At 48.9% G+C, this 230,686-nt stretch carries 147 protein-coding genes, 1 tRNA gene, 3 pseudogenes and 1 riboswitch (2 of these 152 cut by a window edge); of the genes and pseudogenes, 64 read left to right on the top strand and 87 right to left on the bottom strand.

From position 1 onward, the window contains the following. From BLU97_RS00435 to BLU97_RS00455, 5 genes are all read right to left on the bottom strand, one after another. Positions 1-922: the beginning of a SpoIIE family protein phosphatase gene (locus BLU97_RS00435; RefSeq protein ID WP_074759763.1), read on the bottom strand. Its footprint begins 1,001 nt before the window's first position; 922 of the gene's 1,923 nt are visible here — the first part of the coding sequence; the start codon lies at positions 920-922; the stop codon falls past the left edge of the window. Between the two features lie 12 nt (positions 923-934). Continuing rightward, positions 935-1,894: an ABC transporter substrate-binding protein gene (locus tag BLU97_RS00440; RefSeq protein WP_074759764.1), complete on the bottom strand. Its 960-nt coding sequence runs from the start codon at positions 1,892-1,894 to the stop codon at positions 935-937. Positions 1,895-2,235: 341 nt separating this feature from the next. Next, a complete protein-coding gene (locus tag BLU97_RS00445; RefSeq protein ID WP_074759765.1) occupies positions 2,236-3,483 on the bottom strand; it encodes a peptidase U32 family protein in 1,248 nt (415 codons plus the stop codon). A 34-nt stretch (positions 3,484-3,517) separates the two neighbouring features. Then, positions 3,518-4,138: a deoxynucleoside kinase gene (locus BLU97_RS00450; protein WP_013064125.1), complete on the bottom strand. Its 621-nt coding sequence runs from the start codon at positions 4,136-4,138 to the stop codon at positions 3,518-3,520. Positions 4,139-4,171: 33 nt separating this feature from the next. Continuing rightward, on the bottom strand, positions 4,172-4,786 hold the full coding sequence (locus BLU97_RS00455) for a deoxynucleoside kinase (RefSeq protein ID WP_074759766.1): 615 nt from the start codon (positions 4,784-4,786) through the stop codon (positions 4,172-4,174). A gap of 134 nt (positions 4,787-4,920) precedes the next feature. Here BLU97_RS00455 and BLU97_RS00460 point away from each other — a divergent pair, with 134 nt between their 5' ends. From BLU97_RS00460 to BLU97_RS00515, 12 genes are all read left to right on the top strand, one after another. Then, positions 4,921-5,712 carry a C1 family peptidase gene (locus BLU97_RS00460; protein WP_074759767.1) on the top strand — a complete coding sequence of 264 codons (792 nt, stop codon included), beginning with the start codon at positions 4,921-4,923 and terminating at the stop codon, positions 5,710-5,712. Between the two features lie 15 nt (positions 5,713-5,727). Further along, positions 5,728-6,678, top strand: coding sequence for an aldo/keto reductase (locus tag BLU97_RS00465; RefSeq protein ID WP_074759768.1), 951 nt, complete (start codon positions 5,728-5,730; stop codon positions 6,676-6,678). Beyond that, complete coding sequence (locus tag BLU97_RS00470; RefSeq protein WP_074759769.1) at positions 6,663-7,574, top strand: amidohydrolase family protein; 912 nt, start codon at positions 6,663-6,665, stop codon at positions 7,572-7,574. Before BLU97_RS00465 ends, BLU97_RS00470 begins: the two co-directional genes overlap by 16 nt. Before the next feature lie 30 nt (positions 7,575-7,604). Next, positions 7,605-8,621 (top strand): zinc-binding alcohol dehydrogenase family protein, encoded by a 1,017-nt coding sequence (locus tag BLU97_RS00475; RefSeq protein WP_074759770.1) that lies wholly within the window; start codon positions 7,605-7,607, stop codon positions 8,619-8,621. Positions 8,622-8,637: 16 nt separating this feature from the next. Beyond that, positions 8,638-9,951, top strand: a complete 1,314-nt coding sequence (gene fucP / locus BLU97_RS00480; RefSeq protein ID WP_074759771.1) for an L-fucose:H+ symporter permease — start codon at positions 8,638-8,640, stop codon at positions 9,949-9,951. 5 nt (positions 9,952-9,956) lie between these two features. After that, positions 9,957-11,825 carry a glycoside hydrolase family 97 protein gene (locus BLU97_RS00485; RefSeq protein ID WP_074759772.1) on the top strand — a complete coding sequence of 623 codons (1,869 nt, stop codon included), beginning with the start codon at positions 9,957-9,959 and terminating at the stop codon, positions 11,823-11,825. Between the two features lie 8 nt (positions 11,826-11,833). Continuing rightward, entirely contained in the window at positions 11,834-13,018 is a 1,185-nt protein-coding gene (locus BLU97_RS00490; RefSeq protein WP_074759773.1) for an iron-containing alcohol dehydrogenase, read from the top strand. Continuing rightward, entirely contained in the window at positions 13,015-14,031 is a 1,017-nt protein-coding gene (locus BLU97_RS00495) for an SDR family oxidoreductase (protein ID WP_074759774.1), read from the top strand. Before BLU97_RS00490 ends, BLU97_RS00495 begins: the two co-directional genes overlap by 4 nt. A 122-nt stretch (positions 14,032-14,153) precedes the next feature. Beyond that, the gene (gene cysS, locus BLU97_RS00500) at positions 14,154-15,644 is read left to right on the top strand and encodes a cysteine--tRNA ligase (protein ID WP_074759775.1); all 1,491 of its coding nucleotides are present in this window, start codon (positions 14,154-14,156) and stop codon (positions 15,642-15,644) included. A gap of 141 nt (positions 15,645-15,785) precedes the next feature. Further along, complete coding sequence (locus BLU97_RS00505; protein WP_074759776.1) at positions 15,786-20,096, top strand: CusA/CzcA family heavy metal efflux RND transporter; 4,311 nt, start codon at positions 15,786-15,788, stop codon at positions 20,094-20,096. Positions 20,097-20,100: 4 nt separating this feature from the next. Then, positions 20,101-21,252, top strand: coding sequence for an efflux RND transporter periplasmic adaptor subunit (locus BLU97_RS00510; protein ID WP_074759777.1), 1,152 nt, complete (start codon positions 20,101-20,103; stop codon positions 21,250-21,252). A 136-nt stretch (positions 21,253-21,388) separates the two neighbouring features. Next, on the top strand, positions 21,389-21,916 hold the full coding sequence (locus BLU97_RS00515) for a peroxiredoxin family protein (RefSeq protein WP_081352846.1): 528 nt from the start codon (positions 21,389-21,391) through the stop codon (positions 21,914-21,916). Positions 21,917-22,004: 88 nt separating this feature from the next. Here BLU97_RS00515 and BLU97_RS00520 read toward each other — a convergent pair whose 3' ends face one another. The 18 genes from BLU97_RS00520 to BLU97_RS00605 all read right to left on the bottom strand — a co-directional run bounded on the left by BLU97_RS00520 (position 22,005) and on the right by BLU97_RS00605 (position 41,835). After that, positions 22,005-22,382 carry a RidA family protein gene (locus tag BLU97_RS00520; RefSeq protein WP_074759779.1) on the bottom strand — a complete coding sequence of 126 codons (378 nt, stop codon included), beginning with the start codon at positions 22,380-22,382 and terminating at the stop codon, positions 22,005-22,007. Between the two features lie 25 nt (positions 22,383-22,407). Then, positions 22,408-22,806: a M67 family metallopeptidase gene (locus tag BLU97_RS00525; protein WP_033150456.1), complete on the bottom strand. Its 399-nt coding sequence runs from the start codon at positions 22,804-22,806 to the stop codon at positions 22,408-22,410. Positions 22,807-22,809: 3 nt separating this feature from the next. After that, the gene (locus tag BLU97_RS00530; protein ID WP_198021266.1) at positions 22,810-23,619 is read right to left on the bottom strand and encodes a HesA/MoeB/ThiF family protein; all 810 of its coding nucleotides are present in this window, start codon (positions 23,617-23,619) and stop codon (positions 22,810-22,812) included. Then, the gene (gene thiS / locus BLU97_RS00535) at positions 23,616-23,828 is read right to left on the bottom strand and encodes a sulfur carrier protein ThiS (protein ID WP_033150455.1); all 213 of its coding nucleotides are present in this window, start codon (positions 23,826-23,828) and stop codon (positions 23,616-23,618) included. The genes BLU97_RS00530 and thiS overlap by 4 nt, the downstream gene beginning before the upstream one ends. Positions 23,829-23,832: 4 nt before the next feature. Then, a complete protein-coding gene (locus tag BLU97_RS00540; RefSeq protein ID WP_074759780.1) occupies positions 23,833-25,362 on the bottom strand; it encodes a cysteine desulfurase in 1,530 nt (509 codons plus the stop codon). Further along, entirely contained in the window at positions 25,363-26,802 is a 1,440-nt protein-coding gene (locus BLU97_RS00545) for a family 2B encapsulin nanocompartment shell protein (RefSeq protein ID WP_033150453.1), read from the bottom strand. It lies immediately after the preceding gene. A gap of 8 nt (positions 26,803-26,810) precedes the next feature. Next, positions 26,811-27,035, bottom strand: a complete 225-nt coding sequence (locus tag BLU97_RS00550; protein WP_074759781.1) for a sulfurtransferase TusA family protein — start codon at positions 27,033-27,035, stop codon at positions 26,811-26,813. Between the two features lie 10 nt (positions 27,036-27,045). Beyond that, positions 27,046-27,525 carry a DsrE/DsrF/DrsH-like family protein gene (locus BLU97_RS00555; RefSeq protein ID WP_074759782.1) on the bottom strand — a complete coding sequence of 160 codons (480 nt, stop codon included), beginning with the start codon at positions 27,523-27,525 and terminating at the stop codon, positions 27,046-27,048. Positions 27,526-27,530: 5 nt separating this feature from the next. Continuing rightward, positions 27,531-28,706: a trans-sulfuration enzyme family protein gene (locus BLU97_RS00560; RefSeq protein ID WP_074759783.1), complete on the bottom strand. Its 1,176-nt coding sequence runs from the start codon at positions 28,704-28,706 to the stop codon at positions 27,531-27,533. Between the two features lie 155 nt (positions 28,707-28,861). Further along, on the bottom strand, positions 28,862-30,127 hold the full coding sequence (locus BLU97_RS00565) for a carcinine hydrolase/isopenicillin-N N-acyltransferase family protein (protein ID WP_074759784.1): 1,266 nt from the start codon (positions 30,125-30,127) through the stop codon (positions 28,862-28,864). A gap of 22 nt (positions 30,128-30,149) precedes the next feature. Then, positions 30,150-32,144, bottom strand: coding sequence for a TonB-dependent receptor (locus BLU97_RS00570; protein WP_074759785.1), 1,995 nt, complete (start codon positions 32,142-32,144; stop codon positions 30,150-30,152). Then, the gene (locus tag BLU97_RS00575; protein WP_175456274.1) at positions 32,101-33,060 is read right to left on the bottom strand and encodes a FixH family protein; all 960 of its coding nucleotides are present in this window, start codon (positions 33,058-33,060) and stop codon (positions 32,101-32,103) included. Before BLU97_RS00575 ends, BLU97_RS00570 begins: the two co-directional genes overlap by 44 nt. Positions 33,061-33,076: 16 nt before the next feature. Next, positions 33,077-33,670 carry a C-GCAxxG-C-C family protein gene (locus BLU97_RS00580; RefSeq protein WP_081352789.1) on the bottom strand — a complete coding sequence of 198 codons (594 nt, stop codon included), beginning with the start codon at positions 33,668-33,670 and terminating at the stop codon, positions 33,077-33,079. 2 nt (positions 33,671-33,672) lie between these two features. Then, a complete protein-coding gene (locus BLU97_RS00585) occupies positions 33,673-34,908 on the bottom strand; it encodes an OsmC family protein (protein ID WP_052173549.1) in 1,236 nt (411 codons plus the stop codon). Between the two features lie 21 nt (positions 34,909-34,929). Continuing rightward, on the bottom strand, positions 34,930-36,198 hold the full coding sequence (locus tag BLU97_RS00590) for an OsmC family protein (RefSeq protein ID WP_081352790.1): 1,269 nt from the start codon (positions 36,196-36,198) through the stop codon (positions 34,930-34,932). Between the two features lie 20 nt (positions 36,199-36,218). Beyond that, on the bottom strand, positions 36,219-37,850 hold the full coding sequence (locus BLU97_RS00595) for a RagB/SusD family nutrient uptake outer membrane protein (protein ID WP_074759788.1): 1,632 nt from the start codon (positions 37,848-37,850) through the stop codon (positions 36,219-36,221). A 20-nt stretch (positions 37,851-37,870) separates the two neighbouring features. Beyond that, the gene (locus BLU97_RS00600; protein WP_074759789.1) at positions 37,871-40,939 is read right to left on the bottom strand and encodes a SusC/RagA family TonB-linked outer membrane protein; all 3,069 of its coding nucleotides are present in this window, start codon (positions 40,937-40,939) and stop codon (positions 37,871-37,873) included. A gap of 17 nt (positions 40,940-40,956) precedes the next feature. Next, positions 40,957-41,835 (bottom strand): hypothetical protein, encoded by an 879-nt coding sequence (locus tag BLU97_RS00605; RefSeq protein WP_074759790.1) that lies wholly within the window; start codon positions 41,833-41,835, stop codon positions 40,957-40,959. A gap of 299 nt (positions 41,836-42,134) precedes the next feature. Between BLU97_RS00605 and BLU97_RS00610 the strand changes: the two genes are divergently transcribed. Further along, complete coding sequence (locus BLU97_RS00610) at positions 42,135-44,117, top strand: TonB-dependent receptor plug domain-containing protein (protein ID WP_074759791.1); 1,983 nt, start codon at positions 42,135-42,137, stop codon at positions 44,115-44,117. Between the two features lie 6 nt (positions 44,118-44,123). Then, complete coding sequence (locus BLU97_RS00615) at positions 44,124-44,453, top strand: heavy-metal-associated domain-containing protein (protein ID WP_028908089.1); 330 nt, start codon at positions 44,124-44,126, stop codon at positions 44,451-44,453. Positions 44,454-44,721: 268 nt separating this feature from the next. Here the strand turns inward: BLU97_RS00615 and BLU97_RS00620 are convergent, their stop codons facing one another. From BLU97_RS00620 to BLU97_RS00630, 3 genes are all read right to left on the bottom strand, one after another. Then, positions 44,722-45,930: a dicarboxylate/amino acid:cation symporter gene (locus BLU97_RS00620; RefSeq protein ID WP_074759792.1), complete on the bottom strand. Its 1,209-nt coding sequence runs from the start codon at positions 45,928-45,930 to the stop codon at positions 44,722-44,724. A 93-nt stretch (positions 45,931-46,023) separates the two neighbouring features. Continuing rightward, positions 46,024-47,454, bottom strand: coding sequence for a SusD/RagB family nutrient-binding outer membrane lipoprotein (locus BLU97_RS00625; protein ID WP_074759793.1), 1,431 nt, complete (start codon positions 47,452-47,454; stop codon positions 46,024-46,026). Between the two features lie 18 nt (positions 47,455-47,472). Continuing rightward, a complete protein-coding gene (locus tag BLU97_RS00630; RefSeq protein WP_074759794.1) occupies positions 47,473-50,703 on the bottom strand; it encodes a SusC/RagA family TonB-linked outer membrane protein in 3,231 nt (1,076 codons plus the stop codon). A 253-nt stretch (positions 50,704-50,956) separates the two neighbouring features. Here BLU97_RS00630 and BLU97_RS00635 point away from each other — a divergent pair, with 253 nt between their 5' ends. From BLU97_RS00635 to fldA, 11 genes are all read left to right on the top strand, one after another. Next, entirely contained in the window at positions 50,957-51,766 is an 810-nt protein-coding gene (locus BLU97_RS00635) for a ThiF family adenylyltransferase (protein WP_074759795.1), read from the top strand. Positions 51,767-51,896: 130 nt separating this feature from the next. Beyond that, positions 51,897-52,538: a response regulator transcription factor gene (locus tag BLU97_RS00640; protein WP_074759796.1), complete on the top strand. Its 642-nt coding sequence runs from the start codon at positions 51,897-51,899 to the stop codon at positions 52,536-52,538. A 107-nt stretch (positions 52,539-52,645) separates the two neighbouring features. Then, the gene (locus BLU97_RS00645) at positions 52,646-54,412 is read left to right on the top strand and encodes a carbohydrate-binding domain-containing protein (RefSeq protein ID WP_074759797.1); all 1,767 of its coding nucleotides are present in this window, start codon (positions 52,646-52,648) and stop codon (positions 54,410-54,412) included. A 45-nt stretch (positions 54,413-54,457) separates the two neighbouring features. Further along, positions 54,458-55,621, top strand: a complete 1,164-nt coding sequence (locus BLU97_RS00650; RefSeq protein WP_254771624.1) for a sensor histidine kinase — start codon at positions 54,458-54,460, stop codon at positions 55,619-55,621. Then, positions 55,618-56,337, top strand: coding sequence for a LytR/AlgR family response regulator transcription factor (locus tag BLU97_RS00655; RefSeq protein ID WP_074759798.1), 720 nt, complete (start codon positions 55,618-55,620; stop codon positions 56,335-56,337). Before BLU97_RS00650 ends, BLU97_RS00655 begins: the two co-directional genes overlap by 4 nt. A gap of 111 nt (positions 56,338-56,448) precedes the next feature. Beyond that, positions 56,449-57,729: an autotransporter outer membrane beta-barrel domain-containing protein gene (locus BLU97_RS00660; RefSeq protein ID WP_074759799.1), complete on the top strand. Its 1,281-nt coding sequence runs from the start codon at positions 56,449-56,451 to the stop codon at positions 57,727-57,729. Positions 57,730-57,759: 30 nt separating this feature from the next. Continuing rightward, a complete protein-coding gene (locus BLU97_RS00665) occupies positions 57,760-59,094 on the top strand; it encodes an imelysin family protein (RefSeq protein WP_081352792.1) in 1,335 nt (444 codons plus the stop codon). Positions 59,095-59,126: 32 nt separating this feature from the next. Beyond that, positions 59,127-60,881: a di-heme oxidoredictase family protein gene (locus BLU97_RS00670; protein WP_254771625.1), complete on the top strand. Its 1,755-nt coding sequence runs from the start codon at positions 59,127-59,129 to the stop codon at positions 60,879-60,881. Between the two features lie 30 nt (positions 60,882-60,911). After that, a complete protein-coding gene (ccsA, locus tag BLU97_RS00675; RefSeq protein WP_074759802.1) occupies positions 60,912-62,072 on the top strand; it encodes a cytochrome c biogenesis protein CcsA in 1,161 nt (386 codons plus the stop codon). Between the two features lie 139 nt (positions 62,073-62,211). Further along, a complete protein-coding gene (locus BLU97_RS00680) occupies positions 62,212-62,586 on the top strand; it encodes a DUF2023 family protein (protein ID WP_074759803.1) in 375 nt (124 codons plus the stop codon). A gap of 24 nt (positions 62,587-62,610) precedes the next feature. Continuing rightward, positions 62,611-63,105 (top strand): flavodoxin FldA, encoded by a 495-nt coding sequence (gene fldA / locus BLU97_RS00685; protein ID WP_074759804.1) that lies wholly within the window; start codon positions 62,611-62,613, stop codon positions 63,103-63,105. A gap of 229 nt (positions 63,106-63,334) precedes the next feature. Here the strand turns inward: fldA and BLU97_RS00690 are convergent, their stop codons facing one another. After that, positions 63,335-63,730 (bottom strand): hypothetical protein, encoded by a 396-nt coding sequence (locus tag BLU97_RS00690; protein ID WP_074759805.1) that lies wholly within the window; start codon positions 63,728-63,730, stop codon positions 63,335-63,337. A 46-nt stretch (positions 63,731-63,776) separates the two neighbouring features. Beyond that, positions 63,777-63,962, bottom strand: a riboswitch (cobalamin riboswitch). A gap of 994 nt (positions 63,963-64,956) precedes the next feature. Between BLU97_RS00690 and BLU97_RS00700 the strand changes: the two genes are divergently transcribed. The 8 genes from BLU97_RS00700 (at position 64,957) to BLU97_RS00735 (ending at position 77,639) form a co-directional block, all read left to right on the top strand. Then, positions 64,957-65,511: a hypothetical protein gene (locus BLU97_RS00700; RefSeq protein WP_074759807.1), complete on the top strand. Its 555-nt coding sequence runs from the start codon at positions 64,957-64,959 to the stop codon at positions 65,509-65,511. Between the two features lie 104 nt (positions 65,512-65,615). Further along, a complete protein-coding gene (locus BLU97_RS00705) occupies positions 65,616-67,421 on the top strand; it encodes a helix-turn-helix domain-containing protein (protein WP_074759808.1) in 1,806 nt (601 codons plus the stop codon). A 24-nt stretch (positions 67,422-67,445) separates the two neighbouring features. Further along, entirely contained in the window at positions 67,446-68,855 is a 1,410-nt protein-coding gene (locus BLU97_RS00710; RefSeq protein ID WP_175456275.1) for a histidine-type phosphatase, read from the top strand. An 87-nt stretch (positions 68,856-68,942) separates the two neighbouring features. Continuing rightward, the gene (locus BLU97_RS00715; RefSeq protein ID WP_254771648.1) at positions 68,943-71,660 is read left to right on the top strand and encodes a TonB-dependent receptor; all 2,718 of its coding nucleotides are present in this window, start codon (positions 68,943-68,945) and stop codon (positions 71,658-71,660) included. Further along, a complete protein-coding gene (locus tag BLU97_RS00720) occupies positions 71,657-72,031 on the top strand; it encodes a hypothetical protein (RefSeq protein ID WP_073047500.1) in 375 nt (124 codons plus the stop codon). Before BLU97_RS00715 ends, BLU97_RS00720 begins: the two co-directional genes overlap by 4 nt. A gap of 1 nt (position 72,032) precedes the next feature. Then, positions 72,033-73,517, top strand: coding sequence for a DUF6850 family outer membrane beta-barrel protein (locus tag BLU97_RS00725; RefSeq protein WP_074759811.1), 1,485 nt, complete (start codon positions 72,033-72,035; stop codon positions 73,515-73,517). A gap of 33 nt (positions 73,518-73,550) precedes the next feature. Then, the gene (locus BLU97_RS00730) at positions 73,551-74,789 is read left to right on the top strand and encodes a DUF4876 domain-containing protein (RefSeq protein WP_074759812.1); all 1,239 of its coding nucleotides are present in this window, start codon (positions 73,551-73,553) and stop codon (positions 74,787-74,789) included. Positions 74,790-74,831: 42 nt separating this feature from the next. Next, positions 74,832-77,639, top strand: coding sequence for a M16 family metallopeptidase (locus BLU97_RS00735; RefSeq protein WP_074759813.1), 2,808 nt, complete (start codon positions 74,832-74,834; stop codon positions 77,637-77,639). Positions 77,640-77,686: 47 nt separating this feature from the next. Here BLU97_RS00735 and cysK read toward each other — a convergent pair whose 3' ends face one another. Then, on the bottom strand, positions 77,687-78,634 hold the full coding sequence (gene cysK / locus BLU97_RS00740) for a cysteine synthase A (RefSeq protein ID WP_013064323.1): 948 nt from the start codon (positions 78,632-78,634) through the stop codon (positions 77,687-77,689). 176 nt (positions 78,635-78,810) lie between these two features. Then, positions 78,811-80,103: an O-acetylhomoserine aminocarboxypropyltransferase/cysteine synthase family protein gene (locus tag BLU97_RS00745; RefSeq protein WP_074759814.1), complete on the bottom strand. Its 1,293-nt coding sequence runs from the start codon at positions 80,101-80,103 to the stop codon at positions 78,811-78,813. 178 nt (positions 80,104-80,281) lie between these two features. Between BLU97_RS00745 and BLU97_RS00750 the strand changes: the two genes are divergently transcribed. Beyond that, entirely contained in the window at positions 80,282-80,749 is a 468-nt protein-coding gene (locus BLU97_RS00750; RefSeq protein WP_033150433.1) for an Lrp/AsnC family transcriptional regulator, read from the top strand. A gap of 3 nt (positions 80,750-80,752) precedes the next feature. Here BLU97_RS00750 and BLU97_RS00755 read toward each other — a convergent pair whose 3' ends face one another. The 6 genes from BLU97_RS00755 to BLU97_RS00780 all read right to left on the bottom strand — a co-directional run bounded on the left by BLU97_RS00755 (position 80,753) and on the right by BLU97_RS00780 (position 86,259). Next, positions 80,753-81,196 carry a MarR family winged helix-turn-helix transcriptional regulator gene (locus BLU97_RS00755; protein WP_036908985.1) on the bottom strand — a complete coding sequence of 148 codons (444 nt, stop codon included), beginning with the start codon at positions 81,194-81,196 and terminating at the stop codon, positions 80,753-80,755. A 22-nt stretch (positions 81,197-81,218) separates the two neighbouring features. Continuing rightward, on the bottom strand, positions 81,219-81,764 hold the full coding sequence (locus tag BLU97_RS00760) for a glutathione peroxidase (protein ID WP_013064456.1): 546 nt from the start codon (positions 81,762-81,764) through the stop codon (positions 81,219-81,221). A gap of 129 nt (positions 81,765-81,893) precedes the next feature. Continuing rightward, positions 81,894-82,511, bottom strand: coding sequence for a nitroreductase family protein (locus BLU97_RS00765; RefSeq protein ID WP_081352795.1), 618 nt, complete (start codon positions 82,509-82,511; stop codon positions 81,894-81,896). A 108-nt stretch (positions 82,512-82,619) separates the two neighbouring features. After that, positions 82,620-83,975: a protoporphyrinogen oxidase gene (gene hemG, locus BLU97_RS00770; protein ID WP_074759815.1), complete on the bottom strand. Its 1,356-nt coding sequence runs from the start codon at positions 83,973-83,975 to the stop codon at positions 82,620-82,622. Between the two features lie 2 nt (positions 83,976-83,977). Then, positions 83,978-85,342, bottom strand: coding sequence for an oxygen-independent coproporphyrinogen III oxidase (gene hemN / locus BLU97_RS00775; RefSeq protein WP_074759816.1), 1,365 nt, complete (start codon positions 85,340-85,342; stop codon positions 83,978-83,980). A gap of 53 nt (positions 85,343-85,395) precedes the next feature. Beyond that, positions 85,396-86,259, bottom strand: coding sequence for an AraC family transcriptional regulator (locus BLU97_RS00780; protein WP_074759817.1), 864 nt, complete (start codon positions 86,257-86,259; stop codon positions 85,396-85,398). Between the two features lie 247 nt (positions 86,260-86,506). Here BLU97_RS00780 and BLU97_RS00785 point away from each other — a divergent pair, with 247 nt between their 5' ends. Genes BLU97_RS00785 through BLU97_RS00795 form a run of 3 tightly spaced genes read left to right on the top strand, consistent with a single transcriptional unit; the run spans position 86,507 to position 90,364 of the window. Further along, a complete protein-coding gene (locus BLU97_RS00785; protein WP_074759818.1) occupies positions 86,507-86,902 on the top strand; it encodes an L-rhamnose mutarotase in 396 nt (131 codons plus the stop codon). Then, positions 86,895-88,715: an L-fucose isomerase gene (locus BLU97_RS00790; protein WP_074760365.1), complete on the top strand. Its 1,821-nt coding sequence runs from the start codon at positions 86,895-86,897 to the stop codon at positions 88,713-88,715. The genes BLU97_RS00785 and BLU97_RS00790 overlap by 8 nt, the downstream gene beginning before the upstream one ends. A gap of 29 nt (positions 88,716-88,744) precedes the next feature. After that, on the top strand, positions 88,745-90,364 hold the full coding sequence (locus BLU97_RS00795) for an alpha-L-fucosidase (RefSeq protein ID WP_074759819.1): 1,620 nt from the start codon (positions 88,745-88,747) through the stop codon (positions 90,362-90,364). Positions 90,365-90,607: 243 nt separating this feature from the next. On the opposite strand, the gene BLU97_RS00800 is transcribed toward BLU97_RS00795, so the two are convergent. Together BLU97_RS00800 and BLU97_RS16305 are read right to left on the bottom strand one after the other, a co-directional pair. Beyond that, positions 90,608-91,024 carry a hypothetical protein gene (locus tag BLU97_RS00800; RefSeq protein WP_074759820.1) on the bottom strand — a complete coding sequence of 139 codons (417 nt, stop codon included), beginning with the start codon at positions 91,022-91,024 and terminating at the stop codon, positions 90,608-90,610. 181 nt (positions 91,025-91,205) lie between these two features. Continuing rightward, the gene (locus BLU97_RS16305; protein WP_262503151.1) at positions 91,206-91,331 is read right to left on the bottom strand and encodes a hypothetical protein; all 126 of its coding nucleotides are present in this window, start codon (positions 91,329-91,331) and stop codon (positions 91,206-91,208) included. A 49-nt stretch (positions 91,332-91,380) separates the two neighbouring features. Between BLU97_RS16305 and BLU97_RS15715 the strand changes: the two genes are divergently transcribed. The 3 genes from BLU97_RS15715 to galA all read left to right on the top strand — a co-directional run bounded on the left by BLU97_RS15715 (position 91,381) and on the right by galA (position 95,585). Next, positions 91,381-91,722: a hypothetical protein gene (locus BLU97_RS15715; RefSeq protein ID WP_139208677.1), complete on the top strand. Its 342-nt coding sequence runs from the start codon at positions 91,381-91,383 to the stop codon at positions 91,720-91,722. Positions 91,723-91,896: 174 nt separating this feature from the next. Further along, the gene (locus tag BLU97_RS00805) at positions 91,897-93,027 is read left to right on the top strand and encodes a DUF4421 family protein (RefSeq protein WP_074759821.1); all 1,131 of its coding nucleotides are present in this window, start codon (positions 91,897-91,899) and stop codon (positions 93,025-93,027) included. A gap of 122 nt (positions 93,028-93,149) precedes the next feature. Next, a complete protein-coding gene (gene galA, locus BLU97_RS00810; RefSeq protein WP_074759822.1) occupies positions 93,150-95,585 on the top strand; it encodes a beta-galactosidase GalA in 2,436 nt (811 codons plus the stop codon). On the opposite strand, the gene pdxT is transcribed toward galA, so the two are convergent. From pdxT to BLU97_RS00865, 10 genes and pseudogenes are all read right to left on the bottom strand, one after another. Continuing rightward, positions 95,569-96,114 (bottom strand): pyridoxal 5'-phosphate synthase glutaminase subunit PdxT, encoded by a 546-nt coding sequence (pdxT, locus tag BLU97_RS00815; protein ID WP_028906849.1) that lies wholly within the window; start codon positions 96,112-96,114, stop codon positions 95,569-95,571. The two genes, galA and pdxT, sit on opposite strands and share 17 nt — an antisense overlap. Then, the gene (gene pdxS / locus BLU97_RS00820; RefSeq protein WP_074759823.1) at positions 96,114-96,989 is read right to left on the bottom strand and encodes a pyridoxal 5'-phosphate synthase lyase subunit PdxS; all 876 of its coding nucleotides are present in this window, start codon (positions 96,987-96,989) and stop codon (positions 96,114-96,116) included. Before pdxS ends, pdxT begins: the two co-directional genes overlap by 1 nt. 7 nt (positions 96,990-96,996) lie before the next feature. After that, positions 96,997-97,887 (bottom strand): bifunctional hydroxymethylpyrimidine kinase/phosphomethylpyrimidine kinase, encoded by an 891-nt coding sequence (locus tag BLU97_RS00825; RefSeq protein ID WP_074759824.1) that lies wholly within the window; start codon positions 97,885-97,887, stop codon positions 96,997-96,999. A 100-nt stretch (positions 97,888-97,987) separates the two neighbouring features. Beyond that, entirely contained in the window at positions 97,988-100,891 is a 2,904-nt protein-coding gene (locus BLU97_RS00830; protein ID WP_074759825.1) for a TonB-dependent receptor, read from the bottom strand. Between the two features lie 122 nt (positions 100,892-101,013). Beyond that, positions 101,014-102,012: a LacI family DNA-binding transcriptional regulator gene (locus BLU97_RS00835; RefSeq protein ID WP_074759826.1), complete on the bottom strand. Its 999-nt coding sequence runs from the start codon at positions 102,010-102,012 to the stop codon at positions 101,014-101,016. 339 nt (positions 102,013-102,351) lie between these two features. After that, positions 102,352-104,445, bottom strand: coding sequence for a PP2C family protein-serine/threonine phosphatase (locus BLU97_RS15595; RefSeq protein WP_081352796.1), 2,094 nt, complete (start codon positions 104,443-104,445; stop codon positions 102,352-102,354). 26 nt (positions 104,446-104,471) lie between these two features. Next, positions 104,472-105,976: pseudogene (locus BLU97_RS00850) on the bottom strand (succinate CoA transferase). 83 nt (positions 105,977-106,059) lie between these two features. Next, complete coding sequence (gene trhA / locus BLU97_RS00855; RefSeq protein ID WP_028906842.1) at positions 106,060-106,707, bottom strand: PAQR family membrane homeostasis protein TrhA; 648 nt, start codon at positions 106,705-106,707, stop codon at positions 106,060-106,062. Between the two features lie 47 nt (positions 106,708-106,754). Further along, on the bottom strand, positions 106,755-108,197 hold the full coding sequence (locus BLU97_RS00860) for a glycoside hydrolase family 28 protein (RefSeq protein ID WP_074760367.1): 1,443 nt from the start codon (positions 108,195-108,197) through the stop codon (positions 106,755-106,757). Positions 108,198-108,283: 86 nt separating this feature from the next. Continuing rightward, a tRNA-Leu gene (locus BLU97_RS00865) sits at positions 108,284-108,368 on the bottom strand. 156 nt (positions 108,369-108,524) lie between these two features. Here BLU97_RS00865 and BLU97_RS00870 point away from each other — a divergent pair. Next, positions 108,525-109,622: a mannose-1-phosphate guanylyltransferase gene (locus BLU97_RS00870; RefSeq protein WP_074760368.1), complete on the top strand. Its 1,098-nt coding sequence runs from the start codon at positions 108,525-108,527 to the stop codon at positions 109,620-109,622. On the opposite strand, the gene BLU97_RS00875 is transcribed toward BLU97_RS00870, so the two are convergent. The 4 genes from BLU97_RS00875 to BLU97_RS00890 all read right to left on the bottom strand — a co-directional run bounded on the left by BLU97_RS00875 (position 109,623) and on the right by BLU97_RS00890 (position 112,593). Beyond that, positions 109,623-110,015 (bottom strand): HIT family protein, encoded by a 393-nt coding sequence (locus tag BLU97_RS00875; RefSeq protein WP_013064248.1) that lies wholly within the window; start codon positions 110,013-110,015, stop codon positions 109,623-109,625. A gap of 23 nt (positions 110,016-110,038) precedes the next feature. After that, positions 110,039-110,506 carry a transcription elongation factor GreA gene (greA, locus tag BLU97_RS00880; protein WP_013064600.1) on the bottom strand — a complete coding sequence of 156 codons (468 nt, stop codon included), beginning with the start codon at positions 110,504-110,506 and terminating at the stop codon, positions 110,039-110,041. A 144-nt stretch (positions 110,507-110,650) separates the two neighbouring features. After that, positions 110,651-111,607, bottom strand: a complete 957-nt coding sequence (locus BLU97_RS00885; RefSeq protein ID WP_028906838.1) for a phosphatase PAP2 family protein — start codon at positions 111,605-111,607, stop codon at positions 110,651-110,653. Beyond that, entirely contained in the window at positions 111,598-112,593 is a 996-nt protein-coding gene (locus BLU97_RS00890) for an NAD-dependent epimerase/dehydratase family protein (RefSeq protein WP_013063410.1), read from the bottom strand. Before BLU97_RS00890 ends, BLU97_RS00885 begins: the two co-directional genes overlap by 10 nt. A 159-nt stretch (positions 112,594-112,752) precedes the next feature. On the opposite strand from BLU97_RS00890, the gene rnr reads away from it, so the two are divergent. The 5 genes from rnr to pulA all read left to right on the top strand — a co-directional run bounded on the left by rnr (position 112,753) and on the right by pulA (position 123,501). After that, positions 112,753-114,894 (top strand): ribonuclease R, encoded by a 2,142-nt coding sequence (gene rnr / locus BLU97_RS00895; RefSeq protein WP_074759827.1) that lies wholly within the window; start codon positions 112,753-112,755, stop codon positions 114,892-114,894. Between the two features lie 105 nt (positions 114,895-114,999). Then, positions 115,000-116,583, top strand: coding sequence for an ATP-binding protein (locus BLU97_RS00900; protein ID WP_074759828.1), 1,584 nt, complete (start codon positions 115,000-115,002; stop codon positions 116,581-116,583). 117 nt (positions 116,584-116,700) lie between these two features. Continuing rightward, positions 116,701-119,379, top strand: a complete 2,679-nt coding sequence (locus BLU97_RS00905) for a 4-alpha-glucanotransferase (protein ID WP_074759829.1) — start codon at positions 116,701-116,703, stop codon at positions 119,377-119,379. Further along, positions 119,380-121,593: a glycoside hydrolase family 97 protein gene (locus BLU97_RS00910; RefSeq protein WP_074759830.1), complete on the top strand. Its 2,214-nt coding sequence runs from the start codon at positions 119,380-119,382 to the stop codon at positions 121,591-121,593. A 3-nt stretch (positions 121,594-121,596) separates the two neighbouring features. Then, the gene (gene pulA / locus BLU97_RS00915) at positions 121,597-123,501 is read left to right on the top strand and encodes a type I pullulanase (RefSeq protein WP_074759831.1); all 1,905 of its coding nucleotides are present in this window, start codon (positions 121,597-121,599) and stop codon (positions 123,499-123,501) included. Between the two features lie 101 nt (positions 123,502-123,602). Here pulA and BLU97_RS00920 read toward each other — a convergent pair whose 3' ends face one another. From BLU97_RS00920 to BLU97_RS00995, 17 genes and pseudogenes are all read right to left on the bottom strand, one after another. Next, positions 123,603-124,547, bottom strand: coding sequence for an alpha/beta hydrolase (locus BLU97_RS00920; RefSeq protein WP_074759832.1), 945 nt, complete (start codon positions 124,545-124,547; stop codon positions 123,603-123,605). After that, positions 124,544-125,734 carry a hypothetical protein gene (locus BLU97_RS00925; protein ID WP_139208678.1) on the bottom strand — a complete coding sequence of 397 codons (1,191 nt, stop codon included), beginning with the start codon at positions 125,732-125,734 and terminating at the stop codon, positions 124,544-124,546. Before BLU97_RS00925 ends, BLU97_RS00920 begins: the two co-directional genes overlap by 4 nt. 23 nt (positions 125,735-125,757) lie before the next feature. Continuing rightward, positions 125,758-127,680, bottom strand: a complete 1,923-nt coding sequence (locus BLU97_RS00930; RefSeq protein ID WP_081352797.1) for an alpha/beta hydrolase-fold protein — start codon at positions 127,678-127,680, stop codon at positions 125,758-125,760. A 19-nt stretch (positions 127,681-127,699) separates the two neighbouring features. Next, a complete protein-coding gene (locus BLU97_RS00935; RefSeq protein ID WP_074759835.1) occupies positions 127,700-129,847 on the bottom strand; it encodes a TIM-barrel domain-containing protein in 2,148 nt (715 codons plus the stop codon). 9 nt (positions 129,848-129,856) lie between these two features. After that, a complete protein-coding gene (locus tag BLU97_RS15600; RefSeq protein WP_081352848.1) occupies positions 129,857-131,182 on the bottom strand; it encodes a family 43 glycosylhydrolase in 1,326 nt (441 codons plus the stop codon). Between the two features lie 81 nt (positions 131,183-131,263). Further along, a pseudogene (locus BLU97_RS15605) lies at positions 131,264-132,619 on the bottom strand (glycoside hydrolase family 43 protein); the annotation flags it as partial. A gap of 119 nt (positions 132,620-132,738) precedes the next feature. Continuing rightward, entirely contained in the window at positions 132,739-134,190 is a 1,452-nt protein-coding gene (locus BLU97_RS00945; protein WP_074759837.1) for a TolB family protein, read from the bottom strand. A gap of 12 nt (positions 134,191-134,202) precedes the next feature. Continuing rightward, entirely contained in the window at positions 134,203-135,423 is a 1,221-nt protein-coding gene (locus BLU97_RS00950; protein ID WP_139208680.1) for a DUF6057 family protein, read from the bottom strand. Between the two features lie 10 nt (positions 135,424-135,433). Beyond that, a complete protein-coding gene (locus tag BLU97_RS00955) occupies positions 135,434-136,918 on the bottom strand; it encodes a TolB family protein (protein WP_081352798.1) in 1,485 nt (494 codons plus the stop codon). Beyond that, entirely contained in the window at positions 136,902-138,560 is a 1,659-nt protein-coding gene (locus tag BLU97_RS00960) for a DUF6057 family protein (protein ID WP_074759840.1), read from the bottom strand. Before BLU97_RS00960 ends, BLU97_RS00955 begins: the two co-directional genes overlap by 17 nt. Positions 138,561-138,697: 137 nt before the next feature. Next, positions 138,698-140,821: an endo-1,4-beta-xylanase gene (locus BLU97_RS00965; protein ID WP_074759841.1), complete on the bottom strand. Its 2,124-nt coding sequence runs from the start codon at positions 140,819-140,821 to the stop codon at positions 138,698-138,700. 19 nt (positions 140,822-140,840) lie between these two features. Beyond that, entirely contained in the window at positions 140,841-141,875 is a 1,035-nt protein-coding gene (locus BLU97_RS00970; protein WP_074759842.1) for a DUF5627 domain-containing protein, read from the bottom strand. Between the two features lie 33 nt (positions 141,876-141,908). Continuing rightward, positions 141,909-143,678, bottom strand: a complete 1,770-nt coding sequence (locus BLU97_RS00975) for a RagB/SusD family nutrient uptake outer membrane protein (RefSeq protein ID WP_013063196.1) — start codon at positions 143,676-143,678, stop codon at positions 141,909-141,911. A 13-nt stretch (positions 143,679-143,691) separates the two neighbouring features. Further along, on the bottom strand, positions 143,692-146,493 hold the full coding sequence (locus BLU97_RS00980) for a SusC/RagA family TonB-linked outer membrane protein (protein WP_074759843.1): 2,802 nt from the start codon (positions 146,491-146,493) through the stop codon (positions 143,692-143,694). 36 nt (positions 146,494-146,529) lie between these two features. Beyond that, on the bottom strand, positions 146,530-148,428 hold the full coding sequence (locus tag BLU97_RS00985) for a RagB/SusD family nutrient uptake outer membrane protein (protein ID WP_041386357.1): 1,899 nt from the start codon (positions 148,426-148,428) through the stop codon (positions 146,530-146,532). 12 nt (positions 148,429-148,440) lie between these two features. Beyond that, positions 148,441-151,575 carry a SusC/RagA family TonB-linked outer membrane protein gene (locus BLU97_RS00990; RefSeq protein WP_074759844.1) on the bottom strand — a complete coding sequence of 1,045 codons (3,135 nt, stop codon included), beginning with the start codon at positions 151,573-151,575 and terminating at the stop codon, positions 148,441-148,443. Positions 151,576-151,817: 242 nt separating this feature from the next. Further along, a complete protein-coding gene (locus BLU97_RS00995; RefSeq protein ID WP_074759845.1) occupies positions 151,818-154,307 on the bottom strand; it encodes a glycosyl hydrolase 115 family protein in 2,490 nt (829 codons plus the stop codon). A 188-nt stretch (positions 154,308-154,495) separates the two neighbouring features. Here BLU97_RS00995 and BLU97_RS01000 point away from each other — a divergent pair, with 188 nt between their 5' ends. Next, the gene (locus BLU97_RS01000) at positions 154,496-158,500 is read left to right on the top strand and encodes a two-component regulator propeller domain-containing protein (protein ID WP_074759846.1); all 4,005 of its coding nucleotides are present in this window, start codon (positions 154,496-154,498) and stop codon (positions 158,498-158,500) included. Between the two features lie 18 nt (positions 158,501-158,518). Continuing rightward, entirely contained in the window at positions 158,519-159,811 is a 1,293-nt protein-coding gene (locus tag BLU97_RS01005) for an ABC transporter substrate-binding protein (RefSeq protein WP_081352799.1), read from the top strand. Here BLU97_RS01005 and xyl3A read toward each other — a convergent pair. The 7 genes from xyl3A to BLU97_RS01040 all read right to left on the bottom strand — a co-directional run bounded on the left by xyl3A (position 159,801) and on the right by BLU97_RS01040 (position 173,190). Next, positions 159,801-162,386 (bottom strand): xylan 1,4-beta-xylosidase, encoded by a 2,586-nt coding sequence (xyl3A, locus tag BLU97_RS01010; protein ID WP_074759848.1) that lies wholly within the window; start codon positions 162,384-162,386, stop codon positions 159,801-159,803. The genes BLU97_RS01005 and xyl3A overlap by 11 nt on opposite strands. Positions 162,387-162,402: 16 nt before the next feature. Beyond that, positions 162,403-164,868, bottom strand: a complete 2,466-nt coding sequence (locus BLU97_RS01015; protein WP_074759849.1) for a glycosyl hydrolase family 95 catalytic domain-containing protein — start codon at positions 164,866-164,868, stop codon at positions 162,403-162,405. Positions 164,869-165,136: 268 nt separating this feature from the next. Next, a complete protein-coding gene (gene xyn10D/fae1, locus BLU97_RS01020; protein WP_074760369.1) occupies positions 165,137-167,317 on the bottom strand; it encodes a bifunctional endo-1,4-beta-xylanase/feruloyl esterase in 2,181 nt (726 codons plus the stop codon). 810 nt (positions 167,318-168,127) lie between these two features. Then, entirely contained in the window at positions 168,128-170,650 is a 2,523-nt protein-coding gene (locus BLU97_RS01025; RefSeq protein WP_074759850.1) for a carboxypeptidase-like regulatory domain-containing protein, read from the bottom strand. A gap of 10 nt (positions 170,651-170,660) precedes the next feature. Further along, complete coding sequence (locus BLU97_RS01030) at positions 170,661-171,548, bottom strand: GLPGLI family protein (RefSeq protein ID WP_074759851.1); 888 nt, start codon at positions 171,546-171,548, stop codon at positions 170,661-170,663. A gap of 8 nt (positions 171,549-171,556) precedes the next feature. After that, a complete protein-coding gene (locus BLU97_RS01035; protein ID WP_074759852.1) occupies positions 171,557-172,807 on the bottom strand; it encodes a M56 family metallopeptidase in 1,251 nt (416 codons plus the stop codon). Further along, complete coding sequence (locus tag BLU97_RS01040) at positions 172,804-173,190, bottom strand: BlaI/MecI/CopY family transcriptional regulator (RefSeq protein WP_013063002.1); 387 nt, start codon at positions 173,188-173,190, stop codon at positions 172,804-172,806. Before BLU97_RS01040 ends, BLU97_RS01035 begins: the two co-directional genes overlap by 4 nt. Positions 173,191-173,362: 172 nt before the next feature. Between BLU97_RS01040 and BLU97_RS01045 the strand changes: the two genes are divergently transcribed. Beyond that, positions 173,363-177,367, top strand: coding sequence for a hybrid sensor histidine kinase/response regulator transcription factor (locus tag BLU97_RS01045; RefSeq protein WP_074759853.1), 4,005 nt, complete (start codon positions 173,363-173,365; stop codon positions 177,365-177,367). On the opposite strand, the gene BLU97_RS01050 is transcribed toward BLU97_RS01045, so the two are convergent. From BLU97_RS01050 to BLU97_RS01070, 5 genes are read right to left on the bottom strand one after another with little or no spacing between them, the layout of a single operon-like run. Continuing rightward, positions 177,321-178,463: a glycoside hydrolase family 76 protein gene (locus tag BLU97_RS01050; RefSeq protein ID WP_074759854.1), complete on the bottom strand. Its 1,143-nt coding sequence runs from the start codon at positions 178,461-178,463 to the stop codon at positions 177,321-177,323. The two genes, BLU97_RS01045 and BLU97_RS01050, sit on opposite strands and share 47 nt — an antisense overlap. A 17-nt stretch (positions 178,464-178,480) precedes the next feature. Beyond that, on the bottom strand, positions 178,481-179,605 hold the full coding sequence (locus tag BLU97_RS01055; RefSeq protein ID WP_074759855.1) for a SusE domain-containing protein: 1,125 nt from the start codon (positions 179,603-179,605) through the stop codon (positions 178,481-178,483). A 52-nt stretch (positions 179,606-179,657) separates the two neighbouring features. After that, positions 179,658-181,274, bottom strand: a complete 1,617-nt coding sequence (locus tag BLU97_RS01060) for a RagB/SusD family nutrient uptake outer membrane protein (RefSeq protein ID WP_074760370.1) — start codon at positions 181,272-181,274, stop codon at positions 179,658-179,660. A gap of 20 nt (positions 181,275-181,294) precedes the next feature. After that, positions 181,295-184,432: a SusC/RagA family TonB-linked outer membrane protein gene (locus tag BLU97_RS01065; RefSeq protein ID WP_074759856.1), complete on the bottom strand. Its 3,138-nt coding sequence runs from the start codon at positions 184,430-184,432 to the stop codon at positions 181,295-181,297. Between the two features lie 52 nt (positions 184,433-184,484). Next, complete coding sequence (locus BLU97_RS01070) at positions 184,485-186,632, bottom strand: GH92 family glycosyl hydrolase (protein WP_074759857.1); 2,148 nt, start codon at positions 186,630-186,632, stop codon at positions 184,485-184,487. A 234-nt stretch (positions 186,633-186,866) separates the two neighbouring features. On the opposite strand from BLU97_RS01070, the gene BLU97_RS01075 reads away from it, so the two are divergent. Then, positions 186,867-188,267, top strand: coding sequence for a glycoside hydrolase family 125 protein (locus BLU97_RS01075; protein ID WP_233426289.1), 1,401 nt, complete (start codon positions 186,867-186,869; stop codon positions 188,265-188,267). Between the two features lie 47 nt (positions 188,268-188,314). Here BLU97_RS01075 and BLU97_RS01080 read toward each other — a convergent pair whose 3' ends face one another. The 4 genes from BLU97_RS01080 to BLU97_RS01095 all read right to left on the bottom strand — a co-directional run bounded on the left by BLU97_RS01080 (position 188,315) and on the right by BLU97_RS01095 (position 197,643). Continuing rightward, complete coding sequence (locus BLU97_RS01080) at positions 188,315-189,928, bottom strand: RagB/SusD family nutrient uptake outer membrane protein (protein WP_074759859.1); 1,614 nt, start codon at positions 189,926-189,928, stop codon at positions 188,315-188,317. 21 nt (positions 189,929-189,949) lie between these two features. Then, the gene (locus BLU97_RS01085; RefSeq protein ID WP_074759860.1) at positions 189,950-193,159 is read right to left on the bottom strand and encodes a SusC/RagA family TonB-linked outer membrane protein; all 3,210 of its coding nucleotides are present in this window, start codon (positions 193,157-193,159) and stop codon (positions 189,950-189,952) included. A gap of 242 nt (positions 193,160-193,401) precedes the next feature. Continuing rightward, positions 193,402-195,417 carry a bifunctional carbohydrate acetyl esterase/feruloyl esterase gene (locus tag BLU97_RS01090; protein ID WP_074759861.1) on the bottom strand — a complete coding sequence of 672 codons (2,016 nt, stop codon included), beginning with the start codon at positions 195,415-195,417 and terminating at the stop codon, positions 193,402-193,404. A 24-nt stretch (positions 195,418-195,441) separates the two neighbouring features. After that, positions 195,442-197,643, bottom strand: a complete 2,202-nt coding sequence (locus BLU97_RS01095; protein ID WP_074759862.1) for a cellulase family glycosylhydrolase — start codon at positions 197,641-197,643, stop codon at positions 195,442-195,444. 187 nt (positions 197,644-197,830) lie between these two features. Between BLU97_RS01095 and BLU97_RS01100 the strand changes: the two genes are divergently transcribed. The 6 genes and pseudogenes from BLU97_RS01100 (at position 197,831) to BLU97_RS01120 (ending at position 209,391) form a co-directional block, all read left to right on the top strand. Next, positions 197,831-200,098, top strand: a complete 2,268-nt coding sequence (locus BLU97_RS01100; RefSeq protein ID WP_074759863.1) for a SpoIIE family protein phosphatase — start codon at positions 197,831-197,833, stop codon at positions 200,096-200,098. A gap of 327 nt (positions 200,099-200,425) precedes the next feature. Further along, complete coding sequence (locus BLU97_RS01105) at positions 200,426-203,509, top strand: SusC/RagA family TonB-linked outer membrane protein (protein ID WP_254771626.1); 3,084 nt, start codon at positions 200,426-200,428, stop codon at positions 203,507-203,509. A gap of 31 nt (positions 203,510-203,540) precedes the next feature. After that, positions 203,541-205,280 carry a RagB/SusD family nutrient uptake outer membrane protein gene (locus tag BLU97_RS01110; RefSeq protein WP_074759865.1) on the top strand — a complete coding sequence of 580 codons (1,740 nt, stop codon included), beginning with the start codon at positions 203,541-203,543 and terminating at the stop codon, positions 205,278-205,280. A gap of 587 nt (positions 205,281-205,867) precedes the next feature. Further along, a pseudogene (locus BLU97_RS16350) lies at positions 205,868-206,767 on the top strand (family 43 glycosylhydrolase); the annotation flags it as partial. A 471-nt stretch (positions 206,768-207,238) separates the two neighbouring features. Continuing rightward, positions 207,239-207,937, top strand: coding sequence for an acetylxylan esterase (locus BLU97_RS16355; RefSeq protein WP_410543897.1), 699 nt, complete (start codon positions 207,239-207,241; stop codon positions 207,935-207,937). A 2-nt stretch (positions 207,938-207,939) separates the two neighbouring features. Further along, positions 207,940-209,391 carry a family 43 glycosylhydrolase gene (locus BLU97_RS01120; RefSeq protein WP_074759867.1) on the top strand — a complete coding sequence of 484 codons (1,452 nt, stop codon included), beginning with the start codon at positions 207,940-207,942 and terminating at the stop codon, positions 209,389-209,391. Between the two features lie 45 nt (positions 209,392-209,436). Here BLU97_RS01120 and BLU97_RS01125 read toward each other — a convergent pair whose 3' ends face one another. From BLU97_RS01125 to BLU97_RS01135, 3 genes are all read right to left on the bottom strand, one after another. After that, positions 209,437-211,368, bottom strand: a complete 1,932-nt coding sequence (locus BLU97_RS01125; RefSeq protein WP_074759868.1) for an alpha-amylase family glycosyl hydrolase — start codon at positions 211,366-211,368, stop codon at positions 209,437-209,439. 110 nt (positions 211,369-211,478) lie between these two features. Further along, entirely contained in the window at positions 211,479-215,507 is a 4,029-nt protein-coding gene (locus BLU97_RS01130) for a two-component regulator propeller domain-containing protein (protein ID WP_074759869.1), read from the bottom strand. A gap of 116 nt (positions 215,508-215,623) precedes the next feature. Continuing rightward, positions 215,624-216,703 (bottom strand): haloacid dehalogenase-like hydrolase, encoded by a 1,080-nt coding sequence (locus BLU97_RS01135; RefSeq protein WP_074759870.1) that lies wholly within the window; start codon positions 216,701-216,703, stop codon positions 215,624-215,626. 269 nt (positions 216,704-216,972) lie between these two features. On the opposite strand from BLU97_RS01135, the gene BLU97_RS01140 reads away from it, so the two are divergent. From BLU97_RS01140 to porV, 8 genes are all read left to right on the top strand, one after another. After that, a complete protein-coding gene (locus BLU97_RS01140) occupies positions 216,973-220,002 on the top strand; it encodes a SusC/RagA family TonB-linked outer membrane protein (protein WP_074760371.1) in 3,030 nt (1,009 codons plus the stop codon). A 40-nt stretch (positions 220,003-220,042) separates the two neighbouring features. Continuing rightward, positions 220,043-221,629 (top strand): RagB/SusD family nutrient uptake outer membrane protein, encoded by a 1,587-nt coding sequence (locus BLU97_RS01145; protein ID WP_074759871.1) that lies wholly within the window; start codon positions 220,043-220,045, stop codon positions 221,627-221,629. Positions 221,630-221,678: 49 nt separating this feature from the next. Continuing rightward, complete coding sequence (locus BLU97_RS01150) at positions 221,679-222,593, top strand: hypothetical protein (RefSeq protein WP_074759872.1); 915 nt, start codon at positions 221,679-221,681, stop codon at positions 222,591-222,593. A 49-nt stretch (positions 222,594-222,642) separates the two neighbouring features. Beyond that, on the top strand, positions 222,643-223,848 hold the full coding sequence (locus BLU97_RS01155; protein ID WP_074759873.1) for an esterase: 1,206 nt from the start codon (positions 222,643-222,645) through the stop codon (positions 223,846-223,848). A gap of 42 nt (positions 223,849-223,890) precedes the next feature. After that, complete coding sequence (locus tag BLU97_RS01160) at positions 223,891-226,281, top strand: beta-glucosidase family protein (RefSeq protein WP_074760372.1); 2,391 nt, start codon at positions 223,891-223,893, stop codon at positions 226,279-226,281. Positions 226,282-226,487: 206 nt separating this feature from the next. Beyond that, entirely contained in the window at positions 226,488-227,105 is a 618-nt protein-coding gene (locus BLU97_RS01165) for a fumarylacetoacetate hydrolase family protein (protein WP_028911201.1), read from the top strand. A 36-nt stretch (positions 227,106-227,141) separates the two neighbouring features. Beyond that, a complete protein-coding gene (gene porU, locus BLU97_RS01170; protein WP_074759874.1) occupies positions 227,142-230,282 on the top strand; it encodes a type IX secretion system sortase PorU in 3,141 nt (1,046 codons plus the stop codon). Positions 230,283-230,356: 74 nt separating this feature from the next. Beyond that, a protein-coding gene (gene porV / locus BLU97_RS01175; RefSeq protein ID WP_081352851.1) for a type IX secretion system outer membrane channel protein PorV crosses the window boundary here: on the top strand, positions 230,357-230,686 show its beginning. The gene runs 813 nt beyond the window's last position; the window shows 330 of its 1,143 coding nt (coding positions 1-330); its start codon is at positions 230,357-230,359; the stop codon falls past the right edge of the window.

Below are 230,686 nucleotides of genomic sequence, written 5' to 3' on the forward strand. Positions count from 1 at the left end.
AGCCGCCAAAAATATCGCTCTCGGGACACACAATGGCCATAGAGCAGCCCGTTTTGCCCAACGGCTTGTAGAACACGTAGCTATCCTTGCCATCTATCACCATGCGGTGCATACCCTCTTCGCCACGCTGCATGGCATGACCCAGGGCTGTCAGAGCCGTGTCGGGCTCAAGCATGGTCTGCGTAAAAATAGTCTGCCGGGTAATCTTGGTACTGTCGGGATGCACAAAGTAGGTGCCACCACGACCTATCATAATACTATAGGAATTAGGATAGGGTTTTACTGCCGAGATGGTTTGCGACAACCAGTTGATAGACAGACTGGTGTTGATAACGCCAATTACCGCGCCCTGCTTGTTTTGGATGGCCTGACAATAGGTGGTAACCATCTCGTAAGTATTAGTGGGGGCATCAAGGTCCATGTAAGGATCGGTCCAGCAGGCATGCCCCAGCAGTGTGGGCATCAGATACCAGTCCATAAAAAAGTACTGATAGTTTTCGCTACCGCCTTGCAGGGTACGGATGCTGTCGCCCTCGTACTTAGAGTAGGCCGAGAAATAACGGCCATATTCCTTGAAATGATAAGGTTCGAAGGCGATAGAGCACGAGTAGAATTCGGGATTGTTACGCAACATGCCTGCGCTGTAAACAAACATCGAGTCGGCCTCGCCGGGATGCTGCTGCACCAGCCATGCCGTCATGTTCGATGCCACCTCTACGCGATTAAGGATACCCTCGACCTGTAGCGATGTACGATCAAGAATGGTAGTGGCACGATGGATGGCCTCCTGGCGCACCGCCTCGCGCGACTGATAGAACAGAAACCCGAGTGCAGCTATAAAGATAACAGCGGCAAACATAACTACCCACAAGCTCACCCTGATGGATAGTTTACGACGTATATATGCTAATACTTTATTCATAACTGTACACTATCATTTAGCTATTAACTCCTGGTATGTCACTTCGCGATCAAGCATGCGGTTCTGCAGCATCAGGTGGCTGGCGCGTTTCACCATATCGGGGCGCAAACGGAACTCGCGTTTCTTCGACTCGCGATCCACCTGCAATCGCAACACTTCCTTCAGCATCAGCTGCTGCATCACACGGTTGGTGCCTATCTTCTCCCTGTCCACATACTTCATCACGATATCAAGCGTTTCGTTGGGATGTTTGGCCGCATACTCCCACCCCTTCTTACTGGCCTGGGCAAAGCGTATGGCCTTGTCGCGGTGCTTCTCGTAGTAGCTGCGCGTCATGTACACGCCATCCTCCTGCACATTATAGCCATGGTCGCAAAAGCGATACACGTTCTTATCGGTTATGGTGATACCTGCCTGCACCAGCTGGTAGTACTCGTTGTAGCTCATGGCCAGTGTGGCATCGAGTGCCCCCGCCACAAACAGATTTACGTTCTGGGCAAAACGCACAAACTCGTAGTTCAGGTGGTCCATGATACTCATGCAGATGGCCAGCTGACCGAAACCCACACTCCAAATACCCACACGGGCGCCCTTTTGCTTGAGCGGGTCCTCGTTACGGGCCGATACAATCACCATGGCGTTGTTCATGGATGTTTGCAGAATGTTTACCAATGGTATGCCGCCATCAACCACCTCTAAGGCCTGGCACAATTGCAGTGTGGTGGCCTGACACTGGTTCTGCTGCAATCGGGCCATAGCGGGCTGTGTGGCCGTGGGGTGCTCTATACGCACCTTTACACCAGCATCGCGGTAAAAGCCCTTGGCCTCGGCCACATAATAGCCGGCAAACTGCGCCTGCGCCGTCCACTGAGGCGTAAACACAATAGTCTCGTCCTGTGCCGCCATCAAGAGGGGTACCATACTAAAGCATAGGGTTAGGATGACCGTGAGCATCCGATGTTTCGTATCCATAACAGTATCAACAATATAGTTTTAAGAGGTTTCTGCGGTGGCAAAGATAGTATTTTTTCCGGAAACATCCAAACGTTTCTGTAAACTTTTTGGTTTTCGGGCTTCTTAAGAAAATATAAATCGAGCGATTGGCTGAAAAATAAGCCCATTTGGTTGAAGAGATTTGTATAGTTCAACCTTTCGACATACCTTTGCACCAGAAAAAGTGATCAATAGTTCAAGTAAATAATGGTAATGAGTTAGTTTTTTCATACATTTATAGTTTTTGTTAGTATAATGATTAGTAATTGGTTAGTAAGTTAGAAAAGTTAGGGGCGCAGTGATGCGCCCCTAATTTATTATTATTCAGCAGGTTCAACCTGTTCGAGTTTAAACAGCTTATCGCTCTGGCGTACCTTGCCTGTTACGGCTATCGATACGCGGGTGCCCTTCTCGGCTACCTCAACCGGACCGTTATCGCCGTGAATCTCTTCGGCCGTTACATACATCACACCGGTGGTAGGACCGGTAATCAGCATCTTGTCGCCTACCTTAAAGGTGTTTGCCTCAACCGTAAACTCGGCCACACCCAGGTTCGAGAAGTATTTCACGCCCTTACCAATGTAAACCTTGCGCTCGGTGGCGTTGCTGCCGTAGTGTTTGTTCCACTCGCCCATGGTCTGGCCCTGATAGTAGCCATCCCAGAAACCGCGGTTAAAAACGGTAGCCAGACGGGCATCCCACTCGTCCTTCTTCTCCTCGGTAAAAGTACCATCCAGCACAGCCTGAATAGCCTCCTTGTAGGCTGTAACCACGGTGTAAACATATTCGGGACCACGGGCACGGCCCTCTATCTTAAACACGCGCACACCGCTCTTCATCATGCGATCGATAAAGCGCACGGTCTTCAGGTCCTTCGGACTCATAATATACTTATTGTCGATATCCAGCTGGTAGCCAGTCTCGTTGTCGGTAGCGGTGTACGAACGGCGGCAAATCTGAATGCACTCGCCGCGGTTGGCACTGCGGTTGGCGGCATGCAGACTCATGTAGCACTTACCGCTGATAGCCATGCACAGGGCGCCGTGACAGAACATTTCGATACGTATCTGCTGGCCACTGGGACCGCAGATGTGCTGCTCCTCGACCTGACGGAAAATCTCGGCCACCTGGTCCATGTTCAGCTCGCGGGCCAGCACTACCACATCGGCAAACTGGGCGTAGAACTTCAGAGCCTCGATATTAGAGATGTTGAGCTGGGTTGAGAGGTGAACCTCCTGACCTACCTTGCGACAGTAAGTCATTACAGCCACATCGCTGGCTATCACGGCCGAAATGCCAGCCTGCTTGGCGGCATCGATAATCTCGTGCATCAAGGGGATATCCTCGCCATAGATGATGGTATTGACTGTAAGGTAGCTCTTAATGCCATGTTCATCGCAGGTCTGGGCAATCTCGCGCAGATCGTCGATGGTAAAAGTAGTTGCCGAATGGGCACGCATGTTCAACTTCTCGATGCCGAAGTAAATACTGTCGGCACCAGCCTGTATTGCAGCTGCAAGGCTCTCGCGCGAGCCCACAGGTGCCATTATTTCGTAATCCTGTATCATTTATCTTTGAACTTTGAACATTGAATTTTAAACTTTACTCCATGGGGAAGAGACCATACAGCTTCTGATCGATGAGTTCGCAAACCTTCTGGAAATCCTCTGGGCGGTCGCCAAACTTACAGGTATCGCCATTTACAATAATCAGCGGACCTTTGTAGGTAGCAATCCAGTCCTCGTAACGTTTCTCCAATCCCTGCAGGTAATCCAGGCGCATGGTCTGCTCGTACTCACGTCCGCGCTTGGCAATCTGCTCAACCAGCGTAGGTATGCTCGAACGGATATAAATCATCAGGTCGGGCAGTTTCACGAGCGACATCATCAGGTCGAACAGGTCGGTATAGTTAGCAAAGTCGCGATCGCTCATCATTCCCTGATCGTGCAGGTTGGGCGCAAAAATGCGTGCATCCTCGAAAATGGTACGATCCTGAATCAGGGTATCCTTACTCTGCGAAATCTCAACCACCTCCTTGAAACGCTTGTTCAGGAAGTAAATCTGAAGATTAAACGACCAACGAGGCATATCGGCATAGAAATCAGCCAGATACGGGTTATTATCAACTGGCTCGAAACGGGGAATCCAGTTGTAACGATGTGCCAACAACTTAGTAAGCGTGGTCTTGCCACTACCAATGTTTCCTGCTACTGCAATATGCATACTATCTTTACATTAAAGATTAAACATTAAACATTAAAACAGTCCAAAGAGAGTTGCATCGATTTTGTCGATGATGCCAGAGAGGTCCTTAGGAATGTTAAGGAAGTCGAGATTATCTTTCTCGATAGTAATCACACGACCGGGGTATTTGTTCTTGATAAAGTCGTCGTAACGACGATTCAGGTTCTGCAGATACTCCAGCTGTATGCTCTGTTCGTAGTCGCGGCCACGCTTCTGGATATTGCTTACCAAATGGGGCACCGAAGCACGCAGATAAATCATCAGGTCGGGTACTTTCATCACCGTCATCATCTGCTCAAACAGTTCCATGTAAGTCTCGTAGTCGCGCTCGCTCAGGTTACCCATATCGCGGTTATTCTCCATAAACACATACACACCCTCGTAGATGGTACGGTCCTGAATAATAGTGTGATCAGCCTGAGCAATCGTAATCAGATCGCGGAAGCGTTCCTTCAGAAAATACACCTCCATATTAAACGACCAACGGTGAATATCGCGGTAGTAATCCTCGAGATACGGGTTATGCTCTACGGCCTCAAACCTCGGTTCCCAGCCATAGTGTTTGGCCAGGAGCTTGGTGAGCGTAGACTTGCCACTACCTATATTTCCTGCTACTGCGATATGCATACTTAATTGAATTGGGCTGCAAAGATACTACTTTTTCGGCACGTATTATGGATTTTATCGATTTTTTTTCGTTCGGCCATATATTTTTCATATTAATTCGCTGAATTCGCTCCAAAATATATTATCTTTGCAGCATGAAACTTAAAACCGTGATGGCATGTGCAGTTGTTTTGGCTATACTGATGGGAAGTTGTGCCCACCAGCAAAGTGTTTATACCCCCGAGGGCAAGCATTTTACCAACGAGGTACTGAACCGCATGACACCCGTAAAGGACCAGGGCGAAAGCCAGACATGCTGGATTTACGCCATGCTGGCCGCCATTGAGACCGAGCACCTGAGCTGGGGCGACTCGGTAAACTTGTCACCCTACTATATCGAGAAGATGATTGAGCAGGAGAAGGCCTGTCCCGCCACCAAGCGCGGCGAGCCCACCACCCTTATCAGCATGATTGAGAAATACGGCATCTGCGGCTACGACGCCATGCGCAAGATAACAACGCCTGCCCCAAAGTGGGTGTTTATGCTGGGCGCACAGTACACCCCGCAGGAGTTTGCCCGCAGCGTGTGCAAGCCTGGCGAGTACATTGCCCTGACCAGCAACAGCCATCAGCCCTATAACGAGGAGGCCGAGCTGGAGGTGCCCGACAACTGGACCCACGAGCGCTATCTGAACATACCGATGGACTCGCTGTTGGCTAAGACCGAGCGTGCCGTGCGTAACCACCACGGAGTGTGCTGGGAAGACGAGAACCACGCCATGGCCATCGTAGGACTGGCCCACGACGAGGATGGCGAGCGCTACTTTATCATGAAGAACTCGTGGGGCGACCAAGGTCCGTACGGCGGACTGGAATACTATCCCATGGCACGTTTCTGCCAGGAAACCGTAGCCGTAGAGATGACTAACCAAGCATATCAGAACTAACTTATATCAATAAATATGATTTACAACGAAATCGGAAAAACAGGCATGAAGGTATCAAACTTAGGTTTCGGTGCCTCATCGCTGGGCGGCGTGTTCCATAGCATCCGCGAAGAAGAGGGAATAGAGGCTGTACACACAGCCGTTGACAATGGTATCAACTTTATCGACGTGTCGCCCTACTATGGTCACCTGAAGGCCGAAACCGTACTGGGCAAGGCGCTGAAGGAGATTCCACACAGTAAGTATTTCATATCTACCAAAGTGGGCCGCTACGGACATAACGGCGTGAACACCTGGGACTACAGCGCCAAGCGCGCTCAGGAGAGTGTGTACGAGAGTATGGAACGCCTGAACGTGGATTACATCGACCTGATTAATGTACACGACATTGAGTTCCAGGGTGACATGGAAGGCGGCCTGCAACTGATTGTTGACGAGACCCTGCCTGCCCTGGTAGAACTTCGCGAAAAGGGTATTGTAAAGCACGTGGGTATTACCGACCTGCAGCCAGAAAACCTGAAGTGGGTGGTAGAGCATGCCCCCGAGGGTACGGTAGAAAGCATCCTGAACTTCTGCCACTACTCGCTGAACGACACACTGCTGGCCGATTACCTGGGATTTTTTGAACAGCACAACGTAGGTGTTATCAATGCCTCGCCATTCTCAATGGGCCTGCTGTCGCAACGTGGCGCCCCCGCATGGCACCCGGCCAGCAAGGATCTGCAGGAGGCTTGTGCCAAGGCTGCCAAGTACTGCGAGGAACAGGGCTATCCTATCGACAAACTGGCCATCCAGTTCTCAACCAGTCTTAATCCACGCATCGCCACTACCCTATTCAGCAGCGCCAACCCCAAGAATGTACTCAAGAACATACAGTACGTTAACGAACCTATGGATGAGCAGCTGGTAAAGAAGGTACAGGAGATTATCGGCGACCAAATGTTTGTAAGATGGAAAAACTCATAATTGATGCCCACAGTCATCTGTGGCTGAATCAGGACACGGTGGTTAACAACCAGCGTATCTGCCAGTTAGAGCCCAACCGCAGTCGCTCGCTGTTTTTCGGCGAGGAGCGACAGATGCTGCCGCCATTTATGACCGACGGACAGAATACGGCCGAGCGCTTTCTGAGTAACATGGACTACGCCCAGGTGGCAGCCGCCGTGGTTACGCAGGAGTTTATCGACGGCATACAAAATAGCTACCTGCTACAGGTAGAGAGCCGCTACCCCAACCGTTTTTTCACCTTCGGTATGCTGGATTACCGCAATCCCGACTTTATGCAGAACGCTCCAGGCGTGGTAGAGGCCTTTAAAGGCATCAAGATACCCGCTGCCCGACTGCCCCAGCAGTTCCTTACTGATGCAATGTTGCAGTTGTTGCAGTTGATGGAGAAGCAGGGTAAGATATTAGGCATCGAGTTGCAGGACGGCGACACACAGGTAGGACAGATGGAAGAGTTGCTACAGGAGTGCCCCAACCTGAAAATAGCCATCGGCCATTTCGGCATGGTAACACGCGAGGGGTGGATGAGTCAGATTCGCCTGGCGCGCCACGAGAACGTGTACGTGGAAAGCGGCGGTATTACCTGGCTGTTTAACGACGAGTTCTACCCCTTCCCATCAGCCATCCGTGCCATTAAGCAGGCTGCCGACGAGGTGGGTATGGACAAGTTGATGTGGGGTAGCGATTATCCCCGCACCATCACCGCCATCACCTACAAGATGAGTTACGACTTTGTAGAGAAATCGTCCGAGCTGACCGCCAACGAGAAGTGTATGTTCCTAGGCCAGAACGCCAAGCAGTTTTTCGGCTTCGGTGAGCTACCCGAACTCCCCTACATCAAAAACATGAGCGAATAAAAAAGTTCAAAAATCAAAGTTCAAAGTAAAATGAAAGCAATACAGATTCCTGGCGAGCGCCAGATGGAAATAGTAAATATTCCTGAGCAGGAAATGAAGCCCAACGAGGTGCTGTTGCGCCTCAAGTATGTAGGTTTTTGTGGTTCCGACCTGAGCACATGGCTGGGTAAGAACCCCATGGTAAAAATGCCTGTTATACCAGGCCACGAGGTGGGTGCCGTAATTGAAAAGGTGGGTGCCGACGTGCCCGAGCACCTGAAGCCCGGCATGGTGGTAACCTGCAATCCCTACACAAACTGCGGTAAGTGCGCCTCGTGCCGTAACCAACGCGTAAACGCCTGCCAGCATAACGAGACATTGGGGGTACAGCGTAACGGTGCCATGCGCGAGTTCATCGCTCTGTCTTGGGAAAAGGTGATTCCCGCTGGCAATCTCGATTCCCGCACCTGCGCCCTCATCGAGCCTATGAGCGTTGGTTTCCACGCTGTGAACCGTGCACGGGTAACCGATATCGACACCGTAGTGGTGATTGGTTGTGGCATGGTTGGTATGGGGGCCCTCGTACGTTCGGCCCTGCGCGGTGCTACCGTGATTGCTGCCGATATTGACGACGAGAAGCTGGCACTGGCCAAGGAGATGGGTGCCACCTATGCCATCAACACCAAAACCGAGGATGTACATGCCCAATTGCTGGAGCTGACCGAGGGTTTCGGTCCCGACGTGATTATCGAGGCTGTTGGTAGCGCACCTACCTATCAGATGGCTGTAAACGAGGTGGCCTTCACAGGTCGCGTGGTTTGCATCGGCTATGCCAAGACCGACGTATCGTTCCAAACCAAGTTCTTTGTACAGAAGGAACTCGACATTCGTGGTTCGCGTAATGCCCAGCCACAGGATTTCCGCGCTGTGATTCACTACCTGGAGCGTGGCACATGTCCGGTTGACCGTCTGATCAGTGCCGACGTAGCACCCGAGCAGGCTTCCGAGGCCATGCAGCAGTGGAGCGAGGCACCTGGCAAGGTATTCCGCATCTTAGTTCACTTCTAAAAACCTGCAAAGAAAAATGGAAAAGCAACAACAATCTCTGATAGTCAAGAATGGGGTTAACTACCTCATCCCCTTTATACTCGTAACCTTCTGCTTTGCACTCTGGGGCTTTGCCAACGATATCACCAACCCCATGGTGAAAGCATTCTCTAAAATCTTCCGCATGAGCGTAACCGATGGTACGCTGGTGCAGGTAGCGTTCTATGGCGGTTACTTCTGCATGGCGTTCCCTGCGGCCATCTTTATCCGTAAGTTCTCGTACAAGGCGGGCGTGCTGATGGGGCTCGGGCTCTATGCTACCGGTGCCCTGCTGTTTTTCCCCGCCAAGGCCATCGGTATCTACGGCTGTTTCCTCATCGCCTACTTTATCATGACGTGCGGACTCTCGTTCCTCGAAACATCGTGTAACCCTTACATTCTAACCATGGGCCCAGCCGAAACAGCAACCCGTCGCCTGAATATGGCACAGTGCTTTAACCCCTGCGGCTCTATCATCGGTATGTTTGTGGCCATGAACTTTATTCAGGCCAAGCTCAACCCCATGAGCAGCGACGAGCGTGCCCTGCTGAGCGACACAGAGTTTGAGGCTCTGAAAGATGCCGACCTGAGTGTACTGATTTCGCCCTACCTGATTATAGGTTTGGTGATTGTATGTATGCTGCTACTGATGCGCTTTACCAAGATGCCAAAAATCGGCGATGCCAACCACGACATCCACTTCCTGGTAACCATCAAGCGCATTTTTGCACTCAAATACTACCGCGAGGGTGTAATTGCCCAGTTCTTCTATGTAGGTGCGCAGATTATGTGCTGGACTTTTATTATACAATATGGTACGCGCGTATTCATGGCCGAGGGTATGGACGAGCAGGCTGCCGAAGTTCTGTCGCAGCGATTCAACATCTTTGCCATGCTGTTCTTCATCTGCTCGCGTTTCATCGCCACCTTCTTGATGAAATACGTAAAGCCTGCCATGCTGCTGGCCATCTTTGGTGTACTAGCCATGGTATTTACACTGGGCGTTATCGGTTTCCAGGATCGTTTGGGCGTGTACTGTCTGGTATGCGTTAGCGGTTGCATGTCGCTCATGTTCCCCACCATCTATGGTATTGCACTCGACGGACTGGGCGACGATGCCAAGTTCGGTGCAGCAGGTCTTATCATGGCCATCTTAGGCGGTTCGGTACTGCCCCCATTGCAGGCTATGATTATCGACGAGGGCACGTTGATGGGTATGCCAGCCACCAACATCTCGTTCGTACTGCCACTCATCTGTTTCCTCGTGGTAACAGCCTACGGTTATCGAATTCATCTCAAGAAACATTTATAATTCCCATGAAGAAAAAGTTTTTATTTTTAATAACTACATGTTTCGGAGCGCTCAGCCTGTCGGCTCAGCAGCCCGTATCGCCCAATGGCAAGCTTACTGTAACCAACAGCGGCCAGGGCATCAGTGTTAACTATCAGGAACAAGAGGTGCTCAATATACCCGTGCTGGGCTACGAGGGCATCAAAAGCAATCGGCTGAAATTTAAGCCCATTGGCAAGGTAACAGCTAACTACCAGATGCTGGCCGGCAAGAAATCTACCTGCACCAACGAGGCCAACGAGTATGTGGCCAAGTTGAGCGGCAACTTGCAGTTGGTACTACGCCTGTATAACGACGGTGCTGCCTTCCGCTACGAACTGAGTGGTTTGAAAGGCAAGCTGCCCAAGGAGAAAACAGCTTACATGATTCCCGAAGGCACCAAACGCTGGATGCTGCAGTGGACCGACAGCTATGAGGGATTCTACCCCATGAGCACCACGGGCAAGATTAAGCCTATCGGCCGTATGGCTGGCGTGGTAAAATCCGACGAGGGTTACAACCTGCGCTGGGGATTCCCTACTCTAGTTGAGCCACAGGAGGGTGTATTCATGCTGCTCTCCGAGGCTAACATTGAGCGTAACCAGGCTGCAGCATGCCTCTATACCGATGGCGACCTGCTACGCGTAACACCCGATGTAAACGAGGTAAAACTCAAAGGCAAGTGGCATTCACCCTGGCGTATTGCTATCATCGGCGGTATGCAGGACCTGATTCAGAGTACCTTGGTAACCGACGTGAGCGAGCCATGCAAACTAAGCGATACCAGCTGGATTAAACCCGGTGTTGTATCGTGGATTTACTGGGCATACAACCATGGTTCGAACGACTACAACATTATTAAGAAATACGTGGATATGGCCGTTACCCTGAAACTGCCTTACGTGCTGATTGATGCCGAGTGGGATGAGATGAAAGATGGCAAGACTATCGAGGAAGCCGTGGCTTATGCCAACTCGAAGGGTGTTAAGCCCATGATTTGGTATAACTCATCAGTAGGTTGGATTGATGGTGCCCCCACACCAAAGTTCCGCCTGAACAAGCCCGAAGACCGCGAAAAGGAGTTTGCCTGGTGCGAGAAGATTGGCATAGCTGGTGTAAAGATCGACTTCTTCTCAGGCGACTGTCAGCGCGATATGACATACTGCATCGACCTGCTGGAGTGTGCCGCCAAGCATCATCTACTGGTAAACTTCCATGGTGCCACCGTGCCTCGTGGATGGCAGCGCACCTACCCCAACCTCATGTCGACCGAGGGTGTGTATGGTGCCGAGTGGTACAACAACGTGCCTACATTTACCAACGTAGCAGCCAGTCATAACACCACGCTGCCTTTTACCCGTAACATCATCGGTCCGATGGACTACACCCCATGTACCTTCAGCGATTCGCAGCATACACACATTACCAGCGATGCCCACGAACTGGCTCTGACCGTACTGTACGAGAGTGCCCTGCAGCATCTGGCCGATAAGCCCGAGAGCTATCTGGTGCAGCCTCAGCAGGTACAGGATTTCTTCGGAAAACTGCCCACCACATGGGATGAGACCCGATACGTGAGTGGGTATCCCGGCGAGAGCGTAGTACTGGCCCGCCGTAGCGGCAATACTTGGTATGTGGCTGGTATCAACGGTACCGACGATAAGAAGGTACTCGATGTAGATCTGAGTTTTATCAGTGGCGCCAAGTGCGTGCAGACCTTTGCTGATGCAGATCCAACCCAGTATCAACTGGCAGGCAATAAGGATTGGCTAATTACCAAGGGCAATCAGATACCTAAGCAAATTGCCACACAACCCCGTGGTGGTTTCGTGCTGGTCATCAAATCACAAAGATAAACATTTATATGAAGGATTTTAATTTCTATGCCCCTACCGAGGTGGTGTTTGGAGAACAGAGTGAAGAGCAGGTAGCTGCGCTGGTAAAGAAGTATGGCGGCACAAAGGTGCTGGTACATTATGGTGGACAGAGTGCCAAACGCTCTGGTCTGCTCGACAAGATTTGTGGTTTACTGAGCGATGGCGGCGTTGAGTATGTTACGCTGGGAGGTGTAGTGCCCAATCCCCGATTATCGTTGGCTCAGCAGGGTATCGAACTCTGCCGCAAGGAGGGTATCGACTTTATTCTGGCCATAGGTGGCGGTAGTGTTATCGACTCGGCTAAGTGCATTGGCTACGGTGTACCTTTCGAGGGTAACGTATGGGATATCTACATGGGTAAAGCCCAACCCAAGACCATGCTGCCCGTAGCAGCGGTGCTTACCATTCCTGCTGCAGGTAGTGAGATGAGCGAAAGTTCAGTGATTACCAACGAGGACGGCGATGTAAAGGTGGGTTACAGTAACAATCTGAGTCGCCCCAAGTTTGCTATCCTGAATCCTCGTCGCACCATGACATTGCCTCCTTACCAGACGGCAGCCGGTGTTACCGATATGATGATGCACACCATGGAGCGTTACTTTACCAAGGACGATGATATGGACTTTACTACCGATCTGGCCGAGGCTGCGCTGCGTAGTATCAAGAATGCAGTATTCCCTGTGCTGAAGAATCCAGAGGACTATCGCTACCGTGCACAGATTATGTGGGGCGGTTCGCTGATGCATAACGACCTTACTGGCTGCGGTGCTATCGGCGATTGGGCAACCCACCAGCTGGAGCACGAACTCAGTGGCATGTTCGATGTAACCCATGGTGCCGGTCTGGCTGCCATCTGGCCAAGTTGGGCCCGCTATACCATGCACGAGAATCTTAGTAGATTTGTACGCTTTGCCGTTAACGTGATGGATGTACCCAACGACTTTACCGATCCCGAAGGCACTGCCGAAAAGGGAGTCCAGGCCATGGAGCGTTTCTATCACGCCATCGGTATGCCTATCAACATCAAGGAACTGATTGGCAAGGACATCACCGACGAGGAAATCAAGGAGATGGTGCGCAAATGCAGTCGTAACAACACCATTACCTGCGGTAACCTGAAAGTGCTGAAGGCCGAGGACATGGAAGCAATCTATAAGATGGCACGCGGATGAAGATATTAATGATAGGTGGCACGGGTACTATTAGCTCGGCCATCACCCGCCAATTAGCAGCTGCAGGGCACGACCTGTGGCTGCTGAATCGTGGCAATCGCAAAAACGAGGTGCCAGAAGGGGTTACACAGATTATTGCCGATATCGACGACGAGCCGAAGGTGCTCGAACTGCTTGGCAAGAAAACCTTCGATACCGTATGTGAGTTTATCGGTTTCCTGCCTTCTCAGGTTGAACGCGACGTGCGTTTATTTAAAGGCCGCACCCGTCAGTATGTTTACATCTCGTCGGCATCAGCCTATAACAAGCCCGCCGCCAACCATGTGATTACCGAGGGTACCACACTGGCCAACCCCTACTGGGAGTACTCGCGAAACAAGATTGCCTGCGAAGAACTGCTGCTGAAGGAGTATCGTGAAAACGGTTTTCCTATTACCATCGTACGCCCCTCGCATACCTACTGCGAGCGCAGTGTGCCTGTTAGTGTACATGGACCTAAGGGTTCGTGGCAGGTACTCAAGCGTATGCTGCAAGGCAAGCAGGTGCTTGTGAACGGCGACGGTTCATCGCTTTGGACTGTAACCTGGAACGAGGACTTTGCCCGTGGTTTCATCGGTCTGTTGGGCAATCCCAAGGCTATTGGCGAGGCCTTCCAGATTATGAGCGACGAGCAGCTGTCGTGGAATCAGATTTACCAGTGCGTGGCCAATGCATTAGGTGTAGAATTCCGTCCGTACTACGTTGCCTCGGAATTCCTGGCTACCACATCGCCCAAGGAGTGGGATTTTACAGGTAATCTGCTGGGCGACAAGAGTGTAACGGTAATGTTCGACTGCGCCAAACTGAAGCGCGCCGTACCAGGATTCCAGGCCACAACCCGTTTCGACGAAGGTGTACGCCGTTGCGTACAGTACATCCTGGCACATCCCGAACTGCAGATAGAGGACCCAGAATTCGACCAGTGGTGCGACCGCGTTATTGACGCACAAGAGCAAGCCAAGCGCTCTGTCTGATGTTTTAGGCACGAATTACGCGAATTTCACGATTTTTTTATGTTGATGTAAAATTTTTCGTGTTAATTCGCGTAATTCGTGCTAAAAAAATTGTACCTTTGCACCCAAAATTTAAGAGCATTATGGAATCTAAGTTAGTAATTTACAATACTTTGACACGACAGAAGGAGCGTTTCGAGCCCCTTCACGCCCCCAACGTGGGTATGTATGTTTGTGGACCTACCGTGTATGGCGATCCCCATCTGGGACACGCCCGTCCTGCGATTACTTTCGACCTGGTGTTCCGTTATCTGAAGCATCTGGGTTATAAAGTACGTTATGTACGTAATATTACCGACGTAGGTCACTTGGAGCACGATGCCGACGAGGGTGAGGATAAGATTGCTAAAAAAGCCCGCCTGGAGCAATTGGAGCCTATGGAGATTGCCCAGTACTACACCAACCGCTATCATGCGGCTATGGATGCACTGAATGTGCTGCGCCCCTCTATCGAGCCCCATGCCACTGGTCATATCATCGAACAGCAACAGCTGGTTCAGCAGATTATCGACAATGGCTTTGCTTACGAGAGCAACGGCTCTATCTACTTTGATATCGAAGCTTACAACAAGAAGTTCCAGTATGGTATCCTGTCAGGTCGTTCACTTGAGAACGTAAAGGATGCCAGTCGTGAGCTCGATGGTGTAGGCGAGAAACGCAATCAGGCCGACTTTGCCCTGTGGAAGAAGGCTCAGCCCGAGCACATCATGCGCTGGCCAAGTCCTTGGAGTGACGGATTCCCCGGTTGGCACTGCGAGTGCACAGCTATGGGTCGCAAGTACCTCGGCGAGGAGTTCGATATCCATGGTGGTGGAATGGACCTGGTATTCCCACACCACGAATGTGAGATTGCACAGGCACAGGCCTCAATGGGTCACCCCGCTGTAAAATACTGGATGCATAACAACATGCTGACCATCAACGGACAGAAGATGGGTAAGTCGTATAACAATTTCATCACACTCGAGCAGTTCTTCACCGGCAATCACCCATTGCTGAAGAAGGCCTACTCGCCCATGACCATCCGTTTCTTCGTGCTGAGTGCTCACTACCGTGGCACCGTAGATTTCTCGAACGAAGCCTTGGAGGCAGCCGAGAAGGGATTGGAGAAGATGATGAACGCCATTGCCGACCTGGAGCGCGTTCAGGTAGCCGACAAGTGCGATGCCGAGACCGAGAAGGTAGTTAAGGCCCTGCGCCAGAAGTGCTACGATGCCATGAACGACGACCTGGCAACCCCACAGGTTATCAGCAGTCTGTTCGAGGCTTGCACCGTAGTTAATAAGCTTACCGACCACAAAGCCACCATCTGTGCCGAGTGCCTGCAGGAGCTGAAGGAAACCATGCACCTCTTTACCGAGGACATCTTAGGTTTGAAGGCCGAGAAGAGCGGCACCAACGATGAGCGCGAGGCTGCTTTCGGCAAGGTGATGGACATGGTACTGGAGCTGCGTGCCAAGGCCAAGGCCGATAAGGACTGGGCTACCAGCGATAAGATTCGCGATGAACTCGCAGCAGCCGGTTTCGAGGTGAAGGACACCAAGGATGGTGTTACCTGGAAACTGAACAAATAACATCAAACAATAAATTCCTCGCTCGGTTGAGCGGGGGATTTTTGTATTTTATACCCTAAACCGATAACTTGCCTTTACCCATGTTTGCAACCAAGTTGCATTTTGAATGTATTACCTTTGCAGCCGAAAATTAAATTTGGTATGATTAACAGGATAATATACTATTCCATTCACCACAAATTTATGGTGCTGTTACTACTGGCGGCGATTATCGGCGGCGGACTATACAGCATGCGGAACATTAATGTGGACTCAACACCTGATATTACAGATAATCAGGTGCAGGTGATTACATCGTCGCCTAATCTTTCTACGCTCGATATCGAGCAGTTTGTAACCTACCCCGTAGAACTGGCAATGGCCAATCTGCCAGGTGTAGAGGATATCCGTTCGGTATCACGTTTCGGATTGTCGGTTGTTACCGTGGTATTTCGCGAGGATATGGGCACCTATCTGCCGCGCCAACTGGTAAAGGAGAAACTCGACGAGGTTGAGGAACAGATACCAGAAGGCTTTGGCAAACCAGAGATGGGTCCCATCACCACAGGTCTGGGCGAGATATTCCAATACACCCTACAGCCCAAGGACACTACAAAGTACACACCTCAGGAACTACGAACCATGCAGGACTGGGTGGTGAAACGTCAGTTATCGATGATACCAGGCGTGGTTGAAGTGAACTCGTTTGGCGGCAGCATTAAACAGTACGAGATAGCCCTGAGCAGCGAACAGTTAAACGCCCGACATGTAACCATGCAAGAGGTTTTCGATGCCCTGAGCAAGAACAACGTGAACACTGGCGGTGCCTACATAGAAAAGGAACACATGGCCAGTTTTATCCGTGGCGAAGGTCTGGTAAAGAATATCGATGACATCAAGCAGATAGTGGTTAAGCACGAAGGCGGTGTACCTGTACTTATCAACGATGTAGCCGAGGATGTGCGTTTTGGGCATCAGGTGCGCTACGGAGCCTTTACCCAAGATGGTCATGAGGCTGTGGGCGGTATGATTCTGATGCTCAAAGGTGCTAATAGTGATAAAGTGGTAACTGCTGTAAAAGCACGTATGCAGGAGGTACAGAAGAGTCTGCCTGCAGATATCGAGATAAAGCCTTTCCTTGATCGCAGTAACCTTATCGAGCGCACCACCAGCACCATCGCACGAAACCTCATCGAGGGCGCATTGATTGTTATCTTTGTGCTCGTACTACTGATGGGTAGCATACGTGGCGGTATTATCACCGCCTCGGTAATCCCTCTAGCCTTACTCTTTGCATTTATACTTATGCACCTTTTCGGTGTGTCGGCAAACCTGATGAGCTTAGGTGCAATCGATTTCGGTATTATCGTTGATGGCGCCGTAATAATTGTCGAAGGTATCGTACATAAGATAGAAAAGGCTAAAGGTCAGGATATGGACTGCGTCAGCTACGAGAGTGCTACAACTATGATGCACTCGGCTTTCTTCGGTCAGCTTATTATCCTCATTGTCTTCACCCCTATTCTATTCCTTACAGGTGTAAGCGGGAAGATGTTCCAACCAATGGCATACACCTTTGCCTTTGCCGTGCTAGGGGCACTCATTCTGTGCCTTACCTACGTACCTGTGGCTAGCGCGTTACTGCTACGCCCCACAAGAAATGAGCAGAGCAGATTGGCGCGCTTGGAATACCGACTAAAGTTACTGAGCGAACACGTCATGCAGCACTTTCAGAATGCTTACACACCATTGCTACGCCTTTCGCTCGTACATAAACGCCTTGTATTGGGAGCTGCCTTAGGATTGTTTGTGCTGTCGGCTATCGTATTCGGTCGTATGGGTGGCGAGTTTATTCCCGAACTCGACGAGGGTGATATCGCCATGCAGACATTCCTACGTCCAGGCTCATCGCTCACCGAGACCATCCAACGCGAGGAGGAGGTTGAACGCCTGCTACTGGAGCACTTCCCCGATGAGATCAAGACCGTATGCGCCCGTATCGGTGTGGCTGATATTCCTACCGACCCGATGGGGTTTGACTATACCGACTCGTTTATCATCCTTGAAAAAGACAAGAGCAAATGGACTAAAGCCTCATCAAAGGAGGAACTTATTGAACGTATGCTCGAGGTGCTAAACACACTGCCTGGGCTAAACTACTCCTTCTCACAGCCAGTGGCACTGCGCTTCAACGAGTTGCTGACAGGCGTTCGCGAGGATATCGCCGTAAAGGTGTATGGCGAAGATCTCGACACACTGAACATCATCGGCGAGAAAATGGTAAACATCATCAGTAAGATTGATGGTGCCGAGGATGTAGCACTGGAACGTACGGCCGGACTGCCACAGATAACCATACGTTACGACCGTCAGCGTCTGGCGCGCTATGGTCTCGACATCGACAAACTGAACAATTATGTTTCGGCAGCTTTTGCAGGCGCCAAAGCTGGTGTAATTTTCGAAGGCGAGAAGCGATTCGACATGGTTATACGTCTGGATCAGCGCGAACGTCAGAGTATCGATAACATTCAGAATCTATACGTAGATCTGCCTGGTGGTTCCTTGATTCCGCTAAAGGAGGTGGCTGATATCAGCTACGAGCCAGGACCCATGCAGATTAGTCGCGACCGTGCTTCGCGTCGTATCTATGTGGGTGTTAATGTGCGTGGGCGCGATGTACAGTCGCTTGTTGACGAGATTCAGCAGGCATTCAACCATCAGCTTAGCCTGCCCACAGGCTATCATATCACCTACGGTGGCGAGTTCCAGAACCTGGAAGATGCCCGCCAGCGTCTCACCATTGTGATGCCAGTAGCCTTACTACTTATCTTTGTTCTGCTATATTTTGCCCTTCGCTCGGTACGTCAGGCGCTTATGATTTATATTGCCGTACCGCTTGCCACCATCGGCGGCATTCTTGCCCTGGCCTTGCGCGGTATGCCTTTCAGTATCTCAGCAGGTGTAGGTTTCATCGTACTCTTCGGCGTAGCAGTTCTCAATGGATTGGTACTCATTAACCGGTTCAACTCCTTACACCAGCAGGGCATCAGCAACATTAACGAACGTATATTAAAAGGTACACGTGAGCGCTTACGCCCCATCCTACTTACCGCCACTGCCGCCATGCTTGGTTTCCTACCCATGGCCGTATCTAGTTCGGCAGGTGCAGAGGTTCAGCGCCCGCTGGCCACTGTTGTTATCGGCGGACTCTTTACAGCCACCGTTCTTACCCTCATAGTCATACCTATATTATATGCATTAGAAGAAAAAATAAGCAACACAAAAATGAATAAACATATAGTTACAGCCATGGCTGTTGTTGGCATGTTATGCCTGCCAGCTACAGCGAAAGCGCAGCAAGCCATCAGTTTGGAACAGGCACAACAAATGGCCGTTCAGAATTATCCATCCATCCGCGCTGCGCATCTTAATGCCAAAAGTCAGCAGGCGCTCACAAAGTCGGCTTTCGATTTAGGCGAAACAGAGGTATCTACTGGCGGCGAGGAGATTGGCAAGGGCAACGAAGCTACCTATACACTGATAGCCGTACGTCAGAACCTGGACATTCTGAGCATCGACACCAAGAAACGTTACCTGCACCAACAGGCAAAAGTGGCTGAAGCCGAAACCAAGGTAACCGAACGCGAGCTGATGCGGGAGGTTGGTATCGACTATATGAATGCCATCGTAGCCCACCAACGTACGAAGGTGTACCAGAACCTCGACTCCGTATATCGCGATTTTGAACGGGCAGCCAAACTGAGATACGACACAGAGGCCGCCACAAAGTTGGAATATATCAATGCCCAGCAACAGTCACGTCAAGCCGCACTCTTACTCAATGAGGCCCGACTTGACGAACAGATGGCACTCCAGAACCTGAACCGATGGTTGGGACAGGATGCCAACTACAAGCCAACATATGCAGCCCTCCAATCGCTATCAGCCAGCGAGCAGGTATCGCCCAACCTGCACCCCAACATCCAGCTAGCACAAGAGAAAGTAAAGTTGGCCGAACTGCAAACAAAAACCGACAAGGCCGACTATCTACCTAAGTTTTATTTGCAGGGAGGCACGCAAAAGATTGGCGACAAAACAGGTTACTGGACCTACGAAGTAGGTGTAAGTATGCCCCTGTTCAGCACAGCCCGCAGTGCCAAGACCCAAGCAGGAAAGTTGCAACAGGAAGCCGAAAAGGCGCGGCAGGCGCACACACAGCTACAACTAAGCAACGAACTAAAACGCCTGAGTAACAACAACGAGAAGTGGCAACAGCAACTACAATACTATCGCGAGATGGAGCTACCACTGGCCGAGGAACAGCAACGAGTAGCTATCGAATCGTACCGCCAAGGTGCTATCGATTACATGGCATTCATCAACAATATGAAAGAGGTGGCTAAGGTGCATCTGGATTATTGGAATGCCTATGGCGAATATCTTAACAACAAAATGAACTTACGCTATTATTAAGAATATGAAAAAGATAACAATGATATGCCTTGCAGCCCTGACATTTGCGGCTTGCAACCACACAGAGAAGGAAACAGAAGAAACAGCCGAGGCAGAGATGACCGACGTAACACTGACTGATGTACAGGTACAGAAACTCGGCATCACCTTCGGCCCCATGCCTACCATCGAGTTTAAAGGCGAGGTAGAAGCCAATGGCAAATTAGCCGTGGCCCCACAAAGTCAGGCATCGGTATCGCCAGTAGCAGGGGGAAACATCAAGCAGATACTGGTGCACGAAGGACAGAAAGTAACGAAAGGCCAGGTTCTAGCACTACTCACCCACCCCGACTTACTGGATGTACAGAGTCGCTATCTTGAGGCTCACAACCGTCTTATCTATGTGGCTGCAGAATACGAACGCCAGCATAAGCTGTATCAAGAGAAGGTTAGCTCGGGTAAGGAATATCAGCAGATTCTTTCAGAATACCGCATGTTACAGGGGCAACAGCGAATGGCCGAGGCCCAGCTGCGCATGATGGGGATCAACCCTAAGAGCATCATTGCAGGCAAGACTGTTAACGCCATTGCACTGTATGCGCCTATCAGTGGTACTGTGGAGCAGATAAACGCACAGACAGGACAGTATGTAAACAATCAGCAAGAGGTATTCCGCATCGTCAACTTCAACAACATCTATGCCGACCTACTGGTGTTTGAGAAGGATCTGCCACTAATTTGTGTAGGCCAACCCGTTAACTTCGAACTGAAATCTTCGTGCGGCGATAAGTTTACAGGAAAAATCACCTCCATCGGTCGCATCTTTGATAACAATCCAAAGGCCACACATATACGTGCCACTATCGAAGGTCCAGAACACGAATTTGCCGAGGGTCTATATCTGTGTGGCAAGATAGCCACTGATGGCAAGAAAGTACAAGCATTGAGCTCCGAAGCTGTAGTAAGCGATGCCGGACAGAGTTATGCCTTTACCGCAACACACAACAAAGGCGTCTGGACATTCCACCCCGTAGCCATCAATAAAGGACGTGAAGACAATGGCTTTGTTGAGATTATTGCCCCCAGTCAAACACAAACAAACACACAATACGCCCTAAGCGGTGCTTACTACATTCTCTCTGAAATGAAGAAGAGCGAAACGGGCGAGGAAGATTAAGCGGTTATGAACGGCATTACTGAATCACAACAATATGGTATTTTTAGCAAAAATATGGAATGAAGGTATCATTATTCGGGATTTTTCCGTTAACTTTGCAATCGAAATATAGAACAAAACAGACAAGACATTTATGATGAAAATGAGAACAACATTGGCAGCCCTGCTGTTGGCAGGATTTGCCCTCAACGCAAAAGCCCAGACAACCGAAGAGGATCTGGATGCTAAGTACGCCACCAGTCTGGTACAGCCTGGCACTGTGGCTCCCGACTTTACAATGAATACGCCCGATGGCAAACCCTTCAGCCTCAACTCGCTGAAAGGCAAGACCGTAGTACTTGATTTCTGGGCCTCGTGGTGCCCCGACTGTCGCAAGGATGCGCCCGAGGTGGTACGCCTGTACAACGAGTTTCACTCCGACAAGGTTGAATTCGTTGGCGTATCGATGGATACCAACGTTGAAGCTTGGCAGAAGGCCATCAAGCAGTACGGCATCAGCTATCCCCAGGTGAGCGAACTGAAGAAGTTTAAGGAAACAGATATTTCTAAAGCCTATGGTGTACAGTGGATACCTTCGATGGTAGTTGTATCACCCGAAGGCAAGATTCTGCTCTCAACCGTACAGTACCAGAAGGTTGAGAAACTACTGAAAGAATTAAAATAATACGGAACATCAATACCAAATTCAGTGTATTTGCACATCAAATTCACTGAATTTGTTCATCAAATACACTGAATTTGGTTTCTAAGAGTTACTGAGCTGCTATCACTTCAATTTCTACCAAGGCTCCTTTCGGCAGTGTTTTTACCGCTACAGCCGAACGGGCAGGATAAGGCTCAGCAAAGAATTCAGCATAAACCGCATTCACATCGGCAAAGTCGTTCATATCGGCCAGGAATACCGTGGTCTTCACAACATTATCCAATGTCAGCCCAGCCTCATCAAGGATGGCCTTCACATTAGTAAGCGATTGGCGGGCCTGCTCCCTAACACCACCTGCTACAAAATTGCCCGTAGCAGGGTCGATGGGAATCTGACCTGATGCAAAAACGAGGTTACCTACTTGAATGGCCTGACTGTACGGTCCGATGGCAGCTGGTGCCTTTGATGTACTAATAACTTTTTTCATTTGTCAAATCATTAATATATTCTTTTTATAAATGCACCTCTTTATCAACAACTTCTCCATTCAGAATCTTAAAGGAGTTAAGATGAATACCTTCGTGTAGCGATAGGATAGCGTAGCGGATAGTGGGGTCGTTAGCCAAACGCAAATCCTCTTGCGAGGGACGCGAAGGAGAGGCCGGATGACTATGCCAGTTGGCAAGAATCTTCAATCCGTTGGTTCGGGCATACTTCAATGCTGCGAACTGATCCTTTGGAGCAAAGGCAAAATGTTCGGGCGAGTGATCGATGTTCTCCATCCAGTAGTTCTCTGTTACCACCTCGCCATCCTCAGAGCTTACACCCAACAGGTAGCCGCACGTTTCGTTAGGTGCGTCCTGCTGGGCTTGATTAATCAGCTCCTCAATAATCTCTCTCTTAATAATCATTATCTAGTGGTTTTTTAAGTCGCAAGCCGCCTGTTCATAATCTATCAGGTGGTCGATTGTAGGGTTGGTGCCGCAAATCTCGCACGTATCACGATGCTTTACATTGATGGTGCGGAACTGCATGGTTTTAGCGTCGAAGGTGAGCAGACGATTGGTTAGCAACTCGCCTACACCTGTAAAGTACTTCAGAGTTTCGGCTGCCTGGATAGTACCAAGCATACCGGCAATGGCTCCCAGGACACCAGCCTGACTACAGGTAGGAACAGCCCCTGCAGGAGGTGGTTCCTTAAAGAAGCAACGGTAGCAGGCTGTGCCAGGCAGATGGGTAAACGTCTGCCCATTGAAACGCAGGATACCGCCATGCGAGAATGGCTTACCTGCCATCACGCACGCATCGTTAATAAGGAACTTTACAGGGAAGTTGTCAGTACCATCCACCACAAAATCGTACTCTTTTATGATATCGAGTGCGTTCGACGAGTCGAGGAACTCGTAATAGGTATCCACCTTTACGTCGGGGTTAATGGCCTGTATCTTCTCCTTGGCACTCTGCACCTTTGGCACATTCACATCTTTAGTAAAGTGGATAACCTGACGTTGCAGATTACTCAAATCTACCACGTCGGCATCAACAATACCGATGGTGCCTATGCCCGCAGCAGCCAGATAGAGCGAGACAGGAGCGCCAAGGCCACCTGCTCCCACTACCAGCACACGCGCATTCATAATCTTCTCCTGGCCCTCCACGCCAACATCCTGCAACAGGATATGGCGAGAGTAACGCTGGATTTGCTCTTCGGTGAAATCAATCATAGTGTTCCTCCTCCCATAAAGTACAGGAAATCAACCACATCGCCCTCCTTAATCTGCAGCCCATCCCATTCGGTACGGTCCACAAAATCATCGTTAACCTGCACACTCACCATTTCGGGCTGCTGCACATTATTCTGCTTGATAAGCTCTGTAAGGTTCAGTGGCAGCTGCACCTCCTGTGCCTCGCCATTTACTGTTATCTTTGCCATAGTTTTATCTACCAATTATCTTTTTAACTGCAATTACTAATTTATCCACATCCTCGCGGGTATTGTAAAGCGCGAAGGTGGGACGAACACTCATTTCGTAACCGAGTGCACGCAGAGCGGGTTGGGCACAATGGTGACCTGCACGAACAGCAATACCCTCTTTATCAAGTAGTGTACCTACTTCGGGAACAGGAATGCCATCGAGCACAAAACTTACCACCGATACACGGTTCTTAGGATTACCAATAAGCGTAAGACCAGGAATCTGACTAAGCTGTTCGCGAGCATACTCAGTCAACTGATGCTCGTGGTGCTCGATATTACGGATGCCGAGATGACTCACATAGTCGAGTGCAGCCCCCAATCCGATAGCATCGGCCACATTAGGCGTACCAGCCTCAAAACGAGCAGGCGGCACATTATACTCCGTACGCTCGATGGTTACATCCTTAATCATATTGCCACCACCTTGCCAGGGCTGCATTTTATCAAGCAACTCCTTGCGACCATACACTACGCCAATACCATTGGGGCCATAGATCTTATGTCCACTGAATACAAAGAAGTCAGCGCCAAGAGCCTGCACATCCACAGGTGTATGAGCAATCGACTGTGCGCCATCTACCAGTACAGGAATCTGATGGGCATGGGCAATCTCAATAATACGCTTCACGTCGTTGATAGTGCCAAAAGTGTTATTCACATGACCCACCGAAACAAAACGCGTACGAGGTGTGATCAGACGTTCGAACTCCGATAATACCAAATCACCATTCTGGTCGGTTGGGATGGCACGCAATGTGGCCCCCTTCTCCTGGCAAACACGCTGCCAAGGCACAATATTAGCATGGTGGTCGAGCTCCGAAACAATCACCTCGTCACCAGGTGTCAGGAATTGCCTACCGTAGGTCTGTGCCACCAGGTTGATACCCTCGGTGGTACCACGTACAAAGATAATCTCCTCGGTGGTGGCTGCATTGATAAAGTGTTGCACCTTTTCGCGGGCCTCTTCATAGGCATCGGTTGCACGGGCAGCCAATGTGTGCGCGCCACGATGGATGTTTGAATTGTACGTACGATAGTAGTCCGAAATCTTATCAATTACCTGATTGGGCTTCTGTGTAGTTGCACCATTGTCGAGCCACACAAGGTCGTGACCATTCACCTTCTGCTGCAACACAGGGAAATCGCGCTTAATCTGGTCGGAGTTCAGCGTATCGGCCTCCTCATAATGCAGGTCACGCAGCTTCTGCGTTTCAGGAATACCGATCCCAAAGCCGTCGTCCTTAGGCAATGACGAGGTCTGCGCATCAGTATCACCGATATAAGGTAACTGGCCATAAGCACTACCACCAGCCAGAAGCTCTTTAAAGCCTGCTTCCAGTTCCGTGAGGTTTAGAGACTCGTCAGGCCATATACTCTGACGAATCTCCTGTGCCTCCTCAGGGCAGTATTTCTGTGCAAGTTCCTTCAGCAGAGCCAGCGAGCCACCATCTCCTGTTGGGAAACTATTCAGTTCTGATATATTAATCATTTACTTTTCTACTTTATTTCTATGCTGATAATCGTGATAATAGCCCACCTCAACATTCTCCAATACAGCGATGGCATCGTCGGTAAGGGTAGCCAGCGAGAAGTATTTGGTAAGCAGGTATGAAGCCACACCAAACTTGTCGAGTCCCATCAATCGTGCACTCAACGATGGTGCAATCTCGCCAGGGATACCACTCTGATGCAATCCGATAACACCTTGATTCTTCTCGCCAACACGTACCAGGATAATCTTTGTAGTACCAACGCCACGACCTGTCAGGTACTGACCTTCAACCTCAACCTTATCCGATGGAATGATGGGCACACCACGCCACAGGATGACTCTAGTGCCAAACAAGTCGGTGGTTACAGGTGGTACGCCACGCCATGTGCACTCACGCTCAAAGGCAGCAATAGCACGAGGATGAGCGATGAAGAATGCAGGCTCTTTCCATACCAACGACAGGAGTTCGTCGAGATCATCGGGTGTGGGCGAACCGTAACGTGTGGTAATGCGATAAGCAGGGTTAACAGCCGACAGCAGTCCGAACTGCTTGTTGTTAATCAGTTCCCACTCCTGGCGTTCCTTGATGCTCTCGATCGACAGGCGAAGCTGCTCCTCAAGCTGGTTGTAAGGGTTATTGTAGAGATCGCTCACACGGGTGTGTACACGAACTACGGTTTGCAGTGTATTCAGCGAATATTCTGTAGGATTCTCCTCGTAATCAATATAAGTCTCGGGAATGATATTATCCTCCTCATGACCACTTACCAGGTCGATATGCTTCTCACCATTGTCGTTAACCGAAGCCTTCAGGCGCAGCTGCTTATCTACAGCCTTATCAAAAGTCTCACGGAAATCGGGCACATCCTTAATGAATCTAATCAGTTCCTTCAGCTTCAAGCCCAGGAAGATAGTAGGTGTGATGGCACGTACTGATACTGTCGACTCCTGTTCATCGAGCAGGTCGGCCTCGCCAAAATACTCACCATCGCCCAACAGAGCAATCCGTAGTTCCTCACCATGAGGTCCCTTACTGATAACCTCGGCCTGACCTGAAGCTACGATAAAGAAACGCTGCTTGTCCTTACCCTCTTCTACAAAGAGCTTATCTACTTCAACCTCCTTGGCCTCGAACGAGCTTACCAAACGATGCAGAATCTCATCGTCGAACTCTGAGAACAGAGGAATGGCCTTAAGGTCCTTTGCTGTAAACGAAGGCACACCATTCTGGAAAGTAATGGGCAGACGATCGTTCTTGCGAAGTTCGACCTTAGTACGGTTCACACGGAATGTACCACCCGACACCTGCACCCAAGGCAGCAGTTTCAGGAGTAATCTGGGAGTGATTGAGCCCATCTGAGGGGCTGTCTTGGTAGTGGTTGCCAGTCTTCTGGCTGTTGCAGTGGTTACACTGCGCTGTAAATTTGAATCTGCCATAATCTTTCTTATTTTTTTATTGTTACCTTATGTGTTGTACCTTCTACATGCTCAATCGATAGTACATTGTACCCTTGCTCCTTAGCATTTCGGGGCACATTGTCGAGAGGTTCACCCTCGGCAAGTAATACCTCAAGTATATCGCCCGTTTGAAGCTTCGAGAGCTCAATCTTTGTCTTTACGAAGGTCATTGGGCAGTGCTCCTTCGTAATGTCTAATACCTTTGTTGCCATATCCTTACCTTTAAATAAATAATGTTTGACCACCTTCAGAAAGCTTCAGGAACGAAGCTACACCAAGCACATCCTTCACCTCGGGTATAAAGTCATCTTTCTTTAAACCAAGTACATGCATGGCCATCTCGCAGGCATAGAGGTTAATGCCAAGCACCTTAGCAGCCTCAACCAGTTCCTCGAGCGTTGCCACATTGTTCTTACGCATCAGCGAGCGGAAAATCTTAGGACCAGCACCCAGGAAGTTAAACCTACTGGTAGGCGTAGCCTTTAATCCGCCCATCATAAAACCAAAAATCTTGGTAAGCCAGTTGCCACCGGTAAACGAGCGTCCCTGCTTCTGCTTAATGGCATCAAGGCCCCAGAAGGTAAAGAATATGTTTACTTCGTAACCCACGGCTGCGGCACCTGTACCTAATGTGAACACCGCTGTAAGTTTATCGAAATCGCCACTAAAGGCGATAATGCTAAGTTTCTTTGTCTCTGCCATATTTCCTATTGTTTAGTTGCTTGTTGTATATCTGCCAAGATGTCCTCAGGAGCCTCTAGGCCTACCGAAAGACGAATGGTAGTCTGGCGCACATCCATCTGCTCTAACTGTCGGTCGGTGAACAGACCGAAGATGGTAGAAGCAGGATGGATAGCCAAGGTACGACTGTCGAAGAGATTGGTAGCACGATGGATGAGCTTTAAGCGGTTAAGGAACTCAAAGCATGCCTCTTTCGATGCCAGATCGATAGAAAGCATCGCACCTGCAGTAGGACCAAACTGCTGTTGAGCCAGCTCATGATAGGGATTGTCGGACAGTCCCACATAGTTTACGTCGGCAATAGCCTGCTCGTTCTGCAAAGCCTTGGCCAACCAAAGTGCGTTGGCAGCCTGCTGCTGGTAGCGCACATCCAACGTTTCCAAACCAAGCGTCTGCATATAAGCCGTCTGCGGTGTCATATACACACCGAGATTTATCAGCAAGTCGTACTTTACACGTTTATTGATATCTGGAAAGGTTCCGTAGTCGATAATCAGTCCGCCCAACGAGGTACCACCACCCGAGATATACTTGGTACTCGACACCACCTCAACATCTACACCCAGATCTTTCAAGTTGGTTTCGGTAAAGGGTATTACGGTCGAATCGGCAATAACAGGCACCCCCTTTCTATGGGCAATCTCGGCAATGGCCTTCAGATCAGCCACTTCTAATTGCGGGTTCGTTACTATTTCAAGAAACACGCATGCCGTCTGTTCGTCGATGGCAGCCTCTACAGCTTCCAGATTGGTAAGATCGCGCAAACGGGGCTTTATACCAAGACGCAGCAGTGTGCCACTAATAAATGCCAGCGTATTGCCAAACAAGTGACGAGAAGTAACAATATTCTTACCCTGCGCCACAACAGCCAGCAATGCCGTGCTGATAGCGGCCATACCCGAGTTAAACGCTGTAACATGATCGGCATCGGTCAACGCTTTCACGCGCTGTTCGAACTGCGTTACCGTAGGATTAGCTATACGGGCATAGTCGGGTGCCTTGATACGATTACAAAAGGCATCGGCCATCTCCTGTGCGTCCTTAAACTCGAACGACACATTGTTATATATAGGTACAGCCAATGCACCATAAGCGTCGGGCCGTACATAGGGGGTATGGATTGCTATCGTCTGTTTCTTCATTTTTTTATTATCCTTTTGTTGGGTGCAAAGGTACGAAGATTAGAAATATCCTCCAAATTTGGTCTGATTTTAGGAAAATTCAGCTAAAAACGGAGGATATTTACAGAATTTATTCTAAATAGCATTCAAATACTGTCCCAAAAGAGAATATTATTCTAAATGCGCAGTTCTATACCAAATTTACGCTTATATTGTTCTTTTAAAAATGTATCTATCCAGTGGTAGAATTCGGCAGTTTCTTTGGCTGTTTGACCATTTTTCCTCAAAGCATTCAAAGCCTGTTCACTCCTTGCAAAAATCTCGGTTTCTATCGGCTCTATCTTTTGGAGAATACCTGTTCCTGCATGGTTTATGAGTTTAGCCAGATTAATATAATCGGTGCCATTACCGCGCTCTATCGGGAATAATTGTTTCTTTAATTCGAAGCCTGCATCAACAAGGGATGCGCGACCTTCGTTGTTTCTGGAAACAACCTTTGGCAAAATACCATCAGAAGTAATCCATAGCGGAATAGCCACAGTTGTGAGTGTACTGCCTGCAATGGTCCAGGCTACAGTCAACCTGGGGTTCTCTCCTTTCTTCACACCTTGAATCAGTTGAGCCGAAGCCGTTTGATAACGTGGGATAAAATCGCGGAAAGGAAAGTAAACTGGTTGCGTATCATCCTGTGGTGCAAAGTCCCCTAGATTCAGACGTGTAAGACCATGAGTGAGTGTACGTGTTACCTTACGGATAACAGGCTCAAATCCCAGGTTGCCAGCAAAACCGGCCCTTGCAGCATAGTCGCTAATGGCAAGATAGCGTTCTACACCTTGATCCATCGAACGCTCACCAGTCATACCATGGTTAGTACGAACGATATAGCCATAAGGTGCCTGTAAGGGATCGTTGGCATCAAACTTAGTATAACCATTATTGCCCGTTTCATAATAGGCCACGCCACCCTGCGCATCCATAACAGCAAAGTTTGAATTAGAAGGTATCGGTCCCCGCGCCTTGATGCTGTCGAGAAGCAACTCGAAATCTTTCAATGTAGCACAAGTTTCCAAGGCACGACGCATCAACGTACCATCGTTCTCGTCGCCTTGCGGACGTGGCTTGCCTGGAACAGGTTTCCCGTTCAGATTATATGCTGCCGTATTAGCAATGGCAAATCCTGCCTCATTATGGCCCGACCATATACTCGTGGCCAGCGAATCGTTTTGAGAAGCTATTCCGATAAAACGATACTTTACCCCTTTGATACTTACTACCAGGTTATCCTGGTTCATTGTATCACGATTTTTAAAAATATACGGTCTGCCATCTGGTGTTACCTTACCCGACACGATAATACTGGTACATGCCTTTACCGATGTTCTGGTAATGAACATAGCTCCTGTCATTAAGCAGATAAGGGCTAATCTTTTCTTTTTCATCATATATACTCTTTTTTCTTTTATTTCATATTTTCAGCGAGAGATTGGCATAGATGTTACGACCCTTTTGGGGAATATGATTCCAATCTGAATAGGTAGAATAGTAACGATCAAACAGGTTATCAACACCCACATGGATATTAGCTACAACCGTATGGATGTTAAACTGATAACCGGCACTGATATGCCATACAGCATAGCCAGGTGTAAGACTCTCGCCATACTTATTGCTGTAGTTGCTCTGTTTGCCAACCAGTTCGCCACCCAATTCTCCTTCCCAGTTCTGATGGAACAGTTTCAATGCCGTAAGATAGGTAAAGGGAGCAATCAAAGGCAGATGAGCCCCAGTGCTCTCCTTGCCATAACTGTAACTCACCTTATTGTCCCAACGCAACCAGGAAAGAGGGGTGACACTGAATGTAAACGCAGTATTCACAATCTGCGCATGTTTTAGGTTCTGGTAAACCTTCACACCCGGAGCTCCGATAGTCATGGCCGACAATCGGTTATCGGGTGTACCGATAATGTAGTTATGGAAAAGAAATGCATTCACCTCTAGGCGAGTATCTATCACATCATTCTGCCACGAAGTCGATGTATTCAACTCAACCGCACTTTCGTTCTTAAGGTGGGGATTACCAATGTAATCATAACGGTCGAAGGCATTATTCAGGAAGTATCCAAACGACTCGGTAACCGATGGTGCACGATTACCGTATCCTGTTCCAGCAGCCAATCGCCAACCATTTTTCTGCCAGGCATAGCTTACAGACACTCGTCCCATAAAAGTACGCTTGCTACGTTCCACACCTGGGAAAAATATTTCCAAGGCGTGGTAGCCTTCATCGCTGTTAATACGTTGCTGCTGCCAAGAGCCTTTTGCCGACAGATGGATACTATGCGTATCAGACAAACGGATATTATCAGACAACGACAAACCGCTGTTGAAAGTACCCACATCAGGCCACGTAAGCATGTACATGGGTTTGGCCCCCTCAACATACATGGTCATATCAGCAAAAAGGGTATTGTAATAGCAATCAAAATTAAGCTGATACTGATGTTTACCCCTTGAGCCCTCGAGCAGACTATAAAGTCCGGCCGTACTGCTTTTACCAGGCATATCCATGTGAATAATCACGTCGGGGCGTGTGCTATCATCCATATTATGGGTGATATGATTATAGTACACCTTGGTTTCCCATCGGTAGAAAAGCCCCGCAAGCTGCTCCCTGCGATAAGAAAGCGACGTGATAAGTCCTGTAGCATCGCTAACATCCATATTCAGGGCCGGATAGCCAACATCGGTGGCACGGTCGAAAATGACCGTACCCTCTACGATGTGGTTTGGGGCTGGACGGAACCCCAGGTTCAGAAACGAATTGACTTTATGGAACTTGGAAAAAGGAACATCCTGATGTCCACCAGCCCTGTAATTATCTGCATCACGATAAAACGCGCCGAAGTTGGCATAGAACGTCTGCGACGAGAACGCAGCATCGGCACCATACACCTGCAGATGGCCGTTGGCTTCATACCCAGTAGTAAGGTTAAACTCCTGAGGAGCAGCATCAAACCCCGACTTACGGAGTTTCAGATCAATACTTCCGCCAATATTACCTGTTGCCTGTGGATTGCCATCAAGGCCCGAATCCAGTCTTACGCGCTGCAGGTTACCACTTTCTACATACGACGTTACAGGATCCATTTTATCGGTACAAGCATAGAATATCTTCATACCATCGATAGTTGTACTCAATCGCTCGGTAGACATATTGTTTACCACTGGTTCCCAGGCATATGCGCCTCGTTTCACCATGGCAACATTGTTCAACTGCAACAGATGCTCCTCTATCGATGCTGTACGCCCCTTGCCAGCCACCTTGCGCTTGGAACCGACAGTCGAGGTGATAGTCACCTCGTTAATCGATGCTTCTTTCTCGATACTGTCGGTTGGCAAAGCGGTCAATACATTACTATAATATAACGCTCCAATAAATATTGCTATACCCGCTGTCATTATTCTCTCCTCCTGCTACGATGTTACCTTCTTTGTCCTTTACAACCAGATGAATATCCCACAGGCCTGTCATGGTAAGGTTAAGCTTACCTTCGTATATGCCTGATGGTTGTTTGGTAAGAGCCACATTATCGGGCGAAGAATGATTGCCCATATCGGGCATAGTGGGTATAATTTCGATAGTAAACTCCTGATCAGACAATGGCCAAGGTTTGGCTTTCTCAGCATTCTGCTGCGACACGTATGCCTGAATAGTGTTTATACCAGTCTGGAAATCATTAGGATTTACCAGCGAGAGGTAATAATTTACATCCTGATATTTGAATGACTTAATCCACTCCTGGCCTGTAGCATTGGCCGAAACCTCGATAACACTACCGGCATGGGCAACTGTTTTATTCTGGGTAGTTGCCTTGTATCCCAGTTCCCAATAGCCCATATTGCTACTACTCATTACGAAAGATATCCACGCGTGCTGTACGGCAGGGAATGTTTCATCGTAAAGGCTGCTCTCTGTAGCCGTTGGTGTTGAGTGCTTCATACCTTTCTCGGTCATGGTCATCACGGGACTTATCTCTGTTACAGAAAAATCACGAACAAAACCTTGATTAGAGATTTTTGTCAACGCAAAAAACACATCATTATAGCCTGCATGCAGTTTGCCACCTCGCGAGTAAACGCTCAGGGCATATTTCTCATCGATTGTGTCGCGTAGCGATTCAATCTCTTTCAGATAACCGTTGTGCAGGAAAGTATATGCCAGAAATGTCTCTTCGGCATTGCAGCATTCGTCGTCTTCGGTTGGTATATTGATAGGTACTACTGGATCATCACTACCTCCGCAGGCAGTGAGTGCGAAACCTGAAAACAGCAAAAAAACTATCGCGCTAATTCTTGTAAAAACTCTCTTTTCCATAATCATCATCTCCTTTTTATTTCTTTTCTTCTGTTAACTGCTGCCATGGGGCGATGGTACTTGTGTGGATATCACCCTCACGGAAAAGAACTTCTATCACTTTCTGTATCGCACAGAGATTACATCCGTCGCAGTGACTAAAATGATAACGGGCGTAGATATCACCACACGTAATGGATCCCTGTTGCTTCTTAAACTCATCATATACTTCAGCTGCCAACCGCAAATGTTTCTCCTTATCGCCACTGGCATAAAAACCTAAGGCTGCAATGGCACCGGTAAGTGCGCCACAAGTGCCTTCGCCAAACTTATGACCGATACCACCAGAGAACGCCTCCGACATGCTTCGAAGTTGTTGCTCGCTTAGTGGACTGCCCAGTGTAGCAGCGATAGAGGTTAGTGAGAGTGCCGAGCACCCATAGTGCTGTCCGTACCGCTGCTCCAGTTGCAGCTTCACTTCTGCTTTCAGCGAGTCGAGCGTCTGATGTCGGCTTACAGCAGGAAAAGCGGCCGGACGAGCTATGCGTAGTGAGTCTGCCTGTGCATTGGTAGCACAAACGGTTACAGGCCAAGTAGCCAAAGCGAGTAAATATGCAGGCTCATACTTCATGGTTATTGTCTTTTAAAACTACCACGTACGATGCGATGCTCGAATGTCTGAGTATCCTTAAAGAGGTTGTACATGGGGCAAATCTTCTCAACAGCCTCGATCCACTCTTTCACGGCCTGAGCACTTTCGGGTGTCTTCACATGCAAAGTGTAGCGCACGTTCTGTGGAGCAATCGACACCTTCTCAAAGCCCTTGCGACCTGCTCGTGGATCCCATTCTGCCTCGACGGTCAGCGAGATTGAATCCACGTCGAGTGCGCGTTCTGCTGCCTGTCCCAATGAGATGTGAGTGATACAGGTGCCCAGGATGCCAAGCACACCCTCGATTGAGGTAAAACCGAGATTGGTACCACCCAGATAAGCAGGATTATCGTGCAGAATGAGATACTTATCATTTACGGTTAGCTGACGCACACCATTGGGGAAAACCTTTACCCATGGGCCCTGCTTTGGAGCAAGTGCTTTACGCAAGGCATCTGCGTCAGCCTTTGGATTCTTGGCTTTTGCTGCTTCTGCTTTCGCCTTGCTTGCCTGCAGCGCCTGACGCTTACCCCAGATATACTCGCGAAGTCCAGCCAAGGTGGCGCCTTCAACCTTCTTCTCGCGTGGTGACGACTTCTGATCGATAATCAGTTGAGGTACTACGGCAGCCTTCACCAGAGTGGCTACAGCCGAGTTCTGCTCTGCCAATACTGCCAACTTTTCCAACTCAGCATCCGAGGCAGGTGAATCAATATAGATGGTGTAGAGGAAGTTGCGTGGATACCACACACGATTGGTCTTCACCTTGTCGGGCTGACCGTGGATTTCGATAGTCAGCGAGTCGATATCGATACCCAGCAGCGCAGCCTGATTCAGATAGCTGTCGGCAAGGTCGGAAGCAAATACGGCCTGAGCTGTAGTTGGGGTGTCCACACCCGAATCCTGTCCACCATGTGCATAACCACAGTCGCCAATATAATGAAACTCTCTGATTCGGAGTTCACGTACACCCGAGCGGTTCTTGGCGGTAACATTGGCTGTAAGTGTTACTGGCTGCAAATCGCTAGCGGGTATAGCATTCCAAGCCTCAAGAGCCACCTTACGCTCCTTCAGGTGGTTACGCAACGAAGGGGCATTCTGTTCCAACTTGGCTTTCTGCTGAGCCGACTTAAAGATGTTGAGAGGCCCCTGTGCGAGTGCACTACTAACCTGCAAAGCAAGGGCTGCTGTAATGATAACAATCTGAGTCTTTTTCATAATTTCTTCTATTTTTAATGATTACTTATTCTTTGCTATTACTCTTTTTATACCTCCTTTGATTTCCTGCGCATTGGTTACCAGATTGTAGATGGGGCATCCACGCTCGGTATCGGCAACCAGCTGACGGATCTCAGCCTCACTGCGTGGACTGCTTATCACCACACGCATCTGTATGTCGGTAGGATAAAGTGGCGTTTGCTCATATCCCTTGCGACCACTACGTGGGTCGAACTGGGCAGTGAGTGCTACGTTAAGGGTGTCAAGTGGAATCTTGTTGCGTGCTGCGGTTCCCTCTGCCACATGGGTAAAGCACGAACCAAGCAATCCGATATGACTCTCAACCGCAGTAGGTCCAAGGTCGTTTCCGCCGAAGATCTGTGGATGATCCTGCAGAACTCTGTGATGGCGCACTTGAAGTACGGTTACACCTGATGAGGGATTGATGAAAGCACTTGGACCATCTGGATTAAGATAGCTCTCACTCTGAGCAGGCGTGAACTCATTCTTACGAGAGTAAGGATAGTCGTAGGCATAGCCACCAAACTTTGCCTTATCGGGACGCTGACCGCTTTCACGAAGCTGCTTGTTAGCCTCGCCTTTACGCGTTTCCCACTCAATGAACTCACGCAAACCTGGTTGATAGGTAGGTGGAATCACCAAATCCTCGGCACTCTTATGCAGTTCAACTGTTGTGTTTACCTTATGCGCACGGATAGAGAACTGATAAAGTGGTGAGTTTTTCTCGGCCAGGACACGTAACTCCTCAAGTTGCTGGTCAGAAGCAGGCGAATCAATAAAGATGGTATAATCCAGTCCCCAGTTCTGTAGCGAATGCCCAGTCTGCTTGATATTGATGGCAAGCGAGTCGATGGCAACCCCCTTGATAGCAGCCTGTGTGACGTAGCTGTCGATGATATCACCGGCAATAGCTGCAATCACATGGTCGGGAGTACCAATTCCCAAGTCGAAGCCACCATTGTTGTAACCACTGTCATTCAGATACTGATGCTCACGTATAATCACATGACGTGTGCCAGCACGCTGCTCTGCTGTGGCAAAAGCTCTGATAGTGATGGGGTGCAATGCTGCAGTAGGGATAGCCCTGAACTGATTGACTGCTGCCTTGCGACGCTTAAGCAGGTCGCGAAATGATGGTGCACTCTTCCAGGCTTTCTGAAAATAGCCTTTATCGGTGATGGCCTTATTCAAACGCTGATCGTTTTGTTGAGCAAGTGCCCCCGTGAGGGTAGCACTTGCAATTACGGTTGACAAAATTAATCTTCTCATATTGCTCTCTCTTTTTTTGTTTATTCTCTGCCTACATAGGGGTTGGTGGTGATGTCGGAACCATCGTAGCCATAGTTTTGCCAGAGATTGGGGTTAACTACTCGCTGTGCTTGTGGGATGGGGAAACGATAATGCTTGAAATCAATCGTCTGCTTGTTATACTCTGGGAAGTTCTTGGCCAAAGCACTATTCTTAATGGTCTTCACCAGAATCTTCCAGCGCTTCAGGTCGAGCAGATGTTTCTGCTCCAGGACGAACTCCCATGAGCGTTCCTGTATGATGGCGCTCTTGAAGCCTTCGTAGTCAAGACCTGACTTCAGGTCGTGTGACTGTGCTGCTGCGCTGAAGATATCCTCGCGGAATGCACGGCGACGCACCTTGTTGAAGGCATCATAGGCCTGCTGATTAGGCTGTCCGTCACGCTCGTTGATAGCCTCGGCCAGTACCAGATACACCTCAGCCAGACGGATCACCTGACGGTTCATAGCACGGTCGGCAGCACTTGTCTCAACCCTGTCATGGTCGATGTACTTGTTGTAGCGTGAGAAGCCCGACTCGCGGATGCCATCACCGTCGGCATCAAAATAGAAGTGGAAATAGTTCTGTGTAGAAGGACGCCAAAGTGAGTCGGCAAACGAAACATCCTTGCGCTGATCACCCGGCAGATATGAATTCTCGACGGTGTTGTCAGGACCAGGTGCGATATGTGGCAGCGACACGCTGAAGCTGGTTGAGAACGAGCAGTGGCACAGGTGGTTATTGCCCGAAGCATCGCCATCGCGTGTGCTTGATCCCAGATAGAACTGGATGGCAAAAATACTCTCCTTACCATTGCGGTTCTGGTTGTTCCAGTTGTCATAGAAATCCTCTTCCAGACTATATTCATTCGAGTCGATAACCTGCTGGGCATACTGAGCCGACTTGCCGAAATACTCCTTGCGCTGCACATCGGTCAGTTCGTCATCCACCTGAGCCCAAGTCAGGTAAACCTTTGCCAAGGCAGCCAATGCAGCACCACGCGAGGCACGACCGATATCACCCTGACTCTGCTTACTGCGCTCAGGCAGTCGGGCTGCAGCATCCTCAAGGTCGGCCACTATCTGCTGATAGACCTCTGTCTCCGAGTTTCTTACTGCATTTGTACCGCCATTGCTGCTGGTGATGACAGGCACTGGCCCCCACAGCTGCACAGCATAGTTCAGATAGTAAGCACGCAGAAACTTGGCTTCGCCTATCACCTGCGATGCAATCTCGGGTGACACGCCTGCAGGATTAGTCTGCAACTTCTCGATGGTATCGTTAGCACGTGCCAGCGAGGCATATACAGCACGCCACAGGCTCACCACATAGGAGTTGGTTCCATCCCATGAGAGCAGTCCTAACATGCCACCTCCACCATTGGGATTCTCACCGCTCACGGTGGTCTCGGTAGTGAGGTCGATAAGATACATGTAAGTAGTGGCCAGTTCAATATCCGACGAATATACGGCATTAACAAGTGCCTTGGCATCTGCATCGCTCTGGGGCAGATTACTCTCGGCCAGCTCGCTCAGGTTACCCTGATCCAACGACTCGCACGATGCAAGTGTCAAGCCGAACACCACGCCTGCCAACAGAGATTGCGCTGTATGATATATCTGATTCTTTTTCATTTTTCTTATACCTTTAAAGATTAATACGACAGTTTAACACCAAATGTAAATGTACGAGATGCAGGATAGGTTCCACGATCTACGTAGCCGCTGTACTCAGGATCATAACCACTGTAATTGGTTATTGTAAGCAGGTTCTGGGCCGAAGCGTAGAGGTAAACACCCAGTTTCTGATTGTTACCCACTTTGGGCTGGAAATTGTAGCCAATCTGAATATTCTTCAGGCGCAGATAACTGGCATCTTCAATAAAGCGGCTATCCAGATAAGCGCTATAGTTATTCTGAGCTACGGCACGTGGAATGGTTGTACTGGGATTCTCGGCTGTCCAACGGTTCAGCAGCTTGGTGGAAGCATTATAGCTGGCATTGGGCGACTCAAGTGCCTGTTCCATCTGGTTATAGAGCTTATTGCCATATGAACCCTGGAAGTTAAGACTCAAGTTCCAACTCTTATAACGCAGCTGAGTAGCAAAACCATAGGTAAAATCGGGCTGTGCTGAACCAAGTACTACACGGTCGTTCTCCTGATCTACCACACCATCACCATTCTGATCGACATACTTCACGTCGCCATATTCTACGACCGGTTTGTTGGATGGTGAAGGAACCGACTTCAAATCCTCGGATGTCTGCACGATGCCATCAAACTGCCAGCCATAGTAAGTACCGAGTGCTTCGCCTGGACGGATAATGGTCTGGTTGCCGTTGATAATCTCACTCTGTCCGGTACCAATGCTTGTCACCTCATTGTGGTTGTGGGCAATATTGGCACTCACCTGCCATGTCAGATCCTTAGCCTGCCAAAGGGTGGCATTAACAGCAAACTCAACACCATCATTGGTGACGTTGCCTACGTTTGTAAGCTGACGACTGAAACCTGTAGTCTGCTCAACAGGAATATCCAGCAGCAGGTCGGAAGTTTTCTTGTGATACACATCGAAAACAAAACCCAGTTTACCCTTCAGGATATTAAAGTCGAAACCCAAATCGTACGAGGTGGTAGTTTCCCACTTCAGGTCGTCGTTGCCCAAAGCCGAACGATAATAGGCTATATTCTTAATACCGCCAAGGAAATAATGGGTGGCAGCATAAGTTGAGAGGAAGGTATAGTCGCCAATCTCCTGGTTACCCACAGTACCAATGCTGGCACGCAGTTTCAAGTCTTCAATCCACTTGATGTTCTTCAGGAACTTCTCTTCGTTCACATTCCAAGCAAATCCAAGTGAGGGGAACCAACCCCATTTCTTATTCTTGGCAAAGCGACTCGAACCATCGGCACGCAAGGTGGCTGTAAGATGGTAGCGATCCAACAGCGAGTAGTTGATACGACCGATACCAGAGTAGAGTACCGATGTAACAAAATCGGTCTCGGTAGCGATGAGCTGCGAACCTGACTGAAGACTCTTGTAACTCAGGTTATCATTGGCATAATCGGCAGTACTGCCAAGCAGTCGCTCGCTTTTTTCCTGCTGATAGGTATAACCACCCAGCACCTCGAACTCGTGGATATTACCAATTTTCTTGTTCCATGTCAGGGTGACCTCAACCTGGTCGCTCTCCCAGCGCTTTGAACCCACGGCACCATAGCCATCAGAGTTGAAACCAATCTGTGAGGTGGCAGGACCGAACACATTCTGACGGGTATTCAGGATGTTAACCGAACCCTGTGTACGCAATTTCAGCCCTTTGATGATTTCCCACTGTGCAAAAGCGCTCACCAGCGTATTATCAACACGTGTCTGTGCATCCACCTCGCTCAGGTCGGCAATGGCATTAGGAGTCAGGCCATTGCGCACAAAGTCGCCTGCCTCAAAAGGATTAGCATAGTTGTAGGTACCATCAGTATTATAAATAGGTACTGCAGGCGATGTACGCAAGGCCAACTCCAGCAGGCCGCTCACACCGTTCGACTGTCCGCGGAACGACTGCGAACCGGTCTGAGTGCTCTTTGAGAAGCTCGACTTCAGACCTACGGTTACGTTCTTCAGAATGTCACGTTCATAGTTCAAGCGTGCACCTAAGCGGGTAAATCCTGTGCCGCGAATCACACCATCCTGATTGGTATAGTTGCCCGAAATGTGGAAGCGCTCATTATCCGAACCACCACTTACCGATACCTGATGCTGCTGGGTGGTAGCAGTACGGAACAAAGCATCCTGCCAATCGGTGCCCTCGCCCCAAGTCTTAACCAACTCAGGTGTAACACCCGAAGCCTTCTTCTGGGCATCGGTTGCCAACTCCAGATATAACTCGCCCCACTGCTCAGCGTTGAGCACATCCAAACGCTTGCGGACCGACGATACGCCAATAGAATAACCGTAATCCACCTTAACCTTACCATGTTTACCACTCTTGGTGGTTACGATTATTACACCATTGGCACCACGCGAACCATAGATGGCCGAGGCCGATACATCCTTCAGCACCTCGATCGACTCGATGTCGGATGGGTTGATTGAGGCCAAAGGATTAAAGTTTGTACCAGCCACGCTATTGCCGGCATTAGTGGCCGAACTGCTATTGTAGAGCAGCACACCGTCAATCACATAAAGGGGCTCGTTACCGGCATTGATAGAGTTACCACCACGGATGCGGATGTTAACCGATGCACCTGGCTGACCAGATGATGCAGTAGCATCAAGACCGGCAACGGCACCACCCAGGATGTTATCGAACGAGGTCGAGGTATTCAGCAGTTCATCATTCTTTACGGTAGTTACAGCACCAGTAAGCTGCTTACGCTTCTGTACACCATAACCTACTACTACCACCTCGTCCAGACGGTTCGAGTTATCAATCAGGGCTATCTCTACTGGCTCATCGAAATCGTAAACATCTACATCGAGAGCACGATAGCCTACGTATTCTACTTTCAGGGTCAGTGGGGCTTCTACCTTTGTCTCAAGCTTAAAGTTACCATCCACATCGGTCACTACACCTCTACCCTTTTCTGATTTTACAATCACCGAAGCTCCTATCAACGGCTCACCAGTACGGACATCGGTGATGTGTCCGGTAATCAGGTTCTGCGCAAAGGCCACTAAGGGCCCTATTGCAACAAGCGTTGCAACTAACAATCTTTTTCCCATAAGACTAATACTACTATTTATTTAAGATTCAACAATCCATATTCGTGGTTGTACTTGGTGCCCTGTGCCAGCACCCATTCCAAGAACTTGTTCACCTCGTCGTCGGTAGTGTTCACGCTGATGCCGACTTTCTCGATGGCCACTTCCGACTCCTTACTATTCTCGAGTGCTGTAAGCAGTTCGTCGAGTGTGCCGTTATCGCTGAAACTGTTGGCCAAGTCCTTCTTCACGTCAAGACCTACCAGCGAGAGATTTTCTTTAAGGTGGCGGCTCTTCAGATCAAAGATATTAGGAAGTGCGTTGAACGACACGCCCAGAGGATCCTTTGCCAAAGCGGTGTTCAGAAACAGGTCGTCGCCTGATATACGCTTGCCACGGAAATTGCTGCTCTCCTCGCCAAAATTGTGAGCGAACGACGAAGCTACCGATGTGGCATTGCTGCCGCTATAAACAGTGATGGTTTCGAAAGCCTTGTTCTTCTTTACTTCCTCGTCAAAATCCTCATTCAGGAAATAAAGCTGCTTTAGTTTCTTGTTGTTCAAATGTTTACCTTCGAGCAGTCGGGCTGCCTCAGAGCTACGTGCGGTGATAGGCAGCACGGCTGTCTCTCCGAAATAAACAATCTGGCTAAAGTTTTTATCATCAAGTACTACATTCAGGTCGGAATTACCTTGTCCCTTTGCAATCTGGAACTCTACGCCTGGTTGTGTTTTTGCGTATTCTTTAATCCACTTTTCAACCAATGGGCGTGCAAAGCGTGGCGCCTTAATGGTGCGTACGGTTGTATTGTTGGTGCCCTTAACTTCGTTGACATCGTTCACACCATTACCTTCAGCCCAAATATTGCTGATGCTGATACTGAATAATACTGCTATTGTTAATGCTATCTTTTTCATATTGCTTCTTTTTAATTTTGTTTATACCTATTATATATATACCCTCCTTCATCATCATTGTCATCATCATCTGGCGACAACAACAAACATCTTGCATACGCATTCGCATTGTTCTTTTCATACCTTTATACCCCTTTAAATAATTAATTAATGTTTCTGGGTGCAAAGGTACGGCGTTTTCTCCATCCCCACAATCCCTACCCTATGGCATTCCATATACCATGATATAGGTATTTCGATAGTTAATAAAGATATAATGCGCATTTGATTCATTTTTTATACATAACTTTGCAGCCGAAATGAAGAATAAACGACACTATACTGGACTGATAGCCACATTTGTGGCAACTTGTGGAGTTTATGGCCAAAGCGCCATAAACACAGACACCCTGCAGATGCTCGAAGGCGAGCATCTGCAAGAGGTGCACGTGATGGCCCATGGTCATCAGCATGCCAAGACAAGAGGATTAGCCAATACAGACTTTATTGGCAGTGGCGATTTGCTACGCGCTGCCTGCTGTAACTTAGGCGAGAGTTTTACAACCAATCCATCGGTAGATGTGAACTATGCCGATGCGGCAACCGGTGCGCAGCAGATTAAGCTGTTGGGACTGAGCGGCACCTATGTGCAGATGCTAACGGAGAACATACCAAATTATCGCGGTGCTGCAGCCCCCTACTCGTTAGGTTATATCCCAGGTCCCTGGATGCAGAGTATCCAGGTATCAAAAGGAGCCTCATCGGTAAAGAACGGCTACGAATCGATAACCGGTCAGATTAACGTAGAGTTCAAGAAACCGCAGGCCACACCTTTTGCCGACGCGAACCTATATTATAATACCAAGGGAAAAGTGGAAGCCAACCTTGGTGCAAACCTCAAACTCTCAAATCGCTGGAGCACAGCCCTGTTAGGGCACTACGAGCTACTCGACAAGGCACACGACGAAAATAACGATGGCTTTGTGGATATGCCGAAAGTACGCCAAGGCTCGCTGATGAGCCGTTGGGCCTACATGAGCGGCGGCTATATCTTCCAGGCAGCCATCAAGGGGCTGAAAGAACATCGTGAGGGAGGACAGATCGGTCATCACACAAACACTTCTCACCCCTATACTATCGACATCACCAACGAACGCTACGAGGCTTTCACCAAGAATGCCTTTATCATCGACCCAGAACACGGTTCGAACATCGCCCTGATTCTTTCGGGCTCGCTGCATCATCAGGATGCACTCTATGGTCATAAACAATACAATACCGACCAGCGCAATGGCTATGCCTCGCTGATGTTTGAAACGGATTTTGATGAGCACAATAGTATTTCTACAGGTATAAGTCTGAACCACGATCGTTTTGATATCGACGAAACCACACCTGGCATCTACGCCCAATACACTTATAAGATAGGCGAGCAGTTTACGTTGATGGGAGGACTGCGTTGGGACCATAGCAACATCTATGGCGGTTTCATTACACCACGCATGCACCTGAAATACTCACCAAACGATATTCTGACGCTGCGTGGTTCTATCGGAAAAGGCTACCGCACCAATCATGTGATGGCCGAGTACAACTACCTGCTGGCCAGCAGTCGACAGATCATCATCGATAACGATCTCGACCAGGAAGAGGCATGGAACTATGGTTTGAGTGCAGCACTCAGCATCCCTATTGGCGAACGCAAGCTGGAGCTTAATGCTGAGTATTACTATACCACATTCCAGCACCAGTTGCTAGTTGATATGGATAGTAATCCTCATGCCATACACTTTACCAACCTTGTGGGCGACAGTTACTCGCACACCTGGCAGGTAGAGGCTACATATCCGCTATTCGAAGGCTTTACCATGACGGCTACATATCGTCACAACAACGTAAAATCCACCTATGGCGGGGTACTGCGCGAAAAGCCTCTCACCAACCGCTATAAGGGACTTATCACAGCCCAGTACAAACCTGGCTTAGGCAAGTGGCAGTTTGATGCTACGCTACAACTGAATGGTGGCGGACGTATGCCCGACGCTTACACTACCACCAACGGACAGTCTGCTTGGGAGAGCAGCTATAAAGGCTACGAGCAGCTGAATGCACAGATAACCCGATTCTTCCGCCATTGGAGCATCTATGCTGGAGGCGAGAACATCACAGGTCGCAGACAGCAGAATCCTATCATTGCCGCCAGCGATCCCTGGGGACAGGACTTTGATGCCACCATGGTATGGGGCCCCATGCATGGTGCCATATATTATATAGGTATAAGATTAAATTGGATTAAAATATAAAGCATTATGAGAACAAAAGTATTATTCGTCGCATTAGCATTCGCAAGCGCTTGCTTTGCAAAGGACATCAAAACTGTGGTACTCACCACCAATCCACAGATGCACTGCAACAACTGTGAGAAGAAGATTAAGGAAAATATCCGCTTTGAAAAGGGCGTTAAAAGCATCAAGACCGATCTTGATACAAAAACTGTCACCATCGAGTACGATGCCGACAAGACGACCGTAGCCGACATCATCAAAGGCTTCGAGAAGATCAAATACGAGGCCAAAGAGGTGAAAGAAAATCCCAAGAAAGTGGATGCAACTACATCCGCCACAAAAGTATCAAAATAAATTCCCATTATTGGAACGTGATATTCCCACGTTGGGAACAAAATATTCCCACGTTGGGGACAAAACGTTCCCTAGTTGGGAATAAAATTCGCACTTTAGATGGCGAAAGTTGCGATCTTAGCTGACGTATTTTTCAGCTTTTGCAAAAAAATCTCTCATCTCTCACCAAATCTCTCGAAACCCGCATAAACACAGGGAATCTGGAAGATGAGAGATTTTTCGCATCTCTCCCCCTCGAAACGTCTGTGTACAAAGGATTTTCAGCAGATTATAGGAGAGATGAACAATTTTTATTCAAATCATGGTTTACCATTGCAGAGACGCACGAGTCTGACCATACGTTCTCGGCTGTCTCAACCATATCAATAATGGTATAGATAGGCAGAATAATACCCAAGACTGCAATTGGGGCACCTATTCCCGACATGAGCGATAGGGTAAGAAAATAGCACCCCATTGGCACACCCGCATTACCAATAGCCGATACTACCGACACAAGTATCCAAAGCAGAATGGTGCTCCATGTAAGTGGGATGCCACCATTCTGCATCACAAATAGCGATGTTACAAGAATAAAGGCGGCACATCCATTCATGTTAATGGTAGTACATATAGGTAATACAAAGCGAGCAATCTTAGGACTGATACCCAAACGGTTTTCGGCTGTATCCATAGTAACAGGCAGGGTTGCAGCACTACTCTTGGTAAAGAGTGCCATCAGTACAGCTGGCATCATCTTACTGAGCACATGAATAGGATTCAACCCGCGCACCATCAGGAACAAGGGCAGCACCACAAAGAACTGAATAACATTGCCACCCAGCACTATCAGCACATACTTGCCAATAGAATCGGCAACAATACCTGCTGATAACTGCGCCGACAACTGGGCCGAGAAAGCAACAATGCCTAATGGCAAAGTCCAGATCAATCCACGTATCAACAAAAACAAAAGTTCCTGAAGCCCCAGCAAGCCTTTAGTCAATACGGCCTTATTTTCTGACTCTGGCAATTTCGATAGTCCAAAGCCTATGGCAAAGGCTAGCAACAATAATGAAAGTATGTTTCCATCAAAGAATGGCTTTACGATATTGTTAGGGATAATGCTGATGATATGCTCGGTATAGGTTATCTGCGGACCGATGTCTGATACCTTTGAGCTACTATTAACCACCTCGGCAGGCAGATTACCTGGAGCTAGCAACAAATAGAGTACGGCTCCCACAGCAGCTGCAGCAATTGTGGTAAGTAACGTATAGGTGAGCGTATGACCGAAGATACGCTTTGACCCTTTTGAGCCAAAAGTGGCAAAAGTGGTGATGACTGCCAACACTATCGTAGGTACAGCCAGCAATTGGAACAATCGGGTATAAACCGTTGCAACCAAGTTCATCACTACATCGAGCCAATTAAGCCCAAGTAAACCTAATAACGCACCAACAACAAGTGCCCCTATCCAGATGAATGTTCTTTTCATATCGAGTGCAAAGATACAAATATATTTTAATAGTTCGGTGACGAAGCTTTAAAAAACTTCGTCACCCGAACAGAACAGAGTTTTTATATGTTTTTATCTTTTCTTTTGTTCTACATCAAACCATAGTCGAGTAGTTATCTCGTCAGCCCCCTGATGCGATACGGCATTCTGATAGTTGGCGCCATTAAGCGACTGCTCGGTTGAAGGATAGAAGAAACGTCGTGGCAACTGACCTGGTGACAAGGCTGAGTTTGGACCAGCCTGCAGTTCTGGATAGCCAAGACGTCGCCAGTCTGTAAAAGCATCAGGTCCCTGTCCATAATAAGCAATCCACTTCTGCCAACCAATCTTTTCTGCCCAACGATCTGAATCGTATTTTACAGCGTCTTGGTTCAGGTAGTCATCTACATGAGTGATACCAAATTGCTGGAGCGAGGCTGTGATAGCAGCTTGATAGAGCTGTTCGGCATTAGCAGTAATAAAACCTCTGGCAGCGGCTTCGGCAAAATCGAAGAGAACTTCGGCATATGTTAAGAATACAGCAGGCGACTCGTCGGCCAAGAAATAGGTGCCAGGCTTTGACAGGCGATAAAATCCCTGATTATTAGCAGCATCTGCATTCAAGCCATTACCTGCTCCAACATAATCAGTAACCGACGCATCCTGAGGCAGCTGGGCAAAGACTGGCAGACGAGGATCATTAAGCGACTTCAGCTTGTCAACCAGCGTCTTCGACACACGTTGGTCATCTCGTGATGCGAATGCCGAAGCCCATGGATTCCATTGTGGCGAAGTGCCAAATACAAACTGTGCTATATCAGCATTACTACTAATCAGATTACTACGATTGGCGTAAAGCAACGCAATGACATTCTTGGCTGCTGCCTCGTCGCGATCTGCAATCTCGAGAGCAATTCGCAATCTAAGTGCTTGGGCAAACTTCTGCCACTTTGCAATATCGCCACCATAAATCAGATCGCCCTCAACAGCACCTGCTGATGCAGAGAGTGCATTAGACGCATCCTCCAATTCAGTAAGCAGTCCTCGCAATACATTTTCCTGAGAATCATAAGCAGGAGTTACACTCTTTCCGTATTCGCTATAAGGAATATCACCATAAAGATTGGTAAGCAGCAAGAAGGTCCAAGAGCGGAGTATATTTGCTATACCACGATAGTTGGCGTTAGCCAAGTCGGACGACTGGATGGTGGTGAGGTCGGTAAGTATCGAAGCATAAGCATCGTTCCACGTACTTGTATAGTCGGTATTGCTTACATTATAGCAATCGGGCTCTGTATATTGTATCTTTGCCCAATGTTGCGACCAAAGGAGTGTGGAGTTATAATTGGTAGTGTTACCCCAATACAGATTAGCCGCATGATACTCTACAGCAGAAAGCAGGTAAGCAGGCTGAGGATTCTCAGTTGCATTGGGATTCTCATTTATTTTCTCCAATTCGCTATCGCAGCTAACCGACAACAGGCTCAGAGCCGCAAGAATGGCAATGTTATATATCTTCTTCATAATCTATTCAATCTGAAATTAAAATTTGATATTAATATTCACTCCATATGTACGGGCTGTAGGCAATGTATATGCCTCAACACCCTGAGCATTACCTGCAGTGATGGCTGCCTCTGGATCAATATTATCGGCCTCCTTGTAAATAGTCCACAGGTTGCGTGCAATGAAACCAATGCTTGCACCCTGAAGACCGATAAGGCTATAAACAGACTTTGGCAACTGATAGGTGATAGCAAGCTCACGCAGTTTCACATAAGAGGCATCGTAAACGTTAGCCTCAGCAATGTTGTACAGACGATGATAGTAGTTCTCGGCAGATACGATAGTGGTGTTAGGCTGACCGTTCTCGTTTACACCATCCACGATGATTCCATCCTGATATACACGAGTCTGATTGCCATTGATATCTGCATAATAGAGGCCTCCATCACTAATCGTATATTGAGGCTGACTGATACCAATGCGGTTGCCGCCATCAATGTAGTACCACAGGCCACCATGTTCAGCGTCACGCCCTGGCAGAGTACTCTCCAACACACCAGTATATCGTCCTGTTTTATTGGTGTTCGAGAAGATAGAGCCACCAAAGCTGGCATCAATCAGAAACGACAATGAGAGGTCCTTATACTTGAAGGTATTCTGGATACCGCCAATCCAGTCTGGTGAGAACTTACCAAGGATCTTTGATGTAGAGGATACTTTAGGCAGTCCGTTCGCATCAACTACGATACGTCCCTGATCATCACGGGTATAAGCTGAGCCGAATAATGTTCCATAAGCCTCGCCTACAGTTGCCAGAATCTGAATGCCAGAACTGTATAGCTGGTAACTTGAAATCAGGCCTTCGGCGTCCAACTTAATAACCTCACTTTTGTTGTGGCCATAGTTGATATCCACATCCCACAGAAAATCTTTAGTTTTAATAGGAGTAAGTCCTAACTGAACCTCGTAACCGCGATTGCGGATGTGGCCAGCATTACGTACCTGTGAAGTATAACCACTGGCAGCTGTTGTTGCCAAGCGCAAAATCTGGTCCTTACTATCTGTTTGATACAGAGAGAAATCAAGACGAGCACGATTATCGAACAAACGAGCTTCAAATCCTACTTCCCATGAAGAGGTACGCTCTGGTTTCAAATTAGGATTCTTTCCTTCACCGGTTGTGGTCTGTAATGGGTTTCCATTAAAGGCTGTTTCTGAGGTAAAAACAGTAGCCAACTGATAAGGATCGGCATCGGCACCTACCTGCGACCATCCACCACGCAACTTCAGAAAATTGAGCACCTTACTCTGCAAGCCAAGTGCCTCAGTCAGCAAAACGCTGGCTGTAGCTGATGGATAGAAATAACTGTTATTGCCAGAAGGAAGTGTTGAAGACCAATCATTTCTACCTGTAACATTTAAGAACGCCCAATCGCGGAAACCTATCTGAGCCGAACCATAAAGGCCGAACTGACGCAGGCGATAGAAGTAGTTCGACGACGTTAGCTGGTCGCGAGAGTTTGTCAATGTATAGAGATCGGCTACAGCCAGTCGCGGTGCTGCCTGATAGTTATTCTCATACTGCTTGTTACGTACATTGTATCCCACAAGAGCGTCAAGCGAGAAATCATCAGACAACTTCTTAGTATAGGTAGCTGTCAGCTCTGTGTTATTCTCTTGTACGGTATAGGCATCCTCCTCATATTTTCCGTAAGGTGTGCCACTTGTTCCCCACTTCACCTTACCCTTGCGACGGTCCTGATACCAGTCGGTACTGGTACGGAAACGCAAGTCCAATCCCTTCAGAATATGGAAAGTAGCGTGTATATCGCCAATCAAACGATGACGCTCCTGACTATACGTATTATAATATGCACTCCAGTAAGGGTTTGAGTAATAGCTGGCATTCCAGTTACGCGAATAGTCTTCGCGCAAAGAAGCATCGTCAACCTGTCGGCCAAACCATAGATACTGAAGCATCGTTGAGTTGGCACGATAGTTTGAACCTGTAGCACCTGCCGAACCAGGGATATTTGGTGCCTTATAGATGATGTAGTTGGCAGTAGCTCCTACAGAGAGCCATTTTGCCAAATCATAATCTACATTCAGATCTACATTCGACTTATGGTTTGAAGAACCCTCTACAATACTACGCTGATACTCATGATTAAAGCCCAAACGGAACAGGAAGTTATCGCCCGACTTGGCAATCGAAGCTCCTGTATTCTGTGTAATACCAGTACGGAAATAATCCTTTACGTTATTGGGATGCGACACCCAAGGTGTGGCCGTACGATTACCATTGGCATCAATAGGGCTATCAAACTGTGGTATCAGTAAACCAATATCCAATCGTGGTCCCCAACTCTCATCTACACCATCATTTACACCAGCTCCTTTTCCATCTACATAACTGAACTGTCCGCCAGCACCTTGTCCAAAGATATTCTGGAACTTAGGCAGACTAGTAGCCTGAGCAAACTGAGTAGAAGAATGTACTGTAACACCTAAACCTTGCTGTGCGCCCTTTCCATTCTTGGTTGTAATAACAACGGCACCATGAGCAGCACGAGCACCATAAAGAGCTGCCGCATTAGGACCTTTCAATACAGTAATCGACTCAATATCCTCCGAATTAAGATCGGCAATCGCATTCTTTGGGTCACGGCCCTGTGTCTGAGCATTCAACTGCGAGTTATCAACTGGGATACCATCTACAATGAATAAAGGCTGGTTCTCTCCTGCAATTGAGGTCTCACCACGGATAACAATACGGCTTGACCCCACATCACCCTGGGTGTTAGTGATTCGTACGCCTGCCACTTTACCTGCCAAAGAATTAATCAGGTTATTCTCCTTGCCTTGCGACAACTGGTTAGCATCGATGCCTTGCGCGGCATAGCCAAGAGCTTTCTTCTCGCGGGATATGCCTAAAGCCGTAACTACCACCTCATTTAAATAATTAGGTACTTCAACAAGAGCAATCTGTACAGGCTCGTCGAAGTCGTACACATCTACATCTAAAGGACGATAACCCAGGAAATCCACTCTTAATGTCAGGGGGGCTTCAAATTTGGTTTGCAACTTAAAGTTACCATCCACATCAGTTACTACCCCTTTTCCTTTGTCACTCTTTACAATCACCGAAGCTCCAATCAATGGTTCGCCTGTTCGGACGTCGGTAATGTGTCCGCAAATCAGGTTTTGTGCAAAACCCACTAACGGTCCGATTGAAACAAGTGTTGCAATAAACAATCTTTTTACCATAATTATATAACTTTAAATTTATAAACTTTTCTGGGTGCAAAGGTACTACGATTGGATATATTAACCAAATTTTAGTAAAAATCTAGAAGATTCCACCAAAATCCAAAGCCTTTCTTAGTAATTATTCTAAAATTCGATTCATATCACCAGCAAATTAGAATGATATTCTTTATCGGCGTTAACACACTGATTTTTCATTATAAATTTGGATAATTACGCACTTTATCGTACCTTTGCAGCCAAATTAAAAAAGATGGCAATACAAGATGCAATATTCAGACGCTCCGAACTGCTTTTAGGCAATGAATCTATGGAGCGCATCGCCCAGAAAAGGGTGATTATCTTTGGCGTGGGAGGTGTTGGTTCATGGTGCGCAGAGAGTCTGGTACGTAGTGGTATCAGGCATTTGACGATTGTGGACAGCGACCGTGTTTGCATCACCAACATCAACCGCCAGCTGATGGCTACCACAAAGACCGTCGGTCAGGTAAAGGTAGATGCACTGAAAGAGCGTTTGCTAACAATCAACCCTTCAGTAGAGATTAATGCCCTACAAAAGATTTTCACGGCAGAGAATGCAGATGACTTTGCACTTGATACTTACGATTACATCATAGATGCCATCGATTCGCTGAAAGATAAGGCTACGCTTATTCTCCTGGCTTGTCGTACTAATGCCAAACTGTTCTCATCAATGGGAGCTGCCTTAAAGCTGGATCCTACCCGTATCAAAGTTACAGAGTTCTGGAAGGTACAGGGCGATCCACTAGCCCGCGCACTTAGAAAGAAATTCAAGTCGCAGAAGCAATTCCCTAAGCGAAAGTTCCAGTGCGTTTATAGCGACGAGCTACTGGAGAACAAAGGTCACAATGCCACCTGTGGCACCGAGAAGTGCATGTGCCCCAAAGCCCAGAATGGTCCAGGCGACAAGAGTCTGTTGAACCACGAGTGGTGCTCTTCTAAAGCCCAGATCAACGGTACGCTTGCTCATATCACCGCTATCTTTGGTTTTATGTTGGCAGGTCTGGTGATAGAAGATATAGAATATTATTCTACGAAATAGGCAAACAGGCTTCGAATCTAGCAAAAAACATCAATTAACGCCACGTTTATAGATATATTATCTAAATATCACCAGATATTTGGAGGTTATATCTATTCTTTGTATCTTTGCACCCAAAATCGGAACAGTTATGGCAAAGTATATAATAGCAGATAACCAGGAGATAACAAGGTTCGCGCTCGAAAGTCTGCTCAAGCAGAACGACGAGAACCAGATATACCGTGCATCAGACAAAACAAGTCTGGTGGCCCAGTTAAAGGAGCACGAGCATGCTGTGGTTATACTCGACTATACCCTGTTTGATTTTGCCGACGAAGACCAGTTGCTGATTGTAAGCGAACGCTTTGCCTTATCGCAATGGTTACTTATCAGCGATGAGCTGACGCCTCAATTCCTGCGTCGCGTCATCTACTCATCACATCAGTTCAGTATAGTATTTAAGGACGGACCGATGAAGGACGTGCGCGATGCCCTGCACGCTGTAAGTCACCATCAGCGTTTTATCAGTCAGCGTGCGCTCGAAGTCATCATCTCGCAACAGAACGACGAAGAAAAGCCTGACATTCTGACCGCCACCGAAGCCGAAATCGTGAAAGCCATCGCTCAGGGCAAAACCACCAAGGAGATAGCCGAAGAGCGATTCTCCAGTATCCACACCATCACCACCCACCGCAAAAATATCTTCCGCAAATTAGGCATCAACACGGCACACGAACTCATTAAGTATGCCATCCGTGCCGGCTTGGTTGATCCTTCGGAGTTCTACATCTAATCCGCAATTTAGTTGATTGTTTTACTGCGTTCGTTGAATAAATTAGCACGATAGGTTTTATCATGCTACCTTTGCAAAACAAATGATTCACTAAAACGCATTAAAACATGAAAAAAGCAATGACCAGAATGATGCTGGTGGCATCGGTAGCACTTTTGATAAGCTGTTCGGCCGGCGACCCATTCAGCGATTACACTAACAGTTGGGGAGATAACTGGGGCAACGACACTCCCAGCGAGAATAGCAGCGGCAGTTCGACCACCACTGGCGATCTAACCACATTTACCGTAAACATCGACCAGACATCGGCCGAACCAACTGATGCGGCTACAGAGTACATGCCCGACGAGGAAGACGCTCTGGAAAACAGTACTTTTACCACCGAGGTTGCCATCGATATGGCCAGCCCCACAGCTAAGACCGAGAACGGCGTAGAGATAACCGTGAACGGCGGACATATCACAGCCAATCACGGCTCTACCAAAAACATCTGCTATGTACTGAGCGGCACCACCAGCAACGGATCGTTTACCGTTGTAGGCGACAAGAAATACGAAATAAAGCTGAATGGTGTAAATATCACCAATCCCGACTCGGCAGCCCTGAACCTGCTGAGCGGCAAGCGCGCCTATATCGTATTGGCCGACGGCACCAGCAATACACTGACCGACGGTACGAGTGGCAGCCAGAAGGGAGCACTCTACTGCAAGGGAAAACTACTGTTTAACGGCAGCGGACAGCTGAGTGTTGTCGGCAATACCAACAATGCTATCCACTCGGCCGACTACATTGTGTTTCGCAAAGGCAACAACATCTACGCAAAATCAACCGCCAACCATGGTATCAAAGCCAACGACGGTGTGTTTATCAACGGCGGTATCATCAACGTAGAGGTAACGGCGGCAGCAGCCAAAGGTATTAACTGCGAGAGTAACATCGTGGTTAACGGCGGTCGCACCACCGTGATCACCACTGGCGACGGCACCTACGACACCGACGATCAGGAGGCCAAAGGGGCTGCCGGCATCAAGGCCGACTCTACCTTTACCATCAATGCTGGCGAGTTATGGCTCAAGAGCACTGGCAGCGGCGGCAAAGGCATCAACGTAGATATGGATGCCAACTTTAATGGCGGCAGCGTGTATGTGGTGACCGAGGGCGGACAATACAAGAGCAATAACGACACCTCGTCGCCAAAGGGTATCAAGGCCGATGGCAATATCAACATCACAGGCGGCACCATCTGGGTGCGCACCAGCGGCTATAACGGCGAGGGCATTGAAACCAAGAGCCAGCTGAACATCAGCGGTGGCGAGGTGGCCTGCTATGCTTACGACGATGCCATCAACTCGAAAGGCGACATGACCATCACTGGCGGCTATGTGTATGCACAGGGCAAGAACAACGACGGACTGGATGCCAATGGCAACATCTATCTGAAAGGCGGACTGGTGTATGCCATCTGTTCGGGCTCACCCGAGGTGGCCATCGATGCCAATACCGAAGGTGGCAAGAAGCTATACCTTACCGGTGGTACCATCGTAGCTATCGGCGGACTGGAGAGTGGCAGCAGTCTCACACAGTCGTGCTACCAGTCGTCGTCATGGAGCAAGAGCACCTGGTACACCATGACCGTTGGCGAGAACACCTTCTCGTTCCGTACCCCATCCAGTGGCGGTTCCGGGCTTGTAGTATCAGCAGCCACTACCCCCACCCTGCAGTCGGGTACATCGGTTAGCGGCGGTAGCAGTTTCTTTGGCGGCTTAGGCATTGCAGGCGGTACCATATCGGGTGGAAGCAGCGTTTCGCTCTCAAGCTATACCGGCGGTAATAGCATGGGCGGAGGCGGCGGTTGGCCTGGCGGTTGGCACTGACACAATAAATCGCAATTTTTCACGTTATTAATAGTAGTAATTGGAATGTATTGGATGAAAAATCAGTCGAGACAAGAAAACCTGATATACTTAGTTGTGTGGAGTTTGCTCTTTGCAACTCCGCTACTAAGTCTGTATCTACGTACCATGAGCGATGATAACCTCAGCTTTCAATGGGGTGAAGTATTCTTTATCTGGGGCAAGTTCATTATATTTTTATTGCTGTTCCTGTTTCACAATTTCCTGCTGGCACCCTTGCTCATCCAGCGGCATAAGCGCACCCTATACTTATCGGCCATCACCATTGTGATTACAGGATTTGTGTTCGTTCAGATGAATACTCATCCACGGCCTTTCCCTGAAAGAGAAAAACGCGAATTCTTTAACGGCCCACGCCACGAACGCGATGACCGCAGAATGGATCGCGACGACCACAGAATGCCACCAGAATTTCATGACCGAAAGCCCCATCCGCCATTCATGCGCAAAGAGGGACCGGGCAGAGGACTTCACGACATCATTGCCACCGTCATACTCGTGCTGATGTTTGGTGCCAACCTTGGTTCCAAGCTCTACTTCCGCACCCGTAGCGACCAGCGCAAACTGCACGAACTGGAAAAGCAGAATCTGGAGCAGCAGCTGGAATATCTGAAATATCAGATAAACCCACACTTCTTTATGAACACGCTCAACAATATCCATGCGCTGGTGGATATCGACCCCGCCAAGGCACAGGACACCATCCTTGAGCTGTCGAAGATGATGCGCTTTGTGCTTTACGAAGGCGATAAGAGCGGTGTGCCTTTGAATCGCGAACTAGAGTTTATACGTACTTACATCACACTGATGCAGCTACGTTATACCGATAAGGTGAAGATTAATCTCGACCTGCCTACCCAGATGCCCGATAAAACCATACCACCACTTATGTTGGTATCGTTTATCGAGAATGCCTTTAAGCATGGCGTGAGTTATCAGCACGAATCGTTTATCGATATTAAGGTAGAACTTATCGAGCCACTGCCTCAGGTAACCCACCTGCACTTTACCTGTAAGAACTCCAAGGCCGAACGTCCCAATGAAATGAAAGGTGGTGTGGGTTTAGTGAACGTTAAGAAGCGACTGGACTTGTTGTATGACAAGAACTACACGCTGAGCATCAAAGATGATACTGATACCTATTTTGTAGAACTAATATTACCATTATGATACGTTGTTTAGCTATCGACGATGAGCCTTTGGCTCTGGGGCAACTGGTTTCCTATATTAATAAGGTGCCATTTCTGCAACTGGCAGCTCAATGCCAGAGTGCCTTAGAAGCCCGCAAGTTTTTAGAGAACGATACAGTTGATGCCATCTTCTGTGATATCAACATGCCCGACCTGAATGGTATGGACTTTGTAAAGTCGCTGGCGGTACCACCACTGATTGTATTCACCACAGCCTACTCAGAGTATGCGGTTGAAGGATTTAAGGTGAATGCTGTAGATTACCTGCTGAAGCCCTTCGGTCTGCAGGACCTGCAGCGTGCCGCCAACCGGATTAAGGACCGACTAACCGAATCGGTAGCCGCAGCCAGGCCTGCTACCGATAGCGACGACTCGCTCTTCCTGAAGACCGACTACCGCATTGTAAAGGTGAGCATACCCGATATCAGGTATGTAGAGGCTATGAGCGAATACCTGAAAGTGTGGATAGAGGGCGAGGCAAAACCCATCATCACACTACTTTCGATGAAGAAGATGGAGGAGCATCTGCCCAACAACTTTATGCGTATTCACCGCTCTTATATCATCAACCTGAACAAGATTCAGGAGGTAAATAAGAACCGTGTGATTATGGATAGCGATACCTATTTACCGATAGGCGATTTGTATAAAGATGCATTTCAAGCTTATCTAGATACCAAGTTCTTAGGAAAATAAGGGTGGCCGCACTTGCGGTCACTTTCTTTTTTCACACTTTTTAGGTATTGTGATATTCCTTTAATAGCCGTACCTTTGCACCCGAATTTCTAAAATTACATTAATTCGGAGATGAAAAGGATAATTTATACACTGATGATGTTGGCGATTTGCTTTACAGGCAACGCACAAAAAAACAATGCAGACAGCACAAAAACATCGTGCCTGAGCGTAGGTGGCTATGGCGAAGCTAACTTTACACGTAATTTCTTTAGCGACCATGTGAGTCGTTACAGTCAGCCCGAGGAACATAAGAACGATCCCAGTCACGGACGTCTTGACATCCCCCATGCAGTGATATATTTAGGTTACGACTTTGGCAAAGGCTGGAGTTTTGGTACCGAGATAGAGTTTGAGCATGGCGGCGCAGGTATTGCCTACGAGAAAGAAGACGAAGAAGGCGGTGAGTGGGAACAGGAAACCGAGAAAGGCGGTGAGGTAGAGCTGGAGCAGTTCTGGCTGCAGAAGTCGTTTGCCCCTTGGGCTAACATCCGTGTTGGCCATATCGTAGTACCTGTTGGTTTGAACAATGCACACCACGAGCCACTGAGCTACTTCACCGTATATCGCCCCGAAGGCGAGAACACCATCATGCCCAGCACCTGGCACCAGACAGGTGTATCATTCTGGGGACGTGCAGGCAAGTTCCGCTACGAGGCTCAGTTCCTAGGCGCCCTGAATGCCGACCAGTTTACCAACGTAGGTTGGATTCACAAGGGTCATAAGTCGCCCATGGAGTTTGATGTGGCCAATAAATATGCAGCAGCCCTGCGTATCGACAACTACTCGATTCCTGGTTTGCGTATCGGTTTGAGTGGCTACTACGGTCACAGCATCGGCAACACCTATCCTAACGATGCCAATGGTACAGGTGCCACCTATCAGGGTAAGGTTGCCATTGGTGCCATCGACTTTACCTACAATGCCCACAACTGGATTGTTCGCGGACAGGCCGACTATGGCTACTTAGGCAATGCCAGCGAGCTGAAGTATATGTACAACCGCCTGAACTCAAAATCACCTTTCAAGCACTCTGCCTTTGTAAGCAGCAATGCTTATGCCATGGGTATCGAGGCTGGCTACGACATCTTCTCGCAGATACAGAGTATGCGCCAGCAGGGTGAGCGCCTTTATCTATTCGGACGTTACGAGGCTTACAATCCCTACGCCAGCGACACCAAGGGCATCAGCTACGACTACACAGCCGTTAAGCGCATGGCAGTGGGTCTGAACTATCACCCCATCAAGCAGATTGTGATCAAGGCCGAGTACTCTAAGCGCTTCTTAAAGAGCAAATACAACAACGAGCCATCGGTTAACATCGGTGTGGCTTACGAAGGATTCTTCCTCTAAAATCGAAATTTCCACATAATTATTATAGCAATGAAGAAAATTACTTATGCAATGTCGGTCCTCATGATGGGACTCGCGTTCACTGCCTGCAGTGAAAGTAACAACAACAATGAAGAGAACGGTAACGAGTTCAACGTTATCAACACTACACCATTAGTAGATGAGGACAGCTATCCCCAGAACACCACCGCTGCAAACTACAACAGCAAGGCTTTCGGTCAGGACGCTATCGACAACTGTTTGTCGCTGATTTCAGAGCTTGAAAATGCCAATACCACCATCGCTACAGCAAAACTGAGCGAGGCTCAAGAGGCTTACCTGCGCAAGGTACTCGAGACTCTGGTTGGTAACGTCATCGTGCCTACCTATACACAGTTGGCTGATGATGTTGAGGATTTGGAGAAGACTCTGAACGGTCTGACCGTAAACAGCATTACACAGACCCAGATTGACAAGGCTTGTGCCGACTTTAAGCAGGCCCGCCAGAACTGGGAGCGCTCTGAGGCATTCCTGATGGGTGCCGCCAGCGATTTCGATATCGACCCAACTATCGATTCATGGCCTTTGAACCGCAGTCTGCTGCTCAACTACTTTAACAATGGCATGAACGACGAGATGCTGGAGGATGCCACCATCCTGGGCTTCCACGCTTTGGAGTTCATCCTGTTCCGTAACGGTCAGAACCGTAAGGTAGCCGAGTTGCAGGGTAACGATACCTACACTAACTTCGAGAAGATTACTGGTGCCCAGGAGCTGGCTTACGCTCAGACTATCTGCACCCTGCTTAAGCAGCGTTGCTTCCAGTTGCAGGTTGCCTGGGAGGGCGAGACAGCAGCTAATGCCGCTCGTGTAGCAGTAGTTAAGGCCGCAGGTCTGGATATGACTACCGCCGCAGGTCTCTCTTATGGCGAGAACCTGAAGCAGGCTGGTGTAAGTGGCAGCAAGAGCACCTTCCCCACACTAAAGGATGCCATTGCTCAGGTACTGATTAACGACGAGGGCTCATGCTTGGCTATCTGTAACGAGGTAGGTACAGCCAAGATTGCTAACCCATTCAGCGCTGGCGACATCGCTTATGTAGAGTCGCCTTACAGCTACAACTCAATCACCGACTTCCGCGATAACATCCGCAGTATCCGTAACGTATGGCTGGGTTCTACCGACAAGAAGGCTAACGAGTACAGCTTCCACACCTTCTTTGCCAGCGTAAAGAGCGATAAGGTGAACACCGCTGTAGAAAGCAACTATGTGGGTGCTATCGAGGGTATCAGCAACATGCCAACACCATTCGTTAAGTATTGCAGTGTGGTATGGGGCAAGAACTTCGACGATCCCGACAACTGGGATTCTACATCTGGAGAGTAATACACCTGAAAATTAATTAAACAAATACACTAATGGAGAAAATATCGAAACTAACATGTGTTGTATGTTTCGGAATGCTGTCGGCCGCAGGGCTGACAGCATGTTCCGATAATAACGACTTTGCAGATCTGGGACCTCTGACACCTGAAGAACAAGCATTCGGAAAAGCTACTGGCAACTTTACTGCCGAGGAATGGTACCCCGGCGGTGAGCTCGGCACCACCGAGAAGGCCAGCTATTCGGCCATCACTCCTGCTGCTATTGCCGCTGGCATGGAGGATGACTTCAATACGGGTGAAGGTTTCTTTGAGAAGCTCTACACCTTTGAGCAGGAGCCACGTAAAGGTTTAGGTCCTGCATGGGTGCGCAACTCGTGTATCGCCTGCCACCCCAGCTATGGTCACGGCAAGCGTCAGACAGAATATCGTGCCAACCAGATTGGCAACGGCTATCTGCTGGTGATTTATCATCCTGATACCAACGGCTATATCACCGAGGTAACAGGTATGCCTCAGACACAGGCCATGTCGCCCTTCAAGGCTCCTATCGACGAAAATCAGATAACCATCGACTGGAAGAATGTGACAGCCATGGAGAGCGGACTGCCCATGAAGTTTGAAGATGGCGAGGAATATGCCCTCATCTACCCAGAGGTAACCATCCCTCAGACCGCCTTCAACACCAACCCACTGCCTACCAACTACGAGGTGCGTCTGGAGTCAACCATCGGCGTGTATGGTACTGGTTTGCTCGATGCCATCAGCGATGAGGATATCGAGGCACAGTGGTTGGCCGAGTCGAAGCATGCCACACTGAACCCTGCCATGTGGGATCAGGAGGCTGGCACCTTCAAGGCGTCTGCCTACTATTCGGCTGCTTATAACGATCTGGGCACATTCCGTGGCTCTCACGGTCCGATTAAGCGTTTCACTTATGCCATGACTCGTGGTTCGCTGCAGGATGGTGCCGGTTCTAACGCTATCTGGAATATCACCAACGTCACCCGTAGCGACCGTCACTTCCTCTACACCACCCCCGCATGGGCCAAGGCACAGAGCGAGGATAAGGAGGTGATCAGCTATATCAAAGAGCACGGCGAATCGCCACTCAGCATTCTGCACCCCTACTATGCCGACGGTACCGACGAAGGTATTGCTGCTCGTGTAAACGAGATACTGAGTTGCTCGTCGATTGCCAAGAAGGAGACCTTCGACAAGTACCTGTTTAACGGTGCGCCTTACAATGGCAAGGAAGAGATGAGCGACAAGCAGTACTATCAGTTTATGGTATGGCATCGTGCTCTGGCTGTTCCTGCAGCCCGCAACCTGAACGATGCCGACGTACAGCGTGGTAAGGATCTGTTCTCGCAGATTGGTTGTGCCCGCTGCCACCGTCCTTCATGGAAGACTGGCAACGACGATATGTGGGTAGATGCCAGCATCAAGGCATACGCTAAAAGTGTTGGTAAGGATGCCAACAAGATGCTGCCACGCTATCCTAACCAGACTATCTGGCCTTACACCGACATGGTTCAGCATCGCCTGATGATGAAGAACGACATCCGCACAGGCTGGTGCCGCACCACACCATTGTGGGGCCGCGGACTGTCGCAGTTGCTTACAGGTGCTAACGATCGTCTGCACGACTGTCGCGCCCGTAGCGTTCTCGAGGCCATCATGTGGCACGGCTACTCTAAGCAGTCGGATGCTTACGGACCAACAGAGAAATTCTATCATCTGCCTAAGGCCGATAGAGATGCTGTAATAAAATTCATCGAGTCTATATAATAATTTGCCCGCTGCTTACGTTTATTATATATGAAGCGAAGTATAATCATTCTATACATCGTGGTGGTTGCTGTACTGGCAGCTGCCACGGTTTTTGAGAAATATCAGGGTACAGAGTATGTATCCAACAATATCTATGGTGCCTGGTGGTTCTCGGCCTTATGGGCTTTGTTAGTAGCCGTCAGCATATTCTGGCTCATCAAGCGTAAGGTGCGTCGCCCATCGGTAATGGTGCTACACCTGTCGTTTGTAGTTATCCTGGCAGGTGCCCTGCTCACGCATCTCACCGCCGTAAGAGGTGTAGTACCTTTACGTCAGGGCGTAGCCACCAACACATTCCTAACACGCGACATGCACCTCCACCAGTTGCCTTTCAACATCTGTCTGGAGCATTTTGACGTAAAGTTCTATGAGGGGACAGAGATGCCATCCGACTATATCTCGCAGGTTACCATCGATGGCAAGCCCTTTACCATCTCAATGAATCAGATTGCCAGTTATAGGAATATCCGCCTGTATCAGATGGACTACGATGCAGATATGCAGGGTAGTATCCTGTCGCTGAATTACGATCCATGGGGCATCCCCGTAACCTACTGTGGTTACGCCTTGCTGTTTGTATCGCTCATCTGGATACTCATCGATCCTAAGGGCAGGTTCCGCGAACAGCTTGCCTTGCTGCGTAATCATCGCTTGCAGCTCAATATCTTTGCTGCAGGCGTGCTGGTTTGTTTCTTATTCCTAATGTACCACTTCCTGAATAAGTACTCGCCTGAGAACCACCCCATGCCTGTACTCAACTCGCGCCTGCTACCCATCCATATTGCAACTATCATGCTGGCTTACACCCTGTTGTTGTTTGCCTGCCTCAGCAGTCTGGTGGGTATTATTTCTACCAAGCATCGCCAAGGCATGCAGCACCTGTCGCAGATGATGCTTTACCCTGCGCTCACTTTCCTAGGCTTTGGTATCTTTATCGGTGCCATCTGGGCCAACATCTCGTGGGGTAACTACTGGTCGTGGGACCCCAAAGAAACCTGGGCACTCATCACCCTGATGATTTACGGCATCCCCGCCCATCGTAGCATCAAACTTAATCACAACGTGTATATGGTTCTGGCATTCCTCACCATCCTCATGACTTACTTTGGTGTAAACTACTTCTTAGGCGGCATGCACTCGTATGCTTAAGGATACACCAATACCTATTTTATATTAGTTCTTTTTATTGAACACCGAAAGGTGCGCGATGCTTAAAACACTCGGTTTTAGGTATTGCGCACTTTATTTTTTCGCCGTACCTTTGCACCGTCGAATTAAAAGTATAACAATGAGAACAGAAAGAAACATCCCAACGGAACTCAAAGTACTGATGAACCACATCTACGAGCTGAATAAAGGCGTGCATCAGATGGTACTGTTTACCTGCAATAAAAAGTATGGTAACCAGGCTGTTGAACGACTGGAAAGCCAAGGCATACCCTACGTGCTGCAGCCTGCAGGTCAGAAGAACCTGAACGTTTACTTTGGGCGCCGTGAATGCCTGGATGCCATCCGACTCATTGTTACCCGTCCGTTGAACCAGCTTACACCTGAAGAGGATTTTATTCTTGGTGCCATGTTGGGGTACGACATCTGTGCCCAGTGCGAGCGCTATTGCAAACGCAAAGGACAATGCGACGGAAACTGCAAATGTAAGAATTAAACCACATAATGATAATATAAAGTAATGAATTCAACTATTGTAATTTATGGTTCCTCTACAGGAACATGCGAGGCCATCGCAGAGAAGATTGCCTCGAAACTGGGTTGCGAAGCCTTGAATGTACAGGATCTTTCGGCCGAAACCGTTGCCGCCAACCAGAATCTGATCTTAGGTACCTCTACCTGGGGAGCCGGTGAACTGCAGGACGATTGGTACGACGGTTTGAAGACCTTGCAGGGTGCCGACCTGAGCGGCAAAACTATCGCCATCTTTGGTTGTGGCGACTGTTCTACCTATAGTGATACATTTGTAGGTGGTATGGGTGAGCTCTACAACGGCATCAAAGACAGCGGTGCCAACTTTATTGGTAGCGTTGAAACCGATGGTTACACTTTCGACGATTCTGAAGCTGTTATCGATGGCAAGTTTATTGGCCTGCCTCTCGACGACATCAATGAGGACGACCAAACCGATACTCGTATCGATGCCTGGTTGGCAGCTATTACTACAAGTCTTTAATCACAGGTGTAAATTTATAAATAAGTATTTGTTTAGTTAGGGTAAAGGTGGCTAGTCGAGACGACCAGCCACCTTTCTTTTTTCGCATCTTTGCGGCATAAATTAACAATCATTGTTTCTATATAGCCACTAAACTTTGTGGTTATAGTGTCTGATAAGACACGCTACACCAATGGTTGCGAGCAAAAATTCCAAAGCTACTACTAAAATGTATACCATAGTAATTTGATTATAAATTAGGTGAAACAGAACATATCCAATTTTCGAGATTGCATTGGGGCGTTTCAGCATATAGCTGTTCGCCAACAATGTGCGCATGGCGTTCACGCAGATCATGGCAAATTTTATCTGCATCATGATTCAGTTTGTTACCTAATGCCACTAACACGGCAAAGTTCTTTCCACTTAGGCTAGCACCACGCAACGTTTGACAAGCCCATTGCCAATGGGGAGTCATACTTCCATCAGCCATAAACTCCAATGCAAGAACAAAACTCTGGCAGTTTTCTATCTGCCTGTTGTTAATACTCTGTACGCTGATAGTTTCAGCGCCAAGCTTGTCGGCTATTTCTTCTGCAATAGCCTGACAACTGTCGTATACCACGACGATTGATTCATGTTTCATACCCACAAAAATTAAGTTGCGCCTCACGCCCTTACATCGAGAGCACTTAGCAAATACCGAAAAAGGCTGGTCTTCAGACTTTCCTCCACTCCCAAGCGCCTTCTCACCCAAACGGGCAATGGCATTGATGCTTAGGAGCCATAATGGAGTTCACTGCTGCGGGACAGTCGGAGATTCTCACTCACATTCCCAATTAATCGCGGCTAAGCGAACCTTTACGGGCGAAGGTCGAGGCGTAGCCTCAACTTTCACATAGACTCATTCTTGAATCACGTTGCAAATATACAACATTATTCTTATACGCCAAACAAAAAATCAAAAATAATTTGTTTTATACAAAAAAAGGCCCCAGGCCTTCTATCCGTTAGCGAGATAGTTGGCCTGGGGCACGTTTGGCAGTTAACGCTTCGTTCCATTACGCACTGCCCTTCATTGTCAAAAGGATATTGATCATTAGGTTATATCTATTACTTAAAAAAAAAGAAAGAGCGATTAAATTTTCTGGTTGCAAAGGTAAGGCAAAAAATCCATTCCCACAAGGGTTTAGACAAATGGTCGGGTGGTTTCAGACAAATCGTCGGACATTTCAGACAATCTGTCGGACAAAACGACACGTCGTCGGACAAATTACACAACTTTTGGTACTTAATTTCAAGATAATGATAGTAAAACACACGATAAAACTACATTTTGTATTGTGGTTTTAAATAATTTTATATCTTTGTACCCACAAACGATTTATGATGAGTTTTATTAAGTACATATATAATAGGTGTAGTTATCGCGAACAAATACCCGACTATTTGTCTGAAACCACCCGACCATTTGTCTGTGCTATTGCAGATACTGTCTTTTTGTTATATCTTTGCACCAGAAATTTAAAAACAAAAGTAATAAAAGTATGGAAACAAATCTAATTATCCTGATGGCATTCGCCTTAATAGTGTTGGCAATGATTGTAAGATTGTGGGTACTCGACATGAGCCACAATGGTAAACTGTAATAGTATATATCTTAAAAAGATGCATTTCTATATTGGTGTGATAAACTTCTAAAAACATGGAAATAGTGCTGATGGTTCTGTTAGTCGTCGCCGTGATATTATTTATCATGGTGGTAAGAATGTTGGTGCTCGACATGACTCACAATGATAATTAATGCAAACTTGTTACCCAACCGCATATTATTTATAAACACGAATACAAAAATGAAAAAATTCTTTTTTAATGTTAGTAGCCGCCATGATGGTTACAATGAGTGCTAATGCACAGGAGAAGAAAAACGAGATCGGTGTATTCTATGGTGTAGAGTCGGCCTCTAACATTATTTCGGTTGTTACCAGCGGATTCGCTGCTGCCACAGGCGACCAGAGTTCTTGGTGGGGTCCCGTAGGTATTGAGTACTATCACCACGTTTCGCCAGTAGTGGCTGTAGGTGGTGTGGCCGTATTAGCCAGCTGTAAGGCTGAAGACGAGAAAACCAAGTCGAAAGATCTGAAAGAAACATTTATCACTGTTATGCCATCGGTAAAATTCAACTGGCTACGCAAAAAGAGTTTCGGCATGTATTCGGCTCTCTCTGCCGGTGTGATGTTCGCCTCTATTTCAACGAATGAGTCGGTTAAACAAGCAGATCCGAAGGCTAAGGATGAAACTCTCGCCGCATTCATGTTCCAGGCTACAGCTTTGGGTATTGAGTTTGGCGGTGACTTCCGTGGATTTGTTGAGGCAGGTCTGGGTGAAAAGGGATTGCTTTGCGCCGGTCTGCGTTACAGATTCTAAATCTTTATGAATGGAATATTGAAGGGGGGAAAAGATAAAAACTTGATTTTTTATTTGGGTTTTTAGGAAATAACCCGTACCTTTGCACCTACAAACTATTTATCATGAAAATTTGTAGGTGCATATATATAATAAGTATAGCAATCATCCTTACCGTGCTCACGGCCTGTGGCGGCAAGGACAGTGAAAAACGTGGTGACATCCCCGCAAAGCGCATTGCCACACGTGGCGACAGTATTGCTCTGGCTGCTAGATTTTCTGGCGACTTTGAGCATTTCCTGGCCGTTACCGACAGTTTGGCCGAAATAGGCGAACTCTCGCCGATACGTGCCGAAGGCTATCGTGGCGTAGCTTATTTCCAGATGGGACAGATGGATAAGTGCATCGAGTGCTTCCGTCGTGTTGTTGCTATCGAGAATCCTCCTGCCGAGGACTTCTGGGAGTACATACATGCAGGCACTAACCTGGTTATCATGCTAACGACCGATCGCGACTACGATAATGCCATGCGCACTGCCCTCCTGCTTATCGACAAGCTGAAGGATGTGGACAATCCATACCGTCCTGTCGAATTACAGACGCTTTACTTAAGCCTAGGCGACACCCAGATAATGTTGGAACGCTACGACGAAGCCAAGAAGAGTTATGACGATGCCTATCTGTGGGTACTTCGCACAGTTAACGACTCTACAAACCGACCGATAGCAGCCAGCATTCAAACCTTAGAGAATATCGCCGTTAGTCACATCAATCACCACTTGAATGAGGCCGGCGTATGGGTAGATCGCATGGACTCGCTTGTAACTATCTATGAGAAAGAGCCCAAGCCGATTGAAAAAGAAATAAAAACACTGCGTGCCTTAGTTTGGCTGCATCGTGCACAAGTGTACCAGATGAACGGAAAAACAGCCGAAGCCGCCCGCAATTATGCCCAATATATGAAAACCGACTTTGGACAAACACTCGAGGGACGCATCAACGGCTGCGGATACCTGGTAGAAGCCCGTCGCTATGCCGAAGCTGCCGACAACTATACCGAGCTCGACCGTTTTATTAAGGATTGGGGTTATGAATACGATTTAGAAACCATCGGTCAGAATCTGCTGCCTAAGTTCCGTTCCAACTATTTTGCCGGACGTAAGGACTCGGCCCTCCATGTGGCCATGCAGATAGCCGAAGTCTACGATACGGCCCTTGTACGCCAGAAGCGTAGCGAAAGTGCCGAACTGGCTACCATCTACGACACGCAGGGCAAGGAGCGCCAGATAGCAGAACAGCGCGCCCAGAACCGATTCGTAACAGCCATCAGCATTGCCGTCACCACAGCAGCTTTACTTATCCTGGCTTTCGGTCTCTATGCCTTCCTGCAGTGGCGCATCACCCAGCGACGTAACCGCATCCTGGCCCGCCAGATTACCGAGGCCGTAGAGTATAAGGAGAAATACAAGGAGCTGAAAGCCGCTAACCGTTTGGCCGAATCAACAAATTCGCTCAAGGTAGAAGCTGAAACTGCAGAACCAAATACAATTGAAGCAGGACTTAGTATCACTGATTTCACAACACTTACCGACGAGCAGCTATTCCTCTACCTGCGCGATTTGATTGAAAACGCAAAACTGTTCTTGCAGCCCGACTTTGGCCGACAGTCGCTCATCGATCGTACAGGCTTGTCGAAAGAACGCATTGGTGCCGCCTTTGCCCAGGGTAGCGATAGCGTTTCGCTGCCAGCCTACGTTCGCGAACTTCGCCTCGACTATGCTGTAAGTCTGATGAACAGTCAGCCCGACCTGAACGTTGAGCAAGTAAGTCAGGCCAGCGGATTTACCAGCGCCGATACCTTTACCCGTAACTTCCGCACCAAGTACGGCATGACACCAACCACCTATAAACAAACAAATAACAACACGTAAAAAAACAAATAACATATGGACAGAATGAAAAAACTACTTTTAATAATGCTTGTTGCCATGACAGCAACAATCAGTGCACAAGCACAGACAAAGCGATCGGCCGACTTCAAAGTTAAGTATCAGCTGAAGGAGGTCGTAGTGATGAGTCGCCATAACATCCGCTCACCACTGGTATCGGGCGGTGCTACCTATATGCGAGTAACGCCTTATGAATGGTTTAAGTGGACATCACCAGGCAGTCAGTTATCACTGCGTGGCGGCGTGCTTGAAACAGAGATGGGACAGTTTTTCCGCAAATGGTTGGTAGGCGAAGGACTGCTGCCCGACAACTACCGTCCCGATGGCGACGATGTACTGTTCTATGCCAACTCTCGCCAGCGCACATTTGCCACAGCCAAGTATTTCTCTGCCGGATTCCTGCCCTTCGCCAACGTTGAGATTAAGCACAAGTACGAGGAGGACAAGATGGATCCCTTGTTTACGCCACAGTTCACAAAGATGAACGATGCCTACCGTCAGCAGGTTCTCGCCGAGATAAACGCCATGCACAATGGTCCACAAACATGGATGCAGTCTGTACAGCCCACACTAACGCTAGTGGAGGAAATCATTGACATGGCGCACTCACCAGCAGCGCAGAACGACACAACACACTTCTGGTACGATGATACGCAGTTTACGTTAGAAAAGGGCGACGAACCGAAGATGACTGGCGGCTTTAAGTTGGCCAACAGCGTAGCCGACGCTCTGGTACTGCAATGCTACGAGAGCGAGAGCATGTCGGCCTTCGGCCATGAGTTAACCCAGGAACAATGGCGAGCCATCTGCGGCATCAAGGAAGTGTACGACAATTTGCTCTTCACAACTCACAGTGCTGCAGTAAACCTGGCCTACCCGTTAGTAAGCCGTATCCGTGAAGAACTGCACCATGACGGACGTAAGTTCACGTTCCTCTGTGGTCACGACAGCAATCTGGCTAGCATCGGTGCAGCCTTACGTCTCGTATATCCAGAAACCGAGCAGGCTCTGGAACTTCATACCCCCATCGGTTCTAAACTCGTATTTGAGAAGTGGAGCAACGGTACGGAAGAATTCGTTGCCATCAACCTGGTATATCAGTCCGTCAGTCAGTTACAGGATCGCACATTGCTTTCTGTCGAAGAGCCGCCTATGATTCTCCCCGTCACCATCGAAGGACTGACGGCTAATAGCGATGGACTCTACCATCTGTCAGATCTTGATGCCCGCATGGCCGAAACTATGACGGAATACGATGCCATCAAAGACACCGAGACTTCCGCCATCCCTGCTCCTGCCACCACCATTCCCTCCGGCTCTGCCCGTTCCTACACACTCAGCGGAACCCTGGCTTCTAATAGTTACCGAGGAATCGTTATCGAACAAGGCCATAAGACCGCAAGAACAAAATACTAGTTTTTAAGTATTGCACACCCTACCAATAAGTATTATCTTTGCATTTGAATAAAATGATGTATTTGAATGCAAAGATGTTTCTTGTTGATGATAGCAGTAGTGATACTGCAAAGTATTAATGCTCAGGGAGTTTTAAAAGGTCTGGTAACTGATAAGGATACACACGAACCTATTATTGGAGCTACAATTACAGATGCCGTAAAGCGTAAGCCACTTACAGTGACTAACGCTGATGGTTGCTTTGTCATACCTAAAAAAGGGGATGCGCAACATTCTGCGCAACAAATCAAGATAACCTATATAGGTTATAAACCACTGACAGTAAAAGCTACTGCCAATGGGCACTACGAACTGGAGGCCGAGATTAGTAAACTAGGCGAGGTGGTAGTAACGGCTCAAGAGAGTCGTGGCCTTACCAGTGCCTCGAAGATTGAAAAGCACGCGATGGAGCACCTGCAGCCATCAAGCTTTGCCGATTTACTGGAGCTGCTACCTGGCGGTCGCAGCAAAGATCCCGTCCTCAGCACCCCCAACAACATCCATATCCGAGAACTGTCAACCGGCAATGCCAACTATGCCACTTCGTCGTTAGGCACCAGCTTTGTCATCGATGGCGCCCCCATCTCCACCAATGCCAACATGCAGTATATGGCAGGGGCTTGGGATGCTGCCGCCACAGCTCGCGACAACACCAATGCCGGTGTTGACATGCGAAGCATATCTACCGACGACATCGAGAGCGTAGAAGTGGTAAGAGGTATCCCCTCGGTAGAATATGGCGACCTGACAAGCGGCTTAGTCAAGATAGAACGTCGTAAGGGTGGTCACGATCTGAACTTCAGACTGAAAGCCGATATGGGTTCAAAACTGATGTACGTAGCCAAAGACATGGAGTGGCAGGAAAAGCATCTGAGCCTGAATCTGAGTGCCGACTACCTGAATGCCAAGGCCGATCCACGCAACCGGTTAGAGAACTACAAGCGTGTAACCCTCTCGGCGCGCTTGAACAAAGCCTGGGAGCACGAATCTTACAACCTGCAATTAACAACTAACGCAGATTACACAGGCTCGTTTGACAACGACAAACAAGACCCCGACCTGAACTACCACCAGGAGGATAGTTACAAATCGAGCTATAACCGCATGGCACTGATGAGCCAGCTGCAGATGAAGATGAAGCGCCAGCTATGGCTCAAATCGGTAGGTCTGACCGTATCAGCAGCCTACGAGCATAACCTGATGGAGCGCACACGCTTTATTCAACTTTCGCGAATGACGGTGGCTCCCACCTCAAAAGAGGAAGGCGAGAACGATGCCTATATCCTGCCTTTCAAATACGTAGGCTACCACAAAGTAGATGGCAAGCCGCTTAACACCTATGCCAAACTGAATATGCGCCTGCAGGTGCCAAGCAACAAGGTGTCGAACACCCTGCTGTTAGGTGCCGACTGGAATATCGACAAGAACCTGGGACAAGGACAGGTGTTCGATCCCTACAAACCCGTTTACACTAGTATTTCTTCGCGCCAGCGTGCTCTCAAGGAGATACCAGCCAATCACCGCGTATCAGCCTATGCCGAAGAAAACATCAAGTGGCCCACCCCCGTTGGCACGTTCGAACTGATGGCAGGCATCCGAGGCACACAGATGCTGAACCTGCCACAGGCCTACACCATGCACGGCAAGACCTACTGGGACCCACGTGCCAACATCGGCTATACCCTGCCCAAACTCACGGTATTTGGCAAGCCCACCTTTATCCGATTGGCAGGTGGAATAGGTCAGCACACCAAGATGCCAACCATGGAGCAGCTGTTCCCCGATAAGCTCTACATTGATTTTATCCAGCTGAACTACTATCACGATAATCCCGATTACCGTCGCATCAATCTGATGACCTACATCCGTGATCCTCGCAACACCGCCTTAGAACCAGCCCGTAATCTGAAGTGGGAGGTCTCTACGGATATCACACTGGGTGGAAATCGACTGGCAGTCACATTTTTCCGCGAAAAGATGACATCGGGATTCCGTTCACAGAGCTATTACGACACCTACACCTACAAGCAATACGACGCCTCTGCCATCAATGCCGATGCGCTCACTGCTCAGCCCGACCTCGGCAGTCTTACCTATCAAGAGGTGAACGAACTGGCAGGCTATGCCAACTACACGAATGGCAGCTTGACACTGAAGGAAGGTATAGAATACACACTCGAAACAGTACGTTTCCCAGTGATTCTCACCCGTCTCACTATCAATGGCGCCTATCTGCGCACCACCTACAACAACTCGATTGTGGACAGCTACCGTCCAAGCGTGGTTATCGACAACCGCCAGTTGCAGTATGTTGGTCTGTATGCCAACGACGATGGCTCTGTACGCGAACAGTTCAACACAAACTTCACACTCGACACCGACGTGCCCAAGCTAAAGCTCGGATTCTCGTTATCGGCTCAGTGCCTGTGGTTCACCACCTCACAGCGCAAAGAGGTGAGCAACTACCCCACCCAGTACATTGCCCCTGATGGCAGCATTCACGAGTGGCAGGACGAATATGCCAACGACACCTATCTGCGCTGGCTGGTACGAGATTACTCAGCATCGCTGTTCGAAAAGAATCGCGTACCATTCAGTATGAACCTGAACTTCAAGGTAACCAAAAAGCTACTCGACGATCGCCTGAATGTAGCCATGTTCTGCAACCGCTTGCTGAACTATGCCCCCGATTACGACAGTCGCGGCACCACCATACGTCGCCACGAAACGCCTTATTTTGGATTAGAAATGAATTTAAAGATATGAAACAACTGATATGCTGCATGATGGCATTGGTGCTGTTCAGCGCCTGCCATCAGGAAGAGAATACGATTTTTACCACAGCCAGCATCACACTGGTTAGCAACGAAGCTGCCAACATCGGTCGTGTACAGGCTCAGGCTCAAATCACCAATGTAAACACCCGCCAGACCACCACAACGGCTGCCTTCAACGGTGCAACCCTACAAGTAGAGCTGCTGCGTGGTGCCTACGAGATACTGATAGAAGGCGTGGCTACCTATACCGATGCCAACGGCACCGAGCATATACGCCAGTTCCGTGCCCAGACCGACTATGTGGAGCTGGCTGCCATGGATACCAACGTCACGACACTCAATATGATATTCCTTGATTGATATGAAGCGATACCTATTATATATATGTTTGATGGGCACCTCGTTGCAAACCATGGCAACCGAGGCTGATTCTGCCTTGATAGAGCATACCATTCTGGCACGAGAGATAACAGCCGATGCCGAACGCAACCCAGCCCTGCATGGTGCCGCCTACCGCTCATCGTTCTCACAGCTGGCTTTAGGCATCGACATGCAGCACCAATCCGAAGCATTCGTACAGCAGTTAGGTAGCGGTTATACCCTTCCCTACGCTGGTGTTGATACCTACCTGCGCCTTTCTCCCCGCACAGCCGTATGGGGTTCTGCCTCGTACACCACAGGCACACAAAAGGAAGTACGCTGGAACTCAACCTCCGACTACGAGCTGCTGCAGCCTTACGTGCTGGCTGATAGCTTAGGCGGCGACACTCATCGCGAACGCTATGCCTTTTCTGGTGGTTATGCCACCACTGTGGGCAGTTGGTTGGCAGGTGCCGAAATGCTGTTCCGTGCCGAACAGGAGTATCGCGACTACGACCCACGTATGCGTGGTGTCGTCACCGACCTCACCATTCGCCTTGGAGCAGGCCGACAGCTGAACAGCTACCTGTTGGGTGCTGCCTTCGAGTGCAACATCTATCGCCAGACCAACAGCGTGACCTTCTACAGCGAAGAGGGTGTGATTCCCGAATATCAGATGACAGGACTGGGAACCGAATACAGTCGTTTCTCAGGCGACAAGCGCAGTTTGTACTATGATGGTGGTGGCGTAGCCCTACTACTCAGTGCTACCCCTGCCGACCACAACGGCATGTATGCCGACCTGATGTTAGGCGAGCACCGCTACCAGCGCAAGTTGGCCGAGTATAACTCCATGCCTCTCACAACCTTGTATAGTGAGCAGGCAGCACTAACCTTGGGATGGCGTAACAGCCAGTGGGCCTTGTTTGCGCATGCCGACTATACCAAACGTAGTGGCGATGAGCAGATTGGTGGCACCTCCGATGCCCGCTACTTCCCCACTATCGGCACACTCACCATGTATAAGCATCAGCTATTGGATGCTTATTTAGGAGCATTCTACACCCAAGGCAGTCTCAGTATGATGCTTCGTGGCGGCTACCAAAGCAGCAACGAGAAATACGTTTACCCCGAGCGCCAACTGAACTACAGCAGAGCCTACGGCGAACTGAAAGCCCAGTGGATAAAGGCTACCAGTAGGCAACTATCGCTGACTGTGAATACCCGTGCAGCCTACGAGGGTCAGCTAACCCACAAGATTTATATGCCCTACGCCAATATGAAGAGTAGTTTTATCGAGATGGTTAACCACACCTATCGCTACGCTAAAGCCAACTACACTCACTTTGGCGCCAACGTGCGTTCCGACTACCATTGGAGCAACAGCCCATATGGAGCTTTTGCAAAACTTGGAGTCGACCTGACACTCTGTTCGGTAGGCGAACACCAAACCACCTTACAAGGGGCCATAGGTATAACATTCTAAAAAATAAACATAACAATTTAAAACAAAGAAAACATGAAAAAGAATCTGTTTGCCAGTATCATCGCGATGCTTACCGTGGGCATGACACTTACATCGTGCTCTGACGACAAGACACCCATTGTTCCTCAAACCGCAGTATCATTAGAGATTCCTGCCAATCTTGAGAATGTAGATTTGTCTGGTGCCAAGGTTGTGATGACCAATGTAGCCACACAGTCGGCACACGTTGTTTCAAGTGACAACCTGTTCCAGAAGAACGGCAACAAGTACCAGGTGCTTATCAACGATCTTGAAGAGGGCACCTACAACATCAGCATCAGTGGTCATCTCGACTTTACCCTCAACAACGTAGCCGGACAGAAGGATTTTGAGATTACCTCCGAGAACGTCAAGATCAGCGAGACCAGCGCTGCCGTACAGATGGTAGTATCAACCTTCACCGCTCAGGGTGGTTTCGTGATTAGCGAGATATTCTTCACCGGCACCAGCACTGCCGAAGGTAAGAGCTACAGCGGCGATCAGTACATCCGCATTACCAACAATAGCGATGTCACACTCTATGCCGATAGCATTGCCGTACTCGAGTCGGCATTCCTCACCACTCAGAAGCAGGAATATACCCCCGACATCATGAGCACCGACTTCTCTGTTCAGGCTTGTTACATGATTCCTGGCACAGGTAAGAGCGTACCAGTAGAGCCAGGTGCATCGCTCACACTGGCCGTCAACGCCATCAATCACACGGCTGAGCAGCCTAACAGCATCGACCTGAGCCAGGCCGACTTCGAGTTCTACGATGAGAGCTCGAACGCCAACTTCACCGACCCTGATGGCAAGGCACCCAACCTCGACAAGTGGTACTGCTATACTGCCACCATCTATCAGTTCCACAGCCGTGGTTTCAACTCCATGGCCATTGCAAAGATGAAGGCAACCAAGGAAGACTGGCTGGCCAACAATGTTTACGATGCCAAGTATCTGTTCGTGTTCGGCGACTTCTCAAGGGAGATGACCAAGAAAGGCATCTACAAAGTGCCTAACTCATGGATTCTGGATGGTGTGAACCTCAGTGTTGAGTCGGTTCGCGAGTGGAACGTACTCGATGCCAGCATCGATGCCGGATGGACCTACTGCGGTAAGGTGGATAAAGATGAGACCCGCTTCAACAAGGCCGTTATCCGCAAGCAGGATGCCAATGGCAAGTATGTCGATACCAACAATTCTACTAACGACTTCACGCCTGAGGCAGCAGCCTCGCTGGTGAAGAATTGAAGAATTGAAAAATTGAAGAATTAAGATATTAAGAAATTAATAATGAAGAAACTATATTCTCTTTTCGCTCTGGCGCTGCTGTCGGTATCGGCAGTGGCCCAGAGCCTACCACAGGACCCTACCATCCGTAAGGGTAAACTGAAGAACGGCATGACCTACTATATCCGTCATAATGCTAAGGAGGCAGGTCTGGCCGATTTCTATATTGCCCAGCGTGTAGGTTCCATACTGGAGGAGCCTCGCCAGCGCGGACTGGCTCACTTCCTCGAGCATATGGCCTTTAACGGTACCAAGAACTTCCCCGGCAAAGGAAAGAAGTTGGGAATTGTTCCCTGGTGCGAGACCATCGGTGTAAAGTTCGGCGCCAACCTGAATGCCTACACCTCTATCGACCAGACAGTATATCACATCGGTTCTGCACCACTCAAGCGCGAGGGTATCATCGACTCTTGTCTGCTGGTGCTGCACGACTGGAGCCACTACCTGTTGTTGGAGGATGCTGAGATTGACAAGGAGCGTGGCGTTATCCACGAGGAGTGGCGTACACGCCGTGCCGGCATGGCCGTACAGCGCCTGATGGAGCAGGCAATGCCAAAGATTTACAAAGGCACCAAGTACGAGGACTGTATGCCTATCGGTTCGATGGATATCGTGGATAACTTCCCCTATCAGGACCTGCGCGACTACTATCAGAAATGGTACCGTCCCGATCTGCAGGCCATCATCGTTGTAGGTGATATCGACGTGAACAAGATGGAGAAGAAAATCAAGAAGATCTTCGCTCCTATCCCCATGCCAAAGAAGGCTGCCCAGCGTATCTACTACCCTGTAGATGATAACGAAAAGATGATTGTTGATATCGAGAAGGATAAGGAGCAGCCCATTGCCCTCTGTCATATCTACCAGAAGCGCGATGCCACTCCTGATAGCGAGAAGAACAGCGAGAAATATCTGCGCGACGACTATATCGACGAACTCATCAGCAGCATGCTGAACGACCGTCTGGTAGAGTTGCGCCAGCTGCCTGTGCCACCATTCCAGAGTGCCACCGGTCGTGCTTCCGAGTTCTTCCTCAGCCGCACCAAGGATGCCTTCTCGTTAAGCATCAGCTGTAAGCAGGACAACATCTTAGGTGGTATCATCAGCGCAGTAGGTGTGGCAGAGCGTGCCCGTCAGCACGGCTTTACTCAGAGTGAGCTGGATCGTGCCAAGAAGCTGCGCCTGAATGCTGCCGAGCGCCGTGCTAAAATGCAGGGCGACTACCGTAACTCGCATTACGTAAATGTATGTGTTGATAACTTCCTGGAGGGTGAGCCCATGCTCAGTGCTGACTTTAAGTTGGAGAATACCAAGAAACTGGATCGTGAGGTAACACTAGCCGAAGTGAACGCTGCCGTCAAGGAACTCATCACCGACAAGAATCAGGTAATAGTAATGTACGCACCCGATAAGGAGGGCTTTGAGATTCCATCAGAGCAGCAGATTGAGCAGGTTATCCTGGCAGCTCAGCAGCAGGCTTATGCACCTTATGCTGAGCAGCAGCTGGCCAGCTCGCTGATGAGCAATCTGCCAAAGGCTGGCACCATTGTCAGCGAAAAACCCTACCGTCACGGCTTTACCGAACTCACCCTGAGCAACGGCATGAAGGTATATACCAAGAAGACCGATTACGAGGCCAATGCCGTTTCTATGCGTATGTATGGCGAAGGTGGCACCTCGCTCTATGGCGATGAGGATATCCCCAACTTCTCGATGATTACCAGTGGTGCTACCGAAGGTGGCGTAGGTCAGTTCGATGCCGTTACCCTGCGCAAGATGCTCACAGGTAAGAGTGTGCGTGTTAGTCCTTCTGTTGGCACCAAGGGTCAGAGCATCAGCGGTAGTGCTTCGCTGAAGGATATGGAGACCATGTTCCAGCTCTCGTATCTCTATTTCACCCAGCCACGCCGCGATGAGGCAGCTTTTGCCAGTCTGATGAATCGTCAGCGTGCGTTCCTGGCCAACCGTAATGCTTCGCCTAAGGTTGATTACAACGACTCTATCCGTGCCGTGCTCTATGGTCATCATCCCCGTGTGGCTCCCGTGTTACAGTCAACTCTCGACAAGATCAGCTACGACCGCATCCTTGAGATTTACAAGGAGCGATTCAGCGATGCCGCCAACTTCAAGACGGTGATTATCGGTAACTTCGACGAGCAACAGCTACGCCAGTACCTCTGTCAGTATCTGGCCGCCCTGCCTGCTACTGGCAAGCACGAACAGACCAACCAGGCCAACGTACCACAGATTGTGGATGGACAGCAGGTGGTAAAGTTCACCAAAAAGATGGCTACACCATTGGCTAATGTCAGCATCTACCTGACCGCAGATGTAGATTTCACCCCAAAGAGCGATCTCGAGCTCGACTTCCTGAAGCGTTGTCTTTCTATCGCCTATACCGACTCTGTTCGCGAGGAGAAGGGCGGTACTTATGGTGTCAGCGTAGATTTCGACCTGGATAAGGACGACCATCCTAATGCCACCTTGAAAATTGCCTATAATGCCGATCCCAGTCGCTATGACGAGTTGAATCCAATCATCTACCAGCAGCTGCAGAACATCGCCAACAACGGTCCTGCTGCCACATCGCTGAAGAAGGTGAAGGAGTATCTCACCAAGCAGTATGCCCAGATGGCTATCACCAACGATTACTGGAGTTACATCATCTGGCACGAGCTGGACGATGATACCGATTTCGACCGCGACTACTGCAAACTGGTTAACGAGGTAACCGCTGCCGACGTACAGCGCATGGCCCAGAATATTCTGGCAGCCAAACGCCGCATCGAAATAACAATGCTATCGGAATAAAAAAAATGGGTGACCAAACGGTCACCCACTTTTTATTAACAAACAACTTAAAGTGGATAATCTTCGAATGCATAAAGCACTGTCGAGAGATAGCGCTCGCCAGTATCAGGCAGCAGCACTACTATCTTCTTACCCTTATTCTCAGGACGCTTAGCCACCTCGGTAGCAGCATAGAGGGCTGCACCTGCCGAGATACCTACCAGCAGACCTTCCTGCTGAGCAATCTCACGACCTGTACGGATAGCAGCGTCGTTCTCTACATCAAACACCTCGTCGATAACAGTTGCATCGTAGGTCTTGGGAATGAAACCTGCACCGATACCCTGAATCTTGTGAGGACCGCTCTGACCGCCGTTCAGTACAGGGCTCGACTTGGGCTCTACAGCAATAATTTTCACGTTTGGATTCTGCTCCTTCAGATACTTACCTGTACCGCTGATAGTACCACCAGTACCTACACCGCCAATAAAGATATCGACCTGTCCATCGGTGTCGCGCCAGATCTCAGGACCTGTGGTAGCATAGTGCTTTGCAGGGTTAGCAGCGTTCTCAAACTGCTGCAGAATCACAGCACCAGGGATAGAGTCGCGCAGTTCCTCTGCAGCGCGGATGGCGCCTGGCATGCCGTCTTTACCAGAAGTGAGTCGTACCTCGGCACCATAGGCTTTCACAAGGTTTCGGCGCTCTACACTCATGGTTTCAGGCATGGTAAGGATCAAATGGTAGCCTTTGACGGCTGATACCAGTGCCAGTCCTACGCCCGTGTTTCCAGAGGTTGGTTCGATAATGGTTGCACCTGGCTTCAAGATGCCTTTGGCCTCTGCGTCTTCAATCATCGCCAGTGCGATACGATCTTTTACGCTACCACCAGGATTAAAGAATTCTACCTTGGCAATAACAGGAGTCTCCAGACCCTTTGCCTGTGAAAACTTGTTGAGCTCAAGAAGTGGAGTGTTGCCGACGAGCTCTGTCAGCTGTTTTGCGATTTTACTCATAATCCTTACCTTTTTTATAAAATTAATAACAAATAAATCTCTCTCTTCAATATGATTTTTATCACACTGCAAAGGTACGACGTTTTTTGCAGTCTCACAATCCCTCTTGTGTGGCATTCTATATACCAAACGTTTGGTATATTGTTGAAAAACGGGGATTTTACTCCCCGTTCCCGTTAAATTTGGTCAAAAGCCTGCGACAAGTCGGCAATAATATCATCGATATGTTCAGTACCGATACTCAAGCGTATGGTTGATGGCGTGATGTGCTGCTCGGCCAGCTCCTCCGGACTCAACTGCGAGTGAGTAGTGGTATATGGGTGAATCACCAGACTCTTCACATCGGCCACGTTAGCCAGCAGTGAGAAAATCTGCAGGGCATCGATAAACTTCCAGGCCTCTTCCTGTCCGCCATTAATCTCGAAGGTGAAGATTGAGCCGCCACCCTGTGGGAAGTACTTGTTGTACAATGCGTGGTCGTGATGACTCTGCAGAGCTGGGTGATTCACCTTAGCCACCTTTGGATGGTTGGCCAGGAAATCCACCACCTTCAGGGCGTTCTCTACATGGCGCTCTACACGCAGACTCAGTGTCTCAACACCCTGCAGCAGGATAAAGGCATTGAATGGCGACAGTGTAGCACCTGTATCGCGCAGGATCACGGCACGGATACGTGTCACATAAGCGGCAGCACCTACTGCATCGGCAAATACGATACCATGGTACGATGGATCGGGCTTAGCCAGTGTGGGGAACTTATCGGGATTAGCCTTCCAATCGAACTTACCACCATCTACAATCACACCACCCAGTGAGGTTCCGTGTCCACCCAGAAACTTAGTGGCCGAGTGTACTACGATATCGGCACCATGCTCCAATGGACGAATCAGGTATGGCGTACCGAAGGTGTTATCAACAATGAATGGGATGCCATACTTGTGAGCAACAGCTGCCACACCCTCAAGGTCGAGCACATCGCTGTTAGGGTTGCCGAATGTCTCGGCATATACTACTTTTGTGTTGGGCTTGATGGCAGCCTCGAGCGCAGCCAGATCGTTTACGTTCACGATGGTGTTGGTAATGCCCTGGGTAGCCAGTGTATGGGTAATGAGGTTGTAAGAACCACCATACAGGTTGTCGGCAGCTACGATATGGTCACCAGCCTGCACAATGTTCTGCAGAGCGTAAGTAATAGCGGCTGCACCACTGGCAACTGCAAGACCTGCTACACCACCTTCGAGTGCTGCTACACGATCCTCGAACACACCCTGTGTAGAGTTGGTCAGACGACCGTAGATATTACCGGCATCGCGCAATCCGAAACGATCGGCAGCATGCTTTGAGTTGTGGAACACATAGCTTGTGGTCTGATAGATGGGCACGGCACGTGCATCAGTAGCGGGGTCGGCCTGTTCCTGGCCTACATGCAGTTGCAAAGTCTCGAAACGATAATTCTTACTTGTACTCATAACTTTATTCCTTTCTTTTTATTTGATTAAACTTTCTGGGTGCAAAGGTAATAGGTTTAGAAAAATCTACCAAATTTCTTGTTTAATTCAGAAAATATACCTAATTTTGCAGTCGAGAAAGAAAATCTTTCCGTTCAAGCGCTTGAAATAGTATCGAAACAGAATAAAACTCTAAGTTATGGCAGATATCCTGGACGAAACCGACTTGCAGATACTGAAAACACTGCAAAAAAACGCCAAATTGACCACCAAAGAGCTGGCCGATGCCGTTCATTTAACACCAACCCCCGTCTTTGAGCGTCAGAAACGACTCGAAAGACAGGGGTATATTAAAAAGTATGTGGCTATTCTCGATCCCGAGAAATTGGGTCAGGGCTTGCAGGTTTTCTGCAAGGTTAAACTCAAGCATATTAACCACGAGATTGCCGACTCATTTGTTCGTCGCATCCAGCGCATACCTGAGGTTACCGAATGCTACAACACCTCGGGTGCCTACGACTACCTTTTAAAGGTACGCGCGCGCGACATGAAACAATACCAGGAATTCGTGCTCAACAAACTGGGCGAGATAGAAAGCCTGGCCTCTATCGAGAGCACCTTTGTGATGAGCGAGGTGAAACAAAATTACGGTATCCACATCGGCTGAATATTATTTTTGTCGTAATGTGTTGATGATGGTGTCCAGTTCACCAGCCAACCGCTCATAGTCGTCAAGCTGGAACGGACAAGCACTCAGTTCACGACCCATACCGGCGGGAATAACCTGATAAGCCTGCTCCTCCATCGCCTTACCTTTCTCGGTAAGCGATACTATCTGCTGGCGCTTATCCTCCTTTCCGCGCTGTCGGGTCACTATGCCCAGTTTCTCCATACGCTGCAGCAGCGGCGTAACGGTGTTAGTCTCCAGCAGCAGTCGGCGTGCAATGTCGTTCACAGGTTGGGCGTCCTGCTCCCACAGTACCATCATTACCAGATACTGCGGATAGGTAATACCCAGCTCATTCAGCAGAGGCGTATAAGCCTGAGTTATTAAACGTGTAGCCGTATACAAACGGAAGCAGACTTGATTATCGAGTCGTAATTCTTCGTGCATATTTTTTATTTTTAATTTTCAATTAACCAAGCATGGCCTCAATGTCCTTCTCAAAGTCAGCGGGCTCGGTAGTAGGTGCATAGCGCTTAATGGTATCACCGTCTTTCGAAATCAGGAACTTGGTGAAATTCCACTTAATATCGCTGTCCTTCTCTACACTCTTGCTGATGGTTTTGAAGAGAGCCTTGGCAGCCTTGGCCTTTAAACCTTTATACTCCTCGGTGGGAGCCTGTGTCTTCAGATACTCAAAAATAGGATCTGCAGCAGCACCATTCACATCAATCTTCTTCATAATCTGGAAGGTAACGCCGTAGTTCAACTGGCAGAACTCGCTAATCTCGCTGTCGGTACCTGGATCCTGCTCCTTAAACTGGTTGCAGGGAAAACCGATAACCACCAGTCCCTGATCCTTATACTTCTGGTTCAACGCCTCCAATCCTTCGAACTGAGGGGTGAATCCGCACTTGCTGGCTGTGTTAACTACCAGCAACACCTTTCCCTGGAACTCAGAGAAATCAATCTCCTTACCTTTGCTCGTCAGAGCCTTGAAATCATAAATCTTACTCATATCATTATTACAATTATATCGTTTGCGATGCAAAGGTAAGCATAATTATTTATATCGCAAGCGATTTAGTAAAAACTTTAAGAGAGTTTAACTATATATCGCTTGCGATACGTATTTAAAAGTCCTTGATTAGAAGAACTTTACGATATCATCCAGATCGCGTCTGTCGGGGTGTGTGGGCTCTTCGTTTCTGTAGCCCAAGGCAATCACAGCCATGATAGTCTCGTTCTCGGGGATGTCAAACAGCGCTCTCAGTTGGTCGGCATCGCGCATACCCATAATCAGGGTATCGAATCCCATGGCGCGTGCTTTCAATATCAGGTAGCAGTTGCTCAGTCCGTTATCGTAGGCACCCCAGCCTTCGCCTACCTCGTTGGTAGCCTGTCCCTGGAAATAGCCCGATTTTCCGCGCTCAAAGGTTGATACAATCAGTACCGGCGCATCGGCCACGCGATCCTTGTTGGCGCCAATCATCTCCATGGCAGCCTTCAGTTTCTCCTCGCCGATAGCCACATAATACTTCGAAGGCTGCTGGTTAGCCCACGATGGAGCCTCCTGGGTAGCCTTGAGCAGTTCGCGTACTTCGGCCTCCGAGATTTTCTTCGCTGGGTCGTAGCTACGTACGCTTCTACGGGTGGTTAAAACTTCGTCGAACGATACCGACGGCTCTGTGTTGGTGTTGTCATTATGGCAACTGGTTAAAGCAAGCAGCACTGTGGCTGCACCTAATAAAAACTTTTTTGTCATTGGTTGTTGTTATTAAAAATTACTATCTTCATAACCACTGTTTTTATTGTGGCTACAAAGATAGTAATAATTCTTTAACGCCGCATCATTTGGGCGTCGTTTTTAATCTTATTTTTGAAATAACCGGGCGATAGTGGCTGCCTGCTGAATGCGGTTACCCATGCCGATACCATCGCGCAGATTACCAGCTATAATCAGTCCAGGGTACTGCTGCTGTATGGCCTCCACCGCCTTGAAACGCTCGCCACTATCCACACCATACTGCGGGATGGCATGCTCATGACGGAAGATACGTATCATGTCGGGCTCTACGTTCATAGGATATTTCAGCATGCTGTGGAAAGCCTCACGTACCATCGAGCGTATCTCGGCATCGCTCTTCTGCAGATAGTCGGTATGTCGGGCGCCACCCATAAAGTACGAGTACAGTGCTCCACCCTCGGGCGCACGCTGCACAAAGCAGGCCGAAGGGAACAAGATACCCAGCACCTGCTTCTGCTCCTTGCTGGGCACCAGTCCGCCAAAGGCCGCATAGTCGATACCGCTAGTGTTCTTAATGCCCACACACACCTGTATGATAGGTGCATAGTAAAGCATGCTGATAGGCGCCATCTGCTCCTGCGCCACAAAGGGCAGCAACGCTGGCAAGGCATAGGCACCCACGGTGGTAATCACATGGTTGCAGTGTATCTCCTCGGTACCGTTGTTATAGCGTATCAGCCATTTGTGGTCGCCATCGGGCATCACTGTGATAACCTGTGCGCCTGTCACGATGTCGAGTCCCTCGGCCAGTGCCTCTACCAAATTCTGCAGACCGCCAAAGGCCGAGAACACCTTCTTGGTAGCCAGACGGTCGCGCTCGCTCTTAGGCTCCTTGGCCTTAGCAATGGCACCACGCACAAAACTGCCGTAGTTGGCCTCTAAGTTATAAAGCTTAGGCAGTGCATAGCGGGTAGTCAGCTTCATCGGATCACCGGCATACACACCCGACACAAACGGATCAACGGCATACTCGTAGAACGAGCGTCCCAGTCGGCGCTGTGCCAGTGCACCTACAGGTTCATCAGGGTCGGTACCCTTCTTACGCCAGGGCTCACCCAGAATGCGGAACTTATCCTTCAGTGTAAACAAGGGGGTACTGATAGCTGCAGGCAGACTGGCAGGCAAAGCATGAAACTCACTGCCTTTCCATATCAAGCGACGCTTCGACGATTCACAGGCTGTCTCCATTTGGCAGCGTCCCTCCAGATCACGGAACAACTCAGTTACCTCGGGAAACGATACCACGCCTGTGTTAGGACCACTCTCGAACGTAAAGCCATCCTCGTTGTGTGTGGCTATCTGTCCACCTATGCGGTTCTGCTTTTCCAGCACCAGCACATCGCGGCCCATCTTTTTCAGGTTAAAGGCAGTGCTCAGTCCAGTCAGTCCGGCACCTATCACTACTATATCACGTTTTTGCATTGTTATATCGGTTTTGAGAATTGTTTGTCGTTATGAGCCATCAGTGGGTCGAGTGCAGCAGCCACGCAGCGCACAAACGGGCGTCCACAGGTGTTCACCTCAATATGGTCGTTGTCAAAGCGCAACAGTCCGTCGGCCTGCATCTCGCTGAACGTCGTCTCGTTGTAGTCACAGGCCTCGCGCACCTCAGCGGCACTCACACCCAGGTGTGCAGCTACATCGTTCCAGTTCAGGGTGTAGTTACACATCAGCGTCTCAACCACCTGGCGCACCAGCTTTTCCTGTGGGGTAAGATGATAGCCGCGTGAAATGTAGAGCTGACCACTGTTCAGCGTTTCGATATACGTGTTGATGTCGCGACCGTTCTGGGCATAGCAGTCGTCCAGCTGACTGATACCCGTTACACCAAAGGCATACACCTGCGCCGTTGTACGACGTGTGCAGTAGCCCTGGAAGTTACGGTGCAGCTGTCCCTTGCCAAGTGCCACAGCCAGTTCGTCATCGGGCAGCACAAAATGGTCCAGACCTATGGGCTGATAGCCGGCCGCTGTCAGCACCTCGGCAGCCGCTTCGTACATGCCGTTCTTCTCCTGGTTGGCAGGCAGTCCCACCTTATCCAGTATCTGCTGTCGTGGGAACAGCTTTGGCAGATGTGCATACGAGAAAGTAACCAGTCGATCGGGTCGCCATGCAGCCGCCTGCTCGATGGTGTTACGGAACGACTCGATGGTTTGCAGAGGCAATCCATACAGGAAGTCGAGATTCACCGTTGCCCCACTCTCGTGCAGCATCTCAAGAATCTCACCCACAGGCATCATCGACTCACGTCGGTTCACCACCTTCAGCACCTCGGGACGCAAGTCCTGCACACCCAGACTATAGCGTGTAAAACCGCATGCAGCAAGCTGCTGCCAGTCGTTGGCATCCAGATAACCGGGATGGCACTCGATGGCAATCTCGGGGCGCTCAATGGTAGGCGCTATCGATAGCAGGTGCTCGTTCAGTTCCTTAATCATGGCAATGGGCAATGCCGTAGGACTGCCGCCGCCATAGTGTATCTGCGAAATCTGTCGACCGTCGCTAATGTGCTTAGCCACCAGGTCGATCTCCTTGTGCAGAGCCTCTACATACGCCTTTACCACCTCGGGCTTAGCCTGAGGATACGAGTTGCAGCCGCAGTAATGGCACAAGTGCCTGCAGAAGGGGATATGCAGGTAGAATGATATCTGATTTTGTCGGGCCTCGTTACTCTGATCAACCATCGTCAGATAATCGGCCTCGGTAAAGTTACTAAAGTAATTAGCCGGTGGATAGCTGGTGTATCTCGGCACCGGACGGTTATACTTCTCTATGATGTCTGTTTGCATGGGTGCAAAGGTACTACATTCCGCTGGCTCACACAATCCCTATTTATATGGATTTACAGTTTAAAATGACTTTTACGGTATTGCTGTGGCGTCATGCCCGAGTTTTTCTTGAAGATGCGGTTAAAGTACGAGTAGTCGTCGTAGCCTAACGCATCGGCTATACGGTTCACGGCCATGTTGGTGGTTACCAGTGTCAGCTCGGCCTTCTCCAGCTTGCGCTTGGTAATAAAGGCATTGGGTGTTTCGCCCGTTTCGTGCTTAAACACACGTATGAAATGATCCTTCGACATACAGGCCTTTTCGGCCAGCTGCTCTATGTCGAGCCTGTCGCCGATGTGCTTGCGTATATAGGCCAGCGTCAGCTGTATGCGGTCGTCCCTCACATCGGCCTTGGGCTTGGCATACTTCAGGAATCGCGACATCAGGATGTACAGGATACCACGACTCTCCACCTTATCGCATAACGGACGGCGCTGATTCAGTTCCAGGTTACTAATCAGCGTCTGGTGGTTATCGTACGCTTCGGGGTCCGACTGCTGCAGTTTCAAGAATGGGTTGATAAAGCACAGGCGCCTTACCAGTTCCAGATCGCCTGGTGCCGCTTTCACCTCCACGGGATAGTCCCATTGGTCCAGTATGCTCATATCGCTGTGCATATCCTCGTAGATATGTATATAATAATGTGAGAACGGTGCATCGCAGATATAGCTATGCATGGTATAGGCTGGTATAAAATACAGATGGTTAGGTATCAGCGTATAAACACCCGACGGCATCTCAACCTGCGCCGTACCATCGGTAACGTAATACAGGCGCGCAAACGGACTGCGCACATTTTTCCAGTTCCAGTCGGCCATATGGTCGGCCAGTCCTACGTTCAGGGTCAGTAAGTGAAGTTTGTCTATAGGATAGTTCATAACTAAATGGTTATAGCGTTTCGTTTACAAAGTAACAACATTTATTTTAATTATACAACAAATTTCAAGTTTTTTTCAGTGCCGATTCGAAAACGAGCTATAAAATATCGATAAAGTGCTATAAATCTGAAACAAAATTAACTTTTTACCATTCTGCCGTCGATTTCCTCTAAAAAAACACGTTTGTTGATTGGTGTATTTAAAATTATTCCTTAACTTTGCGCCGACAAAAAAGAAAACTACGATAATGGACGAGAAAATTTTAGGTTACAAATGCAAGACTTACAGCATGCCCGTAAAAAGGTATTGTCAAACGATGGATCTTAAAAACGATCCAGAGCTGATAGCCAAGTACAAGGAGGCGCACGACCGCCTGCATGCCTGGCCCGAAATCTTAGCAGGTATCCGTGAGGTGGGCATCCTCGAGATGGAGCTCTACATCCTGGATAACCGCCTGTTTATGATTGTAGAAACCCCACTGGATTTTGATTGGGACAGCGCCATGGCCCGCCTGGCCACCCTGCCCCGCCAAGCCGAATGGGAAGATTACGTAGCCATGTTCCAGGCCTGCAAGCCAGGCAGTACTTCCGACGAGAAGTGGCGCATGATGGACCGCATGTTTTATCTTTATGATCATGAATAACTATCCTAAAATTGGTATTCGCCCCACCATCGACGGTCGTCAAGGGGGCGTTCGCGAAAGCCTCGAACAAAAAACAATGGCTTTAGCAAAGGCTGTAGCCCAGCTCATCAGTTCAAACTTGCGTAATGGCGACGGCTCGCCTGTTGAGTGCGTGATTGCCGACACGACCATCGGTCGTGTGGCCGAGAGTGCTGCCTGCGCCCAGAAGTTCGAACGTGAGGGTGTTGGTGCCACCATCACCGTTACATCGTGCTGGTGCTACGGTTCCGAAACCATGGACATGAATCCCCACTACCCTAAGGCTGTCTGGGGCTTTAACGGCACCGAGCGTCCAGGCGCTGTGTATCTGGCTGCCGTGCTGGCCGCCCACGCCCAGAAGGGGCTGCCTGCCTTTGGCATCTATGGCCACGATGTGCAGGACCTGGATGATAACACCATCCCCGCCGATGTAGCCGAGAAGTTGCTGCGCTTTGCACGTGCCGCACAGGCCGTAGCCACCATGAAGGGCAAGAGCTACCTCTCGTTAGGAAATACCTGCATGGGTATTGCCGGCAGTATCGTTAACGCCGATTTCCTGCAGCAGTACTTGGGCATGCGCACCGAGTACGTATCATTAGTAGAAATTCTGCGCCGTGTTGATTTCGGCATCTTCGATCCCGACGAGTTCAACAAGGCCATGCAGTGGGTAGAGAAATACTGCAAGCCCCAGGAGGGTCACGATTATAACGAGGATCGCCCGCTGTTCCCCGGCACACCTATGACCACCTTCAATGGTAAAGGCAAGGGCAAGAACCGTCAGGAGAAGGATGCCGATTGGGAGTTCACCGTTAAGACCATGATGATTATCCGCGACCTGATGCACGGCAACCCACGCCTGCTGGAGATGGGCTATAAGGAAGAGGCACTGGGCCACAACGCCATCTTTGGCGGTGTACAGGGTCAGCGCCAGTGGACCGATTACAAACCCAACTTCGACTTCCCTGAGTCGATGCTCTGTACCTCGTTCGACTGGAACGGCCGTCGCGAAGCCGATGTGCTGGCCACCGAGAACGATTTCCTCAACGGCATGTCGATGTTGTTCGGTCACCTGCTCACCAATCGTGGTGTGATGTTCTCCGACATCCGCACCTACTGGAGCCCCGAGGCTGTAGAGCGTGTGGCAGGCCATCGCCCTGAGGGACAGGCTGCTGGTGGATTCATCCACCTTATCAACAGCGGTGCCACCACACTCGATGCCACAGGTGCCATGACCGATGCCGATGGAAAGCCCACTATGAAGGAGTTCTGGAATATGACCGATGCCGACGTAGAGGCCTGCCTGAAGGCTACCAGCTGGATGCCAGCCGATCGCGACTACTTCCGTGGTGGCGGCTACAGCTCGCACTTCGTTACCAAGGGCGGCATGCCCATGACCATGATGCGTATCAACATGGTACAAGGCTTAGGTCCTGTGCTGCAGCTGGCCGAAGGCTGGACTGTAGAACTGGATGCCGAAACTCACAACATACTCGACAAGCGTACCGATCCCACCTGGCCTACCACCTGGTTTGTGCCACGATTGGACGCTACCAAGGATTGCTTTAAGGATGTGTACAGCGTGATGAACTGCTGGGGCGCCAACCACGGTGCCATCGCCTACGGCCATATCGGTGCCGACCTGCTCACACTCTGCTCTATCCTGCGCATACCCGTATGCATGCACAACATAGCCGACAAGGACATCTTCCGTCCTGCTGCCTGGAATGCCTTTGGCATGGACAAGGAGGGCGCCGACTACCGTGCCTGCAAGAATTTTGGTCCGATATACAAATAACAATTCATACTTACGTTTACTAACAATTAATGACAACAAGAGAACTACTATTTACGTTCATGGCTGTCGGCGCCTCGCTGACTGCCTTTGCACAAGATTACAAGGTGCCCGTTTCAGAGCAGCATGAGAAGATGCAGCAGGGCAAGTACGAACCCACCTGGCAGTCGTTAGAGACGCACCAGACACCCGAATGGTTCCGCAATGCCAAGTTCGGCATCTGGGCCCACTGGGGACCTCAGTGTGTCGAAGGTTCTGGCGACTGGATGGCTCGTGGCATGTATATCGAGGGTAGTAGCCAGTACAAGCATCATGTAAAGCACTACGGTCATCCTTCCGAGTTCGGTTTCAAGGACATCCTTCCCTTGTTCAAGGCCGAGAAGTGGGATCCCGAGGCGCTCGTGCAGCGCTACAAGCGTTGTGGTGCTCAGTACTTCTTTGTACTTGGCAATCACCACGACAACTTCGACCTGTGGGATTCGCAGTATCAGGAGTGGAACTCCAAGAACATCGGTCCGCATAAGGATATCCTCGAAGGCTGGGCCCGTGCTGCCAAGAAAGCCGGACTGCCACTGGGAATCTCGTTCCATGCCGACCATGCCTGGACCTGGTACGAAACCGCACAGCGTTACGATCAGAACGGCCCGAAAGCCGGCGTATATTACGATGGCAAGCTTACTAAGGCCGATGGCAAAGGCAAGTGGTGGGAAGGTCTCGACCCCCAGAAGCTCTACGCCCAGAACCACCCCATGAGCGACCGCTCGTGGAACAACGGTCAGATACATGCCCAGTGGGGCTGGGAGAACGGCGCAGCCACACCATCCGAGGAGTTCGTAACCAACTTCTACAATCGCACCCTCGATGCCATCAACCGCTATAATCCCGACCTCATCTACTTCGATGTAACGGTGCTGCCCTTCTACCCCGTCAGCGACTGTGGACTGAAGATTGCCACCCACATGTATAACAAGAATCCACGTAGCGTGGTGTTTGGCAAGATACTGAGCGAGGAGCAGAAACGCGCCCTTACCTGGGATGTGGAGCGTGGCGCCCCAAACCAGATTATCGCCGAGCCCTGGCAAACCTGCAACTGCATTGGCGACTGGCACTATAACACCAGCACCTACAAGCACGGCTACCGCACATCCGAGAACATGGTAAAACAGCTGGTAGATATCGTATCAAAGAATGGTAACCTGCTGCTCAATATCCCCCTGCGTGCCGATGGAACCTACGACGAGAAGGCCTCGCAGTTCCTCGACGAGCTCGAAGCCTGGATGACACCTAACGGCGAGAGTATCTTTGGCACCCGTCCTTGGGTTAAGTTCGGCGAGGGTCCTGTAGCCGAGAAGGCCATTGCCATCAATGCCCAGGGCTTTAACGAGGGTCAGTACAACGGTATGGACTACCGCGACATCCGCTTTAACCAGACCAAGAAATACCTCTACGCCACCGCTATGGGATGGCCTCAGGATGGTCGTCTGGTCATCAAGTCGTTGGCCAAAGGCAATAAAGATTTCAAGAAAACTATTACGAGCGTTTATCTGTTAGGCTACGGCAAAGTCAAGGCCAGCCAGACTGCCGAGGGACTAGTAGTAAACCTGCCCAAGCCCTGCAACAAAATCGCTCCTGTACTCCGTATAACGAAATAAACCTGCTAACAACTAAATTCTCCCTTAAAAAGGGCAAACGGTGCAGCTCGTGAGAGTTGCACCGTTTTGATTCTATCTGACGATTTTGATTTAGAAAGATACTATTACGTTAAAAAAAAACATTGTCATTAGGTTATTGGGGGCAAATATAGCAATCTTTTCGTTATCTATCGATGTTTTTGTGCAAAATAATGTTAACGAGATAAAAATCAGAGATGCCAGGGACTTATCCCCTGACATCCCTCAGATACTATCGTTAATGGCCTGAATCACCTCTGGATCAGGGCGATTCTCTTTTTTATTCTTCTTTTTATTCTTCTTGTCAGTAAGTTTCTTTTCAATCTTGCCTTTTTCTGCTATTCTCTTTATTATTGATTTCAAGGATCCTTGTTCGGTAGCATCGTCATCATAATAGCCAAAATTCAGATGAGCAAAGTCGTTGCCCACACCACAGAACATCCATTGCTTTTTGTCGCTCACTTTTCCCGGAATGACTTTAGTAAGCTCGAGTGTGAAGTAACATTCTGTGGCCAGATCAACCTGTATGTTAAGATTGCCCTGCGCCATTGAATTCTCCATTTCTTTAATCGAAAGTTCCTTTTGGCCGTAGGAGAACTGTGCGATAACGCACGCCAGAAGAAACACAAATAGTCTATTCATACTGTTATAGGTTATTTCTAAGTTCTTTAAATATAGTGTAAAGATACTCACAATTCTTCATTCCGGCAAAAAAATGGCAGAAAAAGTGATTAAAGGGGGAGGGGAAAATAAAAAGTAGCTTTTTGGCGAACGAAAAGCTACTTTTTGATGAGTGAAAAGTAACTTTTCGGAGGGCGAAAAGCTACTTTTTGTCAGGATGGTGGTGACGGTCCTCCAAGTCGTGCAGGATGCGACGGTCGCGACTGGGCTTGACGTAATACAACCACTTATAGTGGTTGCACACGCGGCGGTAGGTGTTCGTCTTCATACGTTCTAATTTGCTGCGCGGCAGCGTTTGCCCGCAACGCGTACAAGTTATGTATTCCATATTAAAACGGATCGCCATCTTTCCAGTCGGCATTATCGTCAATCGCCGCCACGCCACCGGCATCTGCTCGCGCACACCACCCTCATCAGGCTGCTGCGAGTCGTCAAGACACACGCAAGCAGACTGTTTTTCTTTATTTTCTTTTTCTATTTTTATTTCTATTTCTTCCGCGTGCGTATTAATAAGTACGCGCGGGAGTGCCGCAACTTTGCTGCATCTTACTGGCAACCTTGCCGAACTGTTGTTGCATCCAATGGCTGGTAAAACGCTTCTTTTCGTCATCCACCACAAACAGGCCATAACTAATAATCAGGCGCTTCACCTGTCATAAAAGGCATCTAAGTTATATTGAGAAAGCAGCCCAACAAATTGATCCTGGGCTTAGATAATTAGTTGTTGTGTTAGCTACTTCCGTCATTTCGGAATGCAAAAGTACCCAAAATATTTGGAACTTTAAATACTTATTCGTATATTTGCAAGCAAACAATCTAATTATTAATATACAATGACATTGAAATGCATCCTAATAGCGATAGGTATCGGCTGTTGCACACAGGCAATGGCACAGGCCAGACTGACTACTTTCGTGAAGAAAGTGGGCACGCTAATCGACACGATGGCGGTGAAAGGCCTCGACCGAAACTATATCGATGCACCTAAGAAACCTTGGCAACTCATTGCCAAAGGCAACGTGAACCAGACGATTGTGAGCATGAATGCCGATGGAAACATATTAGGCGTGGACTACAGTGCCCGACCCTATCTTAAAACGCAGCCCTCACAGTACGTAGGTTTCTGGGCGGGCTACCGAGGCTATGGCATCGGCTACACCGTGAACGTGGGCGGCGATAAAGGTAGCAACCTGGTGTTTGGTGCCACAGGAGGCGCCTACGGCGTCAACGTGCGCATACACTCGTTCGACAACAGTAACCCCAGCATCAACCTGAACAGCGAACTGCTGAGCGAGGAAGAACAGGAAACCTGGGACGACGTGCAACTGATAGACCCCATACACGTGCGAACCGTGATTGCCGATGGCTACTATATGTTCAACGGCAAGAAATTCTCGTATGCGGCGGCCTACGACCAGTCGGTGATACAGAAACGGTCGGCTGGATCGCTCATGGCCGGACTGATGTACAACTATACGCATATCGACTATGCCACCGACTTGAATGGCGACCTGGTGTATCTGATGCACGGACTGGGCAAGGTGAAACTGTGGCAGGGCAGCGCTGGCGTGGGATATGCCTATAACTGGGTGCCAGCACGCGGACTGCTGGTTAACGTGATGCTGATGCCCATGGTGACCTTCGTGAACAAACTGAAGGTGTTTGCCTACGCCACCAACGTGCCCGAACTGATGACCGACGAAAGATTCTGGGGCGACGACATCAGCAACGAGGAATGGGACGAGTGGTTCTATAGCCATGTGCACATCACACCCATGGGCGACAAAACCATCAACAGCGGTATCAGTCTGGGATTCGACACGCGCATGTCGGTCACCTACAACTTCGGACGCTACTTTATCAGTGCCTACGGACAGTTTAACAACATACGCTATCGCCACCAAAGCACGCATGGCTATCTGAACGACTGGTTTATCAACACCGCCATCGGCATAAGATTATAACCGATGATCGTTTGTACTATTTTGCTGATTGTTAGTATTATAGAACGACTTTGCGAAAAATAATTTTGTATTTCGCGCGATTTGCACTATCTTTGCAAAAAAATAACTATAAACAGCAAACAATGAAACTTAAAACGATGATTGTAGCAGCGATAGGCTGCCTGCTAACTGCCAACTTGAATGCACAGAGCGTACGCGAGACCATCCGACTTGACAAGGGATGGCGATTTGCACTGGGAAACGCTGCCGACCCTCAAAAGGACTTCGGTTGCGGCACGGAGTATTTTAACTATCTGACAAAGGCCAACTCGATACACAACGAGGGACCGTACGCGCAGAAATTTGTGGAGGACAACCGTTGGCACGAGGTGCAGTTGCCGCACGACTGGGTGACCACACTGCCCTATGCGGCCGAAGCCAGTCACTCGCACGGCTATAAGACGGTGGGCTACAAATACCCTGAAACCAGCGTGGGATGGTATCGCAAAACCATCCACATACCCAACGAGGATCTGGGCAAGCGACTGATGCTGCGCTTCGACGGCATCTTCCGCAATGCCCGTGTATGGTTCAACGGCTTCTATATGGGCACCGAACCCAGCGGATATGCCACACAGACCTACGACATCACACCCTATATCAAATACGGCGACGACAACCTGATATGCGTGCGCGCCGATGCCACCCTGGAGGAGGGCTGGTTCTACGAGGGCGCCGGCATCTATCGCGACGTGTGGTTGGAGAAAGCGGCACAGGTCAGCGTGGCACCTTTCGGTACGTTTGTGTACGCCGAACTGCAGCAGCCTTACAACGAGACTGTGGTACATGTAAAGACAGAGGTGACCAACAGCAGCTTGAAAACCCAGCTATATGAGGTTGAGCAGCGAATGCTGGATGCCGAAGGCAGAGAGGTGGCACACGTCAGCGGATTCACGTACCCTATACTCGCCAAAGAAACGCGAACAACCGATCATCGGATAAAGATTTCTAATCCGCACCTGTGGAGCACCACCGCCCCCTATCTGTACAAGGTGGAGACGACGGTAAAGGTAGATGGTAAAGTAACGGATGTGTACGAAACAACGACAGGTTTGCGTGATATACAGTTTACAGCCGACCGTGGTTTTTTGCTGAACGGCCAGCCCCTGAAGCTGAAGGGCGTGAACCTGCATCAGGACCATGCGGGTGTAGGCGCTGCCATTCCCGATGCCTTGCAGGCATGGCGCATCAAGCAGCTGAAGGCCTTTGGCTGCAATGCCTACCGTGCATCGCATAACCCCATGACGCCAGCACTGCTGGACATCTGCGACCGCGAGGGCATCTTAGTCATCGACGAGAACCGACTGATGGGCATCAACGACGAGCATCTGCGACTGCTGGAGCGGATGATTAAGCGCGACCGTAATCACCCCAGCATTATCCTGTGGAGCGACGGCAACGAGGAATGGGGCTTGGAAAACAACATACAGGGCACACGACTGGCCGAAGCCATGCGCGAATACACCAGACTGTACGACCCTACACGCCCCAGTACGGTGGCTAATGCTGGCGGTACCGAGCTGATAAAGGGACTGGATGTAAAGGGCTTTAACTACATCATCCAGAACGATGTGGATAACCGTAAGAAGGCCAACCCCAACTGGAAGATTGTGGGCACCGAAGAGACAACGGGCTGCGGCACACGCGGCATCTACTTTAACAACCCCGACTGCAAGGGCCGCATGGTGAGTCTGAACCGTACCATGGAACAAAACTATGAGAACATCATCGAGCGCGGCTGGAAGTTCTACGACGAGCGCCCATGGGCTGCAGGACTGTTCTACTGGACGGGCTTTGACTATCGCGGCGAGCCCAATCCCCTATCCTATCCTGCACACGACTCGGAATTCGGTATCCTGGACTACTGCGGATTCTGGAAAGACGAAGCTTACTACCTGAAGGCATGGTGGACTGATGAGCCTACGCTGCATCTGCTGCCACACTGGAACCTGCAGGGCCACGAGGGCGAGGAGATAGAGCTGTGGGCCTACAGCAACTGCGACGAGGTGGAACTGATAGTGAACGGAAAGAAACTGGGCCGACAGGCAATGCCGAAGAACGGGCACCTGAAGTGGAAAGCCACCTACCAGCCAGGTAAGGTGGTGGCCATAGGCTACAAGAATGGCAAGCGCACACTGACACAGACCATAGAGACCACCAAGCCTGCCTATAAGACAGTGCTGAAGGCCGACCGACAGACGATTACAGCCGACGGACAGGACCTGGCCGTGGTGACCATCGAAGTACAGGACCAGAAAGGGCGCGTGGTGCCCGATGCCTGCCCAATGTTGAACCTGCGATTAGAGGGTGATGCCCGCATATTAGGCGTGGGCAACGGCGACCCGATGTATGCAGGTATCGACCATCCCAAGGAGCTGAACTGCAAGGCATTCAGCGTGCCAGCCTTTAACGGCGTGGCACAGGTGCTGGTGCAGAGCACCACACAAAAAACAACCGCCACCCTCACGTGTGAGAGCAGCGGCCTAAAGAACGGAGTAGTTATTATTGTAACGAAATAAGCAATTGGTGCAGACGGGTATCGTCGTCGAGTTCGGGGTGGAATGCTGTGGCAATCTGGTTACCCTGACGAGCGGCAACAATATGGCCATCTACTTCGGCTATCGGTTGGCAGTCGGCCGACAGCACCTCTTCGATATACGGTGCACGGATAAAGGTCATGGGCACGTCGTCGCCAATGCCTTCGACAGAGCCAGTGGTATGGAAACTGCCCAACTGGCGCCCGTAGGCGTTACGACGCACACGGATATGCATGGTGCCCAGATAACCTTGTGAGAGCAGAATCATGCCGGCACAGGTGCCCAGCACGGGCATACCGTCGGCAATGGCCTGGCGGATGGGTTCCAGCAGTCCCAACTCCTTGAGCAGGCGCATCTGCACGGTGCTTTCGCCACCAGGCAGAATCAGCGCATCGATAGGCTGCTGCCAATCCTTTAACTGTCGGATTTCGACAGTTTCAACGCCTAGGCGTTGCAGCACCTGCTCGTGCTCTATAAATGCCCCTTGCAGGGCCAATACAGCCACTTTCATCACTTACCACGTTCGGCCATTAAGAGCTGAATCTCCTGCTCGTTGATACCTACCATAGCCTCGCCAAGATCCTCAGAAAGTTCGGCCAGCAGCTTGGCATCCTGATAGTTGGTTACGGCCTGCACGATGGCGGCAGCACGCTTGCGGGGATTGCCACTCTTGAAGATGCCGCTACCTACAAACACACCCTCGGCACCAAGTTGCATCATGAGCGCAGCATCGGCAGGGGTAGCCACACCACCAGCAGCAAAGTTAACCACAGGCAGCTTGCCATTATCGTGTACGTAGCGTACCAGCTCGTAAGGGGCCTGCAACTGCTTAGCAGCCTCGAAGAGCTCATCCTCGCTCATCGATACCAAGCGACGGATTTCGCTCTGCATCAGACGCATGTGGCTCACGGCCTGTACTACATCGCCGGTACCTGGTTCGCCCTTGGTACGAATCATGGTAGCACCCTCGGCAATACGGCGCAGGGCCTCGCCCAGGTTCTTGGCACCACACACAAAGGGCACATCAAACTTAGTTTTATCGATATGGTAGATGTTATCGGCAGGGCTGAGCACCTCGCTCTCGTCGATATAATCAATCTCGATAGCCTGCAGGATCTGAGCCTCGGCGATATGACCGATACGGCACTTGGCCATCACAGGAATGGTTACAGCCTCCTGGATGCCACGAATCATCTTTGGGTCGCTCATACGGCTTACACCACCTGCTGCACGGATGTCGGCAGGGATACGCTCGAGGGCCATTACAGCGCAGGCACCAGCCTCTTCGGCTATCTTGGCCTGCTCGGGAGTAGTCACGTCCATGATAACACCACCCTTCAGCATCTGAGCTAACTGGCGGTTTAACGCTTGTCTTTCGTTTGTCATTGTTTTATTATTGTTTATGTTGAAATTCGGTGGGCGAAACACCTTTGCGCTTTTTGAAGAAACGCGACAGGTGGGCCTGCGACGAGAAGCCCAGACACAGGGCTACGTCCTTGAGTGGCTTGTTGGTTGTGGTAATCAGTTTGGCAATCTCGGCAGTGATACGCTCGTCGATGATGGCCTTGGGCGAACGACCAGCAATCTGACGGGTGACCTGAGCCAGATAGCGCGCACTGACATTAAGCTGTTCGGCATAGAAAGCCACATCGGCATAGCGGTTGTAGTAATGCTCAACGGCATCCAGGAACTGATTGTAAAGCTCCTCGCTACGCGTATTTCCATCGGCATAAACAGCTGGCAGCTGCTTAAGATAGGTTTGCGCATGCAGCAGGGCATCGCTCACCTTCTCGTCGAGACTGAGATAGTAGGCCAAAGCCGAACCTAACTGGTTGGCAAGACCATGGCGACGGGGACCGCCAGGCAGATCGGATGGCGCCAGAACCACCGTACACAATGGTATGAGCAAGCGCTGGATGGCCTCGTAAACACGCGGCAGAACCAGTTGTTCGCCTTTGGTAGATGTGAGCACGGGGGCGTAGATAATATGCTTGGGCTGATAGCGCTTGAGCACATCGGCCAGCATCTCGACCACATCGATACGGCGCACCAGACCAATCTTGATGACTTGCGGCTGGAGGTCGTTGATGATGGCCTCGACCTGTTGACGAACCACAGAGGCAGGCAGATCGTGGAACTCCTGGATACCCAGGGTGTTCTGCACGGTAATCGACGTGATAGCCGATGCTGCAGCACCGCCTAACGCACTGATGAGTCGGATGTCGGCCTGAACACCAGAACCACCTGTACCGTCGCTACCTGTTATCGTGAGTATCGTATTCATGGGTGCAAAGGAAACAAAAAACACTGAAACTGCCAAAATTTATTCGCACATTGATAAAAAAAACTGCAATTTGGAAAAAAATTGCAGTTCTTTTTAGTGTTTATCGGCGCCAGCCACCACGACCACGGTTGTCGCGGCCGCCCCACTTCTTGTCGTAACGACCCTCGGTGTCGATCTTGCCACCGAACATATTCAGGCGGTAACGTACATGCAGCATGGCGTAAGAGTTAACGCTGTTGAAGCGGGTATCGCTACGGCCAGTGGCGTTTACCCAACGCTCGTAGTTGCTCTGCTGCCCCAACAGATCGTAGAAGTTAAGGGCCACGATGAGCGACTTATTCTTGAGGAACGGCTTGGATACCTGACCATTCCATATCAGCTCGTTGGTATTCATCGAGGCATCGTTATAGCCACGACGACTGCGCTCGTGCAGGTTCATGCTCAACTCGAAGTCGAGCGGCAGGCGCACCAGGAACTGTCCACCATAGTTAAACTGCCAGGTATCGAGATTGGCTGTGGGCTGCAGCTCGTTGCGGGTGTGCTGGTAGTTGAGCTGGCCATCGAGCGACACCTCGAGCCAATCGTTACGGTAGCCCATAGTGATGCGCTCGTTCAGGTTGGTGGTACGGGTGGTGTTCTTGGCGGCATCGGCCTTATCCTGTGCCACATAGCTCACCAGATTGTTATAGCGCACACGGGTATCGGTACCTACATTCCAATGGGCAGTGCTATCGAGCGCCGTATTAAAGGTAAAGCCGGCATTAACGTTCCAGTTGCCGTTGATATTCTCGGGACGGGTGATGCTACCACCTGTTTCGGGGTTGTAACGCACCAGGTTTGAGATGGAGTTGCGGATATGGCGGTAGTTGGCATAAACCACGATACTACGCTTGTAACGCACAATATAGTTGTTGTAATAACCATTGAGCGAGCTGGTAAACTGAGGCTTCAGACCAGGGTTACCCATGGTGACGTAAAGCGGATTAGAGTCGTCGGTGATATCGAGCAGCTGAGTCATCTCAGGCTGACGGGTATCGCCACGGTAGTGCAGCCACAGGTTACTCTGGTCGCTGAACTTATAGTGGAAATCGAAGGTTGGCGTAAGGTTGGTGACATTACGCACAGTATCTACATACACACCACGGTAGTTCTGGATAAAGTTAGAGTGCTGGGGCTGAACCAGGAAACCGATGTTGTAATCGTACTTCTCGACACGGTGGCGCAGGTTCAGGCGCACGTTGTGGGTATAGTTCTTATACTCGGAATAGCGGCTCAGGTCGCGCTCCAGGTAATCGTCGAGTTTATCGTACACACTATGCAGCCAGGGATCCCAGGTACGGTACTCAGGAATGATGCCCTCGAAGATGTTCGTTGGCATGTGACTGAAATCGTAAGTCAGACGATCGCTCTTGTTCTGGTTATAGCGCAACTCGTAGCTGAGTTGCAGGTGGGCACCTTTCCACAGGGGCTCGCTGTAGGATGTACGCAGCACATAGCCCCAGTTATCGGCAGGCGTAGTGTTGTAACGGGCGGTATAGTAGGTAGAATCGTTACCATACTGATCCTGCTTACGGAACAGCAGCACCTCGTTGTCGGATACGCTCTGGTTCTCGCTATCGCCAGCACTACTCTCAACACGCAGAATGATGTTACGACCACGAGGGTTCAAGCGGCGATACAGCTGCAGCATGGCCCAGGCATTCTTGTTCTCGCCATACGTCAGGTTGGCGTTCAAGTTCTGGTTGATGGCATAGGGCTTGAGCACCGAGAGCTGGTTGAGCGGGTCGGTGGCATACAGATAAGGGTCGGCATCGTAGGTGGCAGCCATCGACTGGGTAGTGCCATCGCTGGTACCATAGCTACCGTTGGCACGTACCAGGATATTGGTTAGACTGTCGGGCTTCCACTCAAAGCGCAGGTTACCCCACCAGTTATCGCTACGGGTATAGTTGGCCGTAAGGGTGTTAGAGAAGGTGCTGCCCTCGCTGTAGAAATCCTCCTTGGCATTCTCGGTCTGGTTGTCGCCACCACGGTGGTTCCAACGCACGCTGGCATCAATCTTGAGCTTATCGTTATCATCAAAGTTGAAGTTGGTGCCCAGCATCTTACGCGAGTTCAAGCCACGACGGTTCCACCAGCCGGCATTCTCCTCCTTATTATTAAAGTTACCCAACAGCACAAAGCGCGTTTTATCGGTAAAGCTGCTACCCATACCACGCGAGGCATAGCGGTGCTTGGTACCGCCACCCAGGTCGAGGTTGGTCATGTAGCCGCGGTTCATACCTTTCTTGATAGAGAAGTCGAGCACGGTTTCCTTCTCGCCATCCTCGATACCGGTGATACGCGACTCATCGCTCTGCTGATCGTAGAACTTCATGTTCTGGATGATGCTCACGGGGATATTCTTCAGTGCCGTCTCAACATCGCCCAGCATAAACTCCTTTCCATCCAGCAGAATCTTTTTCACCTGCTTTCCGTTGATGGTGATGTTGCCATCCTCATCCACCTCGGCACCGGGAATACGCTTGATGAGCTCCTCGATAGGCGAGCCCTCGGGCGTGCGGTAGGCCTCGGGGTTATACAGGATGGTATCCTTTTTAACGATGACTTGTGCGGCACGACCGGTGATAACAGCCTCCTGCAGCATGATACTCTCGGTTTCCATGAGCAGGTTGCCCAAATCCTGATTAGCGTTACGACGCAGCGTTATCTCACGCTCGATGGTCTGGTAGCCTACCGAAGATATTTTGATGCGGTAGGTGCCACTGGATGGGGCTGTAAGATAAAAGTTACCGCGCTCGTTACTAACGGTGCCGCCTACAAAAGTGCTGTCGGAGGCGGCAAACAACTGGATGGTAGCCTGTACCATCGGTTCCTTCAGCTCGGCATCACGCACCTGTCCGCGGATAGTAAGCTTTCTGTCCTCGGGGTCGGGCTGCGCCGCAGCACTAAAGGTAAAAAATAAAAAAGTTAAAACTAAAAGAGACCTAATTAAATTGTACATATTACTAACTAAAAATTTTATGTTGGTTTGGGGAGGTTCGCTTACACAGCGACAGGCCAAGGCCTACACCCTCGGTAAAAGTATTAAGTTTTGAAAATTGTGCAAAAATCGTATCGCGCTTGTTATCGAGTACTGTCGCGCAACTCCAGACGGGCTTTTACGATGACATGCTGTACGCAGGTATCGCCATCCATCTGGTCGTGCAATAGTTTAAAGGCTTTGATGCCCATCTCTTTCTGGTTCTGTTCAACAAACGACACACGAGGGGTTAACACATCAGAGATCCAATCGCTCATATAACCCACGATTGAGATATCATCGGGGATACGCAGCCTACGACTCTCGATGGCTTTCATGGCCGATGTGGTGAGCATACCATGACTGGCAATGATAGCATCGGGGGGCTCAGGCAAATCGAGAAGATCATTAGTATCCGACAAACCAGAGTTGAAACTGATGAAATTACACTTTACCAACTCTTTCTGGATGGGGATTCCACGTTCGCGCAAAGCCTCGAGATAACCATGCTTACGCTCCGACGTCTGCTTCATCTTGTTAGGTCCACCTAAGAAAGCAATACGCTTAGCGCCACTGTCAATCAAACGATTGGTTACTTCGCGGGCTGACTCGGCATCGTTGATAATCACCGACGAGATGTCGATAGCAGCATCTCTATCAAACAGCACCACAGGCATGTGAATCTTACGGAGATGCTGAATATGCGAAAAGTCGGTGGTTTCCTGAGCCAGGCAAACGATAATACCCTCGACATGCATATTCACCAGCAAGTCGATACAATTCTTTTCGTTCTCGTACTTGTCGTCAGAGTCGGTGATGATACACATATAGCCCACTTTGCGGGCCTCGGCCTCGATACGCTTCACGATATGGGCATAATGGTTGAACGATACATCGGGCACCACAATACCAATGGTACGGGTGGTATCGTAACGTAAGCTTACAGCAAACGGATTGGGACGATAGCCCTGCTCCTTGGCAAGACTAAGAATTTTCTGACGTAATTCCTGACTAACGCCTTCGAGACCTCGCAAAGCACGAGATACGGTAGAGACGTTGACACCCAATAAGTTAGCGATTTCTCGCTGCGAAATTCTTTTCATCTAAGTCGTTGTATAATGTTAGTCAGCACAAAAATACAAATTTTTGCGTAAACATCATACGCAACACTTTAAAAAAATTGCGCAACGCGTTGCTCTCCCCAGTTAGATGGGCCACCGACTTTCGCAAGCCGGTGACCTTATCTAACTAATTAAATTTAATGATATGTGCAACAAGACAACCCTATTGTGATACCATCAAATGGCCTATTATATGAATATTTGTGTTGTTTTGGTATTGCAAATATGAGCATTTTTTGCTAAAAATGCAAGCGCATATACGCAAAAAGCACCGCAACGCGTTGCGGCACTTTTTGATGATATCGGTATATAATTTGGATATTATCCTACCTTCAGGCACATCATGGTGAGGTCGTCGTTTGGATCGGCACCCTGACGGTGCTCCTCTACCTGACGCTTCAAGCTCTCAACCACCTGCATGGCGTTAGCGAACTCGGTATGACGGAGAACATCCAGCATGTGGTCGTCGCCAAAGCGAACCAGATCGGGGTTCTCGGCCTCGTTCAAACCATCGGTATAGATGAAGAGAGGCTTACCCTTGATGCTCTCGATAAACTCACCTTCGAACTCAAGGCCCTGCCACAAACCGATAGGTGCGTTTGGAATCATCTTCAGGAAGTTACCACCATCAGCATCGCCACCCAGTACGGGAGGATTATGACCTGCGTTACAGAAGTCGAGACGACCGCTATTCAGGTCGATCAAACCAATGAACATGGTGATGAACATACCGTTCTCGTTATTCTCGGTCAACTCGTTGTTGATGCGGGTACAAATATCGGCAGGTGTGTAGTGCTGCTTTGCCATGGCACGGAACAGGCGGATAACCTGAGCCATGAACAGTGAGGCAGGCACACCCTTACCAGATACGTCGCCGATAGCAATGTAAAGGTGATCCTTCTCAAGGAAATAGTCGTACAGGTCGCCACCAACCTCCTTGGCTGGCGTCATCGATGCGAACAGATCCAAGCCCTCGCTCTCGAGGTTAGAGGCCGGAATCATCGACATCTGGATATCGCGCGCAATACGCAACTCACTCTCGATACGCTCACGGGCCGAAGTAGCCTCCTCAAGCTTATCGTACGCCTCCTGCAGCAAGTTAAAGGCCTTACGCTTATTAAGTGTATAGAAGCCCAGGAAGCCTGTAAGCAACAGGATTCCAATACCGAAGCTGATCATACGCTGACGGGCAATATCATGCCCACGCTTCTCAAGCTCCCACTGACTGCGAGCCAGTTCTTCTTCCTTCTGATGGGTTTCGTAGATGGTTGCCATCTCGGCTGTATCATCACGCTTAGACCATACAAGAGCCGAATCGTATGCGTTTACAATCTGATTGGCTACGTAAATAGCCGAATCCTTACGGCCAGCACCGATATTGGCACGATACTTAGGAATGAGATACATCGAGATATTATCAAGATTCATCTTCATGCCACGGACATCAACCCAGTGATCGAGCATACGGAAGTTCTTAGCAGCCTCCTCGAAACGATGAGCCTTCATCAGATAGTCGTTAGCATCCAACTTTCCCTGCTCGGTAGCTGCATAATCAGTTTTCTGGAAGGCAGCAAAGCTGGCATCTGCCTCGGCACGATGACCGAACTCATAGGCAGTCAAAGCGTTGAACAAACGGATACGGGCACGATAGTGGTCGCAAACCTCAGAGTCGGCATCTGGGCGCAAACGATACACATACAGCAGAGAGTCGGTACGGTCGTTCCACTTCTTACCCTCCTTATAGTGCTGGGTGTTCAAGCAGGCCACGGTAATATTGTTGATACCGGTAATGGCCGAACGGATACGTGAACCATTGGTATCCTTCTTCGAGATAGATTTCAAATACTGCTCGAAGGATTTCTCGTAACTCTCAGAAGCATCCTCGTCGTGACCAAGATACATCTGGGCCGAACCGATTACATAATAGAGAACAGCCAGATCGCCCGACTGTGCCTTAGGATGTCCTGCCAGTTTCTGTACGGCAGGAGTTGCCACACGGAGGGTTGACTCATAGTCGTTCTTAACCGAAAGCATCTGCGCCAGCACGCGAGCCGAACGGCTATAATAGAGCACATCCTTTTCCTGTAACTCTTCTACTTCCAAAGCTTTCTTGAAATATGCCTCAGAAGCTGCTTTCTTCTTCAAGCTGCGCAAAGCAGTACCACGCAAATAATTTGCTCGAACAGGACTGATGTCGCCTGTCTTTTCCAAACTGTCGGCCAAAGCAAATTTTCGGTCATAATCTTTTGCTTCCTCAACAGCTACAATCATACTGTCTATGGCACTTACCTTCAGCGAATCCTTAGCCGACTTACTGTTTCCCTTCCATGAGCGCGAGTTGCCGCCACACGACATAAGGATTGCAGCAGTAAGGATTAAGGTAATCCTAAATTGCCATTTTTTCAAATCTCTCATATATTAATAATTAGTCCATTGTTTTTTTATTTCACATATTCAGCAAAGTCAGTCAGTTTCATGTCGCCCTTACGAGCCAGTGTGTCATGCATGGCAAATGCAGCAGTGAGGCAATGACGGGTCTGTCCCATCTTAGCAATCTTCAGGTAATCCCACAACAGCTGCTTATAGTCGGGATGTGCGCAGTTCTCGATAATACACTCTGCACGCTGAGCAGGGCTCTTACCACGCAGGTCGGCCACACCCTGTTCGGTTACAATGATGTTTACATCGTGCTCCGAAGAATCCTGGTGACTAACAAATGGTACGATAGAACTGATTACACCACCCTTAGCAATCGAAGGACAGGTGAAGATAGAGAGGTAGGCATTGCGGATAAAGTCACCGCTACCACCAATACCATTCATCATCTTCACACCACTGATGTGGGTTGAGTTCACGTTACCATAAAGGTCGGCCTCGATAGCCGTATTGATAGCAATCACACCTAATCTGCGGATAAGCTCAGGCGAGTTACTGATCTCGCTCTGACGCAGTGTCAGGTGCTGCTTCATATAGTCCATATGTCGTAAACCTGCATCAGGCAATCGTTAGATACTGTCAACGAGCAAGCCGATGCATCTTTTACACGTCCGTTAAGCATCATCTCGATTACCGAGTTCTGAATCACCTCGGTATAGATATTGAAGTTAGGCACGTGCTTATCCTCACCGAGTGCACCAAGAATAGCGTTGGCAGTTGAACCTACACCACTCTGCAATGGCAGGAACTCCTGAGGGATACGACCTTTGTGCATCTCCTCTACCAGGAACTCGGCAGTCAAGAAACCAATCTTTTCTGTTACAGGGTCGCTATCCTTAAAGGCACGGGCCTCATCGGGGATGTTGCACTCTACAACACCTACCACCTTGTCCTTTGGAATGCTTACATAAGGCTTACCAATACGGTCGCCTACGTGTTCAATGGGGATAGCCTTGCGGTAAGGAGGATCAAGTGGCTCATACACGTCGTGAATAAACTTGGCGTTGGGATTGTGGAACGAATTGAGCTCGAGAATAACCTTCTTAGCCAAACGGGCTGCTGTGGGCGAGATACCACCTGCAGCAGTCAGATACACGTGATAGTCGTTACCAACCTCTTCGATATCACACACCTCGAGGATAGCCCAATCCACATCGCCATAGAAACCGTAACGCAGTTCCTGTGCCATATGACTCAGGTGCAGGTCGTTATAGGGGATCTCACCTAAGTTTACATGCTTACGGAAGTCGGGATTAGTGGTATAAGGGGCACGATACTTAATGGCCTGCGCATTTGCCAAGTCGCCATCGGTACTCTGACCAGTAGAAGCACCGGTAAAGATACCTACCTTGAACTCACGACCAGCCTCATGCTCAGCTACAGCAATTTTAGCCAACTCTTTTGTTGTTGCTTTGGCTACACCTGCGGGTGTAAAGCCACTCATGGCGATGTTCTCGCCATTCTTAATCAATGCTGCAGCCTCGGCAGCTGTGATACGTGTATATGCCATATGATAGATTAAATTTGCAAATTTGCGTGCAAAATTACTACTTTTTAGCGAAACGACCAAAAAAAACACCGAACTTTTAACCATTATAAGTACTCCATCAGCACATCCCACACGGCAATGATGTGACAAATGCTACCAGCAAGCACAAAAAAGTGGAAAACGGAGTGCATATACTTGGTCTTATTCAAAGAATAAAAAACGGCACCAGTGATGTAGCTCACACCCTCGGCAATAATCCAGACAACAGCCGCTGTTGATACCGAATCGATCAGGGGTTTGAAAGCCACCAGAACACTCAGACCCATACCGACGAAACAAAACGTTTCGACGTTGGAATGCTCTTTTAGATGAATAAAGCTGATAATGGTTCCTGCAATAGCACAAGCCCACACAAAGCAGAAAAGGCTCCACCCCCAATAGCCTTGTTCGCGCAGGGCCACCAACGTTAAAGGCGAGTATGAACCAGCTATATGCCAGTAGATGGCAGCATGGTCCCATTTACGTAATCGTTCCTTCCATTTTGAGTGGTGCTTGATGGAGTGATAGATGGTAGAGGCTGCATACGAGCCTAGCATACCAAACAGGTAAAGAATCACGCCAATTCGGGCCCAGTTATTATCGGCCTGGAAGCACCATATCAGGAAAATAATACCAAACACCACACCCAACAGAACACCTCCACCGTGTGATGCCGCATTCCATATCTCCTCTTTCTTTGTATACCTAATCATAACGAATCTATTTAATTAAAATCTTTTGTAGAGTTTTTGACATTTTCTTATTTAATCAACAGCCCGTCCACATCCTCATCAACAATGGCAGGACGGAAATCATCGGCCGCTAACTTCAGCTGCACATTCTGGAGCGTTATACCATCGATATGACGAAGATAGAAGCCCCATGACGGGAGTTCGCCAAACATGGTAAACTCCGGATATTTCTGTATCTGTTCGGGTACATCGAATTTACGCCAAAGGGGAATATAGGCCATACCTTTGGTAGCCCGACCAGGATAAAGGATGCTGACATTCTTAAGCAGAACGTTCTCGATTTTGTTGCCAGGAATACCACAGATACTACTGGGGAAGGGATTGTGAAAGAAATCCACTTCAGGGCCTCGCAGATCGTAAGCCTCATCGGGACGACCGAAAGGCACCTCACACTTAAAATCGCGAATAATAACATTCTTAAGCGAGCCTTTACGCTGACCAGCACGTTGTCCCAAACGCATAAAAACAGGATTGCCTGTGTTCTGTGCATCAACACGCTCCACAAGGATGCTATCAATCTGAGCACCATCAACACTCTCGATAGCAATGGCCGAACGAAACGTATCGCGTACCTTGATATCATGGATATACACCTGACGGAATCCACCCCACGAGGCAGTACCGAACTTGATAGCCGAAGCACTACTACGGATATCCAAACGAGCCAGCTCTATATCACGGCACTCGCTCTGGGTGTGATACGACTTCAAGCAAACGCCATCATCGGCCGAGTTGATACGGCAATCGGCTGCCAGTACATGCTGGCAATCCGTAAAGTCGATACCATCGTTATTCCAATAAGCACGATTTTCGATAGTTAGGTTGGTAAGCGACAGGTGTTGACATAAATCGAACGACAAGCCCCAGTTGGCGCTACTTTTCAACGTCATGTCCTTCACCTCAATATCCTTACACCGGTAAAAGAAAAAGAGTTTGGGACGCGCCAGTTCGCTGGGACGCTGGCGACGCAGGTTGTAATGTGCATCACCCCGTTCGCCTGTATGGTGCAGACTATCGATATTCAGGGCCAACTGCAGACCCTGTCCATCAATCACACCCTTTCCGCAAATAGAAACGTGTTCAGCTCCATCAGCCATCAGCAATGCCATCGAGGCATTATCACCCCGTTGGTCGTCGGTATCTTCAACAGCCATCGTCCGATAGTGGTAAGGATTGGTGCTGCCAAGCAGCACAGCCCCCTCATCAAACTGCAGCGTGATGCCCGAACGCAGCATCAAACCACCGGTAAGATAGCGTCCTGGTGTCATCAACAATGTGCCACCACCTTTCTTAGCCAACCGATCAATGGCATGTTGCAACTGGTTGGTACACAGCGTCTGACCTGTAGTATCTACCTGCAAATCGCGGGTACTTATCGTTGTTTTCACCTTAGCAGAGCAAGGCAAAACAGCCACCAACAGCAACAGAAAAAACGCAAAACACTTTCTCATGGCTGCAAAGGTAATCATTTTCCTGAAAAACTACTAACTTTTTGGCACAAAAAAAGGGAATCCGAAGATTCCCTTGCCTTAGGACTTGGTACCCAGACCCGGGATCGAACCGGGATGGATTGCTCCACTGGTGTTTGAGACCAGCGCGTCTACCGATTCCGCCATCTGGGCTTAACAGTTTTAGCTGCTTAATCTCCTAAAGCGGGTGCAAAGATACGACTTTTATTTGAATTACCAAAAGAAAATGAAAAAAAACTTGGATTTTCTTGTTTGTTTCGCAAAATATTTGTATGTTTGCAGGTAGAATATAATGCTAAAATCCTAATGATGGAAATAAATAATATCAAAAATTACTGCGTGATTCTGGCAGGGGGTCGCGGTCAGCGATTATGGCCCGTCAGCCGAGAGCAGTACCCTAAACAGTTTTTGGACCTTTTTGGCACTGGCCGCACTTTGTTACAAACGACTTACGACCGTTTTGCCCGATTGTTACCCAAAGATAATATATTAATATGTACATGCGCGGGATATCTGGAACTGGTGAAAGAACAACTACCTGAGGTTGATACAAAAAACATCATAGTAGAGCCTATTCATCGCAACACAGCCCCCAGTGTAGCTTGGGCTGCCATGCGTATTCACCATCACACACCAGATGCCAATATCATCGTATCGCCCAGCGATCAGCTGATATTGAACGAGTCATCATTTGAACACAGCATGGAGGTAGGTATCAGTTACGTTACCAGAAACAACGTGCTGCTGGCTATGGGCGTAAAACCCACACGTGCAGAGCCTGGCTATGGTTACATACAGCTGGGCGACCTGAGCTGCAAGCCAGATGTGTTCGAGGTTAAATCATTCACCGAGAAGCCTGAACGCGAGTTTGCACGCATGTTTATGGAGAGCGGCGAGTTCTACTGGAACACAGGTATCTTCATTTCGAACGCCTATCACTTACTCGACACGTTCGAACATGTATTTCCCCCAGTACTGCGCGAGTTACGCTACGACAACCCGAACTACACTGAGGAGGAGGAAGCCAAGTTTGTGGCCGACAACTATCCACGCTACCCCAACCTATCACTCGACTACGCCATTCTGGAGCAGAGCGACAACAACGTATATGTGATGAAATGCGACTTTGGTTGGGCCGACCTGGGCACCTGGCATGCCATCTACGAGGTGATGCACAAAGTGCCCGACGACAACGTGGTGCTAGACTCGGAGGTGATACTTGAGGACTGCAAGAACAACATCATCAAGCTACCTAAAGGAAAACTGGGCGTGTTCAACGGTCTGGAGGGATATATCGTAGCCGAAGAAGACGGGGTGCTACTCATCTGTAAGAAGAGCGACAACTCGTCGATGGTAAAGAAATATGTAAACGAGGTAAGGATTAAATACGGCGATGAGTTTGTGTAATTACACAAACTCACCACGTATTTTTTCGGCAATAGCCTTAAACTGATCTTCTGTAAGCTTCAGCTTTTCACGGCGGAAGTCAACATCGGCCTCACTCTGCATAGGGATGAGGTGGATATGTGCGTGGGGCACTTCGAGACCCAGCACTACCTGTGCTACCTTTTTGCATGGGAAAGCCTTCTTGATGGCCAAAGCAACGCGCTTAGCAAACACCTGATAGCGAGCCAACTCGTCGTCGTCCATATCAAAGATGTAATCTACTTCGCGGCGGGGGATAACCAGTGTATGACCCTCTACCAACGGATTAATATCAAGAAATGCGTAGAACTCCTCGTTCTCAGCGCACTTATAGCTGGGAATTTCGCCAGCTGCGATTTTGCTAAAGATATCCATGCCTTTCAATTTTCAATTATCAATTAACCAACAGTGATCTTGTCGATACGCAGTTTGATAGTACCACGAGGAATCTTCACCTCAACCTCATCACCCACCTTATGGTTCAGCAAGCCCTGGGCAATAGGAGTCTGGATAGAGATCTTACCCTCACGCAGGTTAGCCTCGCTCTCGCTTACAATAGTGTAAGTCATCTTGGCCTTATTGGTCAGATTAGTCATCTCTACTTTCGAGAGAATCTGTACAGAGTCGGTACTCAAACGGCTGGTATCTATCACCTTTGCTTCGGCGATAGTCATCTTCAGCTGATTGATCTTATCCTCAAGGTGAGCCTGTGCCTCCTTGGCGGCATCGTACTCAGAGTTCTCACTCAGATCGCCCTTTTCACGGGCCTCGGCAATAGCGGCAGAGGCCTTTGGACGCTCAACACCTTCTAAACGCTGCAGTTCGGCTATCAGTTTATCGTAGCCTTCTTGTGACATGTATGCCATAACTATTCAATTTTTAAAGATTTTCTTAATTACTCGGATGGACAAAAAAGAAAAGAATCCCGACTCGCCTTGTGTCGGAATCCCTATGTTGTATTATGTCTTATCCTTACTTATTCGGTTGCAAAGATAAGCATTATTTTCGAATCAAACAAATTTTTTCGATAAAAAAAACAAAAACGCATAGATGACGAGAGCTGAAATCCAGCCTCCAATCACATCGACTGCATAGTGCGCCTGAATGTAAACAGTTGCGAAACACATCAACACGTAAAAAGGCAACAATGTGTATAGCAGTTTACGATTACGGGCATGCCAAGCCAACAACAGCAGAATGGTAGTAACACCCACATGACTGCTGGGGAAAGCTGCCGTAGGACGTTCGCCAGCCTCGTGTGCACTGGCCACACACTGGTAAAAGAAGCCATCCTTCCAGCCTGGTATTGTTAACGCCTCAGAGTGGGTAGCAAAGTAATCGCCCACATTAGGGAAGTTACCCTGCGCTATCTGATCCACTCCTGCCGCCAAGTAGTAATACTGCGGACCAGTAACAGGCATCAACACAAAGATGACATAATAGAGCATGAACGATGCAAGAATGATAAACACCACACGCGAAAACTCCTGATAACGATAAAGGAAATAGTAAAGCGTTACCAGAGCTATGAGCGGATAATACGAAGCATAGCCCAGATGCATCAGTTCGCTGAACACCGGATTAGAAATAGCCTGCGAGAAGACCAGAGCCGGCTGGAAGTGGAACAGCTGCTGCTCGTAACCAGCAAACACATGGTCGAGATTTGGGAACACCTGATTCATATCATAGGTATCGGGATACCACCACGACAATAGTATCAGCTGTAATGCCACACGGAACATCATCGTAAGTCTGCAGGGAATCATACGATACACCCACCAGAGTGCCAGAGTAGAAATAACCACCTGCGCACGCCCCCAAAGCATTTCGCCTGGGTTCTGCAATTTGGTAAAGGTAATCATAATAAGCAGCAGCGTAAACAGCAGATAAGCCATCACTGCCCACTCGAATGCCATTAAGCCCTTACGGGGTTTCTTTTCTATCTCGAATAATTTTTTTATAACCATTTGTTATCCTGATACCATTTAATTGTTTCTTTCACGCCACGCTCCAGGTCGTACTCGGGCTTATAGCCAAGTTCACTGATAGCAGGCTGTATATCACAACGCCAATTACGCTGGCGTAGAATATTATATTTATCGTTATTAAGCGCCGTAACCTTACCTGTCAGTCGGCCGATATACTCACCAAAGAAGGTTACCACACGCAGTACCCAGATAGGCGCCTTGATTCGAATCCACCATGGGCATCCAAGTTCCTGATGAATCAGATTGCTAAACGTCTCACTCTGGTACACCTTACCATCGCTCAAGAAGTACTTTCTACCGTTCTCACCCTTATCCAAAGCCAGGAAGATAGCCTGCACCACATCCTTTACATATACGAAGGTAATATCCTGACGCTTGTAGCCCACAGCAAAATCGGAGTGCTGCTTAATGCTCTTGGCCATAATAAAATAGTCTTTCTCACGAGGACCGTAAACACCAGTTGGACGAACTATTATATAAGGTACGCGCGAGGCCATCTGTTCCAAATACTGTTCAGCGGCCAGTTTACTGCGACCATAAGCGGTATTAGGCTGGGGCGTATCGGTTTCCTTTATCTCCTGATAAGGCTGCTGTTCACGGATAGCACCAAAAATGCTTAAGCTGCTCACAAACACCAATCGCTTCAGCGGCATACCTACCTCAACGAGTGCATCAACCAGATTCTTGGTCCCCTCGGTGTTTATACGGAAGAAATCCTGTTTATCCAAGCACTTAGTTACGCCAGCAGCATGCACTACATAGTCGAATGCCTGACCACGTAGCTGCTCCACCAGTTGAGCCTTCGACGAAAGGTTCAGCTCGATAAAGTTGATGCGCTCATCCTGCAGATAAGCCTTAGAGCTACTGCCACGCACCGCAGCCCATGTATCAAAGCCGCGACGGAGTGCCTCCTCAACAATAAACGAGCCGATAAAACCACTCGCACCAGTTACTAATATCTTCATACAGTTTACAATTTGAGTGCAAAGTTACAATTTTTTAGGCACGGATTACACGGATTGACACGGATTTTAACTATTTTACGAAAAAATCTGTGTCAATCCGTGTAATCCGTGCTTTTTTTTTCTTATCTTTGCAGGCAGAAAGAAAAAAGAAAACAAGCTATGGGTAAGAAGAAAGGTGGAAAACGTTTAGGAAAGAAGCAGGTAAGCGAACTACTACAGAACCTGTTTCAACATAATCCTAACGAAACATTCTCGTTCAAACAAATATTCAAGGTGTTGAAACTCGACACTCATCCTCTCAAAATGCTGGCCATCGATGTGATGGAGGAGATGGCGTGGGATGATTTCCTGCTGAAAGTGAGCGACAACTCCTATAAACTAAACCTGAAGACTCAGGTACAGGAAGGTATCTTCCACAGAAAAGCTAACGGACGCAACTCGTTTGTGCCCGATGATGGTGGTACACCAGTGTTTGTGGCCGAGCGTAACTCAATGTCGGCTATGGATGGCGACCATGTGAAAGTGTCGCTTATGGCGCGCCGCGACAAGCATATCAAAGAAGCGATGGTCATCGAGATCGTGAAACGAGCCCACGACACTATCGTCGGTAAGCTGCGCGTTGAAAAGGATATTGCTTTTCTGGTAACAGCCGACTCTACGATTGTTCACGATATCATCATCCCTAAACGTAAGTTGAAAGGAGGTAAGACCGACGACAAGGCTGTAGTAAAGATTATCCAGTGGCCCGATCAGGACCATAAGAACATTATCGGTCAGGTCATCGACATTCTGGGTAAGACAGGTGAGAACAATGCCGAGATGCACGCCATCCTGGCACAGTATAATCTGCCTTATAAGTATCCCAAGAACGTAGAAGAGGCTGCCGAGAAGATCGACGCAGCTATCACCCCAGAGGAGATTGCTCGCCGCGAGGACTTCCGCGATGTATTCACATGCACCATCGACCCCAAGGATGCCAAGGACTTCGACGATGCCTTGAGTATCAGAAAGACAGACAAAGGTCTTTGGGAAGTTGGTGTACACATCGCCGATGTATCACACTACGTAAAAGAGGGTTCAACCATCGACAAGGAAGCATATGCACGTGCCACCAGTATCTATCTGGTGGACCGTACCATCCCTATGCTGCCCGAGCGTTTGTGTAACTTTATCTGTTCGCTGCGCCCCGACGAGGAAAAGCTGTGCTACAGCGTTATCTTCAAGATGGACGACGAGGCAAACATCAAGGATTGGCATCTGGCACACACCGTGATTAAGAGCGACCGCCGCTATGCCTACGAAGAGGTTCAACAGATTATTGAAGAGGGAAAAGGCGAAAACGCCGAATTCCTGTTGAAGCTTGATGCGCTGGCCAAGAAACTGCGCGAAGCCCGATTTAAAAACGGTAGTGTGAAGTTCGACCGCGAGGAGTTGCACTTTGATATCGACGAGACTGGCAAACCTATCCGCGCCTACTTCAAGGTGTCGAAAGATGCCAACAAACTGATTGAGGAGTTCATGCTGCTGGCCAATAAAACGGTAGCCGAAAGTATCGGTCGCGTGAAGAAGGGTGTTAAAGCAAAAACGCTGCCCTACCGTATTCACGACCAACCAGACCCACAGAAGCTGGAGAATCTGCGCGAATTTGTGGCTAAGTTCGGCTATAAGGTAAAAACAGCCGGCACCAAGGGTGCTATCACCAAGTCGCTTAACACCCTGATGTCGCAGGCCGAAGGTACACGCGAGCAGAATGCCATCGAGACTGTTGCGCTGCGTGCCATGATGAAAGCCAAGTATAGCGTACACAATATCGGTCACTATGGACTTGCTTTCGACTACTACACGCACTTCACTTCGCCCATCCGTCGTTATCCCGACATGATGGTACACCGTCTGCTTACCAAGTATCAGGATGGTGCACGTTCGGCCAACAAGGATAAGTACGAAGAGTTCTGCGAGCACTGCAGCGACATGGAGCAGATATCCATGAATGCTGAGCGCGACTCTATCAAGTACAAGATGGTAGAGTTTATGGCCGACAAGATTGGTAACACCTACGATGCACATATCAGCGGCATCCAGTCGTACGGCATCTACGCCCAGATTGATGAAACCCACTGCGAAGGTATGATACCTATTCGCGACCTGGGTAACGACTACTACGACTTCGACGAGAAGAACTACATGATTGTTGGTCGTCGTCATCACACCAAATACCAGTTGGGCGACCCCATACGTATTCAGGTAGCCCGTGCCAATCTGGAGCGCAAGCAGTTAGACTTCACACTGGCAGATGATTAAAAAGAGTAAGAACTTATATTAATAAAACAGATACACGTGATTAAATTGAGACTAGACAGATACTGGCTTGTAGGGTTGTTGATAGCAACTCTATGCAGTATATCTATGCGAGCAGTGGCATTCGTGCCACCTACAGACCAAATTACCATTGGCCTGGATGCCAACTATGCCCCACTGCAATCGGTAGATAAAGACGGACTGCCCCATGGTTACGACATCGACTTTACACGCGAGTTGATGAAGCGTATGGGTATCAAATACTATTATGTACCCAACCTGTGGAACAAGGTAGCCACCTCGGTGCTGAACGGCGATACCGATCTGGCTATGATGGTTTATTCATCCTATCGCAAGGACACCATCTATTATTCGCGTCCTATCTTCCGTCTGTACTACCAGGTAGTGTATCGTAAGAGCGACTACAAGACGTTTGACTTCCGTAACCTGAAAGGTAAGACATTTGCTTTTCTGAACTCACGCCATATTTCCGAACTGGTGGAGCGCGAAGGTGGTACTTGCGTAAAAGTAAACGATCTCGACCAGTCGTTCCGCGAACTGGCAAACGGCCGTTACGATGCCATCATCTGCTACCGTTATCAGGCCAAATACTTTATCGATCATTACGGCCTCAACAGTCTGGCTCGAGAGGAGATTTCGCTACAGCCACGCGAATACTGCTATGTAGGCCACAACAAGGAGCTGATCGACGCCATCAGCCTGGAGATAGCCAAGATGGACAGCGAAGGACTGGTTGATAAGATATATGGTTCGGAAATCAAGGAAGGCGTTAGTCATCATGGTGTGCCTATGTGGATATGGTATGTAAGTGTTGTCATCATCCTGGCACTCATCTCACTTTATATCTTTACCCTATATCGCTCTCGCCGCAAGTTGCAGTTCACTAACGCCATGTTAGAAACCAACTACAACATATTGGAAATGAGCCACATGGAGTTGGAGCAAACCAATCACCAGCTGATAGAGGCCACAGCCAGAGCCGAGGAGTCATCGAAGATGAAGACCCACTTCATCCAACAGATTTCGCACGAGATACGCACCCCGTTAAATATTCTGAGTGGTTTTACGCAAATACTCACCACTCCAGACTTAGAGTTAGGCGAGGACGAGAAGAAACAGATTGCCAACGACATTGTAACCAATACCGAACGCATTACCGGTTTGGTTAACAAGATGTTAGAACTGAGCGATGCCAACAGCCGCAACGTGATTGAGCGAACCGATAAGGTATCGCCAAATAAGATTGTTAGCGAGGCCATCGTCAAGAGTATGATTGCCGATACTCCCTCACTGACGTTCGATTTAGAGATGCTGCCTGAGGTTGAGAAGATACAGTTGAAGACAAATATGCAAGCAGCTGTTCGTGCCCTTACCCTGTTACTCGACAATGCGCGCAAATTCAGTGCAAAAAGCGCCGACCAGCGTGTCAAGTTGCATGTAGAAACCCTACCCAACTGTGTACAGTTCGCTATCGAAGACAATGGCATCGGCGTTCCTGCCAAGGAAGCTGAGCACATCTTCGACGAGTTTGTACAGCTCGATACATATTACGAAGGCACCGGCATCGGACTAACCGTAGCACGTAGTATGGCACGCCGCATGGGAGGCGATATACAACTTGATACCGACTTCTGTCCTGGCGCCAGATTCGTCATGACACTCCCCCGATAAGCAGAGCTTCTTGCATGCAATCGTTTGCATCGAGAAACTATCAAATACAAGCCCGTTTGGAAACACCGAACGGGTTATTTTCGTACTTTTGCCAAAAATAACTAAAAGCAAGTTGGTATGAAGATCATTTTCAACCTGGAGTACCAGACTATCTTCGGCGAAGAGCTGGCACTGAACATCCTAACGGATGACAAGACGGAAGAGCACAAGATGACAACCCTGGATGGGCTGCACTGGATGTGCGAAATGAATAAGGCAGAGAAATCGTCTGCCCACATCGACTATTATTATACCGTGATGCGCGGCGATCATGAGCAGCGCCACGAGTGGCTGGTTATTCCACACCGTTTGGAGTTTGCTGCTTCAAAAGGAGCCTGTTATATGGTTTACGACCACTGGATTGATATCCCAGAGGATTCGTATATGTACTCGACTGCTTTTACCGAGTGTGTAGCCGCCCGAACACCAAAAATGAGCAACCTTACATCCTACAGCAAGACCATACGTCTGAAGGTTCGTGCCCCACAGCTACGTAACAACGAGCGTCTGGCACTGATTGGTGGCGGCGAAACCCTAGGAAACTGGGAAGCTAAGCGTGCCATTGATATGGCAGAACACGAGAACAACGAATGGGTTATCAGTCTTGACGCCGACAAGCTACCCCGTACCATCGAGTTCAAATTCGTTGCCCTCGACGAGAAAGTGGATGTTACCCCACTGTGGGAAAACGGCATGAATCGTACCGTAGAGCTACCCCAGATGGCTGATGGCGAAGTAGTGGTTTACGAGTTGTCGCAAGCCTATTTCCCCGTATATCCTTGGAAGGGTGCTGGAACCGTCATTCCTATCTTCTCACTACGTAGTGAAGGTAGCTTTGGTGTAGGCGACTTTGGTGATTTGAAACTGATGGTTGACTGGTGCGACAAGACCAAGCAGCGCGTACTGCAGGTATTACCCATCAACGACACCAACATCACCCACACCTGGCAGGATTCATATCCATACAACTCTATCAGCATCTATGCTCTGCATCCACAATACACCGATCTGCGCCAGCTGCCTCAGCTTAAGGACGAGAAGCTACGTCAGGAGTACGAGGTACTACGTAAATCACTGAACGCCCTGCCACAGATCGACTATGAGCGTGTAAACAATGCCAAGATGGAGTATCTGCATGCCATCTATGCACAGGAAGGCGCCAAGACGATGAAGACGGCAGCCTTCAAGCAGTTCTTCGATCAGAATAAGGAGTGGCTAGTACCTTACGCTGCATTCTGTCACTATCGCGATTTGTACGGCACAGCTACCTTTCAGGACTGGCCCGACCATCACGAGCTGCCCGACAGCGAGCGCGAGGCCATGAGTAAGTCAACAACTAAGTTATATAAAGAGGTAGCTTTCTGGTACTATGTACAGTTCAACCTCGACCAGCAGATGCGTTCCGCCCATGCTTATGCCCGAAAGAAGCGCGTGGTACTGAAGGGCGATATCCCCATTGGCATCAGTCGCGATGGTGTAGAGGCTTGGGTAGAGCCCAAGTACTTCAATCTGAACGGACAGGCCGGTGCACCACCCGATGCATTCTCGGCTAACGGACAGAATTGGGGCTTTCCCACCTACAACTGGGATGCCATGCTTGAAGACGGCTGCTCATGGTGGGTTCGTCGTTTCCGCAAGATGTCGGAGTACTTCGATGCCTACCGCATCGACCACGTGTTGGGTTTCTTCCGCATCTGGGAAATTCCTATCGATGCCGTTCACGGCTTGTTAGGTCAGTTCTCACCATCACTGGGCATGACCCGCGAGGAAATCGAAGCCTACGGTCTGCACTTCCAGGAGGAGCTGTTCACCAAGCCATTCATTGCCGACTGGACTTTGGAGCGCATTTTTAGCGAGCGTGCTCAGTACGTAAAAGACACCTTCCTGGATCATGCTCACGACGATATCTGGCAGATGAAGCCCGAATACGACACCCAGCGTAAGGTTGAAACCGCCTTCAAGGGCAAGACCGACGAGGCAGATCTGAATCTGCGCGATGGTCTGTATGCCTTGATCAGCGATGTACTGTTTGTTCGCGACCGTAAGAACAAGGATAAGTTCCACCCACGTATCGGTGTACAGAACGACTTTATCTACGAAGCCCTGTGGGACAACGATAAGTTTGTGTTCAATCGTTTGTACAACGACTATTTCTATCGTCGTAACAACCAGTTCTGGTACACCGAGGCTATGAAGAAGATGCCTCGCCTCACACAAGCTACCCGAATGTTGGTTTGTGCCGAAGACCTGGGAATGGTACCCGACTGCGTGCCCTGGGTAATGAACGAACTGCGCATCCTGAGTCTCGAAATCCAGTCGATGCCAAAGGATCCAACCACACGTTTCGGAAAACTGTCGCATAACCCCTATCGCTCGGTAGATACCATCTCTACCCACGATATGTCAACATTGCGCCAATGGTGGGACGAGGACGAGGAGCAGACACAGACTTACTATAACACCACTTTACGCCGTGGTGGTGCAGCTCCACACCCACTGCCAGGTTGGTTGGCAAAGGACATTGTGAGCCGCCATCTCACATCACCCTCAATGCTCTGTCTGCTGTCATTGCAGGATTGGCTGAGCACCGACGAGAGTCTCCGTCTGCCCGACCAGAATGCCGAACGTATCAATATCCCGGCTAACCCACGTCATTACTGGCGTTACCGCATGCATCTCACCATCGAGCAGTTGCTGCAGGCCGACGACTTCAATAACGAAATCAGCACATTAATTATTCAAAGCGGAAGAAAATAAATGAAAAAGTTACTTTTATCGCTGGCTTTGCTGCCACTCATGGCCATCGCCGGCAATGTAAAATCGCCTAACGGCAATATCGAAGTAAAATTCACAGTTGACAACACAGGGCGCCCTGTTTACGAGATGACCTACAAGGGTCGTGCGGTTATCAAGCCCTCACATCTCGGACTGGAACTGGCCAAGGACCGTCACTCATCCAAGTGGACTAACGAGACCGACCTGATGGACGGCTTCACTATCGCCGAGGAAGAAACATCTACCTTCGACGAGACATGGCAGCCGGTGTGGGGCGAAACCAAAAACATTCGCAACCATTACAACGAGTTGGCAGTAACGCTGGATCAGCCCTCGGCTAAGCGTCAGATGATTATCCGTTTCCGTGTGTACAACGATGGTATCGGATTCCGTTACGAGTTTCCACAGCAGAAGGAGTTGAACTACTTCCTGATTGAAGAGGAGCGCACAGAGTTTGCTATGGCTGGTGATCACACCGCCTGGTGGCTGCCTGGCGATTACGACACTCAGGAGCAGGAGACACAAGAGACCAAGCTCTCTGGCATACGTGCCCGTTTCAACGAGGCCGTTAACTGGTATAACTCATCGGTAGCCGTGTTCTCAGAGACAGGTGTTCAGACTTCACTCCAGATGAAGAGCGACGATGGACTCTACATCAACATCCACGAGGCTGCCTGCCAGGATTACGCCACTATGCACCTGGAGTTGGTTGATGCTCAGACCAAGCATCTCTCACAGGAGCTGAAAGGCTTTACCAATGCCTATACCCCCAATCCTGCTCCATCGCGTTTCCCACTGCCAAAGCCTTTCACCTTTGTGAGTCATCTTACACCAGATGCCACAGGACTGAAAGGCGCTATGCAGACACCGTGCAATACACCTTGGCGTACAGTCATGGTATCTGATGATGCACGCGACATGCTGTCGAACAACCTCATTCTGAACCTGAATGAGCCTTGTAAGATTGAGGACACCTCATGGATTCACCCAACCAAATACTGCGGTGTATGGTGGGAGATGATTGTTGGTAAGAGCTCTTGGAACTATACCGACGATTACCCCAGCATCAAGCTCGACCAGATTGACTGGAACAAGGTAAAACCCAACGGTCGTCATGGTGCCAACAACGAGAAGGTTAAGCGCTATATCGACTTTGCTGCCAAGAACGGTCTTGATGAGGTATTGGTTGAAGGTTGGAACGTAGGTTGGGAAGACTGGGCAAACCTGTGGAAGCGCGATGTATTCGACTTCGTAACCCCCTACCCCGATTTCGATATCAAGATGCTGAACGACTACGCCCACTCTAAGGGTATTAAGATTCTGATGCACCACGAGACCTCAAGCTCTACCCAGAACTACGAACGTCATATCAAGGAGGCTTACGAGTTGATGAACAAATATGGCTACGATGCCGTAAAGACCGGTTATGTAGGCGATATCATTCCTCGTGGCGATCACCACTACTCACAGTCGATGAACAACCACTACCTCTATGTCATCAAGGAGGCCGCCAAACATCATATCATGGTTAACAGTCACGAAGCTACACGTCCTACAGGTCTGTGCCGTACTTGGCCTAACCTGGTTGGTGGCGAGAGTGCACGTGGTACAGAGTATGAAGCCTTCGGTGGTTCAAGACCCGATCATACCTGTATCCTGCCATTCACACGCTTGCAGGGCGGTCCGATGGACTACACCCCAGGTATCTTCGAGACCCAGCTTAAGAACTGGAGCGAGAACACCTCATGGGCACGTATCACCATTGCAGGTTCGCTGGCACTCTATCTCACCATGTACTCACCACTGCAGATGGCTGCCGACCTGCCCGAGAACTACGAGAAGTACGACGATGCTTTCCAGTTTATCCGCGACGTAGCTTGCGACTGGGATGAGAGCATCTATCTGGAGGCCGAACCAGCCGACTATATCACCGTTGCCCGTAAGGCCAAGGGAACCAACAACTGGTTTATTGGTGGCAAGTGCGATGAGAACGGACACAAGAGCACTATCAAGCTCAACTTCTTGGATAAAGGTCGTAAATACGACTGTACTATCTACGCTGATGCCAAGGATGCCCATTACGAGCACAATCCAAAGGCTTACGTCATCACCAAGAAGGTGGTAACAGCCAAGGATGTACTCAAGCTCACTGAGGCTCCTGGTGGAGGATTCGCCGTATCACTTATTGCTAGATAAAGCATGAAAAAATTGATATTAGCAGGTTTGTTGTCTATGCTACTACCTAAACAGGTGGTAGCACAGACTTTTAAGGAGGTTGACTATGCCCCCAAAGAAACTAAGTTCCAACTCTTTGCCCCTAATAATGCCAAGCAGGTAACCGTACGCATCTATAAGGACGGTCTGGGCGGCAAAGCCATTAAAAGCATGAAGATGCAGAAAACCGGCAACGAGTGCTGGACAGCCACCATTAAGGGCGACCTGATGGGTAAGTTCTATACCTTCGACATGGGTAAAGGCGAGTGCCCTGGCATATTTGCCAAAGCCGTAGGCGCCAATGGTAAGCGCGGTGCCATCATCAATATGGCTAACACCAATCCTGAGGGTTGGTGCGAAGATCAGCATCCCGTATGCAAATCACCTGCCGATCTGGTGATCTACGAGATGCACCATCGCGATTTCTCGATTGCTCGCAAGGATGCCAGATATCCTGGTAAGTTTATGGCACTCACCGAACCTTGGGCCATCAATCACCTTAAGTCGTTAGGTGTAAACGCCATCCATATCCTGCCCAGCTACGATTACGGTTCGGTAGATGAGACCCGATTGAGCGACAACAAGTACAACTGGGGTTACGATCCCGTGAACTACAATGTGCCTGAGGGAGGCTATTCTACCAATCCCTATCAGCCCGAGGTTCGAATCAACGAGTTCAAGCAGATGGTTCAGGCCCTGCATAAGGCTGGTATCCGTGTTATCCTCGACGTGGTTTATAACCACACCTACGACATCGAGCACTCCAACTTCCAGCGCACCTATCCCGACTATTTCTATCGCAAAACAGCCGATGGACAGTACAGCAACGGCAGTGGCTGCGGCAACGAGACAGCATCGGAGAAGCCCATGATGCGCCAGTTTATGATTGAGAGCGTAAAATACTGGATTAACGAGTATCACATCGATGGTTTCCGTTTCGATCTGATGGGTGTACACGACATCGAGACCATGAACGCCATTCGCAAGGCCGTCAACGAGATCGATCCTAGTCTGTTTATCTACGGTGAAGGCTGGAGCGCTGGTGCCTGTGCTATTCCTAACGAGCAATTGGGTATGAAGGCTAACATCCCACAGATGCCAACTATCGCTGCCTTTAGCGATGAAATCCGCGATGCCCTGCGTGGTCCATTCAGCGACGATACACAGCCTGCATTCTTAGCAGGCCTGGCAGGCCATAAGGAGAGCATCAAGTTCGGCATTGCAGGTGCCATCAGTCATCCACAGGTGGATATGACCAAGGTAAACTATAGCAAGGAGCCATGGGCTATCGACCCAACCCAGATGATTAGCTACGTAAGCTGTCACGACGACATGTGCTTGGTAGATCGCTTACAGTCGAGTATCCCTGGTATCACAACCGAAGAGCTCATTCGTCTCAATCTGCTGGCCCAGACCGCAGTGTTCACCTCTCAGGGTGTACCCTTTATGCTCAGCGGCGAAGAACTGCTGCGAAATAAGAAAGGTGTACACAATAGCTTCGAATCGCCCGACAGCATCAACCAGCTCAACTGGGATAACCTGAAGCAGTATCCACAGGTATTCAATTATTATAAGAACCTGATTCAACTGCGTAAGAACCATCCTGCTTTCCGATTAGGCAATGCCGATTTGGTACGCAAGCACCTGGAGTTTATTGATACCCCAGAGAATGTGGTAGCCTTCCGACTGAAGAACTACGCTGGTCGTGATGATTGGCGTAACATCATCGTGATACTGAACGCCAGCAAGGAGCCCACTGAGATTACTATTCCCGATGGAGAGTACACCATTGTGTGCTGCGATGGCACTATCAACGAAAACGGTCTCGGCACCATCAAAGGCACCAAGATCGTAGCTGATCCGCAGTCGGCATTAATCCTTCACGACTAATCAAAAAGTAACTTTTCGCTTGTCGTAAAGTAACTTTCCACCATATAAAAAGTAGCTTTTTGCGTGACAAAAAGCTACTTTTCGTTATAAGAATAGTAATATTACAGGAGAGCCTTCAGGAAATTCACCATTTTCTGAAGGTTTTCATCTACATACATGGCTGGACCACCGTGACTGCCCTCAGGAACGAAGGTGGCTTCGGTCTTTACACCTGCAGCCTTCAATGTCTCGTAGAAAGCCTTTCCCTGACAGCAGGGCACCACATTATCCTTCTCACCATGGAAGATGATGATAGGAGGATCGTTCTTATCTACATAGGTATTGGCACTCAGACTGAGATACTTATCTGGTTCCTTGGCCAACTTAGAATTCAACAGCACATCCTCAGGACTGTTCTCGCCCATCTTCATCGACTCACCACAGTCCATAGCAGTCAAGTCGATAGGTCCCGACCAGTCGCAAGCAGCATTCACAGCACTGCTCTCATTCAGGTAGTTACCTACATTACCTTCCAGGTCGATATCAACTGTACCCACCTTGGTCTGTTTCGTACCGCTGGTGGTAGCAGCTGTAGAAGCCAGATGACCACCTGAAGAGAAACCGCTGGTAGCGATAAACTTGGTATCAAACTTATACTTCTTAGCCTCACCACGTACAAAACGAATCACGGCACGGATATCGTGAATCTGAGCAGGCCATTTGGCGTCCATGCTCGAACGGTGGTTAGGACAAACCACAGCAAAACCGGCATCCAGCAAACTCTTTACGATGGTACCCAGATCGGCCATACCCTTACTGCTGTTGCTGAACCAGGCACTGCCATAGATATGAATCACCACAGGATAAGAAGCCTTTTCCTGCTTAGGCAGATAAATGTCGCAGGTGTGATAAGCCTGGTCGTCGCCAGCATAATTCACATCCTTCCATTCCTGCGAGGTTTCCAGCTTTACCTGAGGTGCCTGAAAACCTCCGAATCCGCCTGCTGGCTGAGCCATGGCCACAGCCGAGAGGCAACACATACATACTGATAATATAGTCTTCTTCATTTGATTAATGTTTTAGAATAAACGCGAATATCACTCGTTTTAGTATCTTTGCCTAACAAAAATTTATCTATAAAGGCCAGCACCTCGGGCCATTGGCACTCAGGCAACTGACAGTGGCCGTGACCACCTACGATGCTCCAACCCATACGATCGGCAATACCGAAACGCTCCCATACCTTCTTGGCAGCCTTGGCTGATACCAACATGGCATCGTCGGCCAACCACTTGTAGTCGAGATTGCCCAACAGCAACAGGGCGCGTGGGCACACCAATGCACACAACTCGTGCTGGTCGTAAGGCAGCTGATACACACTGTCACCATGAAAGTTGGTGAGCTGACTCTCCAAGAACCAGTGATAGTCGGTCTTATCCAGATTCTCTACGCTGTCCTGCAGATGCGAATAGCGCCAGGCAGCAGCACCGCCACCACCAGGCTCCTGAGCGATGGTCAGAGCCACACGCTCATCAAAAGCACCACAATACAGGGCCATTTTTCCGGCATACGAGCAACCTGTAACACCAATACGCTTGGTATCAATCTTGGTTACCTCAGGACCTAACAGCTCCAAGCCATCAATCAAACGACTGAAGCCCCAAGCCCATTCGCTATAGGCACCATTATCCTTCAGTTGTGGATACAAACGGTCGAAGTTATGCTCACCACGTTCATGGTGCTTACCCCACTGTCCATAATCGTTCACCTGCTTCTCGTGGAAGTTCATGGTAGCAATAGGACGATCTTCGAACAACTGACGTGGCAGGGCAATCATACTCGATCCAATCATCAGCGCATAGGGTGCCTTACCCGTTTTTGGATATCTGATTTCCGAACTCAGGGTGAGTGTTTCACCATTCACGGTTACATCCACTATCAGGGTATCGCCACTCATATGAGCCTTGATATTCTCTTTCTTCACAGCAGGTTTCTCGCCAATACCATAATGCTGTATCAGCGCTGCTATCTCACTACGCTTACGCGCCCAGTCACTAAAACCATTCACACCCTTTAATGGGTCGGGCAGGTCCTTGATAACGGGCAGTTCATTAGCTGCAGGCATGGCAGGCTTTGCAAACGCTGCGCCAGTATTCTCTACCTGATAAGCCAATGGAAGTTGGCTACCCTGCTGCGCCTGAGCGCAGAGGGTAACACAACCAAGAATTATAGTTGATAATAGTTGCTTCATCATTAAAACAATTAGTTAGAAACGTATTACATCTGGGGGCCGCCGCCAAAACCGCCACCAAAGCCGCCACCGCCAAAGCCACCCATGGCTGGGAACTCTGGATCGGGCTGCTTCTTGATATCGAGCAACAGTTTTACCAAAGCTCTGCGACGCAAGCCCCATGTAGGATAGTCGTTAGCATCCAACTTATTCATCTTAAAGCCTGGCATCTGCATACCACCCTGTTGCTGACTCAAGTCCTGAGCACTTACAGTAATCATACATGGTTTGGCATTGCCATCGGCAATCAAACGGTCGGCAATGGCGTCGGCACCACCTACCTTAAACCAGCTTTCTACCGATTCACCCTCAACAGGAATCAACTGAATAAAGGCAGGCATCACACCCATACGCATATTACCAGAGATATAGAAAGCGGTGTTACGCTCCAAGTCATAGCTCACACGACCATGGTCCATCTCACCCTGCGATGCGAAATTGAATGGCGACTTAGGATTGTCGGCCACACTGTACTTAAAGCCAGCATCGGGCGAAATAAACATATTGCTGGGGTCGGTTACCTGCATACTGTCAACCACAAAGCAATATTTAAAGGTTTCAAACAGATACTCACTCAGCTTCACGCTCCACACACCATCACTGTCGCGCTCCATAGCCACATTCTCAGGCAACATCTCGCACTCCAACTCTACCTTTTTAGCTTCAGGAGCCTTGAAACGGAAGATGATACCATCCTCTGTGTACTCTGGCGAAATGATAGGACGTGGGAAGAGTCGTGCCATCACACCAGCGGTAAACTGCTGTTCCTTACCGGTCTTAGCAGGAGCTGGCTCACCATTCTTCATAGCCTCTTCCGATGCCTTCTTATTAAAGAGCAGTGGCAAGGTCTTGGTCAGGAAGTACTTAGCATTCATCCAGGTATGTCCGAACTTATCGTTGGTAAACTCCTTCACACTACGGATACCCTTGGTATCAAGGAACTCCATATAGTCGCGGGCATTGCCATACAGGAAATCGTCGGTACCTACACCTAACCAGAACAAACGGATTTTCTTGTTGGTATCTTCTGCATTATCGTAAACACCGGCAATATCTGTTGATGTAAACGAGCTATAGCTGCACAGATACGAGAACTTATCAAGGTTGCTCAAGCCATTGAACAAAGCCTGGTTACCACCACGTGAGAAACCACCGATGGCACGATGATCCTTGTTGTTGATGGTACGATAGTTCTTCTCGATATACGGCATCAGGTCGTTAATCAAATCCTTACTGAACACGTCGCCACCAAAATGGGTCTGTGGAGCGCCGTTAGCAGCAGGTGCAGCTAGCAGCTTGGTAGGATTGCCATAAGGCAGCACGATAATCATCTCCTTGGCAGCTTTCTGAGCCAGCAGATTGTCGAGGATATAGTTTACACGACCCACCTTATAATATACCTCTTCGGTATCGGTTGTACCACTAATCAGATAGAATACAGGATATTTCTTATCACGACTCATCATGTAGTTGGGTGGCAGATAAACGATGGCAGTATTGGTGCCACCCAGACTCTTAGAATAATAGTGTACATACTCCATGGTGCCATGGGGCACGTTCTTGATGTCGTGGGGAAGTCCATCTTTCGACTTGATTTCCAGCAGACTGTTCTTAAAACCCTCGTTGGGGAAATACTGTGGATTGTCGGGGTCCATGATGCTCACACCGTCAACCACGAAACAATAGGGATACATGTCGGGGGCAGCCGGACCCAGCGTTACGGTCCATAAGCCTGTCTTGGCATCTTTCTGCATGGCTTTACGCCCTGCAAACTGCACATCTACCAGCACCTCTTTGGCCTGGTCGTTCTTGTACTGGAATGTTACCGTACCATCGGCATTAGTGATGGTTCCAGCCTTTGCCTGCATTACGCAAGCCATCAGTAGAGTTAGTAATAGTTTTTTGCTCATAAGTTTAAAGTTTATGTAGTTATTTGATAGAATAGCCAGCTCTGATAAATACGGGGATAAAGGCTTTAGTTACCGGAGTGTCAACATATTGACCGCCCTCATAGTGCTGTCCTGTATGGTAATCGGTCCATCCACCAGGGTGCTGAGGCAGATAGGTGCGCCAACTGGACACTCCAGGCTCAGTAACAGGACTGATAAGAAGTGCCGGACCAAACATATATTCGTACTTCTGCTGTAAAGCCTCAGCATCATGCGCAAAGTCGAACACCAACGGACGCATCAGCGTACCACCCTGTTCCGATACAGCCTTGGCACAACGCTTGATATAAGGCAGTAATGCATAACGTTCCTTCAAGCAGTCGGCAATCACAGTCTGTGCTTCCTTGCCATAGTTCCAAGGCTCGGTATTGCTCATATAACCATGCACACGCATCAGTGGCAGATATACTGCCGTTTCTATCCAGCGCAGCATGCGTTCAATATAAGCACTATCGGTATATTGGTTCTGTGGACGGAAAAAGCCACCTGCATCATAGGTCCACCAGGGGATACCAGCAGCCTGCATTCCTAAGCCTGCCGTAATCTGGCGACGGAAAGTCTCCCAATCGTTACCCACATCACCACTCCACATGGCCGAGCCATAGCGCTGGATACCAGCAAAACCGCAACGGGTGAGTATCATCGGTTCCTTACCAGCAGCCACAAGACCTTCATACACCGTCTTGTTCACCAGTAGCGGATAGACATTACGCACCTGTTCACCATTCCATCGACCGTTGTTCACCTTACGGCCCAACAGGTCGTCGTTCTCAGGTTCGGTAGCATCCTGCCACCAGGCATCGATACCCAAAGGCAACAGGCGCTCTTTGAAGTTCTTCCAATAGGCAGCGGCAGCCTCAGGATTAAAAAAGTCAATCCAATCAGTTTCAGGGATATAATAGTTGGCGGCTAGCATCTGCTGACCCACTTCTGAGTTCTTGTCGATCTTCGACCACACACTCAGCATCAGTTTCATACCCATCTGGTGCAGACTGTCGGTCAGCGCCTTAGGATCAGGATAAAACTCCTCGTCAAAACGCATTGAGTTCCAACCGTACTTGCCCCAATACTGCCAGTCCTGAACCAGCATGCTCACAGGCAGTTGTTCACTACGGAAACGGTTAGCAGTTTGCAGAATCTCGTCAGAAGAGTGGAAACGCTCGCGACAGTGGATATAGCCCAAAGCCCACTCTGGCATCTGAGGACACTCACCGGTCAGCTCGCGATAGGTCGCAATAATCTCATCAGGCGAACCAACAAACACCGTATAGTCAACACCATCGGCTACTGGCGAACGGAACACGGTCTCGTCTTTCACCTTATTATAATATAATATAGGTTGATCGTCCTTGGTCAGTTCGGCAGACAGCTGATGCTTTCCTTTCGAGAGCTGAACAATCGTCGAGGCCGTGGGGGGCAACCAGAGGTTCTGCATCTCAATCACTGGCTTACCATCAATCAGCAGGTTATGGCGGCGCGCCATCTTCTGCCCCACATCGAGTAGCAGCGCATAATCGCCGGTTTCATCGATATCAATCGTGGCCTCGAAGATATGGCGTTCGCGAACCTCACGCTTGCCACCTTCGGTAGAGGTGACATCCACCACCTCACGCTCACCGGCTCCTGCACGCTTCGTTAGTTTCACACTATGGCTGCATGGGTTAAAGTCGGTCAGGCCGTAGTTATTCCACAGCACGCCATAGCCCTTACTCGAAATCAGCATGGGGATGCTGATCTGGGTGTTTACCTGCGTCAATCTTCGCGACAAGCCACGCACATTGCTATAGCCATCCTGGAATTGTCCGAGGCCGAACAAGCACTCATCCTTTGGCGAATCGAAGGTCAGCGTAGCCTCACTGCCCACCAACTGATGGGCCTTAGCTGTAAAAATGGCTTTGCCGCTTTTATCTTTCACTATCAAGGTATTACCCTTAACTACGGCAGTGATATCGGCTTGTTTCAGCACATCGTGTTTTACATAGAGCCAGTCGGGCAAATCACTTTTCGCCGTCTGATTAGTGTATCTCACTCTCACGGCATTCTTAGCCACATAAGTTACAGAAAGGTTCTGCGCAGTGGCCGACACTGCCACTACACAGAACAGAATAGTTGATATTAGTTTCTTCATTATCGTTATTTATTTTTTAAACTGCCACCAATCCAGACGAACATCACCTGATGCTTTGTCGAAACATATATAAAGATCATGCACACCAGCAGCATTCTTCACTTTGCCACCGAATGAGCGATATTTCTCAACGCCACCGGTCTTACCGATGGTTACGGTTCCTACCACAGGACCATCGGCACTGTCTAATCGCAGACAGATGGTGCAACCACCAGTAGCGGCTGCTGTGATATTAAACTGCTTGGCACCCTTACCGAAGTCAACACCACGCAGTTTGATATACTCGCCATCATTAATATCAAAGATATACATATTCTTCTTTCCCGTTGAGGTAGGCATATCTGCTACCACACCGGTATTCTCGATACCCATCTTGGCACTCTTCAGTCCGAAGCCCCAAGCCATGGTCTCAGCCTCTACACGCTGGTAGGGGTTCAGCCAATGCAACTGCTTCATGGGCTGCTGGTCCAACCAATAAGGAATCTCCTGGATGGTGCCATCGCCATTATAGGCAATCTCCTGAGCCGACACACTGCGACGCTCGTGGTGTACAAATGTCTCCAGATGCATCAGGTCGTAATTCTGACCGAACACATACGAATGCCCCTTGAAATCGCAGATACCAGGATGGTTACCACGGTCGCGCTGGGTGGGCTTCATGATATAGCCCTTCCACTCCCAAGGTCCGGTGGGACTATCACTCATGGCATACCCTAAAGCCTCAGGACAACAGGTAGAAGCAAAGCCCAGGTAATAATGACCATTGCGCTTATAGAACCAAGGTCCCTCCTGATAGTTAGGAATATGTGGCAACTTGGTGACACCACTGGTCAGCGACGTCATGTCCTCGCCTAACTTAGCCCAGAAGGTATGTGGGTTTCCCCAGTACATATAAGCCTGCCCATCATCGTCGGTATAAACCGATGGATCGATATCATACCAGTTACTCTGATCCCAAACCAACGGTTTGCCGAGTGGGTCTTTGAACGGTCCGTAAGGCGAATCGGCCACCAGCACACCAATGCCATGACCATGCAGAGGGGCATACAGGTAATACTTACCGTTACGCTCTACGGTTTGGATAGCCCAGCCACCGTTCTCGCGACTGCGCCAGGCGAAGTCCTTCAACGAAGCCACTGCACCATGTTCGGTCCAGTTCACCATATCAGTAGTGCTCCACAACAGCCAGTCGTACATAAAGAAACCAGCAGAGCTCTTCTCGTTCACATCGGGGATATCCTCGGGCGAGGCATCATGCGAGGTATAGAGGAACAGGGTGTCGCCTACAACCAGTGGCGATGGGTCGGCTGTATATTTGGTTTGGAACAGTGGCATGTTCACCTGCTCCAGTCCGCGTATCTCCCACCAGTCGAAGTTAAACAGTTTTGGTCCCTTACGACCTTTGAACACCAGATAAACGTCGGCTGTAGCAGGCAGGTTCAAACCCGAAATGGTTCGGGTTGGTGCATCGATATCGGTGATGGTAGAGTAATCCAGATCAACGGTAATGGTCTGCCATTTCTCCCAACCACCAGTAGCAGGCACATTCAAGGTTCCCAGACATCTGCCACCGATACTGTCGAGATGAATCTCAATTCTGCCACCACGCAAACCACTGGCCACACGGGCTGTGAACGTACGTGGATACTTGTTGGCAAAGGCCACATTCTGCAGTTTGATATAGTCGCCATTGTGGATGTCACTGACATAAACCCCTACCTCGTCGTTCTGTTCAGTCTTCACACCTTTCGAGAAGGCCATGGTCTCAGCCTCCACCTTGCGATAAGGGTTAAACACGCCAACAGGCTTCACGCCTGCATCGGTGGGCATAATCTTTGGGAAACTGCCATCGGCATTGTACTTAAACTCCTCAACAGCTACACTACGACCGAAACCGCCACCATTTGGCAGTTTACCTGTATGGTAGAAGAAATAGCTATGACCTTTATAATCGGCCACACCACAGTGGTTGGTAAACGAGTTGGTATCGCACAGCGGCATAATCTCGCCAGCATACTTCCAGGGACCTGTTGGCGATGGTGCCGTGCTATACGAGATATGTTCGGGCACACCACCAGCGGCATACAACAACTGATATGTACCATTGCGCTTGGTTAACCAAGGACCTTCAACATACGAATCTTTATAGGTCTTGCCCTTCTCGCGCTCCTTCATCATCGGACCGCCAAAAGCCTCTTCGGTCATAGGCAGCTTTCCCAGTTCACCTTCGTACGAAATCATGTCGCGGTTCAGCTTCAGGTAATACACCTGGGGGTTACCCCACATCAGCCAAGCCTGCCCATCGTCATCAATCATCACGGTTGGATCGATATGATCCCAGCTGCCATTCTCAAACAAAGGTTTTCCAAGTGCATCCTTAAACGGACCTGTAGGACTATCGCTCACAGCCACACCAATGGCCATACCATTCGAAATCTTTGAATGAGCACAGATATACCAGTAGAATTTTCCGTCACGTTCGATAGTCTGTCCGGCCCAAGCACGGTCATCGGCCCACGAGAAAGTCTCCAAGGCCAGGGGCGAACCATGGTCCTGCCAGTTCACCATATCCTGAGTTGAATATACACGCCACTCCTGCATCCAGAAGAAGTCGGCGCCATCTTCGTCATGACCAGTATAAACATACATTGTTCCGTTATGTACCATCGGTGCAGGGTCGCTGGTACACCAAGTCTGTACGAAGGGGTTCTGTGCCTTCGCACCTGTAGCTAGCAACATGAGTGCTGCTATGGCTGCTGATTTATTAATCATTCTTTCTCGCTTATTAGTTTACTGCTGCAAAGGTAGCACAAAATAACGATATTAGATTTCCTATATGTATCATTTACTTTGTGAAACGTAACAGATAACTTAAAGCAAGATAGATATCATCAGAAACGCTCTATTTTCCTACCCATTTCGCGAGCATTCGTTTTAACTGGTACAGATGTAAAATCGGGGGTGTTATACGAATACATTAAGCGTTGATAATACACCTTGGGATTATGCTGTGGAAGAAGAAATGGCTTGGTAGCCTTTCCATGTTCATCGACAGACGAGAAATAGAGACGTGTATAAAGACCATCCTCACGACGACTGGTAAACAGGAACCAACGACTATTACGCGTCCAGTTATGCAAACTCTCCGAACGTGTGCTATTCACCTCGTTCAATGGTCTGCTTACTCCCGTCTCAAGATCAAGCATATATAAATCTGCTTCCGGATGCCAAACCGAGAAGTAACCATAATCCAGCTGCGTGTACATCAAGTACTTTCCATCATACGAAGGTCGAGGCCAAGTTACGCTTTTACCTGTTACATCAGCATTTACCAACGTATCCACCTCGGTACCGATCTTACCTGCTTTCTCATCAAAAGACACTCTACAAAGACTATACTTTACCTGGTCATAGCCTTTGGGATAATCGCCACATCTGGCAGTCGTAAAATACAACCACTTACCATCTGACGAAAAGGCTGGTGTATTCTCAGCCCAGCCAGTCTTCATAATCAGAGTATCCTTGATTACCACATGCTGCTCCATGTCGTATACAAACACATCCGACGAGGTATCAAACACCTCAATACGTTTGTTGTTGCCATTATGGAACATCTGAGCGGTCTTATTAGTGGAGAAAGCACAATAGCGCCCTCCGGGATGCCAATAAGGATATACCATCGAACCACCCAGACTGTCGTTACGGGCTTTTAGCAGTTTATCTTTTCCATGATTATGTACAATGGTAGTACCATGCTCACCTCTCACATGGAACACATACTGTTCTGGATTCGTACGATTCTGTGTATGACAGTTGATACACTGACCATAGACTTGCGAATTCTCAAGCATCGATGTTTCTGAGAAATCAGAAAGACAACGCTGATACAATCCCATATGACCATAGAGTGCATAGCTGGGCGCAATTCTACGATAGGTAACACCCCACTCATCCAAAGAATAAGGACTCACATTGATAGAGAAATCGCGATACTGATACCAGTTGTCCCCTTTGCGTGCACAAACTGATACAATCAGGCGACTTCCTTTGTTGGCAGCTAATAACTGATGCCATTCATCAATATCAAAATCAGCATAGGACCCCTCAGCATGCATGCTGCCACCCTTCATACCTTTCACATCCACATAGATATCAGTAAACGCATCATCGGTCATCGCGAAATTTAGCGGTGCAATCTCAACGGGTACTGTCACATCCACATAATCGGGAAAAATAGCCGGCAACTGATTAACAGGTTGCACATTATCGGGATGCAGACCGCAGGCCGACAGTACTACTGCCAGCAGCGCCATCATCATACCCGTATATATCTTTTTCTTCATGCTATTACTTTTTTAAAAGAAAAACACATCAACCGTTTGCTGATAAACCTCTTGCAGAGAACCGTATTTTGGTGAGCGCTTAATCAGTTCAGGATTAGTAGCCAGCTGTCGCATCTGTTTGGCCCAGCTGCGATAAAAAAGTGTATGTTCCAACAGCGAAATGTACTTCAATGCCACCTCATACTGTCCGGTTATCAGATTTGTCTCAACCAGTCGTGAAAGTTCTCTACCACTCATATTATAATTAGGCGAACTCATCATCACCTCAAAGGCAGCTCGCTGCGACATATTAACAAATCCCATATGAAGATATACATCACTCATCATCATCGCTGCAGCGCCACTGGTCAGCACCTTGTTTGGATGCAGCATATTCTCTTTCAACTCTTCGCCAGAGATACGTTTCTCGTAATACTTTGCCAAACGGACCACATTCTTACAAGCCAACGACTTGGGCTCCTCTTCTTCAGAAAGCGTAATAATCTTACCCCATTGTTTCTGTTGCAGCAGATAGTCGTACTCTATTTCTTCGTACGTTCCAGCCTTATCACTCTGAATCATCCAGTAATCTATACCCTTAGTGATATTCCACAAAGAATATGGTACCACATGTGAACTAACAAGCACACATGCCGCCAACAGAATGGTCAAGCCAGCAGATTCTGCCAGCACAACAATGCGATCATCCGACTTCTGTAGCCACTTGAAATGGCAACATACCAGACAGATAATGACGGGACCAAGCAACCAATATCCGATTGGTATCAACACCAACGAAGAAACAAGGCTCGGCTTTCTTCTATTCGGCAACACCAACATCAGCAGCCACGTCAACAAGACGGCAACAGGAAGCGTCATCGACACATCCATATCACATATCATCTTCCATAAGGCAAAAGATGGAAGGAATGAAAATGGGAAGAGGTGACTAGGACTGACTGCAGTCATGTTGCGACACAACAGTTTCCACGACAACCACTGTATAAGCACCAACAGAACCGCAGTTATCAGTGCGCCTAAAGCCACCGACCTGAAGAACTGTACCAAGAATTCGGCCACATATCGCGCCATACCACCAGGCACCGACAAACGCGACAGAAAATAATCACTCTGAAAGAGAAACAACTGAAAAGCTTCACGGGCTTCTATCTGCGCCGAACGCACATAGTTCCAGAAACAAAACAGCACTATTCCGAAAAGAATAGTCATGTAAATGGGCCAATTCTTCTTCATTTCTCTCATATCATCTCACCTCTACCTGTTGTCGCTTGCCATCAAACACCTGTCTGTGAACCTCATGTACATCCAGACTTACTGGTGTTTTAGTGAAATCGGGCACATTATACGAGTCAAACAATTCGCCGTAGTATTTCTTGGGATTACGCTGCGGCAACAAGAACGGCTTTGTAACACGACCCTTATCATCTATCGATGACAAGTAAAGCTGGGCGTATTCGCCATTCTCGCGTTTCGACGAGAACACAAACCATCCACTGTTTGAGCTCCAGTTATGAAAGCTCTCCGTCTGACGACTGTTTACCTCCTTCAACTCACGCATCTCACCAGTTTTCAAGTCCATCAGCCATAGGTCGGCATCATTCTGGAACACGGGGAAATTACTATGGTCGCTCACACAGAACATCAGCCAACGCCCATCGTAAGAAGGACGAACCAACGTATAGCTCTTACCGGTAGCCGCTGTATTTACCAGTGTATCAACCTCGTTACCGAAAGTGCCCGTCTTCTCATCAAAGGCAATTCGGCAGATACTACACTTCACCTTCTCGTACTCTGCAGGCAGATTGCATGGTTTCGAAGTGCTGTAATACAGATACTTACCATCAGGCGAGAAGGCAGGAAATATCTCCTGATCCTCTGTCTGCAACAAAGGCGAAAGTACCAACTGGTTGGTCTGAGTATCTAAGAGAATCAGATCGCTAAAGCGATGATAAGCCTCGATACGTTTCTCGGTACCCACATGGAAATTCTGATGCACCGAATTCACGGCATAAGCACAATATCGCCCCGATGGATGCCAGTAGGCATAGCTGCCAGCAGCCTTGGTCGAATCGGTACGAGTGTTCAGCCAGTGCTGTTTGCCATTCCTCTGCACCAAAGTGCCACCACCTTCGCCACGAAACTGCATGGTTAACGTAGAAGGATCGGTCCGATTTGCAGTATGACAGTTGATGCAATGGCCATAAACTGCACTCACCTTCAGAATGGCAGTCTCGTCGAAACTATGCAAATCGCGCTGGTAGATACCGATATTAGCGCCACCCACCTCATAACCAGGCGGAATTCTACGATAAGTCAAGCCATAATCCTCTAAGGGCAGTTTGCTCACATATACCTTAAAATCATCATACTGTATCCACTGGTCATCATGCTCCACGCAAACAGTAAATAGCAACTCACCACCTACATTCTGTTGAGTCAGCTGTTGCCAGGCTTCAATATTTAAATCAGCCCATTCACCTTGTACATGCAGTTCGCCTCCCTTAGAGCCACGCACTGTTACATCCAACAGGTCCACATCGCCACCCACGAAATTAAAATCCAAGGGAGCAATACCCGCTGGGATAGTCACCCCTACATAATCGGGATAGATAGCAGGCACCTGATGTACACGAGTTGCATGCTCCACCTGATGGCGACAGCCCTCCAGCATGACCAGACAGAAAACCACTGTCAAGACAATAGAAATATGATTAATGAGCTGTTTCATACACTTGATTGTTTTGTTGTTGCTGTGCTTTCGCTAACATCTTACTGATAAAGGCTGCATACGGTGAACCTGGCACATTACCCTGACGCTGTATACAGTTCAAAGCATCTTGATAGCCTCGGGGCATCTGCATATAGCCCCCACACTGCTCTACCCATGGCAACGCCTGCTGGAAAGTTGGCGCATCGCCGTTCAACAAGATTTGCGCTACGAAATAATCCAACGCCATGGTGTTCGATCTGTTTCCATTAAACAAGCTACCCAGCATCGAAGCCATCTCCGGATAGTAGAACAGAAAATCCTGTTTCTGTCGATACTGTCGCAACTGGCCCCATACCGGATGGGCATTAATCTTAGCCTCATCACCCAGATATTGTTCAGCAACTTCTGCCCATCCCTTATAAAATAGGCTATTCTTAAGAAGCGCCAGATGCTTCCTGGCCAGATCGTATTTTCCATTAATGATATAGCACTCAGCAATGCGCTGGGTAAAACGTCCGCTCTTTCTGCCATTATTGATCGACTCCTGCATGTCGAACATATACCGTTGAGCCGAATTAATCATTCCTAAACGATAAAAGGCCTCGGCAGCAGGAATATTCGAGAATGGATCACGAACCATATTCATCAACAAGGCATCGATACCGCTTTGATAGAAATCGAACATCCTATCAGCCAACTGGCGACGTTCTGCCAATGCCAGATTAACACTGTTCGACCAGAACGCCGTTTCCACCGTTTTCTGTTCGGCCCGTTTGATGATGTCGTCCCAATGTTCGTTTCTGATTTGATAGTCTTGCCATACCAACTCGTAACGCTCATCGGCATAACCACGTGTCACAGCCAGCCAACCTAACACCACAACGGCAATCGCCTGAACAGGCCACTTTAATACCTTATTTATATATAGTCGGTCAGCCAGAACACATAAAAGTACGGATAGGGGCACTATCCATAGCAGGGGCACCAGCGATGGACTACGGTAATATCCCATAGAGCACATCACCGACTGCAAGGGTAACTGTTCCAGCAGCGTATGCCACAACACCAGTTGTATGACCAACAACCATAAAGGCAGCCAGATAAAGCGCTTGTAATCCATCACAATCCGTAATGCCACATACAGCCAAGCCATCGGACCAATCAGCCAATATACCAATGGTGTCAGAACCATTTCCTTGCAGATATCCAACCAACGATTAGCAACACCAATCTTAGCCATCGCCAGAGAAGCCATAATAGCGATAGGAAACGAAAGAAGCACATCCAGATCGCCCATCGCCCAAAAGAGCAAAATAGCAGGAATCAAACTCAGCAGAAAAGACTCTGCTTTTAACCAGCTTGCCACCATCCGCTGATAGCCGATAAAAAGCAAAGCCAGAATCATAGCCCCCAACCACGGCAGGTAATAAAACTGCACCAGACATGTTTCGAGCCATTCTGCAGCCCCTCCTGGATGCCCCAAACATCCTAACAGATAGTCAGGCGTCCACAAAAACAGTTGGTATTGCTCTGCGTAAGAAAGTGCGTGCGGCAGATATCCTCCCCAAAACAAAAAGATCAAAGCGCCAAGAAAAACTGACAAAATCCAATTCTTTTTGGCAGCCGTCTGGAGATATCTATTGATGTATTCAGGCTTCATAAATCTGATCTTTCTAAAAACCCTGCAAAATTACACATTTTTCTTGAATCTACCAAGAAAAAAGCCTGGACTTTCACAAGCCCAGGCTCCAAAAACAATGTAAAGTTCTAAAATTGTCTGCTCATAGACAAACAATATCATTTACCGTTCAAACCATCAGCAAATCCGCCGTAGGTATGTTTACGGTTATAATCGAGATCCCAGAGACCTACAGGCTCACCCTTGCGCCAACCTGAGTTAGTTGGAGCATCGGTAATGCACCACTGGCAGATACCATACTGCTGGTCAGCAGGGATAATCTCAAAGTACTTCTCGATGATGAACTTATAGTAAGCAGACATAGCCTTATGCTGCTCCTCGGTCATATTCTCTGTCTTAATAACATTGCCGGCTTCATCCTCGCAGCCCATATCAAGCTCAGAGATCTTAACCAACTTCTTGCTACCAGCCAGAATGTTCAGCATGTTCACAACAGCCTCTTCATTAGCCTTCTGCTTGTCGGCATTCATACTGCAGGTTACGTGCATCTGACTACCGATACCATCAATCTTGGTCTCGCCGTCAGCCTCCCAACGCTTAATCCAGGCAACCAGACTCTTGGCCTTGTTGTTCTGATCCCAAGCAGCCTCAAGGTTATAGTCGTTGATGAAGAGCTTCATATCCTGTGGACCATACTTGCGAGCCAGCTTAACGGCAGTACGAACATAGTCGATATCGCCCAGATAATCCTGCCAGAAGAAGCTCTCGGTTGCAGCCTTTTCTGGATCCTGCTGATCCTTCAGGTGCTGCAAAGCATATACGCCCTCAGCATCAGCGTTTCCGCTTGAGAGTGCCTCGTTTACTACGTCCCAAGCCTTTACCTTACCATCACAAGCTGTCATGATACCACCGATCCACTTATCCAGAGCATAAGTCAGTGTATCCTTCTTCTCTTTCTCTGTCAGAGGCAGTGTGTTCATCTTTACGATGTGGTCAACCTTCACCGATGCGATGTCAATAACACCATCGAAGCTACCAGGCTGGAGTACCAGGTTACATGACTTGGCAGGGATATTATCATAGGTAACCTTCACATCCTTCCATTCAGTATCAACCTTCAAAGTTCCAGATGCAGATTCGCCAGAGCCCCAGCCCCAGCCCATATTAAGAGCCATGCTGCCAGCCTTTGAAGCTTTTACACGTACGGTTGCAACATAAGTACCCTCGATAGGATGCGGAATGTTATCAGCAATGAAGTACTGATACCATGAACCTGGGTCCTCTGAATGCAGACAGCCATTAACAATTGTTGGCTCGTAGCCCATCACATAATATGGGAACTTACTAACATCCTTGAACGAGTAATCATAATCGTTAACTGCAACCTCGATAGCAGGTGATTCGTAATGAACCAGACGAACGGTCTGAATATCAAGAGTACCGTCATAGCTACCAGGCTGAAGTACAAGGTTACACTTCTTTCCACCAGGAATTCCGGCAAAGTCGACCTTCTGCTCAGTCCAGTCTGTTGTAATCTTCAGTTTACCCGAAGCTGACTCGCCAGAGCCCCAGCCCCAGCCACAGTTCAGGGTAAGACCATCATTTGCAACAGAACCTTTGACCTTTACAATAGCAGTATAATTGCCATCGGCTGGGATAGAAATACCATCAGCAATAAAATACTGATACCATGAACCAGGGTTCTCTGAATGCAGACAGCCATTAACAATAGATGGCTCATAACCCATCACAAAATAAGGGAACTTTGACATGCCCACAAAGTCACCAGAATAGTCTTCCTTCTCAAGCTTCGCATTAGGATCGATGTCGAGCTCCTTATCTTTGAGCAGCTTCTCCAACCACTTCAGGGGTTGCTGAGCATGCCAAGCCAGTGTGTGACCATAAACCGACACACCATTGGCCTCAGCGTTATTAACAAAGGCCTGAACATTCTCGAAGTTCAGATTACCATTCTCATCCACACACGAAGCCATTTTCATTGCATTTCCTGCTGTCAGCTCCATGAAGTTGGCATTAGCCAGACGTGTAACAAGACCGTTGGCATTATAGTCATCTGCCTCCAAGGCCACTCCCAACTTGAAATTGGGAGAAGCCTTAGGGTTAGAAAATGTTTTAAGCGCATCGTAATCATTCAGGTACTCATAGTCCTTCAGATTCTTAGTCTTATCCTTAAAGATGTTGATCATGTCTGTGTCGGCACATGAAGCAAGGCCACAGACAGCGACAACACCACAGATGATATTTGAAATATTACGTTTCATAATCTTTCAGAATTATTTTTTATTTTACTACGAAAGTTTCGAGCTTGGTCTGACGATCACGCATAACCAGCGTATCAGCGCTCTTCACAATCTTATGACGCTGAACAGCAGCCCAATTGTTATTGGGATCATAGTCAGTGTACTCATAATCGATGGTATAGTTGAGCACGATCTCGTCGCGATCCTTACCACCCCATGCATTCTTAGCGCCCTTCAAAGTCCACTTACCTGAACCAGAACCGGTGCAGCCAGCAGTAGTAGGAACTACTGTGCAACTCTCGTCCTGACCAAAGGTCAGCTTGAGGTTACATGGCAGTGATACGATGGTCTTCTTATACGCTTTCGCAGCATCATCATATCTATAAGCCTCTACTGTTGTAGGAACAGAGTAGTTGCTTACTGCCAGGCCTTCGGTAGTAAGGTAGCGGATCTCGTTCTTCTCCAGGTACTCAGCCTCACGTGTCTCGGTCGACTTCACACCATTCAGATCAATCTCATCAGTACCATGACTAATCCATGCGCCTGTATATTTGTTGATATACTTCAAACCGTAAAGGATATAGTCCTTACCAGTCAGTACCGAGTCCTTAGCGCCTACAATACGCAAAGGCAGTACATAATTCAGACTTGTAGCCTTAGCATCGTCAAAGAACTTGTCAGTGAGCTGAACCTTCACTGCACCCATAACCTTTCCATAAGGGATGGTCAGTGTATTGCTCAACAACTCATAATAATCCTCGGGCAAAGCCTGGATAGTCGAACCATTCTCGAAGGTCTTACCGGCAACCAGTGAGTTATCCACAGCCACCTGAATGGTACGATCCTGACGGTTCTTCCATACACCACCTACAGTGGCATATACCTCGAACTGATGCTGGTTGTCAAGTTCTGTAGGATAAACATTGTCACCCAGTACAATCGTTCTGATAGGAGTCTGCTTGGCAAAGTAGACGGTCTGATAGTCAAAGTCGTCAAACTCCACCTCCTTGTTTTCACAAGATGTGAAAGCACTCAGCGCGCAGATTCCACAAATGAATGCATATATTCGTTTCATTTTCTTTTTTCTTTTTAGTTTTACATTGTTTTATTACCAGCCCTGGTTCTGCTTCAACTCATCGAACTTCAGCATCTCAGAGTAAGGTACAGGACCATAGATCATGTAGTCCTTATAATCGCGCTTATCAACCTCGATGGTGGTATAGGTCTTCTTACCATCAACGGTCTTAATGCTGATACCCTTAGCGGGCTCTGTCAGGTTAGCCTTCCAACGACGGAGATCCCAGAAACGGAAGCCCTCGAAGCTCAGCTCAATACGACGCTCGTTACGGATCAGCTCGCGCATCTTATCCTTGTCGTTCTTAATGCTCTCCAGATAGTCGTTACCCACACCAGCACGCTCGTGCAGAGCCTTGATGATGTCGTAAGCACTATAGCTGTGGTTACCCTTACCTGTTGGACCCCAAGCCTCGTTGGCAGCTTCAGCATAGTTCAGGAAGATCTCGGTAAAGCGGATACGAGCATTGTAGTGCTTCTGTGTGGTTTTTGCCGAGGGATCCAGGTTAATCTCCTGACGCAACAGCTTACGCATATAGTAACCTGTACGGGTAGAAGAACCAACCTCGTTGTTCAAACCATCACGGTTCTGTGAATCATCCACTGTAGTGTTGATAGCTGTGTTATCCTTACCTGCACCGTTGCCATCATAAACAACGTACGCAGTCAGACGAGGATCACGATCAGCATAAGGATTAGCAGCGTTGAATCCACTCTTTTCGTTGTCGATAGGATAACCGTTGGCCATTGGGAAGGCATTGACGAAGTTCTGAGTAGGATTGATACGACCCTTACCATAGAGTGATGGAGGGAACATATCAGCCTCGCGGTCGTTGCTACCGCTCTTCTCTACCTCACCTCTCCAAAGGATTTCCTTTGGCAGCTGACCAGCCGAGAGGGCGTCAATCTCATTGTTGCAGTACCAAGTCCAACCATTAGGATCCATACCAGCTACACCACCAATGCGGTCCAGAACTACTGCTGCATAATCGGCAGCCTGAGCCATGGTAGCACCCGACTTTTCGAAAGCAGGGCTAGCAGCCAGCAGAGCAGCCTTAGAACGGAAAGCCTCAACGATGGCACCCGACATACGAAGCTGGAAGTTAGCACCGAACACACGGTTGTACTGACCAACGTTTGCACCCTGATACTTTGAAGGTATCTCACTGGCATTCTTAATATCCTTATAATTAGTAGGCAACAGTTCCAGAGCACGGTCGCAGTCATCATAGATGGCCTGCAGGCACTCTGCAAAAGTGTTACGTGGCAGATTGAACTCGCTACTTGCATCCTCTGGCTCAGTTACGATGGGCACACCCAGCAACTGACCATCGGCAGTCATACCACCATGAGCCTGCAACAGATAGTACATATACATGGCACGCATACCATAGGCCTCACCCTTCTCACGGTCGTTAAACATACGCGAAGCCATCTCGTCATTAGCCCAGTTCACCTTGTCGGCATTAGCCAGGAACAGGTTGAGATACATGATGGCAGCACGGCAGTTACGCCAACGCTCTGATGGGTTCTCGTTCGAAGTCCATGTACCTGAAGCAATCTTACGCCAGTCGTTTGTAGCGTCATTGCTCACAGCATCGTCGGTAGCCACCTCGCTGAATGGGAAGTCAGCGCAGGGGATACGTGTATAAGCATTACCCAATACGCCTTCAGCGTACTGAGGGTTTTCATACATATAGTCCAGACCGAGGTTGTTTTCAATAGCAGGCTCAAACAGGTCATCACATGATGTGAATGCTACCGATACTGCGGCCAGAGTCAATATATTAATAATCTTTTTCATATTTATCTTATCTTTAGAGATTTACCTTCACACCAAGATTATACATACGTGTCTGAGGAGCAGTACCTACGTTCAGTTCCATATACTTGCGCTCTTTGGCAATAGTCAGCAGATCGCTGCCACTTACATATACAGAAACACCCTTCACGAATGAATCGCCAGCGAAGATTGACTGAGGCAGATCATAAGTGAGCTGAACCTTGTTCAGACGGAATGCAGAAGTAGAGTACTTCCAGAAGTCAGAAGCGACGAAGTTCAGGTCGCCACTCTCTGTGGTCAGACGAGGATAAGTAGCCGTAGAGGCTGTCTCTGGAGTCCAACGGTTCAGCACTACATCCGAGTATTTGCCGTCGCCATATACCCACGTATCCTTGCCATTCTTCAGGCCATTGCCACCAAAGGTGCCAGAACCCTGAGCAAAGAGGGTAAAGTCCTTATACTTTACAGTGAAGTGTACACCCATCTGGAATGGAGCAGTCCACTTACCGATTACCACCTGGTCCTTAGAGTCGATGATACCATCACCATTCTGGTCCTTATACTTCAGGTCGCCAGGCTTGGTGTTGTTATTAATCTTTGCAGAGTTAGCTACATCGTCGGCATCCTTGAAGAAGCCAAGGCACTCGTAACCACGCATAGCCTCGATGCTCTGTCCCTCAGCCTTCAACCAGTCGTACTCTACGTTCTCGTCCCACTTAGTGTTCTTCGAAGTATAGTACATAGCCGAAACACCGAAGTTAGTATCAAACTCACCAAACTTCTGATGTACGTTCAAGGTCAGGTCAACACCAGTACGACGCTGATTGTTGTAGTTAGTGTTAGCCAGGAAAGTAGATACAGGCCAGTAAGTCTGGAAGTAGCTTGGATAGATAGTCGAAGCTGTTGTCAGCAGACCGTTTGTTGAAGTGGTGAAGAAGTTGGCATCGAACTTCAATGCGCCTTCCCACAACGAACCAGTCAGACCAGCACGGAACTCCTTACGCTTAATGAAGCCGAGGTTATAGTTAGAACCCTGCTGCGAATCGCTGGTCTGCATAGAGTTAGCAACCTCGTTCCATCCCCACCATGTACCGGTAGCAGTGAAAACATAGTCGTACATATAGTACTTCTCGATATCAAGGTCCTGATTGATGATACCATATGAAGCGGTCAGCTTCAGATCATCTACAGCCTTCACATTACGCAGGAAGCTCTCGTTCTTCAAGCGCCAACCCAGTGATACTACTGGAGAGATGGCCTCACGATGACCCTCTGCCAGTTTAGCTGAGTGAATGGCAGCCATTGAGAGGTCTGCATAATAAGTATGAGCATAGTTATAAGCCAGTTGCAAACCAAGGTTAGCATTGCTGGTACGGTGATACTTACCATCCTCACTAATCTGATAGCCGTGAGCCAACAATGTAGCGTTGAGGTTGTGGTCACCAAACGAGCGGTCGTAGTCGAGCTGAGCCTGCATCAGGATGAGCTGCTTGTCATGACTGTTGCTGAGGTTCTGAGTACCAGTGCGCTTATCTGTACCATACTTGGTAATCGATGTGATCAGATCCTGACCAGAGTAATTATTCCATTTAGCCTCGTAAACAGCATACTCGTTGTTGATAGAGGTGTTATACTGTGTGTGGTAGTCAACAGCGAACTTGGTCTTCAACTTCAGGCCCTTTACCAGACTGTTCAAGTCGAAGTTCATGCCCATATCAAACTGCATCTGACGAGAGGTGTACTTGTTGTAACCTGCTGCATACATAGCTGCGAATGGGTTAGTCTGCTGCGACTGAGTACCACCAAGGAAGTACTTACCATCGATGATATAGTTAGAGTTCTGAATGGTCTTCAGCGTTACAGCATCAGCTTCCTCCACATACGAGATGGGGATGAATGGCACCAAAGGATACTGACTGGTAGGACGCATAGTAGCCGACTCACTCCAGAAGTTACTATTATCGTTACGGGCATCGTAGAATGTGGCATTGGCGTTTACATAACCGTCAATCCAGTCATTCAGACGCAGGTCGATGTTACCACGAACATTCAAACGAGTGGTATGATTGTTCTTACCCTCGCCGAAGTTCATCAGGCTACCAACATTCGACAAACCGATATTGGCATAGAAGTGAGCCAGACGACCACCACCTGAGAACTCAGCTGTACCATCGTAACGCTGATAGGTCTTTTTAATATACTGGCTATCAAAGAAGTTGATGTTTGGATAACGGTAGGGATTCTCATTAGAGGCATAGTGATAGATATCATCCTCAGAGTAAACGGCAGCCTTACCATCGTTCTGCAGAGCCTCGTTATAAAGCTCCATATAAGCAGCCGATCCCAGATACTTAGGATAGCTCTTTGGAACATAGAGCGAAGCATTACCACGAACACTTACATTCAGACCGTCGTTACGACCATGCTTGGTAGTAATCAGAATCACACCTTTTGCAGCACGGCTACCATAGAGCACTACTGCCGAAGCGGCCTTCAGGAAGGTAATCTGCTCAATCTCGGTGGGCAGTACATTGTTGGCAGCACGGGGCACACCATCAACAAGTACCAAGGCCTCACCCTGATTCCAAAGCTGTCCGTTATAACCGCCAACCAAAGCATCCATACCATCCAGACTATAGGTTGTATAGTCCTTCTTGGCCTGCTCTATCATATTGACAGTTGAAACACCTCCCATCAGATCAGCCTCGTTGACTGTGCGGAAGGCCACATTCACCTGACTTGCCACAGAGTCGGTATATTCCTTCTCTGTCTGTGCCACTGCTGCTACAGGCAGCAGAGCGGCGCCAAGTGCAATATTCTTAATTATATGTTTCATAAATCAATGTTCTTATAAATAATAGTATTGATGATCTTACCATCCTGGATTCTGACCAAACTCAGGATAAAGTGTTGTATCCGATTTCTTAAGTGGCAGCCAGTAGTGCTTCTTAGAGAAATTACGCTTCAGAATCACCTTCTCGCTCCATTCTGCAACAGTGTTCTTTGTAGGATCATCCACATTCATATCGCCTACACGCAAGAATTCCTGTGATGTCTTGATGTTATAAGGATACTTGTCCAGGAGGAGCCAACGGCGCAAGTCGTTGAAACGGTGTCCCTCGAACGAGAGCTCTACAGCACGCTCACGACGAACCTCGCTCATGAAATTGTCGAGTGAAGCAGTGTTCTTATCGGCAACAGCAGCTACGCCAGCACGCTCGCGCACCTTGTTTACTGCGTCAACAGCAGTCAGCTTGCAACCTACAGAACCTGTAGCACTACCAGTAGCCTCGGCAGCAGCCTCAGCATACATCAGGTATACATCCGACAAACGCATCCAGGGGATATGCATGTGAATCTGTGGCGACCATCCATAACCATCGTCCACCTTGTTACACTTGGTAGAAACGAACTTATAGTTAAAGTAACCAGTACGGGTTCCACGGTACTCATCACGATACTTACCATTGGTCTGCATGTCAGCATAACGCCAATCCTTGAAACCGTCGTCTTCCTTTACAATCATCTGACAGCCATCATACTTGATGTCATGATAGAAACGTGGGTCGCGGTCCTTCCAAGGATGAGTCTTATCAAACTGAGAATCGCTATCATCCAAAGGCAGACCGTTAGCCATACCATAGTAGTTTACATAGTTGGCAGTAGGCATAAACGTTACACCACTGTCGTTGATATCCATACCACCATAGCACTTTACCTGTCCCCAGGCTGAGCAACCCCAACCAGAACCATAGGTAGGACCACGGAAGATAGCCTCGGTGATGGTATTATCCTTATTCTGTCCAGGCATCTTACCTGAACCATCCATTGTCACGAAGTTCTCAGAGTACTCGTCGAATGGAATCAGACCGAACTGTGTATTACCACCATCAACAATGTTCAGCAGCTCACCAAATGCCTCAGCAGCACGCTTAGCAAAGTCTTTATTATAGGTAGTAGCGCCTGTCGACTCCTCGTTCATCAAAGGACTGGCAGCCCACAATAGATCCTTACCCAGATAACCGAGGGCAGCAATCTTAGTTACACGCAACTGGTTCTTACCTGCAGTTACACGTCCTACAGTAGTCTTATCCCAGTCAACAGGCAGCAGGTCGGCAGCCTTACGGAAGTCGGCAGCAGCCTTCTCAGCGCACTCGGCATAAGAGAGACGAGGCAAAGTAAGTTTCTCACCAGCGGGAAGAACAGAATCGATATAAGGCAGACCACCAAAGTACTGCATCAACATGAAGTGGAACCAACCACGGAAGAAGTAAAGCTGACCGGCAATCAGGTCTTTCTCCTCCTTGGTAGCGGTGATCTTATCCAGATTCTCGATACCCATGTTAGCCTTGCGGATACCATACCATGCCAAAGGCCACATAGAGTGCTTGAAACGGTCGGGACCATTAGCACTGGTTGTCTCGTTGCTTGCACGATCCATCCAACCAGACTGCCATCCGTCGAATTCGCTCTGCCATCCCCAGAAGTCACCCTGGTCAACCTTATAACACATGTGATAGTTCACATTAATGTTCATAATCTCATCCTCACCCCAGTTCCAAGAGTTAGTCCAGTAACCGTTGGTAGGATCAGGCTGGCAATAGTATAATTCCTCTACAAAGCCCTGGAAGTTATGGAAATCCTTGTAGGCGTCAGTATCAGAGATATCTGATTCTGGGGCTTTGTCCAAATAGTCGGTGCACGAAGTCATACCCAGACTCAGGGTCAGGGCAGCAGCACCTATCATTATATACTTATTTAGAAATTTCATTGTTTTCTTTTTTTATAGGTTGATCTTAAGACCTAAGTTAAAACGCTTAACAGTAGGATAGGCTCCCTGTGAAGCGAGACCAGTTCCAGCGAAGTTCGACTCACGGTCGTCTGGCATACGGCTCCATACCCAGAGGTTGTTACCATTCAGGAATACCTTCAGACTCTGTGCACCCATCTTCTTAACCCAAGGCTGAGTGAATGTATAGGCAATCTCAGCATTCTTCAGACGGATGAATGAACCATCATAGTGGAAACGTGTTCCCTCGTAATAGTCGGGCTTAGAACCCCAACGTGGCATAGGTGCGTCGGCATCCATGTTATCCACGGTCCAGTAGCTACCCTCATCATATACGGTGTCGAGTTTTCCACCAGGCAGAGAGTTGAAGGCTACATAACGAACCACATTACGTACGCCATAGAACTGCATATAAACGCTGAAGCCCTTCCACTCCCAACCGATAGAAGCACTATAGGTGTTCTGTGGTGTGCCAGTCAGACTATATGGAGCAGAATCGTTAGAATCAATCACACCATCACCATTGTAGTCGTGGATGATGTAAGATCCAGGCAGCTTCTGATCATCATTGGTATTGAAATCGGTCATACCGATAACCTGGTCCCAAGTGTTAGCATAGCCAGATGTCAGGTTTGCGTGATCCTGACCAATAGCAAAGCCTGTCTGCTTCTGATAGTCGGGCAGTCCAGGAGCATCATCATACTCCAGAATCTTATTCTCAGCATGAGTCATGTTGAAGTTACCCCAGAAACGCATGCCATTATGAAGCACCTTGTTTACACGGAGTTCCAACTCATAACCCTTGGTACGAACACGACCCAGGTTAGCAGTGGCAGGTGTAGCACCATAATAAGAAGGAATAGAACGGTTAGCACCAGCAATCAGAATGTCGGAACGCTTCTCGTGGAAGATTTCAATCGATCCGGCGAACAAACCATCCAACAGAGAGTAGTCGATACCTAAGTTCTGCTTGATAGCCTTCTCCCAGTGTACATCGGGGTTACCTACAGAAGACTCTTTATACCATGTGTAAGGACTGGTCTCAGTCTGCAGGCCCTGCTGAATGTTACCACCATATGCCCACTGTGTAGCATAGAGCCAACGACTGTTGATATAGTCATCACCAACCTCACCATAAGAGTAACGGAACTTCAGCATGCCAATATACTTCTTCAAAGGCTGGAAGAACTTCTCCTCACTAATCAGATAACCTACTGCACCTGAGTTGAAGAAAGCAAAGCGGTTGGCGCTTGAGAACTTCTCTGATCCGTTGTAAGCACCATTGTACTCAAAGAAATATCTGCCACCATAATTATAAGTGGTACGGAAGGCCCAGTCCTCACGATAATTGGTGAAGTTACCACCCCATGTGCGCTCTGTACGGTTGAATACACCCATGGCAGTTACATCGTGCTGACCGAACTGACGGCCCCAGAACAACTGTCCCTGATAGAACAGGTTACGCTGTGTGTTCCAGTTCTGAATAGAACCACCATCAGTACTCCAGAGGATACCCTCGTGGTAGTCGAAGTTGGTCTTACTGTCCTGAGGCTGAGAATACTTCTCCAGACCAGTCTCAGGATCAATCCACTTGGTCTGTGTAGAGTGGTTCATATCGTTGATACCACGGTTCACCTCTACAAACACGTTATCCCAAGATACTGTAGCCGAAGCACGGAGTCCTGGTGTGATGAACGACAGATCCTGCTCCAGGATGAAGTCGGTATTTACGCGCGTAGTAGTATTGGTGGCCGAACCATGACCAGTTGCAATATCCTGCATAGAGTTATGGGCACCCTGAGTGTCGTCGGGATAGTAACCCCATGTACCGTCACTGTAACGAGGCATGAAAGCATCTGTTGGTGTGCTGTAGGCAGCCTGCCACAACTGGCTCTCATACCAAGAACCGGTGTCGATACCATATAGACCTTTCTTCTGACCATGGCTTCCGAACAGATTTGACTTCAAGACTGTTGTCTTAGTAATCTGGAAGTCCAGGTTTGAACGTACGTTGATACGGTTGAAACCATAACCGGCATTATAACCACGGTTATTATCAAACTCCCTATACAAGTCACCCTCGTGCAGGAAGTCAACCGAAGCAAAGTACTTTACGGCCTTGGTACCACCCGAGATGTTTACATTAGGATTGTAAGAGAAAGCCATCTTCTTGAAGAGCTCGTCCTGCCAATCCACATCAGGATAGCGCTCGCGCTCTGCCTGATCGATAGGGTTACGATACTTATTCAGGATTCCCTCTGGTGTAATCTTACCCCATGAAGAAGGAGTGAGACCTAACTCATGCTCGATAGCCTGGTTACGAACGGCCAGTGCATCGGCTGAGTGCAGCTTTCCAGGCAGCTGTGAAACCACCTTGGCAGTAGCCTGCATACCGATTTCGATCTTGGCCTTACCATCATTACCACGTTTGGTAGTAACCAGAATAACACCATTGGCACCCTTCACACCATACACGGCTGTAGCAGAGGCATCCTTCAGTACAGAAATGCTCTGTACAGAGGCGATGTCGATACTTCCGAGTGAACGCTCAATACCATCCACCAATACAAGAGGATCGCTTGAGTTCCAAGAAGAAATACCACGGATCACAATCTTTGGATCCTCATCACCTGGCATACCAGTAGACTGCATGGTTACCACACCAGGCAGATTACCTGTCAGGGCAGCACCAATGTTGCTCACACCGCCGGCACGCTCCAGCACCTCACCTGTGGTCTGGGTAATAGCACCTACCACCGAGGCTTTTTTCTGCTGGCCGTAACCAACTACTACCACTTCCGTCAACTTGGTGTTGTCGGTCAGTGTCACCTTGAAAGTGCGCTGCTTGCCCACCTTCAGTTCCTGAGTGTTCATTCCCACATAAGAGATCACAATAACAGAACTCTCAGAAGGAACCTTCAACTGGAAATTACCGTCAAAGTCCGTTACCGTACCCTGACCAGTGTTTCCCTTCAAAACAACCGATGCGCCAATCAGAGGCTCACCCGCATTGTCAACGACCGATCCCTTAATGCTAACACTGCCTACCTGCGCCTGCGCGAAAGCAGAGCAGAAAAGTAGAAGCAAAGAAGGAACAGCACGTTTCAAAAGACTTGTTAGCTGTTTCATTTTGATTGATTTTGATACATAATTTGACTATAGTTAATTGAGATAAAAAAAACTTGTTTTGATTCTACATACTTTTTCGACTTACAGACTAAAACGGCCGCAAAAGTACATATTTTAAGTAAAAAAAGGTTTAAAAAGAAGAAACACAAACTTTATATTCAGTAACAATTAAAGAAAAATGTTACAAAATATAAAGTCCGTGTTACAGAAAACAAAGAAAACTAATAATATCGAGTTAGTTTTTATTGTAAATTGTACGCTTTTTGTGACTCTTTACCGAACAGATACTGCGACTGATAACCACCCAGATCAATCACAATCTTCTCGAAAACGATGCCCGGATCCTGAGGATGGAGGGTCAGTGTGTGTACCTTCTCATTGGCATCAACTGGCAACTCCACTACCATCTCAACCACACGCTTGGCAATTGTAGGATAGTAAACCGTGTAGATATTCTCAGGTTTCTCGTTCAAGTCTTTATTAAAGTTCACTGCCACGGGCTGCTTACCATCGATAGCCACATCGTAAATCAAGCCACCCTTATCCAGGAAGTCGAGTGTTGATTTGGTCACCACATGCACCTTTACCGTCTTTACATCAGCAGCTTTGAACTTATAAGTCAGTTTAGCCTGATCAGTAGGAACGGTATAAGGCATCAGCGAGATACCACTCAACGTACGCCCCATATAGGGGATCACCGTCCAAGTAGCGTTTTTAGCATCCTCACGACTATAGGTGTGCTCAGCCTCTATGCTGATATAACCATTGCTGGGTGAGAATACAGGACCGCTTACAGGCGTGGGCACCTCAACCAGACGTGGACAAACATCAGCACGGAAGTTATCGTTCCATGTGCGATAGCTGATATGCTTCTGGATCATCATACCATCCCACTTTCCGCCGGCCATCACCTTATTATAATAGTTACACAGCAACGAATCGCGTTTAAAAGCCTGACGACAGCGGTCGGCCCACTCGTTGGCTTCAGGATCATGATTCTTAGCCAGCTGCAGGTTCATGGCCTGTGCATAATACATCTCATAGATATTACCCATGGCCTGTACAGGGAAGAGCACAAGCTGACGATAAGCATCCTGACACTCAGGTTTCAATTCTAAAAACAAACGCAACGCACTGGTTTCCAGGGCCTTGTACTCGTTTACCACACGTTCAAACTCCTCACAGGTATAGGTACGTGCATCCAACATCTCCGAGGTGATACGTCCATTGTACTTGCAAACCAGGTTCAGGATTGATGCAGCCTCATCTGCATGCGCCTCACCAAAACTCTCGGCACAGAAATCACGGGTGTGATCCAACAGATTGTCAACCTGATACTTAGCAGGATCCCAAGCCATATCCATAAACAGCTGGATAGGATACTCCATCGGCTTCAGATCACCTACATTCAGTATCCACAGTTTCTGGATGCCACCATTGTAGGCCAGCTGCAACTGCTCCCACATATTCTGAATGGGCGTTACATTAATCCACTTCGAGTTACGGGGCGCACCCACATAATCTACATGGTAGTACAATCCCCATCCGCCTTTACGTTTCTTTTCTTCAGCAGTAGGAATACGGCGTACGTTACCCCAGTTATCGTCACAAAGCAGAATAGTTACATCATCGGGCACACGCAAACCGGCATCGTAATAATCCTGCACCTCTTTATATAAAGCCCAGATCTGAGGTGTTTCCTTAGCCGGACGCTTGGTCACCTCTTTAATAATACGACGCTGGTTATTGATAATCTCCTCGAGCAAATGCGTATCAGTACCGTTTCCCATAGCCTCATCACCATCGCCACGCATACCAATGGTCACAATGTCGTCGGTATTCTTCATACGCTCGATACCCTCACGGAAGAAGCGATCCAGATTATCTTTATTCGTAGAATAGTTCCAAGCACCCCACTCTTTACGATGGCGAGCATACTCCTGGTGGTTACGTGCCATAGGCTCGTGATGCGACGTACCCATCATCACACCCATCCTATCGGCTGTCTTCAGGTTCTCAGGATCATCGGCATAGAAAGCCCATCCCCACATGGCTGGCCACAGGTAGTTACCTTTCAGACGCAGAATCAGCTCAAACACCTTCTCGTAGAACTGATGACCACCATAATTGGTATCAAAAGTGTTCTTTACCCATGTAGTCAAGCAAGGCGCCTCATCATTCAGGAATAAGCCACGATAGCGAACAGCAGGCTCGCCGTCGGTATACTCACCTTTCTTAATATATATAGCAGCATGCTGCTCTACAGGTACGTCGGCCCAATAATACCATGGCGACACACCTACCTGCTTCGACAGCTCATAGATTCCATATACCGTACCACGCTTATCACTACCGGCAATCACCAGCTGACTGCCGATGGTCTTAATGATATACTTCTCGGTCTTACCCTTCAAACCAGGCAGCACCCCCTGCTTCACCCATTGGTCAATCTGCGGGTTACACCCCACCGTACCAACCAGCACCTCGGCGGCACCCTCCGAGAGCGATGCTTTCTGCCCCGTTACTTTCTCAAAATCCACCAAGAGATTTTTGGCTGCCAGCTGCACACAACTATGCTCTTTCTGACTCAAGCCAACAGTCAGGTTCTTCAACTGCCAGGCATCAGCTTCTGGCAGGAACGACACAAATTGGCTGGCCGCCTTCAACTGAGAGACAGCTGTCACGCACACCAAAAATGCCAATGTCTTCAACAAAATCGGTCTTTTATTCATCACTACGAATGTTACAAATAATATAATTTTGCGCAAAGATAGGGCATTTTTAGGAGTAAAATCACATTAAATGTATCAAAAACTTTAATATTTGTAACATTTGTTTGTTACATCACGAAAAATGCACTATCTTTGCAACAAATAAACAACAAAACGACTAACGCAACCATTTAATTACTAACAAAACAATGAAAGTTAAGTATATACTGACGCTAGCTACTTTACTCCTCTCGTTGAGTGCTTTCGCCCAAAGGGGAAAGTTCTTCACTACCGATCATCAATTATCAAGCAGCTTTGTAACACAAGTATATCTTGATAACGAGGGATTCATCTGGACAACCACCCGTAACGGTATCAATCGCTACGATGGTTATCAGTTCCGCGTATTCAAGAAAGAGAACGAGCACGACAGTTCACTGGCGAGCAACTACGTGAACAGTATGATGCAAGATCGCAAAGGCTTATTTTATTTTGGTATGTATGGCGCCCTGCAAACGTGGGACGGCACCAAATTCCATAATGTCACCATGTACGACAAGAACGGCAACGCCGGTCACAGTTACCCCAACTGCTTCCTGGAGCGTGCCAATGGCGACGTACTGGTGGGAACCTCTGGCTTAGGTATCCTGAAGTTCAAGGATCAGAAGACAGCCTATCAGGAGAAGGGACCTTTGGCGACCATACACACCGTTAACAGTATGATTGAGGACCGTACAGGTACCCTGTGGATTGTTACAGAGCACATGGGCCTCATCTCATACAACGGCAAGACCGTCAAGCGCCATATGCAGAACCTGCCCAGCGTGGTGTTCTCATGCCTCTGCGAAGGTGCCGATGGTATCATCTATGCCGGTAGTACCAACTGCGGTGTATTCAGAATGCAGGGTGACACGTTCGTTCACATTGCCGAAACAGGTACAAAAGCCGTATCATCGCTCTACCGTGCCCACGATGGTAACATTGTGATTGGTTATGATGGTCAGGGTATAGCCCTCTATAATCCCCGCAAGCCCGAACTGATTGATAACCCGTTCTTCTCACTCGAGGTTAACCTTCCTATGAGTAAGGTTTACTCTATTACCGAGGACAAGAGCGGCAACCTGTGGTTCGGATTATTGCAGAAGGGTATCTTTATGCAGCCCATCAGCTTTAAGGGCTTCCACTACATGGGACATAAGCTTGGTGCCCATAATATATTAGGTACAGCCTGCGTAGTCAGCGTTATCCTGGACAGCAAGAAGCGTGTATGGGTGGGTACCGATAAGGACGGTCTGTACTGCTACGATTTCTATACCCAGGCCTCTAAGCACCTCAAGGACCAGTATCCATCAGTCATCGTATCGCTGGCCGAAGACCAGAAGGGACGTATCTGGTTAGGAACTTACCGCGAAGGTATCGGCTGGGTTGATCCAGTCACCTTCCAGTATCACCGTGTACCATTCCCACAGGATCCCAACCTGATTGTAATGGACATAGCCGTGGGCAACGATGGCTACCTGTGGTTGGGTACCATGAAACATGGCATTGTGAAGATGGACCCCAACGACGGACGTGTGCTGGCCATTTACAAAATGAAGGCAGGTGCTGATAAGAACAGGAAGATGAACTGCATTACCAACGATTATGTATCGCAGGTTCAACTGTCGCCCGATGGCAAACGTCTGTATGTATCCACCAGTATGGGCTTATGCTGTCTCGACATCCCCGCCAACAGCTGGACAAGCACCTTTGGCATGAACTGTCTGAACTACAGCACCCCTGTAAGAATTACCCGCGAATACGATGATAACCTGTGGTATGGTACCAACGAGGGCTTGTTCCGCTACGATCTGCGTACCCACAAAACCCAGCAATATACCCGTGCTGATGGTTTGGCCGATAATGGTATTGCCACCATCGAACGCGACCTGCAAGGCCGTCTTTGGATAGGTACCGACCACGGACTGAGCTGTTTCACACCTAAATCCGATATCTGGCAGAACTATTTTGTGGATGATGGTCTGCAGAGTAACGAGTTCAGCGATGGTGCCTCATTCATGTCGCCCGATGGTATCCTCACCATGGGTGGCACAGCAGGTATCTCGTGGTTCGACTCTCACCATATTGCTCCTAGCAAGTGGGAGGCTGAGGTTGAGCTCACCTCCTTCTCTATCAATGGTCAGCAGGTAAGTCGTGCCACCCATTCGGGCAGTTATCTGGTTACCGATACCACCATTATTGCCAGCAACCGTTTCGAACTCAGCTATAGCGATAACACGTTCTCAATCCAGTTCTCTACCCTTACCTACGAGAACCCTGAGCACATATCATATTTATATAGTATTAATGGCGAGCCATTCAACCGCTTGCAGCCAGGCGAGAACGTGCTTACCCTGTCGCACCTGCCACAAGGCACCTACCGATTCAGGGTTAAGGCCGAGCGCAATAACGTAGAAACACCCGAAAGAGAGTTCACGGTGGTTATCCACAGTCCGTGGTACCGCTCGGCTTGGGCTTATTTCTTCTACGCTATGGTTATCGGTATGTTTGTATGGCAGTATTTGGTTTACCGTCGCCATAAGGAGCAGGATAAGCTGCGCCTCCAGGCCCATATCCATGCCGAAGAGATGGGCGAGGCCAAGTTGCGTTTCTTCATGAACATGAGTCACGAGATCCGCACCCCAATGACGCTGATTCTCACACCGTTGCTCTCGCTTATCAAGAACGACAACGATCCCAGCCGCAAAGCAGTTTACGAAACCATCCGTCGTAATGCCGAGCGTATTCTCAGTCTGATTAACCAGATGATGGACCTGCGAAAGATCGACAAGGGTCAGATGCAGATGCGAATGCGTGAGACCAACCTGGTAAGCTTTGCCAAGGATATCTACGACCTGTTTGATAATCAGGCCAAGACCAAGCATATTAAGTTTATCTACGAACACGATAGCGAAAAAATTCCTGTATGGATAGATCGCCAGAACTTCGATAAGGTACTTATGAATGTACTCTCGAATGCTTTCAAGTACACCCCAACCGGTGGCGAGATAGGTATCCGCATCAGTCATACTGACGAATCGGCCACTATCGCCATCTACGACAATGGCGAAGGCATCCCCGAGGATAAGATGAACAAGATCTTCGACCGCTTCTATCAGACGCCCACCACGCTCAACGACCGTTATGTGGGCACTGGCATCGGTCTCGACCTTACCCGTTCGCTGGTTGAGCTGCACCATGGTACCATTACCGTTCACAACCTGGAGAAGGGCTGTGAGTTTGTGATTACCATCCCTATGGGCAACAGCCATCTGAATGCTGACGAGATGATTACCGAAGCCGAAGCAGCCGAGGCCGCCGAGACCATCACCCCCGAACTGCTGTTGGAAGAGGAGCCCGAGACAGAGCTGATTAACCCGATGAGCGAGATGGCACCTGGCAACCGCAAGCTCACTCTGGTGATTGCCGAAGACGATGAGGAGATTCGCAACTACCTTGAGAGCGAGCTCTCGAAGGATTACGATATACATGCCTGCACCAATGGTCGTGAGGCACTTGGCGAGGTTATCCGCACCAAGCCCGACCTGGTACTGAGTGATATCATGATGCCCGAGATGGATGGTAACACCCTGTGTACCCGCATCAAAACCAATCCTAACACCAATTCTATCCCAGTAGTACTGCTCACCGCCAAGAACCGCGACGAGGACAAGCTGGAGAGTCTGGAGACTGGTGCCGATGCCTATATCGTTAAGCCATTCAACATGGAGATTCTGCGCCGCACCATCATGAACCTCATTAACAAGCACCGTCTGCTACGCCTGAAATACGAGCGTAACGACAGTCTGGAGGAACAGATTGACGAGATTGAGCTCAAGTCGCCCGACGAGAAGCTGCTGGAGCGCATCATGGAGTGCATCAACAAGAATCTGAACAACTCCGACCTGAGTGTAGATATGATTGCCGATACTGTTGGTATCAGCCGTGTACACCTGCATCGCAAGATGAAGGACCTTACCGGTCAGACACCTCACGACTTTATCCGCAATATCCGCCTGAAGAAGGCCGCCCAGCTGCTGGCCAACCAAGGCATGAACGTTACCGAGGTGATGTATGCATGTGGATTTGCTAACTCAGCCTCGTTCTCTACCGTATTCAAGAAATTCTACGGTATGTCGCCACGCGACTATATGAAGGAGCACGAAGAGCGCTAAACAAAAAAAAGGAACGATATGAAACGGGTAGCAACCGCTATTCTTGCCTTGTGTTGCAGTCTGGCCATACAGGCACAGGACCGTCAACAAATACTGAAGGTATATAACTGGGGCGACTACATTGGTGTAGGCGTTATAGAGAAGTTTGAGAAATGGTACCAGCAGGTTACAGGCCAGCCTATCAAGGTAAGCTACGTAACCTACGACTACCCTGAGGAGTGTTTCGACATGATTAAAGACCAGCAGACAGAGGTGGATGTGTTCTGTCCACCCGAATATCTGGCCGAACGCATGATGAAACACAAGATGCTCACCCCTATCGACACCAGTTTCGTGGCTCAAGGCATTCCTAACTACCTGCATGGCACCTCACCCTTCATCGACAACATGCTACAGCACATCGGCGAAGCGCAGGGCATCACCGCCAAGGATTACACCGTAGGCTATCTATGGGGTAACACGGGCGTACTCATCAACACCAAATTTGTCAAACCCGAAGAGGTAAACAGTTGGGCATTCCTGTTCGACTCGAAATACCGTGGCAAGGTGATTATGAAAGACTCGTTCAGCGATATCTATAACGTGTTTATCAACTACGCATTCTACGATGACATCAAGTCGGGCGTAGCCAACCGCAACCTGTTGGCTGCCTACCTCACCAACCGCAACATCGCTATTGTCGAGGACTTGCTGGAGACAGCCCGTCCACAGATGAAGGGTTTTGATGTAGAGGACGACAAGCGCCTGATGTCAGCCGGCAAGGACTGGATGAGTGTAACCTGGAACGGCGACGCCAGATGGGCTATCGACGAGGCAGGCGACAACACCAACCTGCAGTATGTTGTACCCATCGAGGGTAGCGACTGCTGGGCCGACTGCTGGGTGATTCCCACCACCTGTAAGAATATCAAGGCCGCCAGTCTCTGGATAAACTTCCTGTGCCGCCCTGATATAGCCCTGTTGTGTATGGAAGAAACAGGCTACAGCTCGGCCATCGGCACACCCGAGATACTGCAAGCTATTACCAACGACAGTCTTCCTGCCATCGATCTGAGTTATTTCTTTGGCCCTGAAGCAACCGCAGTTCATGTAGATAGCGTGATGTATCCCACCAAGGACGTCATCAGCCGTTGCAGCTATCTACGCGACAGTGGCGACCGCCAGGAAGTGCTTCGTGAGATTTGGGAGAAAATCAAGGAGAAACCTGTTGTTGATTACTGGTTCTACGTGATTGCAGGCATTGTAGCCCTGTTTATGATTATCACCACTACACTTTTGTTACGTCAAAAAAAGACCACCACTATAAAGTGATGGTCAGTTTTTTCAGATCTTTGTCCAACGAACTGGTTCCGTAGAGTATCTCGTACTTTCCGGGTTTGGTTCGCATGGTGTTTGTCTCAGCATCCCAGAACTCCAACGACTCCTTGGTCAGCTTCAGGTTGGCTGTTGCCGTCTTACCAGCCTTGATATCCAAACGCTCAAAGCCACGCAGACTCTTCAGCGGACCGTCGGGATCCTGCAGGTTGCGGATATACAGCTGGATGGTTTCGCTACCGTTCTTAGCGCCAGTATTGGTCACTGGTATCTGTACGTTGTAAAGCGCACCATCGGTAGCAGCCTCAACCTTGGCCTCGCCCACCTCGAAAGTAGTATAACTCAAGCCATAGCCGAAGGGGAACAGCGCATCATCAAAATAGCGATAGGTACGTCCCTTCATCGAGTAGTCCTCATAATCGGGCAACTGCTGATCGTTCTTATAGAAGGTTACCGACAGTTTTCCGCCTGGGTTATAGTCGCCAAAGAGCACGTCGGCCACAGCTGTACCACCCTCCTGACCAGGATACCAGGCCTGTACGATGGCATCGCAGCTTTCTGTCTCTGGCTGCAGGGCAATAGCCGAACCCGAACAGTTCACATAGATCACCTGCTTTCCTGCAGCCTTCAGGGCCTTCAGGAACTCGCGCTGCACCTTAGGCAGTTCGATGCTGGTACGGTCGCCACCTTTAAAGCCCTCGATGTTTACAGGCATCTCCTCGCCCTCCAGACTGGGAGCGATACCACCACAGAAAATAACCTTGTTGATACCCTTCAGCTGGGCGATGGTCTCCTGATAATCGATATTCAGCTCGCGAGCCACATCTATCTTCATCGAAGCACCCCATGTCTTAACGGTCTGGAAACGTACCTCAATATCAAACTTCTGACCCTTTTCAGCTTTCAGCACCGTGCGTGTTGGTGTAGCACGCCAGATATGGTTCACAAACTGCTGCTTGCCATCGACATAGAGCTCGAAATGACCAGTACTCTCCACGTTTACCACATACTCGCCAGCCTCTTTGGCTGTGAAAGTCGTCTCGTACTTAGCCGAGAAATCCTCGATAGGCAGGTTGGGTGCAAACACGTGCATACCTGCAGTGGTTACATTTACCGGTTTGGTGTAGTATTCGGTAGTAAAGGGCTTTCCAGCCATCTCTGTGTTGTTCCAGAATGTACCCTTCAAGCCTTTCTTACCATCGGGAGTCACACAGTCGGTAGCCAGATGGCACTCCATCACCTTATCGTTCGTCAGGTCGCAGCCAGGTATATAAACCAGTTTCTTCTGCTTAGCCTTCACACCATCCAGGATGGTAACGGTATGGTTTGGGGTACCATTATAGTTTCCCCACATCATAGGCTCGTTATGAGCATTAGGACCGATAATGGCAATCTTCTCGGCATTCTTCTTCAGAGGCAGGATATTGTTCTTGTTCTGAAGCAGTACGATGGTCTGACGAGCCATGTCCAGTGCTACGTTAGCCGAAGTCTTGGTCGACATAGCCGAATAAGGAATCTTCGACCACTCCACCAGCGACGGATCATCCATCTCACCCAGGTCGAAACGACCTTCGAGCAAACGGATCACGTGCTTATCAACCTCCTTCTCAGAGAGCAGACCTTTTCTGACTGCCTCGGGCAGACTCTTATAAGCATAGTTAAAACCACACTCTACATCGGTACCAGCCAAAACAGCTTTCGATGTACCATGTACGGCATCCGACGACGACTTATGGTTCTCGTAGAAGTCGCTAACGGCACCGCAGTCGCTTACAACGAGATATTCAAAGCCCCACTCATCGCGCAGAATCTGCTGGAGCAGACGGGTTGAACCACAGCAGGGATCATCGTCCAGACGCTGATAGGCACACATCACCTCGCGCACTTTCGCATCCTTTACCAATGTCTTGAAGGCAGGCATATAAGTCTCCCAGAAGTCGCGGGCCGACACATCAGTCAGGTTGGCAGTATGACGTGTGTACTCAGGACCGCTGTGCACGGCATAGTGCTTGGCACAGGCCCAGAGTTTACGGTATCTGGCATCCTCAGGACCCTGCAAGCCTTTCACCACCTGCACGCCCATCACACTGGTAAGATAGGGATCCTCGCCATAGGTTTCCTGTCCACGTCCCCAACGAGGGTCGCGGAAGATGTTCACGTTTGGTGTCCAAACAGAGAGGCTACGCATCTTCATATCCTCGCCATTCAGGTCGTACATACGATGATTGTACTGAGCACGGAACTCGGTGGATGCGATGTCGAACACTTTAAACAGCAGATGAGGGTTGAACGACGCAGCCATACCTACTGGCTCAGGGAAATTGGTTACATTACCCATGTTAGCCGCACCATGCAGCGCCTCGCTCCACCAGAAGAATTTCTTGATGCCCAAGCGGGGAATGGCCGGACTCTCATCCAGCATCAGCATGGCTTTCTCTTCCAAAGTCAGTCTACTACAAAGGTCAACGGCTCGCTCTTTAGCCGAGAGGTTCGGGTTCTGGTAAGGCAATGTTTGTGCCGAGGCTCCCAGCCCCACACACAATGCCAATGATAAGAATAGTTGATGTTTCATTTCTAATATTTAATGTTTAATGCCTAATGTAATACGTTTTCCCCGGTGCGGTCATGATATCATACTCGTATACCTTGCGGATGGGCAGTGTCTTAAAGTCCTTCAGCTCTTCCGACACCAATGGCTCGCGGATGGCAGCAGGTGCCAACAGCTCGTTACTGCACTCACCCTGGGCTGGCTTCAAACCAGCACCCTGCAATGGCACATACGAACGCAGACGCAGCTGTCCGCCAATCTTCGAGTATATCGTAGCCTCGGACAGTTCACCCTGATGCCACTTCATACTTACCGTAAAGGCACCTCTGGCCACCAGTCCACTCACCTCGCCATCTTTCCAACTATCAGGCAGGGCGGGCAACAGATGTACAGCGCCATCATGACTCTGCAACAGCATCTCGCATACGCCAGCCGAACATCCGAAGTTACCATCAATCTGGAATGGTGGATGGGCATCAAACAGGTTGGGATAGGTACCGCCACTGCGCCCCCACTCTGTGGTGCTGGGTATCACGTTCAGCATGTTCTTGATAATCTTAAAGGCATGGTTACCATCCTGCATACGTGCCCAGAAGTTGATCTTCCAACCCAGACTCCAGCCAGTAGCCATATCGCCGCGCTGGTTCAGGGTGTTAGACGCAGCGGTAAACAGATCGGGATGACTGTAGGGAGATATCTGGTTCGAAGGATACAAGCCGTACAGATGCGATATGTGGCGATGCTCATCTTTTGGATCGTCGCCATCAATCAGCCACTCCTGCAACTGTCCGTATCTACCTATCTGCATAGGTGGCAGCTTGGCAATGGCATTGCTCAGCATGGTGGTATAAACCACATTATTATAGCCCAGTATCTGGTGTGCCCTCAGGGTACTGCTCAGCACATCAAACACTATCTGGTTGTCCATTGTCGATCCGGCTGTTACGGTGGTGTTCTTGCCTACCGGTCCATGCTCAGGCGATACTGTTGGCACCGTTACCAGCCAGCCGGCAGCCTGCTTCACTTCGCCGTTCTTTGGATATTCCTGCATATACGACAGCAGGAAATCGGCAGCTCCTTTCAGGATGGGATAGCAAGCATCAAGGAATCGCTTGTCGCCAGTATACAGGTAGTACTGCCACAGGTGCGTGGTAAGCCAGGCACCACCTGTTGGGAACATACCCCATGTGGTACCATCCACAGGTCCCGCAATACGCCACAGGTCGGTGTTATGATGCGCCACCCAACCCGGACAGTTGTACATGGTACGGGCCGTTTTAGCGCCTGTGACACTCAGGTCGCGAATCATCGAGAATAGCGGTTCCTGTGTCTCAGCCAGATTAGCCACATTGGCCGGCCAGTAGTTCATCTCGGCATTGATGTTGATGGTGTATTTCGAGTCCCAAGCGGGATCCATCTTATGGTTCCATACACCCTGCAGGTTGGCAGGCTGACCACCAGGCTGCGACGATGATATCAGCAGGTATCGTCCGTACTGCATCATCAGCGACACCATATCCAGGTCGGTACCATCGAAAGCAGCCAATCGCTCATCGGTAGGCAGATCCGACTGCGCCGATTTGGCTAACGACAGCGACACACGATCGTACTGATCCTGATACTTATCCAGATGGCGTTTCAGCAGTTGCTTGTAGTTCTTGCCTTTCAGCAACTGCATGGTCAGGTTGTTTTTCGCAACCGGGTCGCCGTTAATAGTCTGATAATTCACGTAGTTGGTGGCCGCAGTAATAAAGATAGTGGCATTGGTAGCATTGCGCACCTGCATGTCGCTGCCATGACTGGCCACCACACCATCGGACACCACTTTTACACGCACCTCGGCCTGCAGCTTACCAGCAATACCCTCGTGCTCTACATTATTAATAATATAGGCATGCTCGTTCTTGGCCACAGCACCGCCCTCAACAGCCTGCTGGTTGCGCTGATAGCTCACCCCGAAGTTCAGGGCTTTTTTCTTGCTGGCTGTCAGCTGTATGATAATGGCGTTATCGGCCTGCGAGGCAAAGGCTGTACGAATATATTTCACATCAGCCACATCAAAACTGGTGGTACACAAAGCATCACCCAGGTTCAGTTCGCGACGATAATTGCTTGGTTCAGCCCCATTTTGGTAGTCGAAAGAAAGCATCAGGTCGCCCAGGGGCAGATACTTTTGTCCATGGGGTCCTTTAAAGAAAGTCTTGTCAATCAGCGCCTCGGCTTCCTTTTCTTTGCCTTCAAAAATCAGGCGTCGTACCTCCCTGATGCTGGTCTTGGCATCAGGATTGTTGTTATTGTGCGGCGAGCCGCTCCAGAATGTTTCTTCGTTCAGCTGTATCTGCTCTGTGTTGGTACCCCCATACACCATGGCACCTAAGTGCGAATTGCCTATAGGCAGGGCTTCCAGCCACTGAGCAGCAGGCTTACTGTACCACAGCTTGTGCTGCTGGGCATTAACCACAAGTGCTACACACACACTGGCAAGGATAGTGAATAATCGTTTCATATATATACTATTGGTTTTAAATTTCGCTGCAAAGATACAAATAATTTGTGAATTTAAAAAATAACCCTGGGACAAGAAACGCTTTTCTTTAGTCCCAGGGAAGGAAAAACTACTAACTACTAATATAACTAAAACAATTTTAACCGATTCTTTATCTTATCTGGGTGCAAAGTTAGTGTATTTTTTCGAAAGTGGCTTATCCTCATGTTACATTTACTTTTTATTTTGTTTCAACCACTAAAAAATCACACTTTTTTCGCACTTTTCCTTACTTAAAGAGGCTCTGAGCCATCTTTTCAAGGCAACGACGCCAAGTCAGGAACTCGTGTGCAGTGCCCTCAGAAACCAGACCTTCGGCCTTAAATCCAGCAGCCTTCAGTGCCTCAATGCTCTTGTTGATGCCCTCTGGGTTCTCCTTGTCGCCACAACCTACGAAGATATACTTCACAGCCTTAGGATCCTTAATCTCCTCGGGCATATAGGTGCCGCCACTCAGCAATCCCCAGTAACCGAACATCTCAGGACGGCGCAGGGTGATGAGCTTGGTTTCCATACCACCCATCGACAGTCCTGCCATCGCACGGTTCCACTTGTCGGCCTTGGTCAGGAAGTTCTTGTCGATAGTAGGAATCAGCTCGTCGATGAGCACCTTCTCAAACTCCTCGGCAGTAAACTTACCGATTGAACCGAACTTAAAGTCGTTAGTCAGTCCGTAGGCCATTACCACGATAAATGGCTTAATCTTACTATCAGCAATCAGGTTGTCCATGATGAGTCCAGCCTTACCCTGTACAGGCCAGCTGGTTTCGTTCTCACCCCAACCATGCTGCAGGTACAGTACAGGATAGCGCTCCTGCTTACCCTTTACCAGTTTGCCGTAACCGTAAGGCAGATATACATTGGCAGTCTGCATCTTACCAGTGCTCTCGCTCCAGAAGGTTACCTGCTGGATGTTACCATGGTTGATATCCTTGCGATAAGCGTAGAAGTCCTGATCCTTGGCAGGAATCTCGATACCACTCTCCCAACGGCAAGAACCGAAGTAGTTGTGTGTACCAGGATCGTTAAACACGCCACCATCGATAGTCAGGTGATAGTAGTGGAAACCAGGATCCATTGGGCCCTCGGTAGTACCAGTCCAAACACCATTCTTATCCTTGCGCAGTACGGTACCGCCACGGCCACCAAGACCCAGGCTTACAATTACCGACTTAGCATCGGGAGCCTCAACACGGAAACGGGCATAACCCTCAGAGTTAACCATAGGATACTCCTGTCCGGGCTGGTTCATGGGGTTGGGCACAAAGTCCTCTTTTGGCTTGCGATTGTCCATAGCGGCATCAAAGTCGCGAATAATCTGCAGCGAGCGCTTAGCCTTGAAGTTCTCGTCGAAAGGCAGTGGGTGATTGTTTACACCCAGCCAAGAGTCCTTATCGCTCAGGTTCCAGAATGTAACGTTCTTAATCACATCCTTGTGCTTACGGAATATCTTGAACAAACGGGCATACTGATCCTCCTGCAGTGTCTGCATATAACCAGGCTGTGGTTTAGCCTCGCCACGCGAGAACATCAGCTGACCACCGCTCTCGGTATTGGTACGCAGATCCAGCTCTGTAATATGGATAGTGTTTACAATCTCGCTGAAACGGTTGATAGCCTTCTCCAGCTTCTCCTCATCAGGGAAGTAGATGTTATAGTGGCCCTGCATGCCGATACCATCGATGGGCACACCAGCCTCCTTCATCTTCTTCACCATATTATATATACGCTCGCGCTTACCCTCGTCAACACAGCTGTAGTCGTTGTAAATCAGCACACCTGTTGGGTCGGCCTCGCGTGCAAACTCAAAAGCCTTAGCAATAAACTCATCGCCACAAAGCTTAAAATGACGGCTCTGACGATAAGGGCTGGCAGGCACCATCTTACCATCAACAAACTCGAATGGACGACCGTCGTCGGCCATAGCCTCGTTTACTACGTCCCAGGCATAAACCACATCCTTATAGCGGTTAACCACGGTGTGGATATGCTCGCGCAAACGCTGGTAGAACACTTCTTTCTTTACGGGCTTACCCTTCTTGTCGGTAAACATCCAGTCGGCAAACTGCGAGTGCCAGCACAGACAGTGACCACGCATCTTGATACCGTTTTCGCGACAGAAGTTGGCAATGCTGTCAGCCAAGCCAAAGTTCCACACACCCTCTTTTGGGTGAATCTCGCCTGGTTTCCAAGCATTCTCGGCAGTAACGCTGTTAAACTGCTTTTTAACGATTGCTGTCTGAGCAGGATCAGAGATGTTGAACTTGTTTACAGCCACACCTACAGTAAAATAATCCTTGTAAGCATCCTTAAGTCCAGGACCTGCTGCATAATCTACAGGACGTCCCCACTGTGCCGATGCTGTCAGGCTACCGGCAATAAGCAATAATGCTACGAGTAGTTTCTTCATATTTATCAATTTGATTTCTGTTTATTAATTAATTCGGCTGCAAAGTTACAATAAATCTAGCAAACCTTCTATTCCCAGAGTATCATAAACTTTAATATTTGTACCATCAATGGCACAAAATCAAAAAAAAACACTATCGTTTGGGAAAAACAATATTAAATGTAAAATAGTCTATTTCTTTCTAGTCCAAACATCAATATCCTTAAATATAAAATAGCAAATGATTGGATTTGCGATAGCCTATCATCGTCTGTAGGCCATCGCTATTTTTTTTGTTTTCGTCAAAAGCTCTCAGCACTCCCTTGGATGGGCTGAGACTATTTTGTAAATAAATTTCCTGTAAAAACAGCCATCTCTCCCTCAATCTTCCGAAAAGCCTTTGTGCACAGGCATTTCGAGAGGGTGGAGATTTTCTTAATCTCTCCCTTTTCCCTCCCTAATCTCTCCCTACATCTCTCATGCTATAGGGAGAGATACATGAGAGATGAGGGAGGGATGCGAAAAATCTCTCATCGCTCAAACCACCTGTGTTTATGCAGGTTCTGAGAGATTGAGGGAGAGATGAGAGATTTTTTGCAAAAGCGCTTCATTTATTCCCAACTTGGGAACGTTTCATTCCCAACCTGGGAATGTTTTGTTCCCAACCTGGGAACACTGCGTTCCACTAATGGGAATTTGTCATTCGTCTTAATATAATCGTACTCCAATATTCGCATTAAGGGCTTTGGCTTGTATGGAGGATTGCAGATGTTGCATCGCTTCATCTCTATTCCAATCCATCCAGCTCTCTTGTCGGTATCTTACCATAAATTACGGACGGAAGTAGATACTTAGTAGCAGCTCACGAGAACGGATAGGAGTAGAAGAGGAGAACGATGTGAGTTGCGTGTAGGTGGTGTAGGCATAACGCTTCTCGTTAAGGATGTTATTAAGCGCTAAGGTAAATTCGAGATTAGAACGAAGTTTCCAAACGGCTTTGGCATCCATCAGGAAATGATTGGTGTACTGATGTTGCGCCACCTCATTACGATAGTACTCGCCTACAAGTGAAAGTGACAGCTTTTTGATAGGCGAATAGTAAAGCGAAAAACTATGCTCAAAACCCTGAAGGCTGTTGGCAGCCTCATCCCCCATACGCAGTTGGCTATTGCCATACTCCAGTTCGTACTTCCAGTTGAGTTTCTTGAACAGCGTGCCATTGATGATAGCATCGAGCGACAGGAGATTATTGCGATAAGACATAAGCACATCACCTGTAAACATTTCGCGATCGTGCTGTAGCCAGTTGGCATAGAGCTTAAACATGCCACCCGTGAATGGTAGCATCGTCTCAATATTGCCATTCACAAGCCACGAACTACTATGGTTAGGACAGAGCATCAAGCCATTTATCAACCAGTCGCCGTCGAACGACTGGATAGACACAAACGGATTCTTGTTCCACATACGGGTGGCAGTAAGAAAGCCAAATACCCCATTAGAAGAATTCTGATAGAAAGCAGATAACGCCACACTCTTGCCTGTGGCTGTGCCATATTCGGTAGTGCCACGCATCATAGTGCGATAGTTCGTCATCAGCTGTCCATCAAAGTTGTTGCTGATATTGTATGGATTCTGACTGATACCGCCTGTGAGCGACAACGAAAGATTCCGGATGCCTCGATACGACACCCCCAAGCTGCTACCAAAGTTTACATCATCGCGCTTGCTATCACCAAAATCATAGTGATAGTAGCTCAGTGGTAGGCGTAGGGTAAAGTTGAATTGGCGATGCGGATATTTCAAAGTTGGCGTCAGATAAGTCTGATATCTACGTGTTCGATAGTCGTTCAGACTGCGATCAACGTAGTTCACCCCACCTTCCATCGCTACAACAAAAGCACCTATTCCAATGTCGAAATTCACATGCTCATCGCTATAGAACGAGTGCCGTCTTAAGTCCTGATAATAGTTGTCACCATCTCTTTCCACAGCAGTATATTGCGGCAACCACGCCCATTGGTTCTGCGAATTAACCGTTAGGGCATTCTTGCCTTTGCGGTGGATGTACTCTAATGAGTTACTCAGCTGATGGCGAGGCAGATAGAGATGCTGGGTAGCATTGTATGTTCCGCCTGTAAGCACATCGCCGCCATCCCAACCAAGATCCGTACGCAGCACATTGTTCAGGTAGTCACTATCGCGATTCACTTCGATGGTCATCTTGGCTGCCAGCCGCTCTATGCCAGCCTTACTATGCAGACGGTCTTCGATCATGCGGCTACCTGTCGACTGATAATATTCAGTATTCGATTCATACTCATTATGCTGGCGATCTGTAAGATACGACACTTGGGCATCGAGTGTTGCATCGCAACCAATACCAAATATCCAGTTAGTAGACAGCAGATGTGTTTTATTGAACAGCGTGCGCTGCTTCTCCAGTTCCGACTGTTTGCCTGCGGGCAATGTCAGATAGTCGACCTCGCTGTAAGTCTGTGTTTTTTTATCCAAGATATCGATATGTTCTCTGATGTCGCGCTGCAGGTCTTCGCCTGTATTGTTGGTCTTATAGGTAGAAATCATCTGCCATTGTTTACTGAACATCATAGCTGTGAGGTTACCGTTCCATAGCGCAGGTGTACCCAAGGCAGCATTGATGGTGGTGATGAGATGTGACTTAGAACCATCTTTCAGTTTCAGGTTGATAGCTGCCTGCTCTGACTCAGAGAGATTCTTTAGGGCTTTTACAGGCTGGTGGTTGGTCATCACCTCTACGCTACTCACATCCTTGTGCTCTACGCCCTTTGTGGCCAGTCCGTATTTACCTTGCAACAGATCCTTGCCTTCGATATAGAACTTGTTGATAGGCATACCGTTATACGACACCTTACCATCTTCGGCCACCTGTATGCCCGGCATCTTTTTCAGCACATCACCGATGGAACGGTCGCCATCTTTGGCAAAGCTGGCTACACTATACACTAAGGTATCGCCCCGCTGGCGAATCTTCTGTGATTTAATCTTCACCTCTCTCAGCTCGATAGCCGATTGTTCCAAGGTTACATGATAGTCTGTTTGTCCAACCACAAAAGGGATGGTCTTTTTCTTGTAACCAATGATTGAGAAATGCAGTGTAGCAGGATTTGAAGTGGCTGTAAGCATATAGGTGCCATCGGCTTTGGTTTGTACAAAGCTTTTGGTTTTGTTGTCTTTATCTCTTGCCGACACGATTACTTTAGCCAGCGGTTTTCCACTCTGGCTATCCGTAACATATCCTGTCACTTTTATCTGTGCAGAAGCAATAAGGGCTGAACCTGCCATCAGACAGGTGAACAATAATCTCTTCATCATCGAAATGATTTTATTTATAGTCTAACTCTATCAGATCATAGGGATCTTCGGTCTCTGTTGGCTCCTTGCCAAGCATCACATCATCAGCATTAGCCTTCTTAATAAGCGCTAATCGTTGTTTCCACGTCTTTTTTAACAGATCGATTCGATCGGTGCGCTCGTAGCGCTCACCATTAGGCGGTTCGCTATGATAGATGCGCTGCTTGTCTGGCATCTCTATCCCTCGGAGTTCCCAACTATATTCATCAGCGCTATCTCTTACTGCCAGAATCAGTCCTGACAAACCATGAAACTTATACGGTCCGTCACTGATAGGAATCTCTTCTGTAAACCATGCCGTATAGTGGCGCCCACGCCAATCGCATTCTGCCCGTTGACAAGGGTATCCTAATATTACAGAGGTATCGGGCAATATCTCCCAAGCCTGTGGTTCCATGGCTTCTGTATAGAAAATCCGCCTGGACGCCACCCAATCCTGAACCGTCAAGCTGTCCTTGGGATAATGCTTATAGATTTTTGTATCTTCTCCTTTCGGCATGATAGCCATCATCATTGCAAACGATTCATCCTTGGTCTTTCCTTTGGCTTTCAACCCTGCTCTCACCCGCCGTTGGTACTCTTCTTTTGCCTGCGGTGTGGTATAAAAGAGTGAATCGGATTGAAAGTCATCATAACTGTAGTATTTAGACAGATGATTGCCTATCGCCAGCAGAAACGTCTCATGCTCCTTAAAATGACGAGAACGGATGAACATATAATCCGTATACTCATAAGTACACACAATCTGAGCAGTATCTATCACCTGCCAATGCCAGAATGTTTCCTGTATCTGAGCTGAAACAGGGCAGATGCGACAAAAGCACAACAGCATAACGAGGGTTAAGGACTTTGCTTTCATATTTCTGATTAGTTTGATCCGTCTTTTTTCAGTATTATCTTTTGGTCAGTCATATCGCTCTTTACCTGTATGGAGACTGTGGCCACACCTATATTCAGAAAATCTACCACAGTGCCTTTGGGTACTTTGAGCGAGAATTTTCCATCAAAATCAGTAATCGTACCTGTTGCACCGTCATGTTCCTTTACAGCTGTACCTAACAAGGGATTACCTTCTTCGTCAACTACCGTTCCTGAAATCGTCAGCAATGCGGTTTCTAGCTGAGGTTTCGATTTTTGGATGCTTTGCTGTTTATGAGGCTTAACCACAGGGTCTGGTGCCACCTCCTGTGGCGCAGGGGGCTGAATGGTATCAGCAACAGGATGGATGGGAGCAGGTTCTGGCACCTGATAGTGAATCATCGTCTGGGCATTCAGGGCTAAGGTGATGGCTACAACGGGGAGCAGATACAGCACCTTGAGCAGACGTGAGGGCTTGGAGCGATGGCGCGCCATCATCTGAAAACGGTTCTTCAGTGTTTGCTGACTGATGGCATTAGCCAACTTGCACTCCAACTTGGCATTGGCCCTATCCATCAGCAGGTTCAGATAGTGGTGTGCATCTACACCACCCGAAAGCACACTGGCATCGGCCTCGTACTCATGAACGGCACGTAACTCTCTACCTGTGAGCCAGATGGCAGGGTTAAACCACTGCAGGGCAATCGCCAACTCCATCAGCAACAGATCGAAGGAGTGATAGCTATTGATGTGTGCCCTCTCATGAACCAAGAGGGCCGAATCCTGTAATTGATAGTCGCGACGCGAAAACACGATGGTGTTCCACCAACTGAACGGAGCAATATTCTGAGCGCAAACGGCAATGGTGGTACCATCTGCTTGCGGATGCTGCTCGCATTGGTTAATCAACTTGTTCAAACGATAGATACTGATGGCGGTATGGAGCAGTTTTAATACTACGCCTACAAGATAAATGACAAATATCCATAGGAGGGGATTACCGTAAGTTACTGAGGGGCTATCCGATACAACACCAGCTGCAACATTAAACCCGGATGCAGACATAGATGCAGCCACAACCGTTTTGTGCAGGGTGATTTCGCACAGCGGAAGGATAAAGGCTATCAAGACCGACAAAAGCAGGATGGCACGATTAAAGCGATGAAAAGTCTCACGTTCCATCAACAGGCGATAAAACAGATAGAACACAGCCAACAGTATCGCCACCTTACCTATATATAACAGAAATGCCGTTATCATCGTTTCGACTCGATTTTTGTCATCAATTCCTTCAGTTCTGCCAACTCCTCATCGGTATATTGCTCCTTTTTGGCAAAGAAGCTGACAAGCGATGTAAATGAGCCATCAAAAAAAGTATCCTTTACATCGCTGATAAACGAGTAGGTGTAATCATCCTTGCTTACCAACGGCGAAAAACGATTGGCCTTGCCTACCCTTTCTGGCTTTACAAATCCCTTGTCAGTAAGAATCTTCATAAACGTCAGGATAGTAGTGTAGGCAGGTTTAGGTTCAGGATAGCGATCGATGATGTCCTGAATAAAGCCCTGCTGTTCTGGCAAACTCCACAGGATGTTCATCACCTGCGTCTCGGCCTTGGTTAGTTGCTTCTTTTTCTCCTTCATAATGCTTAGGTTTATCATTCCGCCGGCAAATATATACTAAATATTTAGTAGTTCCAAATTTTATCAACTAAATTTTTAGTATTTAACATCTTTTTGTCATTAAAAAGGGATAAAGAACAGTCTTTACAAATAATTTTTGTATTTTTGCGCACGAAAAGGGAAAATTAAAAACATGAAGATTAAATTACTGCTTGCTTTGCTGGCTTGCGTGCTGCAACTGCAGGCTTACAACATCCGACATATATCCAGTAGCGACGGGTTGTCGGCCAGTTCGATACTCAGTATTGAGCAACTGCCCGATGGCACCATGCTGTTTGGCACCATCGACGGACTGAACTGCTACGACGGCAGTAAGGTGCGACCTGCCACCCTGCATGCCGGGCAACGACTCTACGGCAACCTGATAGAGCATGTGCTGAACGTAGGTGATAACAATACCTGGGTGCTGACTAACTATGGTCTGAACATCGTAACACCCAAAGGACAGGAAGTGCGCTACTACCCGCAATTCCAGGGATTAAGACGCATACGAAAGAATCCGCAAGGCGACGGATTCCTGCTTACCGACGGCAAACTGAACTATATCGACAAGCGCGATGGTAGCATACATGCCCTACCCCTGAAAGGCGTAACACTGGCCAACGTGTGCGACTTTGCCGTATCGAGTAAGGCTCTTTACCTGTTTAACCGCGATGGCATTGTGAGCTATCAGCTACGCGCCAACAACAACCAATACACCATTGGCAAGCCCAAGATGGTGCAACGCATGCACCTGGTATCGGCCATGCCCGATGGCGATACTGAATACCTGGTTACCAACGACGGACAGCTATACAGCTACCAGATGGAGACACTCTCCCTGCAACACGAGATGTCGCTGGCCCATGAGATCAGTCGACGTGGTTTTGTTAACGAGGTGCTGCAATACAAGGAGTCGCTGATGATTGGCTTTGGCGAAGGTGGCGTGATTAAGGTAAACCGTCCCAAAGGCAAGCCAGCCGAGATGATCGACTTAGGGGTTGAAACAGGTGTATTCTGCATGCACAAGGACCGCTTAGGCGATATCGTATGGATAGGCTCGGATGGTGCCGGCGTGCTGATGTATAGCGACGAGCCACTGACATTACGATCGTTTGCAAGCACCTCGCTACGTGCCGGTAAATCGTTCCCCATCCGTGCCCTGCTAAAAGATGGCGAGGGCAACCTATGGGTGGGCACCAAGGGCGACGGACTGATACAGGTACCCAACTTCAGCATCTACCAGAACCCACACCAGCTGGGCGAAACGGTGTACAGAGAGCAGAACAGCGGCCTGAGCAGCAATGTGGTTTACAAACTGGCCGAGAGCAAACATCCCTGGTTCTGGATTAGTGGCGGCGATGGTATCTGCTATTTCTCGCAAGCCACCAAGAGCATACGACCCGTACCAGCCGAAATGCACCTGCAGCAGGTGATTGATATCCGCGAAAAAGGCAACGAACTGTGGATGGCTACCTTGGGATCGGGTATTGTAAAGGCCGATATCAGCGTAGAAAACGGACAGCCACGACTAACCAACATGAAGCGTTACGTGCTGGATGGCGGTAAAGGCTCGTCGAACTACTTCTTCTGCTTGACCTGCGACGAACAGGGCCGTTGGTGGTTCGGAAACCGCGGAAAAGGACTTTATACCTTTGAGAAAGGACAGCTGAAGTATATGGCACCCAGCCAGACAACCAACGACCCCAGCATTAACGATGTGTTTGCGCTGCAGGCCGTGGGCGATAACCTGTGGATAGGTACGGGTATGGGCATTTTTATACGTAACAAGCAAGGCAAGAGTCACCATCTGACTACAGCCAACGGACTGCCTAACAACACCATACATGCCTTTACAAAAGGTACAGCAGACGAGGTGTGGGCCACCACCAACGGCGGACTGGTAGAATTGTCGCCCAACGGCACGGTGCTGAAGGTATATGGTATGAACAGCGGACTGGATGTAACCGAATACTGCGATGGTGCCGCCTTTGCCAATGGCAGGGAGCTGTTTTTTGGCGGTATCAACGGCTTTACGGCTATTGTGAACGACACCACCGTACAGCAGCAGGTACACGAACTGCGCATTAGTTTTACCACACTCGACATTTTGGGTAAGCTGCAGAACATCAACGACTTTATGCAGGGCGAGCGCGATAACCTGACGCTGACATTAGACCACACACAGAACACCTTTGCCGTGAGCTTAGCTACCTTTAACTATCTGGAAGAGCCGTTCTACCATTACCTGTACCGACTGACTGACGACGGCGAATGGATTGACAACGGATCGAGCAACGTGATATCGTTTACACAGATGGCCGAGGGCAGTCACACACTGTATGTAAAGGCCAAGAACATGATGAACGGTAAGGAAACGGCCGTATCGCAACTGCACATCGACATCAAGCCGCCTTATTACCGCACCATCTGGGCCTACCTTATTTATATATTACTGGCCATTGCCCTGATAGCCATCTATGTGCGCCACTGGTACGAGGACCAGAAGCTGCACCAGCAGATGCAGCTGACCCGACTGCAACAGCAGCACCAGGACGAGCTGTACGAAGAGAAACTGAAGTTCCTGACCAATGTGGTACACGAACTGAACACACCTCTGACCCTGATTTACGGACCATGCGAGCGCATTATGGCTTACACCAAGGCCGATGAGTTTGTGAGAAAATACGTGGGCAAGGTGATGCAGAACCTGGGCCGACTGAACAGTTTGATTCAGGAGGTTATCGACCTGCGCCGTGTAACCACAGGACACCACGAGATAAGTTGGCGACGCGTGGATGTATCGGCAGTGGTGGGCGACTATGCCAACGCCTTTACCGAGATGGCCGAACGCAGTGGCATCAGTTACGAACAGGACATTGAGCCAGGCTTGGTGTGGACATCTGACGACAAAGCCCTGAGAAGCATCGTAGGCAACCTGATATCAAACGCCTTTAAATACACCAAGAGCGAGGGCACCATCAAAGTAAAACTTACCCGACAGGAGGGAGGATTGCTGTTCTCGGTTTATAACTCAGGACGTGGTATCGCACCTGAGGACAGGGAACGCATTTTTGACTATTACACTGTGTTCGACAGCGTTGAGGAGAGTCCGAATGCCGGTCAGACCTCGCGTAACGGCATTGGTATGGCCATCTGTCATAACATGACCAAACTGTTAGGCGGACGGATAGAGATTGACAGCGAGGTGAGCCAGTATGCACAGTTTAATGTGTATCTGCCCGAAAAGCCGCTACCCGAAGGTGTGAGCGACGAGGTGGTGACATCGGCTAAGCAGACCGACGATATGCCCCTGGCTGTGCCACAGGCTGTAAGCACTGCCAAACCAGCACGCCCACTGCCCAAGATGGCAGGCGACAGAACACCTACCATCCTGACGATTGACGACAATCAGGAGATGCTTGACCTGCTGGCCGACTGCTTGTCGGACTACCGTGTGCTGGCAGCCTTGAATGCCGAACAAGGCATGGCCTACCTGAAGGAGGAAACTCCCGACCTGATTATTACCGATATCATGATGCCGGGTACCGACGGACTGGACTTTACACAACAGGTAAAGCGCAACAAGCACACCATGCACATACCACTGATTATCCTATCGGCCAAGACATCGGAAGAAGAACGTATCGAAGGCCTGGACAGCGGCGCCGACGTGTATATCAGCAAGCCCTTCAGCATCAACCTGCTGCAGGCCACCGTGGTACGTCTGTTAGAGAACCGCAACGTGCTGCGCGAATATTATAATTCGGCAGCATCGGCCTATGTATATGCCGGTGGCAACCTGATTAGTAAGGAGAATCAGAGTTTTGCCGACGAGGTGACAAAGGTAATCGACGAGCACCTGACCGACACCGAACTAACCCCAGAGACATTGGCGGAACTGATGAGTATCAGTCCGCGCAATCTCTATAGGAAGTTCAGTGATGCCAATATGCCGACACCTAAGGATTATATCAAGACCTACCGTATTAATGTGGCAGCAAGATGGCTTACCACTACTAATACCACTATTCAGGAAATCATTTATAAAACGGGCTTCAACACGCGCTCACAGTTCTATACTGAGTTCCGAAAGCATTTTGGTATGACGCCTAAAGAGTATCGAGAGCAACAGCTTCGAGCAGTACACAACCACTAACGTGGGTACCCAAGTCGATGGCCGATGTGTTACGAGCCCAGTTGCTACCAATCAGGTACTGGGCCTGAAGGCCTTTTTCCTTCAGCACCTCGGCATTGTGCTTTAAGTAAGCCACAAAGCGGGTCTTATCGCTCGCATCAACCTGGGGCTCCTGAATGAGCAGGGTGAAATAGCGCACAAAAATGCCCTTGAACAAGCCGCCATCGCCAGTACCCTCGTCCTTGAGTACACTCTCGGTAAGATCGCTCAAACTCGACAGGGTGTAAGACGAAGCACGCACAGCATCGCGCAGATAAAGGGTCTCGCCAGTAATCTTGAACAATTCGTAGCACATACCCACAAACGTGCCCTGATTATAGGTAAACACCCAAGTGGTAACACTGTTGCCACTCTGACCGTTCATGCTGTCATAAACAGCACCCGTGCCAGGGGCATACAGATTATCGCGCTCCCAGTTGTAGATGCGCTTAGCCAGGTCTAAATCAGATGCCTTGTGAAGGATATTGTACATACGGGCAGCAATGATGCCGGCAGGACCATTGCTGCAGGCATTCTTGCTCCAAGGCTGACTTTTACGCCATGCCATGCCACCACCGCAGTACTTGGTGTTCCAGGCATTCTGGATGTCGTTCCACAGCAACTGGGCGGTATCCAGGTACTTCTGTTCCTTGGTGCAGTCGTACAGGCGGAGCATCGTCAAACAAATCCACTCCTCGTCGTCGTAGAAATCGTTGAAATAGCTGTTACCAGCCTTTTTCTTGATGCCCTCGTGCCACTTATCAAACAAGTCGCGATAGCCGGCACTACCAGTACGCAGATAGGCATCAATCACCACATCCATGGCATGCGCCTGGGGCCAGTACTGGTTTTGCTGGGTGTCGGCCACATCGGGCAACGAGTTGAAGTAGCCCTCGCGACCGTTCCAGAAGTGAGTTACTAAAGCCTGTGTAGCCTGTTCGGCCACCTGTTTCCAGTTCGTCTGCTCAGGCTGTGGCGCAGGCGCTGGATCATCCTCGGACGAAGATGAAGAACCGCAACCCTGCAGTACAAGGCTGCAGAGAAGCGGTACGAAGAAAACTTTTAATATGTTATGCATAAGTTAGAACTTACAGTTTAATCAGCCAGCTCAACATGGTGGGTATAGTTGGCACCATGGAAGAGCACGGTAATGCGGGTCTTTACGCCAGGGTGAGGACCATCCGAACCACCATCGAAGTCGCCATCAAACTTCCACTTGTCGTCCCACTGGTTGTTGCCAGTTTCCATGATGTAATAGTAAGGATCGTCCATAGCCAGACCACCAGGGCGTGAGTCGGTGCCATTCTTGGTGCCCCAGTACTGCTTGGAGCCGTCGGCATACTCCATCAGGAACTTATAACGCTCGTCGCGGCCCCAGCCCTCCTGCTTGAAGGCTACCACACCTACACCTGAGAACTCGCCGTTGCCAGCGTAAGGAAGATCGAACATGATATTGTTGTTAGGACAGAAGAACAAACCGAGACTCTTGATTTCGCGGATGGTAGCCGAAGCCACATTGAAATCGAGTACCAGACGGTAGATGCCTGTAGCTGGTGCTACGGTTGAGCCACCCTCGCGCAGTTTTAAGCCATCGAGCGAATAGATGGTGCCATCGCCCTTGTTGTTGCTGCAGAACTGGTAGCTCTTGCCACCCTCGAGCTTGGTAAAGATCTCGTAAACGCCCTGTTCGGGTGATGAGAAAGCAGCACCGTTCTCGGCACCCTCGCCCATGATGAAGAGCGATGAAGGAATCTCGTCGAAGCCCTCGAGCGAAGTGATGTTCAACTGGTGCTTAACGGTTGCCTCGGCCTGATTCAAACCACGAGAGGCAATGATTGACCAGCTAACCGTGCCACTGGCGCCACTCTTGAAACCAGCAGCAGCGGCTACCTTGTTCAGGGTTTTGTGGGTGATGGTGGCACTGTTCATCATACCATTCTTATCAGAGAGCACCTTATAGATAGGTGTACTCTCGCCATCCTTGTAGAACACCACCTCGTAAAGGGGCGAGCCACTATCCTCGGCCTTGGCTGCCTCCCACTCGAAGAAAGTAGAGGCGGTGGCTGAAGCCTGAAGGGTTACACTCTTGCCATCGGCAGGCTCGTAGAGCTGGGTGATGGCTGATACCTGACTATCCTTGAACTCCATGTCGGAGGTGCAGGCTGACATGCTGAACACGGCGCCAAACAGCGCGAATGCCTTAATAATATTCTTATTCATAGTTAATTGTTTCTTTTTGGTTTTTACTAATAATACTTATTGATGATATGGATTACTTGCCGTAGCCAGGATTCTGGCCTAAGTTAGGATTGAGGTCGATCTGACTCTGAGGAACAGCCCAGAGGTAGTCGCGGTTCTCATCGAACGCAAACTTCCAGGGGATGTCGTGTGTAAAGCTGGCGCCACGAACCTGCTGGGTGAGATACTCTGAACCAGCCTTCCAGCGCTTGATGTCGTACCAACGCAAACCTTCGAGGGCCAACTCGCAGCGGCGCTCGTTGCGCAGAATCTGACGAAGTTCGGTCTGCGACTTATCGGCAGGGAAGTTAAGAGCCTTAGCTGTCTTGAAGCCAGCACGCTGACGGATGGCACGTACGGTGCTGTTCCATACATCGGCCGTCATCTGGTTCTGCTCGAGCTTAGCCTCAGCCCACATGAGCAGGATATCGGCATAGCGGAACATGATGATGTTCAGACCCGAGCTCATGTCGCCAGTAGCCTGTGGGGCAAACCACTTACGGGTATAGTAACCAGTAGCAGTGGTATTGCTGCCTGTTCCGATATAGGTATCAACGGTGTTATCGCCAGCAGGATCGATATGGATCACCTCGCCCTTTGAGCCATCAGCCACATTGGCGCTCCAGTCGTAGTTATCATAGATAACGGTAGCAGCCAGACGTGGGTCGCGGTTGTCGTAAGGATGGTTAGGATCGTAATCGGTACCTGCCTCATCGATGGTATAACCATTCAGGGTGAGATAACTGTCAACCAACGACTGCTGAGGCACACGGTCGGCCACACGACCACCCTTGCTCAGGGGCACCATGTCGAGAATCTCGCCCCAGGTAAGCAGGTTGCGAACATAGGCACGATCCAGGATTACCTCCTGGTTATACTCATTGTCCTCCTCAAACAGTCCACGATAGCTGGGGAACAGAGCATACGAGCCGTAAGTCTCGGGCTGATTGATAAGCATCTCGCAGTATTTCTGCACGTTGCTCCAATCGCTATCCATCAGATAGGCACGGGCCTGCAGGGCTACCACAGCACCCTTGGTAATCTTTCCGTTCTCGCTCTCGGGCAGGTCGTTGCGTGAGGGCAGATCGCCGATGATATCGTTCAATTCCTGATGAATGAACGCCATCACTTCGGCATGCGAGGTACGACCGATGGTGTTCGACTCGTCCACAGTGATATCCTTAGTAAAGAAAGGAATATCGCCATAGAAGTTGGTGAGTCGGAAGTAGATATAGGCACGTACAAAGCGTATCTCGGCAATCATACGAGCCTTCTTGGCTGCATCGAGGTTAGTGATGGCATCGATATTATCGAGGAACACATGACAGGTTTTGATGCCACCATACAGATCGGACCACTCACTGGCAAAAATACCAGTGGTAGGTGTGGCCTGCCCCATACGCATCAGGCGCTGGTCGGTAGTAGAACGACCGTCGATCATGTTATCGCTAAGCGACTCGTCGCGCCACATTTTGCCGGCATTATACATCTGTGCATAGGCCATGTTTACCACGTACTGCGCTCTGTCGGGAGAGTCCCAGAAGTTTGCATCGGTAAACTGATTGCCAGGGGCATTCTCCATGCCGTTGCAGGCTGTAAGCGTAAGTCCGCCCACAGCAGCAAACAGATAGATATATTTCTTGATTTTCATTTTCATAAGATACTTAATCATTAAAATTCTACATCGAAACCAAAGCCATAGTACTGAAGCATAGGATAGTTACGACCACTGTTACCACCACCTGAGTTCATATTTGAACCGAACTCTGACGACTCAGGATCGATGAACGAGTTCTTGGTAAGTGTAAGCAGATCCTGACCAGTAACATATACACGGAGTTTCTGCAGACCCATGGGGTCGATCCACTTCTTAGGCAGAGAATAACCGATGGCGAGGTTCTTTAAGCGCGCATACTTGGCATCGAGCACGAAGATGTCTGACGGGCGCCCCCAGTTATTGGTATCTGAGGCCGAGCCTTGTGCTGCCAGACGTGGATATTTAGCATCTGTGTTAGTTGGGGTCCAGAAATCAAGCTGATGTTTGTACATCACGTAAGAATAGTTTGAATGGTATGGCTCGAGCAACTCGCCACGCAACATCTGCGAGCGCTTGCCTACACCCTGCCAGAACATACTGAAGTCGAAGCCCTTCCACTCAAAGCGGTAGGTGAATCCGAAGGTGTAACGTGGGAAGGCGTTACCTACGATGACACGGTCGTTAGAGTCGATGACGTTGTCGCCATTCTGATCCTTGAACTTCAGGTCGCCAGGAGCCACCTCGGCGCCAAGAGGCAGAGCTGAGTTCTTAATCTCATCGTAGCTCTGGAAGATGCCCTCAACCTGCCATGCATAGTAAGAGTTGAGCGCCTCGCCAACGCGGATAATCTTATAGATCTCATCTACACCACTAATCTGCTCGTTACCAGGGAATTTAGTAACCTTATTCTTTGAGTCGCCGATATTGAAATAGAAGTTGTGCTTCATATCGCCGGTCTTCAAGCGGTAGTTAATAGAGAGTTCCCATCCATCGTTCGACATCTCACCGATATTGGTACTTGGCATGGTGGTGCCGAATACACTGGGCTGCAAGGGCTTCATAAGGATGTCCTTGGTGCGCTTGGTGTAGTAATCGAAGGTGATGTTCAGGGCATTATGCAAGAACGAGGCATCGAAACCTATATTGAAAGTGTTGGTACGTTCCCAGGTCAAGTCCTTCAGTCCGAGGTTGAATCCGGCACCGGCTACGGCCTGATTGTTATAAGCATAGGTGGTAGAGCTAACGCTATAGCGGGTATAGCGGTCGTAGTCGCCTACAGCCTGACTACCCAGGATACCGTATGAACCACGGATCTTCAGGTCGCCCACCTTTTCGCGATATTTCTCCATAAAAGGCTCCTCGCTGATGCGCCAGCCTAACGACAATGAGGGGAAGAAACCCCAGCGGTAATCCTTATGGAACTTTGAGCTACCATCGTAACGGAAGTCGAACTCAGCATAGTAACGCTCGTTGTAGTTGTAGCCGATACGACCTAACAGTGAGGTGATGCTGGTCTGACCAGAGCTATCTACTGTGGTAGCACCGCCGATGTTACCAACTTCGCCAGTGGTGATGCTGGTTGAGGTTCCTAAATCGGGATCCACGTAGTTCTTCCAGATTTCGTTGTTATACCAGGTGTACGACTCGTTGGTGGCACCAAACAATCCGTTTACGGTATGGATACCGAAGGTCTTGTTGTAATCCAACAGGATCTGGGTGTTCAGACGGTAGTTGTCGGCATTCCAGTTGCTGGTTTTGAAATCTGAATCCTTGCGTGGACGGGGCTCAGTAGCATCCTCACCAGCATAGTAGTAAGAGGGCATGTTACGTGAGTAGCGGTTGTTGCCTACTACATCGGCACCAAACACACCACGCAGTTTCAAGCCGTCGATAATCTTGAGCTCACCAGTAACGCTGGCTGTAACGGCATTGGTACGATACTTATCGAAACCACCCGACTCAAGCTGGCCCAGTGGGTTGAACTCGCCCCATACATCGTTAAGCAGATAGCGACCATCGGCCGACTTCATCTTATAGATATAGCTGCTGGGCACACGACTGGCATCAATCTCCAAGCTGCTACCAGTGGTGTTCTTACTGTCGGTGCGGGTATAGGCCAGTGTAGCAGTAAGCTTCAGGCGGCCCAACTCGGTAACCAGGTTAGTACGGAAGTTATAACGCTGCAAACCGAACTTCTGGTTGCTCACATAGTTGCTGCCCTGATCAAAATAGCCGGCAGAAACCATATAGGTTGTTTTATCGCTACCACCGCTGATGCTGATATTGTAGTTCTGCTGCATGGCTGTCTGGAAGATCTCGTTCAGCGCCCAGCGCTCCTCGTCCTGATGGGCGTAGAAGTCGAGAATCTGGTCCTGACTGTAAACGGGGGCGTTACCCACATTGGTCTCGGCCATGTTACGCAGCACGGCATTCTGGTAACCGGTAACAGGGGTGAACAGAATATGGGGATCTTCCCAACCTACCATACCATTCAGTCGGATACTGGTGCGCTCGTTGTTCTTACCCTTCTTGGTAGTAACGAGCACAACGCCATTGGCCGAACGTGAACCATAGATTGCGGCAGTACCGGCATCTTTCAGAATAGAGATATTCTCGATATCATTTGGATTCAGACGGTTGAAGTTATCGTAATCGGTAACCAATCCATCAATCACAAAGAGCGGACTGTTATCGTTCAGCGTGCTGATGCCTCGAATATTAAAGTTGTTGTTCTGGGCATTAGGGTTGTAGTTCTTACGCTGGATGATAACGTTTGGTGCTGCACCCTGCAAAGCCTGTGTAACATTGGCTACAGGCCGATTCTCTAACAGGTCGGAACGTACCTGATCTACAGCACCCACAGCACTTTTACGAGTAGTGGTGCCATAACCAATCACCACCACCTCGTCGAGGATGGCATTGTCTTCCTTCAGTACAATACGACTCAGGTTGGCATTGGCACGCAGTTCCTGGTTTACATAGCCTACATACGAGAAGACCAAGACATCAGTTGGTTTGCAGTTCAGCGAGAAGCTACCATCAAGGCCAGTAACGGTACCCGAGGACGAACCCTTAACCGTGACCGTTACACCGATCATAGGCTCTCCCGATGCATCAACAACTGTGCCCCTGACAGTGGTTTGCTGTACATTGTTAGTAGCAGCCACTGAGACACCATTGGCAAGAGCCACGGAAGGACTGCCTACGCATAAGGCTACTCCCATAAAACTTTGCCAGATGAATCTGGAATAGTTGAAATTTACTTTTTTCATTTAGTAAAACTTTAGATTGAATGTAATTTTAGTTATAGAACAGTTTAATTGCTTATTCGGTTTTTATTAGCATTTCGGCACCTTTTGCCAGTTGGGCGTGAGGCACAAACCAGCCTTTAAGCGGCTTACCCCCCACTGTTATCTTGCTGATTTTACGACCAGTACCCTCGCGGCGGATAGTAAAGGTGTTACCAGTGGTGCCCAAGGTGAAGCTAACCTTATTGAACAGTGGCACAGTCACGATATACTGCGGATCGGCTGGCGAATAGGTATAGATGCCGATGGCATTGAGTACATACCACGACGACATCTCACCGGCATCGTCCATACCTGCATAAGCCAATCCCTCTTCGCCCATACCATAGTAATGATTCAGCAGCGAATCAATCACCACCTGGGCCTTTTCCTGCTTATCAGCAAAATAATAGGTATAGGGGATGCTATGTCCAGGCTGGTTACCATGACAGTAGGTGCCTAAGAAACCTGTAAGATTCCAGGCCTCGTAGCCATGATTGGGCTGGGTAAACAGCGAATCGAGTTTCAGCTCAACAGCCTTCTTAGATGGATAGAGCGCCACCATACCCTCAGGATCGTGCGGGGCAAAGAACAGCGAGTTCCAGGCATCGGCCTCACGGTACATATAGGCATAATAGGGGTACCAGGGATCAAAGTCCTTAATCCATGAGCCATCAGCAATTCTGCCACGCCAGAAACCTGTTGACGCATCAAACAGGTTCTTGTAATTCTGCGAGTGTTGCATCAGTAGTTGGTAGTTTTTCTTATCTTTCAACTCGCGGGCAACCAGGGCTGTGGCATAATCGTCGTAGGCATACTCCTGGGTTTTGGTAACAGAGGCCTTATACTCGTCCCATGTAGGCACGTTGGTGGTATCCTTCTCGGCTATCCAGCCCTGTTTCAGATACTCCTCGAGCCAAGGGCGACCGCCACGACCTGGAACGGTAGCATTCTTGAGCAGGAGCATATAGGCACGCTGTAAGTCGAATCCCTTGATACCACGCAGCCATGAACCTGCCACAAAGGTAGAGGCATGGTCGCCATGGAAGAAGGTTGGCATATAACCACCGGCTTTCTCGCCTTTATCGATAATCGACTTGATGATATCGGTAGCCACATCGGGGTTAATCATACCTAACAGAATGAGCTTGTTACGATAGGTATCCCAGAAAGAGGGATTGGTATAGTAACGGAAGTCGGCCTTACAAACACGGCCCTGCTCGTCGGTATACTCACCATTCACATCGCTGCGCAAGGCAGGCCAAAGGAAGGCACGGTAGAGCGTAGAGTAGAACATGGTTTGCTGCTTCTGGGTTCCACCCTCGACCTGGATATGTCCCAGCTGCCTGTTCCAGGTGTTATCAGCCTCCTGGCGTACCTGCTCAAAGCTCTTGTTCAGCATCTCGGCCTCGAGGTTCTGCTTGGCATTGGCAATGCTTACAAACGAGAAACCGATTTTGAGCTCCAACGCGCGCGATCCTTTATTATTTAGGAAGTCGACCACAGCTATCTGATGGCGGAAATCCTTCTGGATGCTTACCTCGCTCACATCGTGATTGGCTACGGCATAGAAGTAGATACGACCCTCGCCATCCTGGAACCCCTGGAAGGTGTTGGCACCCGACTTCTCGATTTGCCACTTGCGGGGACGATTGTTGCTACGTGTGATATCTACTATCAGACGTTTCTCATCATCGGCACGGAAGGTATAACGATGGAAGCCACAACGCAGGGTTGAGGTGAGTTCGGCATTTACATGATAACGGTCGAGATACACCTGATAGTAGCCAGGATGAGCCGACTCGTTGGCATGACTGAACCATGAGCAGAAATTATCAGGATAGAACCTACCAGTTGCAGGCATGATGGGCAGATGGAGAAGATTCCAATGCCCCTTACAGGTGTGAGCGAAACCATATATCTGATGGTCTTCGTACTGATAACCTGAGCCTGAAGGATACATGGTAACAGGAGTGAGCTGTACCATGGCATTGGGTAAGGCTGAGCCAGGAAATGACTCAGCTCCCCAAGCACGTTTAGTTTCTGTGCGCGTATATCCCAGATCGGCTGGGCTCCATAGAGTTGTTGTTCCGATAAAAGGATTCACCTTTCCGGTTAGATTTTCAGCCTGTACGAGTTGTCCTGAAATGAACAGGCAGACGAGTAATGTTAGAGTTTTCTTCATCACTTTACGGTTTTAATTATTTTCGTGTGGCAAAGGTAGACAGAAAGAAACGAAACAATGTCCTCGTTTCTGCAATTATTGTACAACATACTGATTTGACAGGAATTACGACAAGGAGCTTATTTATAATTAGTATCTTTGCAAACGACTAATTAAAACATTTAAAACAGAACAAAAATGAACAGACGTACATTACTCACCACCATCCTGTTGGCAGGGCTATCGGTGCCTGTTATGGCCGACGGGATAGAAGACTGGAGCAAAACGATTGCCGCTCCAGCCGACAACACAAAAGTATCTCGCAGACCCGCCGCCAAAGAGCGACTGTTTTACTCAGACACCATCGAAAAGAAGATTGCCGAGGTAAAAAAGATGCTGAAGGACGCTCCATACTTAGCATGGATGTTCGAGAACTGTTTTCCGAACACGCTCGACACCACCGTACACTACTCGGATGCTGAGGGCGACGACGACACCTTTGTATATACAGGCGACATTCACGCCATGTGGCTGCGCGATTCGGGTGCCCAGGTATGGCCTTACGTACAGTTTGCCAAGAAAGACAAGAAAATCAGAAAAATGGTACGAGGTACCATCCTGCGCCAGTTGAAGTGTATCTGCATCGACCCCTATGCCAACGCCTTTAACATGGGACCAACAGGCAGCGAATGGGCCAGCGACCACACCACGATGAATCCCAACCTGCATGAGCGCAAGTACGAGATCGACTCGCTGTGCTATCCCCTGCGACTGGCCTATTACTACTGGCAGGTAACTGGCGACGACAGCATTTTTGGCGGCCTGTGGCAGGAGGCCATCGGTAAGATTCTGAAGACTTTCCGTGAACAGCAGCGCAAAAACGGGCATGGTCCATACCGCTTCCAGCGTACCACAGCCCAGCAGTACGATACCGTGAGTCATGGTGGTTATGGAAACCCCGTAAAGCCAGTAGGTCTGATAGCCTCTATCTTCCGTCCCAGCGACGATGCTACGGTGTTCCCCTTCCTCATCCCATCAAACTTCTTTGCCGTAACATCACTGCGTAAGGCTGCTGATATCCTGACCAAGGTGAACAACGACACCAAGACTGCCAACGAGTGCACAACCTTAGCCAACGAGGTGAGCGCCGCCCTGCAGCAGTACGCTATCTATAACCATCCTAAATATGGTAAGATTTATGCCTTTGAGGTGGATGGCTTTGGTAACCAGCACCTGATGGACGATGCTAACGTGCCCAGTTTGCTGGCAATGGCTTACTTAGGTGATGTGGATGTAAACGACCCTATCTATCAGAACACCCGTAAGTTTGTATGGAGCGAGGATAACCCTTACTTCTTCCGTGGTAAGGCCGGCGAAGGTATCGGTGGACCTCATGTAGGCTACGATATGGTATGGCCCATGTCGATTATGATGCGTGCCTTTACCAGCACCGACGACCAGGAGATTAAGCAGTGCCTGCAGATGCTGGTTGATACCGATGCCGGCACAGGCTTTATGCACGAGTCGTTCAACAAGGACAATGCTGCCAATTACAGTCGCCACTGGTTTGCCTGGCAAAACACCTTGTTTGGTGAGCTGATACTAAAACTGATAGATGATGGAAAATTGAACCTGCTCAAAAACATTCATAAATAAAAAAAAGTTGCGATAGCCTATAGTGATATAGGCTATCGCTTTTTTATTTACTCCCAACCAGGATTCTGTGTAAGAGAAGGATTGTGTTGAATTTCATCCTGTGGGATAGGCCAAAGGAGAACCCACTCAGGAATAGCACCAATCTTAACATTATCTACAGGTTTATTCTGGATCTTCGCACCTGAGAGCGCAACCCAATTGAGTTTTCCAGAATAATCGCCAGCAGCTTCTGGATACAAACGAGTACGACGGATATCATCCCATACTTTGAATTCAACAGGGAACTCGTGCAGACGTTCTGTCAAGATAGCTGTAACAAGTTCATCGCCAGTTGCTGTCTCGGCAGTCAAACCAGCACGTTTACGCACCTGATTCAGATACTCCTGTGCTTTGGCGGTATTGCCTGTACGGGCATAGCCTTCGGCAGCTATCAGCAGCACCTCGGCAAAACGCATGGTAGGGATATTATTGTCGCCACCATGATTCTTAATGATGGCATCCTCATCAAACCACGACCAGATACCAGTATAGTTGAGCGTATGCTCCACACCAGTCTTATCAGTATAGGTATTGAAGAAGAACTGCTTCTCGTGACTTCTGATATCCTCGGGAGCATAACTCTTGAAAATCATATCACATGGATGGTAGGCCTTATGTAACACGTTCATGCTGAACACCTGATTACCATTGGCATCCTTCCAGGTGGTAGCGTCGGAACCGATACTGAGATTAACATACCCGTTACCTATATTATTATTTGAATAATCGTACTCCTTAGCAAAGATGATTTCCTTAGAAGTCTTAGAGGTCTTAATCACATTATAAGCCGAGTTCAGATCGTCGGAACTGCCATTTGCCTGCTCCAGTACAGCAGTACCACCATCAATCACCATCTCGGCCATCTGGGCTGCCTTTTTATAATCTTCGGCACCACCATTCATGGGGAAACCAGCACGCTGAAGATATACCTGAGCCAGAAGGGTTTGTGCCATAGCACGGGTTACACGACAGCCATTATCGTAGAACGACTTGTTGGGAAGTGCCGTTCCCGTAGCGATATCAGTCAGGTCGTCGATGATATGCTGATATACTTCGGCTGCAGAGTTACGCTCTTTGAACATGCCATCGGTAGATGTGTATGGCTCATCCACATAAGGCACATCGCCAAACTCCTTTACTAAATAGAAATAGGCATAAGCACGGAAGAATTTACCCTCGGCCACATAGTTGTCGATAGTAGCCTGATCGAGCACATCGGTCATCTTGGGCACATTGGCCAACACGAAATTGGCACGGGAGATACCTTTGTAGAACTCATGCCACAATGACATGGCAGGACTGGAAAACTTCTCCAAGGTATAGGTACATGCCTTCGCAGCTTCGGCCAACTGTGAGTCGCCATGGTCGTCGTAGAACAAACCTGAGATAATACCACCGTACATCGTGGCTTTGGGCTGCCAACCACCACCATTCTGATTCAAATAAGGTACGCCACCGAAATAAAGCGCATCAACACCTGTCTGCGCATCTTCCTTTGACTGCCAGAACTGGCTTGACGATTTCTGATCCAGTGGCTTTTCTTCCAGGAATTCGTCACAAGAAGTAAGACCAAATGTGGCACTTGCCATCATTCCATATATGATATATTTTATTGTTTTCATAAAACAGTTACAATAAGTTGTTTAGAAAGTTACATTAACACCAAAAGAGAACGTTTTTGGACGAGGATAAGAGAAGAACTGACGGTTGGCACCCCAGTTATTACTACCCAGACGTGTTGAGTTATCTGGATCGTAACCCTTATAATCGTCGGAGCAGATGAGCCAGAAGTTGTTCAGGTTAGCATACAGGCGCAAAGCTGAAATACCAAGAGTTCGGCAAGCAGAACCAGAGAAGGTATAACCAAGTTGCAAGAGATTAAAACGCAAGTAAGAACCATCACAAACCCAGTCGGAATCGGCCTGATTGTTGGCGCCCATACCGAAGTTATTCAAACGCAAGGCCTGCTCTACCCCATTGGGATTGTTTACTGGATGCCAAGCCTCCTCGTATAAACGATCGAGACCATTGGTAAGGAAACGAGCCAAGGTAGAGTGATAGTACTCCTGCATAATATCTGCACCCATTGAGAACTGAAGATCAAGCGTAAAGTCGAAATTCTTGTAGTTGAAGGTATTGATGAAAGAACCTGTCCAATCAGGCAGACCATTACCCAATATCTCACGCTGCTTATAAGTAACCTTTTCGCCTACAATAGATGGGATATTCATCGTACTGGCATCCCAGTTCTCGGGGTGACCATCGTAGATACCAGCGCGCTTGTAACCATAGAAAGTAGAAAGCGCTTCGCCTTCGCGGATAAGCATATCGTAACCTACAAAGCCATCTGTAAGAATCTGACGTTTTCCGCTGACTGGATCAACAGAAGCACCCTCATCGAGTTTCTCCACCTTATTCTTATTAAAGCCCAGGTTCAAAGTAGAGGTCCACTGGAAGTCTTTAGTCTGAATAGGATAAGCTGTTACCAGAATATCAAAACCGTGGTTAGATACGGCACCAATGTTGTCCATAATCGAAGAATAACCTGTTGACTCGGGAACAGGACGATTCAAGAGCAGATCAGAGGTGTACTTATAGTAGTAAGAGATGTCAAAATTCAAACGATTCTTGAATAAACCCAGTTCGATGCCTAAATCCCACTGTGCTGTCTTCTCCCACTTCAGGTTGGCATTAGGCATATTGTCAAGATAAGAAACGGTTACCATCTTACCACCTAAGATAGTGGTTGACTGACTGACAGTAGCCAGAGAACGATAGGTACCAATCTCAGAGTTACCCGTCATACCAAATGAGGTATGAAGCTTTAACTTGCTGATGGTCTCAATATCCTTCAAAAAACTCTCGTTCGAGGCTAACCATCCTAAGCCCACTGATGGGAAGAAAGCATACTTGTTGTTCTGGCCAAACTTAGAAGAACCATCATAACGACCCGTTACAGTAGCCATATAGGTATTATTGTAGTTATAGGCCAAGCGTAAGAAGTATGAGTTCATGGCCCACTTATCGTAGTCGGAGCCAACAGATGGCTTCAATGTGCCAGAACCTAGGTTATAGTAGCCATAGTAATCGTCGGTAAAGGTATTGTCGGAAGCACCGAAATAATCATATTTGCGTGCCTGCCAAGAAGCACCAGCCATGGCATTCAGATGATGTTTCCCAAAGTCGTTTACATAAGTAAGATAGGTTTCTTCCTGCCAATAAAGTGAGTTTGAGTTACCTGCAGAAGCTGCACCCTGAGAGGCACCTTGGTCGATAAGCTGATGTGGTTGGAAAGGTGTATATCCCTTACTGCGGTTATTATGGTAGTCGATACCTAACTGGGTTCTCAAATCCAATCCCTTTGCAAGGTGGAAAGTAAGAGCAGCATTTCCGAAGATCTGAGTCTTATACTGTATAACCTGTACACGCTCAAGCAACTCTACTGGGTTGGCAACACCCTCGGGAGAGAATGTCTGATAACCACTATTGGGGTTATCCTTATCTTTAAGTATACCTGTTGTATTAATCATGTTATTCTGTACATACTCACCATTAAGCTGTACAGGCAACCAAGGCAACTGCTCAATCATCGTGCGCAGAGCACCCTGTCCATAGGGATTGTCGGAGGTATGATTACCCCATGAGTGGTTCACCAACAGATTCAATCCTGTAGAAAGCCACTTAGTTGGGTTATCATCGTAGGCCAGTTTTGCATTTACACGCTTATAATAAGTATTGAGAAGAATACCCTGCTGATCGGTAAAGTTAAGGAATGCACCCACCGAAGAGCCATTCTCGCCAGAGCGTTGGATACTCAACTCATGATTATGAGATACGGCTACACGAGAACACTCGTCCTGCCAATCGGTATCATAAAGCGGATTACCATTGCTATCAAAATAACGGGTATCGGTGAATATCTTCGACAGATCGGTATCAAAGTTCATGCCCTGGAACTGATTAGCATTCTCAAGACCTTGCTTGAAAGCGCTCATCCACTCAGAAGCATTCATGACATCCATCTTTCGGGCCATACTGCTTACCGAAAAAGAGCCATCATACTTGATGTGCGCTCCCTTACCGGCATTACCACGTTTGGTGGTTACCATGATAACACCATTGGCACCACGGGCACCATAGATAGCCGCCGAAGAGGCATCTTTAAGCACCTCGATACTCTCGATATCATTAGGGTTGAGGAACTGGAAATCAGTCATGGCAACACCATCTACGATATACAATGGACTAGAAGAGGCATTGATAGTTGAGATACCACGGATAATAACACGCATCTCGCCACCAGGCTGACCGGTGTTATTAAAGATGTTTACACCCGCAGCCTTACCTTTTAAACCTTCCAAGGCATTGAAACCCTGCATTTTCAAGATTTCAGAGCCCTTGGTCGTAGAAGACGAACCTGTAAGGTCGGACTTACGCATCGTACCATAACCTACCACAACCACCTCATCCAGGAGTTGTTTATCCTCCAGGAGTACGATTCGCTGCGAGCCACCTTTACCGAGTTTAATGGTTTGGGCAACATAGCCAATAGACGACACTCGTATCTCGTCGCCAGAAGCTGCATCGATGTCGCACCGGCCGTTAATATCGGTAATGACACCTGTTTTAGAAGACATCATCATCACACTGGCGCCAACAACCGGCTCATTCTGGCCATCAACGACGGTAATGATCACCTTTTTTTGCTGTTGAACAGATGTTACCTCTGTCAACGGTTGGGAAACTGAGTTAGCTAGAACACTGACTGGAGAACCGAATGTCATTGCACCAGCAGAAAGTAGTAATAGCGAAGAACACATCGTCTTCGAGACTTTTCTTTCGCGTTTGTACATAATGTTAATTAGTTAATGTGTTAATAATTAAATATTAAGTAATAAGTATAGTGTTGAATTTACGAGTTGGTGAATGTGGAATTCTGGTTGCAAATATCTGTCTTTTAAAAATAATAGCAGTCCTATCCTCTGCCATTTTTGTCCAAAACACGGTTAATTTCCGCATTTTTCTTTATAACCATAATAAGCGCCCCTCTCGATGTGATTCGGGAGGGGCGCAATGTTAGGTTTGGGGAATTTGGCTATTTTTTGAACAGATGTGGGATAAACTCGTTGAGACCACGGCGCCAGGTGAGCCACTCGTGGGCGGTACCCTTCGACTCGTTTGAATCTACCTTGATACCCAACTCACGCAACTGCTTAACGATATCGCCGCTCTTGATGAAATCTTCCTCGCCCCAGTTCATATACATATAATGTATCTTCTTATTGAACTCGTCGGCGTTGGCAAACACACCATCGTAGGCTGTCTTGACATCGAGACCGAAGATAGCACCGCTGAAGGTTCCGAGCCAAGCAAACTTATCAAGATTGGTCAGTACAACATCGAAAGTCTGATGCCCCCCCCATGACAAACCAGCCATAGCACGGTTCTCGCGATCGCTCTTAGTGCGGTAGTTATTATCAATATAAGGAATAAGGTCGTTCAGCAGTACAGGATAGAACGAAGCACCATAGGCGCTGCGACCAGCCTGATTGTTACCACCACCGAATGGAGCCTTGATATCGCCACTCTCCATGACCACAATCATAGGTACGGCCTCGCCTTTGGCAATGGCGTTGTCCATGATGTGCTGCATGTGGCCCTGCTTGCTCCAGCCAGTCTCGTCCTCACCCATGCCATGCTGCAGGTAGAGTACGGGGTAACGCTTCTTAGCATTCTTGGCCAACTCGTATTCAGCTGGGGTATAAACCATAGCGTGACGCCAGGTCTTCTGCTCGTTGCTATAGTAATAGATGCTACGAACCTGACCAGCGGGCACACCCTGCTGTGGACGGTAGTAGTCGCCCTCAGCCCCCTCGGGAATCTCGATACCACCGGCCTCGCGGTTGCAGCCGAAGAAGGTCTCGGTTGAAGGATCGATGAAGTTTACACCGTTGATATTCATGAAATAATAGTGGAAACCAACGGGCAGGGGATCGGTAACAGCCATGAAGTTGCCCTTACCATCGCGCTGCATGTCGTATTTCTTGTTGCAGATATCGAGCACTACCTTACGGGCCTCGGGAGCTGCGATACGGAAATATGCACGACCTTCCTTATCTACCTTGGGGAACTCGTTGCCAGGAACGGTTGTCTCGGCAATGAAAGCATCGGCAGGAACCTCAATCTGCTTAGGCATCTCGATATAGGGACGCTTGGGCTCGTAACCTAGGTGACGGGCTACAGCCTCGCCATAACGGCAACCTAACTCACGATAGCCAGCGGCATCGAAGTGCAGACGGTCTGGACCATTGGTACAGCCATCCGAAGAGATGACCTGCGAGGTGTGGAGGGTAAGAGGCAGTTCATCAATCTGCTTCTTACAACCGATACATACCCCCTTACCATCGGCCTGAACAATGTTGCCGGCATAGAGGTTCACCTCCTCGGGCTTCAGGTTCAGGTCGCCACACAGGTTATCATAAACCTGCTTAACCATACCTGCCCACTTGGGGTCGCCAGTATTGGTCTCACCCTGGTGCATCAGGATACCCTTGATAACACCATCCTTCTGAGCCTTCTTAGCCAGTGTAACCAGACGCTCGTAGGGATTGTTATCGTAAGCAGCCAGCATACCCTTCATCCAGTTGGGAGCTACCTTCAGGTAGTTCTGGATGCTATCAGGCAGGAAGCCCTTGATATCGATACCACCAATAGCCACGTGAATCACACCTATCTTAATATTCTCAGGCAGTGAAGCCACAAGAGTACGACCGAACCAGTCGGCGGGAGTCAGACCGGTGTTTGGACGACAGAGAGGAGCCGAAGCCTCGCACCACTCACCCATCTTACGACCCTTTTCGGGGAAGTCGACAGCGGGCATCAGGAGGAAGCGTGGACCAGGGCTGGTCAAATCCTGCGCCTCGGGACGGGCATTACCCTCCATGTTCGACTGGCCGAAACACAGGAAAATGTAGAAATTAGGATCTGGCTTGCCAACCTGTTCGGTAGCAGCCTTCTTAGGAGCGGCCTTACGTTTCTGGGCCGACATGCTGGCGGGCAGAATGAGCAATGCCGATGCCAACAGGAAAGTTTTTAAAGTTGATTGATACATTTTAATTGAGTTGATATAAAGTTATTATTTGAGTTTTTTCTTTCCACCAACGATGTAGATGCCACGAGGCAACGTATCCCACTGGTCACTAGTGGCAATCTTGGTTCCCTGCAGTGTGTAAACGGCGTCGTTGTCGTTGGTACGCTGCACGGTACGGATACCAGATGTGCTGCCAGCCTTCAGGAAATCGAAATAGGCTGGAGTATCGTATTTGGCAGGAGCAGCATCTTTAAGATACTTGCCTGTTCCCATATTCTTAAGCGTAAAGCCCTGACCATCCACGTATTTGATTTCCCATACAGCGCCATCCTGGATATCCTGGCCATACTGATTACCCTCCAGACCAAGTACAAAACTGCACCAGCCAGAAACAGCCTGCGAATTAAGATAACCAGGCTTTTCAGTCCACATGATATACTCGTTACCATTGAGCAGCATCAGCTTTAACAGATAACAATCTGTACGACCAGAGATGGGTTCGGCCTTAAACATATAGCCGTTAATAGCCTTGTCGTTGATAACCTTCAAAGCAGCGTCGTAGCCTAAGTTCTGGGCATCTGAACCATAGAGCACCTTCTGTGTTTCCTTATTCAGGAGCATAAAGGTTTGACCAGAAACATCCGACAGACTGCTAAGAGCAGTAAAATCGGCCAAATCAAGACCTGTAACCTTGACGGCAAACGATCGCTTCCATTCAGTACCCTTAATATCGGTATAAGTTACGTTAAGTTGTGTCTCGCCACTGGCCAGCGCACAGAGCATTCCATTCTTTACCACGGCTACCGCAGGGTTATCTACAGTACAGGTAGCAACACCCGAGATATCCTTGGTATGTCCGTCGACATAAAGCAACTCCAACGATATCGGTGTTTTGTCACCAATCATCAAGTCGAACGATTCTTGTTCGGCCTTCAGCGCCTGAACAGTATAGGAATCGCCTGTTTCTTCCTCGTCGTCGGCATGCGGCCAGTTTACTTGGTAATACTCGGCATACCAGTCGAAGCAAGCCTTAGCACAAGCCTCAGGATTACCATTGAATGCTGGTTTTACTACGTTTTGACCATAGAGTGCATCGAGATCCATGAAGTCATGCGGATGGGTAAGCGTCATGGAGATGTTGCCAAAATGGTCGAGCACGGCCTTGAACGCTTTACCCCACTTTGACGTTGAACCCGTAGCCCAGGTACCAAGGTTCTTATACACAATATCGCCAAACTCGTTACGCTTTACTGTACCATCAGCATTTGTATCAGGCTCTTTTGGCTCCTTGATAGGACTCCAGTCAACCTCGCTAATAAAAATAGGATTGGTATCAACCACTGGCACAGCATTATGGAAACTGGAAATCTTATTGTCGGGGTCGGGGTTATCATCGCTACTGTTATACCAACCGGGATAGTCGTGTACGGCATAACCAATATTATCGCCCTCGATAGGGTATTCGGCATAACTGCGATAGTTCGACTGGTAGCCTGTACCAGGCACCCAGATGATACCCGTAAAACCATTCTCACGGATTTTATCTACAACAGGCTGAAAATAGTCGTGCAAGGCCTTTGTATCGTCCTGATTGTTAGCATTCCTGATATTAACAGGCTCGTTAGCCAGCTCGATACTAATCTGCCCAGCATGCTCTTGCACATAACTCTGCTTAGTAACAATATCCCAAACGGTTATCAGATACTTCTGATAGTAGTCACCCACTTTCAAGTTGTGTGGACACACACCGGGAGGGCGCATCACCACAAACAGGCCATGGTTCATGGCCTTCTCGGCTAACTTTAGATATAAAGAAGGTAGGAACGTTTCTAATCGGTCGGGATTAAACTTCTTGATATCAGCCTCACCCGAGGCACTGGCATCCTGCCCTGTCGAGCCAGCATAAACATAACTGTCAGAAGGATCGTTAGTCCAAGCGGGGTCCAGATGTAAGCGGAAAATATTGCATTTGGCTTGTTCCATGCCAGCAAACAGGGTCTCGAAGAATGACAGACATTTTTTGGCACCATTAGCATCGTAATTGGTGTCATCAGCCCAGGGCGAGCCCCAGCGCCAGCCATTAAAGTACATATTCGGCGTGTCCATCACACCATGGAGCACCACTTGGTTACCATGTTTGTCAACTAGCCATCTTCCTTCAGTATGGAGCGAGGGCAATGGCTTTACTCCCTGAGCTCCTGCGCCAAGCGCACATAGAATTGTAATCAGAGTAAATATACGTTTCATCAATGTTTCAGTTTATTCTGGGTGCAAAGGTACGCAGTTTTCAGAAAATACCTTTTTCAAAGAGTTACATTTACTTTTGTGTGCGTATCATCGTCCCCTAACAAGCACTTTTTTACCTTGTTTTTGAGTTTATTTAAAATTCTTTTGTATCTTTGCATCCAGAAACATCAATTACCTGGAACAGTATATGAGACAGACAAAAATTTGGATATTCCTGATGGTGATGGCAGGCATTCTGATGACAGCCTGCAACAATGAGGAGCAGAACGGACAGATGAGTGAAGCCGACAAATTGATTGAGAGCACTCAGAAGACCAAGAACTACCCTGAACTGCTGAAGGTGGTTGACAGTTTAGAAACCACCGGCAGCATCACCCCCACCAAAGCATACTATTGGCGAGGCTATGCCTGCGACAAGATGAAACGACAGCGCCTGGCTGAGTTCTATTGGAAAGCATCGCTCGATGCAGCTGAAAACGCAACCAGCAGCGACGAGATGGCTTACTATGCCAAGTCGGCCAGTCGTCTGGCTAACATGCTATCCGTAAGAGGTGACTACGAGGAGGGACTGAATGCTGCCATACCCGCGGCCAACAAACTGGAAGAACTGCACTGCGACAGTACCAGCGACTACCTGAACATACTAATATATATAGGTTGTTGCCAGGAGGGATTAGGCACAGCCGATGGTAATAGCGACGGTTTTAATAAGGCATACCAGCGCCATAAGGAAAATATTGAGACCTTCCACAACGATGTGGTCTATAAAGATGGTATCACCGGTCTCATCAATATTACCTATAATTATATATATGCCAAGAAATGGCAGGAAGCCCTGACATGGACTACCCGCTTTGGACAGATACTGAGCGAATACGAACAGCGACCTGATGCTGATGCCGACTTTATCGACCGACAGCTGGCCCGCTACGATATCTATCACGCCATAGCCCTGCAAGGCTTAGGTCAAACCGAAGAAGCAGCCAAGGCCTATGAAAAGTTCCAAAGCACCCATTACAGCAACACGCCTAAGGGACGTATCGACGCTAACGACTATCTGACAGCCGCCAACCGCTGGGACGAAGCCGCTGAACACTATAGCAGTCTGGATGCTATGATGGGCGAAACGCCACAGAATTACTCGTTGGAGAACATCGAGAACCTGGTGCTGAAGAAATACCGCACTAACCTGTTGGCAGGTCGACGCGACTCGGCCATCCAAGTTGCCCTGAATATCAGTAATGCATTAAGTCAAGCTATTAACAAGTCGAAGAAGATAGAACAGGAAGAGCAGGGTGTGATTGTAAAGACCGTAGAGAAGATGACAGAGCAGGAAGCCAAGAAAAATCGCAAGTATCAGTTTATGATTGCTTTCGGTATTGCCATTGTCATACTCTGTTTGTTAGGCTATGCACTCATCCGTCGCCGTATGGCGCATCAGCTACAGGCTGCCTACGACGATTTAAAATACGACTACGATCGCATGGAAGCCGATACGGCAGTGAAAGAGCGCGAAGCCTCAGAATTCCGTATCGCCCAGAATATACAGCGTGTGATTGCCCCACGACTGCTACCCAAGTATAAGTCGTTCGACCTATGGAGTGCCGTTAAGATGGGCCAGATGGAAGGCAGCGGTGTGATGGACTACTGTGTACGCGACGGCAAACTGTTCTTCTGTGTAGGAGAATCAGGCGTAGAAGGTGTCAAAGCCTCATTGCTCACAACCATCGTCAAAGCACAGTTCCGTACAGCAGCCACCTTCGAATCGCAGCCCGACAAAATCATGTCGGCCATCAACAATGCTTTGGCACAGAAGGAAAACAAAGGTATCGATATACGTCTGTTTATTGGTGTACTCGACATTTATAATGGCAAACTGTACTTCTGCAATGCCAGTCATGCAGCTCCACTATTGGTAAGCAACGAGCTACACCACCTGCCTGTAGAGCAGAATGTGGCCATAGGCGAAGAACCCAACTATGCCTATGAGGCTCAGGAGATGACGATGCTGCCAGGCACCATGATTTTCCTGAATACCGAAGGACTGATTAAGGTAAAGAATGCCGAGCACCGCGTATTTAACGAGAAACGCATGTTAGGATCGGCACTGCAGGCCATGAAACTGGATCCTCGCCCCAAACCGTTTATCGAGAACATGCTGGACGCTGTTCATCGCTTTGCCGGCGACTTCGAACAGCGTGATGATATGGCCCTGTTGGCCATCCGCTTCAAAGGTGCCGCCAAACTGGAGCAGAAAACCGACGAGGACTTAGAGCCTGAGATGGAACCTGAGGTAGAAACAACCGTTGCACCAGAGCAACCAGAGCCCACAATTGCTACCGAGCCCATACCTGAGCCACAGGTATTCGAAGAGCCCAAGGTTTACGACGAACCAGAGTACTACGACGAGCCAGATGTGATCATCGAAGATGCCGAAGCTACTGAGATACAATAGACAAACAGTTAGCAAAACATATTCAAAAGGTGCTGCGCAACAAAACGTAGCACCTTTTATTTTATTAGAAACTTAAAAAAAGGTAAACGTTTAATAAGGCCATATATTTAAAAAGTAACCAGAACTTTATCAAATGTTACATTTTTGGACAATTTGACAATTTTACAAACTCTACGTTACAAAAAATAAACTAAATGAGTTAAATTTATAATATATTTGCAACCGAAAATTGAAACCTAAAAGTACGAATTCAGCCAAATAACATATTCAATTATCTAACTAATTAAATTAATTATGTGGAATTTTAAATCAATCCAAAAGCCGTTAATGGCACTGTTCCTGCTCTGTTTGTTCCCACTGGGAGCGCTGGCTCAGAGCTTGATCAAGGGAACGGTGAAAGATGTATCTGGCGACCCGATCATTGGTGCTAGTGTAAAAGTACAAGGATCAAAGTCGGGTGTCATTACAGACTTCGATGGTAACTTCAGTGTTCAGGCCGAGAACAACGCCACACTGGTTATCAGCTACATTGGCTACACTACCGAAACTGTAAAGGTAGCTGGCAAAAACAACCTCTCCATTACTCTTAAAGAAGATGCACAGACACTGAATGACATCGTAGTTATCGGTTATGGTGTGCAGAAGAAATCAGACTTGACCGGTGCTGTTGCATCAGTAAAGGCCGAGGACCTGAAACACCGTTCAACCACCGACGCTGCCGCAGCTCTACAGGGTAAGGCTGCTGGTGTACAGATTCTGAACAGTTCAGGTAAGCCAGGTGCAGGCGCTAACATCCGCGTACGTGGTTACTCTTCTAACTCAAGCAACGTTGGTCCTCTGTTGATCGTCGATGGTCTGCAGGTATCAAGCATCCAGTACCTCGATCCTTCAATGATTGAGTCAATGGAAGTTCTGAAGGACGCTGCTTCGGCTGCCATCTATGGTGCTGAGGCTGGTAACGGTGTTGTACTGATTACCACCAAGAGCGGTGCCAAGAGCAAGGGCCAGGGTACTATCACTTACGAGGCTAAGTTCACCAACCAGGGTCTTGGTCACGTTGGTAAGCTCCTGAACGCTTCTCAGTTCAAGGATTGGATGACTATGCAGCTCGGTGCTGCTCAGGTTGAGTCAGATTTAAAAGGTGCCACAGAGCAATTCGGTTGGAACCCCAACACTAACACCGACTGGATGAAGGAGTACTTCGAGGACACATGGGCACAGCAACACACCCTGTCATTCCAGGGTGGCAACGACCGTGGTTCTTACTTCCTGAGCACTAGCTATGTAAATCAGGATGGTATCGTAAAGGGCAGCAAGGATAAGTATGAGCGCCTGACTGCTCAGATCAATGCCGACTATAAGATTAAGGATTGGTTGCAGATTGGTACTAACACTGCAATCGAGAAGTGGGCTTCACGCGGTGTATCTGAGAACGGTTACGGTTCTTCATTCGAGATGCTGCTGTTGATCGACCCACTGACTCCACTGTATTGGACTTCTCCTAACCAGATGTTAGGTCAGTATAGAGACTACTACAACGCTATTCAGGCTGGTAATTCAAACTACACCTTGTTCGGTGATGAGAATGGTTACTATGCTACCTCTTATTTCAACACACGTCTGGCTGGTGCCAACCCATTCTCACAGCGCGACCGCGCCGAGGGTAAGAATGAAGGTGTAAACGTGAACGGTACCGTATTCATGAACATCACTCCTATCAAGCAGGTTACCTTCACTTCTCGTCTGGGTTATCGTTTGTCATTCAGCAACAGCTCTGACTGGCAGTATCCTTACTACCTGAACGCTCAGACCAAGGGTGACAACTACTCTATCTCAGGTTCAAGTAGCAACTCTACCTGGTATCAGTGGGAAAACTTCATCAACTACAACCAGGACTTCGGTAAGCACAATGTAGGCGCCATGGCCGGTATGTCATTCCGCCAGTACAACTCTAATGGTGTAAACGCTAGCGCATCTGGTCCAGACATTCTGAAGTCATACGAGCCTAACTTCCGCTATCTGAACTGTGTAAACGGTAATGATAACACTACCAAGAACTTTGGTGGCGTACCAAACATGACTCGCGCCATGTCTTACTTCGGTCGTGTTCTCTATAGCTACGACAACCGTTATAGCTTGCAGGGTAACTTCCGTGCTGATGCATTCGACTCTTCTAAGCTGTCAAAGGACAACCGTTGGGGTTACTTCTTCTCTGGTTCAGCAGGTTGGACATTCTCTAACGAGAAGTTCTTCAAGGACAACATCGATCCAAGCATCATGTCATTCGGTAAGATCCGTGCATCTTGGGGTACTAACGGTAACGTAAACGTACTGGGTAACTACTCATACACTGCCGGTATCTCTACAAACAGCCAGTTCTACAACTATGGTCCAACAAATGCTGTTTCATATGGTTCAATGCCTAACGGTATTGCCAACCCTGATCTGACATGGGAAAAGTCTGAGCAGTTCGACCTCGGTGCCGACTTCCGCTTCTTCAACGATCGTCTGTCACTCGGTATCGACTGGTACAAGAAGACCACTAAGGATCTGCTCGTATCTGCTCCTGTAATGCCTGAGTCTGGTGTATCTTCAATGACTATCAATGCCGGTAAGGTAGAGAACAGCGGTCTTGAGGTTGAGCTCACATGGAAGGACAACATCGGTGACTTCAGATACAGCATCTCTGGTAACTTCGCTACTCTGCACAACGAGGTAACTTACCTCGATCCTTCTATCGAGCGCATCCAAGGTGCTACCGTTGAGGGTGCTAGCCCTGAGGTTGTACGCTGCTACTTCGAGCAGGGCCAGCCCGTATGGTACATGCGCGGTTATAAGTATGCTGGTCGTGCAGCTGATGGCACACCTCAGTACTATGCCAAGGACGGTTCTATCACCAACGACCCACAGGCTGATGACATGACTAACGTTGGTTCTGGTCTGCCTTCTCTGACCTATGGTATCACACTGAATGCTGAGTATAAGGGCTTCGATCTGACCGTATTCGGTGCTGGTGAGGCTGGTAACGATATCTACTACGGTCTGTATCGTACAGGTTACAACAACATCGCTAAGGGCGTTTATGACGACTTTAAGTCTGGTAAGCTTCCTGAGGCTTCTTCAGTAGCTGGTAGCGGTACATTCTGGCGTTCTTCTGCAATGGTTTACAGTGGCTCATTCTTCAAGCTGAAGCAGATTCAGCTGGGTTACACCCTGCCTACCAACCTGACCAAGAAGGTTTATATGCAGAACGTACGTGCATACGTATCTCTCGACGACTTCTTCACATTCACCAAGTATCCTGGTCTCGATCCAGAAACCTGCACACAGGAGTACAACTGCCCAGGTCTCGACAAGGGTAACTATCCTAACATGCGCAAGCTGGTTCTTGGTTTAAGTGTTACATTCTAATCCAATAAAAAATTAAATACCGAATATAAATATGAAAAAGATATTATTTTCAGTTGCTTTGCTTTCTGCAGGTATGATGTGTACATCATGCAGTCAGGATCTGCTCGACATTGAGCAGAAGGCAACCAGCAGCACAGGTAACTTCTATAAGACAGATGCCGATGCTGAGTCGGCTGTTACAGCTATGTATGCAACATACATTGGCGAGATTGGTGGTACTGAGGGCATTTGGAATGCCTACATCATGGGTCTGAATTACTCAGCAGATGACGTATTTGCTGCTGGTGGCGACACTCATGACCATGCAGACTTCCGTATTCTTAATGAATTCCGCTATGACCCGAGTTCTCTCCCAATCAAGAATCTGTACAACCACATTTACAAGGCTATTTATTCGGCCAACTTGGTTATCAACTATTTCGGCGAAACAGCTGACACACAAGTTAAGAAGCAGGCTGTTGCCGAGGCAAGAGTGATGCGTGCATGGGCTCACATGCTGGCTGCACAGGTTTACTATCAGCCACCATTGATCGACCATCTGATCACAACAGAGAAGCCAACCAATGCAGAGTCTCAGAAAGCTATTTTTGACTGGTGCGTTAAGGAGTGTGAAGAGGCTATGAGCGACCTGCCTGATCGCAAGGGTCAGAGCGACAAGGAAGGTGCTTGGCGCGTAACAAAGGGCTTTGCTCAGTTTGTTGCAGGAAAGTCAGCCCTGTTCGCTGGTGATAATGCTAAGTGTGCCAGTGTGCTGAAGCCACTGGTAGAGTCTTCTAACTATGCACTGGTTCCTGGTGAGCGTTTCCGCGATCTGTTCCACGTAGAGGGTGACGGTTGTGAGGAGAAGATTTTCGAGTTCAACTATATCACAAACACTTCCGCAGCAGGTGGCACAGCATCATGGATGGGCGGTAACAACCGCGGTCGTTGGATGGTTGCCAATGTACTGAACTGGCGTGGTGATGATATTGCCGAGAAGAATGGTAAAGCTCCTTTAATCTGCGCTGTTGGCGGTTGGGGCGGTGGCTCTATCAACCACGAATTTGCTCACAAGATGTTAGCTAACGATGGTGACAGCTATCGTCGTAAGGCTACATTCCTCACCTCTGATGAGTTCTTCTATGATGAGAAGCTTTGCGGTTGGCAGACCGATGCTACATGCACAACTCTGGAGCAGAAGCAGTTTGATCCAAAGCGTGGTATCAAGAATGATAATGGTTCATTCTCTCGTAGCGACGTGATGGAGGTTAAGATGATGATGCACCCTAACGATGCAGATCTCTCTGTAGAGGCAAACTGTAACAATACCAACTTGTGTATTGCTCGACTAGCAGAAGCTTATCTGCTGTATGCAGAGGCCTGCATTGCATCAGGAAACAAAGCCGAAGCTCTGAAGTACATCAATAAGATTCAGCAGCGTGCTGGCTCAAAGACTATCTCTACCGAGGCTACTATGCAGGTTCTTCAGGATGAGAAACAGTATGAGCTTTGGTTCGAGGGTTGCCGATGGTTCGACATCGTACGTTGGGGTATTGCTAAGCAGTGCTACGACAAGGTTCTCGACAACATTCCTTACCAGTTTGATGAATACTTCACTTCAGGAGGTACAAAGCCTCACAAACTCTACTATGAAGTAAGACATCCATTCAAGGAAATTGATGGTCTCACTCTTAAGTTCGTAGAGGGTAAGAATGAGTACTGGCCATTGCCACAGACCGTTATCGAAATTAACGATCAGATGCACCAGGTACGTGGTTGGGCTAACAACTAAATCAAATCAGATGTTTAACAAATGAATTATAGTAGTTAGTATTAGACACATTGTTTTGGTATTTCGAAGGTGCTGCGTCGCGAGATGCGGCACTTTTTTTTGTGCTAAAAGCAACATTTACCCACATATTAAAACAAATTAACAAGAATGATATAAAACGAAAAGAATTTGTTACAAGAAATAAAGTTAGAAAGTGTATTTTTATCGTATATTTGCAGCGTGTTACGATTAAAGTGGCATCAGTGATAGTCAACCATAAACCTTTTACCAACTATCCCGAAGCTTCTCTTAAAAATCGTAAGAATCTGACCATACGACTATACAGATTAATACTAAAAAAGACTTGTTTTGGTTTTATTTGTAAGATGCTGCGTTGTGATAACGCGGCATCTTTACGAAGAGGAATGTTACAATCTGTTTTGCATTTGTAACATTTATATATAAAAAGGTAATAAGGGATTAAACGTTTCCCTAAGAAAAGACTCAAATAACTGAAATCTGATGAAAATAACTGAACGTATTACTATACATTATCTATAATAAATAACAAACCATTGCCAATGAAGAAAATTTGTATTTCTTTACTGATGTCTGTGCCTCTGGTATCGTTGGCACAGAATCCGGTAATCCGCGACCAATTCTCGGCAGACCCGACGGCTCGCGTATTCAACAACAAAGTGTATCTCTATCCATCGCACGACATCATGCCACCAGCTGGTCAGCGACAGGACTGGTTCTGTATGGAAGACTACCACGTGTTCTCATCCGAGAATCTGACCGACTGGACAGACCACGGTGTGATTGTAACCCAGAACAAAGTGCCCTGGGTACGTCCTAACTCGTACTCGATGTGGGCGCCTGACTGTGTGTACAGAAATGGCAAGTACTATTTCTACTTCCCATCTGCCCCCGCTGAGGGAAAGGGATTTGGATTTGGTATCGGCGTAGCTGTTGCCGACAATCCTGAGGGACCATTCATTCCTGAGCCAGAGCCCATCAAAGGCATCAGCGGTATCGACCCATGCGTGCTCCAGGCTTCGGATGGTAATGCTTACATCTTCTGGGGTGCTGGCCGCTGCGCTAAGCTCAAACCCAACATGAAGGAGCTGGCCGACGACACGCCTACAGAAAAAGTAAAGTTTGGTGAGCGTGAGTTTGAAATGAAAGGCGTGAACTGTCTGAAGGGACTACCAAGCCGTCAGGCCGAAGGTCCATTCGCATTCGAATATAACGGCAACTATTATCTCACCTATCCTTATGTCAGAGAGAATACCGAGGTTCTCGGTTATGCTATGAGTAAAAAACCAATGGGTCCCTACGAGTACAAAGGCTTGATTATGGCCGAGCATGCCAACGGCTGCTGGACCAACCATCACAGCATTATCAACTACAAGGGCCAGTGGTACCTGTTCTATCACCACAATGATTTCTCACCACGTGACGACAAGCGCCGTTCGGTATGTATCGAGAAGCTGTACTTCAACCCCGACGGCACTATCCAGGAGGTGAAGCCAACCATGCGTGGCGCAGGTATCAACGAGGCTACCGAGAAGATTGAGATCGACCGCTACAGCGAGGCCAGCAACGATGTTACCACATCGCTGATCGATACGGTTAATACTTTCCGCGGCTTCCAGGCCACACTCCCCGTAAAGGGCAGCTGGATTAAGTATAACGACGTAAACTTCGACTGTCTGACCGAGGGATACCTGATTGTAAATGCCAAAGCAGCCGGCAATACCACACTCTATGTACGTGAGAAGAGCGCCAATGGTAAGATTATCGCTAAGATCGACATGACCGTGAAGCCCGAGAGTCCTGCTGGTACACCAGCTATGTTCCGTCGCGACTTCAGTAACCAGTGGCTCACACTCACTGCCCCATTAGAGTACATGCCTAAGGGTGTTACCGACCTGGTAATTACCTGTGAGGGTGATGCTGGTGTTAGCGTGGACTGGATTCAGTTCAAGAACCGTCCTAAGTACTTCTCGGCTGTTACCACACCTACAGCTAAGCCCGATGACGAGGGATTCATCCGTCGCTGGTTGCTTCTGGAGCCGATCGACAAGCCCAATAGCGGCAACACCGTATTCACCGACTCATATCTGCGTGAGCACTTTAACACAACCTATTTCAAGGGCCAGCAGACCATCGTGCCAAAGAACGGCCAGAAGGTGAAGGCTGAATACAAGAAGGTAGAGGTTGCTCCAGGCTTCGGCCGTGGTTTCGGTCAGCAGGAACCTGCCGAACCAAAGGTGACAACCGTTAAGCAGACACTGACCTGGCACGCTCTCGACAGCGAGAACATGAACGTGAAACTGTTCCGTTTTGCAGAGAAGTGGGGACAGCAGGTTTACGGCGTACTCTTCTGGGCAGTAACCATTATCGACTGCGACGAGGATATCGAGAACGTACGCTTGGCCGTAGGCTCTAACTCAGCCTCCATGTGGTGGCTCAATGGCGAGGAAGCACTGCTGCTCTCTGGCGACCGCCGTATGGTAAAGGACGACGCAATGTCAGCACGTCTGACTTTGAAGAAGGGACGTAACATTCTGCGTGGTGCCGTTATCAATGGCCCAGGCATGAGCGACTTCTGCGTTCGTTTCCTCGACGAGAAAGGTAATCCTGTAACTAACTATACAATCAAAGCACAATAAAAATGAAAAGACTACATACACTTCTGGCGGCACTTGCTGTAACAGCAGCCGCTAATGCGCAGATTGGCGCTCCATATATTCACGACCCCTCGACACTCGCAGAGTGCGATGGCAAATACTACACCTTTGGTACCGGTGGTGGCGGTATCATCACCGACGATGGCTGGAGCTGGCATAGTGGCGCCGACCGTCCTGGTGGCGGCGCAGCACCCGACGTACTGAAGATTGGCGACCGTTACCTCTGCATCTACGGTGCAACAGGTGGTGGCTTAGGTGGCGGACACGCTGGTCGTATCCTCACCATGTGGAACAAAACCCTCGATCCTAAATCGCCCGACTTCAAGTGGAGTGAGGCTGTAGAGGTTTGTGCCTCTGACGGTATGGAGGATCAGGACGCCATCGACCCAGGTTTGCTGTTAGATCCTACTACTGGTCGCCTGTGGGTAAGCTACGGTACCTATTTCGGAACTATCCGACTGATTGAGCTCGACCCCAAAACCGGTTTCCGCAAGAAGGGTAACAAAGAGAAGGATATCGCTATCGACTGCGAGGCCAGCGACCTGATGTACCGCGATGGCTGGTACTATCTGTTGGGAACCCACGGCACTTGCTGCGACGGTGTGAACTCTACCTATAATATTGTAGTGGGCCGTTCTCGCAACGTAGAAGGTCCTTATCTCGACAATGTAGGTCGTGACATGTATCATGGCGGAGGAAAGATGGTGATAGCAGCCGAAGACCGTGCCTGCGGTGCCGGTCACTTCGGACGTTTCATCGTTGACGAAGGCGTTGAGGTGATGTCGTTCCACTGGGAGGCCGATTTCGAGCAGAGCGGTCGTTCGGTATTGGCCGTACGTCCTATCGTTTGGAAGAACGGCTGGCCTGTTGCCGGCGACAACTTCAAGGGCGGTAACTTCTGGATTGAGTCGGAGCGCCGTGGTTATGCTTTGGAGCTCACCGTTGACTTTGTTCGCATGCAGCAGGAGCGCCAGGGCTGGTTCAACCGCAACCAGATGGAGCAGCCAGTGAAACCTATCGCCAACCAGACGCTCGCTGAGGTGATCGACACATGGCCAAAGGGTGACATCCCCGCTCGTATCTGCGACTACATGAACCGTCCTCATCAGCGCTGGACTATTACTCCAGTTGACTCTGCCGGTGGTTATCTGAGCAATCCTTACTTCAAGATTACCATCGAAGGCACCGAGCGTGCCCTGGCTGCTACTGCCAATAAGGAAGTAACAACCGTTGCCGCTTATACAGGTGCCGACGAGCAGCTCTGGCGTATTGAGCAGCTGACAGACGGTACATACCGTATCATGCCTAAGGCCATTCCTGGTCAGGAGGGTGTGAACAAGGAGTTCTGCCTCTACTCTGCTGGTGACTCAACACCTACACTCGCTAAATACGATTTCAATACAGACAACTGTAAATGGAATTTCAAAAAGCACTAAACACAAAAATCCCCTCCTTCGCTTCGAGGGAGGGGATTTACTATTCTAGAATTCAAGAATAAGCGACTGTCGCGACTTTAGCTCCATATTCTTCGATAAATCATAGTAACGATTCGTCAGGATATCCTTAGCCTTTGATGTTTTTCCGATGACCTCGGCATAACGCTCAACCTCGAGTGTAGCAGGCTTCGATGTACCATTCAGGATGGTGAGCGCCGTTTTACCCTGATACTGGCGGGCAATCACATAGATACCATTAAACGGTGTGAACTGAATCTGCTTACCTTTGATAATCACATCATTACCCTGGCGCCAGTGCAGCAGACGAGAGAGCCAGGTAAACATAGCCTGTTCGCTCTGCGTACGACCTTCCTTTGTAAAGCAGTTATGTGTATCGCCGGGGAATCCGCCAGGGAAATCCTTACGTACATTACCATCCGTTTTCTCCTTTGTACCGTTCATCAACACTTCAGTACCATAATACAGCTGAGGAATACGATTTACAGTAAGCAACAGCGCCAGCGCCTGCTTCAGGGCGAGGGTATCTTTGCCATTGCCCAGGTAGCGGTCGGTATCGTGATTCTCGATAAAAGCCATCACACTCGATGGGTTTGGATAGAGATAATCGTAAACAAACGAGTTATAGATACGGTTCAGACCCTTCCACCAGCCATCTGTCTCCTCGTATCTGGCCTGAGTCAACTTGTCGAAGAACGAGAAGTCCATCACAGTCTTGAGATAGCTGTTCTTTTCCGAGAGTTTTGAATCCATCTGCCAAGCAGCAGTGTAGGCGGGTTCGGTTACCCATGTTTCGCCAACAGTATTAAAGTTTGGATACTCCTCGTTGAGTTCCTTCAGCCACTGTGCCATGGCATCGGCATAAGCATAAGGATAGGTATCCATACGGATGCCATCGATGCCTACCGTCTCAATCCACCAGATAGAGTTCTGGATAAGATAACGCATCAAATGGGGGTTATGCTGATTCAGGTCAGGCATTGAGGGTACGAACCAACCTTCAACGGTTTCTTTCAAATCAACTTCTGAGGCATAAGGATCAACCACTGGGGTAAGCTTATACGATGTTTGCAGATAAGCACTCTTAGCGGGGGCTGATCCATCGCTATTCGCTGTAAAGCCAGTCATCGGGTCGCGACCGCTATTCTTCTCTGTAAGCCATTCGGGGGTGTTCAACCAGTCCTTGGTTGGCATATCCTTGGTCCAGGGATGCTCAAAACCGCTGTGGTTAAAAATCATATCCATCACAATCTTCAAGCCTTTCTGGTGAGCCTCATCACAAAGGCGCTTATAATCCTCGTTCGAACCAAAGCGGGGGTCCACCTTATAATAATTGGTGGTGGCATAGCCGTGATAGGTTGCGAAATCGTTCTTAGAATCAGGCGAATCATTCTCGAGCACAGGGGTAAACCAAAGCGCGGTTACGCCCAGCTCCTTAAAGTAGTCGAGGTGCTCGCGGATACCATTCAGGTCGCCACCATGACGCAGACTGGGCTTGGTGCGATCCTCTACATAGTTACGCATGCCCTTTATCTTTGTAGGATGATTGGCACCCTGTGCAAAACGGTCGGGCATCAGCATATAGAGCACATCGGCATTGGTAAAGCCCATACGCTTATCGCCACTCATCTCACGCTGTTTAAGTTGATACTGTACCTTGGTCTTACCAAAGTTCAACACCATCGTGCCTGGCTGTGCATCACGCAGATTCATATAAACCAACAGGTAGTTGGGCGAATCAAGTCGAACGATACTGTCGATGACTGCACCTGGATAATCGGTTGTTACACTGGCAACATCGCGGATACCCTGTCCGTACACCATCAGCTGTACCTGAGGATTCTTCAAGCCTACATACCAGTCGGTGGGTTCGATACGGTCAATCACTTGTTTCTTTGCTGCACTCATCGTTAAAACGTTTGCCATCAGGATGGCGGTTACTAATAAAATCCGTTTCATTTTTGTTCTTAGTTTATTCTCATGCTGCAAAGATAGGGATTTTTCAGATACGTTGTTCGCATCAGAAAAGAAATCCCATCACATAGCTGTGGCAAACGATTGCACAACCCCTACCCTTTGTACTCGGTAGGGGTAACACCAAACTGTTTCTTGAATACCACCGAGAAGTGACTCTGGGTACTGAAGCCCGTCATATCCGCAATCTCGGCTACCGTATGCTTACCACCCTTTAACAGTTCGGCAGCGCGGTTCAGCTTGTAGGTACGGAAGAAACTGCTGGGCGTTTCGCCAGTCAAACCCTTTATCTTATAATAGAGTTTGGTACGCGAGATATAGAGCATCTTGGTAATACGGGTTACATCGAGTTCTGAATTCGACAACTCTTCCTCCATCAGCTTGTAGAGTTCCTCCATAAAGTGCTTATCCTGCTCCGAGAGGGCATTATCCACGCTTTCATCCTCGGTAGTAGTGGCATTGGTGAGCAACTTACGCACACGGTCGCGGTTCTTCAGCTGCGACTGGATGAGTGCCGAGAGCACAGCGGGCTCGAAAGGTTTGGTGACATAGGCATCGGCACCTACATTCAAGCCCTCAACCTGATTTTCGGCTGTTACCTTGGCTGTTACCAGAATAACAGGGATATGACTCAACTGGATATCCAGCTTGATTTCCTGACAGAGCTGATAGCCATCCTTACCAGGCATAGCCACATCGCTCAGAACAATATTCGGCTCTGCAGCACGCATCTCTTCGAGTGCCGTATCAGCATCGAGACAGGTTATCAGTTGATAGTCGTGCGAGAACAGCATTCGCATGTAGTTGATAATCTCGGTATCATCATCCACAATCAGGATAGTCGGACGGTCATCATCATTCTGATGCGAGGTGATGGGTGATTGCTGATAGGTGGTAGTAGTTAGCTGGGCGCCAACTGCTAACGTACTATCTCCTTCCAGTGGTCTGCACTCTGCATCGGTGTATGCCTCTTTATTCATGGGATAAACCAAGGTGAACACAGCTCCCTCGCCGTCAGTACGATTTCCGGCTGTCAGGGCACCATGGTGCAGTTCGGCCAACCGGCGGGCATAATACAGCCCGATGCCCGTACCATAGTTTACAATAGCCTTGGTTTGGTTATCCAACTGGTAGAAGCGCTTAAAGATGTTTTCTTTATGCTCCTCGGGAATGCCCTTGCCTGTATCAGCGATGGTCACCTTCACCTGATCATCAACCACATCCAGCTGCACATCTATCCTGCCGCCTCGTGGGGTGAACTTCAAAGCGTTCGACAGCAGATTGCTCACAATCTTCTCCAGTTTGTCGCCATCGGTCCATGCCATCAACTGGTCTTCCATACCAAAGCGGTTCAGCGTCAAACCCTTTTCCTTGGCATTAAACTCGAAGGTATCACAGATGTCGTTCAGTAGTTTCACCACATCTATCTGCTCTACGCTCAGTCGCAGGGTATCATTCTCCAGTTTATTAAAGTCCATCAGCTGGTTCACCAGTTTGAACATGCGCTGGATGCTACGCTGGGCAATGTTCAGCAAGTTACGCTCCTCGCCGCCAACACTGTTGCTCTTAGCCAACTGCGCCACAGGACCGGCAATCATCGTTAACGGCGTGCGGAATTCGTGGGCGATATTCGCAAAGAAACTCATGTTCATCTGGTTGGTACGCAACTCCTGCTCTTTCTCCATCTCAGCCTTTCGGGCAGCGCGACGGGCAGCCACCACACGACGGGCACTCTGGTAAAGATACAAGGCTATCAATGCACCTACAATCAGATAGATGAGCCAAGCCCACCACGAGAACATCGGTGCTGGCTCTACTATCACACCTATCTGGCGCTCATAGCTGCTGGCCTCATCACTGGCACTATCGGAAATACGCACTCGGAACGTATAGTGCCCCGAAGGCAGATTGGCATAACCGGCAGCATGCCTGCTACCCGCATCAATCCAATCGTTATCAAATCCTTCCAGCTTATAATAATAATGTACGCGTTCGTATTCGCCAAAATCGAGGGCTGTGTACGAGATGCTGAAGCTATTCTCACTGTGCTTCAAGCGTACCTCCTGACAGTTATCGAGCATCGACTCGATGGGTGCGCCCTTGGTGGGACGAACCATCTGGTTATGAATCTTCAGATGACAGAACTTCAGGGGAATCGTCCTCAGCGTATCGATATCAGCGGGATTAAACATGGTGATACCATCGGTACCGCCGAACACCAGACAGCCATTAGGCAACTGGCACGAGGCACGATCGGCAAACTCATCGCCAGCCAGTCCGTCGGCCTTATAAAGTGCAGTTATCGTGCCTGTCTTGGGGTCGAGACGGTTCAGGCCTTTCATGGTACTAATCCACAGATTACCCTGTCGGTCTTCCTCAATGCTGCCTACATCCGAACATGACAGACCGGCAATACGACGCACCTCGTTGGTTTGCGGATAATAGCACAGCAGTCCATTGCTCACAGTACCAATCCAGATATTCCCCTTCGCATCCTGAAGCATATCGGTAGGGATATACACACTACGACGGATGCAACGCTGCAAGCTGGGGATATCCAACGCACTCAGCTTCCCCGTTTGAGGGTTCATCTTCGTGATGGGCTGATAGAAAGCTGATATCAGCATCGAGCCATCCTTTAATTTCAGCAGCGATGGGATAAACGTAAAGTCAACATTAAATGCTTGCTTGGCCTCCGGCTCTGAGCTACCTGGTCTGAAGGCGAAGATATAGGTGGTGCTTGAAGCCGCCCACACTGTGCCATCGCCAGTTTGTTCGAAACACATCGTTGGCGGCAGCTGCCACTGACTCAGAATATTCAGTTTCGCGCCATCATACTGGCACTTCATCACCCCACTGGTGGTAGAAAGCCAAAGCAGCCCGTCGCGATCGCAGAAGATATTGGTAATCGCATTCTTCTTCTCGCCTGCCGGCAGACCAGCAATCTCAATATGCTCGGCTTTCTGGGTGGTGGAATGATACACAAACACGCCCTTCAGCAGCGTAGATATCCACAGATTGGCCTGTTTATCGATAGCCACAGCCAATACCGACGAATTCTCTATCACCCGATTCAGGTAGTTATCGCTACCACCGAACTTCTCTTTATAATAGTAGTCGGCAAAAAGGCCCTTATCATACGTACCCAACCAGATGTTCTTTCTGGAGTCCTGGAAAATCTTAGTGACATAGGCATCTGGCACCGGTAAGGTGAAGTTAGCGTCGGCCTGTCCCTTCAGCGTATGCGTGAGCAGGTTCAGTTCGAAGAGTCCGTTACGTGATGTACTGAGCAGGATGGTATTGTTGTCCAACAGGCAGGCAGCCTGCAGCACACTGTTGTGAGCCGTCAGCCTATCATGCATCTCGCTACTGAGCGGAATCAGCTGCTGCGACTTGGTATCGTAGAGCACCAACGTGCCATTGCCCGAACACAGCAGCAACCCGTTGGGCAGCAGTTCGAAGAAATAGAATCCCAACTGCTGACCGGCCTTCACCTCGGCTTTCTGTTTAAACGTCTCGCCATTGATGACCAGCAGATTGTCAGAACCCACCATCAGGATATTATCGGCGCCATCAATAAAACAGTCGCCCCACGACTGATTGGTGATGGTTCGATTAAACTTCGACAGGAAGATATGTTGCTGCTCGTCGTACATTAGCAGCTCCATACCGTTATACGCAAAAATGCGCCCCTTACTGTCCATCAATAGTTTCCGTGCATTCCGGTTACTGGTTTGCATCGGTATCGATTCAAAATTGTCCTGTCGGGTGTATCGGCACACCCCGTTGACAGTAGCCACCCACAGCCGGCCTTGCTGATCGCAAAGCAGACTCTGTATCTGATTATCGGGCAGCCCCAATGAATCGAATGTACAGAAGTATTGGTGATATTCGTGACCATCGTAACGGTTCAAGCCACGAAAGGTGCCAATCCACAAGTAGCCATCAGCATCTTCGGCAATGCACTGCACACGACTGTTCGACAGTTCATTGGCCACCACCAGATCATGCTCCTCGTCCTTATCCAGCGACGTTCCGTCGGTTCCCCGACGCTGGCAGCCCAGCATCAACATAGCAAGCATTGCACAAACTATAATTGCGAAAACAGGTTTTCTATTAGTCATCTTTTTGTAGTTATTTGCTTGCAAAGATAACAAAAACTCCAGATAATTCAGCAATTATCACCATTATTTGAACATACACGACAACTTTTAAACAAATCGGACAACCCGCGTAGGGCTTATTCGAAGGTGAAAGGCACCTTCACTACCTCTGGTCCGTAGATGGTTTTAAAGTCGTCGCGCATAGAAATCACATGGTAGCCGCTATCGCGCCACTTCTGTGCCAGCGATAGTGCCTTTTCGCGGTTAGCATGGTCGCGAGCCTCATCATCAGCCACCAGCATAAAGGCGGCAGCACGGTGTTTGCTATTGCTCAAGCAGTAGTTATGCATGGCGCTGTCGCCACCGCTATTGCCAAACGACAGTACGGGCACCTTACCAATCTCCTGTGATATCTGCAGTACCTTATTGGTCTTCAGATTCTTGATAATCAACTCATCGGTACGCACCAAGTTCTCTTCTTTGCCCATGGTATAGTTCACACCTGCCACGTCGCCCTGACTGCTAGACACCAGTCTAACATCCATGCCTATCACCCTGTTTGGTGCAATACCGATTGACTCTACCAATGCACGACAGATAAAACGATCGGAACCCGATACCACATAAAAGGTAAAGCCATGCTCCCTCAGATACTCGAACACCTCGAGCATGGGACGATAGAAGCTCTGACCATAGGTCATACCTGTAAAACCGTTAGCAGTCTTAGCAGCATAGGCTTTTACGTAGGCATCAAACTCGGCCAGCGTCATACCAGCATAAGCTTTGGCAGCGGCTTTGGCATGAATCATATCGAAATGGTCGGGCAACGCCGTGCCGTTACGCACAAAGTCTCGGATGTTCTGGGCTGCTGTACGCACATCCTCGGGAGCTTTGTCGCGGTAGTCAGCATCGTCGAGCACACGGTACTCCAGCAGATTATACTCAAAATAAGTAGGATAAAGCTCACCCACAAAGGTGCCGTCCATATCAAAGGTGGCAATACGGTCTTCCTCGCTGATATAGTTCGGCGATTTCGGGTTAGTCACATCCTCAACATACTCCTGCAAGGCTGTCAGTGCCTCACACTTGTTCCAGGACTCAAAATACGATTTTTGTACAGTAGCTTCTACATCATCATTACTGCACGAAGTAATTGCACTTGCACCGCTGAACGATAACAAAGCGGCAAACATCAAAACGGTTAATTTCTTTATCATCTTATCATAAGATTAGTTTGTTGTTGCAAAAGTACAAAACATATTTAATAATGCAAAAGAAAAATACGGAAATATGAACAAAATCGACAAGTTTTAAACAAATCGAACAACACCTATATAGATTTGAACAAGCGCGAAAAACGAAAAACAGAATAAAAAAACACTATTTAATAATTCGCGTTACCTTTGCAGCCGAGATTTTCAAAACCAAATTATATTCCTAACAATTAACTCAAAACAATTAAAGCTCAATGAAGAAGAGTAGTATTATGTTGATGTTGATGGCACTGATGATGTCAGTAACATCTTTCGCCCAAGGACTGAAGGGCCATGTAATCGACGAGAACGGCGAACCCGTTATCGGAGCAACCGTAGCCGAAAAAAGTAATCCCAAGAATGCCACCATCACCGATTTTGATGGTAATTTCGTGGTAAACATTCAAGCAGGTCATACCCTCACGGTGACCTACATCGGCTATCAAACCTTTGAAGGTGCCGCTAAGAACGGCATGACTATCAACCTGAAACCCGACAACAAGGTTCTCGACGAAGTCGTTGTTGTTGGTTATGGTGTACAGAAGAAGAGTAGCGTAACAGGTGCCATCTCTCAGGTAAAGCCCGAGGATATGGAAAACCGCACCATCGCCAACGCTCAACAAGCCCTGCAGGGTAAGACCTCGGGTGTACAGATTATCCAGTCGAGCGCTGCTCCTGGTTCATCACCAACCATCCGCGTACGCGGTTATTCCTCTAATTCAAGCTCAGAGCCATTGTTCGTTGTTGATGGTGTACGCCTGAGTGATATCAGTGGTATCGACCCCAGCACCATTGCCTCGATGGAAATCCTGAAGGATGCTGCATCGGCCGCTATCTACGGTGCCGAGGCTGGTAATGGTGTGGTACTCATCACCACTAAGAAAGGTAAGCCCGGACAGGGTAAGATTACCTACGACTTTATGTTCACCGACGAAAGCCTGGCCCGCATCCCCAAGATGCTGAACGCCGAGCAGTATATCCAGTATATGGACGAGGGTAACATTTTTACGAAGGACTATATGCTGAAGAACTGGGACGGTGTGACCAACACAGCCTGGACCGATGTGGCTTTCAATCATGGTCACATGCAGAAGCACGCCCTCTCGTTCACCGGTGGTAACGACCGCGGCAACTACTTCCTCTCGCTCGCGTACCTTAATAATAATGGTATCGTTAAAGGCGACGCTGATGTGTACAAACGACTCACAGCCACCATCAACGCCGAATATAAGATTAAAGACTGGTTGAAGGTAGGTACTACCAACCAGATTGAGAAATACGACGTTCGCTCGGTATCTACCAACAGCGAGTACGGCTCGCTGCTGACATCTATCCTGATGCTCGACCCACTGACTCCCGACACCTACACCGCCGAGAACCTGCCTTACCAGATGGTAAATGCCCAGGCCAACGGCAAGCAGCTGCTGCAGGACGAGAACGGTAACTACTATGCCGTATCTAAGTTCTATGCCGGTGAGCAGTATCACCCCATGATTATGCGCGACAACGGTCTGTCAAAGAACCAGGGATTCAATATCAATGGTTCTATCTATGGCGATTTCACACCAGTCAAGGGCCTCACCGTTACCTCTCGTTTCGGTTATCGTCTGGCTGGTACACGTAGTAGCAGCACCAGTCTGCCATTCTATGGCAACGGTGTGCAGAGTCGCGACTACCTCGACTTCAGCGCAGGCTCTTCTACCTCTATCTACTATCAGTGGGAGAACTTTGCCAACTATATGAAACAGTTTGGTGGTCATACCGTTACAGCCATGGTCGGTATGTCGTTCCAGAAGTCATCAAGCGACAATGTGAACGGTCAGCTGACAGCCAATGGCGAAGATGCCTTGAAGAAGAACGACCCATTGTTCTACTATCTGAACTATGCCAACGCATCGGCCACGAAAGGTGTGAGCGGCGAAACCAACGAGAGTACCAAATACTCCTACTTCGGTCGTCTTTCGTATGATTTCATGGGTCGTTACCTGCTGCAGGCTTCGCTGCGTGCAGATGCTGCCGACTTGTCGAAGCTCTCAAAGAAAACCCGTTGGGGTTACTTCCCTGCCGTATCAGTAGGTTGGACCATCAGCGAGGAGAAGTTCTTTGCACCACTGAAGAAAGCCTTCGATAGCTTGAAGTTCCGTGCCAGCTGGGGTCAGAATGGTAGTCTCTCGGCATTGGGCGGCTACAGCTACAGCACCGATATGTCACTGGGCGGACTCTATCCATTCTCTTCAGGTATCAACTACACCCAGGCCGCAGCCCCATCAACCATGGGTAACGACGACCTGAAGTGGGAGACTTCAGAGCAGCTGAACTTTGGTTTCGACGGCATCCTGATGGGCGGTCGCATGACCTTCGGCATCGACTACTTTATCAAGAAGACTAAGGACCTGCTGGTATGGGGTACCACACCATCGCTCATCATCGGTGGCAGCACCTCGCCTATGAATGCCGGTAACGTTGAGAACAAGGGCTTTGAGTTTGAGCTGGGCTGGCGCGACCATATCGGCGACTTCAACTACAGCATCCGTGCCAACCTCTCTACCCTGAGCAATAAGGTTACCTATATCGATCCTTCTATTACCCGCCTGAGCGGTAGCAACTTCCACACTTACACCATCACCTACTTCGAGAAGGGCTATCCCGTTTACTACTTCCGCGGCTACAAGTTTGCCGGCATCGACAAGGAAACAGGTAATCCTTTGTTCGAGGATCTGGATGGCGACGGAAAAGTATCTGATGGCGACCTGACCTACATCGGCGATGCCATCCCCGACTTCACCTACGGTCTCACCCTCACAGCGGCCTATAAGGGCATCGACCTGACCGTATTCGGAACCGGATCGCACGGCAACAAGATTTTCAACTGTATCAACCGTCCCGACTACGCTGCTTCGAACCGCTTGAAGGAAGTGTTCTACGACAACCGTTGGACGGTAGATAATCCTAACGGCACCGTACCCCGTGCTGGCGCTAACGACATGGATAAGTATGCCACATCGAGTGCGCTGGTTTACGATGGCAGTTTCTTCAAGATCAAGCAGATTCAGCTGGGTTACACCCTGCCTAAGAACCTCATCAATAAAGTAGCCTTGAGCCATGCCCGTATCTACGCTTCGCTCGACGACTTCTTCACCTTCTCTAAGTATCCTGGCTTCGATCCTGAGGCTGCTACCAACTCTACCTCGGGTATGGGTATCGACAAGGGTGGCTACCCCACCTCAAAGAAAGTGGTACTGGGACTGAACATTGAATTCTAAGAGAGTTAAAGAATTAAAGAATTGAAAAATTGAAATCATTATGAAAAAGAATATATATAAAATGGTTGTAGCAGGAGTATTCTCCTTCCTCCTTCCTCTTTCCTCTTTCCTCGTAGTGAGCTGCGACAGCGAGCTCGACATTGCCAAGCACGGCAACCTGGGAAGTATGGAAGACTTCTACACCAACGACGAGAACACCATGCAGGCCACTTCTTCGCTCTATCTGCAGATGCGTGGCCTACATTACAACTGGTTTATGACCAAGAACTGTCTGTCTGACGATGTCTGGACAGGTGGCGGTTCGCGTGGCGACAACGCCGAAATGGAGAAACTCAACGAATACACCTTCGGCACCGATCACGGTATGGTTCAGAGCCTCTACTCGGGTCTCTATGGCGTCATCTATAAAGCTAATCTGATTATCGACAAGGTACAGGGTGAGACCCCTATTATGAAACGCGCCATCAACGAGGCTAAGGTGTTCCGTGCATGGGCTTCGTTCGAACTGGTAACCCTGTTTGGCACAGCCCCTGTTGTGGATCATCTGTTGGAACCAGGCGAATATCGCTTAGGCAACAGCACTCCTGCTGATATGTGGGCACTCATCGAGAACGACCTGAACGAGGCCATCAACAGCGGTACCCTGCCCTCTAAGAGCGACGTGAACGATGCCGAGGGAGGCATCCGCATCACCAAGGAGACGGCTCAGGCTTTCTTAGGCAAGGCTTATCTCTTCGAAGGTAAGTACAGCGAGGCTGCCGCCATGCTCGACAACGTGATAAACTCAGGCAAATACGCACTCTATCAGGGTGAGTACGATGCGCTGTTCCATGCTGCAGCCAACAACAACTGCGAGTCGGTATTCGAACTGCAGAAGCGTAACGATACCGAGCAGATGTGGAACCAGTTTGATATGGAGCTGCTGATGCAGGGCTGGCGTACCGACAAGGTGAACTACAGCGGTCAGGCTGCTGCTGTGATTGCTCAGGGTACCTACGGATTCATGAACCCACGCAAATCTCTCTACGATGCTTTCGTGGCTTGGGAGGGTGCCAACGGCTACCGTCTCAACAAGACCATGATGACCTACGACCAGCTGAAGAACTTTGGTGTTACTATCCAGACAGGTGCCTTGGTATATGGTTGCGAGGGATACTTTATGTGGAAAAACCAGTCGCTGAAGGAGGACTGCGTTGTGGATCAGTCGTTCTTCCAGGGTGTTCAGTTCACCAATCTGAAGATTATGCGCTACGCCGAGGTTCTGCTGTTGGCCGCCGAGGCTCAGTTGCAAGCAGGCAACAGCAGCAAGGCACTCGACTACATCAATCAGATTCGAGTACGTGCCAAGGAGACACCGCTGACCAGCGTAACGCTGAACGACATCAAGACCGAGAAGCGTCTGGAACTCTGCAACGAGAGCGTACGTTTCCAGGATCTGGTTCGCTGGGGCGATGCAGCGTCGGCACTGGGTCAGCAGGGTAAGGAGATACCGGCCTTCGGTACCGAGGGTGTACAGTGGCTCTTCAAGAACGACAAGTATGGTTTCCAGGAGAAGCACAACCTACTGCCTATCCCTCTGAAGGAAATCGAACTCAACCCCAATATGACTCAGAACACGGGATGGTAATTCTACAATGTAAAAATGTAAGAATGAGAAAATGTAAAAATTGAAAATTATGAAAAAGTTTAGATATATCATCATGTTGTTGGCTGTGATTGGCTTTACGGCTTGCGACAATAAATCAATCGAAGACCTGCAGGGCGAGTTCAGCAACATCACCTTCTGCACCTTCAATAACGGCAGCGTACAGCCTACCACCAAGTTGGGTAAGGGCATCAAGGCGCTGAACACCCAGTTTACCGATGCTGCAGGCAACAGCCTCAGCCTTAGCTTTGGCAGTAAGGAGTGGATTCTTGGCGAGGGTACCTATCAGCCTGTAGCCACCCTCACTACAGGTGGCACCTACGCTGGTAGCATCAATGGCGCAACCATCAGCGAGGGTAGCATCGACGTGAGCGCCGTCAACGGTTGCTACTTTATCAGCGGACTGGTGAAGACCAGCGACGGCAAGCAGTACAAGCCTTACTTCAAGGGCGAGCTGACCTTCATCGTTGGCGAGGATGATCCTGAGCCCAGCGGCTATACCATGACCATCGCAACGAGCGAGGTTGCCATCATGGACTGGACCACCTTCCAGAACACCGTTTATCCCGACGTTACCAAATATACCATTACCGTCAAAGATCCTAACGGTCAGCAGGTGGCTATGTTCGATGCCATCAATGGCAACAACAAGCAGGCAGCCGACCTGGCTGGCACCTATACCATCGTTGGCGATGCGCATGATGCCATGCAGATAAGCGCCGGCTACTCAATACCCGATTACGGTATGGCAGGCGGCACCAGCTATCTGGATAATGGCGGTACAATGCAGTATCTGACAGGCGGTAGCGTTGAGATAACCACCGCCAAGAGCGCCGAGGGCGAAACCCTATACACATTCAAGGGCACAAGCCTCGAAACCATCGATGCTGCAGGTACTACCGGTAGCGGTGCATTCAATTTTATGTTCATTTCACTTGTAAAGTAAGAAAAAAATCGTATATTTGCAGCGTGAATAGCTAAATTAAATATTAATAATGAAGAAACTAATGCTTATGGCTGCCCTCTGCCTGATGGGCATGGCAGCCCAAGCTCAGCAGAATCTGAGCTGGGGTCAGGGCCCACAGGTGGCCTCACCCGATGTACATGCCGACAACAGTGTAACATTCAACCTCATTGCCCCTGAGGCACAGAAGGTACAGATTACTGGCGACTTCCTGCCCCCAAAGAAGGTGGAGTTTGGCGGTAACACTTACGATGCCCCTAACGTAGTTGATTTGGTTAAGAACGAGAAGGGTGTTTGGAGCTTTACTACCGAGCCCCTGAAGCCCGAGCTCTATACCTATAATATGATTGTGGATGGTGTAAAGATTATCGACCCACTGAACGTTTACAATATCCGTGATATTAACAACCTGTTCAGCGTACTGCTGATTGGTGGCGATCAGCGTACCGACCTTTATAAGGTTAACAAGGTGGCACACGGCACAGTAAGTAAGGTATGGTACGAGAGTCCTACTGCAGGTCTTACCCGTCGTGTAACCGTTTACACCCCTGCCGGCTACGAAACCAGCGGTAAGGAGTATCCTGTACTCTACCTGCTGCATGGTATCGGTGGCGACGAGAATGCTTGGAGCGAGCTGGGTCGTGCTGCCCAGATTCTCGACAACCTGATTGCTCAGGGCAAGGCCGAGCCTATGCTGGTAGTGATGACCAACGGCAACATCTCGCAGGAGGCTTGTCCAGGCGAGACCAGCGAGGGATTCAAGGTGCCAACCATGATGCTGCCTAAGACCATGGAAGGTAGCTTCGAGACTGCTTTCCCCGATGTCGTGAAGTTCATCGAGAAGACCTACCGTGTGAAGAAGGATAAGGCTCACCGCGCCATCGCCGGTCTGTCGATGGGTGGTTTCCACAGCCTCTTCATCTCTATCAACAATCCTGATATGTTCGGTTACGTAGGTCTGTTCTCAGCCGCAGTCGATCAGCAGCAGCCCAATGGTGGTTTCCCCAACATCTATGCCGACCGCAATGCTAAGATCGACAAGCTGTTTGCCAAGAACCCCAAGCTGTTCTGGATTGGTATCGGTAAGACCGACTTCCTCATCAAGAACAACAACGACCTGCGTGCTTATCTCGACTCTAAGCACCACAAGTACACCTACCTCGAGACCGAGGGTGGTCACATCTGGCGCAACTGGCGAATCTATCTCTCAGAATTCACTCCACTGCTTTTTAAATAATGAAAAAATGTAATAATGTAATAATTAAAAAGTTATATGATTATGAAGCAGTCAGATGGCTTAATTTTTAAATTTTCTCATTTTTACATTGCTGCAGCTGCTTTGCTGCTGACAGCCTGTGCTACAGCCGATAAGCAAGGCCCAAAGAACACCATCAACAAGGAAGAGGTGATGAGCAAGATGACACTCGAAGACAAGGCACACTTCGTGATTGGTACTGGTATGGCAGGCTTCTCGGGCAACGATGCTGTGATTGGTGCTACCCGTAGCTTAGTACCTGGTGCCGCCGGTACTACCTACCCACTCGACTCATTAGGCATTCCCGCTGTGGTATTGGCCGACGGTCCTGCCGGACTGCGTATCGATGCTAAGCGTGAAGGCGATTCAGCCACCTACTACTGCACCCACTTCCCCATCGGAACCCTGTTGGCTTCAACATGGAACACCCAGCTCATCGAGCAAGTAGGTCAGGCTATAGGTGAAGAGGTTAAGGAATATGGCGCCGATGTGCTGCTGGCCCCAGCCCTCAACATCATGCGTAACCCATTGTGCGGTCGTAACTTCGAGTACTACTCTGAAGATCCCGTGGTGGCTGGTAAAACAGCTGCCGCCTATATCACCGGTGTGCAGAAGAACGATGTAGGAACCAGCATCAAGCACTTTGCGGCCAACAATCAGGAAACCAACCGCATGAACAACGATGCGCATATCTCTCAGCGAGCCCTGCGCGAAATCTACCTGAAGGGCTTCGAGATTGCCATCAAGGAGAGTAAACCTTGGACGGTGATGACCTCTTATAATTATATCAATGGCGTTTACACCTCAGAGAGCAAGGACCTGGTAACCACTATTCTTCGCGACGAATGGGGCTACGAGGGTACGGTGATGACCGACTGGTTTGGCGGCAAGGATGGTGCCAAGCAGATGTGGGCTGGCAACGACATGCTGCAGCCGGGTAAGGCCGAGCAGTTCGACAGCATCGTAGCAGGTGTGAAAAGCGGTAAGCTGAGCGAGGCCGACCTCGACCGCAGCGTCAAGCGCATTCTGAACCTGGTTGAGAAGAGCCCCCGCTACCAGGGTTATAAGTATTCAAACAAGCCTGACCTCAAAGCACATGCTGCTGTGACCCGTCAGAGTGCTGCCGAGGGTATGGTGCTGATGAAGAATGGTGGCGCCCTGCCTTTTGCCAAGACGGTAAAGAATGTAGCCCTGTATGGTAACACCTCTTACGATTTTATCGCTGGAGGTACTGGTTCGGGTAATGTGAACCACGCTTATGTGGTGTCGCTGCTCGACGGTCTGAAAAATGGCGGCTACACCGTTTCGGACGAGTTGAAGAACGCCTATGCCGCCTACGCTGCCGAGTGCAAGGCAAAGGTAGAGGCAGAGATTGCAGCTGCTGCCAAGAAAGATCCCAAGAACGCCATGCTTCTGCGCTTCATGCCCCGTCCACTGCCTGCCGAGAAGCAGTTCAGCGCCGACGAGCTGACCAAGCAGGCTGCTGCCTCGGATATCGCCGTGATCACACTCGGTCGTATCTCGGGTGAGTTTATGGACCGCAAGGCTGCCGACTTCAACTTGAGCGACTCTGAGCGCCAGCTCATCACTCAGGTTTGCGACGTTTACCACAAGGCTGGTAAGCAGGTAGTTGTACTGCTCAATATCGGTGGTGTCATCGAAACTGCCAGCTGGAACACTCTGCCCGATGCCATCCTGTGTGCTTGGCAGGCAGGTCAGGAAGGCGGTAATAGCGTAGTTGATGTGCTCAGCGGTAAGCAGTCGCCAAGTGGTAAGTTCACCATGACATGGCCTGTAAACTTTACCGATGCCTACAGTTCAAAGAACTTCCCCGTGGATCAGGATCCACGTATCGACATGACCAATCAGGGCTCAAAGAGCGCCAATGTGAAGAATGTGGATTATACCGATTACGAGGAGGATATCTACGTAGGCTACCGTTACTTCGACTCGTTCGGCGTACCCGTTAGCTACCCATTCGGTTACGGTCTCAGCTACACCACCTTTGCGTATAGCGATGCCAAGATTGTTGAGAAAGGCGACGCCTACGAGGTGAGCGTAACGGTTAAGAACACAGGCAAGCACGAAGGTAAGGAAGTGGTAGAACTCTACATCTCAGCTCCCGACAACCAGGCTGCCAACAAACCTGTCAAGGAGCTCAAGGCCTTTGCTAAGACCAAGCAGTTGGCTCCAGGCGAGAGCGAGACAGTGACCATGACCGTACAGGCTGCCGACCTGGCCTCGTTCGACGAAGCCGCCTCGGCCTGGGTAGTTGCCGCTGGCGAATACCAGTTCTTGGTAGGAGCCTCATCAGCCGACATCAAGGCCACTCTCAAAGCAACAGTCAAGGCTCAGCAAACCAAGGTTAACAATGTGCTGGCTCCCCAAACCCAGCTCAATCTCCTGAAGAGATAAGACCTAATCAATTTTCTAACTCCCCCGCCGCCGATGAATCGCCCACCAGGATCTCATCGGCGGTTTTATTTAGTATCACACTATCCGCCTGATAGTATAACACAAAAGGGAAGTTAGTATCATGGTAAAGCACCTTTAGCGTTTGGGTAGAAAAAAAAAGCATTTTATTTTGTATTTCGCTCGCTTATTTGTAATTTTGCAGCCGTATGAAGATATTTGCTATTGGCATGAACTATGCCGCACATAACCAGGAACTGCATGGGACGCTGAAGCGCCCTGATGAGCCAGTGATATTTACGAAGGCTGATTCGGCGATATTGAATCAGGGTAAGCCATTCTTTATCCCCGACCACCTGGGGCGTATAGACTACGAGACCGAGGTGGTGGTGCGCATCTGCCGCTTAGGCAAGAACATACCCGAGCGTTTTGCTCATCGCTACTACGATGCTGTGACCGTGGGCATCGACTTTACTGCCCGCGACCTGCAGCGCAAGGCCAGCGAGGCCGGACAGCCCTGGACCATCTGTAAGGGATTCGACGGCTCGGCAGCCATCGGCGAGTGGGTGCCCAAGGAGAAGTTCATGGATTTGCAGGCCTTGCACTTCCATTTGGATATCAACAACCAGACGGTTCAGGAGGGTTGCACCAGCGATATGCTGTATAAGATAGATGAGATTATTGCCTACATCTCACAGTTCTTTACTCTGAAAACAGGCGACTTGTTATATACCGGAACTCCTGCCGGTGTGGGCCCCGTGAAGATTAACGACCACCTGGAAGGATGGCTGGAAGAACGAAAAGTACTCGACTTTCATTGCAAGTAACGCAATAAAACACAGCTCTTTACGTTAATACATATAGTGAAGACCATCAGCACGTTACTTTCAGTGCTGCTCATGATAGCCTTAGGCACCACGGCCAAGGCACAAGGGCGGTATGCGGAACACTCGGTGCTCCGCGAGGGTAACTGGGCAAAAATCAGCGTTGCTGAGAGTGGTTTTTACGAACTAACAGATGTACTTATTAAGAAAGCAGGGTTTAGCGATGCCAGCCATGTAAAAATATACGGCTATGGAGGTGCGCTGCAACCCGAACGACTGACAGGCGATTACCTATCGGCTACCGACGACCTGCAAGAACTGCCCACCTGCACCATGAACGGCAAGCGGGTGTTTTATGGCGTTGGTACGGTTAACTGGAATAATAAGGAATCGCTCGCGCGCACGCGCAATCCTTATGCTGATTACGGCTATTACTTTCTGACCGAGAGTGACGGCGAGCCGCTGACTACTGACAGCGCTACCTTAGTGGGCCAGCACTACCCTGCCAACCATGATTACCACCAGCTGTACGAGGTGGACAACTATGCCTGGTACCACGGCGGGCGCAACCTGTTTGATAAAACACTCTACACCATCGGCACACCACAAACCTACAAGCTGAAGGCCACAGGTAGCACAGGGCGCATAGGTATAGCCCTTACAGCCGATGCCGACTACGAAGCCACCATCAGCATTAACGATTCGGTGGTAGCCACCATCAGCAAAAAGATTTCGTTGGACAGCTACACCAAGGCCGACGAGCAGCTATGGCAATACCAGTTGACAAACCTGAAGGCCGACAACACCATCAGTATCACCCAGACCGCTGGCGGCAACCTGCGACTGGACTACATCGACCTGCAACACGCTGAGCCTGCCCCTATCACCATCGGTGAGCCCGCATACGTGTACCGCATTACCAACCAGGATCACCATGCCGATGCTGCGACTGATATGGTGATGATCATCCCCACATCGCAACATCTGCTAGCACAGGCCGAACGCCTGAAAGCCCACCACGAGCAGCACGACGGACTGCGTGTAACCATCGTACCTGCCGATGAGCTGTATAACGAGTTCAGCAGCGGCACCCCCGACGCCATTGCCTACCGCCGCTATCTGAAAATGCTGTACGACCGTGCCACTACCGATAGCGACAAACCACGTTACCTGCTACTGTTTGGCGATGGCGCTTGGGACAACCGTATGCGCACCAACGAGTGGAGCGGTTACAATCCCGACGACTATCTGCTATGCTACGAAAGCGAGAACTCGTTCAGTCAGGTAAACTGCTACGTGAGCGATGATTTCTTCTGTCTGCTGGACGATGAGGAGGTGATACAAACCACCAACGGCAACAGCACTACCTATGCCGGCAAGCCCGATGTGGCTGTGGGGCGTCTGCCAGCCCGCACCCCAGACGAGGCGAAGACGCTGGTGGATAAGATTATCAGTTACGCCCAGAACGAATATGCCGGTCCTTGGCAGAACGAGATATGCATGATGGGCGACGACGGCAACGACAACTCGCACATGAAGACTGCCGACAAGGTGGCCACGATGATAGAAAGCACCTACCCCAACTACAATGTAGATAAGATTTACTGGGATGCCTACCAACGCACCTCGTCGAGCACCGGCTACAGCTACCCCGACGTAACCCGACTGATTAAGCAGCAACTGCAGAACGGCGCGCTGATGATGAACTACTGTGGTCATGGTGCCGCCTATGCCATGAGTCATGAGCTGGTGATGAAGCTGACCGACTTTGAGAGTCAGCAGAGCAACTACCTGCCGCTGTGGATGACGGCCTCGTGCGACATTATGCCCTTTGACGGACAGGAAGAGAACATTGGCGAGACCGTAATGCTGAACAGCAAAGGTGGCGGCATAGCCTTTTTTGGCACCACCCGCACCGTTTATGCTACTTATAACGAGGTGATGAACCTGGCCTTTACCAAGCATGTGCTAACACCAGGCATGGCTATCGGCGAGGCCGTACGTCTGGCCAAGTGCGAGCTGGTAGAGAAAAGCAGCGACATGACCTGTAACAAACTGCAATACACCCTGTTAGGCGACCCAGCCCTGCAACTGAACACCCCCCAGCAAACCATGGTGGTAGATAGCATTAACGGACAGCCCGCCACCGAGGGCATTAAACTGGCAGCCGGCTCGATTGTAAAGATAACCGGCCATGTAGAGCTGAACGATGAGACCGACACCGACTTTAACGGTATCGTCACACTATCTGTTCGCGACGCCGAAGAAACCATCACCTGTCGATTGAACGACCAGTCGAGCACTGGAGCCGACAAGGCTTTTGTATATCAGGATCGTACCAACTACCTGTATCGCGGTTCGGAAAACGTAACCGAGGGCATCTTCTACTTCACCTTCGCCATCCCCAAGGATATCAGCTATACCGACGGTAGCGGTTTGATGACCCTATATGCCATTAATGCCGATAAGACGCGTTCGGCCCACGGCGAGAACGAGAGCTTTGAGCTGATAGGCAGTAGCACTGCACTGACCGACTCCATCGGTCCGTCGGTTTACTGCTATCTGAACTCGAAAAACTTTAAGAACGGCAGTAAAGTAAACACCACGCCTTACTTTATAGCCGAGCTTTACGACGATAGCGGCATCAACGCCTCGGGCAGCAGCATCGGGCACGACCTGGAGCTGATTATCGACGGCGATATGAACCAGACCTACAACCTGAACAACTATTTTGAGTACGACTTTGGCGACTACCGCAGCGGTAGCATCGGCTTTAGCATACCCGAACTGAGTGTCGGCACCCATAAGCTGCTGTTCAGAGCCTGGGACATTCTGAACAACTCGACCACCACCGAACTGCTATTCGAGGTGAGCGAGGATGCGGGTTCGGGCGAATTCAATGTTACCTGCACACAGAACCCAGCCAGCACCGACACCCAGTTTGTAATAACCCACGACCGTCCTGGCAGCGAACTGAAGGTAACACTGGATGTGTTTGACTTGGGCGGCAGACAGCTTTGGCGACAGACCGATACTGTAATGGCAACTAACGACACCGTTACGATAGACTGGAACCTGAACGTAGCAGGCGGCAGCCGACTGCACACAGGCTTGTACCTGTGCCGCCTAACCCTGAACGATGGCGACAGCAAAACCATCAAACTATTGATTAAACATTAAAGATTAAAGATTAAACATTGAACATTGAAAGTATGAAGATTATGAAAGATAATGGACGTATACTAAGGTGGGTAATGGTGACACTATTCACTTTTAACTATTCACTATTCACTGCTTCGGCGCAGGACGAGAAGAACGCGATGTTCAACCCCGTGGAGCATGCCGTGATATCGCAGACGATAGCCCCCGATGCCCGTGGCGCCGGTATGGGTGATGTGGGTGCGGCCACCGATCCCGACGTTAACTCACAGTATTGGAACCCCGCCAAATACCCCTTCTGCATCAGTCGTGCCGGTATCGCCCTGAACTACACCCCATGGCTGCGCCAGTTGGTAAACGATATCGACCTGGCCTATCTGGCTGGCTACTACCGCATTGGCGACTATTCGGCCATCAGCGGTTCG

It is taken from the genome of Xylanibacter ruminicola (assembly GCF_900107775.1).
Classification (GTDB): Bacteria; Bacteroidota; Bacteroidia; order Bacteroidales; family Bacteroidaceae; genus Prevotella; species Prevotella ruminicola_C.

What these genes read in the sequence shown, in the direction of transcription:
- BLU97_RS00445 (WP_074759765.1), bottom strand. Translation starts at nt 3,483, where the DNA reads ATGATACAGGATTACGAAATAATGGCACCTGTGGGCTCGCGCGAGAGC.
- BLU97_RS00835 (WP_074759826.1), bottom strand. Translation starts at nt 102,012, where the DNA reads ATGAAAAGAATTTCGCAGCGAGAAATCGCTAACTTATTGGGTGTCAAC.
- BLU97_RS00455 (WP_074759766.1), bottom strand. Translation starts at nt 4,786, where the DNA reads ATGCATATCGCAGTAGCAGGAAATATAGGTAGTGGCAAGTCTACGCTC.
- BLU97_RS00990 (WP_074759844.1), bottom strand. Translation starts at nt 151,575, where the DNA reads ATGAAACAGCTAACAAGTCTTTTGAAACGTGCTGTTCCTTCTTTGCTT.
- BLU97_RS01040 (WP_013063002.1), bottom strand. Translation starts at nt 173,190, where the DNA reads ATGAAGGAGAAAAAGAAGCAACTAACCAAGGCCGAGACGCAGGTGATG.
- BLU97_RS16305 (WP_262503151.1), bottom strand. Translation starts at nt 91,331, where the DNA reads ATGAAGACGAACACCTACCGCCGCGTGTGCAACCACTATAAGTGGTTG.
- BLU97_RS00760 (WP_013064456.1), bottom strand. Translation starts at nt 81,764, where the DNA reads ATGAGTAAGATTTATGATTTCAAGGCTCTGACGAGCAAAGGTAAGGAG.
- BLU97_RS00715 (WP_254771648.1), top strand. Translation starts at nt 68,943, where the DNA reads ATGATAGCAGTAGTGATACTGCAAAGTATTAATGCTCAGGGAGTTTTA.
- BLU97_RS01045 (WP_074759853.1), top strand. Translation starts at nt 173,363, where the DNA reads ATGAAGATTAAATTACTGCTTGCTTTGCTGGCTTGCGTGCTGCAACTG.
- ccsA (WP_074759802.1), top strand. Translation starts at nt 60,912, where the DNA reads ATGAAGCGAAGTATAATCATTCTATACATCGTGGTGGTTGCTGTACTG.
- BLU97_RS00825 (WP_074759824.1), bottom strand. Translation starts at nt 97,887, where the DNA reads ATGAATACGATACTCACGATAACAGGTAGCGACGGTACAGGTGGTTCT.
- BLU97_RS01100 (WP_074759863.1), top strand. Translation starts at nt 197,831, where the DNA reads ATGAGACAGACAAAAATTTGGATATTCCTGATGGTGATGGCAGGCATT.
- BLU97_RS00910 (WP_074759830.1), top strand. Translation starts at nt 119,380, where the DNA reads ATGAAAAAGTTACTTTTATCGCTGGCTTTGCTGCCACTCATGGCCATC.
- BLU97_RS00660 (WP_074759799.1), top strand. Translation starts at nt 56,449, where the DNA reads ATGAAAAGGATAATTTATACACTGATGATGTTGGCGATTTGCTTTACA.
- BLU97_RS00890 (WP_013063410.1), bottom strand. Translation starts at nt 112,593, where the DNA reads ATGAAGATATTAGTAACTGGTGCGAGTGGTTTTATCGGCTCGTTTATT.
- pdxS (WP_074759823.1), bottom strand. Translation starts at nt 96,989, where the DNA reads ATGACAAACGAAAGACAAGCGTTAAACCGCCAGTTAGCTCAGATGCTG.
- BLU97_RS00570 (WP_074759785.1), bottom strand. Translation starts at nt 32,144, where the DNA reads ATGACAGCGGGTATAGCAATATTTATTGGAGCGTTATATTATAGTAAT.
- BLU97_RS15595 (WP_081352796.1), bottom strand. Translation starts at nt 104,445, where the DNA reads ATGAGAGATTTGAAAAAATGGCAATTTAGGATTACCTTAATCCTTACT.
- BLU97_RS00595 (WP_074759788.1), bottom strand. Translation starts at nt 37,850, where the DNA reads ATGAAAAAGAATCAGATATATCATACAGCGCAATCTCTGTTGGCAGGC.
- BLU97_RS00560 (WP_074759783.1), bottom strand. Translation starts at nt 28,706, where the DNA reads ATGAAGAAACAGACGATAGCAATCCATACCCCCTATGTACGGCCCGAC.
- BLU97_RS00930 (WP_081352797.1), bottom strand. Translation starts at nt 127,680, where the DNA reads ATGAGCAAAAAACTATTACTAACTCTACTGATGGCTTGCGTAATGCAG.
- BLU97_RS00530 (WP_198021266.1), bottom strand. Translation starts at nt 23,619, where the DNA reads ATGATTGATTTCACCGAAGAGCAAATCCAGCGTTACTCTCGCCATATC.
- BLU97_RS01065 (WP_074759856.1), bottom strand. Translation starts at nt 184,432, where the DNA reads ATGAAAAAAGTAAATTTCAACTATTCCAGATTCATCTGGCAAAGTTTT.
- BLU97_RS00785 (WP_074759818.1), top strand. Translation starts at nt 86,507, where the DNA reads ATGGACGAGAAAATTTTAGGTTACAAATGCAAGACTTACAGCATGCCC.
- BLU97_RS00665 (WP_081352792.1), top strand. Translation starts at nt 57,760, where the DNA reads ATGAAGAAAATTACTTATGCAATGTCGGTCCTCATGATGGGACTCGCG.
- rnr (WP_074759827.1), top strand. Translation starts at nt 112,753, where the DNA reads ATGGGTAAGAAGAAAGGTGGAAAACGTTTAGGAAAGAAGCAGGTAAGC.
- BLU97_RS01110 (WP_074759865.1), top strand. Translation starts at nt 203,541, where the DNA reads ATGAAAAAGATATTATTTTCAGTTGCTTTGCTTTCTGCAGGTATGATG.
- BLU97_RS01155 (WP_074759873.1), top strand. Translation starts at nt 222,643, where the DNA reads ATGAAGAAACTAATGCTTATGGCTGCCCTCTGCCTGATGGGCATGGCA.
- BLU97_RS15600 (WP_081352848.1), bottom strand. Translation starts at nt 131,182, where the DNA reads ATGCCACTGTTCCAAACCAAATATACAGCCGACCCATCGCCACTGGTT.
- BLU97_RS00630 (WP_074759794.1), bottom strand. Translation starts at nt 50,703, where the DNA reads ATGGTAAAAAGATTGTTTATTGCAACACTTGTTTCAATCGGACCGTTA.
- BLU97_RS00440 (WP_074759764.1), bottom strand. Translation starts at nt 1,894, where the DNA reads ATGGATACGAAACATCGGATGCTCACGGTCATCCTAACCCTATGCTTT.
- BLU97_RS01035 (WP_074759852.1), bottom strand. Translation starts at nt 172,807, where the DNA reads ATGATAACGGCATTTCTGTTATATATAGGTAAGGTGGCGATACTGTTG.
- xyn10D/fae1 (WP_074760369.1), bottom strand. Translation starts at nt 167,317, where the DNA reads ATGAAGAAACTACTCGTAGCATTATTGCTTATTGCCGGTAGCCTGACA.
- BLU97_RS00510 (WP_074759777.1), top strand. Translation starts at nt 20,101, where the DNA reads ATGAAAAAGATAACAATGATATGCCTTGCAGCCCTGACATTTGCGGCT.
- BLU97_RS00735 (WP_074759813.1), top strand. Translation starts at nt 74,832, where the DNA reads ATGAAGAAACTATATTCTCTTTTCGCTCTGGCGCTGCTGTCGGTATCG.
- BLU97_RS00550 (WP_074759781.1), bottom strand. Translation starts at nt 27,035, where the DNA reads ATGGCAACAAAGGTATTAGACATTACGAAGGAGCACTGCCCAATGACC.
- BLU97_RS00485 (WP_074759772.1), top strand. Translation starts at nt 9,957, where the DNA reads ATGAAGAAAAAGTTTTTATTTTTAATAACTACATGTTTCGGAGCGCTC.
- BLU97_RS00605 (WP_074759790.1), bottom strand. Translation starts at nt 41,835, where the DNA reads ATGAAAAAGATAGCATTAACAATAGCAGTATTATTCAGTATCAGCATC.
- BLU97_RS00730 (WP_074759812.1), top strand. Translation starts at nt 73,551, where the DNA reads ATGAAAAAGAATCTGTTTGCCAGTATCATCGCGATGCTTACCGTGGGC.
- BLU97_RS00690 (WP_074759805.1), bottom strand. Translation starts at nt 63,730, where the DNA reads ATGAAACATGAATCAATCGTCGTGGTATACGACAGTTGTCAGGCTATT.
- BLU97_RS00710 (WP_175456275.1), top strand. Translation starts at nt 67,446, where the DNA reads ATGAAAAAACTACTTTTAATAATGCTTGTTGCCATGACAGCAACAATC.
- BLU97_RS01085 (WP_074759860.1), bottom strand. Translation starts at nt 193,159, where the DNA reads ATGTACAAACGCGAAAGAAAAGTCTCGAAGACGATGTGTTCTTCGCTA.
- BLU97_RS00780 (WP_074759817.1), bottom strand. Translation starts at nt 86,259, where the DNA reads ATGAACTATCCTATAGACAAACTTCACTTACTGACCCTGAACGTAGGA.
- BLU97_RS00995 (WP_074759845.1), bottom strand. Translation starts at nt 154,307, where the DNA reads ATGAATAAAAGACCGATTTTGTTGAAGACATTGGCATTTTTGGTGTGC.
- cysK (WP_013064323.1), bottom strand. Translation starts at nt 78,634, where the DNA reads ATGAGTAAAATCGCAAAACAGCTGACAGAGCTCGTCGGCAACACTCCA.
- BLU97_RS00520 (WP_074759779.1), bottom strand. Translation starts at nt 22,382, where the DNA reads ATGAAAAAAGTTATTAGTACATCAAAGGCACCAGCTGCCATCGGACCG.
- BLU97_RS00920 (WP_074759832.1), bottom strand. Translation starts at nt 124,547, where the DNA reads ATGAAGAAGACTATATTATCAGTATGTATGTGTTGCCTCTCGGCTGTG.
- BLU97_RS00545 (WP_033150453.1), bottom strand. Translation starts at nt 26,802, where the DNA reads ATGGCAGATTCAAATTTACAGCGCAGTGTAACCACTGCAACAGCCAGA.
- BLU97_RS00955 (WP_081352798.1), bottom strand. Translation starts at nt 136,918, where the DNA reads ATGAAACAGCTCATTAATCATATTTCTATTGTCTTGACAGTGGTTTTC.
- BLU97_RS00875 (WP_013064248.1), bottom strand. Translation starts at nt 110,015, where the DNA reads ATGGATATCTTTAGCAAAATCGCAGCTGGCGAAATTCCCAGCTATAAG.
- greA (WP_013064600.1), bottom strand. Translation starts at nt 110,506, where the DNA reads ATGGCATACATGTCACAAGAAGGCTACGATAAACTGATAGCCGAACTG.
- BLU97_RS00655 (WP_074759798.1), top strand. Translation starts at nt 55,618, where the DNA reads ATGATACGTTGTTTAGCTATCGACGATGAGCCTTTGGCTCTGGGGCAA.
- BLU97_RS01030 (WP_074759851.1), bottom strand. Translation starts at nt 171,548, where the DNA reads ATGAAAGCAAAGTCCTTAACCCTCGTTATGCTGTTGTGCTTTTGTCGC.
- BLU97_RS00475 (WP_074759770.1), top strand. Translation starts at nt 7,605, where the DNA reads ATGAAAGCAATACAGATTCCTGGCGAGCGCCAGATGGAAATAGTAAAT.
- BLU97_RS00925 (WP_139208678.1), bottom strand. Translation starts at nt 125,734, where the DNA reads ATGATGAAGCAACTATTATCAACTATAATTCTTGGTTGTGTTACCCTC.
- BLU97_RS01145 (WP_074759871.1), top strand. Translation starts at nt 220,043, where the DNA reads ATGAAAAAGAATATATATAAAATGGTTGTAGCAGGAGTATTCTCCTTC.
- BLU97_RS01075 (WP_233426289.1), top strand. Translation starts at nt 186,867, where the DNA reads ATGGCCGACGGGATAGAAGACTGGAGCAAAACGATTGCCGCTCCAGCC.
- cysS (WP_074759775.1), top strand. Translation starts at nt 14,154, where the DNA reads ATGGAATCTAAGTTAGTAATTTACAATACTTTGACACGACAGAAGGAG.
- BLU97_RS01070 (WP_074759857.1), bottom strand. Translation starts at nt 186,632, where the DNA reads ATGAAGAAAACTCTAACATTACTCGTCTGCCTGTTCATTTCAGGACAA.
- BLU97_RS01140 (WP_074760371.1), top strand. Translation starts at nt 216,973, where the DNA reads ATGTTGATGTTGATGGCACTGATGATGTCAGTAACATCTTTCGCCCAA.
- BLU97_RS00625 (WP_074759793.1), bottom strand. Translation starts at nt 47,454, where the DNA reads ATGAAGAAGATATATAACATTGCCATTCTTGCGGCTCTGAGCCTGTTG.
- BLU97_RS00470 (WP_074759769.1), top strand. Translation starts at nt 6,663, where the DNA reads ATGGAAAAACTCATAATTGATGCCCACAGTCATCTGTGGCTGAATCAG.
- BLU97_RS00515 (WP_081352846.1), top strand. Translation starts at nt 21,389, where the DNA reads ATGAAAATGAGAACAACATTGGCAGCCCTGCTGTTGGCAGGATTTGCC.
- fucP (WP_074759771.1), top strand. Translation starts at nt 8,638, where the DNA reads ATGGAAAAGCAACAACAATCTCTGATAGTCAAGAATGGGGTTAACTAC.
- hemG (WP_074759815.1), bottom strand. Translation starts at nt 83,975, where the DNA reads ATGCAAAAACGTGATATAGTAGTGATAGGTGCCGGACTGACTGGACTG.
- fldA (WP_074759804.1), top strand. Translation starts at nt 62,611, where the DNA reads ATGAATTCAACTATTGTAATTTATGGTTCCTCTACAGGAACATGCGAG.
- BLU97_RS00670 (WP_254771625.1), top strand. Translation starts at nt 59,127, where the DNA reads ATGGAGAAAATATCGAAACTAACATGTGTTGTATGTTTCGGAATGCTG.
- BLU97_RS01005 (WP_081352799.1), top strand. Translation starts at nt 158,519, where the DNA reads ATGAAACGGGTAGCAACCGCTATTCTTGCCTTGTGTTGCAGTCTGGCC.
- BLU97_RS15715 (WP_139208677.1), top strand. Translation starts at nt 91,381, where the DNA reads ATGTATTCCATATTAAAACGGATCGCCATCTTTCCAGTCGGCATTATC.
- BLU97_RS01060 (WP_074760370.1), bottom strand. Translation starts at nt 181,274, where the DNA reads ATGAAAATCAAGAAATATATCTATCTGTTTGCTGCTGTGGGCGGACTT.
- BLU97_RS00580 (WP_081352789.1), bottom strand. Translation starts at nt 33,670, where the DNA reads ATGAAGTATGAGCCTGCATATTTACTCGCTTTGGCTACTTGGCCTGTA.
- BLU97_RS00870 (WP_074760368.1), top strand. Translation starts at nt 108,525, where the DNA reads ATGGAAATAAATAATATCAAAAATTACTGCGTGATTCTGGCAGGGGGT.
- BLU97_RS00905 (WP_074759829.1), top strand. Translation starts at nt 116,701, where the DNA reads ATGAAGATCATTTTCAACCTGGAGTACCAGACTATCTTCGGCGAAGAG.
- BLU97_RS01055 (WP_074759855.1), bottom strand. Translation starts at nt 179,605, where the DNA reads ATGAATAAGAATATTATTAAGGCATTCGCGCTGTTTGGCGCCGTGTTC.
- hemN (WP_074759816.1), bottom strand. Translation starts at nt 85,342, where the DNA reads ATGCAAACAGACATCATAGAGAAGTATAACCGTCCGGTGCCGAGATAC.
- BLU97_RS00590 (WP_081352790.1), bottom strand. Translation starts at nt 36,198, where the DNA reads ATGAGAAGATTAATTTTGTCAACCGTAATTGCAAGTGCTACCCTCACG.
- BLU97_RS00950 (WP_139208680.1), bottom strand. Translation starts at nt 135,423, where the DNA reads ATGAAGAAGAATTGGCCCATTTACATGACTATTCTTTTCGGAATAGTG.
- BLU97_RS01150 (WP_074759872.1), top strand. Translation starts at nt 221,679, where the DNA reads ATGAAAAAGTTTAGATATATCATCATGTTGTTGGCTGTGATTGGCTTT.
- BLU97_RS00650 (WP_254771624.1), top strand. Translation starts at nt 54,458, where the DNA reads ATGTATTGGATGAAAAATCAGTCGAGACAAGAAAACCTGATATACTTA.
- BLU97_RS00790 (WP_074760365.1), top strand. Translation starts at nt 86,895, where the DNA reads ATGAATAACTATCCTAAAATTGGTATTCGCCCCACCATCGACGGTCGT.
- BLU97_RS00805 (WP_074759821.1), top strand. Translation starts at nt 91,897, where the DNA reads ATGACATTGAAATGCATCCTAATAGCGATAGGTATCGGCTGTTGCACA.
- BLU97_RS00970 (WP_074759842.1), bottom strand. Translation starts at nt 141,875, where the DNA reads ATGAAACGAATATATGCATTCATTTGTGGAATCTGCGCGCTGAGTGCT.
- BLU97_RS01095 (WP_074759862.1), bottom strand. Translation starts at nt 197,643, where the DNA reads ATGAAACGTATATTTACTCTGATTACAATTCTATGTGCGCTTGGCGCA.
- BLU97_RS01135 (WP_074759870.1), bottom strand. Translation starts at nt 216,703, where the DNA reads ATGATAAAGAAATTAACCGTTTTGATGTTTGCCGCTTTGTTATCGTTC.
- BLU97_RS00640 (WP_074759796.1), top strand. Translation starts at nt 51,897, where the DNA reads ATGGCAAAGTATATAATAGCAGATAACCAGGAGATAACAAGGTTCGCG.
- BLU97_RS00935 (WP_074759835.1), bottom strand. Translation starts at nt 129,847, where the DNA reads ATGAAGAAACTAATATCAACTATTCTGTTCTGTGTAGTGGCAGTGTCG.
- BLU97_RS00800 (WP_074759820.1), bottom strand. Translation starts at nt 91,024, where the DNA reads ATGAATAGACTATTTGTGTTTCTTCTGGCGTGCGTTATCGCACAGTTC.
- BLU97_RS00945 (WP_074759837.1), bottom strand. Translation starts at nt 134,190, where the DNA reads ATGAAGAAAAAGATATATACGGGTATGATGATGGCGCTGCTGGCAGTA.
- BLU97_RS00525 (WP_033150456.1), bottom strand. Translation starts at nt 22,806, where the DNA reads ATGATTATTAAGAGAGAGATTATTGAGGAGCTGATTAATCAAGCCCAG.
- BLU97_RS00720 (WP_073047500.1), top strand. Translation starts at nt 71,657, where the DNA reads ATGAAACAACTGATATGCTGCATGATGGCATTGGTGCTGTTCAGCGCC.
- BLU97_RS01130 (WP_074759869.1), bottom strand. Translation starts at nt 215,507, where the DNA reads ATGACTAATAGAAAACCTGTTTTCGCAATTATAGTTTGTGCAATGCTT.
- BLU97_RS00965 (WP_074759841.1), bottom strand. Translation starts at nt 140,821, where the DNA reads ATGAAACGTAATATTTCAAATATCATCTGTGGTGTTGTCGCTGTCTGT.
- BLU97_RS00615 (WP_028908089.1), top strand. Translation starts at nt 44,124, where the DNA reads ATGAGAACAAAAGTATTATTCGTCGCATTAGCATTCGCAAGCGCTTGC.
- BLU97_RS00565 (WP_074759784.1), bottom strand. Translation starts at nt 30,127, where the DNA reads ATGATGAAAAAGAAAAGATTAGCCCTTATCTGCTTAATGACAGGAGCT.
- galA (WP_074759822.1), top strand. Translation starts at nt 93,150, where the DNA reads ATGAAACTTAAAACGATGATTGTAGCAGCGATAGGCTGCCTGCTAACT.
- BLU97_RS01015 (WP_074759849.1), bottom strand. Translation starts at nt 164,868, where the DNA reads ATGAAACGATTATTCACTATCCTTGCCAGTGTGTGTGTAGCACTTGTG.
- pdxT (WP_028906849.1), bottom strand. Translation starts at nt 96,114, where the DNA reads ATGAAAGTGGCTGTATTGGCCCTGCAAGGGGCATTTATAGAGCACGAG.
- BLU97_RS00575 (WP_175456274.1), bottom strand. Translation starts at nt 33,060, where the DNA reads ATGGAAAAGAGAGTTTTTACAAGAATTAGCGCGATAGTTTTTTTGCTG.
- BLU97_RS00465 (WP_074759768.1), top strand. Translation starts at nt 5,728, where the DNA reads ATGATTTACAACGAAATCGGAAAAACAGGCATGAAGGTATCAAACTTA.
- BLU97_RS01025 (WP_074759850.1), bottom strand. Translation starts at nt 170,650, where the DNA reads ATGATGAAGAGATTATTGTTCACCTGTCTGATGGCAGGTTCAGCCCTT.
- BLU97_RS01050 (WP_074759854.1), bottom strand. Translation starts at nt 178,463, where the DNA reads ATGCATAACATATTAAAAGTTTTCTTCGTACCGCTTCTCTGCAGCCTT.
- BLU97_RS00860 (WP_074760367.1), bottom strand. Translation starts at nt 108,197, where the DNA reads ATGAGAAAGTGTTTTGCGTTTTTTCTGTTGCTGTTGGTGGCTGTTTTG.
- BLU97_RS00555 (WP_074759782.1), bottom strand. Translation starts at nt 27,525, where the DNA reads ATGGCAGAGACAAAGAAACTTAGCATTATCGCCTTTAGTGGCGATTTC.
- xyl3A (WP_074759848.1), bottom strand. Translation starts at nt 162,386, where the DNA reads ATGAAACATCAACTATTCTTATCATTGGCATTGTGTGTGGGGCTGGGA.
- BLU97_RS00980 (WP_074759843.1), bottom strand. Translation starts at nt 146,493, where the DNA reads ATGAAACATATAATTAAGAATATTGCACTTGGCGCCGCTCTGCTGCCT.
- BLU97_RS00495 (WP_074759774.1), top strand. Translation starts at nt 13,015, where the DNA reads ATGAAGATATTAATGATAGGTGGCACGGGTACTATTAGCTCGGCCATC.
- BLU97_RS00985 (WP_041386357.1), bottom strand. Translation starts at nt 148,428, where the DNA reads ATGAAATTTCTAAATAAGTATATAATGATAGGTGCTGCTGCCCTGACC.
- BLU97_RS00725 (WP_074759811.1), top strand. Translation starts at nt 72,033, where the DNA reads ATGAAGCGATACCTATTATATATATGTTTGATGGGCACCTCGTTGCAA.
- BLU97_RS00795 (WP_074759819.1), top strand. Translation starts at nt 88,745, where the DNA reads ATGACAACAAGAGAACTACTATTTACGTTCATGGCTGTCGGCGCCTCG.
- BLU97_RS01125 (WP_074759868.1), bottom strand. Translation starts at nt 211,368, where the DNA reads ATGAAACGGATTTTATTAGTAACCGCCATCCTGATGGCAAACGTTTTA.
- BLU97_RS01105 (WP_254771626.1), top strand. Translation starts at nt 200,426, where the DNA reads ATGGCACTGTTCCTGCTCTGTTTGTTCCCACTGGGAGCGCTGGCTCAG.
- BLU97_RS01090 (WP_074759861.1), bottom strand. Translation starts at nt 195,417, where the DNA reads ATGTATCAATCAACTTTAAAAACTTTCCTGTTGGCATCGGCATTGCTC.
- BLU97_RS00755 (WP_036908985.1), bottom strand. Translation starts at nt 81,196, where the DNA reads ATGCACGAAGAATTACGACTCGATAATCAAGTCTGCTTCCGTTTGTAT.
- BLU97_RS00765 (WP_081352795.1), bottom strand. Translation starts at nt 82,511, where the DNA reads ATGACAAAAAAGTTTTTATTAGGTGCAGCCACAGTGCTGCTTGCTTTA.
- BLU97_RS00450 (WP_013064125.1), bottom strand. Translation starts at nt 4,138, where the DNA reads ATGCATATTGCAGTAGCAGGAAACATTGGTAGTGGCAAGACCACGCTT.
- BLU97_RS00700 (WP_074759807.1), top strand. Translation starts at nt 64,957, where the DNA reads ATGTTAGTAGCCGCCATGATGGTTACAATGAGTGCTAATGCACAGGAG.
- BLU97_RS00490 (WP_074759773.1), top strand. Translation starts at nt 11,834, where the DNA reads ATGAAGGATTTTAATTTCTATGCCCCTACCGAGGTGGTGTTTGGAGAA.
- BLU97_RS00540 (WP_074759780.1), bottom strand. Translation starts at nt 25,362, where the DNA reads ATGATTAATATATCAGAACTGAATAGTTTCCCAACAGGAGATGGTGGC.
- BLU97_RS00885 (WP_028906838.1), bottom strand. Translation starts at nt 111,607, where the DNA reads ATGGTTATAAAAAAATTATTCGAGATAGAAAAGAAACCCCGTAAGGGC.
- BLU97_RS00645 (WP_074759797.1), top strand. Translation starts at nt 52,646, where the DNA reads ATGAAAAAAGCAATGACCAGAATGATGCTGGTGGCATCGGTAGCACTT.
- BLU97_RS00705 (WP_074759808.1), top strand. Translation starts at nt 65,616, where the DNA reads ATGAAAATTTGTAGGTGCATATATATAATAAGTATAGCAATCATCCTT.
- BLU97_RS00975 (WP_013063196.1), bottom strand. Translation starts at nt 143,678, where the DNA reads ATGAAAAAGATTATTAATATATTGACTCTGGCCGCAGTATCGGTAGCA.
- BLU97_RS00900 (WP_074759828.1), top strand. Translation starts at nt 115,000, where the DNA reads ATGCGAGCAGTGGCATTCGTGCCACCTACAGACCAAATTACCATTGGC.
- BLU97_RS00680 (WP_074759803.1), top strand. Translation starts at nt 62,212, where the DNA reads ATGAGAACAGAAAGAAACATCCCAACGGAACTCAAAGTACTGATGAAC.
- BLU97_RS00610 (WP_074759791.1), top strand. Translation starts at nt 42,135, where the DNA reads ATGAAGAATAAACGACACTATACTGGACTGATAGCCACATTTGTGGCA.
- BLU97_RS00635 (WP_074759795.1), top strand. Translation starts at nt 50,957, where the DNA reads ATGGCAATACAAGATGCAATATTCAGACGCTCCGAACTGCTTTTAGGC.
- pulA (WP_074759831.1), top strand. Translation starts at nt 121,597, where the DNA reads ATGAAAAAATTGATATTAGCAGGTTTGTTGTCTATGCTACTACCTAAA.
- BLU97_RS00460 (WP_074759767.1), top strand. Translation starts at nt 4,921, where the DNA reads ATGAAACTTAAAACCGTGATGGCATGTGCAGTTGTTTTGGCTATACTG.
- BLU97_RS00960 (WP_074759840.1), bottom strand. Translation starts at nt 138,560, where the DNA reads ATGAAGCCTGAATACATCAATAGATATCTCCAGACGGCTGCCAAAAAG.
- thiS (WP_033150455.1), bottom strand. Translation starts at nt 23,828, where the DNA reads ATGGCAAAGATAACAGTAAATGGCGAGGCACAGGAGGTGCAGCTGCCA.
- BLU97_RS01000 (WP_074759846.1), top strand. Translation starts at nt 154,496, where the DNA reads ATGAAAGTTAAGTATATACTGACGCTAGCTACTTTACTCCTCTCGTTG.
- BLU97_RS00620 (WP_074759792.1), bottom strand. Translation starts at nt 45,930, where the DNA reads ATGAAAAGAACATTCATCTGGATAGGGGCACTTGTTGTTGGTGCGTTA.
- BLU97_RS00505 (WP_074759776.1), top strand. Translation starts at nt 15,786, where the DNA reads ATGATTAACAGGATAATATACTATTCCATTCACCACAAATTTATGGTG.
- trhA (WP_028906842.1), bottom strand. Translation starts at nt 106,707, where the DNA reads ATGATTAGGTATACAAAGAAAGAGGAGATATGGAATGCGGCATCACAC.
- BLU97_RS00585 (WP_052173549.1), bottom strand. Translation starts at nt 34,908, where the DNA reads ATGAAAAAGACTCAGATTGTTATCATTACAGCAGCCCTTGCTTTGCAG.
- BLU97_RS00600 (WP_074759789.1), bottom strand. Translation starts at nt 40,939, where the DNA reads ATGGGAAAAAGATTGTTAGTTGCAACGCTTGTTGCAATAGGGCCCTTA.
- BLU97_RS01160 (WP_074760372.1), top strand. Translation starts at nt 223,891, where the DNA reads ATGAAGCAGTCAGATGGCTTAATTTTTAAATTTTCTCATTTTTACATT.
- BLU97_RS00830 (WP_074759825.1), bottom strand. Translation starts at nt 100,891, where the DNA reads ATGTACAATTTAATTAGGTCTCTTTTAGTTTTAACTTTTTTATTTTTT.
- BLU97_RS00750 (WP_033150433.1), top strand. Translation starts at nt 80,282, where the DNA reads ATGGCAGATATCCTGGACGAAACCGACTTGCAGATACTGAAAACACTG.
- BLU97_RS00745 (WP_074759814.1), bottom strand. Translation starts at nt 80,103, where the DNA reads ATGAGTACAAGTAAGAATTATCGTTTCGAGACTTTGCAACTGCATGTA.
- BLU97_RS01080 (WP_074759859.1), bottom strand. Translation starts at nt 189,928, where the DNA reads ATGAAAACAATAAAATATATCATATATGGAATGATGGCAAGTGCCACA.
- BLU97_RS01165 (WP_028911201.1), top strand. Translation starts at nt 226,488, where the DNA reads ATGAAGATATTTGCTATTGGCATGAACTATGCCGCACATAACCAGGAA.
- BLU97_RS01120 (WP_074759867.1), top strand. Translation starts at nt 207,940, where the DNA reads ATGAAAAGACTACATACACTTCTGGCGGCACTTGCTGTAACAGCAGCC.